The sequence below is a fragment of the Massilia varians genome, from assembly GCF_027923905.1.
Lineage (GTDB): Bacteria > Pseudomonadota > Gammaproteobacteria > Burkholderiales > Burkholderiaceae_D > Telluria > Telluria varians_B.
Genome location: NZ_AP026966.1, coordinates 1,565,997 through 1,794,352 on the forward strand (window position 1 = coordinate 1,565,997; position 228,356 = coordinate 1,794,352).

Genomic DNA, 228,356 nt, shown 5'->3' on the forward strand with positions numbered 1-228,356 from the left:
CGGTCGGCGGCATCACCGAATCCGACGTCAACCTGGCAGTGGCCTCGAAGGCGGTCATCATCGGCTTCAACGCCCGTGCCGACGCCTCCGCACGCAAGCTGGCCGAAGCCAACGGCGTCGACATCCGTTATTACAGCATCATTTACGATGCGATCGACGAGATCAAGACGGCACTGTCGGGCATGCTGGCACCGGAGAAGCGCGAGACCATCACCGGCCAGGTGGAAATCCGCCAGGTCATCCTGGTGTCGAAGGTCGGCGCGATCGCGGGCTGCCTGGTCACCGACGGCGTCGTCAAGCGTACCTCCTCGGTCCGCCTGCTGCGCAACAACATTGTCGTGTGGACCGGCGAGATCGACTCGCTCAAGCGCTTCAAGGACGACGCGAAGGAAGTCCGTGCCGGTCTCGAGTGCGGTCTGTCGCTGAAGAACATGAACGAAATCCAGGTCGGCGACGTCCTGGAGGTGTTCGAAGTAACCGAAGTGGCACGTACGCTGTAATTTCGACATTGGGCGTACCATGAGGGCCAGGACGCTTCGCGGCGATGCCGCGAGGGGCCTGGCCCTTGTTTTTTGGCCCGACATTCACAAGAACAAGATAGCAACATCATGGCAAAACACAGCAAAAGCATTCCCCAGCGCGGCCTGCGGGTCGCCGACCAGATCCAGAAAGACTTGTCGGAACTGATCGCCTTCGAACTCAAGGATCCGCGCGTCGGCATGGTCACCATCAGCGAAGTCAAGCTGACCCCCGACTATGCCCACGCCAAAATCTACTTCACCCTGCTGAAGGACAGCCCGGAGGAAGTCAAGCAGACCCTGGAAGGCCTGTCGAAAGCTGCCGGCTACCTGCGCAACCTGCTCGGCAAGCGCCTGCACATCCACACGCTGCCGCAGCTGCACTTCGTGCACGACACCTCGACCACGCGCGGCCTGGCCATGTCGGCCCTGATCGACCAGGCCAACGCGACCCGCGCCGCCGATTTCGGCCAGGACGACAATTCGGACAGCGAGTAAGCGCACGTGGCAGCCCGTCCTCCCAAAAAACCGCGCGACCTCGTCGACGGCGTCCTCCTGCTCGACAAGCCGGTCGGCCTGTCCTCGAACGACGCCCTGATGAAGGCCAAGCGCGTCTTCAATGCCAAAAAGGCCGGCCATACCGGCACCCTGGACCCGTTCGCCACCGGCTTGCTGCCGCTGTGCTTCGGCGAAGCGACCAAGTTCTCGCAAGACCTGCTCGAAGCCGACAAGACCTATGAGGCGACGGTTCACCTGGGCATCATGACCACCACTGGCGACACCGAAGGGGAGCTCATCGAGCAGCGCGAGGTGGATGTCACGCGCGAGCAGGTCGAAGCCGCCTTGGCGCGCTTTCGCGGTCCCATCTTCCAGGTCCCGCCCATGTATTCCGCGCTCAAGCGCGACGGCAAGGCGCTGTACGAGTACGCGCGCGAAGGCATCACGCTCGAGCGCGAAGCGCGGCCGGTGACCATCCACGCCTTGTCCCTGGTCGAGTATACGGCGCCGCTCCTGAAGATCCTGGTCACCTGCAGCAAGGGCACGTATGTGCGCGTGCTGGGCGAGGACATCGGCGCCGCGCTCGGCTGCGGCGCGCACCTGAACGCGCTGCGCCGGGTGCAGGTGGGGGCGCTCTCCACCGAGCGCATGATCACGCTGGAGGACCTGCAGGCGCACGCCGATCCGCTCTCGCTGCTGGCCCCGGTCGATGCATTGCTGTCGAGCTTCCCGTCGGTCGAGCTCACGGCGGAGCTGGCAAAGCGTTTCCTGAACGGCCAGCGCCTGGCGCTCGGCAAGGAATCGGTCGTCGTCCCCAGCGAATTGGGCCGGGTGCGGGTCTACCATGACGGCAAGCTGCTCGGCACCGCCAGCTTGCAGGAATACGCCATCCTGGCGCCGGAGCGCCTGATCGCGGCGCAGCAGTAAGCGCCCGCTTACCGTTGCTGGCGCGCTACGGCGCGCCGGCGGCGCTTGGGCGTCATCTTCCTGCAATCGATCGGCGCTATCATCGACGGCAGTTTTTCGTCGAAATTCCCGCTCGCTGCAGCGCAGCAAGCCACATAGCGTGCTATAGTAGCGGGCTACGGTAAACGGTAATGATCATCGCCGCCTCCGACCATCACGCAACATTCACTGTTGAAAACACACATGTCAGACACCAAACGCGCGATTCGTAATATCGCAATCATCGCCCACGTTGACCACGGCAAGACCACCCTGGTGGACCAGCTGCTGCGCCAATCCGGCACTTTCCGTGAAAACCAGGCGGTGGACACCCGCGTGATGGACTCCGGCGACATCGAAAAAGAACGCGGTATCACGATTCTCTCGAAGAACTGCGCGGTCGAGTACGAAGGCACCCACATCAACATCGTCGACACCCCGGGCCACGCCGACTTCGGCGGCGAGGTCGAGCGCGTGCTGTCGATGGTGGACTCGGTGCTGCTGCTGGTCGACGCCCAGGAAGGCCCGATGCCGCAGACTCGCTTCGTGACCCGCAAGGCGCTGGCCCTGGGCCTCAAGCCGATCGTCGTGGTCAACAAGGTCGACCGTCCGGGCGCACGTCCGGACTGGGCGATCAACCAGACCTTCGAACTGTTCGACAAGCTCGGCGCCACCGACGAGCAGCTGGACTTCCCGATCGTCTACGCCTCGGGCCTGAACGGCTACGCCGGCCTGGACGAGAGCGTGCGCGGCGGCGACATGAAGCCGCTGTTCGATGCCATCCTGAAATACGTGCCGGTGCGTGACGACAATCCGGACGGCCCGCTGCAGATGCAGATCACCTCGCTGGACTACTCCTCGTACGTCGGCAAGATCGGCATCGGCCGCATCAACCGCGGCCGCATCAAGCCGGGCATGGACGTGCTGGTGCTGAACGGCCAGGACGACAAGAACCCGGTCAAGGGCCGCATCAATCAGGTGCTGAACTTCAAGGGCCTGGAGCGCGTGCAGGTGGAAGAAGCCGTCGCCGGCGACATCGTCCTGATCAACGGTATCGAAGACATCGGCATCGGCGTGACCGTGACCGCCGTGGATACTCCGGAAGCGCTGCCGATGCTGACCGTCGACGAGCCGACCCTGACCATGAACTTCATGGTGAACACCTCGCCGCTGGCCGGCCGCGAAGGCAAGTTCGTTACCAGCCGCCAGCTGCGCGACCGCCTCGAGCGCGAACTGAAGTCGAACGTGGCGCTGCGCGTGCTGCCGACCGACGACGACACCATCTTCGAAGTCTCGGGCCGTGGCGAACTGCACCTGACCATTCTGCTGGAAAACATGCGCCGTGAAGGCTTCGAGCTGGCCGTGTCGCGTCCGCGCGTGGTGTTCAAGGAAATCGACGGCGTCAAGTGCGAGCCCTACGAAAACCTGACCGTCGACGTGGAAGAAGTGAACCAGGGCGGGGTGATGGAAGAGCTGGGCCGCCGCCGTGGCGACCTGCAGAACATGGAATCGGATGGCAAGGGCCGTGTCCGTCTGGAATACCTGATCCCGGCCCGTGGCCTGATCGGCTTCCAGGGCGAGTTCATGACCCTGACCCGCGGCACTGGCCTGATGAGCCACGTGTTCCACGAATACGCACCGGTCGACACCAGCAAGGGTGACCTGGCCGGCCGCCGCAACGGCGTGCTGATCTCGCAGGACGACGGCGCCGCCGTCGCCTACGCGATCTGGAAGCTGCAGGACCGCGGCCGCATGTTCGTCGAGCACAACACCCCGGTGTACGAAGGCATGATCATCGGCATCCACTCGCGCGACAACGACCTGGTCGTCAACCCGATCAAGGGCAAGCAGCTGACCAACGTGCGTTCCTCGGGTACCGACGAAGCCGTGCGCCTGGTGCCGCCGATCCAGATGTCGCTGGAATATGCCGTCGAGTTCATCGAAGACGACGAACTGGTCGAGATCACCCCGAAATCGATCCGCCTGCGCAAGCGTTTCCTGAAGGAACACGAGCGCAAGAAGGCGAGCCGCGAAGGCGCGTAATCGCCTCCAAGCTGTCTCAGAGAAACCCGCTGCTTGCAGCGGGTTTTTTTATTCCTCAGCCGGGGTCAGGTCTGACATTCGGACACGGACTGGGCAATACAAGCATGTCATGCTTGAGTTCGTGTCCAGATGTCAGACCTGACCCTCAAGTGAGGTTAATCTTTTCGCGCACTGTCGCCCCCGACTCACTTCACGACATCATCCGTCATCTGGCGCACATAAGTGCTGATCTGGTCTCAATTTTGCATCTTGTTACAGTTCTTACCAGGTTTGGACTGGACTCAGCCGGCTGGGTTTGCTATTGTGTATACAACGCGATTCATTGTGAATTGCGAGCCAGATGAAGATTATTGAAGGGAGTTCGCATGAAAAAGCTGATGATTGCACTGATCGCCACTGCCGCCGTTGCCGGTACCGCTCAGGCCCAGACCAACGCCGGGCGCGGCTATGTCGGCGCCAGCGCCGTGACTGCCAAGAACAGCACCGTTGACGCCCACAAGGCCGACGGCAAGCTGTTCGCCGGCTACCAGTTCGACGAGCGCATGGGTGTCGAGGCCGGCTGGACCAACCACCACAAGACCGACTTCGCCAGTGGCGGCATGCGCGGCAACACCGAAGGCTACGGTACCTATGTCGCTGCGAAATACACCATGCCGGTCAACGAACAGGTGTCGGCCTACGGCAAGCTGGGCATCTCGCACAGCGAGCGCAAGCTGAACACCAACGTGGGCAACTTCAAGCAGGATGACACCAGCGGCTACGCCGGCGTCGGCGTGGAGTACAAGCTGAACCAGAACACGGCACTGGTGGCGGAATATGAGCGCTACGGCAAGTCCAAGGACTTCGGCGCCCGCGCCAACGTCTGGAGCGCCGGCCTGAAGTACGGCTTCTAAACGCTTCAACAGCACGCAAGTAACAAAAAAGGTTCATCGCGTTTTGCCGGGAAACGCATCCTTGATTTTCAGGAAGAAGTAGGATGCATCCCGAAATCCGTAGGCCATGCGCTTGATGACTTTGATGCGGTTGTTGACGCCTTCCAGGATCGATGAGTTCATCGGATAGATGGCCGAAGCCAGAATGCCGCGCCGGTACTTGGCCAGCCGTTTGGCAAACTGGATCAGCGGTGTGATATGGCTTTCCAAGGCGAGTTTGAGCCAAGCCTTCCATCGACGAGCACCTTCCCGGACCGATGGCGCATACCAGATCTCTTTCAATTCGGTCTTGAGCAGGTAGACCGTTGCCAGCGGCTGATTGGCGGCGAGCAGTTCTTCGAGCTTGACGGCCTGTTCGGCCTTGAGGTTGTCGCGGTTGCGTAGTAACAGCCAGCGGCTACGCTTGATGACCTGGCGCGCTTTTGGTTCGGCCCGTAACGTATTGGCTTGATCGACGCGCACCCGGTCGACGACTTCGCGGCCGAAGCGGGCCACGACATGAAACAAATCGTAGACCACCTCCGCGTTTGGACATTGCTGACGCACTTCAAGGTCCATGGCCGTGTTCATATCCATGGCCACCGCCTCGATTCGCTGGCAGCCTTGCTCGCCCAGCAGCTCAAAGAATGGCCGGATCGCTTCCCGGCTGTTGCCTTCCCCAACCCACAAGACGCGCATACGCTCGGCATCCATGGCCACGGTAGCGTAGCGATGGCCCTTGTGCAGGGCAAATTCGTCCATGACCAAGCGGCGTACGCCCACCGCCGAGAAGTCGCCGTGCAGCTGCTTTAGTCGCCGATGATCAATCTCTTTGATGGTATGCCAGTGCAGCCCGGTCAACCGGGCTATATGGGCTATGGGCAGCAACTGCGCCAGCGCCTCGACCCACAGACGCACGCGGTGCGTGATGCGCGCCCGGCGGTCGAGCCAAACAATGTGCTCGGCCACTCGTGCATTGCAGTGATGGCAGTCCAGCCGCCGTACCGGCACATCGAGCCAGACGCGCTTGTCCAGAACGTCGCGATCGCGCACCTTACGCCTTCGGCGCTCATGCACCAGGGCGCAAGGCTGGTGGCACGCTCCGCACACAGCATCCCTTGCCGGGCAGGTATCGAGAACGATTAACAGTGATCCGTCTTCTTGTTCTTGGACGGTGTCGACAATATGGCCTTCCCAAAACGAGACAGACGACATAGCATTGAGCATGGCGGTGGTTTGATAGACTGATTTGTTTGGCGACTATCAATCTACCAACATCAGGCCACCGCCACCACCTCCCGATTAGATCGTCAACCCCGTCTTCCCCCATTCCCCGCGAAGAACCACAAAAAAGCCCTCCGGCGCCTGGCGCCGGAGGGCTTTTTCATGAGCGGGACCGATCAGCGCAGTCCGAGCAGCGCCTGCACCCGTTCGCGGCTCACGCCGACCAGGGCCGAGGTGATCGCCAGCAGCGACTGGTAATCGTGGCTGGCCGCGGTGGCTGCGAAGTCGCCGCTGATGGCCGCCAGCTCCGCTTCCGGAATGGCTGGTTGTTCGACACGCGCCATGGCCGCACTCAGTGCGGCGCTGGCCGCTTCCTGCGAACGGCGCACCCGTGCCAGGGCCTGCACCACTTCGCGCAGGCTCTGGCGCAGCGCGTCCGGGGTGCCGACATTCCACTGTTCCGGCGCGAGGCCGGCCGGGTCTTCGGCCACGTCGACACGGCCGCGGCCCGAGATCGCGATCGCATCCTTCATGCCGACCCACTCGGATTCCGGCGCGCTGAACACCAGCTGCTGCTGCCTGTCCAGCGACACGCGGACTTTCACCGGCGACAGGGTGCGGTCGAGGCGGGCGGCGATCTCTTCCGGCGTCATGCCGGGCTCGATGGTGGCGCTCAGCTGCGGGCCGCCGGCGCTGCCCACCGAGAAGGCATAGGTGGTGGGCGGTATCGCCATCGGCGCCCTGATGCACGGCCTGCCGCTGGGCGAAGCCTTCAAGGTCTATGCGCTGCTCACCATCGGTGACGGCCTGGTGGCGCAGATCCCGGCGCTGCTGCTGTCGGCGGCGGCGGCGATCCTGGTGACCCGCATCGGCGAATCCGGCGACCTGGAAAAGCAGGTGGGCAGCCAGATGCTGGCTCAGCCGGCGGTGCTGTTCTCGGTGGCGGGCGTCATGATCGTGCTCGGCCTGGTGCCGGGCATGCCGATGTTCACCTTCTTCATCTTCGCGGCGGTGGTCGGTTTCGTCGGCTGGAAGCTCACCAGGCGCGTGCAGGCGCCCGACAATCTAGGGGTGGCCGCGATCGAAGCGGCGCTGCGCGACGAGCGCGCGCCCGAGCTCGACTGGCAGGCGCTGCCGGTGGTGCAGCAGGTAGGGGGTGGCGGTGGGCTACAAGCTGGTCGGCATGATCGACAAGGCCCAGGGCGAGCCGCTCACCAAGCGCATCAAGGGCCTGCGCCAGAGCCTGTCGGAGCAGATGGGCATGGTGCTGCCCGCGATCGGCGTGCGCGACGACCTGGCGCTGCGTCCTTCCCAGTATGCGATCAGCCTGTCGGGCATCGTGGTGGCCGAAGCCGAAGTGATGGCCGGATCACCTGATGGCGATCCCGTCGCCCAACGTGTACGGCGAGATCGACGGCATCCCCGGCATCGAGCCGGCCTACGGCATGGCGATCACCTGGATCACGCCCGAGCAGAAGGCCGATGCGCTGGGCCTGGGCACCAGGTGGTCGAGGTGGCGAGCGCGATCGCCACCCATACCTCGAAGGTGGTGCGCGAATACCTGCACGAGCTGTTCCGCCACGAGGACGTGCCGGCGATCCTGGAGCGCCTGCAGGCGCTGTCGCCGAAGCTGGCCGGGGCGCTGGAAAAGGCGCTCACCCACACCCAGCTGCTGCGCGTGTTCCGCGTGCTCCTGGCCGAAGGCGTGTCGCTGAAGGACATCGTGGTGATCGCCACCACGCTGCTGGACAGCTCGGAAACCACCAAGGCCCCGATCCTGCTGGCGGCCGAGGTGCGCTGCGCGCTGCGGCGCCAGATCGTGTCCGGCCTGTTCGGCAAGAAGAAGGACATGCCGGCGTTTAACCCGTCGGCCGAACTGGAAAACATGCTGCTCGGCTCCCTGAACCAGGCGCGCCAGAACAATGGCGGCAAGGTCGCGCTGGACAACTACCCGATCGACCCGCAGCTGCTGTCTCAGCTGCAGATCAATATGCCGGTGGCGCGCGAGCAGATGAAGCAGCGGCACACGCCGCCGCTGCTGCTGGTGCTGCCGCAGGTGCGCCCGCTGCTGGCGCGCTACGCCAAGCTGTTCGCGCCGGGGCTGCACGTGCTGTCGTATAACGAGATTCCCGAGAACCGGGACGTGTCGATCGTCGGTACCGTCGGCTGGCCCCCGCGGCAACTGATGAAATATTATTGCACAAATAGAGTCTTGGTGAAATAATATTTCATACTTCGCGCGCCTGCGTCTCCGCCGCGTCGAGGCGCGGCAGCACCAGGGCCAGTTCGGCCACCGCGCGGAACACGGGCAGCGTGAGCACCTGCACCGACAGGTGAGTCATCGAGGTCGACAGCGAGGACTGGGTGCGGGTCAGCGAATTTTGCGCGGCCAGCGAGGCGTTGTTGGTGTGAAGGCTCAGCATGGGAACTCCTGTTGGGTTAGCGTTTCAGAGCTGGGTTTATTGCGCTCTCAGGAGTACAAGACGACCGTCCTCAGGCGTTTATTAAATGCCGTATGGAAATTTTTTTGATAGGACAGCAGGCGAAGGACGGCGGCACGGGTTTAGCGCTATGATGTCGCCCTCGTTTCGCAACCGCATATATATAAGAAGCCGCCGTGACCACCGCCACTTCCCCTTACCGCAGCCGCCGCCTGTCGGTCGCCCCCATGATGGACTGGACCGACCGCCACTGCCGCGTCTTCCATCGCCAGATCACCCGCCACACCTGGCTGTATACAGAAATGGTCACCACGGGGGCCCTGGTCTACGGCGACGTCGAGCGCCACCTGCGCTATGACGAGGTGGAGCACCCGATCGCCCTGCAGCTGGGCGGCAGCGATCCGACCGACCTGGCGAAAAGCGCGAAGCTGGGCGAGCAGTGGGGCTACGACGAAATCAACCTGAATTGCGGCTGCCCGTCCGAGCGGGTGCAGAAGGGCGCCTTCGGGGCCTGCCTGATGGGCGAGCCGCAGCTGGTGGCCGACTGCGTCAAGGCGATGCGCGACGCGGTGACGATCGACGTCACGGTCAAGCACCGGATCGGCATCGACTACAACGAGGAATACGGCTTCGTGCGCGACTTCATCGGCACCATCGCTGATGCCGGCTGCCGCACCTTCATCGTGCACGCCCGCAATGCCGTGCTCAAGGGGCTGTCGCCGAAGGAAAACCGCGAGATTCCGCCGCTGCGCTACGACGTGGCCTACCAGCTCAAGCGCGAATTTCCGGAGCTGGAAATCATCATCAACGGCGGCATCAAGACGGATCAGGAGATCGCCCTGCACCTGGAGCACGTGGACGGGGTCATGCTGGGCCGCGAGGCCTATCACAACCCCTGGGTCATGGCGAGCTGGGACCGCCTGTTCTACGGCGACCTCGAGGCGCCGATGAAAACCCGGGTCGAGGTGCTGGAAGCCATGATTCCCTACATCGCCGAGCAGCTGCGCCTGTACGGCCAGCATGGCCTGAAGCTGAACAGCATCACGCGCCACATGCTGGGCATCATGACCGGCCTGCCGGGCGCCCGTGCCTTCCGCCAGCTGCTGTCCGATCCGAAGAAGCTGGCGGGCGCCGATCCGGCCCTGTTGCTGGAAGCGGCCGCACGCATGCCGCTTGCCGCCTGACCCCCGCTTGTACTCTGCCACAGGGCGTACTTCGGTACGCCCTTTTCGTTGTGCGCCCAGCATGGGCGCACTCTTGCGGGTGCAAGTCCCGCCGCGAGCTGACCACAGCGAGCGAAGCGAAGCACAACTGCATAAGGGCGACCGAGTGTGGGGAGGAAGCGTGGAGCGAAACTGTGAGCCTGGACAAGAACCGAATAGAAGGCGGTGCCGAGCAGGGCGAGCGGGCAACATTCCGCGAAGCTCTTGTGGTCAAAGCGAGGCGGCGTAAATTCGGCGGTTGTGCAGGGAAGGAGTGCGTTCTTACCCAATGGGATGGACGCCCCCACTCTACGGCATCAAATGTGCCAAAGTGGTAGTGTCGAACACCACCTGAATGAGAGGGAGCGTCATCATGCAGATTACCGCAATTGGCATCGATCTGGCAAAGAACGTGTTCCAGATCCACGGCGTCGATACGGCAGGCAAGACGTGCCTGCGCAAGCAGGTGAAACGCGACCAGATGGCAAACTTCTTCGCCAACCTGTCGCCCTGCCTGATCGGCATGGAGGCATGCGGCAGTGCGCACCTCTGGGCGCGCAAGCTCGAGACAATGGGTCACACGGTAAAACTGATGGCTCCAGGTGAGAGCAGGCATGGTGCGCCGGGTTTCGGCACTATGACCTCAACCGTTCCAACCGCCCGGCGCGGACCCGCATGCCGGGTAGTGTGGGAGGGGCTGGCCAGATTTGGCCGCCCCTATCCCGATTCCTGTCGGCAAAACACTACAGTTTGTTGTTCGCAATGTATACATAACTTGTGAAAAGCTTGCCGTGTGGAAAGTCTCGTCGCATAATTCCCTTTGCTCCCTATGAGTTGATGATTATCAACTCTGTTGTTGAGCTGAAACAGTTCGGATGTTACAGTCGATTTCCATCTTTCCGGGCGGAACTTTTGATTTATCCTCTTGGAAATACCATAGGCGCATGAACGGCTTGTGACACGCGTCGCACGGCGCAGGAATCCGGGCGAATTTCGATCAATAGATACAGGGATGAACAGGAAAAATGGCTTTTTTGAATAACTTGAAGGTCGGTACCCGCCTCGCGCTCGGTTTCGCACTGGTGCTGGTGCTGCTGATCGCCGTGACCGTGGTCGGCATCCTGCGCATGGCGCAGATCCAGGACCGCCTCGACAAGGTCGTCAGCGTGAGCAATGTCTCGACCGGCCTGGTCATCGAGATGCGCAACAACGTGAGCGACCGCATCGCGTCGCTGCGCGTGCTGACCCTGATGACCGATCCGGCCGACATGGAACCGGAAATGGTCAAGTTCAAGGAACAGACCCGCAAGTACGAGGAAGCCCAGAAGAAGCTGTCGGCACTGTTCGCCGCCCACGCCAGCGACAAGGAAAAAGCCCTGCTGGCCCAGATCAAGGAATCCGAAGGCCTGGCCATGCCGGCCATCGCCAAGGCGTCCGAACTGTACCTGTCGAATAACGCGATGGACGCCACCCGCGTCATGATCCGCGAAGTGCGTCCGGTGCAGAAGAAGTGGACCGACGCGCTGGACCAGCTGGCCGCCCTGGAAGAAAAGCAGAACGCCCAGAGCAAGGCCGACGCCGAATCGGAATTCGTCAACGCCCGTAACTTCATGATCGGCATGCTGGTCGCCGCCGTCGCCATGGGCATCGCGGCAGCCTGGGTCATCTCGCGCAGCCTGCGCAAGCAGCTGGGCGGCGAGCCGGCCTACACCGCGCAGATCGCCGCCAGCATCGCCCACGGCGACCTGGCCGTGGCAATCGAGACCGAAGAATCGGACCGCGGCAGCCTGCTGGTGGAAATGAAGGAAATGCGCAACAGCCTGGTCGGCATCGTCCAGCAGGTCCGCCGCGGCACCGAAACCATCGGCACCGCTTCGCGTGAAATCGCGGCCGGCAACATCGACCTGTCCTCGCGTACCGAACTGCAGGCCAGCTCGCTGGAAAAGACCGCCTCGGCAATGGAAGAGCTGACCTCGACCGTCAAGCAGAACGCCGACAACGCCCGTCAGGCCAACGCCCTGGCCGCGACCGCCTCGGACGTGGCGCGCAAGGGTGGCGAAGTGGTGTCGCAGGTGGTGGGCACCATGGGCGAGATCAACAGCTCGGCCAGCAAGATCTCGGACATCATCGGCGTGATCGACGGCATCGCCTTCCAGACCAACATCCTGGCGCTGAACGCCGCGGTGGAAGCGGCCCGTGCCGGCGAGCAGGGACGCGGCTTCGCGGTCGTGGCATCGGAAGTGCGCAACCTGGCCCAGCGTTCGGCCGCGGCGGCGAAAGAAATTAAGACCCTGATCGGTGACTCGGTCGAGAAGGTCGAGCGCGGCAGCAAGCTGGTCGGCCAGGCCGGCGTGACGATGGATGAAGTGGTGACGAGCGTGAAGCGCGTGACCGACATCATGAGCGAAATCGCCAACGCCAGCGCCGAGCAGAGCGCCGGCATCGAACAGGTGAACCTGTCGATCATCGAGATGGACAGCATGACCCAGCAGAACGCCGCCTTGGTGGAAGAGGCCGCTGCCGCCGCGCAGAGCCTGCAGGACCAGGCAAGCGAACTGGCCCGCGTCGTCAGCATCTTCAAGCTGAGCGAGGGCGAGCAATACCAGGCCGAGGCAGCACCAGCTGCCGTGGCCACCAGCACCGCGGTAGTGGTGCGCCCGGCCGCCGCCAAGCGTCCGGCTCCGGCCCTCAAAAAGCCGGCAGTGAAAAAGCCTGCCGCAGCCCCGGCTGCGGCGAAGGAAGATGCACCGGCCGCACCGGCTCCTAAAGCCAAGAAAGCCGCCACCGTCGCCAGCGACGAGTGGGAAGAATTCTAAGAGAGAAGAGCGCCGGTCCCCGGACCGGCGCAGCTTAAACAAAAACCTTTTGGGGAAACCATGAAAAACCTGACCGTGAAACTGATCGCTGCAATGACCCTCGCCTCCGCCGCCGGCGCAACCTTCGCTGCCGAAGTGCCGGCTTCGTTCGACCCGAAGAAGTGCGCGGTCGAATACCCGAAGGCGTCGCTGATGAACGAAGAGCAGGGCACCACTTCGGCATCGTTCCTGGTCAGCGCCGACGGCACCGTGACCGAGTCGAAACTGGAAAAGTCGAGCGGTTTCAAGAACCTGGACAAGGCTGCCCTGAAAGGCCTGTCGGCATGCAAGTTCAAGCCGGGCACCAAGGACGGCGCACCGGCCGCGACCTGGACCAAGGTCGACTACGCCTGGAAACTGGACTGATCAGATTTTCATCCCATGACGAACAGCCGGCCTCGCGCCGGCTGTTTGCTTTCATCCCCCTCGGTTACATTTTCGTCGCAGCATGTTTCGAGTGTAAGAAGGTTTTTCATTTCTCCCGTGCGCGGTTGAGGCTGGCTATAGTGCTTCCAACACCAACCGAAAGGAGAAGTACCATGAAAACGATTCTTGCCGCTTCCGCAGCTGTCCTGATCAGTGCCGCAGCCTTCGCGCCGGTCCAGGCGCAAGCCCAGGGCCGCACCGAAGTGATCGTGGTGCACAAGGCGCCGCCGCCGCTGCGCCACGAGAGCATCCCCGCCGCCCGCCGCGGCTACGAATGGGTGCCGGGCTACTGGAACTGGAACGGCCGCCGCTACGTGTGGGAACGCGGTCACTACGAGCGGGTGCGTGCCGGCTACGTCTACCAGCAGCCGGTGTGGCGCCAGGACCGCAACGGCTGGTACATGGACCGCGGCGGCTGGGTCCGCGACAACCACCGCATGGCGCGCCGCGACCGTGACGGCGACGGCGTCCCGAACCGCTACGATGCCCGCCCGAACAACCCGAACCGCTACTAAGCCTCACCGGCTCGGCCAAGAAACCGCCTGCACCGCAGGCGGTTTTTTATATGGAGAACTCGGACGGCGCGGTGCCGGTAGTGTCGGAATCGGCCGCGACCCGGTTGCGGCCTTCGGCCTTGGCGCGGTAGAGCAGGGCGTCGGCCTGGCGCACGAAGGCCTCCGGATCGTCGTCCTCGCACGGCTTGCCGTGGAAGGTGCAGGTCCCCGCGCTGATGCTCACCAGGCCGGGAGGATTGGCGGCATGCGCGATGCCGAGATCGAGGACCGCCAGGCGCAGGCGCTCGGCCACGTAGCGCGCGCCGGACTGGCCGGTGGCGGGCAGGACGACCGCGAACTCCTCGCCGCCATAGCGGGCCGCCAGGTCGGTCGGACGGGTCAGGCCGCCGCGCAGGGCCGCCGCCACCTGCCGCAGGCAGTCGTCGCCGGCCACGTGGCCGTAATGGTCGTTGACGTCCAGCAGCACCAGCGACAGCGGCGCCCCGGTACGACCGGCGCGATTGAGCTCGAGGCGCAGCGTGTCCTCGAAATGGCGGCGGTTGGCCAGGCCGGTCAGGCCGTCGCGGGTCGCCAGCACGGTCAGCTCCTGGTTGCGCTCCTGCAGGTGCTCCTCCGCGATGCGCAGCTCGGCCTCGAGCTGGTCGCGGATCATGATCTGGCGCACCAGGCGCGCGCCGACGCCGGCCAGCAGCAGCACCACCAGCACGGTGGCGCCGGACATGAAGAGGGTCGACTGCTGCCACTCGGCCAGGATCTCCTTCCTGGACTGCGCGGTCGCGACGATCAGGGGCAGGGCGTTCAGGTGGCGGTAGCTGTACAGGCGCACGACGCCATCGATCTTGGAGCGCAGCATGGCGGTGCCGACCGGGCCCGAAGAGCGGTACATCGTGAACACCGGCCCATCGGCAATGCTGGTGCCGATCAGCTTCTCGTTGAAGGGCCGGCGGTAGATCAGGGTGCCGTCGTCGCGCGCCAGCATGACCACGCCTTCCTGGCCGACGTCGAAGCTTTCGTACAGTTCGGCGAAGTAGGCGATCTGGATGGTGCCCAGCGCCACCCCGGCAAAGCTGCCGTCGGGATGGTCGAGGCGGCGCGACACCGGCAGCAGCCACACGCCGGTCAAGCTGCTGCGAAACGGTTTGCCGATATAGGCGTTGCGGCTGCGGTTATTCAGGTGGAACTGGAAATAGTCGTGCTCGGCGTAGCTGCCGGGAAGCAGACGTTCGGCCGAGGTGACCAGCCACCTGCCGTCCGCGTCATATATGGACAGGCTGTGCAGTTCCTTCACCTGCAGCGCCATGTTGCGCATGTGGGAGCGCAGGCGCTCGCTCGCGGCCAGCGTCACACCGTCATGCTCGACCCGCTCGACCACGCCGGCCAGCACCGTGTCGACGATCCGCACCGTGCTCTCGGCCTGGGCCGCGAGGGCCTTGGCCATGTTCGAGGTCGCGGCCGCATGCTCGTCCAGTCGGCTCTGGCGCGCGCTCCAGGCGCTCCAGACCTGGGCGGCGGCCAGCAGCGCGCAGAACAGCAGCATCAGGCGGATTGCGTACAGGACGGCCGGCCGCTTCTTGGCCGTGAGGCTGGTGATGGGAGTCGGGGCCGGGTGCGCTAGGATCATCAGGGGCGCCACTTGCGTGACAGGGTTGCCAGAGCACTGAGGATAGCCACGGTGCAAGGAAATGTCGAGCAGCAAAGGACTTGTAACCAGATCTGCTCATCCTGGCGGGGCAGAAAACAAAAAAGGCATACATGGTGAACATGTAAGCCTTCTTGTCGCATTCTTTGGGGTGGCTGATGGGACTCGAACCCACGACAACAGGAATCACAATCCTGGACTCTACCAACTGAGCTACAGCCACCACTGTCTTACTGCCTGTCTCGCTGTTTCCGAGACAGAACAAGATTATACAAAGCGCTTCCCGAACTGGCAAGTCTAAATGTGTGTTCCTGCCGGGTTCGATGGCGTGGCGCCGATCGCGACCTCGTGCACGGGCGGATTTTGCCCCAGCAGGCTGGCGAAGGCGGCGCACAGGGCGGTGCCGCTGGCGCTGGTGAAACCTTCCAGCTGCGCGCCAGCGTCCCCGGCCGGGCGCAGCAGCCCCGCGGCCTCGAGCAGACGCGCCAGCTGGCGCGCCACAGCGTCGCCGGTGTCGATCAGCGTCACCCCGGCATCGGTATGGCGCCGGATCACGCGCTCGATCGAGGCCTGCACCAGCGGATAGTGGGTGCAGCCGAGCACCAGGGTGTCGGCGCCCTGCGCCAGCAGCGGGGCGATGTAACGCTCCAGCATGGCGTCGAGCGCCGGGCTGCCCGGTTCGCCGAACTCGATCTGGTCGGCCAGGCCGACGCAGGGCTGGAGCAGGAAGCGCGCGCCGGTCGCGGCGGCGATCTGGTCGCGCAGCAGCAGGAATTTTTCGCCGGCGAGGGTGCGCTCGGTGGCCAGCACGCCGACCGTGCCCTGGCGGGTGCTGGCCGCGCCGGGTTTCAGGCCCGGCTCGACGCCGATGATGGGCATGTCGGGATAGTGCTCGCGCAGGATGCGCACGGCGGCGACGGTGGCAGTGTTGCAGGCCACGACCAGGGCTTTGACGCCACGCGCTACCAGGAAGGCGGCGATGCCGAGCACGCGCTCGATGACGACGTGTTCCGGCTTGTCGCCGTAGGGGGCAAAGCCGGAGTCGGCGAAATACAGGAGAGCTTCGTGCGGCAGCTGCGCCTGGATGTGGCGCAGTACCGAAAAGCCGCCGACGCCCGAGTCGAAGATGCCGACCGGGGCGCCAGGGGAGAGGGTGGGTGTGGTCATGGTTGAAAACGCGGGCGTATCCATCGATCCGCCCGCGCGATTCAATCAGGCGGTGGTGACCGGGATGCCCTTCAGCGACTCGATCTTGGCCGACCACTCCTTCGGACCGGTGGTGTGCACCGAGGTGCCGGTCGAATCGACGGCCACCGTGACCGGCATGTCGGTCACGTCGAACTCGTAGATCGCTTCCATGCCCAGGTCCTCGAAGCCGACCACCTTGGCCGACTTGATCGCCTTCGAGACCAGGTAGGCCGAGCCGCCGACCGCCATCAGGTAGGCCGACTTGTGCTTCTGGATCGATTCGATCGCCGCGGGGCCGCGCTCGGCCTTGCCGATCATCGAGATCAGGCCGGTCTTCTCCAGCATCATGTCGGTGAACTTGTCCATGCGGGTCGCGGTGGTCGGGCCTGCCGGGCCGACGACTTCGCTGCCGACCGGGTCGACCGGGCCGACGTAGTAGATCACGCGGTTGGTGAAGTCCACCGGCAGCTGTTCGCCCTTGGACAGCATGTCCTGGATGCGCTTGTGCGCGGCGTCGCGGCCAGTCAGCATCTTGCCGTTCAGCAGCAGGGTCTGGCCCGGCTTCCAGGAAGCGACTTCTTCCTTGGTCAGGGTGTTCAGGTCGACGCGCTTGGATTTTTCGGTGTCCGGGGTCCAGTGCACTTCCGGCCACGTGGACAGCGCCGGCGGTTCGATGTAGGCCGGGCCCGAGCCGTCCAGCACGAAGTGGGCGTGGCGGGTGGCGGCGCAGTTCGGGATCATCGCCACCGGCTTGGAGGCCGCGTGGGTCGGGTACATGTTGATCTTCACGTCCAGCACGGTGGTCAGGCCGCCCAGGCCCTGGGCGCCGATGCCCAGTGCGTTGATCTTGTCGCACAGTTCGATACGCAGTTCTTCCAGTTTGTTCTGCGGGCCGCGCTGCTTCAGTTCGTACATGTCGATGTCGTCCATCAGCGACTCCTTCGCCATCAGCATCGCCTTCTCGGCGGTGCCGCCGATGCCGATGCCCAGCATGCCCGGCGGGCACCAGCCGGCGCCCATCAGCGGCACGGTTTTCATGACCCAGTCGACCAGCGAGTCGGACGGGTTCAGCATGACGAACTTGGTCTTGTTCTCCGAGCCGCCGCCCTTGGCCGCCACTTTCACGTCGACCGTGTCGCCTTCGACCAGCTCCATGTGGACCACCGCCGGGGTGTTGTCCTTGGTGTTCTTGCGCTCGAAGTGCGGGTCGGCCACGATCGAGGCGCGCAGCTTGTTGTCTTCAAACGCGTAGGCGCGGCGCACGCCTTCGTTGACGGCGTCGGTCACGGTGCCGGTGAAGCCTTCGAAGCGCACGCCCATGCCGATCTTCAGGAACACGTTGACGATGCCGGTGTCCTGGCAGATCGGACGCTTGCCTTCGGCGCACATGCGCGAATTGGTCAGGATCTGGGCGATCGCGTCCTTCGCGGCCGGGCTTTGCTCGGTCTCATACGCGCGCGCCAGGTGCTGGATATAGTCGGCCGGGTGGTAGTAGCTGATGTACTGGAGGGCTGCCGCGACCGATTCGATGAGGTCGCTCTGGGTGATAACGGTTGCCATGGAGTTCTCGATCAGGAGTAATGAATGTTTCGCTCAGTGCTTGGAGTGCGTGGTCATGACGATGCGGTCGGTATAGGCGATGGCCATGGCCGACAGCAGGAAGGCGATGTGGATGATGGTCTGCCACATCATGGTTTCGGTCTTGTAGTTCGCCGCGTTGATGAAGGTCTTCAACAGGTGGATCGACGAGATGCCGATGATCGCCATCGCCAGTTTCGTCTTGAGTACCGAGGCGTTCACGTGGGACAGCCATTCGGGCTGGTCCGGGTGACCTTCGAGGTGCATGCGCGAGACGAAGGTTTCGTAGCCGCCGACGATAACCATGATCAAGAGGTTGGAGATCATGACCACGTCGATCAGGCCGAGCACCACCAGCATGATGGTGGTTTCGGTCAGCTTGGTCGGGCGGGTTGCGCCCGGCACGGTGACGACATCGAGGATGTGTTCCAGCGATGCGGCATTGCCCAGCGCGGCGCCGATCAGGTCCTTGAGTTCGACCCAGAAGTGGAACACGTAGACGCACTGCGCCAGGATCAGGCCGAGGTACAGCGGCAGCTGCAGCCAGCGGCTGGCGAAGATCAGGTTGTTAAGCGGACTGAGCTTTTTTGCTTCGTGTGGAGGAATTAACTGCGCCATCGGGATCTGGGTTCCTGGAGTGCTGGACAAATTACAGCCGAGCATTCTACACCTGCCGGCACGGCTATGCGGGTTCTTCGCCGCTTTGCAGCCAGGTTGGTAGAATGGCATTCCAGCAGAAGGCATGCTTGCGGAGCCATGTAAGGGCTCAGTAAGCGAGCGCCCCTAAGGTGTTCGGTAAAACACTTACTAAACTATGGAGACCAGCATGGCCGAGAACGAGACCCAGCAAGAAGAATTCACCCTCCAGGAAAACCGCGTGTTCCCGCCACCTGGCGAGTTCGCCGCCAAGGCCGCCATTTCCGGCATGGAAGCCTACGAAAAGCTGTGCGCGGAAGCCGCCAGCGACTACGAAGGTTTCTGGGCCCGCCTGGCGCGCGAGAACATCGACTGGCAGAAACCATTCACCAGCACCCTCGACGAATCGAATGCGCCGTTCTACAAATGGTTCGCCGACGGCCAGCTGAACGCGTCCTACAACTGCCTCGACCGCAACCTCACGAACGGCAACGCGGAGAAGACCGCGATCATCTTCGAGGCGGACGACGGCGCCAATACCCGCGTCACTTACCGTGAACTGCACGAGCGCGTCTGCAAGTTCGCCAACGGCCTCAAGTCGCGCGGCATCAAGAAGGGCGACCGCGTCATCATCTACATGTCGATGTCGATCGAAGGCATCACCGCGATGCAGGCCTGCGCCCGCATCGGCGCCACCCACTCGGTGGTGTTCGGCGGCTTCTCGGCCAAATCGCTGCAGGAACGCATCATCGACGCCGGCGCCGTGGCCGTCATCACCGCCGACGAGCAGCAGCGCGGCGGCAAGTCGCTGCCGCTGAAGGCCATCGTCGACGAGGCCCTGGCAATGGGCGGCTGCGACAGCATCCGCGACGTCATCGTCTACAAGCGCACCGGCGGCAACATCCATTTCCAGGAAGGCCGCGATCTCTGGCTGCACGAGCTGGTGAATGACCAGTCGGCCGAGTGCGAGCCGGAATGGGTGGATGCCGAGCACCCGCTGTTCATCCTCTACACCTCGGGCTCGACCGGCACCCCGAAGGGCGTCCAGCATTCCACCGGCGGCTTCCTGCTGTGGGCCGCGCTGACGATGAAGTGGACCTTCGACATCAAGCCGGACGACGTGTTCTGGTGCACCGCCGACATCGGCTGGGTCACCGGCCACACCTACATCACCTACGGCCCGACCGCGGTGGGCGCGACCCAGATCGTGTTCGAGGGCGTGCCGACCTTCCCGCATGCCGGCCGCTTCTGGGAAACCATCGCCAAGCACAAGGTCTCGATCTTCTACACGGCGCCGACCGCGATCCGCTCGCTCATCAAGGCCTCGGACGTGGACCAGAAGGTGAACCCGAAGAACTTCGACCTGTCGAGCCTGCGCCTGCTGGGTTCGGTCGGCGAGCCGATCAATCCGGAAGCCTGGATGTGGTACTACAAGAACGTCGGCTTGGCCCGCTGCCCGATCGTCGACACTTTCTGGCAGACCGAGACCGGCGGCCACATGATCACCCCGCTGCCGGGCGCCACTCCGCTGGTGCCGGGTTCGTGCACGCTGCCGCTGCCGGGCATCATGACCGCGATCGTGGACGAAGCCGGCAACGACGTGCCGAACGGGCAGGGCGGCATCCTGGTCGTGAAGCGTCCGTGGCCGTCGATGATCCGCACCATCTGGAACAACCCGGACCGCTTCCGCACCAGCTACTTCCCAGACGAACTGGGCGGCAAGTACTACCTGGCCGGCGACGGCGCGGTGCGCAACAAGGACACGGGCTACTTCACGATCACCGGCCGTATCGACGACGTGCTGAACGTGTCGGGCCACCGCATGGGCACGATGGAAATCGAGTCGGCCCTGGTGGCGCACCCGATGGTGGCGGAAGCCGCGGTGGTGGGTAAACCGGACGAGACCACCGGCGAGGCGATCTGCGCCTTCGTCGTGCTCAAGCAGGCACGCCCGAGCGGCGACGAGGCCAAGAAGCTGGCGACCGAGCTGCGCAACTGGGTGGGCAAGGAAATCGGCCCGATCGCCAAGCCGAAAGAGATCCGCTTTGGCGACAACCTGCCGAAGACCCGCTCCGGCAAGATCATGCGCCGCCTGCTGCGCGTGCTGGCCAAGGGCGAGAACATCACCCAGGACGTGTCGACGCTGGAAAACCCGGCCATCCTGGAGCAGCTGAAGGAAAGCGCCTGATGACCGACGCGTCCGCCTGAGCAGGCGGACGCGGAAGGATTCCGGAAAGCGCCGCCCCGTGTCGACGGGGCGGCGCTTTTTTATCAAGTCTCGTCCGGGGTGCCGCCAAAGGCTTTCATCAGGGCTTCGCGGTCGAGCCCCTTCTTGTCCGGATTCGTGCCGGCGCGGCCGCGGCGGCCGCTGAACTCTTCCTCGATGTTGTCGCGGTAATAACTCCAGGGCGAGCCCGAGCCCGACAGCTTGCGCCATACTTCCAGGCCGACAGCCTCGTAGTCGATGGCGCTGCCGTCGTCGAATTCCACGCGCAGGATGCGTTCGCGCGCATCGTAGCCGATGGCGCGCAGCTTGCCGGCGTTGATTCTCTTCATTTCCATGATGTTCTCCTGTCCGTCCTTGCCCTGAAGATCAGAGCTTCTCGAGCTGTTGTTTCGCGTAAGAAGCGCCCGAGCCCGTCGGCGCCAGCTCCAGGTAGGTCTTGTAGGCGCTCTTGGCCTTGTCCTTGTCTCCGCCGCGCGCATACGCATCGCCCAGGTTCATGTAGGCAATCGCCCGCGACGGATCCATTTTCACCGCATTCTCGAACCAGCGCGCCGCCTCCGCAAACCTGTCCTGCTTGTAGAACACGAAGCCCAGGTTGTTCGCTGCCAGCGCAAAATTGGGCCGCAGCTTGAGCGCCTCGGTGAACTGCGCCTCCGCCTGCGCATACTGCTTCTCCTTGTACAGCAGCAGCCCCTGGTCGTTTGCCCGCTGCGCCTTCTGGCGCGCAGACACCGGCACCGCGGCCGGCGCCACGATCCTGGTTTCGCCGCCCTGCAGGTCCTTGACCACCACCGCCGCGGCCGGCGCCGAGGCCTGGGCATCCAGCCTGGTATTCAGGGCGATCGCGTCGTTCGACAGCTGCGCCGTGCCGGTATTCAGAAATTCGCTTTCTTCCGGCAGTTCGAACACGAACTCGCCGCCCTCCGAGCCCGGCAGGCTGCCGAAAGCCGGCGTCTGCTGTGACACGCTCGACACCGCCGGCGCCACATAGGCCGCCAGCTCGGTGCCGGTGATCAGGCTGTCGCCGTTCAGGTCGGCCTTGCCGCCCAGGCCCTGCAGCAGGGTCCAGGTGAACACCGAGTGTCCGTTCGGCCCGCCGTCCGACACCAGCTGGTCTGCGCCGCCGGCGGTCAGCATCTGCCGGCCCAGGCGCTTGGCGTTATCGCGCAGGAAGGAGGCGTTGGCCGCGCCGCGCGTCAGGCCCAGGCCGCTGTAGCAGGCGTCCATCACGAACAGGGCATGCTTGGCCGGCAGGCTCTCGGCGATGTTCTGGATCTCGGTCATCGGAATCGCATCCGTGGCCAGCTTGTCCGGATCGGCATCGACCGGCACGATGTAGCCCAGGTCGCGTCCGGAACTGAGCTTGCGCGTGGCGCCGTGGCCGGCGAAGAAGACGAAGATGCGGTCGTTCGGCTGCAGGTTGCCGTGGGCGAGCTTGTCGTGGAAAGCGGCCAGGATGCCGGTGCGGGTCGCCTGCTCGTTCTTGAGGGTGATCACGCGCTCGGGCGCGAAGCCGAACTTCTGCACCAGGAGCTGGCCGACGCCTTCGGCGTCGCGCACCGCGTATTGCAGCTGCGGCCATTTCTGGTACTTGTCGATGCCGACCACGATCGCCCACGAATTGGCGTAGCCGGTGGCGGCGCTGCGCTGCACCGGCGCCGGCGCGCCGGTACCGGACAGCTTGAAACCCTCGCCGTCCCAGCCGGCGAACTGGTAACCCTCGGCCGTGAGCCGGTCGAGGATGGCCGGCAGGGCCTTCACGGTGCGCTCGTGGATGTCGTGGAACAGGATGATGCCGCGGCCTTCCTTGTCGACGCTGCGCAGCACGCGGTCGGCGATGGAGGAGGGCACCGGGTCGGCCCAGTCGAGCGAATCGATATTCCACATCATCGACTTCAGGCGGGCGTTCTCGAGCGCCTGCATGCCCTCGCGGTTGCGGGCGCCGTAGGGGAAGCGGAACAGGCTCGATCGCTGCGGGTCCACGGCCTTGAGCAGGGTATCGGTGTTGAGGATCTCCGCTTTCAGGCTGTCGCCGGTCTGTTTCGAGAGCTGGGCGTGCGAGAAGCTGTGGTTGGCCAGCACGTAGCCGGACTGCTTCAGCCTGCGCATGACTTCCGCGCCGCCGCCCAGCTTCGCCTTGCCCTGGGCGTCGAGCGAACCGATGTTGCGGCCGACGCTGAAGAAGATCGCCGGGGCGTTGTACTGCTTCAGGATGGCGGCGATTTCCTCGCTGTAGCGGCGGTGCGGCCCGTCGTCGAAGGTCAGCACGACGGTCTTCTTGGGCAGGGTCTTGCCGAAGATTTCTCCTTCTTCCGTGCCCACCTGCGATGGCGTCGAGGGCGCCGGCGCTTCCGGCTTGCCCGGGTAGGGAAGCACCACCCCGTATTCCTTGAGGATGCTGTCGCGCTGGTAGATGGTGTTCAGGTAGGCGACGTAGTTCTCCCACTTTTCGCGCTTCAGCTGGATCGAGCGCGACTCGAAGCGGCCGAAGACGGCGCGGATTTCCTTCTCATAGTTGCGCTCGATCTCCGCCAGCGCATCGAGGTCTTCCGAGATGCGCTTGTGCAGCTTGATTGCAGGAAGCGAGGAATCCTCCGCGACCTGCGCCAGCAGCGACTGCATCAGTTCGCGGAAGGCCAGGCGGTCGGCGTCGTACAGGCCTTCGCCGGATTCTACATAGTCGAGCAGGATGCCGAGCGCATCGAAGCGGGCGGGGTTGCGCGACGCGAGCAGATGGGCCAGGGCGGCGTCGACCTTGCCGCTGCGTTCCTGGTTCTCGTGGAACAGTTGCTGGCCGACGCGATTGGCCTGGGCACGCGCGTCACGCGACAGCGTCGCTTCGTCCTGGGTCAGCACGATGATCTTGCGGTAGGAAGCCAGCATGGTCTTCATGTCGGACGAGATGGCGCTGACGTCCATTGCCGGGCTGGCCGGTGCGTTGGCGGCCGGTGCGGAGGGCGACTTGAGGCTGGCGATCCAGCTGCCGGCAGCGGCACCGGCGGCTGCGACAGTGAAGACAAGGTAATACAGGGCTTTGCGTTTCACGGCGTGCGGTTTGGAGAGTGAAATTCGGGCAACAATACCACCGGGACGCCGGTGGCGCTTGGGTAAAACCACTCAGCGCACAGCCGAAAACGGCAATGCCGCCCTGGGGCGGCATTTTTATGCCGGGCGGATACCCGGATGTCTTAGGAAGACGACAGCACGAAGGTATTCCCGTCCGGATCCTTGAACTTGGCGAACGAGCCCCAGGGCTGCACGGTCGGCGGCTCGACGAACTCGACGCCGCGCCCGCTCAGCTGGCGGTGGTGGCTTCCACGTTGTCGCAGGCGAAGGCGCCGTTGAAGAAGGTGCCGATGCGGTCTTCCTGGCCGTCCATCGTAAACAGCACGACGCGGGTACTGGAGGCAGCGATGCGCAGCTCGATCCAGCGCTTGCCCGGGCCCATCGGCTGGTCGGTCGAAATCTCGAAGCCGAGTTTTTCGGTATAGAAGGCGAGGGCGCGGTCCTGGTCCGAGACGGGGATGCTGACGAATTTCAGTTGGGTGATCATGGCGGCTCGTTGTCGTTGTTGTGACATGGATTATCGTGGCAGAATCGCGGCTGAGTATGCTTTCCATTACTATAGTATTCATGACTACCCGCCAATCCTCGCTTGATGCGTATGTGTTCGAGGTCCTGATGCCTGACCTGGTCGGGCATGACCGCCGGCCTGCCGCCTTTGTCGTGTATCTGTATCTGCTCCACAGTGCCGAGGCGCTGGGGCGCGACCAGGTGCCGGCGAGCCTGCAGACGATCGCGGTCAAGACCGGCTTGTCGAAGTCGGCGGTGCAGGTAGCGCTGCGGCACCTGAAGCGGCGCGGGCTGGTGGGGGAGACGGATGTCGGGACGCAGGTGAACCCGGTGCGGCAGGTGCTGCGGCCGTGGCGCCGGCGCTTGCCGGCTGAGCTTGCGGCATGACTGTTGTCGGAACAGTCTTGTATAGCAGAGAAACCTTGTTATAATAGGCGGCTTCGTGGACACACGAGACCCCATCAGGAGAGATGGATGAGTGGTTTAAGTCGCACGCCTGGAAAGCGTGTATAGGTTCATAGCCTATCGGGGGTTCGAATCCCCCTCTCTCCGCCAGGAACACAAATGGAAAATGGCCACCCTCGGGTGGCCATTTTTTATTTGTTTCATGGCGGAGAGAAGCAGGGGTTGCAGGGCGTGGGGCGCCCTGCAACGCGGGCTCTGCGTGGGGGATTCGAAGCCTTGCGCGTACTCGCGCAAGGGCGGCCCGCGGAACGTGGGCGAATCCCTGCTTGCTCTGCCGTGAACGGAATCGAAGTCGGCCACACTGGGGTGGCTTTTTTTGTTGTTGCCTGGCGGAGAGAAGCAAGGCGCCTGCGCGCCTTCAAAGCAACCGCCCCCATCCCTGACTAGATTGTCTGGATAAGTCACTCCTTACTTACCAGTCACTCAAGCAGAGGTTCAGATGCTCAAGCGATACAACATCACACTGGGAGCCACCACCACGGCAGGCGGCAAGGTTATCTCGGCCTGTACAGACAACACCATCAACGGGGTTGGTGCCGCTCGGGAAGGCGACGAGGTGCAGTGCCCGAAGTGCAATTCGGTCGGCATCATTGAAATCGATGGACCCCGCCTCAGCGAGACGGACAATGGCCGGGAGTTGGCCTTGAGCGACGACCTGTGCATCTGCAAATGTACTCCACCGCCCCGGCTTGTCGCAATTCAAGACTATATGTTTCAGTACGTCGACACAGACTACTTTGCCGCGCAAACCGCAGCCATGGTCGCTCGCCTGTCCACAAATGCGCAAGCAGAGTTGGACAATGCCGCTAAGGATGATGGGGTGCCGATTCGCTTGCTGCACCCGGAGACCAGAGAGCCATTCAAGCGCCGTCCCTACACGCTCCAGCTCGGCGACAAAGCCGTTTCAGGAATGACCGACGCGGAAGGCTGCACACGCCCCATTAGCGCGGCTGATCGTGCATCTATCGTGTCCTGGCACGTCGATGGCGTAAGCGGCACCTGAGCCGCCAAACAGTCCGTTACGCAGTTCACTCTCCCGCGCCGCATTCATCCGGCTTGCAAGGATCACACATGGCTAATCGCTACGTTCCCGGTGCGCCCAATCCCTATTTCCCCAAACATCAATACTTCGGCGTCAAGCTGGGCGGGAACATGTATCCGCTCTCGCAAGCCAAGGTCGCTTTCCACGTGGACTCCGCAGCGAGGGCCAAGAAAGCCATCGAGACCGAGATGCTGACCGCAGAGCATCTGTGGGTGACATTTCAAAAGGAAGCCGAAGCGATTGTCTTAGTGAATGGCCAGCCAATCAGCGATGTCGAGGAGCGGAACCGGCGCATCAATGCGGCCCACGCCAGATTGTGGCTTGCGGACAATCGCTTCCAATGGGCAGGGTTGGCCGCATTTGCTTCCAAGCAGACTGGATGCGGGCTGCTGCATGCTGGCAATCTCGGCAAAAGGCAGAAAGACGAACTGCAATATTCAGCTCGTTCTGCTGGAAACAGCTCGGAAGCGGCAGCGATCAGCGCCATGCCCACAGTGATCCGCAATGGGGCAGACTTTATGTTTGAGCGTCTCGGTTACGGAAACCTGCACCTGTTCCTCGACATCTACCCCCTTCACCGCTTTTACATGGAGCGAGGATTGCAGGAATTTGAAAAATGCCTCGAACGAAGAAAGAAGATTGCCAACAAGGTATATTGGGACGACCCGAGGAAGCTCCTCGAGTTCGGGCAGTCCTTTGCGGAAATCCGGAAAGGCTTTGAATTGATTGAAGCCGGAGGCATCGCTAACAGTGTCGACACGCTTGCGCGGCACGAACAAGTCAACGTGCTACAAGCGATCATGTATGACGACGAACGAATGCAAAGGGCGCTAGCTGCAAACCAGTTCGCGTTCGCAACGAAATTTCCATCTGGTGTTTACAACGAAATTCAGCTTACTCTTTCCGCAGAGTGCAGGGTGAAACCGGCCTTGGCTTCGGTCTTCACGGCTTTCTTTTCTGGAGAACGGAACGCAAAACTATGGGTTGCCGATGAGCGCATGGCGTTCGTGAGACGGGCTGCAAGCAAGTTCGATCAACTCCTGCGTGGCTCCCAGCGTTCGCATCTGGAAGCTTCAATCCTCGCAATCTCGGCCGGCGGAGGTGTCAGTTGTCAGCAGCGGTTGTAAACTGATACAGGCAGCGATTGAAAACTGATACACCATTTTGAGAAGATGGCCGCTTTGCGGAGCGGCCTTGAAATCCAAAGAGGTGTACGTGGAAATCCAACTCCTGAAGAAGCATGGGTTAAGCCTTCGGCAGATCGCCGCCGAGGTAGGCTGCGCAGTGAACACGGTGCGCCGGCATCTGGCCCTGGAGGCTGTGCCGAAGTACGAACGCAAAGTGAAGCGCAAGACGAAGCTGGCGCAATTCGAGCAGTACCTGAAGGATCGGCAGCAAGCTGCTCAGCCCGACGTGATACCGGCCACCGTGCTGTACCGCGAGATCGCCGCGCGCGGCTACGAGGGCGGCATGAGCCAGTTGCGCGCCTTCGTGCGCACCTTGCGCCCGGCGCCTCCGGCCGACCCGGTGGTGCGCTTCGAGACGGCGATGGGCGAGCAGCTGCAGGTGGACTGGGTTGAATTCCGCAAAGGCAGCGCGCCGTTACATGCGTTCTGCGCGACGCTCGGTTTTAGCCGGGCCAGCTACGTGGAGTTCGTCAGCAACATGAAGGTGGAAACCCTGATCGCCTGCCATGAGCGCGCTTTTGCGGCGTTTGGGGGCGTGACGCGGCGGGTCCTGTACGACAACATGAAAACAGTGGTGCTGGAGCGCGATGCGTACGGCGAAGGCGAGCACCGCTTCCACGCCGGCTTCCTGGACTTTGCCAGGCATAGCGGTTTCGTGATCAAGCTGTGCCAGCCGTACCGGGCCAAGACCAAGGGAAAAGTCGAACGCTTCAATGGCTACCTGCGCCGCTCGTTCTATGTGCCGCTGGCGAGCCGGCTGGCGCAAAGCGGCCAGAAGCTCGACGTCGTAACGGCCAATGTGGAAGTGGCCCACTGGCTGCGCGAGGTGGCCAATGCGCGCATCCACGGTACGACTGGCGAGCCACCAGCTGAAGCATTGAAGCGGGAAGTGGAGCATCTGCAAGCGCTGCCGGCACCGTGGCGTGCGGACATCGCGGCAGCCAGGCCGCAACCGACCGCCGCAGCACCTACGGTGCCGCGGCCGGCGGCAGTGGTGGAGCGGATCGCCCAGCCATCTCCAGTACAGCATCCGTTGCAGGTGTATGACGCGCTGCTGGTACGGGTAACGGAAGGAGTGGCGGCATGAACCTGCAGCACGAGCGTATCGCGGCGTTGTGCGAGAGCCTGAACCTGCCGTTCGTGGCCCAGGGCTACGGCGCTGCAACGCAGAAGGCAGCGAAGCAGGAAATGGCCTACAGCGACTTCCTGGAGGGCCTGCTGAGGGAGGAAGTCGCCGGGCGCAACGTGCGCAAGCAAAGCACGATGACCCGACTGGCAGGATTCCCAGCGGTGAAGACGCTGGACGAGTTTAACTATGACTTCGCCAAAGGCGTGAAACGCAGTCAGGTCGAGGAGCTGGCTGGCCTGGGCTTCGTTGAGCGACATGAGAACGTGGTGCTGGTCGGCCCCAGCGGCGTGGGCAAGACGCACCTGGCGATGGCACTCGGTTACAAGGCCACCCAGGCCGGCATCAAGACGCGCTTCACCACGGCGGCCGACCTGATGCTGGCGTTGACGACGGCGCATACCCAGAACAATTTGAAAGCGGTGATGCATCGCGCGATCAAAGCATACCGGCTCTTGATCATCGACGAGATCGGCTACTTGCCGATGAACCGGGAGCAGGCGAACCTGTTCTTCCAAGTGATCGCGGCCCTGTACGAACGCAGCAGCCTGATCGTGACCAGCAACCTGCCGTTTGGGCAATGGGACACGACCTTTGCGCAGGATACGACGCTGACCGCGGCCCTGCTCGATAGGCTACTGCACCATGCGCACATCGTGCCGATTGCCGGCGAAAGCTACCGGCTGAAGCACCAGCGACAGGCCGGGATGATGAGGGGGAATGATGTTGCAGAAATGGGCTGAACACGGACCGTGTTCGGCGACGGCGGTGTATCAGTTTTAAATCGCTGGCACGACGATATCTGTATCAGTTTTCAATCGCCGTTGACATCAGTTGAGGCGCCGCCTGTTTATTATCCCGATAATTGCGGTCGCTATCGCATTTGGCCTCTGGCAAAACGCCCGCGTCCCAGAGCCGACAGTCCTTTCGTTCGGCGTTGGACAGACCTTCGACGAGGTGGTGAAGAACTCGACCTATCCCGTGATGGATAAACCCGGCGTATCCAAGAAAACCCTTCGTGAGTCGGGAGGAATATGGGTAACGGAACCTGCCGTCATCATCCGTTTCAACGATCCGCAACACGGCTTTACATTACCGCCGACTAAGTTTGCGTCCTTGTTGTTCCTGGATGATCGGGTTGCGACCTTGGCGACATCGCCGATGCTCGACAAACTTCCTTTTGACCAGGCTGTGGAGGTGCTGGAGAACCTTCAGAACCAGTTCAAGGCTGGAGGTTGGGAACCTTGGCGCGCCAACGACCACGAGTGGTTCGACTTCAGCCCGGAAGGCCGGAAGCGGCTTCATGAGGAGATGTTTGCGCCGGGGTGGAGCAGGACCGAAATCCTGCGGGTGCCGAACAAGTACTCGATGACGTTCCGCTTCAAGTGCGCAGCCGGTTTCAACAGGCGGGAGCCACCCTATCTGTTCCTGATCGACATCGGGCTGGCTCACGACTTCTATGCTGACAATGCGCGAATTCATCCCGTGAACTGATGGCGGCTCAACCTATAACCGCACCGGGTGGACCGATCAGGTCAAACGTCCATCACAAATCGTACCGCCCCTCCACCACCCAAGTCCGCTGCGAATACGGATGAAAATTCCAGTACCGGTAGTTATTCAGATTATCCACCCCAAGCGCCACCGTCCAGTGCGTCACCGACTTCCAGGTCACCCGCCCATCCACCGTGAAATACCTGCTCGCCCCCTGATACGCAAACCCGTTCGGATCCGAATTGTCCAGCGTCGAAAACTGCCGCCCCGAATAGCGCGCCGCCAGCGAATACGCCAAGCGCTCACCAACACGGTAAGTCGCCACCCCGGTCGCGCGCCAGCGCGGAATCCGTGGCTGCCACTTGCCCACGCTGGCTGGGAACTTGTCGTTGCGTGTGATCCTTGAGTCCGTCCAGGTCACGCTCGACTGCAGGTCGAGCCCATCCACCCCCACGTCGTCCGCATCGTAGGCCAGCTCCAGCCCCTTGGTCTCGATCCGTCCCACGTTCTGCACATTGCTGACATTCGGCGTCACCAGCACATTGGTTTGCGAATACAGCGCATCCGAGGTCCGCTCCGCGAACCCGGTCAGGCGCAGCAGCCCCTTCTCGAGCTGGCGCTCCGCACTTAATTCTCCCGTCCATGAGCGCTCCGGCCGCAGGTCCGGATCGTTGTTGATCAAGGTCCCGCTGCCGCTGATGCCGCCCTGGTAAAGCTCCGACACCGTCGGCATCCGCACCGCGCGCCCGGCCGATGCCTTCAGCACCCAGGAAGGCGCCACCTGCCAGGCCAGCGCCGCCTTCGGCGACACGTAGGTGCCCGCGCGTTCGCCGTGCGCGACCGTGGTAGCCGCATTCGACGTCCGTCCATCCTGCGCCCGCCAGCGTTCCAGCCGCACACCCAGCACCGTCTTCCAGTCGGGTGCAAACTTCTAGGTATCCTGTCCCCACAAGGCCTGCGTCGTGGTCCGTCCCGAGAACGCCTGCCTACGCGCGCGCGCCGCGCCACCCATCCAGTCATCCGTCGCGTGCTCGATGCTGGCCAGCGTGTAGGCTTCGCGCTGGTAGCCAATTTCCACGATATGCGCGCCGGCCAATCCGTATGGCCGCCAGATGCCCTTGGCCGCAAGGGTATTCCAGCCGGTCCCCGACATGTCCACGATCCGGCCCGCGCCGCCGTTCAGCGCGGCCGGCAAGGCGGTGGTCGGCGCGCGCAACGTGTCCCGGTCATAGTCGTACAGGCTCGCCGCCAGCTCCCAGTCGAACACGCCTTTGCTGTGACTCTTCACCGACAGCCCATGCATCAGGTGGCGCAGCTCCTCGTTCGAGGCATTGAAATCGGCGGCGCCGAGGGTATAGCCGCGCCCATCGATATCGATCGGGCCGCTGTACACGGGCGCTCCCAGACCGTCGCGCAGGTAGGACGCCGGCCGGCCTTCCGAATCGTTCTGCCACACCCCCAGCGTATAGCTGGCCCGTACGGTCGGTGTGACGTCATAGGCGAGCTTCACCTTCAGGTGGTCCTGCACCGTGTCGTACTGGGTGCCGGCGCCCAGCAGGTACCAGGCGCGATTGGTGCGGTCCTGGCCGAGGACAGCCCCGCTGACGGGCGTGCCGCCCGGCGCCGCGCCGGCGCTCAGGTAGCGCGTCGGGAAGGTCAGCGGTTGCCCTTCGTTGCTGCTCCGGTTCACGTCGACGAACCAGGACCAGCGCCCATCCCGGTTGCCCAGCGAGGCGCTGGCCTGGCGTCCGTTGTAGCGCGCGTGCGTGCCGTACAGGCTGAAGGGCTGGTGGGTGAAGCCGAATTTCGCATGCGCTTCGAATTTCGTCGGCATGCGCGTCACGTAGTCGACCACGGCGCCCACCGAATTGCCGCCGTAGGCGGCCGAGAAGGGGCCGTACAGCACGTCGACGCGCTCGATTTCCTCGGGCGTGACCATGCCCCAGCGCGGCGCGAAGTTGGCGCCGTTGCCGAGGTAGTTCGACAGCAGGATGCCGTCCGCGTACACCATCGAGCGCGCGCTGTTGCCGGTGCCGGAGGCGCGTGTCGACAGCACGGCGTGGTTGTAGTCGCCGATGTAGCGCTTGCGCACCAGCAGGCTGGGGAGGTATTTCAGGGCGTCTTCCGCATCAAGGGCGTTGATCGTGCGCTCGATCTCGGCGCGGGTGATGCCTTCGATGGTGGTCGGGATCTGCGTCGGCAGCGAGGTCGGGCGCGCGCCCGTGATGGTGACGGTGCCCAGTTGCTTGACGGGTCCATCCTGGTCCTGCGCGAGCGCGGCGTGCGAGACGGCCGCCAGCAGGGTGAGTGCGAGCTTCTTCATGGCGTTTCCTTGGCGTGTGGGGGCGCCGATGCGGCGTATCACACGCGATAGCGAGTCTTCCGGTCGTCAAGACCGGTACGAGGAGAGAGCGATCAGGAGAAGCTGGCGGGCGGCGCGCGCGACTGCGCCGGCGTCCATGCGAACTGCGGGGAAGGAGACTGGTAGAACAGGCGCGGATAGGTGTCGCGCGTGAGGACGGCAAGCGGCGGCAGGTCGGGCGGCGCAGGCAGCGCCACCGGCGCATGGTGCGAGCAGCACAGGTCGCAGTGCGTCATGTCCGGCTTGGCGCCGGGCGACGTGTCCGGGCTGTCGGCTATCGGCATCATGACCATGCCGGCCGCGGTACAGATTTCGCTGACATGGGCAGGATACTGCGGCGTCACGAACGCATGCGACAAAGCCGGCGCGAACAGGCTGAACACGAAGGCCGCGAGGGCGATCCATGCGCGCAGGAGCTGGCTTGTCGATGAGCGGGGCATGCGCGGATTATAACCAGCGTCCGTGGGCTGCGCGCGCCGGCGATTGTTATAATCGCGGATCACCATTGCAGGATTACGAACAAGGCCCCATGTCGCGCACGCTTGTCATCTCTCCCAACTGGATCGGCGACGCCGTCATGGCGCAGCCGCTGCTGCGCCGCCTGCGCGAAAAGCATCCCGAGCGGCCGATCGACGTGCTGGCGCCGACCTGGGTCGCGCCGGTCTGGCGCGCGATGCGCGAGGTCGACGAGGTCATCGAATCGCCCTTCAAGCACGGCTCGCTGCAGTGGAAGGAACGCAAGGCCTTTGCCAGGATGCTCAAGACGCGCGGCTATGCCGACTCCTACGTGCTGCCCAACACGCTCAAGTTCGCCTTGATCCCGTGGCTGGCGGGGATCCGGAAGCGGGTCGGCTACAAGGGCGAGATGCGCTACGGCCTGGTCAACGTCATGCACCACGACGACAAGGCCGCGCCGCGCCCGATGGCGCAGTTCTACCAGGCGCTGGCCGACGAGCCGGTGCGCCACCTGCCGCGCCCAAGCACGTTGCCGGAGCCGGAAATGACGGTCGGCGCAGGCCAGGCCGATGTCGCCATCGCGCGTCTCGGCCTGCCGCCCGGCACTTACGTGGCCTTCGCACCCGGGGCCGAGTTCGGCCCGGCCAAGCGCTGGCCGGCGCCGTACTTCGCCGAGCTGGCCCAGACTATCCGCGCGAACGTGCCGGACGCCCAGATCCTGTTGCTCGGCTCGCCCAAGGACCGCGCCGTCTGCGACGAGATCACCGCCATCGTGCCGCAGGCGCACAACCTGGCCGGCTCCACCGCGCTGAGCGAGGCGATCGCGCTGATCTCGGTGGCCGCCGCGGTGGTGACCAACGACTCCGGCCTGATGCACATCGGCGCCGCGCTGGGCCGTCCAGTGGTGGCGATCTACGGCCCGACCGATCCGCGCCACACGCCGCCGCTGTCGCAATTGGCGAAGATCCTGTGGCTGCACATCGAATGCTCGCCCTGCCAGCAGCGCGAGTGCCCGCTGGGGCACCAGAACTGCATGAAGCAGATCCTGCCGCAGGACGTGTGGCAACCGCTGCAGCCCATGCTCGCAGCCTGAACGATGATTGAAACGAGGTAGAAAATGATACTGGTTACTGGCGCAGCAGGCTTCATCGGAGCCAACCTGGTCCACGCACTCTCGCAGCGCAAGCCCTTCAGCGTGTTCGCGGTCGATAACATGGCGCGTCCGGAAAAATTCCTGAACATCGTCGACGCCGAAGTGGCCGACTATGCCGACAAGGAAGACTTCCTGGTGCGCCTGAAGGCCGGCGAATTCAACGGCAAGTTCTCCGCCGTGCTGCACCAGGGCGCCTGCTCCAACACCATGGAGAGCGATGGCCGCTACATGATGAAGAATAACTACGAGTACACCATCGCGCTGTTCGAGTTCTGCCAGCGCGAACGTATTCCCTTCATCTACGCCTCGTCGGCCGCGGTGTACGGCAGCGGCAGCGTGTTCCGGGAAGAGCGCCAGCACGAGCGTCCATTGAACGTCTACGGCTATTCGAAATTCCTGTTCGACCAGTACATGCGCCGCTACTGGCAGCAGCACGGCATGAGCAAGGGCAGCCAGGTGGTCGGCCTGCGCTACTTCAACGTGTACGGCCCGCTGGAAGGGCACAAGGGCACGATGGCCTCGGTCCCGTTCCACCAATTCCACCAGTTCCGGAACGAGGGCAAGGTCAAGCTGTTCGGCGCCAACGATGGCTATGAGGCCGGCACCCAGAAGCGCGACTTCATCTACGTGGAAGACGTGGTGAAGGTGAACCTGTTCTTCCTGGATCACCCCGACAAGCGCGGCATTTTCAACCTCGGCACCGGCCGCGCCCAGCCCTTCAACGACCTGGCGGTGGCCACGGTCAATGCGCTCGCCAACGAGGGTAATGCGCCGCTCACGCTGGCGCAGATCGTGGACCAGGGCCTGCTCGAGTACATTCCCTTCCCCGACAAACTGAAAGGCAAGTATCAGAGCTTCACCCAGGCCGATATCGGCGCGCTGCGCGCCGCCGGCTACCATGAGCCCTTCACCGATGTGGCCACGGGCGTCGCCAAGTACATGGAATACCTGAAATCGGGCCGCTGAAGCATTCAGAAGCTTTGCTTATAAAGCATCATCATCTATAAGATGAGCTGATGAATCCGCCGGGCGGCATTCACGCGCCGCCCGTAAAGACCGTCGTGTAGACTGAGATCACGTTCCACTCTGACAACGCGACCGTTTTCCCGATGAGCGCCAAGCTGACCGGACATCTGTCCCCGGACGATCCCGATTTGTCGCCCGTGACGCGGGCGATGCTGGCGCTGCGCGGCCCCATCATCGATGCCTGGTTGGTGGAAGTGCACGCCGCGGTGCCGCAGGCGCGGGAACTGGCGCCTCCGATCGCCGAGAACACGCTGCCGGCCTATTTCGACACCCTGGCGGCGCTGCTCACCCCGAAGCGTTCGGCGCGCCTGCTTACCGACCTCGGCGCGCTGGCCAGCGAGCATGGCGGGGAGCGGGCGCGCATGACGAGCTACGACGCCACCGCCGTCATCCACGAGATGCAGATCTTCCGCAACGTCCTGTTCCGCGAGCTGGAGCGCCACGGCGTGCTGCTGGACGACGGACAGCGCGCCACGCTGTTCGCCCACATCGACGCCACCATCCGCGAGAGCGCGAACGCCTTCACGGTGGTGCAGGCGGCCCTGCGCGAGCAGTTCGTCGCCGCGATGGCGCACGACCTGCGCACGCCCCTGTCCACGGCCCAGATGGCGGCCGAGATGATCAACCATACCTCGCAGGATCCGAACGCGCGCCGCTTCGCCGACAAGATCGTGGCCAGCACCCAGCGCATCGACGGCATGACGCGCGAGCTGCTCGACCGCATCGCCTTCTGCAAGACCGGCAAGGTGAGGCTGCAGATCGACCGGGTCGACCTGGCGGGGCTGGTGCGCGAGGTGGCGCAGTCGGCCGAGGCCTTCCATCCGATCGCGCTGGCGATCGATGCCGAGCCGCTCGAAGGCTGGTGGTGTGCGGATGCGATCCGGCGCGCGGTCGAGAACCTGGTCAACAACGCGATCAAGTACGGCGACCGGATTGCGCCGATCCGGGTGACGGTCGCGAGCACGGCGACACGGGTGCAGTTGATGGTGCATAACCAGGGGCCGCCGATCGCGCTGGAAGACAGCGAGAGCATCTTCCAGCTCTACCGCCGCGCCGGCAGGCAGGGCCTGGCGGAGGGAAATGACGAAGGCTGGGGCGTGGGCCTGCCCTACGTGCGGCGGGTGGCCGAAGCCCATGGCGGCAGCGTGATGATGTCCAGTTCCCTCGAAGAGGGCACCGCCTTCGTGATCGACATCCCGCTTGACGCGCGGCCCTTCGCGGGCGCGCCCACCGCCGCCTGACGCTACACCGTTTTTTTGGACATCGTGGCGTGGCCGCCGACCGGCTCGGTCTCGAAGCGCTCGCCGAAGCCGGCGATCAGCGGACGCCCCTTGGCGATCGCCGCCTGCACCGCGGGCAGCGACAGCGAGGCCTTGTGGCTGTCCTGGTCGACCCAGGTCTCGGTGATCCACAGCGCGTCGGCATCCAGTTTGTCCTTGGCGATGCCGTAGCTGAGGCAGCCGGGCATGGCGCCCGTGCCTTCCAGCAGGATGGCGATGAGGGCGTCGCGCTGGCCCGGCTGGGCGCGCATTTTTCCGATCAATCCGTACATGGGGGCGGCTTCCTTCTTGTCAGGCCGGTTCCGGGCCTTGGTGGCGAGGGGCAGGGCGGCCAGGGCGACCAGTGCGGTAGCGGCGGTGCGGCGGGTGATGGTCATGGCGTGTCCCTGTTCGGTGAACGGCAAGTATAGGCGCGCGCGGGAGGGCGCCGCAAGGATTCAGGACGACTCGGCCGCCGCGCCCGCGAGGATCTTCTCCAGCGCCGCCATGTCCACCGGCTTGACCAGGTGGTGCTGGAAGCCGGCTTGCGCGCTGTTGCGCCGGTCCTGGTCCTGGCCGTAGCCGGTCACCGCCACCAGGGTGGCGTGGGCGGTGGCCGGGTGGCGGCGCAGGCGGCGCGCCAGCTCGTAGCCGTCCATCTCGGGCAGCCCGATGTCGAGCAGGCAGAGCTCGGGCGCGAAGCTGGCGGCCTGCGCCAGCGCCTCGAGCGAGTCGTGTTCCACCCGCACCTCGTGGCCCTGCGCGCTCACGTACAGCGACAGCATCTGGGCCGCGTCGACGTTGTCGTCCACCACCAGCACCCTCAGGCGCGCCCCCGGCGCCGCGGCGCTGCCGGCGCTGGTCGTGTCGCCGGCGCGTTCCTGGCAGCGCGGCAGGCGCACCGTGAAGCTGCTTCCCATGCCGTGGCCGCCGCTCGCCACATGGACGCTGCCGCCATGCAGCGCGACCAGGCTGCGCACCAGCGCCAGGCCTATCCCCAAGCCGCCGAGCGACCGGTCGGGCGTGCGCTCGCCCTGCACGAACATGTCGAAGGCGCGTTCCAGTTCAGTGGGCAGCATGCCGATGCCGTTGTCGCGCACCTCCACCAGCACGTTCTCGGCACCCTGAGCGCCGGCGCAGCTGACCGCGACCGCGATGCGGCCGCCGCGCTCGGTGAACTTGGCCGCGTTGTGCAGCAGGTTGCCCACCACCTGCACCAGGCGCTTGCGGTCGCCCAGCACGAAGCAGGGCTGGGGCAGCAGCTGCACCTCCAGGCGGTGCTCCTTGCCGTGCACCAGCGCCTGCACCTGTTCGGCGGCGTCCTGCACGACCGCATTGATGTCGACGCGCTCCTTGCTCAGGACCACCAGGCCGCGCGTGACGCGCGAGACGTCCAGCAGGTCGTCCACCAGGCCGGCCATGTGGCGCGCCTGGCGCGCGATGATGGCGCTGATCTGCTTGACCCGCGCCGGATCGAGGCTGTCCTGGCCGAGCAGCTGGGCGCCCGAGGAGATCGGCGCCAGCGGGTTGCGCAGCTCGTGCGCCAGCATCGCCAGGAATTCGTTCTTGCGCTGGTCGGCCTGGCGCAGGGCTTCCTCCGCGCGCACGCGTTCGGAAATGTCCTGCATGCTGCCGCGCAGCGCCGTCACCCGGCCGTCCGGCCCGTGCACGCTCTCGCAGCGGTAGTCGAGCCAGATGCGGTGGCCGTCGGCGTGGACCGCGTGCAGCTGCAGCTTGCCGCTGCCGCCCTGGCGCACCAGTTCTCCCGTGAGGCGCTGCACCTGCAGCCACGACGCTTCGCTCAGCACGGTGCCGCGCTGCTGCGCGAAAGGCGGCATCGGACGCCCGAAGATGTGGGACACCGAATCGGAGACTTCGATCTCTTCGCTGCCGAGCTGCCACTGCCAGGTGCCGAAGCGCGCCAGCATATGGGTTTCGCGCAGTGCCGATTCCTTGGCCGACAGCTGGCGCGAGCGCTCCGACAGCAGCGCGGCGGCATCGGCCATGGCGGCTGCCACTTCGGACGCCTCGCGCACGTGCACGTCCTCCAGGGGCGGCAGCGTGTGGCCCTTGCCAAGCGCCTGCGCCCGGCCCGTGAGGGCCTGCACCGAGCGCGCCAGGCGGCCGCCGATCAGCCATGCCAGGCACAGGCCGATCGCGAACAGGGCCGCGGCGACGCCCGCCATCAGGGCGAGCTGCCCCAGCAGCTCGGCGCGCAGGGTCTCGCGCGGAACGCCGATGACCACGCCCCAGCCGCTCAGGGAGGAATGGGCGAAAGTGCTCACCAGGGGCACGCCTTCACGCGAGATCGAAGCGATCGTGCCTTCCGGCTGGCGCGCCGCGGCGCTGCGCAACAGGGGATTGACCGGCTGGCCGATCGACGTGTCGCGGTTGAGGTTGCGGTTGAAGATGGTGCCCTTGCGGTCGAACAGCGAGGCGACTGCGCCTTCCGGCACCGAGGCCGGGCCCAGCAGGCTGTCGAATTCTTCCGGGCCCAGGCCGATGCTCAGCACGTAGCGCAGCTGGCCGCGCACGCGCACCGGCACGTCGACGCTGGCCAGCGCGCCCTTGCGCAGTTCGCCCTGGAACACGTCCGACACCGCCGGCCGGCTGCTGGCGAAGACCTGCTCGATGCCAGGGGTGGGATGGCGCGGCAGCGGGGTGCCGTAGTCGACCGCGGTATTGATCAGCTGCTGGCCGCTGCGGTCGCGCAGCACCGCGTTCATGCGTCCGCCGGCCAGCGCCAGCGCTTCGCGCGCCTGGTGATGGGTGCGGGCGAAATCCTCGGCTTCGAGGGCGTCGATGGTGGACAGGGTCTGGGCGATCGAGCGCGCCTCGCGCAGCTTGTTGTCGGTGCTGTGCACCAGCGCGCGCACCGTCTGCAGCGTGTTCTTGTCGATCTGGGCTTGCGCCTTCCGATACTGGTGGACGAACAGGATCGATGCACCGATGAGGCCGGGCAGCAGGGTGGCCAGCACCAGCCAGAGCAGGTAGGCGCGCAGGGGCCTGCGGACGATGGAGGAGGTGGTGCCGGTCACGTTATCTTCTGGACACTTGGTAATCCCTGATTCTACGTGACATTTCGCCAAGGCACCGCGATTTGCGGTCCGATGGCGATCTCGAGCCGAGACGAACGCTCGTGCGATATGTTTTCTGAACAACAAGAGCTCAGCCGTGAACCGGGACAAAAGCGTTGCACTGAAGCCATACCATGCAAGGTTTTGGCAAAAAAATAGGTTCTTCGCGGGGAATGGGGGAAGACGGGGTTGACGATCTAATCGGGAGGTGGTGGCGGTGGCCTGATGTTGGTAGATTGATAGTCGCCAAACAAATCAGTCTATCAAACCACCGCCATGCTCAATGCTATGTCGTCTGTCCCGTTTTGGGAAGGCCATATTGTCGACACCGTCCAAGAACAAGAAGACGGATCACTGTTAATCGTTCTCGATACCTGCCCGGCAAGGGATGCTGTGTGCGGAGCGTGCCACCAGCCTTGCGCCCTGGTGCATGAGCGCCGAAGGCGTAAGGTGCGCGATCGCGACGTTCTGGACAAGCGCGTCTGGCTCGATGTGCCGGTACGGCGGCTGGACTGCCATCACTGCAATGCACGAGTGGCCGAGCACATTGTTTGGCTCGACCGCCGGGCGCGCATCACGCACCGCGTGCGTCTGTGGGTCGAGGCGCTGGCGCAGTTGCTGCCCATAGCCCATATAGCCCGGTTGACCGGGCTGCACTGGCATACCATCAAAGAGATTGATCATCGGCGACTAAAGCAGCTGCACGGCGACTTCTCGGCGGTGGGCGTACGCCGCTTGGTCATGGACGAATTTGCCCTGCACAAGGGCCATCGCTACGCTACCGTGGCCATGGATGCCGAGCGTATGCGCGTCTTGTGGGTTGGGGAAGGCAACAGCCGGGAAGCGATCCGGCCATTCTTTGAGCTGCTGGGCGAGCAAGGCTGCCAGCGAATCGAGGCGGTGGCCATGGATATGAACACGGCCATGGACCTTGAAGTGCGTCAGCAATGTCCAAACGCGGAGGTGGTCTACGATTTGTTTCATGTCGTGGCCCGCTTCGGCCGCGAAGTCGTCGACCGGGTGCGCGTCGATCAAGCCAATACGTTACGGGCCGAACCAAAAGCGCGCCAGGTCATCAAGCGTAGCCGCTGGCTGTTACTACGCAACCGCGACAACCTCAAGGCCGAACAGGCCGTCAAGCTCGAAGAACTGCTCGCCGCCAATCAGCCGCTGGCAACGGTCTACCTGCTCAAGACCGAATTGAAAGAGATCTGGTATGCGCCATCGGTCCGGGAAGGTGCTCGTCGATGGAAGGCTTGGCTCAAACTCGCCTTGGAAAGCCATATCACACCGCTGATCCAGTTTGCCAAACGGCTGGCCAAGTACCGGCGCGGCATTCTGGCTTCGGCCATCTATCCGATGAACTCATCGATCCTGGAAGGCGTCAACAACCGCATCAAAGTCATCAAGCGCATGGCCTACGGATTTCGGGATGCATCCTACTTCTTCCTGAAAATCAAGGATGCGTTTCCCGGCAAAACGCGATGAACCAAAAAATAGGCTGTATTGCTATTTCTCCATCGAATCCGTACCCGATTGGACGTAATGTATCTTGCGCATGGGCAATAAAACTACATGCAAGAAGACAGAAAGTGAAACGATGGATATCCACGAGACCAACCAAGACAAGGAAGTATTGTCCTTTCGCCTGGCGAAGGAAGAGTACGCGATCAGCATCCTGAAAGTGCAGGAGATCCGCGGCTACGAAGCGCCGACCATGCTGCCGGGCGCGCCGGCCTGCATCAAGGGCATCATGAACCTGCGCGGCGCGATCGTCCCGATCGTCGACATGCGCATCCTGTTCAATCTGGGAGAGCCGACCTATGACCAGTTCACCGTCGTCATCGTCCTGAACATCAAGAACCACGTGATCGGTATGGTGGTCGACAGCGTGTCGGACGTGGTCACCCTGACGGAGGAGCAGATGCGCCCGGCGCCCGAGATGGGCGCCAGTGCGGACGGTGACACCATCATCGGCCTGGGCACGGTCGGCGAGCGCATGCTGATCGTGCTGGACATCGACAAGCTGATGAGCTCCGAGCAGCTCGGCCTGATCGCCGACGTGCAGAAAGCCGCATAAACGGATATCACCCGGCGGGCAGGAAGCCCGGCCATAAGGAGAACCACATGAACCTCGCCAACCTGAAAATCGGCACGCGCCTCGGTCTCGGCTTCGGCCTGCTCTGCGTCTTGCTCGTGGGCATGATCGGGATCAGCACGACCATGCTGGGCCGCATCAATGCCGGCACCGATGAAATCGTCAACAACCGCATGCCGAAGCTCGAGACAAGCGGTCACCTGCTCGGCCAGGTCGACGCGATCGCGATCGCACTGCGCAACATGATGCTCAACCAGGAGCGCAGCGACCGCAGCAAGCAGCTCGAGGCGATCGCCGCCGCGCGCAAGGCGATCGACCACGACATGGCGGAACTGGACAAGAGCTTGCACATGCCGCAGGCGCGTGCGCTGCTGGAGCAAATGAAGCAGAAGATGGGCGGCTACATGCAGGGCCAGGAGCAGTTGATCAAGCTCGTCAACGACGGACTGGACGAGGAGGCGCGCCAATACCTGGCCGAGGAGATGCGTCCCAGGCTGGCGGCGCTGAAGAAGGACATCAACGAGCAGTCGGCCTTGCAGAAATCGATCGCCATGGACAAGGCCGCCGAAGCGCAGCGCACCTACGACGACACCGTCCGCATGATGTGGGCGCTGGGTGCGCTGGCCCTGGCGCTGGCGGCAAGCGTGGGATGGTGGATCACCCGCTCGATCACCGGTCCGGTGCAGCGCGCGCTGGAAGTGGCGAACACGGTCGCCGCCGGTGACCTGAGCAGCCGCATCGAGGTGAGGACCCGCGACGAAGCCGGCCTGCTGCTGCAGGCGCTGAAGACCATGAACGAGAATTTGGCGCGCACCGTCGGCACCGTGCGCAGCGGCACCGATGCCATCACCGTGGCCGCCTCGGAAGTGGCGGCCGGCAGCCAGGACCTTTCGAGCCGTACCGAGCAGCAGGCGTCCTCGCTGGAGGAAACCGCGTCCTCGATGGAAGAACTGACCTCGACCGTCAAGCAGAACGCCGACAATGCGCGCCAGGCCAACGTGCTGGCGGAAGCGGCGTCGCAGGTGGCGCAGCGCGGCGGCGCCGTGATCAAGCAGGTGGTGGGCACCATGTCCGATATCGATGCCTCGGCCGGCAAGATCAGCGACATCATCGGCGTCATCGACGGCATCGCCTTCCAGACCAACATCTTGGCGCTGAATGCGGCCGTCGAGGCGGCGCGTGCGGGCGAGCAGGGCCGCGGCTTCGCGGTGGTGGCGACCGAGGTGCGCAACCTGGCGCAGCGCTCGGCGGCGGCGGCCAAGGAAATCAAGGCCTTGATCAACGACTCGACCGGCAAGGTCGCGAACGGCAGCAAGCTGGTGGCCGAAGCCGGCGCCACCATGCAGGAGATCGTCGACAGCGTGCGCCGCGTGACCGACATCATGGGCGAGATCACCTCGGCCAGCCAGGAGCAGACCGCCGGCATCGAGCAGATCAACGGGGCGGTGGTGGAGATGGACCACGTGACGCAGCAGAACGCCGCGCTGGTGGAAGAAGCCGCGGCGGCGGCCGAAGCGATGAAGGAGCAGGCGGCCAAGCTGAACGCGGCGATGGCGGTCTTCCGCCTCGGCGCCGGCGAACAGGCGGCGCCGGAACCCGTGCGTGCGCCGCAGCGTGCGTTGAAGGCGCTGGCGGCGTAAGCAAGCCAGTGGCCCCATAAAAAAAACGGCAAGCCGCGAGGCTTGCCGTTCTTGTTGTGCGCCCAGCATGGGCGCACTCTTGCGGGTGCAAGTCCCGCCGTAAGCTGACCACAGCGAGCGAAGTGAAGCGCAACTGCGTAAGGGCGACCGAGCGTGGGGAGGAAGCGTGGAGCGAAACTGCGAGCCGATGGACAAGAACCGAATAGAAGGCGCTGCCGAGCAGGGCGAGCGGGCAACATTCCGCGAAGCTCTTGTGGTCAAAGCGAGGCGGCGTAAATTCGGCGGTTGTGCAGGGAAGGAGTGCGTTCTTACCTTGGGGAGATCTCGCCTCATGCCTGAAAGGGCGACGTGGCGACACGGAGCGAGAAGTCAGCAGAGGCCATAGTAGCTAAGTTTTTTTTTTAGCGAAGGGCCGAACGAGTAGGAGTGTCGAACAACTTGTCGATGAATCATGTACGGCATCAGATGCCCGCATCAGCGGGGCGGGTCGCGGCAAGGCGGGGTGAAGCCTCGTCCGATGCAACCAGCGATGAAACACGACTCCCGCGACAGGAACTGGAAGACACAGGGCGAGACTTGCTTGTGCAAGCGCTCGCGAGGGAGAACATGCAACGCGCGTGGAAACGCGTGAAGACGAACAAGGGAGCCGCAGGCGTCGATGGTCTGGACATTGCCCAGACCGGACAGCACCTGAAGCACGCTTGGCCTGCCATCAGGAAGCAACTGTTGGAAGGCACGTACCTGCCCATGCCGGTGCGGCGCGTCGGCATTCCAAAGCCGGACGGAAGCGAGCGTGAACTGGGAATACCCACCGTAAGCGACCGTTTGATTCAGCAGGCACTATTGCAGGTGCTGCAACCGCTGATCGATCCCACCTTTAGTGAACACAGCCACGGGTTCCGGCCCGGCCGGCGTGCGCGTGATGCCGTGCTTGCAGCACAGCAATACGTGCAACAAGGCTACCGCACCGTGGTCGACGTCGATCTGTCGAAGTTCTTTGATCGGGTCAACCACGACATCCTGATCGACCGCCTAAGGAAACGCGTGAACGACGCCGGAGTTATCCGGCTGGTACGCGCCTACCTGAACGCGGGGATCATGGATGGCGGCGTGGTGGTCGAGCGGGGAGAAGGGACGCCGCAAGGCGGACCGCTCTCGCCGCTTCTGGCCAACGTGCTTCTCGACGAGGTGGATCGGATGCTGGAACGACAGGGGCATCGCTTTGCCCGCTATGCCGATGACTGCAACGTGTACGTGCGCAGCCAGAAGGCAGGCGAGCGGGTAATGATCTTGCTCAAGCGCCGGTACGACAAGCTGCACCTGAAGATCAACGAATCGAAAAGTGCAGTGAGCCGGGCGTTTGGCCGCAAATTCCTGGGCTATGAGCTGTGGATGGGCCCTGAAGGCGAGGTGAAACGCGCGGTGTCGAAGAAGGCGCTGGAGGCATTCCGGCAGAAGATCAGGCAACTTACTCGTCGATCAGGTGGACGCAGCATTGCCGAGGTAATTGATGGGCTGCGTAGCTACGTATTGGGATGGAAAGCATATTTCGGACTGGCGCAAACCCCGACTGCCCTGCGAGAGCTGGACAAGTGGATGCGCCACCGTCTACGTGCAATTCACCTGAAACAGTGGCGATGTGGGCCTACCATCTATCGAGAGCTGCGAAAGTTGGGGGCAACGCCGAAAGTCGCTGCTCTGGTTGCGGGGAACAACCGCAGCTGGTGGCGCAACAGCAGGCTTGCCCTGAACAACGTCCTGACGATTGGCTACTTCGACCGCCTTGGCATGCCTCGCCTCACTTAACCTCAACTACTCGAACCGCCCGGTGCGGACCCGCATGCCGGGTGGTGTGGGAGGGGTCGGTCAGCATGCTGACTGCCCCTATCCCGATTGTGGACGCCCGTTTAGAACGAGTGACGCACACCCACGTTGAACACCGACGGATCGGCGCCGAGCGCGGTGGCCGGCGGTGCGAAGCTGCCGCCCGGAGAGACCAGGCCGAAGGCTGCGCGGCCGTTGTTGCGCAGGTGGGAGTAGGAGCTGTACAGGTTGGTGCGCTTGGACATGGCGTAGCTGTAGGCAACCGAGATGCCATTGCCCTTGGCGCCGGTTTCCAGCTTCTGCTGGTGGCCGGTCAGGTGGAACTTGTTCGGGCCTGCGGTGTAGGTGGCGCCCAGGGAGATGTACTTGAACTCGTTGTTCGCGCCGGTCGGGTCGGCTTCCATGTAGACCCCGCGCACGTCGATGACGCCGAAGTTGTAGCCGGCGCCGAAGGTGTATTCCTTGTCGTCGCCGGTGGCCAGGCGCTCGGTCTGCTGGTAGCCCGCGCCCAGGTACAGCGGGCCGTTCTTGTACTCGACCGCGGCGCCGACCAGGTTGCCCGACGGGTCATTGGTCTGGCGTTCGCCGGCGCTGTAGGCGGCCAGGAAGGTCAGGCCGCTCAGGTCGTTGCTCTTGTAGTTCACCGAGTTCGACAGGCGGCGGGTCAGGCGGCCGTTGCCGAAGCCGGTCAGGGCCGAGCCGTAATAGGCATGGCCGAGCGGGTCGGCCGACTGGGCCACCGCGGCGATCGGGCCGTATTCGCGGCCGATGGTGACGGTGCCGAAGGAACCCTGCAGGCCGACGACGGCGCGGCGCTGGAACAGGCCGGCGGCATCCTGGGCGCCGGTGTCGATGGCGTAACCTGCTTCGATGTTGAAGAGCGCCTTCAGGCCATTGCCCAGGTCCTCGGTGCCACGGAAGCCGATGCGGCTGGTGCCCTGGGTGCCCGAGCTGATCACGGTGCGGCTGTCTTCACCCGGCGCGTCGGTGTCTTCGATGCCGACCGAGGCGTCGGCGACGCCGTAGATCTGGACGCTCGTTTGCGCCTGGGCGGCTGCCAGCGGCAGGAGGGACAGCATGGCGATGGCCAGACTCTTCTTTTTCATTGATATCTCCAGTGTGGATGGATGAATGGTGTTTCCGAACGCCGTTCTCTTTGTCTTTTGAATATTTGACAGAAACGTACAGTTGCAAAAAGCTTACATTACCAGTGCAGTCGAAATGATGCCACGATTCATTAGCTCTTTGCTTATTCGGTTTTGTAGAAGCATGTGCGCGTGGCCAAAAAGCTGCACGATCCAGCACAAACTAAGTGGTTCTACTTAGCACAGTGTTGTAAATGCGTAACGAAACCACCGATCAGCAAGGGCGAGCTACGTTGCGCGGGCATGTCTGCACACCATGTTAGGATCGGCGCATCGACCCTCCCAAGGACAAGAACAACGTGCGTACCGGTATCACACAAGCCCCCTTCGGCACACTGCCGAACGGCGAAGCCATCACCCAGTTCACGCTCACCAATGCCGGCGGCATGGTGGCCAGGATCATCGACTTCGGCGGCATCATCACCGAGCTGCACGCGCCCGATCGCGACGGGCGGCTGGCCGACGTGGTGCTGGGTTTCGACACGCTCGCACCCTATGTGTCCGACAGCCCGTATTTCGGGGCCCTGATCGGGCGCTACGGCAACCGCATCGCCAAGGGCCGCTTCACGCTCGACGGCCGGGAAGTCGCACTGCCGGTCAACAACGGCAACAACCACCTGCACGGCGGCGTTCCCGGCTTCGACAAGGTGAAGTGGCAGGCCACGGTGGAAGGCGACAGCCTGCGCCTGGCCTACACCAGCCGCGACGGCGAGCAGGGCTATCCGGGCACGCTCCAGGTCACCGTGGTGTATGCGCTGCTCGATACCGGCGAACTGGTGGTGCGCTTCCATGCGGTGACCGATGCGCCCACGCCGGTCAACCTGACCCAGCACAGCTACTTCAACCTGGCCGGCGGCGGCGACATCCTCGGGCACGTCCTCGGCATCGATGCCGATGCGTTTGTCGCCATCGACGAGGAATCGATTCCGACCGGGGCGCTGGCGCCGGTCGAGGGCACGCCTTTCGATTTCCGCACGCCGCGTCCGATCGGTTCGCGCATCATGGATGACGACGTCCAGCTGCGCAACGGCCAGGGCTACGACCACTGCTTCGCGCTCAACAAGCCGCATGGCAAGGGCATGACGCTGGCCGCCCGCGCGCTCGAGCCGCATTCCGGCCGGGTGCTGGAGCTGTTCACCGAAGAACCGGGCGTGCAGTTCTACAGCGGGAACTTCCTGGACGGCTCGCTCACCGGCAAGGGGCAGACCTATGCCTACCGCAGCGGCTTCTGCCTGGAGCCGCAGCACTTCCCGGATTCGCCCAACCAGCCGCATTTCCCGAACGTGATCCTGCGTCCGGGCGAGGTGTACCAGACCGAGTCGCGCTTCCGCTTCTCTGTCGATTCCGCTGTCGATGCGAGCGCCCGCCAGGCTTGATCGACCATCACTCCAGCGAGATACCCAGGCGCTCGATCAGGCCGTCGCGGTCCTGGTGCAGCGCCATCAACGCTGTCTCGTTCTCGAACAGGAAGCGGTAGCGCGCCTGCTTGCCGCTTCCTTCGCTGCTGCGTGCCAGCACCTCCACCGTGCGCAGCGCACCGTAATCGCGGAACTCGGCCGCGATCTGCGTGACCCAGCGTTGGTTGTAGCGGCCGCGTTCGCTGGCCGACAGTCCCTCCGGGATGCGGCCGGCGAGCAGCGCTTCCATCGCCTTGCGCGCGCGGTCGGTGCCGGCCGGATCGCGGTCGGCGATGGCCGGCGGACGGGGCGTCGCCAGTGCCGGCACGTAGTGGGCGGCGGCCAGGTCGGCGATCTTGCCCTGGCGCGCCGCCGCCGAATTGGCCAGTACCACCACGGTCATGCGCTGGTCGGGATAACGCTGGAGGGCGGCCTTGAAGCCTTGCCAGGCGCCGCCATGCTGGACCACACGGTGGCCATTCTGGCTGCCCAGGTACCAGCCCAGGCCATAGGGTCCGCTGCTGCCGTCGTTCAGGCGCGCCGGCGTCCAGCTGGCCTCCTTGGCGCGGGCGTCCAGGACGGCCTCGCCATCCAGCGCCATGCTCCAGCGCGCCAGGTCGCGCGCGCTCAGCGCGATGGTGCCGTCCGCGGTCCGGTTCAGGCTGGGCGCCACCCAGCGCTGGTTCTGCAGCTTGCCGTCGATGCGCTCGTAGCCGGCGGCGCGTCCCGGCACGATGTCGGCTTCGCTGATCACGCCGGCGGTCTTCATACCGAGCGGGGCGAAGATGCGCTCCTCCAGCTGGTCGCCGAAGAACTTGCCGCCGACCCGCCTGGCGATGAAGCCGAGCAGGTGGTAGCCGGCGTTGCTGTACGCGAAGCGCTCGCCGGGGGCGGACAGCAGCGGCATCGATGCTTCGAGCGCGATCAGTTCCTCGTCCGTGTAGTCCTTGCGCAGGTCGATCTTCGTGTATGGATCGCCCAGGCCGGAGGTGTGCGTGAGCAGGTGGCGGATCGTGATGCCTTTCCATGCTGTCGGGGTGTTGTCCAGGTAGCGCGAGATCGGGTCGTCGAGTTTCAGCTTGCCGTCCTTCTCCAGCAGCAGGAACAGCGCGGCCGTGAAGGTCTTGCCGGTCGAGGCGACCTGGAACACGGTGTCGGGCGTGACCGGCACGCCGTGCTCCACGTTGGCCAGGCCATAGCCCTGTGCGCGGACGATCTTCCCGTCCTTGACCACCACCAGGGCCAGGCCCGGGACCTGGCGGCTCTGCATCATGCCTCGAATGGCATCGTCGAGCGCATTGCGATATTCTCCTGCATGAATGGAAACGGAGCGCATTGTAAGGGCCGGGACGTTGACATTCATGCCAATCATCGCGGAATATCTGCCACGATGAGCATTCCACCCGACACGCATACCGGTACCGGCGCCGGCGCCGGCACATCCGGCATCGACATCTGGCTGCTGGTGTTCCCGAACTTCATGCTGCTGGACGCGACCGGCCCGATCCAGGTCTTTTCCACCGCCAATGACGAAGCCCGGGATGCCGGACGTGCGCCGCCCTACCGGCTGCACCTGGTCGCCGACGGCGGCGGGCAGCTAGCGTCGTCGTCCGGCATCGCGGTCATGACCGCGCCGCTGCCGTCCGCACTGCCGGCCGGCGCCACCCTCGTCGTCTCCGGCGGAAAGCTCGCCGACTTGCCGGCCGAGGGCAGCGTTCTGCTTGACTGGGTCAGGCAGGCCGACAGTACGACGGCGCGTACCTGCGGCGTGTGCACCGGCGCCTTCGTGCTGGCCCGCGCCGGCCTGCTCGCCGGCCGCCGCGCCGCCACCCATTGGCAGGAAGTCCCCGATCTGCGGATCCAGCATCCGGACCTGGCGGTCCAGGACGACGCCTTCACCGTCAGGGACGGCAAGTACCATACCTCGGCCGGCATCAGCGCGGGCATGGACCTGGCGCTCGACCTGGTCGAGGAAGACCTGGGCCGCGCCGCGGCGCTGGCGGTGGCGCGGCGGGTGGTCATGTTCCTGAAGCGCCCCGGGGGCCAGCGCCAGTTCGGTTCCCGCATGCCGCCGCCTGGCGCAGAGCAGGGCACCTGCGCCATACTCACGGCCTGGCTGCGTCCGCGTCTGCAGCAGGACATCGAGGTGGAAGACATGGCCGCGGCCTGCGCGCTGTCGGTGCGCACCCTGCACCGGCGGCTGCGCCAGGAAGCCGGCATCACGCCCGCCCAGCTGCTGGCGCGCCTGCGCCTGGACGCCGCCTGCCGGCTGCTGGAGCGGCCGGGCATGACGGTCAAGCGGGCGGCGCGCGACAGCGGCCATGGCACGGAATACAACCTGCGCCGCGCGTTTTCGATGCAACTCGGGGTGCTGCCCAGCGAGTATCAGGCGCGTTTTGCATGACCCTGTCTATCGCGCGCGGCTCATCTGGATAGCTCGTTATAATCGTCCGATTACAAAAAAGTTGGCGGCGATACAACAAACCACGGCGACAGGTTTCCCACCCCTGCGACCGGACACCGCGTGGAATCGAACCGGGACTATCCTGATGAGTAACGAAAGCAGTCTTTCTCTTCTGCCCGAAGGCAGCGCGACGTTGCCCGGCCAGGCCATCGAACGTCCCTGGCCCATCTTCCCTTCCGTAAAACCCGACAGCTGGCCGGAAGGCATGCAGGCCATCGCCGACCTGATCGTCGCATCGCAGTTTCCGATGGCGATCGCCTGGGGTCCCGAGCTCAGGCTGTTCTATAACGACGCTTATGCCGCCCTGCTGGGCGACGAGCATCCGGGCGCCATGGGCCAGCCCTTGCCGCTGGTGCGTCCCGAGCTGTGGCCACGCCTGCAGCCTTTTGTCATGGAAGCCTTGTCGGGCCAGCCGGCGCAGTTCGAGAATGCGCTGCTGGAGTTCTACCGCAACGGCAAGCTGGAGCGGCGCTATTTTTCGTCCTCGATCACGCCGGTACGCCACGATGGCGAGATCATCGGCGTGTATTTCGTATTGTCCGACTGCACCTCGCGTGTGCTCGCCGAGCAGCGCCATGCCTTCCACCTGAAGCTGAGCGACACGCTGCGCGGCCTGGTCGACGCGGTGCACGTGATGCAGGCCGCCAGCCGGCTCACCGGCGAATACCTCGGCGTGGCGCGGGTCGGCTACGGCGAGGTCGACATCTCGGGCCGCCTGGTGAGTGTGGAGCGCGACTGGACCGACGCCGGCATCGCCAGCCTGGCGGGAGAATCGCGCGAACTCGACAGCTTCGGGCCGGCCATCATCGACCAGCTGCGCCGCGGGCGCACGCTGCGCCTGGACGACGTCGCCCTCGACGAACATGCGGCGCCCTATGCGGCCGGCTACGCCAGCATCGGCGCCCGGTCGATGATCATCGTGCCGCTGATCGAAGAGGGGCGCCTGGCGGCCATCTTCTACCTGCACGAGCAGCGCGCGCGCCACTGGAGCGACCAGGAGGCCGCGCTGGCTGAGGACGTGGCGCGCCATACCCGCGAGGTGGTGCGGCGCGCGCGCGTCGAGGAATCGCTGCGCGACGAGAAGCGCGTGCTCGAGATGGTCAACCGCACCGGCCAGGCGCTGGCCTCGACCCTCGACCTGGGCACGCTGCTGCAGGCGATCACCGACGCCGGCACCGAGCTGGCGGGGGCGCGCTTCGGCGCCTTCTTCTACAGCGCCGAAGACGAGCAGGGCGAACGGCTGCAGCTGTACACCTTGTCCGGCGCCCTGCGCGAGGACATGGAGCGCCTCGGCATGCCGCGCGCCGCCGGGATTTTCCGCCCCACCTTCAGGGGCGAAGGCGCGATCCGCAGCGACGATATCGGCCGCGATCCGCGCTTTGCGCAACTGGGCCCCGATCGGCTGGCGGAGGCCGGCCTGCCACCCGGCCACCCGGCGGTGCGCAGCTACCTGGCGGTGCCGGTGGTGTCGCGCGCGGGGCGGGTGCTGGGCGGGCTTCTCTTCGGCCACCCGGAACCGGGCGTGTTCACCGAGCGCACCGAGCGCATCATCGCCGGCGTGGCCGGCCAGGCCGCGATCGCGATGGACAACGCGCGCCTGTACGAGGTGGCGCAAAGGTCGGCGCAGGAACGCGATGCGCTGCTGCAGAGCGAGCGTGCGGCGCGCGTGCAGGCCGAGCGCCTCAGCCACACCAAGGACGAATTCCTGGCGATGCTGGCGCACGAGCTGCGCAATCCGCTGGCGCCGATCAGCAGTTCGGCCAGCCTGCTGTCGATGCAGTTCAAGGACGAACCGCGCATCCGCCAGACCAGCACCATCATCAGCCGCCAGGTGCGCCACATGAGCCGCCTGATCGACGACCTGCTGGACGTGTCGCGCGTCACCCGCGGCCTCGTCAAGCTCAAGCTGGACGTGGTCGACTTCCGCGACATCGTCTCGGGCGCGCTCGACCAGGCCCGCCCGCTGCTCGAAGAAAAGAGCCACGAAGTGCAGCTGGCCTTGCCGCCCGGTCCGGTGTACGTGCGCGGCGACCAGACCCGCCTGGTGCAGAGCGTGACCAATATTCTCAACAACGCGGCCAAGTACACCCAGAAGGGCGGACGCATCGCGCTGGCGCTCGACAGCGGCGATGGGCGCATGTGCCTGCACATCAGCGATAACGGTTCCGGCATGCCGCCCGAGCTGCTGCCGAACGTGTTCGACCTGTTCACGCAGGGCGCACGCACCCTGGCGCGTTCGCAGGGCGGGCTCGGGCTGGGCCTGACCCTGGTCAAGCGCCTGGTCGAGCTGCACGGCGGCGAGGTCGGCGCGCACAGCGAGGGCGTCGGCCTGGGCAGCCGTTTCACGCTGGCGCTGCCCTGCGCGGATGCGGCGCCCGGCGCCGGCGCGGCGGCGGGGCCGCTGCAGGAAGAGAGGGCAAGGCTGGACCGGCCGCTGCGCCTGGTGCTGGTGGACGACAACGCCGATGCGGCCGACAGCCTGTCGCAGCTGCTGGGCGTGCAGGGCTACCATACCGCGGTCGAGTACGACGCACGCTCGGCCCTGCGCCGCGCGCGCGCCGAGCGCCCGGACGCCATGCTGGTCGACATCGGCCTTCCCGATATCGACGGCTACCACCTGGCGCAGCAGCTGCGCGCGATGCCGGAAACGCGCGACACCGTGCTGGTGGCGATCACGGGCTACGGCCAGGCCCGGGACCGCGAGCGCGCCATCGAGGCCGGCTTCGCCCACCACCTGGTCAAGCCGGTGGACATGACGGCGCTGGGGCGCATCCTGGAGTCGGTCGGCGCCAGCGCGGCGCAGGCGGCGCTTCCCGCGACCGCGGCCTGAGGCAGTCCTGCGGCCGCGGCGGCGAGGCTTTATCATGGGCGTCCCGTCCCTGAAAGGATCAGCATGTCCAGTTATGTCATTACCGCTCCCGTCCAGCCCTCGCTGGCCGTGGCGGGCAGCGAGGAACGCTTCCCGATCCGCCGCGTGTTCTGCGTCGGCCGCAACTACGGCGCCCATGCGCGCGAGATGGGGAGCGACCCGGACCGCGAGCCGCCCTTCTTCTTCACCAAGCCGGCCGACGCCGTGCTGCCCGCCAGCGGCGCCGTGCCGTACCCGCCGGCCACGCGGGACCTGCACCACGAGGTCGAGCTGGTGGTGGCCCTGGGCGCCGCCGGGAGCGATATCGACCCGCTCGACGCCATGTCGCTCGTGTGGGGCTACGGGGTGGGCCTGGACCTGACCCGGCGCGACCTGCAGGCCGTGGCCAAGGATGCGGGCCGGCCCTGGGACATGGCGAAAGGCTTCGACGCCTCGGCACCGTGCAGCCCGCTCATTCCCGCGGCGCGGCTCGGCCATCCGCAGGATGCGCGCATCTGGCTGGAAGTGAACGGCGCGCTGCGCCAGGAGGGGAACCTGAACGAGATGATCTGGCCGATCGCGGACGTGATCGCCCATCTGTCGCGCCTAGTCACGCTGGCGCCCGGGGACCTGATCTATACCGGCACGCCGGCGGGCGTCGCGGCCTTGCAGCCGGGCGACCGGGTGCGCGGCGGCGTGGATGGGGTCACGGAGTTCGAATTATCTATAGCGTAGGGTGGACGGGTCTCCCGTCCGCGCGTTCGAATCACTTTCGAACGGATGTGCGGCTGACCTTCAACTGGTTGAACGCGCGGACGGCGAAGCCGTCCACCCTACGAAGGCCGGGCAGCGATCAGCGCTTCCATCTGCGCCAGCAGCCGCTCTCTCGCCGCATCGATCTGCGCCCCATTGGTCTTGCTAGAGAGCGCCGCGCGCTCCTTGCGGCCTAAAAAATACGCGACCCGCTCCGCATTCGCTCCCGACGGATGCGGCAACCCGTGCAGCACGCGCCCGGCGGCGATCACGCCTTCGCCGACCAGCCAGTCCAGCGTCTCGCTGACGCTGGCGCCCATCGGAATGTACAGCGCCTCCGGCAGCTGGCGCGCCTCCTCGGCGAACCAGCGCAGTACCTGCTCGCGCAGGAAGGCCTGGCGCAAGGGCGAGGGCGAGCCGCTGTAGTTCTTGCCGTCCACGAAGATCGGGTGGCGCAGGATCGCGCTCACCTGCACCAGGCCGGCATCCTCGCCGAACAGCGTGACGCAGCCGGCGATGCCGAGCCAGCGCTGCACGCCGATCGCATCGAGCAGGGCCACGAAGTTGGGCCGGATCGCGCCGCTGAAGGCGCCCGCCAGCCGCGCTGCGCGCAGCACCGTGGCGTCGTCGCTGCCGGCCGCCAGCTGGCGCTGCGCCTCGCGCATCGCGTTCTTCCATTGCGCGAAGCCGGGCGTGATGCCGGCGACCACGATGCGCGCCTGCGGGTGGATCGATTCGAAGGGAATGTAGTGGGCGCTGTAGCGTCCTTCGCGGCCCAGCAGGAAGGCCTCCGGGATCTGGGCGGGCGCCGCGACCTGCGCCAGGTCGAGGCTGCGGATCGCTTCGCGGTAGCGGGGAAAGAGCGGTTCTGGCATCGGGATCGGCGCTCGCTGAAAACCTTATGGTAGCGCAGGCCGGCACGGCAGCGCGAACGCATGCATGGCGGCGAAAACTGGTAGGCTATCTCCATCGATGGACGGCCGCACGACACATACAAACACGCGGCCCGGGACGGGGAGGATGCCATGGCCGACGTGGCGCTGATCACGGTGCACGGGATGGGGGAAACCCCGCCCACCTATGCCGACGCTCTGATGGACCGGCTGCGCGGGCAGTTGGGTAGCCTGGCGGGGCAGGTGGCGATGCGCTCCGTGTACTACCAGAAGATCCTGCAGGACAACCAGAACGCCATCTGGGAGATGACGCGGGAACGCGCCACGGTACGCTACCCGGACCTGCGCAAGTTCGTGCTGTTCGGCTTCGGCGACGCGGCCGGGCTCGAGAACCGCAAGGAGATTCCCGGCTCGGTCTACGAGCTGGCGCAGGGCGAGATCGCGCGCACCCTGCTGTCGGTGCACGCGCTGCGGCCCGGCATGCCGGTGGTGTTCGTGGCGCAGTCGCTCGGCTGTCAGGTCCTGTCGAGCTACATCTACGACGCCCAGAAGGCGGCCAGGGGCCAGCCGGTCGGCGCCGGGATCTGGCGCAACATCGATGCCTGGGCGGCTGCCAGCGTCGGGCGCGCCCTCACCGCGAGCGAAAAGACCTTCCTGGGGGCGGGCACCTGCGCGGCCCTGGTCACCACCGGCTGCAACATCCCGGTCTTCATCGCCGCCCACAAGATCATGCACATCATCCCGATCGAGCGCCCGACCTCGCTGTTCAAGTGGATCAATTTTTATGATCCGGACGACGTGCTGGGCTGGCCGCTGCAGCCGCTGCCGGGCGGCTACCGCGAACTGGTGGAAGACCGCGTCGTCAACGCCAGCGGCAGCGTGGCCAGCCTGCTGCTGCGCAGCTGGAACCCGCTCGCGCACAACAGCTACTGGGACGACGCCACGGTGATTACGGCCATCGCCGCCATGCTGCGCCGCTTGAGCGCTTAGGCCTGCGGCGTCAGCGAGAACAAGGTGCGGATGTCGCCCGCCACCGTGCCGCGTGCGTTGCGGATCGGCGGCTGGCGCAAGCCTTCCAGCTGCGCGCGCCGCTCGTCGTCGAGCAGGCCGAGCTGGTCGAGCACGGCGTACACCGCCGGGTGCAGGGCGCGGCTGTTGCCGTCCGCAATCTTGATCGCGATGCCCAGGCCCGCCGAGCGGATGCCGATCGCCTGCACCGCGTCGGCGCCGATCTTCGCCACCCAGTCGCCGCCGCCGGCGCTCATCCAGGCCAGGTCGGTGCGCGCCGTGCCCGAGACCATGTCGGGCCGCGCCGTCATCGCATCGAACAGCATGCCCATGGCGCCGCCCAGCTGCGCGTCGGCACTGCCTTGCGCGAGGCGCGCATACAGGTGCGCCAGGGTCGACAGGGGCATCGCATAGTTCGGCGCCGAGCAGCCATCGAGCCCCACCGGCATCCAGTCGGCCGGCATGCCGACCGCCTCGGCCAGCGTCGCGCGGATCGCCTGCTGCAGCGGATGGCTGCGCTCGACATAGCCGCGGGTGGGGGCGCCATGCAGGCGGCACCAGGCAAGGAAGCCGCTGTGCTTGCCCGAGCAATTGTGGTGCAGCGGGGTCCAGCTGCGGTCCTGGGGCAGCGGCTGGCCGGTGAATTCGTAGAACAGCGGCGTCGCGCAGCCGCATTCCAGATGGCCGGGATCGAGGCCGATCTTGGCGAGGATCGACTCCACGCCTTCCAGGTGCTTGTCTTCGCCCGAGTGGCTGGCGCACAGCAGCGCCAGTTCGTCGCGCGTCAATCCGAAGCGCGCGGGGCCGTCGGACAAGATGAAGGGCAGGGCCTGGAAGGGCTTGAGGGCCGAGCGCGTGAAGGTGGGATAGCGAGGGTCGCCGCTCGCGTAGAGCAGGCGGCCCTGCACGTCGACGACCGCGATCGAGCCGGCGTGGATGTTCTCGACGACGTAGCCGGAATCGGGGTAGCCGCGCGTGGTGGCGACGAGGGCGGTAGCTTGCATGCTGGTCTTGGCAGTGGGTGATGGAATGCGGTCGGAGCCCTACTGTAAGGCATTGCGCGACATGCTGCCGCACGTTCGCGCGTATGCATCGGAATAGCCCGTTTCGCCCGTCAAATAGGGCGTTCTTCGATATCTGCACGGCATGCGGACGTCGACGAGCGGCGCCGATATGCATGCCCCGTCTGGTATCGGTTTTCGGCATTTCGTCACGCGTTTTCGGCGTTCCGGCGCTTCCGGCTTGAGCCCCCATGGCGCGCCGCTACACTTCCCTCATCGCCAGACAAACCGAGACAGACGCTGGCGAAACCGAACGACGTGGACCGCGCGGCGCGAACGAAAGTAGCCCCTGCCGCACAGGTCCGAGCCCAATCAATTTCGACCTGAAAGGAAGTACATCATGCGCACCAAACTGCTGCTGGCCGCCGCCGCCACCTTCTTCACCCTGACCGCCAGCGCGGCACCGCAGGGCGCCGTCTCCGAGCGCGTCGACGTGGTCGGCGCCCAGCCGAAGCACGCGCAGATGACCGCCTTCATGTTCGACGGGGTGCAGGGCGACTACCAGCTCGACGATGGCCGCATCCTCACCGTGAGCGGCAAGCGCGACGGCCAGGCGCGCAAGCTGTACGCCGACTTTGGCGACGGTGCAAGCGAGATCGTCCACGTCGGCAAGAACCGCTTCGTTGCGGTGGGCAAGGACCTGCGCCTGTCCTTCGACCGTCCGAACGCGCGCCGCGTGGTGGACACCGTCCGCGTCAGCAACCAGGCCGGCCGCCACGTCGCGCTAGCCCAGCGCTGAGCCGAAACGCCCGGCCTGGTAGTCGTCGATGGCCTGCGCGATCTCCTCGCGCGTGTTCATCACGAAGGGGCCGTGCGCGACCACCGGTTCCCGGATCGGCTCGGCATGGCCGAACACCACCAGCGCGTCCTGGCCGGCACGGATCTCGACCGTGTCGCCGTTCTCGTCCAGCTCCACCAGGTGCATCGGGCTGACCAGGTCGGCATGGCTGCCCACCTGGATCACCCCGCGCGCGACGTAGAGGAACACGTTGCGTCCCTCCAGTCCGTCGAAGCGGATGGCGCCCCCTGGACGCATTTCCAGCGTGCTCATGAATACGCCGGTGAGCGAGCGCACCGGGCCCGTCCTGCCTTCCCATTCCCCTGCAATCAGGTTCAGCAGCACCTTGCCGCCATCGACCGGCAGGGCAGGGATGTCGGCGCGCTGCAGGCCCGTATACGCCGGCTCGCTCATCTTCAGGCGCGAGGGCAGGTTGACCCACAGCTGCAGGATCTCGATCGGGCCGCCCCGCTCAAGGAATTCGCGCGGCGAGACCTCGGCATGCACGATGCCGCGCCCGGCGGTCATCCACTGCACGCCGCCGGCGTGGATCACGCTTTCGTGGCCGGCACTGTCGCGGTGGGCCAGCATGCCCTCGAGGATGAAGGTGACGGTCTCGAAGCCGCGGTGCGGGTGCGGCCCGAAAGGCAGGCCGCGGTTGTGCGGCGGGTAGGTCTGCGGCCCGTGGTGGTTGAGGAAGAGGAAGGGATCGATCTGGTCGACGAGGCGGCCGGGCAGCGGACGCTGCGTGATGAGGTCGCCGATATCGTCGCGCACCGCGGGAAGGAGGCGGTGGACACTGCGGGCAGTCATGATGGGTCGCTCCTGTGATTCATCGGCCCTCACGATACTCCAAGGGCCGGTTCCGGGCGCACACGCCTGTGCTAGACTTCTTGCGCTTTTGCAACCATTGCTTTTGCTTGTGGAGACGGCATCCCATATGAGAAAAACACTGCTCGCCAGCCTGCTGCTGGCTTCCTTCACGCTGCCGGCAGGCGCGGCCCCGGCACCCGGCAAGGCGCCGAGCGAGGTCGCCGTCAAGACCGCCAAGTACGCGGCCAGCACCTATCGCAAGGACATCGTCGATACGCTGGCCAAGCTGGTGAGCTACAACACGGTGGCCGACAAGAACGTCCCGTCCGACAAGAACCCGGTCCACATCGCCTTCAAGGAAGCGCTGAAGGCCGAGGCCCAGCGCCTGGGCCTGGACTACGCCGACCACGGCTGGACCGTGATCATCGGCCTGGGCCAGGGCAGCGAACGCGTCGGCGTCATCACGCACGGCGACGTGCAGCCGGTCGACCCGAGCAAGTGGAAGAAATCGCCCTTCGTGCTGGACCGCACCAGCGAGCCGGGCAAGCTGCTGGCGCGCGGCGCCGAGGACGACAAGGGCCCGATCGCCACCGCGCTGTACGCGATGAAGTCGATCAAGGACCGGGGCCTGCCGCTGTCCAAGCGCATCGAACTCTATGTGTACATGGGCGAGGAGTCCGACTGGCAGCCGCTGGTGGAGTTCCTCAAGACCCACCAGCCGCCGCAGGTCAACATCACGCTCGATGCCGAATACCCGGCGGTGACGGCGGAAAAGGGATCGGGCCTGGTCGCCGTGACGATCCCGAAGGCGGGCGCGGCCGTGCCACCGGAGGGCGAAGCCTATGTGGCGCAATTCGGGGGTGGTTTCTTCATCACCCAGATCCCCGAAGATGCCAGCGCCGTGATCGCCAATGCGACGCCGGAGATCCAGCAGGCCATCCGTGCGCGCGCTGCAAGGCAGGAGGACATGCAGTACAGCTTCGACTGGGAAGGCAGCAATCTGACCGTGAAGGCGAAGGGGGGCTCGGCCCACTCGTCCAAGCCGGAAGACGGCGTCAACGCGGTCAGCATGCTGGCCGATGCGCTGGCCGTGCGTCCCTGGGCCAATACCACCGCCGGCGGCGCGGTGAACTACCTGAACGAGATGGTCGGTACCGGCATCTATGGCGAGAAGTTCGGCGCCATCGCCTACCGCGACAGCTTCATGGGACCGATGAGCTTTGCGCCCACCGTGATCAAGCAGAACGACGACGGCATCGAAGTGCAGATCAACCTGCGCCGCCCGCAGGGCAAGAGCAGCGAGCAGCTGACCAATGAAATCAATGCCGCGCTGGCGCAGTGGCAGGCACGCCGCCTGCCGCTGGCCAACGTCAAGGTCCGCATCGGCGAGCCGTGGGTGCAGAAGAACGCGCCGCACCTGCCGACCCTGATGAACGTGTTCTCGTACTTTACCGGCATGAAGGATCCGCAGCCGATCGCGATCGGCGGCGGCACCAATTCGCGCCTGTTCCCGGGCGCCGTGAGCTTCGGACCGGCGATGCCGGGCAAGGTCTATACCGGCCACTCCGAGCACGAATTCATCACCGAGAAGCAGCTGCTGCTGAATCTGCAGATGTACACGGCGGTGCTGGTCGAGCTGGCAAAGTAAGACGGCATCCACGCGCTCCAGTCCCCGGCCTGTCCGGGGATTTTTTTGCTTGCCTCCAAGCAGATGAGCGCTACCGTGTTCAGGTCGAGCTGCTAGGAGCCAGGCTCGCCAAAATGTGTAAATAATTCCAATCGTTTTGTAGGACTGTACTTACATAACCGGACGCTGCTGTAGAGGCAAAACTGCCCTTCTCTCGGAGTGACAGGGCAGGCTGCAAAGCTGGCTTTTTCCACCGGCGCCGCTCCCATTGATGGCCGGAAAATGTCACCGTGCTAGAGGGAAAATGTGGCGAAAACAGCATGGTAGGATCATCGTGACAGACCGCGAGGGCACCGGAATCCCCGGTGCCGGCTCGCGCTCCTTGCTTTACGAATGCCCGACATTTTTTGGATGCCATGCACAGCAAAGATCTCAAGAAGCCGGACGGACGCAACCTGACGCTGTACAGCAACCATCCGATCCCGGAAGGGATCGTCGCGCCCAGCCCTTTCCTTGAGCCCCAGCATGCCAATCCCCACCTGCGCTGGCACCCGCTGCGCGGCGAATGGGTGAGCTACGCCGCCTTCCGGCAGAACCGCACCTACCAGCCGCCGCCCCAGTACAACCCGCTGGCGCCGATGAGCGACCCGCAGCACCCGACCGAGATGCCGGCCGGCGACTACGAGATCGCGGTGTTCGACAACCGCTTCCCCTCGCTCGCGCTGGAGTCGCACGAGCCGCCCAGCGTGACGGTGCCGACCGCCCCGGCCAACGGCCACTGCGAGGTGGTGGTGTTCACGCAGGACCCGCAGTCCTCGCTGTCTTCGCTGCCGCTGTCGCGGATCGAGCTGCTGCTGTCGGTATGGGGCGACCGCACGACGCGCATCGGGCGCCGCCAGCACATCCACTACGTGCTGCCGTTCGAGAACCGCGGCGCCGAAGTCGGCGTGACCCTGCACCATCCGCACGGCCAGATCTACGCCTATCCCTTCGTGCCGGCGGTGCCGGCGCGCATGCTGGCGCAGGAGCGCGAGTACTTCCTGCAGCACGGCACCAGCCTGCTGTGCGACATGGCGCGCGTCGAGGCGGCGGACGGCAAGCGCGTGCTGTACCACGACGACTATGCGATCGCCTTCGTGCCGGCCTGCGCGCGCTATCCCTACGAGGTGTGGGTGATGCCGACCGCGCCCTGCCAGGATTTCGCCGCGCTCACGCCGCCGCAGCGCGAAAGCCTGGCCCGCGCGCTCAAGACCGTGCTGCTGAAGTTCGACACGCTGTGGAACCGTCCCTTCCCCTACCTGATGGCCTGGTACCAGGCCCCCACCGATGGCGCCGCGCATCCCGAAACCCAGCTGCACGCGCAGTTCTACCCGCCTTACCGCACCAGGGACCGCCTGAAGTACCTGGCCGGCACCGAGCTGGCGGCCGGGATGTTCGCGATGGACGTGCTGCCCGAGACCACCGCCTACGAACTGCAGCAGGTCGAGGTCAGCCTGGACGACAGCGGCGAACCGGCGGAGGTCCGCGCATGACCCCGGTCCGGCAGCGCGCCGCCGAGGTCGCGGACAAGCTGGCGCTGCTGCGCGCCCATCTGGCTGCGGCCGGCGCCGGCGCCATCCGCCTGCGCGGCGTCGACTGGTTCGCCTGGGTGACGGCGGGCGGCTCGAGCGCCGTGCTGCAGACCACCGACGAGGGCGTGGCCGAGGTGCTGGTGACGCTGGAGGAAGCCTGCATCCTGACCGATGACATCGAGGCCGAGCGCCTGCGCGCCGAGGAACTGCCGGATGGCTTCACCTTCCACATCGAACCCTGGACCGAGCCCGAACTGCGCGAACGCTACGTGCAGAATGCCGCCGCCGGCCGCACGGTCCTGTCCGACCGTCCCGCGAACGGCGAGCAGCCGCTGCCGAACGCGCTGCGCCAGCGCCGCATGGTGCTTGGCCCTGATGAGCGCGAACGCTACCGCCTGCTTGGCCGCGAGGCCGCCGAGGCGATGAGCGACTCCCTGCGCCGGGCGCGCCCCGACTGGACCGAGTTCGAGCTGGCGGGCGCGGGCGCCGAGGCGCTGTGGCGGCGCGGCATCCACCCGGCCCTGGTGCTGGCCGCCGGCGCGCGGCGCCTGCCGGCCTGGCGCCATCCGATCCCGACCGCCGAGCCGCTGGGGGCGCGCGCGATGCTGGTGTTCTGCGCGCGCCGCCACGGCCTGTATGCCAACCTGACCCGCTTCGTGAGTTTCGGTCCTGCGCCGCTGGACGAGCAGCGCGCCCTGATGGAGATCGAGGCCACCGGCCTGGCGGCGATCCAGCCGGGCAAGTCGCTTTCGGCCGTGTACCACGCGCTCGAGGCGGCCTACAAGCACGCCGACCGCGAGGCGGCGATCCGCGAGCACCACCAGGGTGGCATCACCGGCTACCGGGCGCGCGAGATCGTCACCGGTCCCACCACCGCGACCCTGCTGGAAGAGGGCATGGCATTCGCCTTCAACCCGAGCTTCGCGGGCGTGAAAATCGAAGAAACTTTCCTGCTCGGCCCCGACGGGCTCGAGAATCTCACGTTCGACCCCGGCTGGCCGGCGGCGGACGTACATGGCCGCAAACGGCCCCTTTGGCTGGAGACGCAAGCACCATCATGACCAACACCGACACCTTCTTCGGCGGCGCCCCCGAGGTGAACGCGTCGGCGCCCGGGCGCGTCAACCTGCTGGGCGAGCATACCGACTACAACGACGGCTTCATGCTGCCGGTGGCGACCCCGCAGCGCACCCTGGTGGCGATGAGCCGCAGCGGGGACGACCACTTCCACTTCTATTCGCCGACGTTCGACAACACCGTCACCTTCGCGCAGGGCGGCAGCGCGCCGCAGGGCTACGGCAGCTACATCGAGGGCTGCATCCGCCTGGTGCAGGCGCAAGGGGTGGAAGTGCCGCCGCTGCGCGTGTACATCACCACAAGCCTGCCGGTCGGCTCGGGCCTGTCCTCGTCCGCCGCGCTCGAGGTGGCGACCCTGCGCGCCATGCGCGCGCTGCTCGGCTTCGAGCTCGACGACGTCAAGCTGGCCCGCATCGCCCAGCGCGCCGAGATCGAATTCGCGCACGTGAACTGCGGGATCATGGACCAGATGGCGTCCAGCCTGGCCGACGAGACCAGCATGCTGTTCATCGACGCGCGCACGCTGGAGCACCGCCTGGTCAGGATGCCGCCCGATAGCGAGCTGATCGTGATCGACTCGGGCGTGGCGCGCAAGCTCGCCGCCAGCAAGTACAACGAGCGGCGCGCCGAATGCGAGGAGGCATCGCGCAAGCTGGGCGTGCCGGCGCTGCGCGACGTCAGCGACCCCGCCGCGGTCGAAAGCCTGCCGTCGCCGATGCGCGAGCGGGCCCGCCACGTGGTGCAGGAAAACCTGCGCGTGCTGGAAGCGGCGGGCGGCGTGAGCGCCGAGCGCTTCGGCGAACTGATGAACGCGTCGCACTTCAGCCTGCGCGACGACTACGAAGTTTCGATCCCCGAGCTGGACGAGCTGTGCGCGCACCTGCGTGCGGCGCCCGGCGTGCTCGGGGCACGCCTGACAGGCGCCGGCTTCGGCGGCGCCTGTGTGGCGCTGTGCCGTGCAGGACAGGCACAGGAAGCGGCCGCCGCCGCGCTGGCGGCCTACAACAAGAACGGACGACAGGGCCGGATCCTGATTCCGGTTCCGACTGAACAGAAAGGACAACAATGAATCAGTTTGAATATCCCCGTCCCCAATTGGTGCGCGACAACTGGATCAACCTCAACGGAAAATGGCGCTTCACCTTCGACGACGAGATGCGCTATGCGAAACCGGAAGACGTCGCCGAGTGGACCCATGACATCAACGTGCCGTTTGCGGTCGAGACCGAACTGAGCGGCATTCAGGACACCGGTTTCCATACCGCCGTCTGGTACCAGCGCGAGTTCGAGCTGACGCCGAACGACAAGCGCACCATCCTGCATTTCGGCGCGGTCGACTACGCGGCGCGGGTGTGGGTGAACGGGCGCCTGGTGGCCGAGCACGAGGGCGGCCATACGCCCTTCCAGGCCGACATCACCGACGTCATGAATGCCGACGGCAAGCAGGTGGTGACCGTGTTCGTCGAAGACGATCCGGCCGACCTGGCCAAGCCGCGCGGCAAGCAGGACTGGCTGCTGGAGCCGCACTCGATCTGGTATCCGCGCACCACCGGAATCTGGCAGACGGTCTGGGTCGAGCAGGTCGAGGACACCTACATCGCCTCGCTGCGCTGGACCCCGATCTTCGAGACCTACGAGATCGGCTGTGAGGTGTTCGCTGCCGGCCACACCCACCAGGAGCTGTTTGTCGAGGTCAAGATCTGGCATGGCGAGCAGCTGCTGGCGGACGACTACTACAAGCTGCTTGCCGGCGAGGCGAACCGCAAGATCGCGCTGTCCGACCCCGGCATCGATGACTCGCGCAACGAGATCCTCTGGAGCCCGGAACGTCCCACCCTGCTCGATGCCGAAGTGACCCTGCGCTGCGGCGACCGCGTGCTCGACCGCATCCGTTCGTACACGGCGCTGCGCTCGGTCTCGATCAACCGCGACCGCTTCATGCTCAACGGCCGTCCCTACCAGCTGCGCCTGGTGCTCGACCAGGGCTACTGGCCCGAGTCCTTCATGACGGCGCCGTCGGACCAGCACCTGAAGCGCGACGTCGAACTGGTCAAGCTGATGGGCTTTAACGGCGTGCGCAAGCACCAGAAGATCGAGGACCCGCGCTTCCTGTACTGGGCCGACAAGCTGGGCCTGCTGGTGTGGGAAGAAATGCCCTCGGCCTACCGCTTCAGCTCGCGCGCCATCAGCCGCATGGTGAGTGAATGGACCGAAGCGATCCAGCGCGACTACAGCCACCCCTGCATCATCGTGTGGGTCGCGTTCAACGAATCCTGGGGCGTGCCGAACCTGACCTTGACGCAGGCGCACCGCAACGCGGTCGAGGCCTTGTACCACCTGACCCGCACGCTCGACTCGACCCGGCCGGTGATCGGTAACGACGGCTGGGAAGCCTCGGCCACCGACATCCTCGGCATCCACGACTACGACTGCGACCCCGAGAAGCTGCAGGCGCGCTATGCCGTCACCGACCCGGTGCGCACCCTGTTCGACCAGCGGCGCCCGGGCGGCCGCATCCTGACCCTGGACGGCTTCCCGCACCGCGGCCAGCCGATCGTGCTGACCGAGTTCGGCGGCATCGCCTACGATCCGAGCCAGGATCCGGACGCGGACAAGACCACCTGGGGCTATTCGCGGGCGCACACGGCCGAGAGCTACCTGTCGCTGTACCGCGAGCTTCTGCGGGTAGTGAACGAGACCTTCATGTTCAGCGGCTTCTGCTACACGCAGTTCACCGACACCTTCCAGGAAGCCAACGGCCTGCTCAACGCGGACCGCACGCCGAAGCTGCCGCTGGAGGTGATCAGCGCCGCGACCCGCAACGTGGCGCTGCAGCGCAAGGAGGTCGAAGCCGAAGGCGACGGCATCCCGGGCGGAACCGGCATGCCGTAAGCGCACGCGCAGGCGATGAAGACGCGCACCGGTGACGGTGCGCGTTTTTTTGTGGGTGGCGTGGGGCGATGGGAACGCTGCAGCGGATGCCGCAGCGCGATCGAAACGCTTAGCGCTGGATGACGCCGCTGGTGACGTTCACGCGGTCGCCGCTGCGGAAATCGGGCGTGCTGGCATGGCTGACAACCTGGGTGCTGCCGTCGTCCATGCGCACCGTGACGCGGTAGCTGTTGGCGCCGCTGGCCCCGGCTGCGCCGCTCGATCCGGTGCTGCCGGCCGTGCCCGAGCTGCCCGCGCTCATGCTCTCGCTCGGGACGACCTCGATGGCGAGCACCGTGCTGTTGGGGGCAGCGCTGCCGGCGGTCGAGGTGCCGGTCGCTGCCGACAAGCCGGACGAGCCGGTGCTGCCCGATGCGCCGCTGCTGCCGGACTGGTCCCAGCCCGAGGAGCCGCTGCTGCCCGAGGTGCCCGAGGTGCCAGAGCTGCCAGAGCTGCCCGAGGTGCCGGTGCCGGTGCCCATGGTGCCCTGGCTGCTCGAGCTGCCGCTGCTGCCGGTGGGGTTGCCGGAGGCGTCGGTGGCGCTGCCGGAGCCGTAGCTGCTGGAGCCGCCGGTGCCGGTCGCACCGGAGGTGCCGCTCGAGCCGCCCGAGGTCGTGCCGCTGCTGCTGGTGCCGCTCGTGCCACTGGATGCGTCGCCGCCGCCGCGCATGCCGGCGCACCCGGTCAGGCCCAGCGATACAGCCAGCAAGCCCGCCAGGAGCATGCTCTGGTGTTTTTGCTTCATGGTCAACTCCTTATGGTGGATGTTCAATCGGATGCGTGACGATGCCTCGTGCCACTGGAGTGAGAGGGGAGAAGCGCGTTAGCGTTCCAGCTGACTCGGGTTGAGCCTGAGCTGTATCAAGCTGCCCACGAGGCTGGTGGATTTTTTTGCGGGGTGGAAGGTCAGGGCTGGCGCACGCTGCCGTGCTGCGGCACGATCACCGCCAGCAGGGTGCTGGTCAGCACCGCGGCGCTCACGTCGATCATCCAGTCGCGCACGTCGCCGCTGCGGTAGGGCAGGAAGCTTTGCACCAGCTCGTCGCCGGCGCCCATCAGGGCGATCGCCAGTACCGCCTTGCCTGCGCGCACGGGAGCGCTGCCGGTGCTGCCGAGGAACCACAGCAGGGTCAGGAAGGCATAGCTCAGGCCATGCAGCACGATGCCGGGCGCGAGTTCGCCCACTTCGGCGCGCGCCCCCGGGATCGATCCGGCAATGATGATGCCCGCGAACAGGACGAGGGCCGTCTTGATGCGGGCGGAGCGCAGGCGGGGATCGAGTAACAGGAAGGACAGGAAAGCGGGCATGGCGGTGGAACGCTGGCAAAAGCCAACGATATCACAGCACTTGTCTTTCCTGTCGCACCGCCCGGTCCAGCGCGCCGGCCTCCGGCAAGCCGGCGGACCGACTGTCAGATCGTCAGCGCGGGGACGCCGTTCGTATAGTGGGCGTCGAAGCAGCTTTCGCAGTCGGCGCAGAACAGGTGTGCCATGCGGACGCTGTTCTGTCGCAGCACGAGCTTGAGATGGGTATGCTGGCACTTGGGACAGATTTCGCGCACGCTGCCGAAGGTCAGCAGGTTCAGCGGGGCGCTGTCGCCGTCGAGCTGGTCGATGACGGCCAGGGGATTCAGTTCGCTCAGCACCAGATTGCCGTCGGTATGGTGGCGGCGGCAGGCGCTGGCTTCAGGCGGATGTGCGTAGTTCTCGGATACACGTAGATTCATAGGACAAGCTCCCATTATCGTATTGTCTCCGCAACCCTGCGAAGCAGGAAAACACAGGGCGGGAGCTTCATCATAGCGAAATCCTGCAGGGCTTCAAGCTCGGCGAGCGATTTTTATGATTGTGTTGCTGAGGTGAAGAAAAAAATGCCCGTCAGGAACTGACGGGCACAACCCAAGATCGGGCCAAGAGACGTAAATCGGTTGGTGTGTTGCACGCCTGGTGCAGCACACCTGCTGCCATCACGCATATCGGTTGCGTGTATCGCAGGTGATTCAAAGTATACGTGGCGAATGTGACCACGCCATGACAGTGATCAAACGTGAACCGTCACGACCGAACTGTTCAGCATGTCGGTGATCTCAACAATATCGCGCAGGACGCGCTGATCGGGTCGCATTTGCAACAGAAACGATGGGCAAAAAAAAGCCCGCTATTGGCGGGCTTAAAACTATTTTCTTGGAGGAGAATAGTGGAGACAGATGAGATTATGCTGCGTCGCCATATATACGTCCAATTTAGAATACAGATACCAGACATTGATATTTCGAATATCTCTTCTGCCAAGGCGGTTGTGCGGCGCGCTCATTCGCGCACCGGTACCGTGTAGTTCAGCGCCATGCGGCCACCGTCTGCGTACAGTGTCTGGCCCGTGATGTAGGACGCATCGTCGCTGGCCAGGAAGGCGCAGATGCCGGCGACTTCCTCGGGCTCCCCGCAGCGTCCGAGCGGCGTGCGCGACAGGATCGTCTGGCGCGCTTGCGGACTGCCGAGGACCGCTTTTTTCGCCAGTTCGGTCAGGATCGTGCCCGGGCCGATGGCGTTGACGCGAATGCCGTGCTCGGCCAGGCTGATCGCAGCCACACGCGTCAGCTGGTTGACGCCGCCTTTCGAAACCACATACGGCACCTGGTTCGGGATGGTCAGCTCGGCGTTCACGCTGGACATGTTGATGATGCAGCCTGTCTGGCGTTTCACCATCTCGCGCGCTGCTGCCTGGCTGCACAGGAACATCGATTTCAGGTTGATGCGCAGCACGCGGTCGAAGTCTTCTTCGGCCAGATCGAGGAAGTCCGCCGCATGCGTAACGCCGGCATTGTTGACGAGAATGTCGATCTGTCCGAATGCCTGCAGCGTGGCGGCGACCATTGCATCCACATCGGCCTTCAGGCTGACGTCGGCCCCGTGGAAGCGGGCGGCTTCGCCGAGCCCGGCTGCGGCATCCCGGCCTTCGGGGCGGACATCGACGAGCATGACGCGCGCGCCTTCCTGCACCAGGCGCGCGGCACAGGCCAGGCCGATGCCCTGGCTGGCGCCCGTCACGATGGCGGTCTTGTTGGCGAGTCTCATGGCGGCATCCTTGGTTGTAAAGCCGTCATTGTATCGAGCCCGCGGTGGGACGCCCGTTTTGCCGCCGCTGGCCTAAGCCCATTGCGGAACCAGCGGCATGATGACGAACAGGACCGTTCCGTTCTGCACCGCGTGTGCCGTCGCCGCAGCCAGGGCGGCGGGTGCGAAGCCGGCCCAGCGCATGCTCACATAGGCGCAGGCGAAGATCAGCCCGCCGGAGAAGGTCGTCACGCCATGGGCCAGTCCGCCATTCAGGTAATGGCCGCATGCGAACAGCAGTGCGCTCAGCAGGATACCGGCGATCGGCGGCGCGCCCAGGCGGTGTACGGCTTCCATCGGCAGGACCTGGCCGAGCGCGGTTTCAATGATGGGCGCGTAGATGACGGCTGCCAGGAAGACGCCGGCCGGCGTGAGGCGAGCGAGCCCGGCAGCAGCGGAATGTCCCCATGGCTCGGGCGGTAAGAACTGCAGCACGATGCCCGCCACCAGGAGCGCGCAGAGCGTTCCTGCGTTGCCCAGGCATGCACCCAGCGTTGCCGCGGCGCGGTAGGGGGCGTGTTCCAGGCTGGCGCGCCAACGGGCCAGTGGGGGCGGAATGCTCGTGATCCAGTGTGCCATGGGCGCCGCGTGAGGTAGGAGATACCGCCCATGATAGGCCTGCGCTGCCATCGCCGGCAGCGCTGCATCAGAGCATCAGTGGCTTGTCCGGCAACTCGTTGGCGCGGCTGCCGTTGGCCGGGAAATGCTGGCGCAGCAGTTCGTTGACCTGCCCGATGGCGGCCAGAGTCGCGTCGTGGAAGCGGCCCTGGCTGAAGCCCTCCGTCATGGTGCGGCATACCGTCTGCCAGGTGGCGCTGTCGATTCTCCGGTCGATGCCGCGGTCGGCCACGATGTCGACCTTGTGCTCGGCCAGGTTGATGTAGATGAGCACGCCGCAATTGTCCTCGGTATCCCACACGCCGTAGTCGGCGAACAGGGCCAGTGCGCGCTGGCGGTTGCTCACGCCGTCCCAGGCGTCCTCGAAGGGCAGGCCTTTTTCCACGATCAGCCGGACTTCACCGCGGTGGGTCTGCTCGCCGGCGGTAATCGCCTCGCTGATCGCGCTGAGCGTGGTTTCCGGGAAGGCGCGCTTGGCCTCGCCGCTGCTGCTGCGCAGGTGGCGCCAGGCGCGCCCGATGCGTTGCTTGAATCCCATCACCAGTCTCCCGAGGCGCCGCCGCCGTCGAAGCTGCCCCCGCCGCCGGAGAATCCGCCGCCGCCGAATCCGCCGCCACCGCCACCGCCACCGAAACCGCCGCCGCGTCCCATGCCGCTCATGATGTTGCCGAGAATGATGCCGGTCGCGACATCGCCCAGGCCGCTGCTACGACGGCCCCAGTGGTGCGGCGAGAGCCGGCTGCGGCGCGGACGGAAGATCGAACGCAGCACGAAAAAGCCGATCAGGAGAGGGATGATGCCGAACAGCGAAAACCCGCCGCCGGTGTCGACCTGCACTTGACGCTGCGGGACTTGCTGCTGTGCCGGGGCAGGGAAGCTTTCCTTGTTCAGCAGCGTGGCGATGGCGCCGACGCCGGCCACCAAGCCCTCGTAGTAATGGTTCTGGCGGAAGTGTGGGGCGATCACGTCTTGCAGGATGCGTTTTGACTGCGCATCCGTCAGCACGCCCTGCACGCCGCGCCCGGCCTCGATGCGCAGCCGACGCAGCGAACTCGGATTATCACGCGCCACCATCAGGAGCACGCCGTCGTCGATGCCCTTGCGGCCCAGTTTCCAGGCGTCGGTGACGCGGATGCTGAACTGCTCGATCGCCTCCGGCTCAGTCGATTTGACCAGCAGCACCGCGATCTGGCTCCCGGTGCGCGCCTCGTAGTCGGCCAGCACCGCGCTCAAGCGCTCGCGCTGGGCGGCGTCGAGCATGCCGGCTTCGTCGACCACGCGCCCGGTCAGCGCGGGCACCGGCTTGAGCTGGGCGAACGCCGGCGTGGCCAGGCCCGCTGCCAGCATGCAGGCCAGCAGCAGGACCCTCAGGTTACGCAGGAAGCTGCATCCAATTCGCATCGATTACTTACCGAAGTCGACCGTCGGCGCTGTCGAGATCGCCTTTTCGTTCTCGACCGTGAACGAGGGCTTGGTCTCGTAGCCGAACATCATCGCGGTCAGGTTGGTCGGGAACTTGCGCACGGTGACGTTATAGTCCTGCACCGAGGCGATATAGCGCTGGCGTGCGACCGTGATGCGGTTCTCGGTGCCTTCGAGCTGCGACTGCAGGTCGCGGAACTGGGTGTCGGCCTTCAGGTCCGGGTATTTCTCGGACACGGCCATCAGGCGCGACAATGCGCCGGACAGCTCGCCCTGCACCTGCTGGAACTTGTTGAATGCGGCCGGGTCGTTCAGGACTTCCGGCGTGATCTGGAAGCTGGTCGCGGCGGCGCGGGCCCGGGTGACGGCCTCGAGCGTCTCGCGCTCGTGCGAGGCATAGCCCTTGACGGTGTTGACCAGGTTCGGGATCAGGTCGGCGCGGCGCTGGTACTGGTTGACCACTTCGCCCCAGGCCGCAATGGTGGCCTCGTCCTTGGTCTGGAACTCATTGTAGCCGCAGCCGGACAGCAGCGTGCCGGTGAGGACGGCCACTGCCAGGGTTCGGGTCCAGCGTGAGAAGAGAGTGGATGTCATGTTCGTTCCATGGCTATTGTCGAATGGTTAAAATATACATGATGTAAAGATATTTTGGCGCATTTTCCGGCATCGCGGCCCGTCGCAGCCCCGGTCGCATGGGTGACGGTACAATATTGGGTTCGCAATCACTGACAGACAAGAGGCCCGGATGACATTCATCGACAAACTTTCCGCAGCATGGACCCGCAACGATTCCCTGCTGTGCGTCGGGCTGGACCCGGACCTGGCGCGCTTCCCGGCACAGCTGCAAGGGCAGCCGGACGCCATTGTGCAGTTCTGCAAGGCGATCATCGACGCCACCGCCGACCTGGCCTGCGCCTTCAAGCCGCAGATCGCCTATTTCGCGGCGCTCGGGGCCGAAGCCCAGCTGGAAGAAATCTGCCGCTACCTGCGCGAGCGCTATCCGCACATTCCGCTGGTGCTCGACGCCAAACGCGGCGACATCGGCGCCACCGCGCACCAGTACGCGCGCGAAGCCTTCGAGCGCTACGGCGCCGACGCCGTCACGGTCAGCCCCTACATGGGCTTCGATTCGGTCGAGCCTTACCTGGAATGGGCCGACCGCGGCGTGATCGTGCTGTGCCGCACCTCGAATGCGGGCGGCTCGGACCTGCAGTTCCTGGACGTGGGCGGGCGTCCGCTGTACCAGCACGTGGCCCAGCTGGTGGCCGAGAAATGGAACCGCAATGGCCAGCTGGCGCTGGTGGTGGGGGCGACTTTCCCGGAAGAGATCGCGCAGGTGCGCGCGCTGGTGGGCGACATGCCGCTCCTGATTCCGGGCGTGGGCGCGCAGGGTGGGGACGTGGACGCGACCGTGCGGGCAGGGCGTAGCGCGAACGGTACCGGGATGATGATCAATTCGTCGCGCGCGATCCTGTATGCGGCGCCGCAGGCGGGAGAAGATTTCGCCGCCGCCGCAAGGCGCGTCGCGATGGAGACGCGCGACGCGATCAACGCGGCGCGCTAAGGAGGCGCGTCAAGGAGGCGCCCGGCCTCAATACCTGCTCGGCGCGATCGTCTCCGCATAGTCGTACAGCGCGCCGAGGATGTCCTCCGCGCGCTCGTCCGCATGCTCGGACAGCGCATCGATCTCCATGAACAGCTGGTCGACCGTGCGCGCCCCGGCCGCGCCCTCGAACAGCCGCGCTGCCCGGTGCGCTTCCCACAGCTCGCTTTCGTCTTCCGACAGGGTGTCGGGGAAGTTGCGCGCCCGGTAGCGGAAGAACAGCTCGCCGAGGCGCTCGTCCTCGAACGAGGGCCGCATGGCGGCCAGCGCCGCGGGTTGTTCCTGGCGCAGCGACTCCAGCTTGCGGCGGTCGCCGTTGCCCACGAAACCGCCGTACAAGTCCTCGTCGACGTCGATCACGCCATCCGGCGCCGGCTTCTTGAACACCTCGGCCCAGATCGCGCTCATGTTGCGACCGCCCGCAGCCAGCGCCGCATGCGCGCGCGCCTGCTCGACGTCGATGTTCCAGCGCGCCGCCATGGCGGGCTGCAGGGTCTTGAGGTTCCCGACCAGCATCGGCGACTTGTTCAGGTGCACGCTCTTGATCGGCAGGCGCGTCATCCCTTCCGGCATCTCGGCGCTGCGGGTGAACAGGCGGGTGCGGATCGTCTCGACGTCGAGCTCGAACAGCTCGGACGGATCGTGGCGGCAGTCCCAGACCAGGATCTCGTTCTTGTTGGTCGGATGCTGGGCCAGCGGCCAGACCAGGCCCAGGCAGCCGTGTTCGACCGGGAACATGCCGGACACGTGCAGGAAGGGCTGGCGCTGGCCCGGGTCGAGGTGCAGGCCCATCTCGGCGGCCACGCGCTCCTTGCGGCGCAGTTCCAGACAGAAGTCGAACAGCTTGGGCTGCTTGCTCCTGATGAGGCGGGCGAGGGCGATGGTGGCGCGCACGTCCGACAGCGCATCGTGGGCCGCATCGTGCACCAGGCCGTTGGCTTTGGTCAGGTCTTCCAGGCGGAAGCTCGGCTTGCCGTCTTCCTTGCGCGGCCATTCGATGCCGTCCGGACGCAGCGCGTGGGTCATGCGCACCACGTCCAGCAGGTCCCAGCGGCCGCAGCCGTTCTGCCACTCGCGCGCGTACGGGTCGATCAGGTTGCGCCAGAACAGGTGGCGCGTGACCTCGTCGTCGAAACGGATCGTGTTGTAGCCGACGCCAATGGTGCCGGGCTCGCTGAAGGCGGCCTCGATCTGGCGCGCGAATGCGTGTTCCGGCACGCCATGTTCCAGGCAGTGCTGCGGAGTGATGCCGGTGATCAGGCAGGACTGCGGGTCGGGCAGGAAATCCGGCGCCGGCCGGCAGTACAGCATGATCGGCTCGCCGATCTCGTTGAGCTCGGCATCGGTACGGATGGCGGCGAACTGGGCCGGGCGGTCGCGGCGCGGGGTCGCGCCGAAGGTTTCATAGTCGTGCCAGAGGAAGGTATGCGTGCTCATGTATTGCTCGGGTATTTTTATTGTGTCGCCGTCGCGGCGGGCAGGCGCCATGGTGGCACAGAATCGGCGCGGCGTCAGCCAAAGGCGCGGATGCGTGACTAGATGCTGACGCGGTCGCGGCCTGCCTGCTTGGCACGATACAAGGCCGCGTCGGCCGCGGCCATCAGTCCATGCTCGTCGTCGCCGGGCGCCAGGCTGGCCACGCCAAACGATCCGGTGACGTGGGGCAGCGGCAGGCGCATGTCCGGGAACACCATGGTGGTGCGCAGGCGCTCGGCCAGGCGTTCGGCCACCATCTCGGCCAGGGCGGTCGGGGTGTCCGGCAGCACCGCCATCAGTTCCTCGCCGCCGTAGCGCACCGCGAAGTCCGAGGGCCGCAGCGATTCGCGGATCACGCCGGCCGCACTCGACAAGGCGGCATCCCCCGCCAGGTGGCCGTGGGTGTCGTTGAAGCGCTTGAAGTGGTCGAGGTCGATCATGATGACCGACAGCGGGCTGCCGTCCTGGCGCGCGCGCATCGCCAGCTTGGGCAGCATCTCGCCCAGCCAGGCGCGGTTGTACAGGCCGGTCAGGCCGTCGTTGAGCGAGAGCTGGCGGTAGAACTCGCCCAGTTTCTGGCGCCGCTTGAGCTGGGCGTTGGCCGCCCGCACCCGGAAGGACAGCAGGCGCAGCAGGTTGCGGGCGAGCACGTTCGAGCGGTCGATCAACTGCCACACCAGCTCCGGCTCGATGACCAGCAGTTCGCAGTCTTCCAGCGCCGTCATCGCGGCCAGGTTGACGGCATCGTCCAGCACGGCCTGCTCACCCACGCTCTCGCCGGGCAGCACACGCGTGACGCCGCCGTCCTCGCTGCCGCTATGGGCATCCGGCGCCACCTCCAGCGTGCCCGACAGCACGATGTACAGGCGGGCGCGCAATCCGTCCTCGACCCGGCGGCCGGCGGCCACCCGGATCACCGCGCACGGGGCGAGCGCGGCCGTCACGGCCGGATCGTCGGCGTCGCGGAACAGTTGCAGGTCGTGCGTGGTATAGGGGGAAGCACCAAAGGTGCCGATCGGGTCCAAGGCTTGCTCGAGCGGAAAAGGAACTGGCGGTTAATGTCATTACCTTACGGCATGATAACTCATTGCAACTCCGGCGCATGGGCTGGCGTTCCAGAAACAACAGTGGTCAAATGGCGGCCATGACGAATCCTGCCCACCTGGTCGACGCGCTCGGCCACCAACACCATCCCGCACCCGGTGCCCGCATCGTGTCGCTGGTGCCTTCGATTACCGAACTCCTGTGCGAGCTCGGCCTGGCCGGGCAGCTGGTCGGCCGCACCGGCTTTTGCATCCATCCGCGCGCGACGGTGGAGGCGATTCCGAAAATCGGCGGCACCAAGGACGTGAACATCGAGAAGATCCGCAAGCTGGCGCCGACCCACCTGGTGGTCAACATCGACGAGAACGAAAAGCCGACCGTGGACACATTGGCGCAGTTCGTGCCGCACATCGTCGTCACCCATCCGGTGAAGCCGGGTGACAACCTGGCGCTGGCGCGCCTGATGGGCGGCATCTTCGGGGCGGAAGCGGCGGCTGAACGCTGGTGCGCCGCTTTTGAACAGGAATACGCGGCCTTGCGGGCGCTGCCGCCGGCGCCGCCGCGCACCGTGCTGTACTGTATCTGGCAGGACCCGTGGATGAGCGTGTCGAACGACACGTATATCGCCGCCATGCTGGCCGAGATCGGCTGGAGGGTGCCTGCGCTGGGGGAGGCGCGCTACCCGCGCTTCGACTGGTCGCCGCAACTGGTGGACGGGCTCGACGCCGTGCTGCTGTCCACCGAGCCCTACCGGTTTACCGAGGCGCATGCGGATGCGCTCGAGAAGCAGCTCGGCATTCCGGTGTTCCTGGTGGATGGGGAAATGATGTCGTGGTACGGCAGCCGCGCGCTGGCCGGCCTGCGCTACCTGCGCGAACTGCGGGGAATGCTGGAAGGCGCGGCCTGAAGCGATTGAAGGAACAAGCGCGCGCCCAGGAGCAGGGCGCGCGTGCGCACCACTTAGGAATCGGTCAGGTGCTTGTCCGCGAGCGCATCGATTGCCGGCGCGGCGTGGCCGTGGCGGTCCTTGTCCTGCAGGCGGCCCAGGGCGCTGTCGAGGGCGCGCGCCAGCTTGCCGCCGGCGTTCTTGATCGACTGGCGCAGGTCGTCCGAATGCTCGTGCACCACGATCGGCTGGTAGCCGCGCACGCGTGCTTCCATCATGCACGAGTTGCCGCCATCGGCGCCTTTCTGCCGGTTCTCGTTACTCAGGTGTACTTCGACGCTGGTGATGTGGTCGCCGAAACGGTCGATCGAGCTGCGGACCACCGATTCCACGTGTTCGTCCAGGCCCTGGTGGTTGGCAATGGTGCGGTCGGTATTGACATTGATTTGCATAGGTTTGCTCCTGTTGTCATAACGGCTTGATCTTACCCGCGGCCGCGTTTTGCCCGCGTCCCGTTATGACAGGTGGGGCCGGCATGGCAAGTTGCAAGGCCGACCACAACCGAAACTCAGCGGCGGTGCTGCGCGAAGAATTGCCAGATGAGTTCGTTCGCATCGACATCCCGCGTAGTCTTGCCGATCGGTAAGCCAACATTGAAGGCATCGGCGCCGGGCCAGGTATGGCCGCCTTCCTGCACCGTCACCAGGGCAACGCGCAGGCCGGCGTCGCCTTGCTCGCGGTAGCTGACCTCGGTCCCGTCACCGGCGTCGCCATTGAAGCTGCGCAGCCGTTCGGGAGCTCGCTCGAGCCCGTTGCGCTTGATCCAGTAGCGGTGGCTTTCCATGGCCGACAGGTAGCCGCTTGCCTTGCCGTCGTAGGCGACGACCTGATCGGCCGTGCCATGGATCAGCATCACGCCGACCTTGCCCGGCCTGGTGTGGTGCTGGACCACCGGTTCCGGCATCGGGCCGCCCACCGAGGCCACGGCGGCGAATGCCTGCGGCAGCTCGGCCGCCAGGCGCAGGGCGAAGAAGCCGCCGCGCGACAGCCCGGTCGCATACACCCGCGAGGTGTCGACACGGTAGTCCTTCTTGAGTTTCTCGAGCAGGGCCTCGGTGAAGCCGACATCGTCGCTGCCGCCCAGGTAGGGCATGTCGAAGCCGACGTTCCAGTCGTGCTTGATGCCCAGCGGGTAGACCACAATGAAGCGGTGGCGGTCGGCGGCCCGGTTCATGCCGGTGTAGAGCATCTGCTCGGCCATCGTCATGCCGCTGCCGTGGAAGTTGAACACGACCGGGTAGGACTGCTGCGCGTCGGCATGGTAGGAGGCAGGGGTGTAGACGATGTAGCGGCGTTTTTCTTCCTTGTGGACCAGCGTGCTCCTCTGGGCCAGGGCGGTGCCGCACATGCTGGAGAGGACCAGCAGGGCGATCAGGATTTTTTTCATTGGATGCTCCCGAGTGAATGGAGCACCCAGCCTAAGGGGGAGGCGGTGAAATCGCGGTGAAATCCGCCGGCTTTTTCAGGGCGCGGGCAAGGGAAGGATCTCGACCCGGTAGCACATGTCGCCCGGCTGGAACGCGATCTCCCAGCCCATGCTGCGGGCGGCCCGTTGCAAGAGATTCTGCCCGTGCGCGAAGCCCTGCACCCGGCCGGCGTGCGCCGCGTCCACGGTATTGGCGATGAACAGCCGCCCGTTCTCATGAGCGATGGCGAGCCGGGTATGCGGCCCGCCATGGAACAAGGCATTGCCCAGGCAATTGGTGACGAGCAGGTGGGCGAGGTGCTGGTTGCCCTGTACCTGCAGCCGTTCCGGAAGCGTGAGCGCCAGCCGCTCCTCGTCCCAGGCCTGCGCGCCCGGCAGGCGCAGCAGCGCCGCCTCGATGCAGGCACGCAGGTCGAAGTTCTCCAGCCCGACGTGTTCGGCCCGCGCCAACGCGAACAGGACCTCGGTGGTGGCGCGCAGTTCGTCGACGCCGGCCTGCAACTGCCCGAGCTCGTGCAGGCCCAGCGGACGCGTGCTGGCGAGCGCCAGGGTGTTGTTCATGACGGTGAGCGGGGTGCGCAGTTCGTGCCCGACGTCGCGCGTGAAATCGCGCTCGCGGCGCAGGGCCGCCTGCAGCGCGCTGAACCCGGTTTCCAGGCGCTCCGCGAGGATGCCGATCTCGTCCGGCCGTCCGCGCGCGCTGAAGCTGGCCGTGCCGCCGGGACGCAGGGCCTGGGCTTCGTGCGCCAGGAGCCGCAGCGGCCGGACCAGGCGCCGCGCCAGCAGCCAGGCCAGCAGCAGGGCCAGCCCGATCAGTGCCATGGCAACAAAGATCAGCACCCCGCCCACGTCCTGCACCACCTTCGACACCACCAGCACGGGAGCGACGTCGGCCAGCAGGTACATGCGCCGTGTGCCCGCGCCATCGGGCAGTTCGCGCACCATCAGGTGATAGTGCTGGCCGGTCCGGGTAAACACCTCGGCGCGCAGGTCGCCGGGCGCGGCGGCTAGCCGCACCACGGCCGGCAGCGTGTCGCGGCTGGTGTGAACGGTGACCAGGTCGCTGGCGGGGCGGGGCGGGCCGCCGCCGCGGGCGGCCTGCGCTTCGATGGCGGCCGCTTCGCGCTCCAGCAAGCGCTCCACCAGCACGTCTTCGGTGACGTAGGCGATCACCACCGCCAGGCCCGTATAGCACAGGCAGATCAGGATGGTGAAGCCGGCCAGGGCGGCGAACAGGCTGCGGCGGATCGACCCGGGCATGGTCCTAGTCCTCCAGGTCGAGCCGGTAGCCCAGCTGCAGGATGGTGGCAAGCATCCTGCGCCCGCACGCCCCTTCCAGCGTCTTGCGCAAGGTGTAGATGTGCGACTTGAGCGCATCGCTGTCGGGGGGATTGGCGCCCCACAGGTGCTGGACCAGGGCCGAGCGCGACACCGGATGCGGATGCTCCCTGCACAGCAGCTGCAGGATGCTGAAGCCGGCCTGGGTCAGGACCAGGGGCCGGTCCTCGTAGAACGCGCGCTTTTCCCGCGCCAGCAGGGTCAAGGGGCCGACCCGCATCTCCTGCTGCCGGTGCAGCGTCCCGCGGCGCGCCAGCGCCTCGCAGCGCAGGGCCACCTCGCGCAGGTCGAAGGGCTTGGCCAGGTAGTCGTCGGCGCCTTCGCGAAAGCCCTGGGCCTTGTCCTCGAAGGCGTCGCGCGCGGTCAGCATCAGCACCGGCACGTTGCTCGGCGCCTGCGCCTTGATCGCGCGGCAGACCTGCAGGCCGTCCATGTCGGGCAGGTTGAGGTCGAGCAGCACCACGTCGTAAGAATGCTGGGTGGCCAGCCGCACGGCCAGGCTGCCGGTTGCGGCATGGTCAAGCTGCCAGCCCAGGCCGTCGAGGAAATCGACCAGCTGGCGGGCGATGGTCGGGTGGTCTTCGACCACCAGCACACTGAGCGCCTCGCGCTTCATGCGCGCATCCTTTCGCCGTTGTCGTCCTTGTGGTGGGGGAAGCGGTCCATCCGCGACAGCACCGGGAACAGCCACGCCCACAGGCCGGCGACGGCAAGCGTGGCGGCGCCGCCCAGCAGGATGGCGCGCACCAGGCCCAGCCAGCCGGCGGTGACGCCCGATTCGAATTCGCCCAGCTCGTTGGAGGCGCCGATGAACACCGAGTTGACGGCGCTGACGCGTCCGCGGATGTCGTCCGGCGTTTCGTACTGCACCAGGAGGTGGCGGATGTAGACGCTGACCATGTCGCCGGCGCCGAGGAGGAACAGGGCGCCCAGGGCGACCGGGAAGCTGCGGGTCCAGCCCATCAGCAGGGTGGAGAGGCCGAACACGGCGACGCCGCCGAACATCCACAGGCCGACGCGGCGCGTAATCGGGAAGAAGGCCAGCGCGATCGAGCACAGGGCCGCCCCCAGGCCTGGCGCGCTGCGCAGCCAGCCCAGTTCGGACGGGCCCACCTGCAGCACGTCGTGCGCATAGGCGGGCAGCAGGGCGGTGGCGCCGCCGAACAGCACCGCGAACAGGTCGAGCGAGATCGCGCCCAGCACGATCGGACGCGACCACACGAAGCGCAGGCCCTCCATCAGCGAATGCCAGCTGACCGGTCCCTGGCTGCGCGCCTGCCGGGCCGCACGGGTGCGCGACATGCACAGCACCGCGATGCTCAAGAGGCTGGCCGCCACCATGTGCACGGTCATCGGGCCGAAGACGTACAGCAGGCCGCCGACGATCGGGCCGGCGATCACGGCCACGTGGAAGGTCGAGGAACTCAGGGCCACGGCCTGGCTGAAGTCGCGATCCGGCACCAGGTTCTTCAGCACCGCCTGCGAGGCCGGCATCATGAAGGCGCGCGCGGAGCCGAACAGCACCAGGATCGCGAACACCGGCCACACGATGCTGCTGGCGCTTGCCGTGAAGCCCACCAGGAGCAGGCTGCACAGCAGTTGCGTGGCCATGCACAGCAGGACGATGTTGCGGCGGTTGTAGCGGTCGGCCACGTGCCCGGCCCACAGGATCAGCACTAGGAAGGGCGCGAACTGCGCCAGCCCGATCAGGCCGAGGTCGAACAGGCTCTTGGTGATCTGGTAGACCTGCCAGCCGATGGCGACGCTCTGCATCTGCACCGCCAGGGTGCCGAGGAAGCGGCTGGACAGGTAGAAGGCGAGGTTGGGGTTGCGCAGGACGGCCAGGCCGCTGGACGGGGACAGCAGGGACATGAAGGGCTTTCGGGACAATGCTTGGGCTCGTTAACCCTGCATTGTGCCCGAATTGCCGCCTTGCGGTTCCTTATTGCGCCAGGTCCGCTTCGCTGGTGAAGGCGTCGGCGAAGAACTCGTCTTCCGGCAGTGCGCATTGGGCCACGTAGTCGCGCCGCGCCGACTCCACCATGATGGGTGCGCCGCAGGCATAGACCTGGTGGCCGGAAAGGTCGGGGAGGTCCTGCATCACGGCCGCGTGCACGTAGCCGGTGCGGCCCTGCCAGGCGTCTTCCGGCAGCGCGTCCGAGATCACCGGGATGTACTGGAAATCCGGCAGCGTGGTTTCCCATGCGCGGCACAGCTCGTCCATGTACAGGTCCTGGGGACGGCGCCCGCCCCAGTACAGGCGTACCGGGCGCGTCGACTTCAGGTGCATCAGGTGCTCGACCAGGGCCTTCACCGGCGCGAAGCCGGTGCCGGAAGCGAGCAGCACGATCGGCTTGTCGGACTCTTCGCGCAGGAAGAAGGTGCCGAGCGGGCCTTCGAAGCGCAGGATGTCGCGCTCCTTCATGGCGCCGAAGACGTGGTCGGTGAACAGGCCGCCTGGCAGGTGCCGGATGTGCAGCTCGAGCGGGCCGCTGAACGAAGGCGCGCAGGCGATGCTGTAGGCGCGGCGCTTGCCGTCCTTGAGCAGGAATTCGATGTACTGGCCGGCGCGGTAGGCCAGCGCTTCGTTGGCCGGCAGCTGCAGCGTGACGATGGCGACGTCCGGCGCGGCCCGGCGGATCGAGGCGATCCGGGTCGGCATCTTGCGCACCGGGTACTCCGAACTGCCGCCGACCTCGCGCGCTTCGATCACCAGGTCCTGCTGCGGCACCGCGCAGCAGAACAGCGACATGCCCTGGGTCTTCTCGATGTCGCTCAGGGCGCGCTGCTGGTGCGGCTTGTGGGTCAGCTCGCCATCGAGGACCTTGCCCTTGCAGGAACCGCAGGCGCCGTTCTTGCAGCCGTAGGGCAGGCCGATGCCGGCGCGGATGGCGGCGGAGAGGACGGTTTCATCGGCTTCGCAGGTGAACTGGTGGCCGCTGGGTTGGACGGTGATCTGGAAAGTCATGCGGGATCTGGAGTTGGTGGCCGCGCGTGGCAAGCCGTTGATTCGACGGTGTTGAATGCGCGGTATTCTACACCGGGGCCAGCGCGGCCGGGAAACGCCAGGACGGCGCTGTGCTAGAGTGGCAGGCTTCCCAATCCGCCCCCCCCTCGTCATGATCCAGCCTATTGCCTTCCACCGCCCGCGCCTGCTCATCGTCGGCTGCGGCGACGTCGGCATGCGCCTGCTGCCGCTGCTCGGCGGGCGCTTCCGGGTGTTCGCCCTGACCAGCCGGCGCGAACGCTGCGCCGAGCTGCGCGGCGCGGGCGCGGTGCCGATCGTCGCCGACCTGGACCGGCCCGGCACCTTGCGCCGCCTGCGCGGACTGGCCGACTGGGTGCTGCACCTGGCGCCGCCGCAGCCGGACGGCGCCATCGACCGCCGCACCCGCCACCTGGCGGCCGCACTGGGCAGGACGGCGCGCCTGGTCTACGTGAGCACCAGCGGCGTGTACGGCGATTGCGGCGGCGAACTGGTGCGCGAAACACGCCCGGTGGCGCCGCGCAATGCGCGCGCGCAGCGGCGCGTCGATGCCGAGCGGGTGCTGCGCGCCTGGGCGCTTGCGGGCGGCACGCGGCTGTCCATCCTGCGCGTGCCCGGCATTTATGCCGCCGAGCGGCTGCCGCTCAAGCGCCTGGAGCAGGGCACCCCGGCCCTGCGGCCGGAAGACGACGTGTACACCAACCACATCCATGCCGACGACCTGGCGCGCATCGCCCTGCTGGCGCTGCTCCGGGCGCGTGGCGCCGGTCGGGTGGTGCACGCGGTGGACGACACGCGCATGAAGATGGGCGACTATTTCGACGCCGTGGCCGATGCCTTCCATCTGGCGCGGCCGCCGCGCCTGGCGCGCGCCGAACTGCGGAAGGCAGTCACGCCGATGCTGCTGTCCTTCATGTCCGAGTCGCGCCGCCTGGACAATACGCGCCTCAAGCGCGAGCTGCGGGTGCGGCTGCGCTATCCGGACGTGGCGGCGGCGCTGGCGCAACTTGCCGCGGCTCCCGTACAATCGGGCACCCAGAACGAGAGGCCAGCATGACTTATGAAGAATACCTCGACGAGGTGACCACCCTGATCGTCGAAAAATACGGCATCGCGGACGCCGCCGCGATCAAGATCGTCGTCGACGCGCAGGACAAGGAATACTTCGTCGCCCACGACGACAAGCCCGAGATGCGCACCGTCGAACGTGCGCACGCCGACGCCAGGACCCTGTACCAGGCGAGCGGCCTGGCGCAAAAGGCCGCTCCCGGCAAGAAAAAGTAACGCCTTCCGCCGCCCTGCTCACGGGGCGGCAACTCCCCATTCCATCGATGCTTCCGCCCGGCCGGAGGCATGCCCCTGCGCCGTGTGCAAGCGCCTGGCCGAATGTGTATCATTTCGTCCCTAGCGAAAAATGCAATACAAACGATGCCATATCGGGCTCGCATGCAAAGAATTCGCATTAGATCACACAAAGTGACAAATATTTAACAATCCTGAAAGAAGCCATGCCCATCAGACGCCTTCCGCCCGGTGCGGAATACGACCCCAACCGGCTCCTCGACGCCATCATTGCCAGGCTGCGCCTGAAGAACGACGCCGCACTGTCGCGCGTGCTCGAAGTGGCGCCGCCGGTGATCAGCAAGATCCGCCACAGCACGCTGCCGATCGGCGCCACGCTCCTGCTGCGCATGCATGAAGAGAGCGAGTTCAGCATTCGTGAGCTGCGCGAGTTGATGGTCAAGTCGAAAGAGGACGGGCACGCGCTCGCGGTTTAAATGAAAAACGGCCGGCGGGACGCAAGCGTCGTCGGCCGGCCGTCGAGGGGAGGGATCAGGCCGCGTGTGCCAGCTTCTTGCCCGATGCGCCGCAACGTTCAGCGGTCTCCGGCTGTGCATGGGATGGCTTTCCCGGCGCGGCGCAGAAAGCGGTCGCAGCGCTGGGGGCTTCGCGCGGCTTGCCAGGCGCGGCGCAGAATGCCATCGCAGCGCTGGCGGCTTGGCGCGGCTTGCCAGGCGCGGCGCAGAATGCCATCGCAGCGTTGGCAGCTTGGCGTGGCTTGCCTGGCCCGGCGCAGAATGCGGTCGCGGCATGGGGGACAGGTCCGGTACCGAATTCTGCTTCGTAAATCTCACGCATGCGTTCGCCTGCCTGCTCGTGTTCGCCTTCATCGGCGGTGCCAATACCGACGTAGGGATAGTGGTGCAGGAAGTAGCCGAACAAGGCTGCGCAGTCGCGCGCATACTTCATCGTGTCGAGGATGTGGTAGTGCCAGAAGATGTCCACGTCGACGGTCGGCGATGCCTCCGCGTCAGGGTATTTCTTCATCAGGAACAGGAAGCGGCGGTATTCCGTTTCCACTGCATCGGTCCGCAACGCGGACCAGCCTTCGCCGGATTCCACATGCATCAGTTTCATTTTGATCGGGGCAAGATCAAGCGTTTCAAATGCTGCGAATTCGTTGGTCGACATAGTTATCACCTTTTGTTGTAGATCTGTTTGTCAAGGCATTCTTTTTTATCCCTAGTGTTGAAGCGGTACGTCAGAGAATCCTCCTCGAAGAACATGGCGCAATTAATCGGAAGTCAGGAACTGCGTGTTGAGCGGTGGCAGTGGTGACAATTGTCCTGCGACCCGTCAGGCTTAATGTTGAGTTCTGTCAACCGATAAACTGCTGTGCTGAAACGAGACAGCCTGGCCGCAACACTCGGCCAATGTTCATGCGATGGCCGGCAGCACGGCATCGCTGTCGTATTTTGGGGTAGCGGGCGTTTCGGATGGATACCCGGTCACGGGAATGGTAACAACGATGGTGGTGCCGGTATCCGGGCCGCTGCTGATCGAGAAGCTGCCGCCCAGGATGTTGACGCGCTCCTCGATGCCCACCAACCCAAAGGAACCGTTGCGGTTGCGGCTGCCCGGCTGCATGCCGATGCCGTTGTCGCGGATCGTCATGGTCAACATGTCGGCATGCTGGTGCAGGTCGATCCGTACCCTGGTCGCGCGCGCGTGCCGGGCCACGTTGTTGAGCGACTCCTGCAGAATGCGAAAGAAGGCGGTGGCGCATTGGTCGTCGAGGTGGTGTTCGGTTTCGTCCTCGACCAGTTCGCATTCGATCCCGGTACGGCGCGCGAAATCAGTCACCTGCCAGTCCACCGCCGCGTTCAGGCCGAGGTCGAGCACATTCGGCCGTAGGTCGTTGATGATCTGGCGCACACTGCGGATGGTGAGGTCAATCTGGCGTACGGTCGCGTTGGCGCGTTCGTACAGGCGGCCATGGCGGTCGCGCGTGCGGTTGGCGAGGATCTCGGCCTCGATCTTCAGCGCCAGCAGATTCTGCCCGAGTTCGTCGTGGATTTCGCGCGCGATGCGCTTGCGCTCGCCCTCCTTGATCTGCTCCGCGTGCGCGGCCAGTTGGCGCAGCTTTTCATTAGTGGCCTGCAGTTTGGCCTGGCTGGCGCGCAGTTCCCGGGTCATGTCCTCGGCCATGCGCAACGCGCTGCGACGCGAGGAAGCCATCGTCTGGAACAGCGCGAAGAGCAGCGCGGTGCTGAGCGCACCGGCGAGGGCTGCCAGCCAGGGATAGTAGAAGTCGAAGCGGGTGTACAGTGCGGACCTTGCGATGCTGAAATCGGCGCGCCACACCCGGTGGTTGAAGTGGATCGGCAGGTCGGCGTGCAGCATGTTGCCCTTGTCTGTGATGGCCGGCGGGAGCGGCTGCGCTGCCGTCGCATGGCTGTCATAAAGGATTGCGCTGTGCTGAGGCTCACCCGGCTCGAGCGGTACCTCGTTCAGGTCGGTGAGTATCAGGCGCACCCCGTCGGCCGGGAATCCCTCGAGCACCCCGTTGACCATGCGGTTGACGCCGAAACCGATGCCGACAGAGCCGAGGTAAGCGGCGCGGCGTCTGGCGACGGTGTCGACCGGCATGTCGTTGCGGTACACCGGCAAGCGCATCGCGAGTACGTTCTGGATGGGACCGGGCAGTATCTTGACGCGGAAGCCCGAGGCGGTCATGGTATTGTTGTCGCGCGACTCTGCCACTGTGTGGCGGATGTAGCTGCGCGCCTCCAGGTCGAGGCCGAGTGTGCCGAGGGTTTGCGGAGTAGCGGGTTCCATGTAGACAATGACCGTGTAGCTGTCGCGGCCGGGCACGGGACGCAGTGGCGTCGCAGGCTCGGGCATGCCGTACTGCCGCAGACGGCGACGTACGTCGGCCTCGATCGCCGGCAGTCCAGTCGGGCCGACGGTACGCGCATAATTCATGGCCTCGATGCCAGGAAAGTTGCGGGGCGTGTCGAGCTGCTCGACGTAGTAGCGAAATTCGTCGGCGCTAGCATTCGGTTTGGCATGGAACAGCCCGGCCATGCCGCGCAGCACGTCGGTATAGCTTTTGATACGGGCCTCGATCGCAAACTGGGCGGTGCGTGCCATGGCGCGAAAGCGCGTCTGGGCATCGGTTTCGATTGCCTTGGCGGTCGCCAGGTAGAGAGCAGCGCCGACCGTTACGGACAGCACGGCCCCTGTCAGCACCGCCGTCGGCATGACGACATGATGAGTGGAGTGGCTGCGGTGAGACATGGTCCGTAAACTCGCTTAGAAGGTGAACTCGTCGCGTTAATGCGACATACATTCATACGCTAAGCCTCTTTACTGAACGAAGAACCTATCAGACTTACTAGCTATAGCAAATATGCAACAAAGTGAGCGGAATGGAAAGCTCGCCGACTGGTAAAAAACAAAGGGAGTAATGCCTTCCAGCATTACTCCCCCTTGAACTGCCTCCTCAGCAGGATGACATAAGAGAAATTATTTCCCCCAGCTATCCTTCAAGGTCGTGACGCGGTTGAACACCGGCTTGCCCGGCTGCGAATCCACGCGGTCGGCCACAAAATAGCCGTGGCGCTCGAACTGGAAGCGCTGGTCGGCCACCGCGTCCTTCATGCCCGGCTCCAGGTAGGCGGTCACGGTCTCGAGCGCGTTCGGGTTGAGCGCGGCCTTGAAGTCCTTGCCGCCGGCGTCCGGCTGCGGTTCAAGGAACAGGCGGTCGTACAGGCGCACCTCGGCCTCGAGCGCGGTGGCCGCGCTGACCCAGGTGATGTTGCCCTTGACCTTGTAGTTGTCCGCGCCCGGCGTGCCCGACTTCGAATCCTCGAAGTACTTCACGTGCACGGCCGTCACCTTGCCGTTCTCGTCCTTGTCGTAGCCGGTGCACTCGACCACGAAGCCGTACTTCAGGCGCACGCGCGAACCCGGCTGGTCGCCGCTAGGTGGGGTGAAGCGGTGGTAGCCCTTGGTCGGGGTTTCCATGAAGTCTTCCTGCTCGATCCACAGCTCGCGCGTGAACGGGAAGCTGCGCACGCCCATCTCCGGGTGGTGCGGATGGACCGGCGACGAGCACGCGACCGACTCGCCTTCCGGGAAGTTGTCGACGATGAGCTTGAGCGGACGCAGCACGGCGATGGCGCGCGGCGCCTTCGGATCGAGGTCGTCGCGCAGCGCGCCTTCCAGCGTGCTCATGTCGATCCAGCCGTCGGCCTTGGACACCCCGATGCGCTCGCAGAACAGCTGGATCGATTCCGGCGTATAGCCGCGGCGGCGCAGGCCGACGATGGTCGGCATGCGCGGATCGTCCCAGCCGGTCACCACGCCGGTATCGACCAGCTCGCGCAGTTTGCGCTTGGAGGTCACGACGTAGGTCAGGTTCAGGCGCGCCATCTCGTACTGGCGCGGCACCGGGCGCTGGAAGAAGCCGCCGTCGGCCAGGGTGTCGACCAGCCAGTCGTACATCGGGCGGTGGTCCTGGAACTCGAGCGTGCAGATCGAATGGGTGATGTTTTCCAGTGCGTCCGAGATCGGGTGCGTGTAGTCGTACATCGGGTAGATGCACCAGGCGTCGCCCGTGCGGTGGTGGTGCGCATGGCGGATGCGGTACAGGGCCGGATCGCGGTTGGTCATGTTGGGCGAGGACATCGCGTCTTCCGACATCTTGGCGCGCAGGATGTGCTCGCCATCCTTGTACTTGCCGGCCTTCATGTCGCGGAAGAGCTGCAGCGATTCTTCCACCGGACGGTTGCGGAAGGGCGAGTTGGTGCCCGGCGTGCTGAAATTGCCGCGGTTCTTCGCCATCTCTTCGGGGCTCTGGCTGTCCACGTAGGCCTTGCCTTCGCGGATCAGGTATTCCGCCATCTCGTACAGCTTGTCGAAATAGTCGCTGGCGTAGTGCAGGTACTCGCCGTCGCCCTGTTCCCAGGTAAAGCCGAGCCATTTCACGGAATCCATGATGGTGTCGACGTATTCCTGGTCTTCCTTCTCCGGATTGGTGTCGTCGAAGCGCAGGTGGCAGCGGCCGTCATAGTCGCGCGCCAGGCCGAAGTTCAGGCAGATCGACTTGGCATGGCCCACGTGCAGATAGCCGTTCGGCTCCGGCGGAAAACGGGTGATCACGGGCGGCATGCCCTCGCGCTTGTGGGTGCCGGCTGCCAGGTCGTTTTCGATGATGGCGCGCAGGAAGTTCGACGATGGGGGATTGCCCGCAGCCGCCGGGGTATTTTTGTCGTTGCTCATGAAAAAGGATTTGAATAGGTTATTCCGGGCATTTTACCGTAACGCAGGGGCCAGCCTCCCCAGTATGTGGTGAAGCGCACGGTACGCCCTGTTTGGCAGAGACATACTTGGGGGTAGCGTCGGCCATTCGCAAGCTTCCACCATGATCGGCCGCCGCCGAGACCCGCTCTCGCCAACTTGTCGTTTTCTATAGGATAATCTCGTCCTTGCCGTTTTGCGGCCTCAGCTTTATGGCCCAGACCGTGGCCCATTCCCGGGAGAGTTCCAATTGGAAAATTTATACGCGATCCTCGGCGTTGCCCCGAATGCCGGCGACGACGAGATCAAGAAGGTCTATCGTTCGCTCGCGATGCGTTATCACCCGGACCGCAACCAGGCGCCGGGCGCCGAAGCGCGTTTCAAGGCCGTCACCAAGGCCTATGAAGTGCTGTCGGATCCGGTCAAGCGTGCCGAATACAACCAGAGCGTCAACCACCGCATCGTGCTCGATGCCGAGGCCGAAGCCTTCGAGCTGTGGCGCTCGCTGTTCGCGCTGAATGGCGTGAATCTACAGCAATGAACCAACAGGACACACAATGAAAAACGTACATCCCGAATTCTCGTTCCAGTCGCGCGAACTGGACGGCCAGATCGAGGGCACGCTGGGCGACCCGCCCAACAAGAAGAACTATGACATGATGGTCGACGCCCTGGTCTCGGAATACGCGGGCGGATCCGGCCTGGACGACGTCAACCTGATGGCCTTCGCGCTCGTTGACTGTATCAAGTTCAAGGATCCGAAGGGTTTGCTGCGTGAAGCCGCCGACTACGAAAGCGACGATCCTTCGCGCGTGTTCGCGATGGCCGAGTGCGCGGGGGAGCAGGGCAGCGCCATGTATGAGGCGATGACGGCGAACTATCCCGAGCTGGCGCGCCAGGCCATCATCACGGCCTTCCTGTACAAGAACCAGGGACGCTGGGAAGACGAGGACCGCGACTTCGCGCGCCTCGGCGAAGGCGACGAAGGCGACGACGACGTCGAAGACACGGCCGCCACCGACGACTTCACCCAGCTGTTCGATGCAGACGGAGAGCGCGAATGAGCGACGAGAACAAAGCCAACCTGCCGGCACTGACGAAGCAGGTCAGCGAACTGGTGCTGGCCGGCTCGCTCGAGCACGCCGAAGAGGCGTTCTCGCAGGCGGCTGACGAGCACGGCGACTATGCCGTGGTCGAAGTGCTGTCGACCCTGCCGCCGCAGGTCACCGCGCTGCACCTGTCCGGCTTCGACGGCGCCAAGACCTCGCTGGCCACCATGCTGGTGCCGCCCAAGGCCTGGGCCGACAGCCTGGCCTACATCGCCGCCACCTGGCCGGACAACCTGATCGAGGATGATCCGGAACGCATCGCCGAGAACCTGTTCAACCACGTGCATGGCATCGTCTACGCGAACGACGACGAAGACCGCCGCCACGAACTGCTCCAGGAAGCGTCCGCCACCGACCACGGCGCCACCGTGTTCGCCATCCTGTGGTCGCTGGCCCCGAAGGAGATCCTCGAGCTCGCCGGCGAAATCCTGTCGAAGGGCCGCTACGTCACCGCCCAGACCAGCGGCGACAGCGACATCGCGCCGCTGGCGGTCGACCTGGCCAAGGCCAGCGAGGATGGCTGGGAGCGTTCGCTGCTCGAGCTGTTCCCGGAATTCCGCCACAGCGCCGAGATGGCCGACGTCGAGCTGCCGGACGACCCGGACGAAGAGTCGCCCTTCATGCAGCGCAGCACGCGCGAACTGCTGTACCGCCTGCGCAAGCAGGTGCCGTCGGTGCGCAGCATGCCGCGCCGCGGCAGCCGCCGCAGCATGGGCACGGACATCTTCTCGTGAGCGGAGCGCCAGGAACCATGCTGCCCGCAATCGTCATCGAGAAGCCGCCGCGCCTGGTGCGCGCGATCAAGCTGCTGTCCACCGAGGCCACGCCCGACGAGGCCTCCCTGCTGGCGGAGGAGCTTGCCGGCATCACCGCCATGGTGGCCGAGAAGTTCACCAACGACCGCACCGCCGAGGGCATCCAGCGCGCGCTGCTGCTCACCGTGGGCGGGGTCTCGCTCGGCCTCGAGCATCTGGTCGACAGCGACGACGACCTCGACGCGCTCGATATCCTGATCGAGGAGGGCGCCGAGCTGGTGTTCCAGCAGGGCTTCCGTCTCGTCAAGGACTTGTCCGCGCTGCCCGAGGACAGCCTGGTGGGCGAATACGACCTCGATCCGATCTATTCCCAGCGCCGCCTGAAGGAACTGTTCGTCGACCTGTGCACGGCCGACCCGGGCGAGAGCTGGTCCGGCTACGAGCGCTACATCGGCCAGCTGAAGCAGCGCCAGGGCGTGCAGGCGATCGTGCGTGCGGCCCAGTGGATCCGCCGCCACCATTACGAAGGCCCGGTCAACGACCCGGACCTGAACGCCGAAGGCGTGATCGCGCTGGCGATCATCTTCGCGGTCGAGGGCGGCGGGCGCATCACGGCGCGCACCGGGCAGAAGGAGTTCGAACGCCTGGTGAAGTCGGTGCGCAAGAACGATCCGGACTTCGAAGCCGGCTGGGCCGCGCTGATGGCGCAGGTCCCGGCGCAGCACCAGCCCATCATCGCCGAGCGCATCGCCACCTACCGCGAGCACTGCACGGTGCTGCAGCACATCAAGACCAAGGCCACCATGAAGCAGCTCTTTACCGAGCTGGAAAACTACGCCGGGTCCGAACTCGACCCGGACCTGCCGTAACGGGTCCGCCGTGACGGATGCACGCAGTCCGATCGCGGCGGGAAGTCCGGCTTTCCGCCGCATCAACCGCGCCATGGCCTTCGGCGGCTTCTCCGTCTTCGCGCTGCTCTACTGCGTCCAGCCGCTGATGCCGCTGCTGGCGCGCGACTTTTCCCTCACACCCGCACAATCGAGCCTGGCCTTGTCGGTCTCCACCGCCACGCTGGCGGTGGCGCTGCTGCTGTCGGGCAGCGTGGCCGAGCGCATCGGCCGCAAGCAGCTGATGGTGGCCTCGATGGTCGGCGGGGCGCTGCTCACCTTGCTGTCCGCCTTCGCGTTCGATTACACCCAGCTGGTGGGTGCACGCATGCTGCTCGGCCTGGTGCTGGGCGGCCTGCCGGCGGTGGCGATGGCCTACCTGAGCGACGAAGTCGAAGGGGGCTCGCTCGGCCTGTCGATGGGAATGTACATCAGCGGCAGCGCCTTCGGCGGCATGAGCGGGCGGGTGCTGTCCTCGGTGATCAGCGACTTCGTCTCGTGGCGCATCGCGGTCGGGCTGCTGGGCGTGGCCGGGCTGGTCGCGGCCTGGGAGTTCTCGCGCAGCCTGCCGCCATCGCGCCATGGGACATCGAAGCGGGCGCGGGGGCCGGGCTTTGTCGATGGCCTGCGCACGCACCTGGCGGACGAAGGCCTGCCCTGGCTGTTCGTGCTGCCGTTTCTCCTGATGGGCTGTTTCGTCAGCCTGTACAACTACATCAGCTACCGATTGCTGGCGCCGCCCTTTGGCCTGAGCCAGAGCGCGGTGGGCGCGGTGTCGCTGCTCTACCTGCTCGGCATGTTCAGTTCGATGTGGGCGGGCAAGCTGGCCGACCGGCTGGGGCGGCGCAACGTGCTGTGGCTGGTAATTAGCGTGATGATCGCTGGACTTCTCGTGACGCTGCACGATTCGGTGCCCGCCATCGTGCTCGGCGTCGGCCTGGCCACCTTCGGCTTCTTCGCCTCGCATTCGGTGGCCAGCAGCTGGGTCGGACGGCGCGCCCGTCCGCCGCAGGCGCTGGCTTCCGGCATCTACCTGTTCTGCTACTACCTGGGGTCGAGCGTGGTGGGCTGGTTCACCGGCTATGTGTGGGAACACCGGGGCTGGCCGGGCGTGGTGGGCGTGCTCGGGGCGCTGCTCGGGGTGGGGATGCTGATTGCCTTGCGGCTGCGCCGGCTGGCGCCGGTGGCTGGCGTCCGTTCGTCGTGATACGGGGCGGGCTAGGCGTAGCCGTGATAGTCGAAACGGCCGAGACGTTTTTCCAGCGGATCGTATTCGGCATCGAAATAGCACTGACCGCCATCGTTCACGTTGAAAAAGGTCTCCGACAGCCGCCATCGGGGCGTGTCGCGGACATTGCAGGCGCCGGCCAGCCGCACAACATACCTGTCGTCGCGGGACTCGCCGCGGAACTGGATGGCGTATGTCGTGATGCGGGCCTTGTCGCCAAATAGCTTGTTGGCGCCGATCCTGGCCTCGACCAGCGCTTGTATTTGCCGCACGGTTTCCAGCGGCACCTGCCACGCGCCGCCGCGCACTTCATGCCAATTCGGCAACGGGCTGATGGGCGCAAGGTATGCCGCTGCGCCGGGAGGCCTGACGGCCCAGTCCGGCGCTGCGATCCTGATGTCCTGGACGCCAGGCGCCGCGTGTGCCGGACCGGCAAGCAGGAAGGCTGCAAGCAGCAGTGGATGGGCTGGGCTGGGCATGATCAGTCAAGGAGGAAGGGAGAATTGCATGACTCTACCGTATTTCGCCTTGCGCCACGCGCCCCAGCATTGACGCGCGCACGCCAGAAACGCGTGCTTGATATCCCTGCTGGGAGGACTAAAGTGATTGATCCGAGCGGTTTCACCGCCTTACTTTCAGGAGGTCAATCATGTTGCAAGCTGCCGAAATCCAACAACGCTTCAGCCAGATCCAGCAGACCATCAACCAGGCCGAAGAAGTCACCCGGAACGACCAGGGCGCGCCGAGCGAGATCCGCGACTGCATCCAGAAGATCGCCCACGAAATGCCGGAAGCCCAACGCGTGATGCAGTCGAACGACCAGATGCGGATGGTGCAATGCATCGACCGGCTGGAAGAGATGGGCGACGAAGCCAAGCGCATGTGCCGCAGCGCCCAGCCTTCGCCCCAGGTCGCCTCGGTGGTGACGCGGGTGCATGACGTCCTGTCGGACCTCAAGCACCAGCTGCATTGATCACACCACCCCTTTGCCGCGCAAGGCGGCAATCTCCGCCTCGCCGAGGCCCAGCACCTCGCCGAGTACCTCGTCGGTGTGCTGGCCCAGCAGGGGCGGGGCCTTGTCGCTGGTGGCGGGCGTGGCCGACATCCGGATCGGATTGCGCACCAGTTTCACCTTGCCCGCGCGCGGATGCGGCAGTTCGATCGCGACTTCACGCGCCCGCACCTGCTCGTTGGCGAACACCTCGCCGATGTCGTTGATCGGCCCGCAGGGCACACCGACCGCTTCCAGCAGGGCGATCCACTCGTCGCGCCGCTTCTCCTTGACCATCCCGGCCAGGATCGGCACGAGAAGGTCGCGGTTCTGCACGCGCAGCGGGTTGGTGGCGAAACGCGGATCGCTCCCCAGCTCGGGACGGCCGCCCGCTTCGACGAATTTCTGGTACTGCCCGTCGTTGCCGGTGGCGACGATGATGTGGCCATCGAGGCAGGCGAAGGTCTGGTAGGGCACGATGTTGGCATGCGCATTGCCCCAGCGCTTGGGCGGCTTGCCGCTGTTGAGGTAATTGCTGCCCACGTTGGCCAGCATCGCCACCTGGGTGTCGAGCAGGGCCATGTCGATGTGCTGCCCCTCGCCGGTACGGTCACGGTGGGTCAGGGCGGCCAGCACCGCCACGGTCGCGTACATGCCGGTCATCAGGTCGGTGAGGGCCACGCCCACTTTCTGCGGGCCGCCGCCCGGCAGGTCGTCGCGTTCGCCGGTGACCGACATTAGGCCGCCCATGCCCTGGATCAGGAAATCGTAGCCGGCGCGGTGGGCGTAGGGGCCGTCCTGGCCGAAGCCGGTGATCGAGCAGTAGACCAGGTCGGGCTTGATGGCCCTCAGGCTGTCGTAGTCGAGGCGGTAGCGTTTGAGGTGGCCGACCTTGAAGTTTTCCAGCACCACGTCGCAATGCTTGACCAGTTCGTGCAGCAGGGCCTGGCCTTCGCCGCTGGCGATGTCCACCGTCACCGAGCGCTTGCCGCGGTTCGCGGTCAGGTAATAGGCGGCTTCGCTGGTGTCCTGCCCTTGCGCATCCTTGGCGTAGGGCGGGCCCCAGGCGCGGGTGTCGTCGCCGTTGCCGGGGCGTTCGATCTTGATCACGTCGGCGCCGAGGTCGGCCAGGTTTTGCGAGCACCACGGGCCGGCGAGCACGCGCGACAGGTCGAGCACGCGGATGTGGCCGAGCGCCTTCGGCAGCGCGGCGGAAGGGGAAGCAGCTTGCGTCATTCTGTTCCTGTGGGGTTGTTCTTGCCAAGCCCGGATTATAGCTGTCCGCACGCGCCTTCCGGCTCCAGCAGCTTGGCCGTGAGCAGCTCGCGCTCATGGTCGACGATGCCGTCGACCAGACGCCCGTCCAGCCCCATCGCCTCCAGCACGAAGGCCGACAGCTGCAGGCTCGCTTCCAGCGTTTCCGGCACCACCACGCTGGCGCCGGCCAGGCGCAGGGCGCGCGCATGCTTCTCGTCGCGCGAGCGCACGAACAGGCGCGCGTGCGGGAACTCGCGGCGGATGCCGCGCACCGCCTGCATGCTCGATGCCGGATGGTCCATGGTCAGTACGATCGCCGGCGCTTCGTCGGCGTGAACCCTGCGCAGCAGCTCGGGGCGCGAGGCATTGCCGAAGTAGACCGGCTTGCCCTCGGCATGCAGCTTCGAAACCAGCTTGGCGTCGCACTCGAAGGCCACGAAGGGGATGTTCTGCTCGGCGAGCAGCTTGCCCAGCTGCTGGCCCACGCGGCCGAAGCCGGCGATGATCACGCGCCCGCGCGCCGGGTCCAGGGCCGCGTCGTCGCCGGCCGCGGCACGTTCGGCGCGCGCGTGTTCGCCGCGCTCGCCGATGGCGCGTCCCAGGCGCGCCAGCAGGGGCGTGACGAACAACGACAGTCCGACCACCAGCATCACCTGTCCGCCCAGGCTTGGGTCGAGCACCCGCGCGCTGACCGCGTAGCCGATCGCGACGAACGCGAATTCGCCGCCCTGGCCCAGCAGCAGGCCGCCTTCGATCGCGCGGCTCCAGGGCTGGCCGCCGATGCGCAGCAGGCTTGCCGTCACCAGGGTTTTCAGCAGCACCAGCCCGGCCAGCGAGGCCGCCAGGAGCAGGGGCGCGGCCAGGATCTGGCGGGTGTCGATGCTCATCCCGACGGTCATGAAGAACAGGCCCATGAGCAGACCCTTGAAGGGCTCGACCATCAGCTCGACTTCGTGCTTGAACTCGGTCTCGGCCAGCAGCAGGCCGGCGATCATCGCCCCCAGCGCCATCGACAGGCCGGCCGCGGCCGACAAGCCGGCGATGCCGAAGGTGCTCAGCAGGATCAGCGCCATGAACACGTCCGGCTGGCGGTGCTCGGTGAACGCGCGGAACAGCTTGTGGACGACGCGCCCTCCGACCAGGTAGATGAGGGTGATGGCGATGCCGGCCTTGAGCAGGGTGGTGAGCGCCAGGACGGCGACGCTGCCCCCGTCGCTGCCGCCGCCGCCGAGGGCGCCGATCAGGAGCAGGATCGGCACCACGGCGAGGTCTTGCAGCATCAGGATGGCGAAGGCCGCCTGGCCCAGCGGGGTGCCGGTGGTCCCCTGCTGGGCCAGCAACTGCAGCACGACCGCGGTGGAGGACAGCGACAGCACCAGGCCGATCACCACGGCGGACTGCGCATCGAGGCCGTAGGCCAGCAGCAGGACGCCGCCGACCAGCGCCGCGCTGGCCAGCACCTGCGCGGTGCCGGCGCCGAACACCCAGCGCCGCATCGCCCACAGGCGCGCCGCGGACAGCTCCAGGCCGATCATGAACATCAGGAACAGCACGCCGATCTCGGCCAGCGCCGCGATGCCCTGGTCGCGCGGGAAGGTGAGGAAGGCCAGCCAGGGGACCTCGCCGGCCAGCAGGCCCAGGCCGAAGGGGCCGACCAGAGTGCCGACGGCGAGGAAGCCGAGCACCTGGTTGATGCGCAAGCGCTGCAGGATGGGAATCAGGATGCCGGAGAGGATCAGGAAGAGGAGGATCTCCCGCAGGAAGGGAAAAGCGTGTTGTTCTTGCACGGTAGCGGCCAGGGAGTGTTCTTGGCCAAATTGTAACCGGAGCGTATGTACGGTGTGCGCGATGGCGGAACCATGCTGCAGGCATGGTTCCGCCCCTGCTTGCCGAGGCGCCCTTAGTGCCTCAGCAATTGCCGGCCTGGATCGCTTCCGGCGGCGTCTCTTCCTGCTGCCGGTGCCCGCTGGCCACCGGCTGGCGGCTTTCGGCGGTGTGCTGGAGTTCCTCGATTTCCGGATCGTGCACGTTGCGCAGTTCCAGGTAGCGGTCGAGGGCCTGGTCGAGGCGCGGCAGCAGGATGCCGCGCTCGCTGCTCAGGGCGCAGTAGGCGGGGCGCGCCGCCGGATAGGCAATGGCGCGCGCTTCCAGCCGGCTGGCATCGATGCCGGCCCGCTCGGCCGCCTTCAGGGCCAGTTCCGCCCAGGTGAGTTCGCCGCCATTGGCCAGGTGCCAGATGCCGGCTTCGCGGTCGATCGCCAGGTCGAGGCAGGCGTGCACCAGGTCCGGCACGTAGGTCGGCGTGATGGTCAGGTCGTTCGAGGCCGTGAAGGACTCGCCGCGCTCGAGGGCGTTCAGCGCCAGGGTGACGAAGTTGTACTGGTCCCAGGGGCCGAAGAAGGCGCTGGTGCGCACCACCAGCGCGCCCGGATGCGCTTCCAGCACCGCCGCCTCGGCCTCGGCCTTGCTGCGGCCGTAGACGTTCAGCGGCGCCACCGGGTCCGACTCCACGTAGGGACGGCTTTGCTTGCCGTCGAACACCAGGTCGCTCGAGAAGCTGGTCAGGTGGATGCCGTGGCGCGCGCAGGCCGCGGCCAGTGTCGCCGCACCCAGCGTGTTTTCGCGCAGGCAGCGCTCGGCGTCCTGCTCGGCGTCGTCCACCCGCACGTAGCCGCAGGTATTGATGACCGCCCACGGCTGGTGCTCGGCCAGGGCACGCTCGACCGAGCCGGCGTCGGCGATGTCCATTTCCTTGCGCGACAGCAGGCGGTAGGACAGGTTGCGCTTGCGGCACACGCGGGCAAAGGCGCGGCCCAGGGTGCCGGTGGCGCCCAGGATCAGGATCGGGGCGGCAGCCGTGCCCACCAGGCGGTGGCCGTCGGCCGAGATGGAGGTGAGCGCGGCGGGCGTGGCCACCGGCGGGTGGCACAGGAAGCGGCCCTGGCGGCGCCACCAGCCCTGGCCGCGCAGCACCGGATGCGACAGCGGAGTGCCCGAGGAAAGTTCCTTCATCATCCGTGCCAGCGCGGTCGGGCGCGGCATGGGCGAGCGCACGTCGAAGGGGCCCGGCTCGTAGTAGCCCCTGTTCTGCGTGACCAGGCTGTTCCAGTCGAAGGAACCGAGCAGCGACCAGACCGTGACGGCGCGCACGTCGATGCCGTTTTGCTGCGACTGCTGGGCCGCTTCCCAGATCTCGAGCAGCCAGCGCAGCTGGTCTTCGCGGTTGGCGTCGATGTGGGCTTCGGTGATGGCCAGCGGGATGCCGTAGCGGTCCCAGATCTCCGACAGCAGCGGGGCGATGCCCGGCGTCGGCGTGGCCAGCACGCGCGAAGCCTCGATGTCGGCGCAGGGGATGCCGTCGGCCACGCCGCGGTGGTGTTCGGGGAAGCGCTCCGGACGGTGGTCGAGCCAGCGCTCGGACGTGACGTAGTAGTTGACGCCGATGATGTCGGGCGGGCAGGGGTTGTCGCGGAACCATAGGAATTCTTCGGCCGCGATGCCGGTCTTGATCAGGTAGTTCCACAGCCTGTGTTGCTGGTCGACCATGCCGCACAGCAGGTCCCAGGCCAGCCAGCGGCGCTCGTTGTAGAACTCGGCCACGTGGGCGAGTTCGGGCGTGCCGTAGGTCTTGCCGAGGTCGTCGGTCTGGACCAGCTTGGCGTTCGGGTTGACGGCGCGGATGGCGCGCATCGCCAGCACCACGGCGCGGCACTGGACCAGCAGGGCTTCGATGAAGGTGCGGTCGTCGCGGCCGTGCGGGTACCAGACGCCGTACAGGCCGGCGAAGCGCGCGGTGGTGCAGGGCTCGTTGACCGGGGTGTAGTACTCGATCCAGGGATAGCGCGCGGCCACCGCGCCGGCATACTCGGCCAGGCGTTCGGCAAAGGCCGGGTCGACCAGGCTGGTGTCGCGCGGGCCGCTGCCGTGGTGGACCAGGCCGGCGATCGGCGTCACGCCGGCCTCGCGCAAGGCGTTCAGGCGCTCGTCGGCCCAGCGCCAGTCGGCGCTGGCCAGTCCGTCGGGCGCGGTGCGTTCCCATAGCACGGGATAGCGGATTGCGCGGATGCCGGTGGACGCGAAACGTTCGATGTCGCAGGCGCGGCCGTGGTGGCCGTTGCGCTCGAGCTGGCTGAAATACTCGTCGCGGACACGGTTGACCGTGCATTCGAGGCCGCCCCAGAGTTCGAGGGGACGGATTTGGCTGTTCGTGCTCTTTTGTGGATTCATCAGTTTCACCAATTATTAATTTTCTAACAACAAATTCCCTACAGCTCGGCGTCCCAGGCAAGAAATCGTCGAAAGGGGAGAACCGGCCACAGGCCAGGGACCCGGAAGCGGTTGACATCCTTGCGCCAACCTGCAACCATGCGGTCCATGAATTTTCCGAAAGCACATCACTTTTTGTCGACCTGGTGGCGCCGCTCCTAACGTGCGGCCACAGGAATGATGTGCATTTCGACTAACGCCGCCTCGATCCGGGCGGCGTTTTCGCATTCGGCGCAGGAGGATCGGGGCAATAACCAGGAAACCCGATGAGCTCCCCAACCCCAAACGCTTCCACGCCAATCATCCTGACCGGCGACCGTCCTACCGGTCCGCTGCACCTCGGCCACTTCGTCGGCAGCCTGCGCAACCGCGTCGAGTACCAGAATACGTATCGCCAATTCGTCATGCTCGCAGACGCCCAGGCGCTGACCGACAACATGGATGACATCGGTAAGGTACACCGGAACGTGGTCGAAGTGGCGCTCGATTACCTCGCCTGCGGCATCGATCCGGCCCGCACCACCATCCTGATCCAGTCGCAGATTCCGGAACTGACCGAGCTCACCTTCTACTACCTGAACCTGGTGACCGTGGCGCGCCTCGAGCGCAACCCGACCGTGAAGCAGGAAATCATCCTGCGCGGCTTCGAGCGCGACATCCCGGCCGGCTTCCTGACCTACCCGGCCAGCCAGGCTGCCGACATCACCGCCTTCAAGGCCAGCGTGGTGCCGGTGGGCGAGGACCAGATCCCGATGATCGAGCAGTGCAACGAAATCGTGCGCAGGTTCAACCGTACCTACAGCCCTGACAAGGACATCCTGGTCGAGTGCAAGGCGATCGTGCCGGAAGTCGGCCGCCTGCCGGGCATCGACGGCCGCGCCAAGATGAGCAAGTCGCTGGGCAACACCATCAACCTGGGCGCCAGCGCCGACGAGATCCGCGCCGCGGTCAAGCAGGTGTACACCGACCCGCTGCACCTGAAGGTGTCCGATCCGGGCCACCTGGAAGGCAACGTCGCCTTCATCTACCTGGACGCTTTCGATACCGACAAGGAAGGCCTGGCCGAGATGAAGGCCCACTACACCCGCGGCGGCCTGGGCGACAGCGTGGTGAAGAAGCGCCTGGAGGGCATCCTGCAGGAGCTGCTGGCGCCGATCCGCGCCCGCCGCGAAGAGTTTGCCAAGGACCGCGGCCAGGTGCTGCAGATCCTCAAGGAAGGCACCATGCGGGCGCGTGAAGTGGCGGCCCAGACCACCGACGAAGTGAAGAAGGCCTTGGGTCTGTCGTACTTCTGATTTCCCGCGGTATCGTGTGCCGGTACTCGTGGTATCGGCACGGATCTCCCTCGCGGCCGACGCTGGCCCGCGGCTCCCTCCAGTGGCAATCTTGCGCCATCAATGTCACTGGAGGACCATTTCATGAGCAAAGGCCTGCGCCTGACCGAACAATGGATGCAACGCGCCCTGTGGCTGGTCGCGTTCGCGTTCGCCTCCTTCCTGATCGGCCTGGGCGGCAAAGTCGTCGATAACTTGTGGGATGTCGAGCGGCCCCTGGGCATCGAGCAGTTCATGGACCGCAATCAGGTCGATGCCCTGCGCGCCGGCGAGCAAGCGGCACAGGCGCGGCGCGAGACGGCGCAGCTCGAGCTGGAGCAGGCGACCCAGCAGCACGAGGTGGCGCGCGCGAACACCCGTTCGGCGCGCGAGACGTTTGACAACTGGCTGGCCACGCGCCGCGCGACCGCGCGGCCCGACCAGGACCCCGCGCTGCTCGAACGTACTCGTGGACTGGACAAGCTGGAGAGCGAGGAACGGCGCGCGCTGGCGGCCGTCCAGGCCCAGCAGCAGGCCCTGCTGGATGCCGACCAGGCCCTGCAGCGTGCCCGGATGCGCTGGGAGCGCATGGAAACGCCGGCGCGCGCCGCCTATGAAAAGGCCGCCAACGCCAAGGAGCTGCGCGTCTTCCTGTACCGCCTGGCGCTGACCCTGCCGCTCCTGGTGCTGGCCGGCTGGCTGTTCGCGCGCAAGCGCCGCAGCCCCTACTGGCCCTTCGTGTGGGGATTCATCTTCTTCGCACTGTTCGCCTTTTTCTTCGAACTCGTGCCTTACCTGCCGAGCTACGGCGGCTACGTGCGCTACCTGGTCGGCATCGCCGTCACCGTGCTGGTGGGGCGCTATGCGATCGTCTCGCTGCAGCACTACCTGGCGCGCCAGCGGCAGGCCGAGGCGCTGCCGGACGTGCAGCGCCGCCAGACCCTGCGCTACGACGCCGCCCTTGCCCGGCTGGGCAAGGGCGTGTGCCCGGGATGCGAGCGGCCGGTCGACCTGCAGGATGCGGGCGTCGACTTCTGCCCGCACTGCGGCATCGGCCTGTTCGACCGCTGCGGCTGCTGCAACAGCCGCAAGAACGCCTTCGCCCGCTTCTGCTTCGCGTGCGGGACGGCGGCCAACACCTCGCTGGCCGACTAGACCATCAATCGCGCAGGTCGGCCGGCACCTTGCCGCCGTTGGCCGCCAGCTTGTTCATGACCTGGCGGTGCAACCAGATGTTCATCGAGGCCGAATCGCTGGTGTCGCCGGTGTAGTGCAGCTCGGCGGCCAGTTCCTTGCGCGCCTGCAGGCTGCTGTCCAGGCCAAGCAGCTTGAGCAGGTCGACGATCGAGCTGCGCCAGTTCAGCTGCTGGCCCGAGGACTTCTGCATATTGGTCAGGATTGCCTCGACGTCGACCTGCTCCATCATGGCCGGCGCGGCCTGGGGCTGGACCTGTGGCTGGGCTTGCGGCTGGGCCTGGGGAGCAGCCTGCGGCTGGGCCTGTGGCGCCGGCGCCTGGGGCTGTGCCTGCGGGCCCTTGTTGGCGGCGTGCGCCTTCGGGAAGATCTTGCCGAAAATATTGCTCAGGATGCCCATGTCATCTCCTTGGTGAATGGTGGATTGGGAACGCATGCGTTGTGCTACGTGGCCAAGCGCGAGCGCCAGTGCGGCGCCGCCGATCGCCTTGACCAGGGTCGGGTGTTCGGCATAGAAGGCGCTCATGCGGTCGACGATGCCGGGATTTTGCTGCTCTGCCTGCTCGGCCAGCTCGCGCACCTGCTCGGGGGAGACCTGCGACGCCTGTTCCGGCGTGACCTTGCCGGCGCCGAACAACTTGCCGAACACGCCGCCTGCCACCGAGGACAGCTGTGCCGGGTTCAGGGAACCCAGCAGCTGGTTCAGCATGCCGGCGCGGCCGTTCGCATCGCTTTGCCCGAACAGCTGGCTGACCACTTGCGGGAAGGGCGGGGTCTGGTCGGAACGCAAGGCATTGGCGACACCTTCGGCGACCGTGGTGCGCGGCGCGCTCTGGGTCACGCGGTCGAAGTCGTCCGCCGCGCGGTCCTGGTTGCCGCCGCCAAGGTATTGCGATAACAGATTGCCCAAATCAAATGCCATATTCGTTCTCCTGACTACATACGGTTGAATAGCTAGCGTAGGCGTTTTGCCAATGCCTGCTCTGTACGCTATTCAACGCTGAAGCCCGATGGATCACTGGCGGCGCATGTTCTGCGCCATATGGCCGAGGGCGATGGCAAGGGCGGCGCCGCCGATTGCCTTCACCAGGGTCGGGTTCTGGGCATAGAAGTCGCCCATGCGGTCGACGATGCCCGGGTTTTCCTGCTCGGCTTTTTCGGCCAGTTCGCGCACCTCGTCGGGCGATACCTGCGCGGCCTGTTCGGGCGTGACCTCGCTTGGCGCACGGCCGCCGCCGAACAGGCTGCCCAGGCCCCCGAGGCCCCCGGACCGGCTGGCAAGCTGGGCCAGCACGGCAGGCCCGACGGTGGCCAGCAACTGGTTGAGCATGCCGGCGCGCTGGTTCGGATTGCTCTGGCCGAACATCTGGCTCACCATGTTGGCGAAGGGCGGGGTCTGGTCGGAGCGCAGTGCGCCGCTCACGCCGCGCGCTAGCACCTCGGGCGGCGCGTTCGAGGCCACCCGGTCGAAATCGTCGTTGGCCTGCTGGTCCTTGCCGGCGCCGGCAGCGCCGCCCAGGTACTGGTTCAGAAGATTGCCGAGATCGAAAGCCATTTCGCACTCCCTGTATTGACGCGATAGAAGGAGGAGGGTAGCGCCTTCGACATGGCATGCTCTGTTCGTTATCCAACGGAGGCTGGTCGAAAGCAGTATTTTCTTTCCATGTAGACATCCAGGCCGTGGCGGGAGTAAGCTTTCCGTATGCCTTACCTGCCCCTATTGCTGTTCCTTGTCCTGTACGCCGCCGCCACCTGGAAGTGGGGCCTGCCGCTGCAGGTGGGCGCTGCCTACCTGGCGATGAGCCTGAGCTGCTTCGTGGCCTATGCGATCGACAAGTCGGCGGCGCGCAAGGGCAACTGGCGCACGCCGGAATCGACCCTGCTGCTGCTCGGCCTGGTCGGCGGCTGGCCAGGCGCCGTGCTGGCGCAGCAGTGGCTGCGGCACAAGACCTCGAAGACCTCGTTCCAATGGAAGTTTTACCTGACCGTGGTGCTGAACCTCGTACTCTTCCTGTACCTGTCACGGCAGCTCGGCGCATCGGCGGTTTCCTGATTCCTGTGAAAGGAGGTGGGCATGTGGCGATATCCGCGGATCCTGGCGCATCGCGGCGGCGGCACCCTGGCGCCCGAGAACACCTTCGCCGGTGTGCGGCGCGGCATGGACTTCGGTTTCCGCGCCCTCGAGTTCGACGTGATGCTGGCGCGCGACGGCGTGCCGGTGGTCATCCACGACCCCTACCTCGGCCGCACCGTGAGCGGCGCCGGCCATGTGTTCGACTACGATGCGCATGAGCTGGCCCGGATGGATGCCGGCAGCTGGTTCGGCGCCGATTTCGGCGGCGAGCCGGTGCCGCTGTTCGTCGAGTTCGCCCAGTACTGCAAGGCGCACGGCATCTGGATGAACATCGAACTCAAGCCGGCGCGCGGCTTCGACCGCGAAACCGGCCAGACCGTGGCGCGCATCGCCCGCGCCCTGTTCGCGGACGAGATCGCAGCCGGCGACCTGGCGCGGGTGCCGCTGCTGTCCTCATTCAGCCTGGCGGCCCTGGAAAGCGCGCGCGCCGCCGCCCCGGACCTGCCGCGCGCCTTCCTGATGAGCGAGCTGCCGCCCGGCTGGGAGCCGCTGGCGCGCTCGGTCGACGCCGTCGCGATCCATGCCAACCACAAGCACCTGAGCCCGGCGCTGGCAAAGGCCGTGCGCGACGCCGGCTTCGGCCTGTTCTGCTACACCGTCAACGAGCCGGAGAGGGCGCGCGAACTGCTGGACTGGGGCGTCGAGGCCTTTTGTACCGACCGCATCGATCTGATCGGACCTGACACGTCTAGGCTATAATCGTTTTTTTATAGCGCATGCTCCCTCATTCCGCCCTTACGACATGAAATCCTCCGAAATCCGCGAAAAGTTCCTCAAGTTCTTCGAGTCCAAAGGCCATACCATCGTCCGTTCCAGCCCTCTGGTTCCGGGGAACGACCCAACCATGTTGTTGACCAACAGCGGAATGGTGCAGTTCAAGGATGTGTTCCTGGGCCTGGATACGCGCCCGTACTCGCGCGCCACCACCGTGCAGCGCTGCGTGCGCGCCGGCGGCAAGCACAATGACCTGGAAAACGTCGGCTACACCGCGCGCCACCACACCTTCTTCGAAATGCTGGGTAACTTCAGCTTCGGCGACTATTTCAAGCGCGACGCCATCCACTACTGCTGGGAGCTGCTGACCAAGGTCTACATGCTGCCGGCCGAGAAGCTCACCGTCACCGTCTACTTCGAGGACGACGAGGCCTATGACATCTGGGCCAACGAGATCGGCGTGCCGAAAGAGCGCATCATCCGCATCGGCGACAACAAGGGCGCGCGCTACGCATCCGACAACTTCTGGCAGATGGCCGACACCGGCCCCTGCGGTCCGTGCACCGAGGTGTTCTACGACCACGGCGCCGACATCTGGGGCGGTCCTCCGGGCTCGCCTGAAGAAGACGGCGACCGCTTCATCGAGATCTGGAACCTGGTGTTCATGCAGTTCAACCGCGACGAAGCGGGCGTCTTGAGCCCGCTGCCGAAGCCGTCGATCGACACCGGCATGGGCATGGAGCGCCTGGCCGCCGTGCTGCAGCACGTGCACAGCAACTACGAGATCGACCTGTTCCAGAACCTGATCAAGGCGGCGGCCCGCGAAACCGGCGCGCTTGATCTGGAAAACAACTCGCTGAAGGTCATCGCCGACCACATCCGCGCTGCGTCCTTCCTGATCGTCGACGGCATCATTCCGAGCAGCGAAGGCCATGGCTACGTCCTGCGCCGCATCATCCGCCGCGCGCTGCGCCACGGCCACAAACTGGGCCAGACGAAACCGTTCTTCCACAAGCTGGTGGCGGACCTCGACATCGAGATGGGCGAGGCCTATCCGGAACTGCGCGAAGCGAAAGAGCGCGTGGTCCAGGTGCTGAAGACCGAGGAAGAGCGTTTCGGCGAAACCCTCGAAAACGGCATGAAGATCCTGGAAGCTCAACTCTCCAAGGATGCCAGGAACCTGGACGGCGCCACCGCCTTCACCCTGTACGACACCTACGGCTTCCCGCTCGACCTCACCGCGGACATCTGCCGCGAGCGCGGCGTGACGCTGGACGAGGAGGGCTTTGCCGCCGCCATGGAGCAGCAGAAGAAGACCGCGCGCGCCGCCGGCAAGTTCAAGATGGCCGCCAAGGTCGAGTATGCGGGCGAGAAGACCAAGTTCGTCGGCTACGAATCGCTGGCCCACAACACCCACGTGCTGGCCCTGTATTCCGAAGGTGTGTCGGTCGAGGAACTGAAGGCCGGCCAGGAAGGCATCGTGGTGCTCGACACCACCCCGTTCTATGCGGAGTCGGGCGGCCAGGTGGGCGACCAGGGTGTCATCAAGGGCGGCGCCAACCTGTTCGAAGTCGAGGACACCCTGAAGATCCAGGCCGAGGTCTTCGGCCACCATGGCGTGCTGCGCGAGGGTTCGCTCAAGGTCGGCGACACGGTCGACGCGCAGGTCGACACCGTCAAGCGCGCGCGCACCATCCGCAACCACTCGGCGACCCACCTGATGCACAAGGCCCTGCGCGAAGTGCTGGGCAGCCACGTGCAGCAGAAGGGCTCGCTGGTCGATCCGGACAAGACCCGCTTCGACTTCAGCCATGGCGCACCGCTGACCGCGGAAGAGATTGCGAAGGTCGAGATGATCGTCAACCGCGAGATCCTCGAGAACCACGCCACCCAGGCCCAGCACATGAGCTTCGACGACGCCGTCAAGCACGGCGCGATGGCGCTGTTCGGCGAGAAGTACGGCGACAGCGTGCGCGTGCTGGACATCGGCTCCTCGAAAGAGCTGTGCGGCGGCGTGCACGTCACCCGCACCGGCGACATCGGCCTGTTCAAGATCGTCTCGGAAGGCGGCGTCGCCGCCGGCATCCGCCGCGTCGAGGCCGTGACCGGCGAGGGGGCGCTGGCGCTGGTGCAGTCGATCAACCGCAAGCTGCAGGAAGCCGCCGCGCTTCTCAAGACCAGCCCGGACGAGCTGCCGACCCGTATCGCCCAGGCGCAGGACCAGGTCAAGTCGCTGGAGAAGGAAGTGGCGGCGCTCAAGTCGAAGCTGGCCGCGGGGCAGGGCGACGAGCTGGTGACCAAGGCCATCGACGTGAACGGCATCAAGGTGCTGGCCGCGACCATGGAAGGCGCGGACGTCACCGCGCTGCGCGAGACCATGGACAAGCTCAAGGACAAGCTGGGAACCGCCGCTATCGTGCTGGCCAGCGTGCTTGAGGGCAAGGTCAGCCTGATCGCGGGCGTGACCAAGGACGCCACCGGCAAAGTGAAGGCTGGCGAGCTGGTGAACTTCGTCGCCCAGCAGGTGGGCGGCAAGGGTGGCGGCCGTCCGGACATGGCGCAGGCCGGCGGTACCGATCCGGCGGGCCTGCCGCAGGCGCTGGCCGGCGTGGCCGGCTGGGTGGGCGAGCGCGCCTGAGCGTTTCCTGACCATCTGGTAAAAAACAGCGCCGCCTTCGGGCGGCGTTGTCATTGGGGCCTGATCATGCGCCGCGCATGAGCGCGCACGATTGCTTATGCGCAGTAACTAGCCGTTGCGGCCATGCCAGTCCGTTTCTAGAATCGTCCGTTGACTTTCATTCAACAAGGGAACGGACATGCGCACTTATCATCGACTTCTGGGCGTTTTTCTTCTTTGTGCCGGGGTGGTATCGCTGGTGCAGGCCAAGATGCCAGCGGCGGACACGGTCAAGGGCGCCAAGGATCATCCCTTGGTGTCGCGCTTCGAAGGTGCGAAGATGGTTGCCTACGAGGTCAAGGAGTTCGACGAAACCAGCTTGCCAGCAGGCAGGCGCAGTCATCGAAGCGAACCGCAGGGCTATTACTTCGAAAAGAAGCTCGACCTGGAAGGCAAGCTCACCCGTATCGCCTACCTGGTGCCGCGCGAGCGTTCCTCATTGGAGGTGTTGCGCAATTACCAGGCTGCGCTGGAAAAAGGCGGGCTCAACATCCTCTACGCCTGCGCCAAGGAGGCCTGCGGCGAAAGCCTCGGCGACTACTGGCTGTCTGCCAAGCTCGACAGGAACTTCCTGAAGAGCGGCGACGCCGACGGCGCCTTCCGGTATGGCAGCATGGAACCGCGCTACCTGCTGGCGTCCGGCAAACGCCCGGATGGCTCGCCCCTGCATGTCGCGGTGTACGTGGTGACGCCGCGAGAGAACTACGAAGGAGGCGTGTATGTGGAGATTGTCGAAGGCAAGCCGATGGAAACCGGCAAGGTCGCGGCCAGCCTGAGCGCCGCCGACATGGCGAGGAACATCGCCAATGAGGGCAGGGTGGCCGTTTACGGCGTCTACTTCGACACTGGCAAGGCCGAGGTCAAGCCGGCATCCCAGCCGGCCCTGGCCGAGATGGCGAAACTGCTGCGGCAGGAGCCGAAGCTGAGGGTGCTCGTGGTCGGCCACACCGATAACCAGGGCGAGCTTGCCCACAACCTCGCGCTGTCGCAGCGGCGTGCCGAATCGGTGGTGAAGGCGCTGTCCGACGGCTACAAGGTGAATGCGCAACGCCTGGCAGCGCGCGGCGTTGCCTCCTACGCGCCGATAGCGTCGAACCGCACGGATGCAGGAAGCCAGAAGAACCGCCGGGTCGAACTGGTCGAGCAGTAGGGGGAGGGCAGAGCAGGCATGCACCCGCCCGCTTGCAATCGGGGCGGGAAGCCGCATCTGCCATGTGTCGCACCATGGCGGTGCCAAGTGCTTCGTCTTTTGATGCGCCATGGCGCGCAAGCATAGATAATTTCACAATTGGTTGCAGTCCTGCAACAATGTGTGACTATTTTGGTGCGCTGCGTCATACTGCCGGAAAAGGAGTAGTATTCGACTTCCGAGCACCATCACTTTGCAGGCATGCGATGAGCGACACCACTATCGACATTGATACCATGGAATTCCAGAGAGACCTGGATGCGCGCGGACTGAACTGTCCGCTGCCGATCCTTAAAGCCAAGAAGGCACTCGCCGAGATGGAGAGCGGGCAGGTGCTGCGCATCGTGGCAACCGATACCGGCTCCGTGCGCGACTTCCAGGCGTTTGCCAAGCAGACCGGTAACGCCCTGCTGGCCCATACCGTGCAAAACGGCGAATTCACCTTCCTGATGCGCCGCAAGTAATCCTTCCCGGCGGCGCGACAACGACGGGGCAGGCCTGCGCCAGCCCCGCGTTCCCCTTCCCAATCTCTGTAAGATCGTACTTTAGTCGGAATCCTCTAACTAAAAATCGCACGATCGTGCTTTAATTCTGAACTGAAGCCGAATTTCTCTTATAATCTAGGCCATTTTCGTCTGTCACCCATTCCATTTTCTAAAGGCACCCTATGAAAGTCCTGGTACCCGTCAAACGCGTGGTCGACTACAACGTCAAGGTCCGCGTCAAATCCGACGGCAGCGGCGTGGATATCGCCAATGTCAAAATGTCGATGAACCCGTTCGACGAGATCGCGCTGGAAGAAGCCACGCGCCTGAAGGAAGCCGGCAAGGTGACCGAAGTCGTCGCCGTTTCGGTGGGTGTGGCCCAGTGCCAGGAAACCCTGCGTACCGGCATGGCGATCGGCGCCGACCGCGGCATCCTGGTCGAGACGAGCGTCGAGACCGAGCCGCTGGCCGTGGCCAAGATCATGAAGGCGCTGGCCGACAAGGAACAGCCGCAGCTGATCATCCTGGGCAAGCAGGCGATCGACGACGATTCGAACCAGACCGGCCAGATGCTGGCCGCCCTGCTGGGCTGGCCGCAGGCCACCTTCGCATCGAAAGTGGTGCTGGAAGACGGTAAAGTCACTGTGACCCGCGAAGTGGACGGCGGCCTGGAAACAGTCAGCCTGAGCCTGCCGGCCATCGTCACCACCGACCTGCGCCTGAATGAGCCGCGCTACGTGACGCTGCCGAACATCATGAAGGCCAAGAAGAAGCCGCTGGAAACCGTCAAGCCGGAAGACCTGGGCGTCGACGTGACTCCGCGCCTGAAGACCCTGAAAGTCACCGAGCCGGCCAAGCGCTCGGCCGGTGTCAAGGTGCCGGACGTGGCGACCCTGGTGCAGAAGCTGCGCACCGAAGCCAAAGTCATCTAAACATACTTAGGAAAAGAACATGGTCGCACTCGTCATTGCAGAACACGACAACGGCTCCCTCAAGGGCGCTACCCACCACACCGTGACCGCGGCGCTTCAATGCGGCGGCGAAGTCCACGTCCTGGTCGCCGGCGCCAATTGCGGCGCCGCTGCCGAAGCCGCCGCGCAGATCGCGGGTGTCGCCAAGGTGCTGGTCGCCGACGCGCCGCACTTCGCCGACGGCCTGGCCGAGAACGTCGCCGAGCAGATCCTGTCGATCGCCGCGAGCTACTCGCACATCCTGGCCCCGGCCACCGCCTACGGCAAGAACATCCTGCCGCGCGTGGCCGCCAAGCTGGACGTGGCCCAGATCTCGGAAATCACCAAGGTCGAGTCCCCGGACACCTTCGAGCGCCCGATCTACGCCGGCAACGCCATCGCCACCGTGCAATCCGGCGACCCGGTGAAAGTCATCACCGTGCGCGGCACCGCGTTTGATGCCGCCGCCACTGGCGGTTCGGCTGCGGTCGAGCAGATCGCCGCCGTCGGCGACATGGGCAAGTCGGCGTTCGTCGGCCGCGAACTGGCCAAGTCGGACCGTCCGGAACTGACCGCCGCCAAGATCATCGTCTCGGGTGGCCGCGGCATCGGCTCGGCCGAGAACTTCAAGCTGCTCGAGCCGCTGGCCGACAAGCTGGGCGCCGCCATGGGTGCCTCGCGCGCGGCAGTCGACGCCGGCTTCGTGCCGAACGACTGGCAGGTCGGCCAGACCGGCAAGATCGTCGCCCCGACCCTGTACATCGCGGTCGGCATCTCGGGCGCGATCCAGCACCTGGCCGGGATGAAGGACTCGAAGACCATCGTCGCCATCAACAAGGATCCGGAAGCGCCGATCTTCTCGGTGGCCGACTACGGCCTCGTGGGCGACCTGTTCGAGGTCGTGCCGCAGCTGGTCAAGGAACTGGGCTAATTACCCCCTAGCCGATTTACCGTCGTTCCCGTGCAGTTACAAGCTGCGCCGGAGCGACGTTTTCACATCAGGAGACAAAGGTGAGCTATCAAGCCCCGCTGAAAGACATGCAGTTCGTGCTGAACGAACTGGCGAATCTGGCCGAGATCAACCAGCTGCCTGGCTGCGAGGACGCGACCCCGGACACCGTGGATGCCGTGCTCGAAGAAAGCGCGAAGTTCTGCGGCGAAGTCATCGCGCCGCTGAACCACGCCGGGGACAAGGAACCGAGCTTCTGGAAGGATGGATCGGTTACCACCTCGAAGGGCTTCCGCGACGCCTTCCGGGCCTTTGCCGACGGCGGCTGGCAGGGCATCCAGCATCCGAGCGAATTCGGCGGACAAGGCTTGCCGAAGCTGGTCGCGACCCCGTGCATGGAGATGCTGCACGCCGCCAACCTGTCCTTCGCGCTGGCGCCGCTGCTGACCGACGGCGCCATCGAGGCGCTGCTCACCGCCGGGTCGGATGAACAGAAGAAGCTGTTCCTGGAGCCGCTCATCAGCGGCAAGTGGACCGGCACCATGAACCTGACCGAGCCGCAGGCCGGTTCGGACCTGGCCGCCGTGCGCACCCGCGCCGAGCCGCAGGGCGACGGCACCTACAAGATCTTCGGCACCAAGATCTTCATCACCTACGGCGAGCACGACATGGCGGAGAACATCATCCACCTCGTGCTGGCGCGCACCCCCGACGCGCCGGCGGGCGTGAAGGGCATCTCGCTGTTCATCGTGCCGAAGTTCCTGGTGAACCTTGATGGCTCGCTGGGCGAGCGCAACGACGCGCACTGCGTCTCGATCGAACACAAGCTGGGCATCAAGGCTTCGCCCACCGCGGTGCTGCAGTTCGGCGACCACGGCGGCGCCATCGGCACCCTGGTGGGCGAAGAGAACCGCGGCCTCGAGTACATGTTCATCATGATGAACGCGGCCCGCTTCGGCGTCGGCATGCAGGGCGTCGGCCTGGCCGAACGCGCCTACCAGCAGGCGGTCGCTTTCGCCAAGGACCGCGTCCAGTCGCGCGAAGTCGCCGGCTCGCCGGGCCCGGTGGCCATCATCAACCACCCGGACGTGCGCCGCATGCTGATGTCGATGCGTTCGCAGACCGAGGCTGCGCGTGCGCTGGCCTACGTCGGCGCCGCCTTGTCCGACATCGCGCACAACCATGCGGACGAAGCAACCCGCAAGGCCAACTTGTCGGTGTACGAATACCTGGTCCCGATCATCAAGGGCTGGTCGACCGAGATGAGCGAGAACGTGGCGCGCGACGGCGTGCAGGTGCATGGCGGCATGGGCTTCATCGAAGAGACCGGCGCGGCCCAGCACTACCGCGATGCCAAGATCCTCACCATTTACGAAGGCACCACCGCGATCCAGGCCAACGACCTGGTGGGCCGCAAGACCGTGCGCGACGGCGGCGCCGTGGCCCGCTCCCTGATCGAACAGGTGCGTGCGGTCGAGGCGCAGCTGGGCGAAGTCCAGGGTGAGGAGTTCGCCGCGATCCGCCGCCAGCTGGCGGAAGGCAGCACCGCGCTGGAGCAGGTGGTCGACTTCGTCGTGGCCAACGCCAAATCGGACGTGCGCGCCGTGTTCGCGGGCAGCGTGCCGTACCTGAAGCTGGCCGGCATCGTGCTGGGCGGCTGGCAGATGGCGCGCGCCGCACTGGTCGCCCAGAAGAAGCTGGCGGCGGGCGAGGGCGATGCGTCCTTCCTGCGCGCCAAGATCGCCACCGCGCGCTTCTTCGCCGACCACGTGCTGTCGTCGGCGCCTGGCCTGCGCACCGCCATCGTCGAAGGCGCGCCGGGCGTGCTGGCGCTGGAGGTCGATCAGTTCTGATTGCCCGGAGCATCGACACGAAGCGGCCTGCGGGCCGCTTTTTTATTGCAGTCCGCCGGGTTTGATATCGGACAAACGGAGCGTCACGGCTGCGTTCGTAAGCTGGCTCTACCTACTCATCACTACGGAGCCGATATGCTGTCAACGTTACGAAGCAAATACGCTTATCCAGCCCTGGTGATTTCCTCAATGTTGCTGCTCGCCGCCTGTGGTGGCGGCAACGATTCCGACGGCGGCGCCACGGCGGCCGATCCGCCGCCGGTTGTGCCCGATCCGCCGCAGCAACCGACGCCGCCGACGCCGCCGGCGCCGCCCGATCCGCCGCCAACGCAGCCGACCCCACCGGCACCCGAGATCGTGCTGGCCGATACCTATACCGAACTCGTCGCCGGCACGATCAACAGCCCGCGTGGGTGGCCGGCCTGGACCGCGCCACCCACCCGCAACCCGGTGAGCGGCATCGGCTGCCTGAACACGATCCGCTACCACGTGCATTCCCTGCTCTCGATCTACAAGGATGGCGTGCGCCAGGACCTGCCCGACAATGTCGGCCGCAGCACCGGCTGTACCTATGAGCTGCACACCCACGACGTGACCGGCGTGCTGCACATCGAAAGCGATGTCCCGAGGCAGTTCACGCTGGGGCAGTTCTTCGCGATGTGGCGGCAGTCGCTGGCGGCGGCGGGAACGGCCGGGCTGACGGGGGCGGTGCGCTTCTACCTGATCGAGAATGAAAAGCTCACACCCTACACGGGCGATCCGGCCCAGATCGAACTGGTGGGAGGGCGGGAGATCGTCGTCATCAGCGGTACTGCGCCGCGTGTGCTGCCGAAGTATCGCTGGCCAGCCGGCTTGTGAGCGCAGTGGAAGTGCTGGCGGTGTGCCAACACCGTCCTTGAAGCGGCCTGCAGGCCGCTTTTTTATGAGGTCCTCGCCGGAATGACGGGCTTACATGATTTCAATTTGTTGTAATAAATAATATTTGTAAATAAAACACAATGTGCAAAGGAAATTTGCATAGAAACATGTATGACGATATTTAGTTTGGCTAAAGGCGGGCTCATCCTTACGGAACTAACTTGTAGCTAAGTCGCGCATGAGCCACACGGCCCACTCCACAGGCTCGACGAGGAGAACATCATGGGTATCGAGAACTATGGCGACAACCACGATCATGACCACGACAAGGATTGCGGCCACGACCGCGACCGGGACAGGGATGACGGCAAGGATGACGACAAGGACCGCGACTACTGCAAGTGCAGGAAAGAGCGGGCCGAGTACAAGAAGGAGCGCGAGGAGTGGAAGAAGAAGGCTTACAAGTACAAGAAAGAGCTCTACGAGTACAAGGCCTTCGTGAAGGACGCGCTCGAGCGCCTCGGCGTGTTCGCCCGCAAGCTCGACCACCTGCAGCACGACCTGGTCGACGAGGTGCGCAAACTCGGCAAGCATCATGATCACGACAAGGATCACGACAAGGACGACGACAAGGACCACGACAAGGATCACGACTAGCCGGTCGCCGCCAGCCCCTGCGAGGGCTTGTCGTGCGCCTGTGAGTCCGCATTCCCGCGCAAGCGGGGATGCGGGTTCCGGCAGCCCGGTCAGCCGTACGAGCCGCCGGTGTAGAGCAGGTCGAACACCCGCGCGATCGTCCCGATCAGCACGATCGCCCCCACCCCCAGGATCAGCACCAGCACCAGCGCCAGCACCCAGTTCGAGCGCGATTGCTTGCCGCTTCCCTTGTTGTGCTGCGCATCCCAGGCCTCGTCCGGCGTGAGGCCGATGACGAGTCCCTCGACAAAGCCCACGATATACGACAGCAGGAGCGGCAGCAGCACGTAGAACGGATGCGGCTTCACCGCGCCCCACAGGATGCCGGTCAGCGGCAGGCTGCACAGGTGCAGCAGGCCGAGGCGGTCGGCGCCGCCCTTCAGGTAGAAGCGGTGGACGCCGACGCCGCCCAGCAGCAGGGCAAGCAGGGCGGCGATGGTCTTGTTCTTGTGCTGGACAGCCATGAGCGTTGACAAAAGTTCAGGAAAACCGAAGTATGGTGCAAAATGGCAAGGAAAGCACGTATTGCGGAACCTCACCCATTATCCGACCATGCTCAAGACGCGCTCCTACCTGGCAGAAATCCAGCTCAAGCCGAGCGCGCCGCTCGAGCCCGCAGCCTTTCCCTTCACCCTGCCGGCGATCCGCTCGCTCGGGCGCCTGATCCTGCATCCGAACGTCACCTTCCTGGTCGGCGAGAACGGTTCTGGCAAGTCCACGCTGCTGGAGGCGATCGCGGTCGGCATGGGCTTCAATGCCGAGGGCGGCAGCCGCAATTTCAACTTCGCCACCCGCGCATCGCATTCCAGCCTGCACGAGCACCTGCGACTCGTGCGCGGCATCGAGCGACCGCGCGACGGGTTCTTCCTGAGGGCCGAAAGCTTCTATAACGTCAGCACCGAAATTGAGCGGCTGGACGAGGTTCCCAACGGAACATTGATGAGAGCGTATGGCGGCGGCAGATCACTGCACGACCAGTCGCATGGGGAGGCCTTCCTCAGCCTGTTCATGAATCGCTTCCGCAAGGACAGCTTCTATGTACTGGACGAGCCCGAAGCCGCCCTGTCGCTTCAGCACCAGCTCGCGCTGCTGAGCCGACTGCACGACCTGGTCGGCAAGCGCAGCCAGTTCGTCATCGCCACCCATTCGCCCATCCTGATGGCCTACCCGAACGCCACCATCTACGAATGCGGCGAGCACGGCATCCGCCAGGTCGCCTACGAAGATACGGAACACTACCGCGTCACCCACGATTTCCTGGCCAATCCATCACGCATGCTACGTGTCCTGATGGGCGAGGAGTGGGGAAGGGCCGCCAACAGTGGCCTTGTCGCCAAAAATCGGCGATAATGCTCAATTCGCCGAACCTCACGCTGCGTGTCCGCCGTGTTGCTATAACCGCTTGCCCCTATCTAGGCTTACGCGCTATAATCGTCGGCTTTCTCCGTCCAATACAACTTTTTGGAAATATTATGGTCGTTATCCGTTTGGCTCGTGGCGGCGCAAAAAAGCGCCCGTTCTACAACATCGTTGCAACCGATTCGCGTAACCGTCGCGATGGCCGCTTCATCGAGCGCATCGGTTTCTACAACCCGATGGCATCGGGCGCTGAAGTCGGCCTGCGTATCGCTGCTGACCGTCTGGCTCACTGGCAAGGCGTTGGCGCACAACTGTCGCCGACCGTTGCTCGCCTGGTTGCCAACCAGCAGCCTGCAGCCTAAGTAAAGCAGGTCAAGGCTTGACCGATTCGGCAGCATCCGGGGTGCAAGTCCCCGACGACCTGGTTCAGGTCGGATATGTGTCCGGTGCGTTCGGGATCGTGGGTGGACTGCGTGTCACCCCGTTCTCCGTCGACGCCGATGCGCTGCTGAAGGTCAAGACCTGGTGGCTCGACAAGCCGGCCCAGCGCTCCGTCTCCGTGCGGACCGCGAAGATGCATGGCGGCGACGTGGTCGCTACCCTGGTCGGCATGCGCGACCGCAACGAAGCCGAAGCGCTCAAGGGCGCGGGCGTGTTCGTGGCGCGCAGCGAGTTCCCGAAGCTCGAGGAAGACGAATTCTACTGGTCCGACCTGATCGGACTGGACGCGGTCAACCTGGAGGGCGAAGCCCTCGGCAAGGTGACCGACATGATGCACAACGGCGCGCAGTCGATCCTCAGGATCACGCCCGTCGAGGCCGGCGCCCCCGATGCGAAAGTAGTGGAGCGCCTGGTGCCGTTTGTGGAACAGTTCGTCCGCAGCGTCGATCTCGAGGCAAAGAAGATTACCCTCGACTGGGGTCTGGATTATTGACCAGCGTGTGAAAAATTCCTCCAGTGCTGCGTTGCATCGTCTTGCCGTACTAGCGTACTGTCTTCGCCGATGCGCCTTGCCCTGGAGGTTTTTTCACACGCTGTATGTGAAGCGAGGTCCCGATGCAGTTTGATGTCGTGAGCTTGTTTCCGGAAATGTTTACAGCGTTGACGCAGTCGGGCGTGACCCGCCGCGCCTTCGAGCAGGGACGCTGGGGCCTGCGGATCTGGAATCCACGCGATTTCACGCAGGACCGCCACCGCACCGTGGATGACCGCCCTTATGGCGGCGGCCCCGGGATGGTGATGCTGGCCAAGCCGCTTGAAGCCGCGATCGGCGCCGCCAAACAGCGCCAGGTCGAGCTCGGCCTGCCCGCGCCGCGCGTGGTGTTCATGTCGCCGCAGGGCAAGCCATTGACGCACGAACGTGCGATGGCCTTGAAGAACGAGCCGGGACTGGTCGTGCTGTGCGGCCGTTACGAAGCGGTGGACCAGCGTTTGCTGGACCGCTGCGTCGACGAGGAAATCTCGATCGGCGACTTCGTGCTGTCGGGCGGTGAGCTGCCGGCGATGGCGCTGATGGATGCGGTGGTCAGGCTCCTGCCTGGCGTGCTGGGCGACGACGCTTCGGCGGTCGAAGACAGTTTCGTCAACGGCCTGCTCGATTCGCCGCACTACACGCGCCCGGAAGTCTACGAAGGCGAAGCGGTGCCGCCGGTGCTGATGGGCGGGAACCACGCCGAGATCATGAAATGGCGCCGCCAGCGCATGCTGGAGGCGACCTTGAAGAAGCGGCCGGATCAACTGGAGCGTGCGCGTGCTAGCGGCCAGTTGAGCAAGGCCGACGAGAAATTTCTGGCGGAGCTGAACAAGCCTGCCGAGTAAGAATGTACCTTGTGTGCATGTAACGGCGGGCATGTTGCCCGCATGTTCAACCCCATCCTCTACTGGGCATTCGTACAGCGCCAGCAAGATGGTTTTTGGAGTAATAAAAATGGATCTGATCCAACAACTCGAGCAAGAAGAAATTGCGCGCCTCGGCCGCAAGATCCCTGATTTCGCACCGGGCGACACCGTGGTCGTCAGCGTCAACGTCGTCGAAGGCAACCGCAAGCGCGCCCAGGCATACGAAGGCGTCGTCATCTCGCGTCGTAACCGCGGCCTGAACTCGAACTTCATCGTTCGCAAGATCTCGTCGGGCGAAGGCGTCGAGCGTACCTTCCAGCTGTACTCGCCGCTGATCGCTTCGATCGAAGTGAAGCGCCGCGGTGACGTCCGTCGCGCCAAGCTGTACTACCTGCGTGAGCGTTCGGGCAAATCGGCACGTATCAAGGAAAAGCTGCCGCAGCGCAAAGCAGCTACCGTTGCTGCTGCTGAGTAATAGCGTCTGTGCACTGAAAAAGGCATCCGCAAGGATGCCTTTTTCTTTTCCGCCAAGGAAATGTGAATTGCATAAGCCCGTATTCGATCCCACCCTGATGCCGGTCGAAGGCCTGGCCGACGAAGCGCCGCTCGCCCCGGAACTGCTGGGCGCCGGGGCCGTGCGCGCGCGCTTCGCCCGCACCTTGCCCTGGAATCCCGAAACGTCCGACGAGTCGCTGGCTGCGCCCGCGCTGCGCCTGCGTCGCGCCGCCGTGCTGGTGCCGCTGGTGGAGCGTCCCGAGGGCCTCACCGTGCTCTTGACCCGCCGCACCGATCACCTGTCCAGCCATGCCGGGCAGATCAGCTTTCCGGGCGGCCGCGCCGAAGAGCTGGATTCCTCGCCGATCGAGACCGCCCTGCGCGAGGCGGAAGAAGAGATTGGCCTGCATCGCCGCCACGTCGAGATCATCGGCGTGCTGCCCGAACACGTCACCATCAGCGCCTACCGCGTGACGCCGGTCGTCGCCATGGTGCAGCCGCCGTTCGCGCTGCGCCCCGACCCGGGCGAAGTGGCCGAGATCTTCGAGGTGCCGCTCGCCTTCCTGATGTCCGGCGCCCACCATGAGCGCCGTTCGGTGGCCCTGCCGGACGGCAGCGGCAAGCGGCGCTTCTATGCCATGCCCTACAAGGATTACTTCATCTGGGGCGCGACGGCGGCCATGCTGCGCAACCTTTACCATTTCCTGCGCGCTTGACTGGTCCGGCTTACCTGAAAGAATCCTCCACTCGCTGATTTGATTCCCGACGGCTTCTCCGCTATCGTAGCGGGCAGCATGGTATTGCCAGAACAAAAAAGGATTCCTGAATGACATTTTTCTCCATCCTCGTCGCGCTGATCATCGAACAGCTCAAGCCGCTGCGGGCCGATAACCAGGTCTACGGTGGCATCAAGGCGTTCGCGATGCGCATCGAGGGCTGGTTCAATGCGGGCGAGCAGAAGAATGGCCGCATGGGCTGGATCCTGATGATGCTGGTGCTGATGCTGCCGACCTGGCTCATCTACTGGGTCTTCATGCACTACAACCTGGTGCTGCTGGCCTTTGCCTGGAATGTCCTGATCGTCTACCTGACCCTGGGTTTCCGCCACTACAGCCACTACTTCACCTCGATCCAGCTGGCCCTGAACCAGGGCGACGAAGCGGGCGCGCGCCAACTGCTGGCCGATTGGACCCGCCTGGATACGGTCGGCATGGACGCCACCGAGATCGCCCGGGTCGCCGTCGAAAAATCCCTGATCACCACCCACCGCAACGTATTCGGCGTATTCTTCTGGTTCCTGATGCCGTTTGGACCGGCCGGGGCGGTGCTGTACCGCGTCTCCGAATACCTGGCGCGCGCCTGGAACGAACCTGACCACATGCGCAACGAGGCCTTCGGCCTGTTTGCCGCCAAGGCTTTCTACTGGATCGACTGGGTCCCGGTGCGCCTGACGGCGGTGGCCTTTGCCGTGGTCGGCAACTTCGAGGATGCGATCTATGCCTGGCGTAATTTCGCGCGCCGCTGGGCCGACGAATCGAAGGGCATCATCCTGGCCGCGGGTGGCGGTGCGATGGGCGTGCGCCTGGGAACGCCGAACGAAAATGCCCCGCAGCCGCTGCCGCTGGACGCCGCCACGGTCGACCTGAGCGACGGCGATACCGAGGTGCTGCCGGGCGAAGAACCGAACCTGCGCGCGCTGCAGAGCACGGTCGGACTGGTGTGGCGGGCCCTGATCCTGTGGATGATCCTGCTGCTGCTGCTGTCGAGCGTGGTGTGGCTCGGCTGAGCCTTATCGTGTATCAGCGTGTATCGGGTCTCGTCGGTGAGTCTTCTATAAGATATAATACTGAGCTGAGGTTGTTCTCATCCACGCAGTATTCTTGTATCAGCAAGCAGCACTATGGCCGAGTTACCGCACACCACGGATGAAAAACTGAAGGACGAGTTTTTCATCCTGGGCATTACGAGCAAAGGCAGGCAGTTCCGCCCCAGCGACTGGGCCGAGCGCCTGTGCGGCGTCATGTCCTGCTTCGCTCCCGGCGCCGCCGGCCGCGATTCCCACCTCCAGTTCTCCCCCTGGGTCCACCCGACCGTCGTCAACGGCGTGAAGGCCGTGGTGGTCAGCCGCGAACTGCAGAAGATCGAACCCCTGGCCTATCACTTCCTGTTGAATTTTGCCAAGGACAACGACCTGCAGGTGGCGGACGCGTGCTTCGTCCCGGCCCCCGACGAGAAGAAGCCGGCGGCTTAATACCCTTCCGGATTCGAGAACTGGCGCTATGATAAAAGTCATAGCGCCATTTTTCATTGGGGGGATACCGCCATGCACATCCGCGACATCTGCACCAGCGAAGCCGCCCACTGCGCCCGTGACGAAACCGTGCAGGGCGCGGCCATCACGATGCGCCGCCTGCACGTGGGCGACGTGATCGTCGTCGACCAGTTCGACGGCGCCCGCGTCCCGGTCGGTATCGTGACCGACCGTGACATCGTCATTTCCGTGATCGCTCCCGGCCTCGATCCGGCCAGCCTGCAGGTGGGCGACATCATGACCGAGGACCTGCTCACCGCACGCGACACCGACGACGTCTACGAGACCATCGAACGCATGCGCCTGCGCGGCATCCGCCGCGTGCCCGTCATCGATGCCGGCGGCAGCCTGGCCGGCATCGTCAGCGCCGACGACCTGCTCGAATTCCTGGCCGAAGAGATGGGGGAATTGTCCCGTATTAGCCCATATCAACAAGCGCACGAGAGGAGGGCCCGCCAGTAGGGATTCCGTCTGCTACCATCCTGCATTGTTCAAGAACATGCAGGACGGAACTGTCCTGCCAACATGACAGGACACCATGGACAGAATGACTTGCAAGCGCGGCATCGCCGCGCGGGTGATTGGCGGCAGCCTCTGCTTCTTTCTCGCCGGCGCCGCCTGGAGCGCGCCGGCCCCGGCTGCTGCGCAGCAGAAGACGACGCAGCAGAAGAGTGCGCCCCTGCCCAAGGGCGTCAGCCTCGGCCCTTCCGCCGAAGGCATTACCGAATACCGCCTGGCCAACGGCCTGAAAGTGCTGCTGTTCCCGGACAATTCGCGCCCGACCGTGACCGTCAACGTCACCTACCTGGTCGGTTCGCGCCACGAGAACTACGGCGAGACCGGCATGGCCCACCTGCTCGAGCACTTGCTGTTCAAGGGCACGAAGAAGAATCCGGACATCACCGGCCAGTTCGCGCGGCGCGGCATGGACTTCAACGGCACTACCTCGCTCGACCGCACCAACTACTACGAAGTATTCCAGGCTTCGCCCGACAACCTGAACTGGGCGCTGCAGATGGAAGCCGACCGCATGGTCAATTCGCCGGTGGCGCAGAAGGATCTCGCCTCCGAGATGACGGTCGTGCGCAACGAATTCGAAAGCGGCGAGAACTCGCCCGCCCAGGTGCTGTTCAAGCGCATGCAGAGCGTGGCCTACGACTGGCACAGCTATGGCCGCCCGACCATCGGCAACCGCAGCGACATCGAGAATGTCCGAATCGCCAACCTGCAGGCCTTCTACCGCACCTGGTATCAGCCCGACAACGCGGTGCTGCTGGTGGCCGGCAAGTTCGAGCCGAACGCGACCCTGGCCCAGATCAACCGCCTGTTCGGCGCGATCCCCAAGCCGAAGCGCGCGCTGCCGCAGTTCTGGACCGTCGAGCCGACCCAGGACGGCGAGCGCAGCTTCGCGGTGCGGCGCCAGGGCGACGTGCAGATCGTGGCGCTCGGCTACAAGATCCCGTCCGATCTGCAGCAAGAGTCGGAAGCCCTCGGCTTCGCCTCCGAGATCCTGGGCGACGCGCCGAATGGCCGCCTGCACAAGCTCCTGGTTGAAACCGGCAAGGCCAGCCAGGTGTTCAGCTTCGGCCAGACCGGCTACGCGCCGGGCCTGCAGTTCTACGGCGCGGTGGTGAAGAAGGGTGAGCCGATCGAACCGGTGCGCGAGGCGCTGACCGAGGCGGTGGAAGGTTTTGCGAAGCGTCCGCCCACCGAAGAGGAAATGGAGCGCGTGCGCCGTTCCTGGCTCAACACGATCGAGCGCAGCGTCAACGACGCCCAGGCTTTCGGCGTGGCGCTGTCCGAGGCCATCGCGCTGGGCGACTGGCGCCTGTACTTCCTGGGCCGCGAGCGCATCAAGGAAGTCAAGGCCGAGCAGGTGGCGGCGAGCGCCGGCCGCTACTTCGTGCGCAGCAACCGCGTGACCGGCACCTTCATTCCCGAGGACGCACCGGTGCGCGCCGTGATTCCGGCGGCGCCGAGCGTGGAAACGGTCATGAAGGACTACAAGCCGTCCGACTCCAGCCTGGTGTCGGAAGACTTCGACCCGAGCCAGGCCAACATCATGAAGCGCACCACGCTCACCACGCTGGGAGGCGTGAAGCTGGCGCTGCTGCCGAAGAAGAACCGCGGCGAAACCGTCACCGTGCACCTTTACCAGCATCTGGGCGACGAGAAGAATTTGTATGGCAAGGGTATGGTGTCGGCCCTGTCGTCCGCGATGCTGATGCGCGGCACCAGCAAGTACACCCGCGCCCAGCTGGCCGACGCCTTCGACAAGCTCAAGATGACGGGCGGCCCGACCAGCTTCCAGACCACGCGCGAACACCTGTCGGAGGCCTTGAAGCTCGCCGCCCACGTGCTGCGCGAGCCGGCCTTTCCGGCGCCGGAGTTCGAGCAGCTGCGCAAGCAGATCCTGACGGGCCTGGAAGCCAGCCGCGCCGAGCCGCAGAGCGTGGCCGCGCGCGCGCTGTCCACCCATTTCGACCAGTACCCGCGCGGCGATATCCGCCATGCCAACACGCTCGAGGAAGACCTCGAGGACGTCAAGGCCGCGCGCCTGGAAGAGCTCAAGGCCTTCCACCGCGACTACTACAACACCAATCCGGCCGAGATGGCGATCGTGGGCGACTTCGATCCGAAGGAGGTGGTGCCGCTGGTCGAGCAGCTGTTCGGCTCCTGGCGCGCCCCGGCCAACGTCGCGCCGGTGCTGCGCAAGCATGCCGAGGTCGCGCCCATCGACAAGACCCTCGATACGCCGGACAAGGAAAACGGCTTCTACCTGGCGCGCATGAACCTCGACCTGAATCTGGAGGACGCCGACTACCCGGCCCTGATGCTGGCTAACTACGTGTTCGGCGAAGGCGGCCTGAAATCGCGCCTGATGGACCGCATCCGCCAGAAGGAAGGCTTGTCCTACGGCGGCGGCTCGGACCTGTCGCCGGGCGACCTCGACCGTGCGGGCAGCTTCTCGATCAGCGCGATCGCCGCGCCGCAGAACCTGCGCAAGCTCGACAGCGCGGTGCGCGACGAGCTGGCGCGCGCGGTCAAGAACGGTTTCACGGCCGAGGAACTAGCGGACGCCAAGTCGGGCCTGATGCAGCAGCGCATCCAGAACCGCACCAACGACGCCGCGCTGGCCTCGGGGTGGACCTCCTACCTGTACCGTGGCCGCACCTACGAGTGGTCGGCCCAGTTCGAGGCCAAGCTGATGGCGGTCACGCTGCCGCAGCTGAACGCGGCCTTCCGCAAGGCGATCATTCCTTCCAAGCTGTCGGTGGTGATGGCCGGCGACCAGAGCAAGGCAGGCGAAAAGGCAAGGGCGCGCCCTAGAAAGCAACAACCGGTAAGCCGATTATGACAAGGACCTGATTGCTGCGTTAAAATGTTGCCCTTAGGAAGCATTACCGCACAGCATCAGGAGCATCATGAAAGGGAGTTCAAAAGCGCAAGTGCCACAGGAGCTGCCGTTCGCCGGCAAGGTGGCGCTGGTCACCGGCGCAGCCAGCGGCATCGGCCGCGCCATCGCGCTGGCCTTCGGCCGCGCCGGCGCGCAGGTGGTGGTCGCCGACACCGCCGTCGACGGCGGCCACGCGACCGCGGCGATGATCGTGGAGAACGGCGGCAAGGCCCTGTTCGTGCGCAGCGACGTCACCAAGGCGAGCGAGGTCGAGGCGCTGGTCGAGAAGGCCATCAACTACTACGGCCGCCTGGACATCGCCATCAACAACGCCGCCGTCGACGAAGAGTGCGCGACGCTGGCCGAGGGCAACGAAGAGCAGTTCGACCGCATCATGGGCGCCAACGTCAAGGGCGTCTGGCTGTGCATGAAGTACCAGCTGCGCCAGATGCTCAGCCAGGGCAGCGGGGCGATCGTCAACGTGTCCTGCGTGTCGGGCATGGTGGGCGCGCCGAACCGCGCGATCTACGCCGCCAGCAAGCATGCCGTGGTCGGCCTGACCAAGAGCGCGGCGGCCGAGTACGCGCGCGAAGGCATCCGCATCAACGCGTTGTGCCCGGGCGCGGTGAAGACGCCGATGCTGGCGCGCGCGGTCGAGCGCGATCCGTCCAGCGAGAAGAAGCTCAAGTCCGCGAATCCGATGAAGCGCTTCGCCGAAGCCGCCGAGATCGCGAATGCGGCCATGTGGCTGGCCTCGGAACAGGCCTCCTACGTCAACGGCCACGAGATGGTGGTGGACGGCGGGTTTACCGCGATCTGACGGGATGGCCGGCTGTGCCGGCCATTACGTCGCGTTCAACTCCGCCACGAAGTCGTACATATCCCCCCTGAAGTAGGACCTGCAGAATTCCACCGCCCGCCCGTCGCGGGCAAAGCCCAGCCGCTCGACGCACAGCCCGGCGTCGCCTTCGCGCGTCCCCAGCTGGCGCGCCTGTTCGGCGTTCAGGAGCAGCGCCGACAGGCGCTGCAGGGCGCGCACCGGCCGCTGGCCTGAAGCCTGCAGGGCCTCGTACATCGAATCGCCCACCGCATCGAGCGAGGGCAGGGCAAACGCGGCGATGGTCGCGTACTCCAGGCACATCGGCAGCTCGTCGGCATAGCGGATGCGGTGGAAGCGGTACACCCGCGTGCCGGGCGAGAGCCGCAGGCGCAGCGCTTCCTCGGGCGTCACCAGACCTTCCGAGCGCTTGAGCCATTCGTTGCGCGGCACCCGGCCGCGCGCCCGCATGTCTTCGGAAAAGGAACTGAGCTTGGCGAAGTTCTTCTCGATGCGCGTATTGATGAAGTTGCCGGCGCCGGCGCGGCGCACCAGCAGGCCTTCCTCGACCAGGGCGTCGATCGCCTTGCGCACCGTGATGCGCGAGATCCCGAGTTCCTGGGCCAGCTGGCGCTCGGCCGGGATCGCCGATGCCGAGCCCCAGGCGCCTTCGTCGATGGCGCGGCGCAACGCCTGCTGCAGCTGCTGGTACAGGGGAAGTTTGCCGCCGGCCGCGGCCGCATGCATGAATTCTGCGAGATCGTTCATCCCCGCATTCTACTTGGGCCGCGGGTCCTTGAGGCGATGCCGGGAGACGGCGACCCGGCCGGCGCGGATCTCGTGCACCGCTTCCATCACCGCACGCGCCACGTTGCGCACCTCTTCCTGCACCGCGCCGTCGCGGTCGAGCGTCTGGTGGCTCTCGGCATAGGATTCGTAGTAGCCGATATAGCGGTCGAGCTGGGCGAAGCTGCCGGCGTCGACGAAGTCCATCCAGGCGAACCAGTCGGCCAGCGCGCGGCGCGTGCCTTCGATGCCGGCGACGTCGCCGTGCACCACCAGCCCATAGGCGCGCCCGGCCAGGTGCTTGGGATAGTCCCAGCCCTTCAGCTCGAGCTCCTTGGCTTCTTCGGCCGTCTTGCCGTGGGTGGAGGAAGGGTCGGGATTGCCGCCGTCGGCGCACACCAGGCGGTCGATCATCAGCTTGAGCACGGCGGGCGCCTGGTACCAGTAGACCGGGGTGACGATGATGACTCCGTGCGCCAGCACCCAGCGCTCGTAGATCTCGTTCATCCAGTCGTTCACCTGGCGCTCGGCATGGTTGGGGTAGCAGCTGCACGGCCAGTGGCACAGCGGCATGGCGGTCGAGACGCAGCCCTTGCAGGGGTGGATGTGGCGGTCGTAGTCGGAATTGAGCAGGCTCAGGTCCAGCACGTCGGCCTCGAAACCGGCGCTCTCCAGGACGTCGCGCGCCAGCATGGTCAGGCGCCAGCTCTTGGACACTTCGCCCGGGCAGGTGCCGTCGTTGCGCGCCGAGCCGTTGACGAGGAGGACGCGGTTGCGCGAGGACGGGTCTTTCTGGTGCCGTTCGGCGGCCAGCAGGCGTTCGTGGGCCTGCTTCCATTCGATTGAGAGCGCGTACTCCGGGTCGGCGAAACCGGGGCCGGCCTTCACCGTGCGCGGTGCCTTGCGGCCTGTGTCATAGGCTTCCCAGGCCACCTGTTCGATGGCGTCCAGTTCGCGCCCCAGCTTGTCGTAGGCGGGGTCGAAGAAGGCCTGGCGGAAGCGCAGGTGGAATTCGTCGCGCCCCAGCTTGGCCGGTGCCTGTCCCTTGCATACCTCTGTCATGCCGACTCTCCCTTTGAATGCTGGAAATTATCGCCCTAACACCGCGGCGCCAACGTTCGCACGCGCACATAGTTGTGGCGGAATGCAGGACAAAGCGGGGACGAAAAAAAACCGGGCGGAGCCCGGTTTCTCGTCTGTGGACATGTGCCCGCTTCAAGCCTGCTGTTGCAGCAGCATCACCCAATACTTGGCCAGGTCGGCGGCGCCGCCCTTGCCGGTGATGCCCTGGAAGGTCTGGATCGCGTCGGCTTTCTTGCCGGCGCGAACCTGTGCCATGCCCAGGCGCAGCTTGGCTTCGTCCGGGGACTTCAGGCCGCCCTTGGCGATACCCTGCTGGATGAAACCGATGCCCTTGTCGGCCTGGTCCATGGTGGCGTAGGCCCAGCCCAGGTTGACGAGGCCGGCGCCGGTCTTGGCCTTGGCCGCGCTCGCTTCACCCGCGGCGATGGTCTTGGCGTCGTCGGCAGCCTGCTTGGTCGCCTTGGCGCGCATCGCGGTCTGGTTCTTGGCATCGCTGCCCTTGCCCAGCACGCCGGCGGCGAAGCCCGCATCCAGCACGTTCTTGGCTTCGGCCGGGAAGCCGTCGCGCAGGGCGACTTCGGCCAGGTACATGTAGTGCTCCGGCGGCATCTGCTTCACGGCAGCCATTTCCAGGCGCAGCATGGACGGGCCGTAGGTGGATTCGTCGAAACCGGCTTTGCGGGCCACGCCGCGGTTCAGCAGGTCGACCCAGAAATCATCGGTCGGGTAGTACTGGACCAGGTTCTCGAGGGCGAACATGTAGGCCTCGGTGTCCTTGGCCTTGTTGGCTTCCTGGCCCAGCAGGCGCAGGTCGTTCTCGGCCGGCTTCTGGCCCGCCTTCTTGGCGGCCTCGATGTTGGCCATCAGGGTGCCCTTGGCGCCGCCGAAGTTGCCGCTGTTGACCTGGGCCAGCGTCAGCGCGCGCTGCACCTTGGCCGGGTCGCCGCCTTCCTTGGTGTAGCGGTTGTACCACTCGATCGCCTTGGCGTAATTCTTGGTGTTGAAGCTGGCGTCGCCCAGTGCCTGGTAGTAGGTCAGGGTTTCAGCTGGGGTCAGGCGGCCCGAAGCGAGGATCGCTTCCATGACCGGCATCGCGCTGGCGTTGTCTTCCGAGCCCAGGGCCAGGGACAGCTTCATGCGGTTGATGACGTAGTCTTCGTACGGCGTACGGTTCGGCATGGCTTCCGCCTGCGCGATGCGGTTCTTTACTTCGTCAAAATTCTTGGCATCGATCAGGGGCTTGATGCCGGCCGGGTCGAGCAACTTGAACATGTCGGGACGGACGGTGTCCTTGGCCGCAGCCTGCGCGCTAGCAGCCTGCGCGTCGCTCTTCTGCTGCGCGTGGGCGCTGGATACCAGTGCCGGGGCGGATGCGCCGATCGCGGCGAGCATCAGGCAGAGGCGGGCAAGACGGAATTGGGCCATGAATAATCCTTCAATCAAGTCGATAATGGTGAGACATACATACTCGGCAATATAGCGAGAATGCTATCCCGGCAAAATGTGCATTGTCCCATAAAACTGCCATTTTCAGGCCCGGCAATTGTGCCCTAGCGTGCGCGAGAATGGGCGCGTCGTTACATGCCGTTACCTGTCTGGACTCGTGGGATCATGTACCCATGCGTAGCTGGCCGCTCTTCAAGGCCAGACACGTTTTGCGTACACTGTTCCAATCCGACTCTTCACTGGCAACTCGATGACCCAGGCACTGCACAGCCAAGCCCGTACTACCCACCTGATCCGTGAGGAAATCAGGAACTCGACGCTCCCGCAGGCCGAACTGGCCAGGATGTACAACGTCACCCGCCAAACCATCCGAAAGTGGCAAAACCGCGAGTCTCCTGAAGACAAGTCGCATGCGCCGAACAAGATGTACACGACGCTCACGCCCGAGCAGGAGCTCATCGTGGTGGAGCTGCGCAAGACGTTGCTGCTGCCCACGGACGACCTGCTGGCGGTCACGCGCGAGTTCATCAATCCAGCCGTCTCGCGTGCCGGCCTGGGACGTTGCCTGCGCCGCCACGGTGTCTCGGATCTACGTAACCTGGTCGAGCAGGAAGGCACTGCGCCCGCCACGAAAAAGACCTTCAAGGACTACGAGCCGGGCTTTGTGCACATCGACATCAAGTACCTGCCGCAGATGCCCGACGAGACGGCAAGGCGCTATCTCTTCGTTGCCATCGACCGTGCTACGCGCTGGGTCTTCATCGAGCTCTATGCCGACCAGACCGATGGCAGCAGTGGCGACTTCCTCAACAAAGTCCAGCAAGCCTGTCCCGTCAAGATCGTCAAGCTTCTGACCGACAACGGCAGCCAGTTCACCGACCGCTTCACGGCTGGCGGCAAGAAGAAGGAACCCAGCGGCACACACGTGTTCGACCGCCTGTGCAAGCAGCTCGGCATCGAACACCGGCTCATCCCGCCTCGTCATCCGCAGACCAACGGCATGGTGGAGCGCTTCAACGGTCGTATCAGCGACATCGTCAACCAGACCCGTTTTGGTTCAGCTGCCGAACTGGAATCGACGCTGCGCAATTACGTCAAGATCTACAACCACAGCATTCCGCAACGCGCGCTCCAACACAAAACACCCGTTCAGGCGCTCAAGGAATGGCATGAAAAACGCCCTGAATTGTTCAGGAAGCGCGTGTATAACCAGCCGGGTCTTGACAGTTACCTGATGCTTTGCCGCAAGTGTAGGGTGGTCGGCTCTGCCGACCGCGCGTTCAACTGGAGAACGCTCTGCCACTAAGCATCCCTGAGTCGAACGCGCGGACGGCGAAGCCGTCCACCCTACGTAACAACGGCTGTCCCGTTGAAGCCGGGCACCGGGCAAGTCCCCTGCGCCTCGATCTCGCCGGCCAGCCAGGCGACGACGGCGTCCAGGGCGGGCGCCGCGAAGCCATAGGTCATCAGCGCCGGGGCGTCGAAGTCGAGCGCCTGGTAGGGGTTCCACAGCGCCACATGCAGGTCGGGCCGCCAGGTGGCGCGGGCATGCGGACCATAGCGGCGGCGCGAGGTCGAGGCCAGGATCGTGAAGCGGCCGTCCTGCGGCAGGGCGCTCCAGTCGAAGGTCTCGGCATCGGCAAAGGTGAGCAGCTCGACCTGGTACAGGCGGCCGAGCGCGGCGGCGATGGCGGCCGCCGGCACGCCGGATTCCGAGACGCCGTCGCTGACCACGTCGGCGCGCGCCACCAGGCGCACCGGGGCGCCGCGCGGAGGACGCTGCGGCTGGCCGAGGGCGGTGAGGCCGGCGCGCCAGGCGCGGGCCATCAGGGCGCGGTCGTCGTGCTCGCGCTCCGGCGCTTCGCTCGCGTCGTGCGCCGGTCCGGCCGGATGCGCGGCCGCCAGCCTGGCCAGGCGCGCCAGGCGCGCTTCGACTTCCGGCAGCGGCAGCACGCCGTCGCGGATGGCGGCAGCGATCGCCTGCACCGTTTCCACCTGCGTCTCGCGCGAGCCGATCGCCATCACCATGTCGGCGCCGGCCACCAGCGCGTTGACGGCGGCCTCGCCGGCGCCGTAGCGGTGCGCGATCGCGTGCATGTCCATGCCGTCGGTGATGATCACGCCTTCATAGCCGAAGCGCTCGCGCAGGATGCCGGTCAGGATGGGACGCGACATGGTGGCGGGGAACTGCGGATCCAGCGCCGGATAGACGATGTGGGCGGTCATCACGGCCGAGGCCTTCGGCGCGGCGATGCGGAAGGGGGCGAACTCGAAGCGCGCCAGTTCGGCCAGCGGCTTGTCGACCGTCGGCAGGTCGCGGTGCGAGTCGACGTGGGTGTCGCCGTGGCCGGGGAAGTGCTTGACGCAGCAGGCCACGCCTTCGCTTTCGCTGCCTTCCATCCACGCCATGGCGATGCCGGTCGCGGTGTCGGGATCGGCGCCGAAGGAACGCTCGGCGATCACCGGGTTGTGCGGGTTGTTGTTGAGGTCCAGCACCGGCGCGAAGTTCCAGTTGAAGCCGAGCGCACGCACCGCGCGCGCCACCGCGGCGCCGACCTCGCGCGCCAGGCGCGGGTCGTTGGCCGCGCCCAGCGCCATCGCGCTCGGCGGCGCCGGCACCCAGGTCGAGCGCACCACCGCCCCGCCTTCCTGGTCGAGGGCGATCAGGGCTTCCGGACCCATCGCGTCGCGCAGGGCGCCGGTGAAGCGCGTCAGCTGGGCGGCGTCCACCATGTTCTGGCGGAACAGGCAGGCGCCGCGCACCTTGTACCGGCGCAGGAAAGTGTCGGTATCGGCATCGAGTTCGGTGCCGAACAGCCGTACCATGATCAGCTGGCCGGCGAGGGCGAGATAGTCGTTCATGGGCGCTAGTTTAATTCGTTTTGGTGACCTTGCTCAGGTGGCGCGGCTGGTCCGGGTCGAGGCCGCGCGCTTCCGACAGCCGCGCCGCCATCATGTAGAAGGCCTGGATCGCCGCGATCGGGTCGAGGTCGGGCGTCGCCGCGGTCGGCAGCAGCAGGTCGCGGCTGGCCACGTCCTCGGGGGCGGCGAGCAGCACGCGCGCGCCGCGCCCGCGCATCTCTTCGGCCAGGGCCACCAGGCCGGCCTGCGCAGGGCCGCGGGTCGCGAAGATCAGGAGCGGGTAGCCTTCCTCGATCAGCGCCATCGGGCCGTGCTTGATCTCGGCGCCGCTGAAGGCTTCGGCCTGCAGGGCCGAGGTTTCCTTGAACTTGAGGGCCGACTCCAGCGCCACCGGGAAGCTGATGCCGCGGCCGACCACCATGATGTTGCGGGCCGGCGCCAGCACCTCGATCGCCGGCGACCAGTCGGCCTGCGCGGCCGCGCGCAGCGCGTCGGGCAGGGCGGCAATGCCGTCCTTCAGTTCGGCGTCGTCCTGCCATTCGGCCACCAGGCGCGCGCCGGCCACCATGCTGGCGATGAAGCTCTTGGTGGCGGCCACGCTCTGTTCCTTGCCCGCATGCAGGGGCATGGTCCATTCGGCCGCCCTGGCCAGCGGCGATTCGGCGTCGTTCACCAGCGCCACGGTGGTGGCGCCGCCGTCGCGGAAGTACTGGATCGGCTCGACCACGTCCGGGCTCTGGCCCGACTGCGAGATCGACACCGCCAGGGTGTCGCGCGTGACCAGGGGCGATTTGTACAGCGTGATCAGGGACATCGGCAGCGAGGTCACCAGGCGGCCCATGCGCGCCATGATCAGGTAGGCCAGGTAGCTCGAGGCATGGTCGGAGCTGCCGCGTGCGACCGTCACCGCGCTGTGGAAGTTGGTCGAACGCAGCGCGCGGCCCAGTTCCGCGTAGCGGTCGGCATCCTGCGCCAGTTGCCGGGCCACGCAGTCTCCTGCGGACAGGGCTTCCTGGTACATCAGCGAGGTGGGAACGGGGACGGTCACTGTACTTCTCCTTCGATATAAACGGCTTTGATGTTGAGGTCGCGGTCGAGCACCACGAAGTCGGCATGGCAGCCCGGCGCCAGGCGGCCGCGCCGGGTTTCGCCGAGGTAGTCGGCGGCATTGGTCGAGACGCGCTGGCTGGCTTCGGCGAGCGGCAGGCCGATTTTCACCAGGTTGCGCAGCGCCTGGTCCATGGTCAGGGTGCTGCCGGCGAGCGTGCCGTCGGCCAGGCGCACGCCGCCCATGCACTTGTGGACCACCTGGCGGCCCAGCATGTATTCGCCGTCCGGCATGCCGGAGGCGGCGGTCGAATCGGTCACGCAGAACAGCTTGGGGATGCAGCGCAGCGCGGTCTTGATCGCGCCCGGGTGCACGTGCAGCAGGTCGGGAATGATCTCGGCGTACTCGGCGTGCGCGAGCGCGGCGCCGACCATGCCGGGCTCGCGGTGGTGCAGGCCGGGCATGGCGTTGAACAGGTGGGTGAAGCCGGCCGCGCCCTGCGCGAGGGCCTGCACGCCCACTTCATACGAGCCGCTGGTGTGGCCGACCTGGACCCGGATGCCGGCGTCGGCGATCGCGCGCACCAGTTCCATGTGGCCGTCGATCTCGGGCGCCACCGTGATCAGGCGCATCGGGGCCATGGCGTGGAAGCGCATCACTTCGTCGAGCGTGGCTTCGCGCGCATACGGCGGCTGGGCGCCCAGCTTGCCCGAGTTGATGTAGGGGCCTTCCAGGTGCACCCCCAGGATGCGCGCTTCGCCCTTGCCGCGCGCGCGGCAGGCCGCGCCGATGGCGCCAAGCGCCCGGTCGATGTCCTCGACCGGCGCGGTCATGGTGGTGGCCAGCAGGGCGGTGGTGCCGTGGCGGGCGTGCAGGGCGGCGATCAGGTGCGGGGCGTCGCCGCCTTCCATCATGTCGCGGCCGGCGCCGCCGTGCACGTGCACGTCGATGAAGCCGGGGAGAATGTAGTCGTCGCCGTTGGCGCCGGGGTCCGCGTCATGGCCGTCGATGCTGTCGATGAAGGCGCCGTGGCGCAGTTCCCCGTGGATCCAGCCGCCGGGGGTGAGGATGTTGCCTTTCATTGTGCTGCTCCTTGTTCTTGCAGGCGGCGTTCGATCATGCGCAGCGCGCCGGCGGCCGAGTCGCCTTGCGCCGGCACGCAGCGCGCCAGGGTCGCGGCCGGCAGCCAGGGGCGCAAGGCTTCGCCCAGGCCGCCGCACAGGGCCAGCGGCAGGGTGTGCGAGCGGTCGAGCGCATCGGCGATGCTGGCCACCTCGTGGCCCGCGTGTTCGAGGATGGCGCGTGCCACCGGGTCAAGCGCGCCGTGCGCGACCACGAAACGCGCCAGGCCGGCATAGGCGGTCTGGTTGGCGCGGCCCAGCCAGACCTGCACCGCGTCGCGCGAACCGCCGCAAAAGTCGATGACCTCGCGCGCGAAGGCGCCCCCCTCGACGCGGCCGTCCAGCACCTGTTCGATGTGGTTCAGTGCGCGCAGGCCCATCCAGGCGCCGCTCGCTTCGTCGCCGGCCGGGAAGCCCCAGCCGCCGACTTCGATCTTGCTGCCGTCGGCCAGCATGGCTTCGCCGACGCTGCCTGTGCCGATCGCGACGATCGCACCCGGGCGGCCGCCATGGGCGCCCATCAGGGTGGTGAAGCCGTCGGTGTCGAGGGCCAGCAGGGCGTAGCCGGGATTGGCGTCGACGAACTGGGCCGCCCACTCCTTGTTGTGCACGCCGGCCAGGCCGAGGCCGACGGCGCAGGAGGACATGGGGATGTGGTGGACATCGAGGGCGGCGAAGGCCTCGGCGACGACGCCCTGGACGGTGGTCCAGGCATTGTCGATGCCGCGCGACAGGGCCGAGGGGCCGCCGGTCGCCTGCGCGATTTCCGTGAAGCCGGCGCAGGTAGGGCGGGCCAGGCGCACGCGGGTGCCGGTGCCGCCGCCGTCGACGCCGATGAGATAGTCGATCATGGTATGGAAGGTTCTGCCGGAGAGTCAGCGCACTATAGGCAGGCGGTACAGCGATGTCAACAGGTATTTAACTGGTATGCAAATTTGCTCTGCAGATATGGCTCCATCACCGTAGGTTATTTGCATAAGTCATTGATTATGAAAATCTTTTTATTGGTATGAAAACTGGTATTGTCGAACCCGGGGAAATCGGCTTGCGCCTTGTCGTTTATTCGCTGCGGCGGCTGCCGCTGCGGTCGACCAGCAGCAGCTGGCCGCGGCCCGCGTTCCCGCGTTCGGCGCGGCGCTCGTCCTGGCCGGCGACGTTCACCAAGGCATGGGCGGGGCCGCTGACCGCGATGTCGGCGCGCGCCGTGCTCAGGCCGCGGCCCTCGAGGCTGCCCGAACCGCTGAGCCGGGCCTTGACCAGCTCGACCTTGCCCCTGAGATGGGCCGCGCCCGGGCCGGTGATGTTCAGGAGCAGGCGCTTGCCGTCCAGGTCCGCGTCCAGGCCGCCCGAACCGTGCAGTTCGGCGTCCAGGGTATCGGACACGCGGGCCAGTTCGATGCCGCCGGGCCCGTGCGCCTTCACGGTTGCGCGCTTCACCTGGAGTGCGCCGGCTTCCAGGTCGCCCGAACCGCTCACTTCGGCCTTGAGGTCGCCGATGCTGCCGTCCAGCGTGGCGCTGCCGGGGCCGGCGAGGCGCACGACCGCGCTGGCCGCCTGCAGGCCGCAGGCCTGCAGGCCTGCAGGTCGCCCGAGCCGCCCACTTCGGCGTCGAAGCGCCGGATGTCGCCGGCCACGCAGGCGCTGCCCGGGCCGCGCTGGACGGTGGAGGCCGCGCCGGCGGCCAGCGAACAGGCCTCGAAGTCGCCCGAACCGCTGGCTTCGAGACGCAGCTCGCGGGCGCTGCCCGTCACTGTCATGCCGCCCGGGCCGCGCATGCGCGCGTCCAGGCGCGCCAGGCGCAGGTCCAGCGCTTCCAGGTCGCCCGAACCGCTCACAGTTGCCGTGAGCACGTTGCCGATGCCGGCCAGGCGCACGTCGCCCGGTCCCGACATGTCGAGGTCGACGTCGGCCGCCTTGAGGCGGTGCAGGTCGAGGTCGCCGCTGCCGCTGGAGCGCACCACCAGTTCGCGCACCGCGCCCGCCGCCCGCAGGTCGCCGGGGCCGTCGACGCTGACGCTGAAGCGCTCGCCCGCCAGTTGTGCCAGCTCGACGTCGCCGCTGCCGGACATCTTCAGACTGGTGAGCTGGCTGGCCGTGATCCGGATGATGACCGGTGCGCGCCGCTTGCCCCAGCTGAAGTGGAAACCGTTGCGCTCGACCGGCCGCACCACCAGGGTGTCGCCGCGCACGAAGGTCTCGATCCCGTCGAACTGCTTGTGCTCGCCCGACAGGGTGAGCGCCTGGCGGCCCTGGACGCGCAGCACGACCTCGTAGGGCCCGGAGAGCTCGACCGCGCTGAAGGGCGCCACGGTGCGCTGCAGCGTCACCGGCGCCGCCGGCGCTTCGGCGCGGCTGGCCTGGGTGGCGACGAAGCCGGCGGCGAGGAGGGCGGGCTTGAAGACGGGGTGCATGCTGTTGGCGTCGGTGGCGGTGATGGGAGTCTGAACGATACGGCAAGGCGCCGCGGCTTGCCCTGGCAAAACGATGGAAGCGCGAAAGCGGGGAGCAGAGTGCGAATCCAGGGGATGAGCGGTCTGGCAGCCGGGCTGGGCGACGCTGACCGCGGCGCGTTTTGACTCCTGTCGTGCCTGCCGCGTGGCCGGACGGGGCCTTGCGATGTCATAATGCGGGCCATGGAAGGAGAATTCACGTGATTCGCTATATGGGCACCCGAAAGAACGCCGATGGGGCGGCCGTGTATGTATTCCTCGTCAACGGGATGCAGAAGGAGGTGCGCGAGCACGCCCTCAAGCAGCATCCCGGCTGCTTCGAAGCCCTGCCGGCCGCGGTCAAGGCGCAGATCGCGGCCAACCGCGCCTGGCTGTCCAAACTCTGAGCCGTGCGACTTTACCGATCGGCAATTGTTGCCACGCTGACGGGGGCGCTGTCGGCGGGTCCTGTCGCGGCGCAGGCCATGCCCTCGACCTTCAGCCAGGTCGTCGGCAATGCGCTGCTGTGCCGCAGCCACCTCGACAACCGCTATTTCCACGACTACCTGAGCACGGCATTCGGCCCGGCCTACAAGCGCGAAGGCGGGGCGTACTGGTTCAGGGTCGAGGCCACGCTATGGGGCGCCGAGGTCAAGGAAGTCATGGTCAGCGACGACAGCAGCGACCTGGTCTTCATTGCCGCGCTCACCGAGAGCACGCCGGAAGAGCTGGAAGGGGCGATCCGCGCCAGCGCCGGCATCGCCTATCGGCCGCTTGACGCCTCGCCCTATCCTTTGCGCGTGTCCAACCCGGGCAGCACGATCGCTTACATGAATGACAAAAGCAAGATATATTGCAAGAAGTTCAAATCGCTGCCGGTCCGCTAGGACCCGCATGATCGCCGATGTATAACCATTACTTCCACCTGAAGGGCGCGCCGTTCTCGATCGCCCCCGATCCGCGCTACCTGTTCATGAGCGAGCGCCATCGCGAGGCGCTGGCGCATCTGCTCTATGGCATAGGCAGCGGCGGCGGCTTCGTCCTGCTGACCGGCGAGATCGGGGCCGGCAAGACCACCGTGTGCCGCTGCTTCATCGAGCAGATTCCCGAGAACTGCCGGCTGGCCTACATCTTCAATCCGCGCCTGAGCGTCGAGGAACTGCTGCTGAGCGTATGCGACGAATTCCGCATCGACTTGCCGCCGGCCGGCACGCCGATAGGCGTGGCGACGCCCGGACTCAAAGGCTACGTCGACGCGATCAACCGCTACCTGCTGGAATCCCACGCCCAGGGGCTGAACAATGTGCTCGTCATCGACGAGGCCCAGAACCTGTCGGCCGAGGTGCTGGAGCAGCTGCGCCTGCTGACCAACCTCGAAACCAGCGAGCGCAAGCTGCTGCAGATCATTCTGATCGGCCAGCCCGAGCTGCGCACGATGCTGGCCCGTCCGGAGCTGGAGCAGCTGGCCCAGCGCGTGATCGCGCGCTACCACCTGGGGCCCCTGTCGGTGGCCGAAACCGGCGCCTACGTGGCGCACCGGCTGGCGGTGGCCGGCGCCGGCGCGTCGCCGTTCCCGCCCGCGCTCGCGCCGCAGATCCACGCGCTGACGCATGGGGTGCCGCGCCGCATCAACCTGCTGTGCGACCGCGCCCTGCTCGGCGCCTACGTCGAGAACAGCCCGCAGGTGACGCGCCCGATCCTCAAGAAAGCCGCCGCCGAGGTCTTCGCCGGCGAGCCAGTGGCGGCGCGCCGCCTGCGCATGCCCTCCATTGCCGGCGGCGTGCTGGCCGCGGCCGCCGTCAGTGCTGCCGCCTGGCAGGCGCTGCCGGCGCGCAAGCAGGTAGCCGAGCCTGCCCATGCCGCGGCCCCCGCCAGGGCGGTGCCGGCGACGGCAAGCGCCGCGGCGCCCGCGAGCGTGCCGCCGGTGCAGGCGGACGAGGCCAATGCGCTGCGTGAGCTGGCGGCCTTGTGGGGGCAGCCGCTGGCCGGCGACAAGCCCTGCGAGGCGGCGCTGAAGCTCGAGCTGCGCTGCCACCAGGGCCGCGGCGGCCTGTACGAGCTGCGCATGCTCGACCGGCCGGCCGTGGTCACCCTGCATGACGGCCCACGCACTGGTTATGCGGTGCTGTCCGCGCTGGACGGCAACAGCGTGACGCTGAGCGCCGGCGCGCGCAGCGAGAAGATCGACCTGGCCAGCTTCGTGGCCCGTTTCGGCGGCGAGTTCACGACCTTCTGGCGCATGCCGCGCGCCTTCCGCGAGGAGCTGGCCGAGGGCGCGCGCGGGCCGGACGTCGACTGGCTGGCCGGACGCCTGGCGGGCCTGGACGGCGCCCAGGCGCCGCAGCCCGGCAGCGTGCTGGACGCCGGCATGCGCAAGCGGCTGCAGCGTTTCCAGGCCGCGCAGTACCTGAAGGCGGACGGCCTGGCCGGTCCGCGCACCTACATGCGCCTGAACCAGCTCTCCGGCGTGCCCGAGCCGCGCCTGCTGGCCCAGGGCGCGGCGCTCAAGACCGGAAAATAAGCCATGTCCTACATCCTCGAAGCCCTCAAGAAGGCCCAGGCCGAGCGCCAGCTCGGCAACGCGCCGACCATCCACGCGCCGCCGCCCAGCTATGCGACGCCGGCCGCCCGCGCCAGCCGCCAGCCGCTCGTGATCGGCGTTGCCGCCGGCGCACTGGTGGTGGCGCTCGGCGCGGCCTTCCTGCTGCGCCAGCCGGCGCCGGCAGTGCAGGTGGCGAGCGCGCCGGCGCCTGCGCCCGCCGCCGCTCAGGTTCCCGCTGCCGTTTCTGCGCCCGTCTCTGCGCCCGTTGCCGTGCCCGAGGCGCCGGTAGCCGCCCCGGTAGCGGCGCCCGCCAAGCCGGAAGCGCCCGCCAAGCCGAAGGCGCCGCCGGTGTCCGCGAAGCCTGCAGCGCCCGCCTCGAGGCCGGCGCCGCGCGCCGAAGCGGCCGAGGCCTTGCCGGAACCGGCGCGTCCCGTCCTGGTGGGCGCCGCGCCGTCCGCCGAGGACAGCATCGGCCCGCTGCAGTCGCTGCCGGAATCGGTGCAGCGCGAGATCCCGAAACTCAGCTTCGGCGGCTATATCTATTCGCCGAATCCGGCCGAGCGCCTGCTGCTGGTCGACAAGATGCTGCGCCGCGAGGGCGAGGAAGTCGCGCCCGGACTGGTGCTGGAGCGCCTGCTGCCGAAGGCGGCGATCATGAATTACCGCGGCATGCGCTACCGTGTCGCCTACTGAGCCGGGGCCGGTGCTGGGCGTGGTCGGCTGGTCCGGCAGCGGCAAGACCTCGCTGCTGGAGGTGCTGATCGCGCGCCTGGCGGGGCGCGGACTGCGGATCAACGTCGTCAAGCACAGCCACCACGACGTCGAACTGGAACCGCCGCGCAAGGACAGTGCCCGCCTGCGCATGGCCGGGGCGGCCGAGGTGATGCTGGCTTCTCCCTACCGGGTCGCCATCCTGCGCGAACTGCGCGCGGGACCGGAACCCGCGCTGGCCGAACACCTGGCGCGGCTGGCGCCGGCCGACCTGACCCTGGTGGAGGGCTACAAATGGGAGCGCATGCCCAAGCTGGAAGTGTTCCGCCCGAGCCTGGGGCGGCCGGCCCTGTATCCGGACGATCCCGACATCCTGGCCGTGGCCTCGGACGGGCCGCAGCCTCAGGGACCAAGCGGGGAGGGCGGGCCGGCGTGGCTGGACCTGAATGATCCGGATCAGGTGCTGGCCTGGCTGGATACATGGTTGCGCCCGCGGGCCTAAAGTTTGTCTTTCGGCTGCCGTAATTGGTGGATACGCCTTAATGGGAGAACGACATGGATGTGTCCAGCATTGCCAAGCTGTCCACCAGCATCGCCGAAACCGGCCAGCGCCAGGAAGTGAGCCTGGCCGTCTTCAAGAAGGCCCAGCAGATCCAGGAAGCCACCGCCACCCAGCTGCTCGAAGCGCTGCCGGCGGTCCAGTCGGCGAACCTGCCGCCGCACCTGGGGAACAAGATCAATACGACGGCCTGAGCGCCGCCTTGCATCTTCCCCCGCCACCCAGGAGTACCGCATGACCCACCGCCACGCCCTGATCGCCGCCGCCCTCGCCAGCGTCTGCGCCCACGCCGCCGCCCAGGACCAGATGGGCGTGCCGAAGGGCGACCAGGAGGCCTGCTACGGCGTCGCCAAGGCCGGCCAGAACGACTGCGGCACCGCCACCCACGGCTGCGCCGGTGTCGCCAAGGTCGACAAGGACCCGAACGAATGGAAGTTCGTTGCCAAGGGCACCTGCACGCAGCTCGGCGGCGCGCTCGAACCGGGCAAGGCCCGGCAGGACAAGACGGAGCCGGCCAAGGCCGACGCCGGCAAGTAATCCATGCCGGCCCCAGGGGAAGGCACTGCGGCCGGCGTGGGCCTGCGCACGCCGCACTACCGCGCCTTCCTCGACGGGCGCCCGCCGGTCGGCTTCATCGAAGTGCACAGCGAGAACTACCTCGCCCGCGCCGGCTGGGACTGGCACGTGCTGAGCACACTGCGGCGCGACTATCCGGTCAGCCTGCATGGCGTCGGGCTCGGCCTGGGCTCGGCGCGCGGATTTTCCGATGCCCACCTGGAGCGCCTGCGCGCCCTGGTCGAGGCGGTCGACCCTTTCCTCGTCTCCGAACACCTGAGCTGGGGCGCGCTGGCGGACCGCCAGCTCAACGACCTGCTGCCGCTGGCCGTCGATGACGCCGCCCTGGCGCTGCTGTGCGAGCGGGTCGACCGGGTGCAGGAGCGGCTGGGCCGCCGCCTGCTGGTCGAGAATGTCTCGGCCTATGTGCGTTTTCGCGCCGACACCATGAGCGAGGCCGAGTTCCTGGCCGCACTGGCGCGCCGCACCGGCTGCGGCATCCTGCTCGACGTCAACAACCTCTATGTCAACCAGCGTAACCACGGCGAGGACGCGCGCGCCGCCATCGCCGCGCTCCCGCTGGGCAGCGTTGGCGAAATCCACCTGGCCGGCCACCTGGAAACGCCGCTGGCACTGGTCGACCACCATGGCGCCGCCGTGGCCGAACCGGTCTGGGAGCTGTACCGCGCCGCGCTGGCGCGCTTCGGCCGGGTGCCGACCCTGGTGGAATGGGATGCCGACCTGCCGCCGATCGACAGCCTGCTCGCGGAAGCGGCCAGGGCCGATGCGATCGCCCGGGACTATCCGGTGCCGGCCGCGATCCCGGCGAGCCGGTCGCCGGCGCCGCCGGTGGCAAGGAGCGACGGGCTCGCCGCGCTCCAGCAAGGCTTCGGCGCGGCGCTGTTCGACAGCAAGCAGGAAGCCGCCTTGCAGCCCTTCCTCAAGGAGGGCGGGGCGGAGCGGCTGGCCCTCTACCGCGCCAACCTGGGCGCCGGCTGGGAGCGCGCCCTGGGCCAGGCCTATCCGGTCCTGCGCCAGTTGGTAGGCGAGGAGTTCTTCGCCGGCCTGGCGCGCGCCTACGGCAAGGCCGCGCCGTCGCAAGATCCGGACCTGGCCGCCTTCGGCGCGCGCTTCGCGGATTTCCTTGCGGGGTTCGCGCCGGCCGCGCCTTATCCCTACCTGCCCGACGTGGCGCGGCTCGAGTGGGCCGTGCACCGTGCCTGCCTGGCGCCGGACACCCCACCCCTCGGCCTGGACGCCCTGGTCGCGCTGTCTCCCGAGGCTCTGGACGGCGCCCGTTTCACCCTGCATCCCTCGGTCGGCCTGCTGCGCAGCCAATGGGCCGTCGCCGCGCTGTGGCAGGCGCACCAGCCGGGCGGCCCGGCACTGCCGGCGCACGCCGGCACCCCTTGCACGGTACTCGTGGCGCGGCGCGGCTGGCGGGTGGAGGTGGTGGAAGTGGGCGCGGCGCAAGCCGCGGCCCTGGATCGGCTGGCGGCGGGCGCCGGTTTCGGCGCGGCGCTCGACGCGGCGCTGGCCGCCGCGGCGGCCGGTGAGGGGACGCCGGACATCGGCGCCATGCTGCAGGGCTGGTTCAGGCTCGGCGTGGTGACCGCGATTGCGGCAGACGACGCCGGTTGCGAAAGCCCCTAGGCTTCAGTGGAAGGCGCGCAGGATGCGCTGCTCACCGGTACGGTCGGAGTAACGCTCGTTGGCGGCGCGGGTGGCGGCCATCATGCGCTCGAGCTGGGCATCTTCGAAACGCGCCAGTTCTTCGTTGGCCGCTTCCAGCGCCAGCGCCAGCTTGGCGCGCGCGTTCTGGTACAGCGCACTGGTGTAGTGATCGGTGTTTTTCAGCAACTCTTCCGCATTCTCGATGACGAGACGCAGGTCTCCGATGAGCTGCTCCTGGGACTGGGCGCGGTTCGGGGTTTCCATGGCTTCACCTATGGCCGGTTGATATAAGTCGATCCTGATGACTTAAAATATAAACAAGGAAGCCCCGCTCTGTTTGTTAGGGCGCAAACATAAGCCCGCTGTTTTTCGCCACCTTTCCTGTCCGTTTCCCAGCCGTTTCGGGCGTGTTTACCGGACCCGGATCTGCACGTCGCCCACGGTCACGGTCTGGCCGCTGCGGATCTTCGCGGTCTTGCGCAGTTCCTGCTTGCCGTCGACCGCCACCGCGCCGCTGGCGACCATGTTCTTGCCGGCGCCGCCGCTGTCGACCAGGCCGACCAGCTTCATCAGCTGGTTCAGCTCGACGAACTCGGCTGTCAAATCGAAATCTACTTTTTGCATACTGTCCTCGGGGAATTGAAAAGGGCACCTGGAGGTGCCCCGAAAGGTTTTACGCGGCCGGGTCCGGCCGGGTCATGTCGATCGGCACGATCCATGCGTCGAACTGCTGCTCGGTGACGAAGCCGGATTGCAGCGCGGCCTGGCGCAGGGTCAGGCCTTCGTGCGACGCGGTCTTGGCGATCTGTGCGGCGCGATCATACCCGATGTGCGGGGCCAGTGCGGTCACCAGCATCAGCGATTTTTCCATCAGCTCGGCGATGCGCGCATGGTTCGGCTCGATGCCCTGGACGCAGTGCTCGTCGAAGGAGCGCATGCCGTCGGCCAGCAGGCGGGCGCTCTGCAGGAAATTGTGGGCGATCATGGGCTTGAACACGTTCAGTTCGAAGTTGCCCTGCGAGCCGCCCACGGTGATCGCGACGTCGTTGCCGAATACCTGGCAGCACAGCATGGTGAGCGCCTCGCACTGGGTCGGATTCACCTTGCCCGGCATGATCGAGCTGCCCGGCTCGTTCTCGGGAATCGTGATCTCGCCCAGGCCCGAGCGCGGGCCCGAGGCCATCCAGCGCACGTCGTTGGCGATCTTCATCAGGGCCGCGGCCAGGGTCTTGAAGGCGCCGTGGCTCGAGACCATGGCCTCGTGGCCGGCCAGCGCCATGAACTTGTTGGGTGCGCTCTTGAAGGACAGGCCCGTGCGCGAGCTGAGCTCGGCCGCGATGCGCGGGGCGAAATCGGGGTGGGCATTCAGGCCGGTGCCGACCGCCGTGCCGCCCGCCGCCAGGCCCAGGAGGCCGGGCAGGGTGGCGCGGATCGCGCTTTCCGCGAATTCGAGCTGGGCGACGTAGCCCGAGAATTCCTGGCCGAGGGTGAGCGGGGTGGCGTCCTGCAGGTGGGTGCGGCCGATCTTGACGATGCCCTCGAAGTCGCGCGACTTGCGCAGCAGCGTGCCGCGCAGCCGGGCGAGGGCCGGCAGCAGGTTCTGCGCCACGGCGATCGCCGCGGCCACGTGCATGGCGGTGGGGAAGATGTCGTTCGAGGACTGGCCCATGTTGACGTGGTCGTTCGGGTGCAGCAGGCGCTTCTCGCCGCGCTCGCCGCCCATCAGCTCGGAACCGCGGTTGGCCAGCACCTCGTTCATGTTCATGTTGCTCTGGGTGCCGGAGCCGGTCTGCCAGACCGCCAGCGGGAATTCCTGCGGATGGCGGCCTTCGAGCACCTCGTCGGCGGCGCGGATGATGGCCTCGGCCTTGTCGGCCGGGAGCTTGCCGAGCGAGCGGTTGACCGCCGCGGCGGCGCGCTTGACCTGGGCCAGGGCGGCGACCAGTTCCGGCGCCATTTGCTCGGTCGAGATGTGGAAATGGTGGAGCGAACGCTGGGTCTGGGCGCCCCAGAGGCGGTCCGCGGCCACCTCGATCGGGCCGAAACTGTCCTTCTCAATCCTGTTTTCCATGGTGTGTTCCTGTTGTGGGCGGCAGTGATTAAAGAGTTTAGCCGATTGTCCGTTAATGACGTTCAGGCTTCACTACTCCCATGCTATGGCTTCCCGCCTTCCACTGATATCGACTTGCGCGCTGCTGGCCGCTGCCTCCTGGCCGGTCCAGGCGGCCGAGCTGGGCGAAGCGCGGGTGAGTTCCTTTCTCGGCCAGCCGCTGGTGGCCGACATCGAGCTGACCATGCTGGAAGATGCCGCCAACCCGGTCCAGGTGCGCCTGGCGCATCCGAACGTCTACCACGGCGCCAACATCGGCATGCCGGCAGTGCTGTCCACGCTCCGGATGACGGTGATGCGGCGCGACGGGCGCCAGTTCCTGCACCTCACCTCGCTCGGCAAGGTGGAGTCGGAACACTTGCACCTGTACCTGGAACTGGCCGACGGCGCGCAGCGCGGCGTGCGGCTGGCAACCCTGTGGCTGGCGCCGGATCCGAATCCCGCGCCGCCGCCGGTTCCGGTGGCGCCGCCGCCAGTGCCTGCCAAGGCGGCGGAAGGGGCGCCGCTGGCGGCTGCGGCGCCGGAGTTCATGCCGGCTCGCCCCAGGCCCGCGCCCGCGCCGCTCAAGCCGAAGCCGGCCATCGTGCCGCCGCAGCCGGCCAGGCCGGCGCCCTCGACGCCTGAACCGCCCCCGGCGGGCGGCGCCTGCGCTGCGCAGCCCAAGGCGCAGATCGATGCCTGCGTCGTGCTGGGTGCGAGGAATGCGATGCTGCACGAGCAGCTGGGCCAGCTCGAGGACAAGGTGAAGCTGCTGCAGGTGGCGGCGGGCGCCGCGCCGGCTTCCACCACGCAGACCCTGGCGGCGCCGCAGCAGCAGGTGCACAGGGTAAAGAAGAAAAAGCCGGAGCCGCCGCAGGAGGACAGCGCGCCCTGGCTGCTGCCGGGCGCCGTCGCCGGCGCGCTGGCGCTGCTGGCGGGACTGGTGTTCGCCCTGCGCGCCAGGCGTGCGGCGGGGCCCGGGGAGGGGCCACGCGCCGGCCTGGGCGCGCGCGTGAAGGCGCGCCTGGGACGCAGGCCGCCGCCCGGCGCAGCGGCCGAACCGACCCTGGACAAAGGCGCGCACAACGCGTCTACACAAGATTGAAATTCTTGCTATACTTGATTCGTGTTCGCAAGATCACAAACGGCACAGCGGCCTGGCGCAGCCACCACCGATAGCGTGGCGCGGAAAGCAGGCGGACGTTGAAGAAACGCCTGTGTCCGGAAGCGGTTCGCCTGCCAGCTGAGGCAGCGAACGCCGGATGCAACCGGCACGAGGCGACGCCAGGAGATACCTGGTGATCGCTCTCCCCGATTCCGTGACCGAGCCTTCCGCTCGGGTACATGCAAAGCGCCTGCGGGCGCTTTTGTCTTTTCCGGATGTCCATCCGCAGTGCATGCGTTTTACATGACGGGCCTTGGGCTACAATCTCCCCCTGCGGCACAGACCCTGCGGACTATGAAGAACTGGATCAATCGTTTACTGAGCGGCGCGCAAACCCAGGCGGCCACGCCCGAGGAGCCGGGCGGCGGCGCCGACCATGCCGCCACCGACGCCCTCTATTACCTCTGGCTGGCCGGTCCGGCACGCTTCGACGCGCCGCCGGAGACCGCGCGCCTGATCCTGGAGCAGGTGGGGACGCTGACGCACAACCCGGCCGTTGCGGCCGAGCTGGTGCCGCGGGTGCCGGAACTGATCCCCAAGCTGCTGCGCAGCCTGCGCGACGAGAACGTCAGCACGGGCGAGCTGGCCGGCCAGGTGGCCGAAGACGTGGTGCTGGTGGCAGAAGTGCTGCGTGAGGCCAACAGCGCCTATTACCGTCCCGTCACCCCGATCAAGACCCTGGACGCCGCCATCATGCTGTTCGGGCAGAACGGCTTGCGCATGCTGCTGGCGCGGGTGCCTTCCGGCCCCTCGTCAAGCTGCACGAGGCCGGTTTTGCCCGGCGCGCGGCGCCGCTGGTGTGGAACCGTTCCGAAAAATGCGCGGTGGCGTCCAGCCTGATGGCTTCCGCGCTGGCGGCCGACATCTTCGAATCCTGCCTGGCGGGGCTGATGCAGGATGTCGGGCTGATCGTCGGCTTCCGGCTGGCCGACCGCGTGTGCCAGAACGGCAAGGTGCCGGCATCGAGCGACTTCGGGGTGGAACTGCTGGCGCGCAGCCGGCAGCTGTCGGCGGTCATCGCCCGGCACTGGGATTTCCCCGATACGGTGGCCGGGGCGATCGCGCAAGCGGGCGAGCCGGACGGCTCGAACCTGGCGCAGGCGCTGGCGCAGGGGGATCACATCGCCAAGCTGCGGCTCTTGATCGATGCCGGGAAGCTGGCCGAGGACGACGCGCTCGTCACGGAAAGGCTCAACAGTTACCAGCGGCGCTGCCTGGGCAAGCTCAGTAACCTGGAATCATAGGGTGGGCGGCTCGTAATTCAGTCCACTGGCCCGAATTACCCCACGCGGTGATAGGTAGTGTTCGATACGTTGCAAGAGTGCTGGCAGACGTTGACCGCGTGGGCGGGAAAACAGTCCACTGGACTATTTTCCCCCGCCCACCCCGAAAAAGGCGCCTCGCGGGCGCCTTCGTCTTGATTTGCGTTACTGAATCAGTGCGCGCACATCGCGCGGTCCAGCTGCCCCATCCAGGGTTCGGTCACGTCGCGAATCGCGCGGTCGTTGGCCATCAGCTGCTTGATCAGGTCGATCTTGCGCTGGCGCTTGGCGCCTTCGAGCGCGGGCACGCCGCCGGCCGCGGCGCCTGCGGCCACCGCCGCCTGCACGTTCAACTTGTCGAAACCGGTCCAGTCGCCAGCCTCGGCGGCGCCCTTCATCTGGCTGCTGAGGCCAGCGAGGTTTTCATACATCGAGAGGACGTCGTTCGAGGTCATGTTGGCACCAAGGCAATGAACGCCGGCCGGATTGCCGGGTATCTAAGGCATTTACGGATGGGCTTTCGGGAACTTTAGGGTGATGTGAAAAAAATTCGGATTTTTTTTCGCATGCCCCGCCATTCCCCGGTTTCAGCAGTCTGGCCCCGTTTTTTGCAGTCTGTCGCATTCCGGGCGCAAGCGCTGCCCGGCTTTCCTACAGTGCGTGCTGGGTTCCTGCGCCATGGCGCGCCTGGACCGCCAAATAAAAACAGATGCGAGAGAGAGACTTATGAGAGACATGCCAGTCGCGCGGGCCTGCAAAACGGCCGCCGCGCTTGCGTTCACCATTGGCACGGCCACGGCGCAGGCCGAGGCGCCGTTTTCTTTCGCGGCAACGCCGGGCAAGCTGCCGAAGGACGTGGTGCCGCTGCAATACGACGCCCACATCATGCCGGACGTTGCCGCCAACAGCTTTCGCGGCACCCAGACGGTCGAGATCGAGGTCTTGACCCCGACCTCGACGATCATGCTGAACGCCGACAACATGCGGATCGATTCAGCCAGCCTCAGTGGCAAGCACCTGGGCAAGCTGACACTCGACCCCATCCTCGACAGACAGCAGCAGACCCTGCGCTTCGAGCTGGCCCAGCCGCTGGCGCCGGGTAAATATGAACTGGCGCTGGCCTTCCGCGGCCAGATCAACCGCGAAGGACGCGGCCTGTTCTACGTGAACTACAAGGCCGCTGGCCGCGACAAGAAGCTGATCGCCACCACCATGGCGCCGACCGATGCGCGCCGCATGCTCCCGACCTGGGACGAACCCGCCTTCCGCGCCCGCTTCAGGCTCACGGTCGACGTGCCGGACAACTTCACGGCCTATTCCACCACTCCGATCGACAAGCGCGAAGATCTCGCCGGCGGGATGCAGCGTATCAGTTTCGGCAATACCCCGAAGATGCCGAGCTACCTGGTGGTGCTGGTGGCCGGCGAACTCGAGCGCTTATCGAGCAGGCAGGACGGCGTCGACATCGGCATCGTGACGACCGAAGGCAAGCTCGGCTCGGCCGCCTTCGCCCTGGAGGCCACGCGCGATCTGCTGCGCTACTTCAACAACTACTTCGGCATCCCGTACCCGCTGCCCAAGCTGGACCAGATCGCGATCCCGGGCGGCTTCAACGGCGCCATGGAGAACTGGGGCGCGATCGTCTACAACGAACCGGCCCTGCTGTACGACCCGAAGAAGAGCCCGGAAAAGCGCAAGAAGTTCACCTTCAACATCAACGCCCACGAGCTGGCGCACCAGTGGTTCGGCAACCTCGTGACCATGGCCTGGTGGGATAAGCTGTGGCTCAACGAAGGCTTCGCCTCGTGGATGGCGACCAAGGCGACCCACCACTTCCACCCCGAATGGCGCCCCTACCTGGAAGGCATGGCCGAGCGCGAATACGTGATGAACCTGGACGCGCGCAAGACCACCCACCCGATCCAGACCCCGATCGAGACCGAGGAGCAGGCCGCGGCGGCGTTCGACGCCATCACCTACCTGAAGGGCGAGGCTTTCCTGCGCATGCTGGAAGCCTACCTGGGCGAGTCGGCCTTCCGCAAGGGCATGCGCGCCTACATGGCGAAGCACCAGTATTCGAATACGACATCGAGCGACCTGTGGGCCGCGCTGGAAAAGGCCTCCGGCAAGCCGGTCGGGAAGCTGGCCTCGGACTGGACCCTGCAGCCGGGCTTCCCCCTGGTCAAGGTCGAGCAGGCCTGCGAGGACGGCCGGCGCAAGGTGACGCTGTCGCAGGAACAGTACCGTCTCGACGAGCCGCCCCGCGAAAAGCGCCTGTGGCACGTGCCGCTGCAGGTCGGCACCGTCAACGGCAAGGCCTGGACCATGCTGCTGTCCGGCCCCGGCACGACCATCAACCAGGGCAGCTGCGACGGCACCCTGGTGGTCGATCCGCACAGCGTCGGCTACTTCCGCGTGCAGTACGACCCGGCCAGCTTCCGCGCCCTCGCCGAGCAGGCGCCGCGCCTGCCGGACAGCACGCGCCTGAAGCTGCTGTCGGACACCTGGAGCTTCGCCTCGAACGGCCGCATGGGGCTGGAGGCCTACCTGGACCTGGTGCGCAAGTACGGGGACGAGCCGCGCGTGGCGGTCTGGGATGCGATCCTGTCCAACCTGCGCACGCTCGACTCGCTCGCGCGCGGCGAGCCGGAACAGGCCCTGATCCGCCGCTTCCTGGTCGATCTCGCGCGCCCGACATTCGACAAGCTGGGCTGGGAGGAAAAGCCGGGGGAGACCGCCGAGGACAGCCAGCTGCGCGCCATGCTGGCCACGGCGCTGGCCCGCGCCGGCGACCCGCAGGCCATCGCAGAGGGCAAGGCCAGGTTCGCGCGCTTCCTGGCGGCTCCGTCCTCGGTGCCGCCTTCGATGATTGACTTCGTCACCGGCACCGCCGGCCGCTATGCCGACCAGGCCACCTACGCGCTGCTTGCCGCGCGCGCCACGAATGCCCCGACCAGCGAGGAGCGCAACCGTTTTGGCCGCGCCCTCGCCAGCGCCCAGGACCCGCAGCTGGCGGCGCGTACCCTGCAGTCGCTCCTGTCGCCGCAGACCCCGCCGGACCTGGTGCCGTATCTGATCGGTGGCGTCGCCGGCGAGCACCTCGAGCAGACCTGGAAGTTTGCCACCGCCAACCGCGACGCGCTGCTGAACAACATGGAGGCGCTGGGCCGCAACAGTCTGTTCGCCGGCATCGTCGCTTCCTCGAGCAATCCGGCGCATGCGGAGATGATGGAAGCCTACATGCGCAAGAACTTCGGCCCGGACGGCGTTGTCGAAGCCGAACGCGTCGGCAACGGCGTGCGCATCCGCGCCGACCAGAAGGCGCGCCTGCTGCCGCAGATCCGCGCCGCCCTGCAGTCATCAAGTAAAACCACATTACCGAGAGAAGGGACGCTATGAAAACCAGCTGGACTCCGATCAAGACCGCCATCACCCTGGCGCTGTGCGGCGCCTTTGCCGTCGCTCCGGTCCATGCGGCCGGGCAGGACGCTGCCGCCAACGCCGCCAAACCTGCCGCCAGGCCGGCCGGCGCCATCGTGCTGCCGGGCGACGACTTCTATGCCTACGCCAACGGCGAGTGGATGGCCAAGACCGAGATCCCGGCCGACCGCGGCTCCTGGGGCGCCATGTATGTGCTGGCCGAGGATACCAATGCCCGCATCGTCAAGCTGATCGAGGACGCGGCGGCCAGCAAGTCCGCCAGTCCCGAGGCCCGCAAGGTGGCCGACTTCTACACCGCCTGGATGAACGAAGCGGCGATCGAGTCTGCCGGCCTGGCCGCGCTCAAGTCGCGCCTGGACAGGATCGCGGCGATCAAGGACCGCGCCGCGCTCGCGCGCGTGCTGGGCGAATTCCTGCGCGCCGACGTCGACCCGCTGAACGCGACCAACTTCAACACCCCGAACCTATTCGGCGTGTGGTTCAACCAGAGTTTGACCGACCCGTCGCGCAACGTGCCCTATCTGCTGCAGGGCGGCATCGGCCTGCCGGACCGCGCCTACTACCTCGACAACAGCCCCAAGATGGCCGAGCTGCGCACCAGGTACCAGCAGTACGTCGCCGCCATGCTCAAGCTGGCCGGCTACGACAAGGTCGAGGAGCGGGCCGCGAAGATCTTCGCGCTGGAGTCGGAACTGGCCGAAAGCCACGCGTCGCGCGAAGAGTCGGCCGACATCCAGAAGGCCAACAACCCCTGGCGCATGAAGGACTTCGCCGCCAAGGCGCCGGGCATGGACTGGAACGCCTTCATGCAGGGCGCGCGCCTGTCCGGACAGGACCGTTTCATCGCCTACCACCCGGGCGCGCTCAAAGGCGCCGCCCGGCAGGTGGCTGCCACCGACCTGGGCACCTGGAAGGATTACCTGGCCTTCCACAGCCTGAACCAGTTCGCCAGCACGCTGCCGAAAGCCTACTCCGACCTGCGCTTCGAGTTCTACGGCAAGGGCCTGACCGGCTCGCCGCAGCAGTCGCCGCGCTGGAAGCGCGCGCTGGCCGCCACCAATGGCGCGATGGACGAAGCCGTCGGCAAGATGTACGTCGCCAGGTACTTCCCGGCCGAGGACAAGGCGCGCATCCTGAAGATGGTTGCCGAGATCAAGACCGCCTTCGAGCACCGCATCGACAAGCTCGACTGGATGGCGCCGTCGACCCGCAGCCAGGCCAAGGAAAAGGTGCGCACCATGTACGTGGGCGTGGGCTATCCCGACAGCTGGCAATCCTACGAGGGCCTGAAGGTCTCGCCGACCGATGCGCTCGGCAACGTGCTGCGCGCCCAGGAATTCCACTACGTCCAGCAGCTCGCCAAGCTCAAGCAGAAGCCGAAGAAGACCGAGTGGGCCATGCCGCCGCAGCTGGTCAATGCCGTGAACCTGCCGCTGCAGAACGCATTGAACTTCCCGGCCGCGATCCTGCAGCCGCCGTTCTATGATCCGAAGGCATCGGACGCGCACAACTACGGCGCGATCGGCTCGGTGATCGGCCACGAGATCAGCCACAGCTTCGACGACATGGGCGCCCAGTTCGACGCCCAGGGCCGCCTGCGCGACTGGTGGACCAAGGAAGACCTGGCGCACTTCAAGAAGGCTTCGCACAAGCTGGTGGAACAGTACAACGCGTATAAACCTTTCGAGGACCTGGCCATCAACGGCCAGCTGACGCTGAGCGAGAACCTGTCCGACCTGGCCGGCCTGGCCGCGGCCTATGACGCGTTCAAGGCCTCGCCGGGCGGCAAGGCGGCCGGCCCTGAGGCGGACCGCGCGTTCTTCACCGGCTTCGCCCAGAGCTGGCGCAGCAAGACGCGCGAAGCCTCGCTGCGCCGCAACGTGCTGACCGACGGCCACTCGCCGGGCCAGTACCGCACCTACACCGTGCGCAACCTAGATGCCTGGTACAAGGCCTTCGACGTGCAGCCGGGGCAGAAGCTGTACCTGGCGCCGGAGCAGCGCGTGCGGGTCTGGTAAGGGCCTGAGCGGCGCGCGCGCACGGATTTCGTACGCGCGCGCCGCGCTCTGGCGGATAATGCCGTCATGAACGCAGACGACATCTCCCGCCGCACCCTGGCGCATTACGACCAGACCGCCGACGCCTTCTTCGCCGGCACCATCGACCACGACGTCAGCCAGAACATCGACGCCTTGTTGCAGGCGATCGAGGCCCCGGCGCCCTGGACCATTCTCGACCTCGGCTGCGGTCCCGGCCGCGACCTCAAGACTTTCAGCGGGCTCGGCCACACCGCCATCGGCCTGGACGGCAGCGCCCGTTTCGTCGAGATGGCACGCAGCTACAGCGGCTGCACAGTCTGGCACCAGGATTTCCTGCATTTGAACCTGCCGCCGGCCATGTTCGACGGCATCTTTGCCAATGCCTCGCTGTTCCACGTCCCGAGCGCCGAACTGCCGGCCGTGCTGGCCCAGCTCCACGGCGCCCTGAAGCCCGGCGGCGTCCTGTTCAGCTCCAACCCGCGCGGCGACAACCGCGAAGGCTGGAACGGTCCGCGCTACGTCAGCTACCACGATGTCGAGACCTGGGAACATTACCTGACGACGGCCGGTTTTATTCCACTACACCACTATTACCGCCCGGCCGGCCTGCCGCGCGAGCAGCAGCCCTGGCTGGCCAGCGTCTGGCGCAAGCCGCGCATCTCGCCCGGATGTTAATTGGCGAACAGAGCGACCCGCTTATCGCGTCTAAGGTGGGACTTCGCTTCACAACCGAAGAGGGTGATTGACATGAACGACGATCAAATCAAAGGCAAGGCCAAGGACATCGGCGGCAAGATCCAGGAGAAGGTCGGCGAAGCCGTCGGCAACCGCCAAGCCCAGCGCGAAGGCGTGTCCAACCAGGCCGAAGGCAAGGTGCAGGAAAAGGTCGGTGACGTGAAAGACATCGTCAAGAGCAACCGCTGAGTCCTGCCGCCACAACGAAAAAGCCGCGCAGTGCGCGGCTTTTTCGTTTCAGTAACTTCCAGCGGGGTCAGGTCTGACATTTAGACACGGGCTGAGCAATACAACAGCGTAACGCTCGAGTTCGTGTCCGAATGTCAGACCTGACCCCCATGTGTTAACTTCGCTTCTGCGCCGGCCGGTCGCCCAGCACGTCTTCGACATAGAGCATCTTGACCAGCACCGCCAGCCCGGCCGCCAGCGGCGTTGCCAGGGCCACGCCGGCAAAGCCGAACAGGGTGCCGAAGACCAGCTGCATGACGACGACCAGGGCCGGCGGCAGGTCCACCGCGCGGGCTTCGATCAGCGGCTGCAGCACATAGCCTTCGACCAGCTGGATGCCGGTGAACAGCAGCACTGTGTACAGCGCCAGCTCCGGGCTGATCGATAGCGCCAGCAGCACCGCCGGCACGCCGGCCATGATCGGGCCCAGGTAGGGAATGAAGTCGAGCAGGCCGGCAATGATGCCGAGGATCAGTGCCAGCGGCACGCCCAGCATGGACAGGCCGATCGAGGTGGCAATGCCGACAATCAGCATCGAGGCCGCCTTGCCCAACAGCCAGCTCGCCAGCGTATTCCCGAGTTCCTGCTGCACTTCCCGGGCGCGCGGCCGTTTGCTTTGCGGCACGAGGCGGATGGCGCCATTGGTGTACAGCTGCGGCGATGCGGCGAAATAGATGCCGACGAAAATGATGATGACGAGGTTGCCGATGGCGCCCAGCACGCCGCCAAAGAACAGTCCGGCATTCGGCACCATATTGCCCATCTGCTTGACGATCTGTTCCGGCGGCGGCAGTTCGCTGGCGAGACGCTTGAGCAGCGGATGCTGCTGCACCGCCGCTTGCAGCCGCTCGACGGCAGCCGGAATCTCCTTCGCCAGCTTGCTCGACTGCTCGGAAATCTGCGGCGCCATGGCCCAGCTGCCGAGGCCGATGATGGCCGCCAGTAACAGCACGACGATGGCCAGCGCCCACTGGCGCTTCATGTGCAAGCGGCGCGCCATGATCTCGCTCAGCTTGTAGAGCAGGATCGCGCACAGGATGCAGGCGAAGATCAGCAGCAGGGCATCGGCGGCCAGCACCACGGCCGCCGCCAGCGCAATGAAAAGGATGGCCAGGCCATTGATAATCGTCACGCGCTTGGCGAGGCGGCGCTGGGTGTGTGGCGGGTCGGAAGCATGTTCCTGGGTTTGTTCGGTCATGGCATCAGCCTTTCGCGCGGCATGGTCGTGTTGCCAAAAGATTAGCATTACGACTGTCTTGACGTCGCGCAAATGCTGATATTTGTGCAATGTGCGGACGCGAACAGAAGCAATGCCGACGCTGCCGTATTCTGTACCCATGCATGGCCATCCGGACATGTCAACTCAAGGAGAAGACCATGATCAACAAAAATCAAGTTGAAGGTAAGCTGAAAGAAATCGGCGGCAAAATCCAAGAGGAATTTGGTGATGCAATCGACAGCCCGACGCAGGAAGCCAAGGGCCAGGCCACCAAGGTCGAAGGCAAGGCCCAGAAGACGATGGGCGATGCACAGGAAAAAGTGGAAGAGAAGCTGGACGACGTCGCCCGCCGCCCGCACTAATCTGCTTTCACGCTTCGCGAACAGCCGCCCGTGTGCGGCTGTTGTTGTTGTGCGCCCAGCATGGGCGCACTCTTGCGGGTGCAAGTCCCGCCGTAAGCTGACCACAGCGAGCGAAGTGAAGCGCAACTGCGTAAGGGCGACCGAGCGTGGGGAGGAAGCGTGGAGCGAAACTGCGAGCCGATGGACAAGAACCGAATAGAAGGCGCTGCCGAGCAGGGCGAGCGGGCAACATTCCGCGAAGCTCTTGTGGTCAAAGCGAGGCGGCGTAAATTCGGCGGTTGTGCAGGGAAGGAGTGCGTTCTTACCTTGGGGAGATCTCGCCTCATGCCTGAAAGGGCGACGTGGCGACACGGAGCGAGAAGTCAGCAGAGGCCATAGTAGCTAAGTTTTTTTTTAGCGAAGGGCCGAACGAGTAGGAGTGTCGAACAACTTGTCGATGAATCATGTACGGCATCAGATGCCCGCATCAGCGGGGCGGGTCGCGGCAAGGCGGGGTGAAGCCTCGTCCGATGCAACCAGCGATGAAACACGACTCCCGCGACAGGAACCGTCGAGGACCTGTCAGAAATTCTGTGTGCGGGGCCAGAATTCGTAGTTAGGTAATTGCGTTCGTGAAGCGCTCGCCGAACATAATGGCGAACTGATTGGCAGCCTGTTTCCAGGTACGCTGCGGCATCTTCCAATCTTTCTCGATATTGCGCAAGGCCAGAAACAACAATTTGGTTGCTGCTTCGTCGCTGGGGAAGTGGCCGCGGTTCTTGACGATCTTTCGCAGGCGCATATGCAAGCTCTCGATGGCATTGGTCGTGTAGATGATGGTGCGCACTTCCGGCGGATAGGCGAAGAAGGGAATTACCTGCTGCCACTGGCGGCGCCACATCGCTGCCACCGTCGGAAATCTGGTGCCCCATGGCCCGGCCGCGAACGCGTCAAGCGCCGCTTCAGCCAAGTCAGCATTGGCAGCCTGGTAGACGGGCTTCAGGGCCGCCGCCAGCTCCTTGCGGTCCTTCCACGCTGCCAGCGTTGTCGAGTTGCGAATCAGGTGTACGATGCAGGTCTGAATCTGCGCTTGCGGGTATACCGCCTCGATGGCCTCAGGGAAGCCGCGCAGGCCGTCGACGACGGCGATCAGGATGTCCTCCAGTCCTCGGTTCTTCAGTTCGTTGAAAACCTTCAGCCAAAACTTGGCTCCTTCCGTTTGCTCGATCCACAGGCCCAGCACCTCCTTGCGGCCATCGGCACGAATGCCCAAGGCCAGGTAGACGGCCTTGTTCTTGACGGTGCCTTCGTCCCGGATTTTCAGGCGCAGCGCGTCGAAATAGACGATCGGGTACATCGCTTCGAGTGGCCGCTGCTGCCATTGATTGACCTCTTCGAGAACCTCGTCGGTGATGGTCGAGATCAGGTCTGGCGAGACGTCGGTACCGTACAGCTCCAACAAATGCCCCTGGATTTCGCGCACGCTCATGCCGCGCGCGTACATGCTGATGACGTGATCGTCAAAGCCCGTCATCCGGCGCTGGTGCTTGGCCACCAGCTTGGGCTCGAAGCTCGACAGGCGATCACGTGGAATGTCCAGATGGAGTTCGCCGCCCGGTGTCAGCACCTTCTTCGGACTGCTGCCGTTACGGTGATTCTTGCTGCCTTCGCCCTCGCTGGCCAGGTGATGGCTCAGCTCGGCCGACAGCATGCGCTCGGCCAGCATCTTCTTGAGCTGTCCGGCCAGGCCAGCTTCACCGAGGATCGATTCGGCGTCCTTGTTCTCGACCTGGGCGAGCAACTGGTCGATCAGCTCGACCGGGAATGGGTATGCGGCTTTCTGTTTCTTGGGCTTTTTGGTGGTCATCACTTCGGTCATGGAACAGTCCTTTCGAGATTATTTCATGACCCCGTTCCACACAGAAATACTGACAGGCTCGGCGTCGATGGTCTGGACATTGCCCAGACCGGACAGCACCTGAAGCACGCTTGGCCTGCCATCAGGAAGCAACTGTTGGAAGGCACGTACCTGCCCATGCCGGTGCGGCGCGTCGGCATTCCAAAGCCGGACGGAAGCGAGCGTGAACTGGGAATACCCACCGTAAGCGACCGTTTGATTCAGCAGGCACTATTGCAGGTGCTGCAACCGCTGATCGATCCCACCTTTAGTGAACACAGCCACGGGTTCCGGCCCGGCCGGCGTGCGCGTGATGCCGTGCTTGCAGCACAGCAATACGTGCAACAAGGCTACCGCACCGTGGTCGACGTCGATCTGTCGAAGTTCTTTGATCGGGTCAACCACGACATCCTGATCGACCGCCTAAGGAAACGCGTGAACGACGCCGGAGTTATCCGGCTGGTACGCGCCTACCTGAACGCGGGGATCATGGATGGCGGCGTGGTGGTCGAGCGGGGAGAAGGGACGCCGCAAGGCGGACCGCTCTCGCCGCTTCTGGCCAACGTGCTTCTCGACGAGGTGGATCGGATGCTGGAACGACAGGGGCATCGCTTTGCCCGCTATGCCGATGACTGCAACGTGTACGTGCGCAGCCAGAAGGCAGGCGAGCGGGTAATGATCTTGCTCAAGCGCCGGTACGACAAGCTGCACCTGAAGATCAACGAATCGAAAAGTGCAGTGAGCCGGGCGTTTGGCCGCAAATTCCTGGGCTATGAGCTGTGGATGGGCCCTGAAGGCGAGGTGAAACGCGCGGTGTCGAAGAAGGCGCTGGAGGCATTCCGGCAGAAGATCAGGCAACTTACTCGTCGATCAGGTGGACGCAGCATTGCCGAGGTAATTGATGGGCTGCGTAGCTACGTATTGGGATGGAAAGCATATTTCGGACTGGCGCAAACCCCGACTGCCCTGCGAGAGCTGGACAAGTGGATGCGCCACCGTCTACGTGCAATTCACCTGAAACAGTGGCGATGTGGGCCTACCATCTATCGAGAGCTGCGAAAGTTGGGGGCAACGCCGAAAGTCGCTGCTCTGGTTGCGGGGAACAACCGCAGCTGGTGGCGCAACAGCAGGCTTGCCCTGAACAACGTCCTGACGATTGGCTACTTCGACCGCCTTGGCATGCCTCGCCTCACTTAACCTCAACTACTCGAACCGCCCGGTGCGGACCCGCATGCCGGGTGGTGTGGGAGGGGTCGGTCAGCATGCTGACTGCCCCTATCCCGATTTAGAGCGCTGAAAACAAATCAGCCGCCCTCGGGCGGCTGATTTACTTGGCGGAAACCGGCTTACTTGGCCGCCGTCCCACCCAGGTTCTTCTTGAAGAAGGCCTCGATCATCCCATACACGTGACGCTGGTTGACCTTGCCCGAAATGCCGTGCTTGGCGCCCGGATAGGTCATCAGATCGAACTGCACGTTACGCTTCACCAACTCGTCGATCAGGCGGGTGGTGTTGGTGAACAGCACGTTGTCGTCGGCCATGCCGTGGATCAGCAGCAGCGGCGACTTCATGCCGTCCAGGTGCGCGAACACGCCGCTGCGCTCGTAGGCCTTTGGGTCCGACTTCGGGGTGCCGCCCACATAGCGCTCGGTGTAGTGGGTGTCGTACAGCGCCCAGTCGGTCACCGGGGCCACCGACACGCCCATCGCGATCTTGTCCGAGGCGGCCGACAGCAGGCGCAGCGTCATGAAGCCGCCGTAGCTCCAGCCGAACACACCGATGCGCTTCGGATCGACAAAGCTCTGCTGGGCCAGCCAATCGATGCCGGCGACCTGGTCTTCCACTTCGACCGAGCCCAGGTTGCCGTAGAGGGCGTCGGTGAAGACGCGCTCGCGGCGGCCCGAGCCGCGGTTATCCAGGCGGAACACGACGAAGCCCTGCTGCGCCATGTATTGGTCAAAGTAGTTGCCCCAGGCGCGGGTCACGCGCTGCGAGTGCGGGCCGCCGTAGGTGAACAGGAACACCGGGTAGCGCTTGCTCGCATCAAAATTGGCCGGCTTGATGATCGAGTAGTGGAGTAGCTGGCCATCCTTGGCCTTCATGGTGCCGTATTCGGTCGGCAGGTGGTCCGGCAGGTACTTGGCGTAGGGGTGGTTCGCGTTCAGCTCGTTCTTTTCCAACCATTCCACCATCGTGCCGTCGGCGCGGCGGATCGACACCTGCGGCGGGGTGGTCGGGTTCGAGTAGGTATCGACAAAAATCTTGCCGTTGCCCGCGAACGCCGCCTCATGCCAGCCGTCGCCGGTCGTGATGCGCACCGGGTTGGCGGCATTGCTGCCGTCCAGCTTGAGCGCGTAGGTCTGCTTGTCGATCATCGCGTCCTTGCTCGACGAGATGTAGACGCGCCCGCCGGCCTCGTCGACCGCCAGGACGCTGTCCACGCCCCATTCGCCCTTCGACAGCGGAAGCTGCAGTTTGCCGTCCAGGCCGTACAGGTAGAGGTGCTTGCGGCCGCTGCGCTCGGACGCCCAGATGAAGGCCTTCTTGTTCTTCAGGAAGCGCAGGTCGTTGTGGATCTCGACCCAGGTCTTCGAGGTTTCGGTGAGCAGCGGGCGCTGGGCCAGGGTGTCGACGTCCACGGCGACCAGGTCGAGGCGCTTCTGGTCGCGCGTCTGGCGCTGGTAGACCAGGGTCTTGGCGTCGGCGCTGAAGTCGGCGCGCACCAGGTAGATATCCTTTTCGGCGCCGAGGTCGACCTTGCGCTGCTGGCCGGTGGCCGGGTTGACGATCATCAGCTCGATCAGCACGTTCGGGTCGCCCGCGGCAGGGTAGTGCTGGTCGATCACTTCGGTGCGGTCGGCGAAGATTTCGAAGCGGCGCGCCACCGGCACCGGCGCTTCGTCGTAGCGCCGGTAGGCGATCGCGGAATCGTCCGGCGCCCAGTAGTAGCCGGTGTGCTGGTCCATCTCTTCCTGCGCGACGAATTCGGCTTCGCCGTTGTGGATGGTGCCCTTGCCGTCGGTGGTCAGCTGGCGCTCGGCGCCGGTCTGCAGGTCGATCACCACCAGGTTCTGGTTGCGCACGAAGGAGACGTAGCGGCCCTTCGGCGAGATCTTCGGATCGGTCACGTTGCCCGAGGCGACCTTGCGCGGCGCGTCAGGCTTGGCGGCGTCGACCAGGAACAGGTCGCCGCCGATCGGCACCAGGAGCTGCTTGCCGTCCGGCGACCAGTAATAGTTGATGATGCCCGACAGGCCGGCGGTACGGGCGCGCTCGCGGCGCGCCTTTTCCTCGAGCGAGAGTTCCTCGTTCGGCACCAGGCGCTTGGAATCGACCAGGCGCTGGGTGCTCTTGGTCTTCATGTTGTATTCCCACAGGTCCTGCTGGTACTGGTTGTCGGCGCGGCCGCGCAGGAAGGTCACGCGTTCGCCGTCCGGCGAGACGCGCAGGGTCTTCACGCTGGCGCCGGCCAGGGCCGGATCGCCGTAGATACGGTCCAGCGTCAGGCGTTCGGCCGAAGCGGGAGCGGCCGCAAGAGCGGCCATAAGGAGCAGGAGAGGGCGCATTGAAATATCTCTGGTATAAGTTAATTTGCGACAACTGCGGAACGATACCAGAGTCGGCCCTCAAAAGCTGTAATTACGTCACTCCCAGCGGCTGTTTCGCAGCATCGCGGATGCGCTGGCGCGCCAGCTTTTCGAACGACCAGGTCAGCAGCACCGCCGCCACCGTCAGCGCTACCACCAGGCCGATCCAGAAACCGGTGGTTGACATCGGCGCCGCAGGGGTCCAGGGGAACCATTCCGGCGCCAGCCCCAGGATGCAGCCAAGCGGCAGCGACACGCCCCAGAAGGCCAGCAGCTGGATGATCATCGGCCGGCGCGTCACCTGGTAGCCGCGGATCGCCGAGGCGGTGGCGACCTGGGTGGAGTCTGACAGCTGGAACAGGGCCGCGAACAGCAGCAGGTGGGCGCAGGCCGCCTGCACCGCCGGGTCGGAGGTGTAGGCCGCCGCGATCTCCCAGCGGAAGATGGCGATGCCCAGCGCCGACAGGGCGCCGAAGCTGACCGACATGCCGATGCCGACCCGGCCGACGAAGCGCGCACGCTCCGGATTGCCTTCGCCCATGGCCTGGCCGACCCGGGTCATCATGCCGATCGCGAAGCTCAGCGGCACCATGAACACCAGCGAGGAGAAGTTCAGCGCCACCTGGTGCGCGGACACGGCCACCACGCCGAAGCGCGCCACCAGCAGGCTGATCAGGCCGAAGGCACTGGCTTCGGCAAAATACGTGACGCCGATCGGCAGGCCGAGGCGCAGCATCGGGCCGATGGCTTTCCGATCCGGGCCTTCCCATCCGGTGAACGGATAGCTGGCGCGGTAGGCCGGCGCATACCTGACCCAGGTGACCATGGCGCCCAGCATCAGCCACATCGCGATCGCCGTCGACACCGCGCAGCCTACCCCGCCCAGCTTCGGGAAGCCCCAGTTGCCGTACACCAGCAGCCAGTTCGAGGCCACGTTGAAGACCAGGCCGAAGATGGCGATCCACATGATGGGCTTGGTCTGGTTGATGCTGGTGGTGTAGCCGTACAGCGCGCGGTAGCAGGCAAAGGTCGGCATGCCGAGGCTGATCACGTGCAGGAACAGCGCGGCGCGGTCGGCCACGTGCTGGTCCAGCCCGACATGGTCGAACAGCAGGGTGCACAGGTTGGCGAACAGCATGGCCACCACGCCCACCAGCAGGCCCTTCCACAGCGACTGGCGTACCGAGTGTGGGATCCGGTCGTAGCGCGCCGCGCCGATTTCGTGGGCGACCACGGTGTTGATCGCCATCATGGTGCCCATCACGGTGACCAGCACGATCGACCACACCGAGGTGCCGAGCGACACCGCGGCCAGTTCCTCGGCGCTGACGTGGCCGGTCATGGCGACGTCGGCCACGCCCATGCCCACTGTGGCCAGCTGGCCGACCAGCATCGGCCAGGACAGGCGCCACAAGGTGGAAATTTCGGTGCGCACCGGCGAAGCCGTGCTGGATGGGGAGGTAGTGCTGGTCATGTCGGTCTTGTGATGCTGGAAAGCCCTCCATTTTACTGACTAAGCCGTCAACTGGGCTACACGGACCCGTACTGCCTCCATCCGATGCGTGCCGAATGGACACTGCTCATCCGTTCTTGAGCCGTCGCAAGGTCTCGCGCGCAAAACTGCACGACCTTTAACGCTTGAGAGGAGAGCGCCATGGAAGAACTGTTGCCCTACTACGAGCGTGAACTGGTCTACCTGAACACGGTCGGACGCGAGCTCGCGCAACAGTATCCCCGCCTGGCAAGCGAACTGGGTCTCGGCGCCGATGGCCTGGAAGACCCGCACATCCGCCGCCTGATCCAGGCCTGCGCCCTGCTCAATGCGCGCACTGCCCGCAAGCTCGACGACGACTATCCGGAGTTTACCGAAGCCTTGCTGGGCAGCCTCTATCCCTACTTCCTGCAGGGTATTCCCTCGTGCTCGATCGCGCGCATCGGCAGCGGCTCGGCGCCGCAGGGGCCCGGCAAGGTCGAGCAGGTGCAGACCGTGCCGCGCGGGACCGAGATGAGCGCGCTGCACGCCAAGGGCACGGTGTGCCGCTTCCGCACCGCCGGCTCCCTGATGCTGGCGCCGGTCGGCGTGGCGCGGGCGCGCTACGAGCCGGTGGTGCATGCGCCGGCCCACGTGCGGCTGCCCCCGCGCGCCACCGGGCAGGTGGCCGTCACGATCGAGAGCGCCGTGCCGGCGCGCCTGCTGCGCCAGCTCGGCCTGCCGCGCCTGCGCCTCTACGTCGATGCCGACCCGCTGCTGGCGGCAAGCCTGATCGACACCCTGTTCATGCACATCGGCGCCAGCTACCTGGAGATCGGCGACGGCGGACCGTGGCGCCAGCTCGAGCGCATGCCGCTGGCGCTGGGCGGCTTCGGCGACGACGATGCGCTGGTGCCGCTGCGCCCCAGCGAGCACGCCGCCTACCGGCTGCTGAGCGAATACTTCGCCTTCCCCGACAAGTTTCACTTCATCGACATCGACCTTGGCAAGCTGGCGCCGATGCTGCCGGCGGCGGCGCACCGTTTCACCCTGCACCTGATCGTCAATGGCCTGCACGGCGACAGCGGCGCCGCGCGCCTGCTCGGGACACTGGAGGCGTCCCACCTGGTGCCCGGCTGCGCGCCGGTGGTCAACCTGTTCCACCAGGCCGCGATGCCGGTACGGATCACGCACCGCACCGCCATGTACGATGTGGTGCCGGGCCGCCACGAGGAAAACGTGGAGGTCTACAGCATCGACACCGTCAACGTGCTGCGCACGGCGGAGGGCAGGGTGCAGTCGATCGCCTACCGCCCCTATTACGGGCTGCGCCATGGCGAAGGCGGCGAGCTGCGCGAGCGCTACTGGTTCGCCCGCCGCGACGACCGCGGCATGCACCGGCAGCGCATGAAGATCGGCTTCACCGATGCCGGTTTCACCCTGGCGCCGGACGAGCAGTGCGTGGGCTCGATCGACCTGACCTGCACCAATGGCGCGCATGCGGCCAGTACCGGCTTCGGTGCTCCGGACGGCGACCTGAGCAGCGAAACCGCCACCGGCGGCCTGCCGATCCACCTGCTGCGCCGCCCGACGCTGCCGCACCGCTTTCGCTCGTCGGGCGGCGCGCACTGGCGCCTGGTGGCCCAGCTCGCGCTCAACCACCGCTCGCTCGGCGACCTCGACGCTTTCCGCGAAGTGCTGACCCTGTACGACGTGTCGCGCTCGGCCGCGACCCAGCGCCAGATCGCCGGCATCACGGCCATGGAGACCGCCTCGTCCACGGCCTGGATGCGCAACCAGAGCGGCGCCACGCTGGTCCACGGGCTGGAAGTGCGCATGACGGTGGACGAAGAGGCCTTCGCCGGCAGCAGCCTGTATGTGTTCGCGGAAGTGGTGAACCGGTTCTTCGGCCTGTACGTGCACATCAACAGCTTCACCCGGCTGGTGGTGCGCTCGGCGCAGACCGACAGGGAGCTCCTGCGCTGCGAGCCACGCAACGGCAGCCTGACGCTGGTGTGACCGCGCCGTGATCACCGAGCTGCTGGCCGAACCCTGGCGCTACGAATTCTTCCAGGCCGTTCGCCTGCTGTCGCGCTGGCTGCGCCGCTACGGCGTCGCGCCGGAGACCGCGATCCGCTTCGAAAACAGCCTGTCGCTGGCCTTCCCGGCGAGCGACATCGATGCACTGCAGCTCGAGCAGGGACAAAGCCCTGGCGCGGCGAACGCGATGCGCTTGCGGGTGCGTACGGCGGTGATGGGCCTGCTCGGCCTGAACGGCGCGCTGCCGCTGCACTACACCGAGCGCATCGCCGCCTGGGAGCATGCCACGCACGACGAAGGCCCGCGCGCCTTCTACGATGCCATCTCCAGCCGCCAGGTGACGCTGTTCTACCGAGCCTGGCGCAAATACCGGGTGCGCGGCGGAGCGGACGAGCACAACCGCGACCGCTTCCTGGCCCAGCTCGTGGCGCTGGCAGGCGCGGGGTGGCAAGGGCAGGGGCCGGGCCAGCCGGGCAGCGGCCTGGCTTTCGAGAACCTGGCGTACTTCGCCGCCCAGCTGCGCAGCCGGGCGGTGCCGGCGCACCTGATCGCGGGCGTGCTGTCCGACTACCTGGAGGTGCCGGTGACGGTCGAGCAGTTCGCCGGGAAGTGGGACGCCCTGCGCGCAGGCGACCGCAGCCGGCTCGGGGAAAACAACTGCGACGTCGGCCTCGGCGCGACCCTCGGCGAGCGCCTGCTGCGGCCGGAACTGGGCATCCGCGTCAAGGTGGGACCGGTATCTTCGCGCATGTTCGAACGCTTCCTGCCGGGCGCCAACGGGGCCCGGGCGCTGGCGGCGCTGCTCGACCGTTTCGCGATCGACCTGCCCTACCGCGAGCTGCAGGTGATCCTGCGCGGCGAGGAAGTCGACGGCGCCAGCCTGGACGGCACGGTCCGGCTCGGGCTGGACGGCTTCCTGTGCACGCGCCCGGACCGGCGCAACCGCGAGGACGTTTGCTATCTCCTGCCTTAGAACCTATCCCAGTAGGGAGGAGGAAGTTGATGGCGGTGCATGGCAAGCGAGGGCAAGGCGCGAGGAGGCCGCATGGCGAGCCATGCAACGACGAACAACGCAGCATCCGCTTGTCAGGCGCGCCAGCAACGACGCATTCCCTACTGGGATAGGTTCTTAGTGCTTGCACCCGCCCGTCATCCGCGCGACGCCCGCCATGGGGGCGTCCTACAATCGTCTCGACGAGCGAACCAAGCAGACAGGAGGGCATATGGAAAATATTGTGAATGCGGGCGATCACCTGGACCTGGTGAGCGAGCAGGACCTGGTCGGCCGGCGCGTCGCGGTCCTGATGACCGATGGCGTCGAACAGGTCGAGTACACGGCGCCGCGCAGTTTTCTGGAGGGGAAGGGCGTGCGCGTGACCCTCGTTTCGCCCAAGGGCGCGGGCGAGGAAGTGCAGGGCATGAACCACGACCAGCCCGGCGACAAATTCAAGGTGGAGCTGAGCCTGGCGCAGGCGCAGGAAGCGGACTTCGATGCGCTGCTGCTGCCGGGCGGGGAGGAAAATCCGAAGAAGCTGCGCCGGATGCCGGAAGCGATCGCCTTCATCAAGGCTTTCGATGATGCGGACAAGCCGATCGCGGCGATCTGCCATGGGCCGTGGCCGCTGATCGAGGCGGGGATTGCCGAGTCGAAGCACCTGACCAGCTATCCGGCGATCCAGGACGACCTGAAGGCGGCGGGGGCGGAGTGGACCGACGACGAGGTGGTGGTGGACGGCAAGCTGATCACGAGCCGCAAGCCGGATGATATTCCGGCGTTCAATGAGGCCTTGATGAAGGAGTTGATGGTGATCCAGCAGGCGGGGATGGACCCGGGGCCGACGTCCTGATACGGCCTGGTCCCGGTTCGTCCGGCGTCACGGCACGAGCTGGCCGTGCGCCGGGTTCCGCTTTGTAGCACAGTCAGCTCGTAGCCGGATACGATGACGACAAGCTTTGCGGAGGTGCGCGTGGAATACAAGGACTATTACAAGACGTTGGGTCTGGAAAAGGACGCGTCTCCGGAAGACATCAAGAAGGCCTACCGCAAGCTCGTGCGCCAGTACCACCCGGACGTCAGCAAGCACAAGGACGCGACCGAGAAGACCAAGGAAATCAACGAAGCCTACGACGTGCTGGGTGACGCCGACAAGCGTGCGGCCTACGACGACCTGGGCCGCCGCGGCCAGCAAACCAGCGAAGGATTCCGGCCACCGCCCGACTGGGGCGCGCAGTACGACTTCTCCGGCGCCGAGGCCGACGACTTGTTTGCCGACCTGTTTGCGCACATGGGGCGCCGTGGCCGCACCGGCGCCGGCCGGGGCGCGGGCTTCCAGGTGCGCGGCGAAGACATCCACGCTGCGATCACGATCGACCTGCGCGACGCCTACACCGGCGCGACGCGCAACATCGGCCTGCGCGTGCCGGCGCAGAACGCGCAAGGCCACGTCACGATGCAGGAAAAGACCCTGAGCGTGAACATTCCGCGGGGCGTCACGCCCGGCCAGCGCTTGCGGCTGGCAGGGCAGGGCCAGCCCGGGATCGGGGGCGGCCCGGCGGGCGACCTGTACCTGGAAATCCAGTTCAAGGAAGACCCGCGCTACCGGATCGAGGGCGCGAACGTGTACGAGACGGCACCGGTGGCGCCATGGGAAGCGGCGCTGGGCGCGCGGGTATCGGTACCGACACCGTCGGGGATGGTCGAGGTTGCGGTCCCGGCAGGATCCCAGACCGGGCGCAAACTACGCCTGAAGGGCCGCGGCATCCCGGCCGCCACGCCGGGCGACCTGTACCTGATCCTCGAGGTGGTGCTGCCCCCGGCTACTACTTCACGCGCGAAAGAGCTTTACGAACAGATGGCGCGCGAGATGTCCTTCAATCCGCGTGACAACATGGGAGCCTGAACGATGCAACAGCCACAGACCCTGACCGGCGTGCTGCTGGAAGAAGTGGCCCTGAGCCTGGAGGAACTGGCGCGCGCGGCGAACGTGGAACCGGAGTGGGTGGTGCGCCACGTGCAGGCCGGCGTGCTGGGCGGCGGGCCGGCGACGCAGGTGACGAGCCTGCGTTTCGGCAGCAACGACCTGGACCGTGTGCGGCGCCTGCTCAGCATCGAGCGCGACTTCGAGGCCAACGAGCAGATCGCGGCGCTGGTGATCGACCTGAGCGACGAGGTGCGGCGACTGCGCACGCGGATGCGCGTGCTGGGTCTCAAATAGGGGCCGATGGCCCGGCGCCGACCGTGCGCCGGCCAGGCCCGTCAATGCCTTGCGCCCGGTCGGGGCGCGTGCTTCCGCCTGTTCAACGGGCGTCCGTCCCGTGCGCTTGCGCGCTCGATCCCCTCACTTCCCGTAGATCGATGGGCCGCGCGGTCGACGCACAGCAAACAGGTAGCCAGCGTTTGCTTGCGACAATCGATATCGTCGAATTGTATTCACATCATGATTGATTTTCAGGCTACTGCCTGGCCCTGACATCCGAGTGTTAACAGGAGAATCCTCATGATTATGTATCGCACCGTACCGGGTCTGCTGCTCACGGCGCTGGCCGCGGCCTCCCTGCACGCCGAGCCACTGCGCCAGGAGAGTCGGCTTCCCGCAGCCAGCGTCAGCTTGCCCCTGACGGAGCTTGCCAGGTCGATGCCAGCCGCCCAGGCAAGCGCGGGGCCGGCCCAAACGGTTATTCCACTGCGCCTGGTGACACCAGCGATGAAGAACCGCGCCCAACAGCCCGCAGCCTCGGCCGCAACCGGAGCTGCAGCCCTGGGCGCGGCTCCCGAGAGTGCACTGCAGGCTGGCGCCGGCGCCGTCATGCCCAAGGTCTACACCAGCGGGACGGGCGTCAACGTCGAAGGCATTGTGTCAAACAACACCGTGGCGCCGGCCGACCCGAACGGCGCCGCCGGCGCGACCCAGTACGTCCAGTGGGTCAACACCCGGCTGGCGGTCTACAACAAGGCGGACGGCGCGCTGTTGCTCGGTCCCGTTCCGGGCAATATCCTGTTCGCGGGTTTCACCGGCAGCCCGGGTGCCGACGCCTGCGCCAACAGCAACTTCGGCGATCCGATCGCGCAGTACGACAAGCTGGCCAGGCGCTGGATCCTGACCCAGTTCGCATGGGACCCGGCCAATACCGCGACCGGCCCCTACTACCAGTGCATCGCGGTCTCCACCTCCCCGGACGCGACCGGCACCTATTATCGCTACGTGCTCGAGAGCCGCACCAGCGGCGGCGCGGTGGCGTTCAACGATTACCCGAAGCTGGGCGTCTGGCCCGACGCCTACGTGCTGACCTCGGTGCTGTTCGAAAACGCGGTCGATGGTAGTTATCTCGGCCCGCAAGTCTGCGGCCTGCAGCGCGCCGCCATGCTGGCCGGCGCAGCCGCGGCCGTCCGCTGCTTCGATCTTGGCGACGCCTACGGCCCGGTACTGCCCTCGGACCTGGACGGCAAGAGGTTGCCGCCGCACGGCAGCCCGAACTACCTGTTGTCGGTCGATTTCAACGCCGACGGCAGCGGCGACCACCTGTTCATGTGGCGCTTCTCGTTCACCAGGAATACGCTCAGCAGCCCGATCACGATTCCGGTGGCGCCATTCACGATCGCCTGCCCGAGCCGGTTTGGCGGCGCATGCGTGCAGCAACCCGCCCCCGGCGAGCCGCTCGATGCGCTCGGTGACCGCCTGATGTACCGCCTGGCCTACCGCAACTTCGGCCGCCACGAGTCGCTGGTGGTCAACCACTCGGTGCAGCAGCCCGGTGCGCCCACGGATGGTCCGGTCGGCGTGCGCTGGTACGAGTTGCGCAAGCTGTCGGCCACACCGGGCGTGCACCAGCAAGGCACCTGGGCGCCCGACGCCAACAGCCGCTGGATGGGCAGTATCGCCATGGACAGGCTGGGCAATATCGCGCTCGGCTACAGCATCAGCGGCCCCAAGGTCTTTCCGGGAATCCGCTACACGGGGCGGCTACGCGGCGAGCCACTGGGCCGGCTGGGGCGGGAAGCGGTCATCGTCAGGGGCGGCGGGGTCCAGGTCGACACGCTCAACCGCTGGGGCGACTACAGTGCGATGACGGTCGACCCGGTGGGCGACTGCAAGCTGTGGTACACCCAGCAGTATCAGGCCGAGACGGGCAGGTTTAACTGGCATACGCGGATTGCCAATGTCAGGTTCAAGAATTGCTGGTAGGTGAGGGGGGCTGAAGGCCAAGGCTCACTCGCGACAGGAAAGCGCCGCGGCTTGTGGTCGTGGCGCTTTGTTTTCTTGTGGTACTGGTTGGGGTGCTGACGTGGGTGACGAGCCACGACCGGAGGGCAGAAAAAAGAAAACCCGCTGACGAATCAGCGGGTTATCGGAATGTTGGTGGAGGACGGTTGACCATGTGCCGACTGGCCTCCCGAGCTTATGAGCACTGGTGCGGGTTGCTGCGAGTTCTGGCTGAAATCCAGACGGCATCTGGAAAATTCACTGTCGCTCGGCAGTGCCATCAGCGCGGACCCTGTATCCCATTGCGCGGTAGCCGCGCTGCCTCTTGTCCCACATTCGTAGCAACGCTGGGTGGCCGGTGTCGACAAAATCGATGATCCGCACGTCTGTCTTGCTGGCGTGCTCCCGGTGCAGGCGTCCAGCATACTGCTGCAGCGTGCCCTTCCAGGACACAGGCATAGCCAGCACCAGTGTGTCCAGTGGCGGGTGATCGAAGCCCTCGCCAACCAGCTTGCCGGTCGAAAGCAGAACGCGCGGTGCATCGGGCGGCAGTGCATCCAGGTCAGCGACCAGCGCCGCTCGCTGCTTCCTGGACATTCGACCGTGCAAAACGAAAGGCTCCGGGTCCAATCTGTCAAGCGCCGCTTTGATCGCATCGAGGTGTTCCGTGCGCTCGGTCAGGACCAGCACTTTGCGTCCCTGCCCGACTGCATCACGCACGTCGGCTGCGATGGCTTCCGTTCTGTCCTGGTCGTTGGCCAGATGCCGAAACACGTCCTGGATGCCTGTATCGGTCGGCACGTCCATCTGTGTGAAGCGTAATCCGGGCAGCACTTCCAGATCGTGAGGCGCCCCGGCAGGTTTAGCCGCCGTGTATCGGATCGGCCCACACTGCATAAAGATGATTGGCTGCTGACCATCACGGCGGATTGGAGTCGCAGTCAGGCCCAGCACATACTTGGCCTTGGTCCGCTTCAGAATGGCATCAAACGAAACAGCGCCAACGTGGTGGCACTCGTCCACGATCACCTGACCGTAATTTTCGACCAACGGATTGACCTCACCCTGCCGGGAGACGGACTGCATTACTGCGATATCGATCTTGCCGGTGGGTCTGGCTTTGCCACCGCCGATGGTGCCGACCACGCCCTTACCAACACCCAGAAAAGCCTGCAGACGTTCCTGCCATTGCTTGAGCAGTTCTGTTCGATGCACCAGCACCAGTGTGTTTACACCTCGGCGCGCGATCATTGCGGCAGCAGTAACCGTCTTGCCAAAGGCTGTAGGGGCGCACAGCACGCCGGTGTTGTTGTGCAGCATTCCGGAAACTGCGGCCTCCTGGTCCAGACGCAAAGTGCCGACGAAGGAGACATCAATGGGTTCCCCTCCGAAGCGCTCATCGCGCAGGTCACAGGCGATACCGTTGCTCCGCAGCAGATCCAGCGCGGCATCGAGGCAACCGCGAGGCAAGGCGATGTGCTGCGGGTAGTTCTCCGCATTGCCGATGACACGGGGCTTGTCCCATACCGACATGCGCATGGCCTGGGCCTTGTAGAACTCGGGATTCTGGAAGGCGGCCAGGCGAATCAGACGGTTGGCCAGTGCCTGGGGCAGTTGGCCCTTCTCAAAATAGATCAGGTTGGCCAGCGTCACGGTCAGTGACTTGGGCATCTGCCCGGCCAGCTTCTCGGGCGACGTGCTCTGCCGCTTCCAGGGTGTGGTCAGGTCCTCATCGTCGATGAATGTCACATCCAACGGGTGGACACCACCCGTGGCCCGCAGGATGGTCGGTTCGATGTCGTGCGCGGCCAGGGGCTGGACGGACGCCAGGAACCCCCACTGATCCGGATACGGGCGCAGATCAGCGTCAACGAATACGCTGAAGCCGCTTTCGCGTGGCCACTTCTGCAACGGCAAGGCGATCAGGTTGCCGAAGCCGCCTTTGGGCATCGTGTCCTGGTTCGGGAACAGTCGGTCGTAGGACTCCAGCTTCAATTGCCGGGTGCGTGCGCAGGTATGGCTGATGATTGCCGTACCCAAGCGCCGGGCATCACGGGCAGAGACGCGGTTGGCGAAGAACACCCATGCGTGCGCGCCATTCCCGGATCGCGAGATTTCCAGCGCAGCCGGAACCCCCAGTTCTTGGCAGGACTGTATGAAGGCTCGCGCGTCGTCGCGCCAGTCGGCCTCGTCAAAATCGACAGCCAGAAAATAGCAGGTGTCATCCTCCAGCAACGGATAGACGCCGACCGTGTGCTCACCGGCCAGATGGTCGTAGATCACCGCATCGGACAGCGGGATCAGCAGACGGTTGCCACAGTCACCGCACTTGATACGCGGCTTTTCGCAGACGCCGGCGCGCCACTCGTTGGCACAGGCAGGCGCGTAGCCTGATTTGCCGGAGGTCTTTCCCTCCCAGCGGACCGGATAAACATCAGTGCGCCCGCGAAACAGTCGCCGGAACAGGACTACCTTCTCAGTGGTGGACAGCCGGGAGGATTCCGGCTCTCGCACCACAAGGCCGGTCTGCTGCGGCAGCCGCCACGCGATGCCATGGGCTTCGAGCAGCGCAATCAGGCGCAGGTTCTCAGCCTGAAGTGTTGAAACGGCGGACGTGTCAGTCATCGACCCCATGCTCAGCCAGCAATTCATCCATGTCGTCACCGACGCCATAGCCAAAGCTGTGGCTGATACGTCGAACATCGTCCAAGCGCTCCAAGAGGGCCGGCCGCGCCGTGTCGGGTAAGGCAGCAATGCGCTTCAATGCCTGCTCAAACATCCGAACCAGCGCATCGAAGTAACCCTCGTCCTGCAGGCCGATATTGTTGCTGAAACCAGCAGCCTGCTCGCAATAGAAAACCATCAGTTCCACCAACCCCTCGGGTTGCCCGACGGCCTTCTTGTAGTCCGCAATCGCCTTCTTGGCCCTGGCCACCGAGGTGTCCTGGTTCTTGAACACATCCGGCCACAGCCAGCGTTCGATCGTGGTCTTGTAAGGTTTCAGAACATCGTCGCCGAGACCAAAGCGAGCGTGCAGAAACGCTTTGTTGTCCTTGCTGGCGGCGTACAGGTCTTGCACCAGGCCAAGCAGAGCGGCGCGGTCGAAGTCGGCCAGTTGGGTTTTGACGTCGCTCCAGCTGGGAGTGTTCTTTTTCGATGTCATCTCAAGTGTTCCCTGTGGCGATCAGGGTGCCTTCGGTTGTAGCAGTGATCTGGAATTTCCGGATCACTGAATCCTCCCGAAGCTCGCTGTCGGCAAAGATTTTCTTCAGATGCTCATTCACCGTACGCACGGTCACATCGTAGAGCATTCGCATCATCTTCTGGGTTAGCCACATGCTTTCATCCACATACATGGCCGCCACACCGCCTTGCCCGCTGGCGGCGATAAACCTCAGGTATTCCGCCGCCGAAGAGCGGACGAGGGATACCTCGGTTTTCTTGGGGGGCGGTGGTACTGGCATTTTACATCCCATCGATGCACCTCACTCGCATTCGCCGTTGGTCACGGCTTGGCTCCATAGGAACCCGCCAACCGACCCAGCAGATCTTTGTGCCGGGCCTCCAAGTCAGTCAGTGCAAACGCAGTCGTTGCCAGCAAGCGCTGTGAATTCGGTAGGCTTTCGACCGATCCTCGAAATAGCGCACCCGCTTACCAGCAAAGTCCAGGTTGCCCAGAGACGTGTTCTTGCGCCGTGACAGCAGCATCAGATTGCCAAGCCGGTGCAGCCACGCATCTCGCTGCTCCTCCGTGAAGTCTCTGATCCACTGGCTGTCTTTGCCCGGCGTCTGCGGCAGGATGTGCTCGACGCTGATTTCATTGGGCAGGTTCAACGGGGCTGCGTGACTGGCAAGCAGGTATTCCAAGCGCAGTAAGACGTACTTGGCAAAGCGGCGACCATAGATCGCCCCATCCAGCAGGGTTGCCAGTTGCTTGCCATCGAACTCAAACACCTTGCTGCTCAGCACCTCAGCAGGCGCTTCGGCAGCATCGATGGCCTTGAGCACATCGTTCATATTGCTGATGCGCTGGGTGGGGGTGAGCTGAACAATCCAGTCAGCAGAAAACTTGTTGTCGATGCGCTCGATCAGATCGAGCAATTGTTCTGCCCTGAACTTGCGATACCAGGCCAGCACGGGTGGAATCCAATCTGTGGACGGCAGCCCTTTTCGCATAACGTTTATGCGATTGCGATACGCATTGCCCAGGGCAGTTGGCAGACCTTCGAACTGAATGGCTTGATCAAAGGCATCCTTATACGCCTTGACGGCTTCGAATGTATCATTGCCCAGCGCCAGTAGTGGCGGCTTGGAGCCATAGATACGTTCGTCAAACTCTTTAAGCAGGCCTTCGCGCGCCTTGTCCTTCACATAAACCGTGCGCACCAACGAAAGGAAGCGGTCGAATTCATCGCGCCCCATTTCACCCTCAACCTCTTCCCAATATTCCGCCCACTTGCCGCGATCCTTCTCGCCCGTGATCGCTCCCAGGTTCTTGGCCTTGAGGATGTCGCTGTTTGACAGAGGGATGCCACGGTCGTTGAGAATGGTGAACAGGCGGAAGGCGTCGTCCAGGTCCTCCGTCGACACATAGATGAACAGCGCGTTATTCAGCAAGTAACCCACAAAACGGTCAAATTCGCCCGCAGACGGGAAGCGGTCGGCATCATCAAAACTGGCGTGGATGGTCTGCATACCAGCAGCCATATTTCCGAGTGAGAGGTTCTTGCTGGCAGCGATGCCTGGCAAGTCAATCAGCAATACCAGCGCGCCATCGATGCCTTGGTCGCCGCACGCCGTGTCGTCAACGGCTGGGACCCGAAGCCCGAGCCGGAACTGATCTGGTCTGTGCGCCGCGATGTGCTGGTGGCGATGGATGACCAGGATACCCTGGCACGCTTTGACCGCGACCACGCGCAGGATCTTGCCGCCGAACAGGCGGCGCGCCATGCCGCCACCCAGCAAGCACTGGAGGCACCGGCCCGGGTCAAGGCCCTGGAACAGTACATCACCGATCTGGCCGCCGAGATGGCACGCGATGTCGATGAGGGCTTCATCGTCACGGAGATGAAACGGCTGTTCGAGCCCAGCGCGCAGCGGATGCTGACAGCGGCGCAGACCTTTGTGCAGGCGTGGAGGGAGATGAGGACGGTGGAGTCGAGTCTGAAGAGTGCGTTTCGCCTGACTCACTGCAGCATCCAGGGTGATCGCCGCAGCGGTTACGAGATGCCCTTGATCGGCAAGGCCAACGATGACGACCTGTTGCCCAACCTGATCGAAGGCGTTGCCTATGACGATCTGGTTGACTTGAATCGCCAGTTCCGCCGATTGGACGATGCGCTGGCGCACCAGATCACTCAGCAACTGCGTGAGGCTGGAGTTCCTGTGGGGATGCTGCGTGTGTATCACCCCGGTGCTGCCAGCGACGACCGCCAGATCTACGCACCCGATCCGAATCCGCCGCGCAAGCGTCCGTCGGAGTCGCCCTTCGGCGGTGCCACCGTAGTCACGATCCAGACCTGAAGCACTGCACCCCGGGCGAAAGGGGTCCTTCCTGGCGAAAATCCAATGCGGGGGGCGCCAGCGCGCTGCCCTGCTACCGACAGGCCCTGACACGGGGTTACCAGTTACCAACCCGGTTACCACCCGGCGCCGTGCCGGGTTACCACTCAAGGAGCCTTTGATGAACCCGTCGACAGCATCCGAAGCCAGCAATGGCAACCGCAACGTGCAGGTTGAACGCCTGCAGCACTACAACCCTGAAGTCGAGCAGCGCGTGCAAGGCTGGTTTGCCAGCAGAGAGCCGCTGGTCTGGATTCCCATCCTCAGCCAGGAGAACTTCCCGGACGTCCCCCAACAACTGCTGGAGTTTGCCGCCCACTACCAGGAAGCCATGCGCTGGCCCATCCATCAGATGAAAGACCTGCTGCAGTTGCCCAATGGCATCACCGGTTGGTTGATGCCGGCCACGGCCAACGACACCGACGTGGCCTGCGGGGTGTGGGACGGCGAGATCTACATACTGGGCATCAAGGACCGGCGCATCGGCAAGCCGCAGACGCTGTTGGGAGAGCGTGTCGATGCTGCGACAGGGCAAGCCGACGAGTCCCAACAGAGCGCGGTTTGACTTGGCTTCTGGTCGCCATAGCGCGTTCATGGAGGTCCGCAAACCCCTCTCGACAAAGGAGATTCAGATGAAGATGACGACCGTCACTGCAATAGTGACCGACACCAATAGGTGCCCGCGTGGAGTCATGCCAGTACAGGTCGAATTTGACGCCTACGGCCCAGTGCGTGTTAAGCACGCCGGTCAGACCTACAGTTACACAGGAAAAGAGGGGGCGGCCTTGATCGGCACCTTGCGACGCGCGAGATGGCCACCATCGATGATGCTCGCCTTTGGATGACGCTTGACGCACTGCAGATCTGGGAGGCTTGAGAATGACGGGCCACCAAACTGCCTCCATTCGCGCACAGCTTGCGGCGCTGCCCTCCCTGCCGATGGCCGAACTCTGGGCGCTGTGGGACCAGCACTTCCCCCGGCGGCCCAGCCACCAGAACCGCAACTACGTGGAATCGCGTCTGGCCTACCGCATCCAGGAACTGGCCTACGGGGCGCTGCCGACCAACATCCGCAAGATGCTGGTCGAGGCCGGTGCCAAGCATTCCAAGATCAAGAGCGCCACCGGGCGCAGCACGCAAACCCTGCTGATGCCCGGCACGACCCTGATCCGGGAGTGGGATGAACGCGAGTACCGCGTGACCGTCACTCCCGATGGCCTGTATGCCCTGGATGGCCAAGTGTTCAAAAGCCTGTCAGCGGCGGCCCGCCACATCACGGGTACCCAATGGAACGGGCCGAAGTTTTTTGGATTGCGCAGCGGCAAGGGGGATGGTCAATGAAGGCGCCGTTGCTCGTTCCACCCAAGCGCTGCGCTGTGTACTGCCGTGTTTCCAGCGACGAACGGCTGGATCAGTCCTTCAATTCCATCGATGCGCAGAAAGAAGCCGGGCACGCTTTCATCAAGAGCCAGAGCCACGAGGGCTGGATCGCCGTGGCCGATGATTACGACGATCCCGGTTTCTCCGGCGGCAACATGGAGCGGCCCGCACTTCGGCGTCTGATGGCTGACATCCAGATGGGCAAGGTCGACATCGTGGTGGTTTACGAGATCGACCGGCTGTCCCGCTCGCTGGCGGATTTCGCACGGATGGTCGATGTGTTCGACCGGCATTGCGTCAGCTTCAGTGCCGTCACCCAGCAGATCAACTCGGCCACTTCAATGGGCAGGCTGATGCTCAACGTCCTGCTGTCGTTCGCGCAATTCGAGCGAGAGGTCACGGGTGAGCGCATCCGCGACAAAATCGCGGCCAGCAAGGCCAAGGGGATGTGGATGGGCGGGCCATTGCCGCTGGGCTACGACGTGCGTGATCGGCTGCTGATGATCAACGAAACCGAGGCTGCTCTGGTGCGACGCATCTTTGATGACTTCGTGACCGTCCGCTCGGCCACCCTGATGGCCAAGACCTACGGCGCTGAAGGCGTGGTCACCAAGGGCGGCAAGCGCTTCACCAAGCAGACCATCTACAAGATGCTGCACAACCGGATGTACTTGGGCGAGATCGTGCACAAGAGCCAGAGCTTCCCCGGCCAGCATCAGGCCATCATCACCCAGGCGCAGTGGGATGCGGTGCACGCACTGATCGCCACCGATGGGGTCGCGCGGCGGCGCGAAACCAACGACCGCCAGCGGGAACCGGTTTTGCTGCGTGGCCTGCTGTTCACGCCCGACGGCGAACGGCTGGTGCCCAGCTACACGCTAAAGAAAGGCAAGACCTACCGCTACTACACGCCGATCAGACACCGGCGGTTTGGCGCGTGGGCCAGCCAGCACGACCCGCTACCGGCCTCACCCATCGAGGAATTGGTGACCCAGCAGATCGTGGCAGCGCTGTCGGCTCCGCATCTGGTGCAGGCTGTGTGGGATCGGATTAGGGAAACCCGGCCAGCGATGCCGGAGCCCGAGGTAGTATTGCCGATGCGAAGTTTGGCTAGCCTATGGCAACAGTTGTTCCCCGTCGAACAGTGTCGACTGGCGCAGTTGCTGATCGAGCGCGTGGTGATTGCCGACGGCGGACTGGAGATCATCTGGCGCGATCAGGGCTGGCAGGAACTGGCAGGGGAGCTGATGTCCGGCACCATCGGCGCGGAATTGCAGGAATGGGAGCAGCAGGAGGTTGAGGCATGAAACCGAAAGTACAGACCTTGGGCAGCCCCATCGCCCGCGAGCGACGGGACGGGGGCCAGATGAAGCTGTCGACCTTCATCCACTCAAAATCCGAAAGCGCGGGGCCAGCAAGGTGGTGGTGCGGCCGGATGGGGCGGTCGAGTCGCCGGGCAAAGTCGCCAGCCAGATCGACCAGCCCTTGCTGGTGGCGCTGACGCGGGCTTTCTACTGGCAGCAACTGCTCGACGACGGGGTGGTCGGCAGTGGCAGTGAAATCGCCCAACGCGAAGGGCTGCACCACTCGACTGTCAACGAGTTGCTGCGCCTGACGCTGCTGGAGCCCGCCATCATCCAGACGATCCTGGCTGGCCGGCAACCCCGGTGTATGAGCCTGCTGTGGTTTCAGCGCAATCCGCTGCCGACCGACTGGGTGAGGCAGAGGGAGGTGGTGGCGGGGTTCGATTCTTGAAGTCAGGCCAACACCACATGCGTACGCACCTCGACCTTGAGGGCGCGTTTGATGGCCGCAAAGACCGCCGAGATGTTGCTCATGGTCGGGTTACCTGACTGCGACAGCATCCGGTGCAGACTCTTGGCGGGTTTGTGGATTTCCTCGGCCAGCGCCTCGAAGCCAACGGTGGCATTCACAAGGTCGCGCAGGATCAACTTGGCCGATTCCGGTTCGCCATTGACGAACAGGGTGATGGCCTCATCCAGAAGCGCCTGCGCAAAGGCCGGTTCGTTCTGTACACGAGCGGCCAAGGTTTCTTTGAAATCACGGGTCAGTGCCATGTTCACTTTCCTTGTCTGGTTGATGCCTTGCGGCGTTTGTAGTCTTCCCACAGCGCTATCGCCTGGTCGATGTCCTGTTGCTGGCGCTTCTTGGTGCCGCCGCCGATCAGGATGATGATCTTCAGACCATCCTTGGCCAGGTAGATGCGCAAGCCCGGTCCCCAATCAATCTTGTACTCGCCAATGCCACGGAACCACTCCACATTGGACAGGTTGCCCAGTTCCATTCGGCTCACCGCCACACGCACCTTAGCGGCTGCAACGGCCTCGAGCGATCCGAACCACTCCGCGAAGGGGCTGTCGCCATCGTCCAGCAGCAGTTCTTTGATCTGGTAGCTCATGGGTCTAATGGTAACGTATAAGTTCCCATTGCGCCAGCATGGACGGTTGGTTGCCTGACCGGTGGTCTTGGTTGACGATGAACCGGCGCGCGTAAGTCGTTGATTTTGCGAGAGCCTGATCTGCGCCTACCCGCAGGCGAAACAGAGAATAGAGACGGCTATGGCCGAGAAAACGGCAAATTCTGGCATTCTGGCGAGGTGCCACCCGCAGCACTTTCGCCGATCACCCGGTGGAAAAGGCAAAAGGAAAGGGCCCGGAGAATATCCGAGCCCTTGTGTATGGTGGAGGCGGCGGGAATCGAACCCTTATATAAGGAGATTTCTTCCTTTATGAGTGAGTGAGTGAGTGGTAGTGTTAGAGCGCGGCGCATCACTATAAAGCGCACGGATGTGCGCGTTTATTTTAGCAGAAAGGATTCTTCACAAATCCCAAGAAAGTGCTGCTAGACCCCGCTGAACCTGGTAACGGTTTCCTCTAGCGGGAGCATTCGAAGGGGACCGCATCGCACAGAGCAAGATGGGCCGCATAAGGTGAGACTTTATGCGAGCTTTGCCCAAATCGATCGCTGAGATCTAAGGAGCTATTCGAGCACGCTAAAGCAACTTGCTCGGTCTCGCTAGCTCTCTGACCTGAGCATGAGGGGTAGGCAGCAGAGCTTCGAGCAAAGCGTCGACGAGTTCCATAAGGGTGAGACTTTATGCGAACCTTGCCTTTAAGCGCGACACGCTTCCGCCAGGGCCAAAATCAATCGTCCGCTGAGCCGTCACGCCTTGAATACCTGTTCCTTGCCCTCCGGGCACTGGCAAACAGATGGTCAGCCACTGTCCTGCCTCCGCGCAGTCAGGCCTTTCCGTTACCGAGATGAGTAAGGGGCAACTGCAATCTTCTGAACTGTTGTGAAATATTGCTTAGAAGTTATTTTGAGCATGAGATACACTAGGCGGACCACCACTTCTTGCCGCTGGGATGTGTTATGAACATCGAACAAACTCTTACCGAACTCTTTAAGCTAAAAGGAGCTGGACCGTTCCTGTTTGTGGGCTCGGGATTCTCGCGACGCTATTTGGGGCTAGAAGACTGGAAAGGGTTGCTCTCAAAGTTTTGCGTTATGGGTAAACCATTTGAGTTTTACCTCGCAAGTGCAGATGGAAATTACCCAGCTGCCGCTAAACTCATTGCTCAAGAATTTAACGGCTACTGGTGGAAAGCGCCTGAATATGCTGACAGTGTAGCGTTGAACTCTTCAAAGATAACTCACTCTACCACTGCATTGCGTATAGAAATTTCTCGTTATCTATCGAAGCTAGGTGAGGTCGACGCAAAAGCATCAGGGTATCCAGAAGAGGTGGCACTTTTATCAACTTTAAATGTTGATGGCATCATCACGACCAATTGGGATCTTTTTTTAGAACAGTTATATCCAGATTATAAAAAGTACATTGGCCAGAACGAGTTGCTATTCTCCAATCCTCAGGAAGTCGGTGAGATTTATAAGATTCATGGATGTGCAACTAGGCCGGCTTCATTGATATTGACGTCTGATGATTACGGAGAATTCAACGAGCGAAACCCTTACTTGGCTGCGAAGCTAATAACAATATTTGTCGAGCACCCAGTTGTTTTTCTTGGTTATTCCATTTCTGATGAAAATGTTGCAAGTTTGCTTAGATCGATTTCGATGTGTGTTGGAAAGGATAATATCGAACAGCTTCGTCAAAACTTGATATTTGTCCAGCGTCTGGATGGTGAAGAACAGAGTGGTGTTTCTGATACATACCTTACCATCGAAGGAATTCAGATCCCGCTTGTATTAGTTAAGACAAACGATTACGCCGAGATTTATAGAGCGTTAGCGGCGACTAAAAGGAAAATCCCAGCCCGGATTTTGCGATATTGCAAGGAGCAGTTATACGAATTGGTGGCTTCCTCCGAACCCGAACGAAAGATAGCAGTCGTCGATATCGATTCAATTCAAGATAAGAGTAATTTGGAATTTGTTGTCGGTGTAGGTGTAAAGGCCCTCGCAGAAGGGGAGATTGCAGCCATAGGGTATGAAACGATAGAGGTGGCTGACCTTATTCATGATCTCCTTTATGAGGACAAAAACTATGATGCGGAAGGCATTCTTGCCTCTGTCGTTAAAAGAGCTGGTAGGAATACTAGGTACGTGCCAGTTTATAAATACCTAAGGGAAGTTGGTATTCAAAGCGAACAAGATTATCAGGCGAGCGGTTTGAATTTAGAGAAGTGGACTGCGGGTAAGCTGTCGGAATTTCCTCTGAAGATGTATGCTGGGCAGTTTTTCAAAAAGCGCCACCAGAGTATCGAGGAAATTATTGCAAGCTCTACCCCCGAAAATGCGGCTGCTTTGATTCCATTTCTCCCAAAAGAAAAAATAAAGTTGGATATACTGCGCGGATTTCTAATCGAGCATGAAGAAAAGATGGCGTATGATAAATCGAGCTATGCGAGCCATTTCAAAAAGCTGGCCATAATTTATGATCGTCTCAAGTGGGGGTGGCAGTAGATAGGAAAATAGATGTTAGTGCTTGCAATGTCAGAGATTTCGTAAAAAAAAGTGCTATGGAACTAAAGGCGTTTCGGTTGCGTGGGAATGGGGTATTCACGTAATCCCGACTCCGCAGCTCGTGCCGAACTATCAGGAAAAAAGCATGCACAGGCGACAAACGTCTTATGCGCGACATTGCTTCAGCGGATAGCTCTCGGACTCGATGACTTATGCATAACATAAATACTTGGGCGGATTTTAAATGAACTTCCGAAGGGCATTGGCTATTGCCGCGCTGGTTGATTACGACAATCGACGCCGAGAGCGTGAGGATCGTCAAAGGGAATATGAAGAACGGCGGCGCCGAAATCATGAAGAGCAAAGAGAGCGATTGATTTCCAATATCGAAAGATGGGAAGCGTCTATGGTACGTGTGCAGGAAAAGCTCCAAAGAACTCTCTATAATAGAGAAAGAAATAGGGAGCGACTTTCTAAAGCTCTTGCTTATTTGGACAGGCTTAATTCGGAAAAGACCAAAACTTGGCTTGAGAGACAACACGAACTGAGTCAAACACATAGATCAGTCGAGAGACGGACTGAAGCTAAGGCGCGAATCCAGAGTCATGAGGAAAAAATTAGGTCTGTCACTGAGCAGATAGTTTTACTCAATGAGTGGCTGAGAGAAGGGAATGAGCTTGAGTACGGGCTTCGGTGTAGGATATCGGAGTTGCAATCAAAAATATCTGATGGGCGTTACAAACTGACCGGAATTTAAAGCCTCATTCTTATAAATGAAAGGGCTGAGTTCCACTAGGGTACGCTTAGCATGGCTCCTGAACATCATCGAGCTATACCTGAGGCTTTCGTCTCCGGAAGCAGTGACTTAACGTTTTGGGCCCGTGCTCATTACCAAGTATATCGAACCGGACTCGCTGCACCTCGCTTACGATATTTGCTAGGGATACGCTTTCCGACGTACTGAGTCTTTATGTCGAGCGCGGCCTCTTTTCCTTCGAACCCGTAGCGCTCTGGCTCGGATTCTCGCCCTGGGAAGTTCTCTTCAGTCGCCTCTAACCATCGATCAACTGTGAATACGCCAACGATCAATCCCTGTGAAACCGCAAGCACTACCTCTGCGTGTGCCACTTTTCTTGGATCTACCCTCCACGCAAACCGTGTCGCTTCGTATAACGACGTTTCTGCCGCGGAACGATTGACCTTGATAAGTAGGGCGCGATGCGAAAACGTCGCTTCTTCAGCCGCATAGCGGCGTATTATCTCACTAGCGTGCATTACGCCGAAGTCGACGCTACCGATGCCACCGGCCACATTTGTAAGCCCGGCGTAAGCGTCCATTAGCGCCGCTTCAACTTCGAATGCTGTCTTTTCTTCCATTCCGTGTCGATGAATTACGTGAGATACCTCGAAGCCTCCAATAATAATTTCCCTGATGCGTTTCAGCTTATCCCCAATATCATGGCCGTCCAAATTTGCCCGTGCATGTGCGAAGACACGGTTACCGGTGCCTTTCCCTACGTAAAACGTCTCGCCGTTTCGAGGGTCAATAAGGCGGTAGACGTACCACTTAAGCATTTTGATAACTTCGGGCGCAAAAAATACCTCAGTCATTATAATGAGACGTAGAGTGTAAAGGGTTATTAGGGTTTAGACGAAACCAATCATGTAGCCGTGGCACATTGTCACGGTATGGAAGCGCACACCATTGCGACAAGCGTTCACTCGACGGTTCTGCCCCATCGGTCCTGCCTGTCGGCAGGCCGCCAGCGTTGAACCCTGAGTATATCGCAGCCTCGCACGGTATCGTGACGGAGCATGCCCAAGCCAGTCTACAGGATATTGCCGACGAGGTGCATCGTCGCTGTGAAGTCCGCGTCTGTGCAGCTGCGATACGTTGCGCGTTACGTGCGCAAGGAGCGTAGGTGTGCTTATCAAACAGAAGGGATAGTGTGATGGAGCTGCGGGCGATTGCGCTCGGCATTAACTATGTATATCAAAAAACAGCCTTGCCAGCAGAGCAATACGGGCCGTACACTGAGCCTTACGAACGGCCGGGCTCGGCCAGGTAAGCGATTCACTCAAACCAGCGGCTTCCCCCGCCATAAGATCAACTTTCTGAGCCATTCCAAACGAACCCATGCAAATAAAAGTATTCCTATCGAGATGGGTGCCGCCTTCCCCTCAATCAAATAATGAGACGGAAATCTTTATCGTTCCATCAACCAATAGATGGAACGATTTTGGTTACAGCTTGATGGTTGATATGATTATTCGACATGCGGGAAGAGACATAGTATTGAGCACTAGGGTCAAAGCGTATATTGATGGCGAAAATAATACTAGTGCGTTCTTGGGCCGCCTTGACGCCCCCGTCGAGATATCAGCGGATGATAGTGGGTTAAAATTTTCCACGTTTCTCGGCCGCCAGGATAATTATGTCTATCTGTTAATGCAGATCTCGCCTGAGGATACGCGAGAAATTCTGCTCGCAGCAAACGATATTGCCGCGTGCAGGTTGTTCACACCGAACGACACGACGTTCCTGGCAATGCTTGAAACAAATGCAGTCCAGATGTCTTTTTTACGCACGAGCGAGGCATACCTCAGTTTTATTGGGCTGAAAAAGCTTTTTCTGCGGGCTCGGGAAGGTGTCTCCAAGCTGATGCCGAACTTCGAGCTTCAGTTTCTTGAGACGATATCAACTTCCGGATCATTAATGGCTCTGGACTTCAAGCCCGACTCCCTTGGGCAGAATTTAATTCATGCCTTCATTGGCCGTAATGGTTTGGGAAAAACGCGATTACTGATGGACATAGCATCAACCCTTTCAGGCTTCTCACCATCCGATGTTGCGGAAGAGTCGCGTGAATGGGTGAGGCAAGTGATCGAAAAGAACCAGCGACGCGTCGTTGTACTGACACACGAACCGGATCGATGGAAGCGGTTTGCCGATAAAAAAGTCAAGATAGTTCCGTTGAATGTGTTTGGCCAAGCCTGGATCCAGCTCGCACAGCCTCTTTTCGATCTTGTTAGTAGTTCGGCCGATGATCGTTCGGATTTCAGTTGGAGCGCCTTGCACCGGATTGCTCGGGACCACATTCCTATTGAAAAGTTACATTTTCCTCGGAAAGACGGAGTATATGTCCACTGGAAGTCGATCGAGGCCATGTTCGACAAAGAAGCATCGACTCCGGCAAAAGATTTTGACCAAACAAGACCGGTCGAGTTTATCGATGAGGATGGGAATTCGCTTGAAATTAGCGCGGGCCAGAAAGTCATCCTGACATTCCTCACCCGGTTATATGATGGAGCACACGAAAATACCGTATACCTGTTCGACGAGCCCGAGGTACATTTGCATCCTCAATTCATATCGCTCGTGATGCTTATCCTCTACGACGCGTTGGCAGCGACTCAATCGATCGCAATAATATCAACACACTCACCTTATGTAATCCGTGAACTCGACAAGAATTATGTTACGGTGATAAAGCCGAGTGACGAGGAAGGAGTCGACTTTGCCCGGCCAACGCTTCAAACGCGGGGAGGAAGTATTGGCGCGATATCTCAATTTGTTTTCGAACACTCTGATGCGACGTCTCTGACTCGATCTCGCTTAATGGAGTTCATAATGGATCGTGCCACAGACAGCATTCACCCAGATCTCCTACGAGATTTACGCGGATTAGTCGGCACGGAGGGCGTAAATAGCATCCCTGAAATTATGGCGCAAGGAAGCGATGACAAATTACCTAGGTAAGCCGAAGTGGACGGATTATCGGGATCTCGGAGACTTCTGCAGAGGCGACTTGGATCTGCAGCCTTTCCATTCATCTCTACGTAGAGCCTACACGGATTATTGGCTTAATTGCCGGAATCCGTATGGCGCGTTTCGACATGGGGAAAATTTGGGATCCACCGCCGCCCAGAAATTAAAAAGCAAGTACAAATCCGGTGCGCCATTGACCAAGTTAATCAAGAAGCGATTGCCGATGCGGCAAGGATTAAGTGCATGCCCCTATTGCGGATTGCAAAAAAATGTAACCGCCGACCACTATCTGCCAAAGGCACACTTTCCGCAATATTCTTCCTTCAGCCAAAATCTGGTTCCTAGTTGTTCGGATTGTCAAGGCAGTAACGCTAAGGGACAATGGTTTCCCGGCTATCGAGATAAACGAGAGCCTGCATCCACACGCGGGCGGAGCCCACTGCAGCGTCTTTGGCACCCGTATTTCGACAGATTTCTTCGTTACAAGGTAATCAGCGCCGAATTCGAACCAAAAACAAAACTAGATGATATTAGGTTTTTCGCTACAGGAAAGGATCGGACGCATTCAAAACTGGTGGATTTTCATCTTGGAAAAATCAATTTGAATCGCGAAGCGCTGACACACGTACAAGCTTATTGGGAGGCACTGATCTTAAGCTTTACCATCAATCCTGCGAAGGATCTCGGTGCCTTACGAACGGTCGTGGAGGGTAAGATGACGGACGCCTACCTGGAGTGTCGTACTTACAATGGAGTGGAGTTCGTTTTCTACCACGCCATATACACCTCGCCCCGAAAGCTCCGCTTTCTTTTTGACATCTCCAAAGCGAGTAAGCCGCCAATGAATGCTTTATTGCCTAAGGGGAAATACTACAAAAATAAATGATCTAAGAGCGCCTAACAAAACCTTCTAGTTGCTCAGCAGGCAACAGCTGGGTACACTGAACCGTATCTATCGTCCGCTATCGGCCTATTGTGTTGAAAAAGTCGGGCGGCAACTTTTATAACGAATTTTCGGTGATGTCGACAGCCCAACTAACTCGCATTCGTGCCATGGTGGCCGTTTTGGACAGTCGAGTTACCGTTTCACCGTTTCCGACCGACACTGGAGCCGAGTTTTTCAACAAAATAGGCCAATAGCGGACGTTCACATCGACAACGCGGGCATTAAGATGGCAGTCCTGTTCGCAGCTAGACTGGTCCAAATCGGAGGCACGATGATCGCCCGGCTGGCGGGTGTCACAGTAATCATTGACGTGCTCAACAACAGGTAGTTCGCAGCATGGTATACGGATGAGCTACACTGCCAGTTCTTCAACTCGGGTAACAACGAATGACGGACGAAATTTTGGCAAAGCTCGCGGCCATGTCGGACATTTGGGAAAAGCTGATTGTCTTGCTGATCGGCTGGCTGATGGGCTTGCTAGCGCCCACTATTGTGGATGGCATCAAGCGCAAGCGTGAAAACAAGCTTGGCCGGGAAGCGATCCTCGCTGAACTGCATGACTTGAGCAGTGTGCTCGCCACAGTGACGTATTTGGTGCGGATTCGCGAGGGTACGCTCGACCGAGACTTCTTCATCTGGCTTAAGAGCATCTACGACTGGGGTGAACGCACGGAAGAGTACACGAATCGGAGCAAGCGCATCGACATTCAGCTCGCGTGGTCGGATGAAGAGATCGCTCAGTTTGCTGCCCTTGGTGAGCAGAACGACGGCAAATCGGCTGTTTTGCAGAAGTACCCGGTCCCGCTGCTGGACTCGCGAGTATCGGCGCTGTGGTCCTTCGACACCGACTTCCAGCGAAAGCTGTTGGAGATTCGGCAGCTCTCGCATCGATTAGACGATTTGGTCGATCGCTCGCGCAAGTTGCATGACATGACGTTCTCCACTCTGAGCGACGAAAATCGCGCGGCCGTACAGAATAATATCCAGGAAACACTGTCACTCTACGGTCGAACTGCCAAGCGCACGGTAGACAAGATCGTTGCGTTGAAGGGTTAACCGTCTATTAGGAAAAAGCCGCAACGAGATCAAAGGGCACCTCGAAAAACCCTCCCGAATCTGTCATGATGCTGTCGCCTCGAACCTGACGTAAATTTTCATGATCAAGACCAGTTTGTTTGCCGACCAGGAGCGCGAAGCCAAGCTGAACAAGCTTGGCGATGCGCTGCGGGTGTTGGAGCAGCATGTCGACTTCGTTGCCCTTGCCGCCGAAGTCGATCGTGCGGCACCGCGTCCCAGCCGCGAACGCGGCGGCCGTCCACCGTTCCCCACCGAACTGATGGTGCGCGTGCTGCTGATCCAGCAGTTGTTCAACTTGAGCGATGAGCAGATGGAATTCCAGCTGCTTGATCGCCTGAGCTTTCAGCGTTTCGTCGGACTGCGCGCCAGCAGCCAGATCCCGGACCGAACGACGATCTGGACTTTCAAGGAGCGCCTGATCCAAGCCGGCGCCAGCGAGAGCATTTTCGATGCGGTCAATCGCCAGTTGTCCATGCACGGCTACATTGCTCGCGGCGGCCAAATGATCGACGCGAGCATCGTGCAGGCGCCCAGGCAGTCGCTGAGCAAGGAAGAGAAAGCCCTGGTCAGCGAAGGCGCGATGCCGGCCGACTGGAAGCCAGCCAAACGGCGCCAGAAAGATACGGACGCGCGCTGGACGAAAAAGCACGGCAAGTCCTATTTCGGCTACAAGGTCTCGGCCAACGCCGACAAGCGCTACAAGCTGGTACGCAAGATCAAAGTGAGCACGGCCAGCGAACACGACACCACGCATTTCGAGGAAGTGCTCGACCCTGCCAACACAAATCGGAACATCCTGGCTGACAAGGGCTATGTCGATGGCGAGCGTGAAGCGAGGCTGAGCAAGCAAGGCTGGCGCATGCAGATTCAGCGCAAGGGCAGCAAAGACAAGCCGATCTCGGAGACCCAGGAGCGCCGCAACCGCCGCATCGCCAAGACCCGCGCCCGCGTCGAGCATGTCTTCGCCGCCCTGGCGCAGATGGGTGGCAAGGCCTTGCGTTCGATCGGCCTGGCGCGCGCCACGCTGCACCTGAGCTGGAAGGTAGCTGTATACAACTTACAGCGCCTCGTCTATTTGAAGGAGGCCCGGATCGAGGCGTTCTGACGCCCAGGGTCCGTCCGGACCACTGAAATCGAGCACCGCAGCCTGAAAAACAGGCCGAGAAACGGCGTCGCTCGCGCATTTCCGGCCACACTCAAACGCTCGGCCCGCTGATGGCGGCAAAATCAAGGGTTATTCGAGGTGCCCCAAAGGCCACCTTCGGCCAGGACCGGCCGTTGAGGCTGATTTAAGGCTAGCTGACTGCCTTACAATTATTAGGTTGCAAATGCTAGAGCTAACCATGAATGAGCAAGTTGACGTTACAGGATTAGTGAACCGCATGATCGGATATGCGGTTCAGGGCTTTATTCCTCCTAAAGCACGTAAGTTTCCTCGGAACGCACACGGTATATCTATCCCTCCAGATTCTGTCCCGGACTATTATGCAGCTGTCCGCGATCTATTTCAACGTGAAAAAGCCATAACCACTACCTATTCGCCGATCACATTTGAAAAAGAAGTCGTCAAGTTTATCGCACCCTTTGTAATTGGATCGCAACAAGTCGACAGGAAGGCTGTGACTGCGTTTCTGCAGGAGCTTAAGAGCCGACCATTCATTTCACATGATGTGTTCCGGCCAATTCACCGAATAATAAAAAGGGCGGAATCAGGGCCGGTAGTGCTCGGGAATTACGTTATCTACCACATTGATAATGATGCGACTGCACTCAATGAAGCGCTAAGGGGGACGATCGATGAGACCTTAATGGATACATCTGATCCCTACCTCATTCGCTGTACTGTAGATGCTCGGGACCAATTGATTGCTTTAGAACTAGCAGATGCGCGCTATGAGCAGTTTGAAAACGCAATCTACTGCATGTTGGGGCCTGAAAGCGCCTTTGCTCCTACAATCTTCGGATCACCCGGACCTATTGCAAAGAAAACAATAGTGATGAGTAAGGCGACGTGGTCGTCTTCAATTGGTAGCGATTCTGCTGCTAACGATCTAGACATAGATGATCCTTATTTCCTCAAGTCAGAAGTTGGATTCGACAGGATATGGGCTCATTTAGGGGCGAAGTCAAACACCAAACTTATGCAGAAGATTTTGCTAGCAGTCGACTGGGTAGGGCAGTCAATTGCTGAGAAAGTTTCGTCGAGCGCATTCATTAAAGCCGCTATTGCTTTAGAAGTCCTATTTACCCCTGAAAAAGGTAGCTTTGCTCCTTCAATCGTTTTTCAAATTACAGAGAATGTAACCCTTTTGCTTGGCAAAGATGAAGAGTCTCGAGCCCGTGGCGAACGCGAGTTTAAACGGCTCTACGACATACGCTCAAGTATCGCGCATGCTGGCAAGACCGACGTTGAGCGAACGGACCTCGTTTCTATTCAAGAGATGGCGAGGCAGGTGATATTCAAGTTATTAACGGCGCCTTCTGTTAAGGATTGTGCTACTCCCGACGACCTAAGTAAGGTGCTAAAAAAATTAAAATACAGTTGCCCACCTATCAACTAAGCTTTCGTTTTTCTGATCCTAAGGTTCGCGGTGAAAGACGTGGGCAGCTCGATATTTGGATAGTAGCGAACGGGATGCAAGATAGAATGTAATAAACGCTGAGAGTTCTACTCAGTGTGGCTATCTGCGCGCGACTGTACTACGTTACAAACGATGGAGCGCTTGAAAGTTTGCAATGCTGACTGTGTCCGCTTTGGGTCGTAAGCAGACCCATGTCGTTGTCGAACTTCTCGTTAAGGCCACCTCGAATAACCCGGCTTTTGGCATGATCGAGGCGATATGACGCGCGATCGAATGGCCCCGAGCTGTTGCGCGCGCCGGCAGCGTCATTTTGATAGCGAAGATCGCCCTCGAATCAGGCCAGTTTGGCAGCCGAAGGCTGCCAAACTGCTGGTTTAGAACGGTGCAACCCCGTGTTTCTTCAAGAAGACGAGACGCTTGAGGTTGTAACTGGCCGCTTTCAGGTGCAGGGCGAACGTCGTGCGCACGATCCCCAGGCAGCGCACCAATTTGCCGCCCATCTGCGCCAAGGCGCCAAACACATGCTCGACACGAGCGCGCGGCGTGGCGATCGCGCGATTGCGTCGCTTCTGCGTGTCGGAAATGCCTTTGGTTGCATGGCCGCGTCGCTGGATGTGCACGCGCCAGCCCGCCTGCTTCAATCTGGTTTCCCGTTCAAGGCTGGGGTAGCCCCGGTCGGCATACACATCGCGACTAGTATTGTTCAGGTCGAGCAACTCTTCAAAGACGTTGGTATCTGCCACCGCAGCGTGGGTGACGACGATCTTGCGGATCAGCTTGCAACGCTTGTCAACACTGGCATGCAACTTGTAGCCAAAGTGATTCTTGCCGTGCTTTTTGGTCCACTTGGCATCAACGTCTTTCTGTGCCCGCTTGTGCGGCTTCCAGCTCAGCGGCATCGTGCTTTCTTTGACCGTCTCGGCTTCTTCTCGCTTGTTGCGCTGAACCGGTGCCTGAACCAGCGAGGCGTCGACGATCTGGCCGCAGCGCGCCAGATAGCCTTGCGACAGCAATTGCTGCTGGACTTGTTCGAATACCTGATCGCCTACGCCCGCCTGCGCCAGACGGTCACGGAACAGCCAGATCGTTTTGGCGTCGGGGATACTGCTGCTTTCAGTCAGATCCAGAAAACGCAGGAAGCTGCGGCGGTCCAGCAACTGATACTCCAGCGCGTCATCGGCCAGGTTGTAGAGCTGTTGCAGCACCAGGATCTTGATCATCAGTACTGTCGGGTATGGCGGACGGCCGCCTTTGGCCCGCGACGGACGCGGCGCGACGGCATCGATACGTGCCGCCAGCGCCTCGAAATCCACATGCTCGGCCAGGCCCACCAACGGATCACCCAGTTTCGACCGCCGATCCTCACGCTCCTGCTCGGCAAATAGACTGATCCGGGGTTTCATCATCACGACACTCGCTGGCTTGGTTCGATGTCAGGATTTTACCCAGCTTGCGTCAGGTCAGCCGAGGTTTTTCGAGGTGCCCTTAACCCAACACACCGCAATCGATAGTGGTCTTCACAGCAGCCTAGAGCGTGCCCCTAGGCGGTTGCAATGCAATACTAGTCTACGGTTAGATTTTCCGGGTAAGATCGGCTCTCGGATATCCTTGACGGAGGCGTCCATGGCTCAGCAACACAACCCGAACCGGGCGGTGATGTACGTGCGGATGTCGACCGAGAGCCAGGACTACTCGACTGATCACCAACGCGCGAAGATTCGAGAGTACGCAACTGCATGCAATCTCACTCTCATTCGTGAGTATGTCGATGAGGGCAAAAGCGGTCTGGATATCAGACGGCGGGCCGGCCTAACGTCGCTGATGAAAGACGTTCAGTCAGCACAGCCAGATTTCAGCTATATCATCGTCTATGACATTAGCCGCTGGGGGCGGTTCCAGGACGTTGACGAGGCTGCGTATCACGAACATACCTGTCGTCGTGCTGGGATCACCGTGGCGTACTGTGGTGAGCGCTTCACCGACGATAGTGGCCCCTACGCTTCGCTACTGAAGAGCATGAAGCGTGTCATGGCTGCTGAGTACAGTCGTGATCTTTCTGAAAAAGTCTTCGCAGCACAGTCTCGGTTCATTGCGATGGGCTTCAAACAAGGCGGGCATGCCGGCTATGGACTACGGCGCCTCGCGCTCAAAGCTTGTGGTACTCCGCGAGCCGTACTCGAGTACGGCGAGACGAAAGTTTCGTCAACCGATCGAGTAATCCTCATATGGGGACCAGACGACGAGATTGCTGTAGTCAGGCGCGTTTATGCGCTTTACTTGGATGAAGGGTACAGTGAGCGCCGCATTGTGCGGCTACTGAACAGCGAAAACATCGCAAGTGAGTTTGGCAGACCGTGGACTCAAGCCATGGTCAACTCGCTTCTAACCAACGTCAAGTATTGCGGCGCGCTCGCGTATAACCGGCGTTCTTGCAAATTGTCAGTGCCTCGGACACGCAACGAGCCCACCAGGTGGGTCGTGAAGCCTGATGCAGTCGCACCAATCATTCCAAAAGAGCTCTTTGACGCTGTCCAGGCTGAGCGCGCTCGACGCCAGCGACGCTATACCAAGCCTGAGCTAATCTCGCTATTGCAAGTTTGCTATGCACGACACGGAAGAGTCAACGCAAAGATCATCGCTGCGGACTCAACTGCCCTCGCGACGCGTTGAACAGTGCGAAGTCGACCATCGACCTCCCCATACGTGATGAGTTAGTACTGGACTTGAAAGTCTGCTTTTGGCCGGAACCGGCCTGTCGCACTTATTAGCCGCTTTGCAAGCGGCAAAAAATCCACCGATAGTCGCAAACGCTGTTTCCCTATAAAGCAATACCGACAGGGACCGAGGCACTCCATGTTGCATTTTCCAGCGCCTTCAATCCTGCATCGCCCATGAACGAGAGAAAGCTTGGGCGCGGTCGCGGTACGCCTTTGGACAGGCTGCATGGAACACACCGAACACCACCACGTTCGCGGTCTCGCATGGCAGCCAGCGGCATGAAGGCAATGCATGTCGGAGCAGCACCCCGCTCTCTGGCTGAAAAGAATGGCATAGCTACGACCATCTCGGGATGCACGGCGCTAAGGACGCCAGCAAAGCCATACGTGTCTCGGTCCCGCTTCTCTGGCGTGGGGTACAGTCCCTTAACCTGTACCGGGCGGAGTATGATGTCACCTGCCACCTGCTTGGATACGACGAAGTCAAAGCCGACGTCGCGCTTCGGGAAATAAACAGCCCAGCCGGCATCTCCGAACAAGCCAGCCACGTAAAGCTCTGCGAAATAGTCTCGCGTTTTCGGGGGCCGTCCTCGGAACCGAGAAATAAGAAGCGGGAGAGCCTTCTCGTTCCAGAATCGCAGGGATACATGACGGCTCGACATTCCGTCGTCTGGATAGCGATCGATCACTACCACGCCAGTTCCGTCCAGGGTCGCGCCCGTCAGAGTCTCGACCGCACTTGCGATGATCTGGCGCACTGCGTTTGCAGAATTCGGCACTGTGACCTCGGCGAGATGCACCGCAAGCTCATCCCAGAGGTGCGAATCGCCGCGCAGTTCCCAAATGTCGGGCCGTGGCGAGAACAGATCGGTGAACAATAAGTGCTCCATGTTTTCGTCATCAGGGCTTTTTGACTTGGACTATCCAGCCGCACTTCAATGCCCACCGAGCCTCAGTTCTCCAAGTGATGCGTCGATTCGTGCTTGTAGTATGGATGGGGGCCGGACAACGCCTCGCAAGCTCCTCAAACGTCGAGCACGCCCAAATTTCTTTCCAAATACTCCACTTTGCGGGGTCAGTCTCGGCCGTAGCCCGCAAGCTACGCTTCTCGATCACTTGGTATGCACCTTCAAGAATAGCAGGCTGTTTGCGCATGTTTTTCCTTTCGATACCGGGCGCTATCGCGCAACAGTATCTTGTTCGGCGGCTGGCCAACTGCCGCAAGTTCTAGCGCACCAACGAAAAAGGAAACTTGGCCCGGCAAAATTTTACCATTCATGTCGAGAGCAATTTTCCAAGCCGTAAGCGGCCTTGACGACAAGGCCACTTATACGCATTTGTGAGCGACAGATCCTGTTTCGTACGTCAGACTTCGGTCTGCTCAGCGATCTCGAGTGCGTCGTCGACCTCAATGCCGAGATAGCGCACTGTGCTCTCTAGCTTAGTATGGCCGAGAAGCAGCTGTACAGCACGAAGATTTTTCGTACGACGATAGATCAATATCGCCTTCGTCCGCCGCATTGAATGAGTTCCAGACGCCGCTGGATCCAAGCCAATGGATCGCACCCACTTGGCGACGATGCGTGCATACTGACGAGTCGAAAGATGATGCGAGTTCTTCGCCCTACTAGGGAATAGATACTGGTTCGATGTAAGCTCTCCAGCTGCAATCCAGCCTTGAACCGATTGGCGAGTCTGCTCCGTGATTCCGAACTGAACAGGCCGGTGGGTCTTCCGCTGCATAACAATCGCACGATGGAATATGCTGCCACCTTGAGCGACGTCTTTCACTTTCAGACTAACGAGGTCGCAACCACGAAGCTTGCTATCGATCGCCAGATTAAAAAGTGCTAAATTTCTTGAGTGTTCCGCAATCTGCAGTGGATCCTTATCGCCCAGATTTCCTTCAACTTCAAAGGGAACTTCTGACCGACCAGACGCCCTTTGTTCCATGGAATACGCCGGCTGCCGGCATCGCTACTTGTGTTCATGTCAACCTCCTCAGTGAGCAAGGCCTGATTTTGGTCCGCAGCTAGAAGAAGAGGCGCAATTGCAGTCGAGCTAGCCCATGGCGCATAGTAGAATCGATGCAATGCGCAAGACATTCAACTAAATTGAAGGGATATCATCATGGTAAATATTGATCTGTCGGGCTACAACCTTGGCGAACTGAAGGGCCTGCAGCATGACATTGAAAAGGAAATCAAGAACCGCCAGCACCAAGATTTGCAGAAAGCACGGGAGCAAATCCTAGCAATCGCTCAGGAGGCGGGGGTGTCGGTCGAGGAGCTGCTTGCTGCAAGTAGCAAGAAATCGAAGAGCAGCAAGGGACAAAAGATTCAGGCGCGTTATCAAAACCCCGGCGACAATAGCCAGACCTGGACTGGTCGTGGGCGCCAGCCGAAGTGGATTGCAGAAGGGCTCGCTAGCGGAAAGTCGATAGACGACTTCCGCATCTGACAACAAGCATTGACATCGCTTCCACTAGTAGTGCAACGCAGTTCTGTACCTGATTTACGACTGTGGAGGTTCTCTGGTTGTGCCAGCCGGGATGAGATTGAGTACCTCCCAAATAACCACGTTGGCAAAGCCACGGTCCTCAAGAAACCGCATGACATACAGTAACCCATGCGTCTTCCTTAACTGGACAGCCGCAACAAGCAACTTAGCGTTGCGGTGAAGGTCGGGTTCAAGCTGAGTAGTCATCAGTACATTGTAGAGAACCCGTCCGCTTCGACCATGATATAGATCAAGCAACTGCACCCTTGACTGCGACTATGTGCAGGAATTGGGAATCGGCGTGAGTCTGCCTTCGGCCAGTTCCGGACATCGGATCACAAACCACGCGTACTAGTCTTTTCGAACCGGGCCAATTCTTGATAATTTTTCTTGACACAGAGTTCACAAGCTTCGAAGAGCCATATCTGATATCGATTGGTCTCGTTGCTGGCGAAAATGAGCTTTATTTTGAACTTAGTGGAGTGTCGCCTGAAATTTGTGCGCCTTTCGTTCAGGCCAATGTCCTGCCTCTGCTTACTGGTCCTGTGCTGAAACCAATAGAAGGTGCTGAACAGTTGGCTGCCTTCCTATCATTGTGCGGTACTGAAGTCACTTTTTTTTGTGATGCGCCACGTTACGATATTACGTTGCTAACCCCGTTCCTACCGAGCGGGTTGCATTGGGATTTTGCAGTTCCATCCTTTGAAGATGCTGCGTGTGAGGATCTCTTCGAGCTTACTCGTGAAAAAGCGTTTGCAAGCGGTCTTCGTCGACATCATGCTCTTGATGATGCAAGAGCCATGGCAGCAGCATGGGCAGCAGCGCGTCGTACTTAGCGGTTCGGTGAAGATTGCTATGTGGTCATTAAAGAAACATAATCAAAGCCTTAACAACTGATCGCATAATGAATCTACGCTAGCAGCATTGCAGTCTAGCAACGACGCAACAAGCGATCGAGTTTCTGACGTTGTTTCGAAGCCTCTAATGCATTGAGTGGCTGGAAGGTAGGGTATGGTACAAGACAGCAACCGCAAACATACTGGAAAACTTGCATTCAGTGCTGGTAGGCTGCAAGATAAAAGGAGGTATCGATGAGCATGGACAAGGGCACCGAGATCATGACGCAGGCGCAGATTGACGCTGCGGTCGAGCGTGCTCTTGCCAAGGCGTATGAAGGCAAGTCGCTCGTTTACTCCACTCCTGAATCGATTCGGCAAGGCGAAGAGATCATGGCACAGGCTCGAATCGATGCCGCACACAACCTTGCCGAGCGCATTAAGCGCGGCGAGTTTATCCCCTTTCGGCAGTTACGAGTAGCCTGGCCTGTCGAGCACGCGGCGATCAACGAAGCGGTAGCTACTGACCGTCTGTTCTCCGTGATCGGTCCATCAAATGAGAACTACTATCCAGCCTTCTATAATGACCCTTCACTTGATCGGGGAACGCTTGAAAAGGTGTCCAAAGCGCTGGGGTCATTGCCGGCAGTAGTAAAATACCATTTCTTCACTGCTAAGTTTTTTTCCTTAGGCGAAACTCCCCTTGAAGCATTGCGTAAGGGAAGAGTTGAGCAAGTACTTGCTATAGCAGCTAACTACGCTGAGAGATAAAACCGAGGAATTGATGAGCACGAAGCCGCTTGACAAACGTAAGCTGCGGTTCGCGAACCCGCAGCCCTTAAATCTCGATAGCCGTGTAGGTCAAACAACAGTTAACGACGGCTTTATAGTTGGCGATTGGGATCGTTTGTTCACTGGCCTTGAGCGACAGCTAAAGCGTCAACGGAATTCTCTTGCAGAGAAAAATCGGTTCTTACATGCTGATCCTCAAATTCTTAAACGATGTGCTGAACTCAGCCTGTCCACAGATCAGGTGCAGCAGCTAGCGGTACTAGACGGGTGTTCCATTTCCTATTTACTTGGTCTCGATCCGCATACATTGGAGCCCTTACGCTCGCAATCCTGGTTGTTGATTGCTGCCAAAACCTGCAGCATAAGCAATCGGTCAATGATCACGCCCGAAGTGCTATTCGAGGTGCTTTCGACTGGTAATGTCCCTCAATCCGCTAGTCCCTCAATTTCTCACTTCATTAACGAAGCTCCTCTTCAAGTGGTTGTCATGACGGTCGAGGAGGCAGCACAAGAGAGCGGCCTTAATATATCGGCAATATGGCACTATGTCGCTCAGATCGCTAGGGCAATGTCTAGCACTCGACTGGCACTCGTAGCTTAACTTGAGCACGAGTAAGGCTTAGCCAAGTCCGCTCTGGTCGGTCGCAAACGTCCAGTTAAGTCTGCCACAGGCAATAGCGGACTTTAGGACAAACTTTTCACCGAAGCGGATACTGCATCAATCCATAAAAGCAGTCATCAATATAAGCCCTAGTCTGAGTTGACTCGGCTAAACATAGTCGCTGGAAAATTCTACTGCAAGAAAATCAGACTTCAATAAGAGCTTAGCATAAGCGCAGACGCAGAAACCATTGGGGAGTCAACTCCGTGGTCAATGAGCAAGCGCAATCAGTTGCGAGCTCACCGCATGTAGTAACAATAGGGCAGACGTTAGTGATCTAGCTGAACAATGAAATTTGGATCAAATTTTTCGTTCTCAGGGCCGCCGTTCCGCATTAGATATCCGAGAGGGTTAGCTACGACACGGCATCCTTCTACTTTATAGTCGAAACTACTATGGTAATCCCCCCACAAAATGAGCGCGTTCAGAAGTAGAATTTTTTACTTAAGACACAGAAAGCTCTACATGAAGACCTCCCGCTTTACCGACAGCCAAATCATCGCCATCCTCAAGCAGGCCGAAGGCGGCAGCCCAGTTCCGGAGCTGTGCCGCGAGCACGGCATTAGCAACGCCACGTTCTACAAGTAGCGCTCCAAGTTCGGCGGCATGGATGCCTCGCTGATGGCACGCATGAAGGAGCTGGAGGAGGAAAATCGGCGCCTCAAGAAGATGTACGTCGAGGAGCGCCTGAAGGCCGAGATCGTTGCGGAGGCGCTCACAAAAAAATGGTAGCGCCATCTCAACGGCGGGAGATGGCGCAATGGGCGGTAACAGAGCGGGCAGCCACGGTGAAGCTGGCGTGCCAGGCGTTTGGCATTAGCCAGACGTGCTACCGCTACAAGGCCAAGCTGGACGTGGAAAATGCAGTCATTGCCGACTGGCTGGTGCGGCTGACGAACAACCAGCGCAATTGGGGCTTCGGGCTGTGCTTCCTGTACCTGCGCAACGTGAAGAGCTTTAAATGGAACCACAAGCGCGTCTACAGGATTTACCGCGAGCTCGAGCTGAACTTGCGGATCAAGCCGCGCCATCGCCTGGTGCGCGAGAAGCCGCTGCCGCTGGCGGTGCCGACCGCGATCAACCAGAGCTGGTCGATGGACTTCATGCACGACCAGCTCGCCGATGGACGCAGCATCCGGCTGTTCAATGTGATCGATGACTTCAACCGTGAAGGCTTGGGGATCGAAGTCGACTTCTCGCTGCCGTCCGAGCGCGTGATACGCTCGCTCGACCGGATCATCGAATGGCGCGGCAAGCCTGAAGCGATCCGCTGCGACAACGGCCCTGAATACATCAGCGCAGTGACTTTGGCATGGGCCGCAAAGCGCGGCATTCGTATCGATTTCATCCAGCCTGGCCAGCCCCAACAGAACGCCTATGTCGAGCGCTACAACAGGACCGTTCGCTATGACTGGCTCGCCCATCACTTGTTTGAAACCCTCGACGAGATCCAGGAATTTGCCACTAACTGGCTGTGGACCTACAATCACGATCGGCCCAACATGGCACTCGGCGGTATTACGCCAAAACAGAAATTGGCGCTCGCCGCTTAACCTCTACTTTTAGCGTGCTCTAAAAATGGGGGGATTACCGAAGCAAACCACGTTCTCCGACGCCGAGTTCACCAACAAGAGGAAGCAGACCCGACGTGATCGGTTCCTGGCTGAGATCGAGGCGGTGACGCCGTGGCCGGCACTGGTCGCTGCGCTGTTGCCGTACTACCCGAAGGGCGACGGGCGCGGCCGGCCGCCTGTAGGGCTGGAGCGGATGCTGCGCATGTACATCGCGCAGCAATGTTTCGGTCTGTCGGACGAAGGCATCGAGGATGCGATCTACGACAGCCAGGCGATTCGCGGCTTTGTCGGCATCGACCTGACGCACGAGTCGGCGCCGGACGCAACCACGCTGCTCAAGTTCCGCCGCTTGCTTGAGAAGCACAACCTGACACGCAGGATCTTCGATGAAATCAACGGACACCTGGCCAGTAAAGGCCTGATGATGCGCGAGGGTACCATCGTCGACGCGACCTTGATCGCGGCGCCGCCTTCGACGAAGAATCGCGACGAGAAGCGCGATCCGGAGATGCACCAGTCGAAGAAGGGCAAGAACTGGTTCTTCGGCATGAAGGCCCATATCGGCGTCGACGCCAAGTCGGGCCTGGCGCATACCTTGGTGACCACAGCCGGCAACGTATCCGACGTGACGCAAACCCACAAGCTGCTGCACGGCGACGAGACGATGGTGTTCGGTGACGCCGGCTACCAGGGCGCCGATAAGCGGCCCGAGAACGCGGCCAAGGCAGTGACCTGGCACATCGCGATGAAGCGCAGCGCCCGCAAAGCCATGAAGAAAAACCCGTTGGGCCGGATGAAAGAGAAACTGGAGAAGGCCAAGGCTAGCGTGCGCGCGAAAGTTGAGCATCCGTTTCATGTGCTGAAAAATCTGTTCAGGCATCGCAAGACGCGTTACCGCGGCCTGGCGAAGAACACTGCGCAGCTGCACACCTTGTTCGCGTTCGCGAACCTGGTGCTGGCTGGCCGAACCTTTGGAGGCGCTCACGCCCGGACTCCGTCCTGAGCGCGGAATTGCGTGCCACAGCACGCAAAAACCGGCCTGGTGCCCAGGCTGTAGCGCGAAAAATGGCTGATCTCGACCACCGTTTCGTCCGACACCGGTTTTGTCACGTCAAGATGGCAGCGCAACCTATTTGTTCAGCGCTTCCCTAGCTGTTGCGATCTTGAGGGAGCGGAGGCGTACATGCTTTTTGTAGCGCGACTTACCTAATATTTGGTTCCGTAAGTATGCTCGTGTGCCGAGCGTTTGGCGCTCGGCCGTGTTCTTACTACGTCGCTATAGCAAGCTATTGATCACCGTGCGCAACTAATTTCATTACATCCGCGGTTGCCCATTGCAGTCGCTTATTCACGCGCTGAGGACGAATCGGACCGTTTTCGTACATCGCCCAGACGCGGAGCGTCTGCGGCGCACGGTTGAGCAGACGTGCCGCTTCCTTCGTCGTCAAAGTCGGAGCATCAGGAAGTTCGCGAGGTGGCGCCTTCGATTTAGTAGCGAGATGCGAAAGTTCCGCTTGGATTTTGCCCATCCTCTCCGATAGCAACTCGATTTGGCGCTCCAAAACGGAGATCCGTTCCTCAAGAAACATTTGGTGCCCCCCTGAAGACAGAAGCTTGATCCAAAAACCTAGCTGGCTGGATGAATAAACTGCAATAACGCCAAATAAAAAATGCCCATTATGGGCATCTTTTATTGCTGTAGGGAATGGAGGCGGCGGGAATCGAACCCGCGTCCACCAGAGTTACATAGCCAGTTCTACATACTTAGCACTGTCAATTAATTTAACCCGCAAGACGGAGACGTGCACCCTTCTTGCAAGCGAGTTACCTTAAGTTTCGGAAGCAGCCAAGTAACCCAACTGATTCCTAGCCCCTGTAAATGACTCTACTTGCCTTGCGGCACACCCCAGGGGCGAGGTGTTGTAGAGCTAGCAGCGATTAGGCTGCGAGTGCGTACGAGTTATCGTTTGCAGTTATTGCGTTTCTGGATGTATTTACGAGGTAACCAGTCCTCGGTATGCCCTGAACTACTTCGCTGCCAGTGTCGAAACCAGGTCGCCCCCAATGACAGAACGGTACGCTATATTACCACCTTTCGCTTACCGCACAACAGAGGTATGCGCTCGCGACCAAATTTCAAGATGCTGGGCGGAAGATTTTTGCACATCTTGGCGTTACAGATGCCAAACTTTGCGAACTGAAAAGTTGGACCTGTAGTGAGCCAACCAAAATATGGAAGAGAGCGTGTGTTTAACTCCTTGCATAGCACGAAAAATTGCAATCTTCGCAACTCGAGCAACTATTGATATCGCTAGTCCTTTCCCCGCAGGTCATAGAGGAAAGTTGCAATGTGATAACTAAATTGCGTTGACGGTAATGTATCATTCTGGTGCCTCAGCGTTAGTGCCTTAACGAGATATATGGTCGAGGCAGTTTTGGGAGTAGGCGATGCGAAAAAGTAACGATGACGGAATACCAGGCTGCTGCCTGGGTGGGGCACAAGACAAAGTGCAGGCTGAGTTCATCGACGGACGTTTTGTCGTTCAGCAGAGCATTGGGCCGCTCTACATCGCCTCGCGCCCGGCGCCACCTGTTGACCCGAAAAAATTGGCTGAGTTCAGGAACGAACCCGGCCCGCCGTCAATTGTAGATACGATCATCGCCCAGCGCCAAGAAGCATATGAAGGGGCTGTCGATGCCTGGAGCACCGATTTTCCTATGCATGCTGAAGACAATATTAAGCTCTTGAGCGAGCTCGAAGACAATGCTATACGTCGGCGTCAGCAGCTTTTCGGTCGCGGCTTGTTGTTGACGGCTGAGCAACTATGTCATCGCCTTGGCATCTCTAATGACACTCTTAGCCAGGGTCGTTCGAGAACGGCGAATGTTCTACATTGACGGCGATGACAATGCTGAATGGTATCCGAGCTTTTTTGCAGATGCATCCATCCGGCGTGACATAGAACGTGTGTGCGTCGAGCTCGGGGATTTACCTGGCGCGGTCAAGTGGGCGTTCTTCACGATGCCGAAATACTCGCTCAACAGCGAAACACCGATTGATGCTCTGTCGGATGGCAAACCTGACCGTGTTCTGCGCACAGCTGCTGAGTTCACAGAACGGGACCGATAGGTTGCATCATCTGGTGATTTGGTCCTAGCTCCCGCAGCTTCCGCTTGGAGGCTGCTATGCGAAATTTCCAACACCAATGGACCTGCGGCGCCAATCCTATGGCCTCGGCGGAAAGAATGTGACCATCTCTAAAGCCACATCCGCTTCAGACTGACCTTTCAACACTTCGGTGCATGAGCTGGGAAGTGATGATAGTCGGCGTACAGGTGAACAAGCGTACCTCCACCTAAAGGTAGCTCCAGCGTATTCGTCGGGCTAAGTTGATCAAAATGATTAACCATGGGCACGCATATATGGTATCGTTCTGTTGGGAAATTATCAAAAGTTGATTAGGCCATTGCCTATGCAAGACAGTCTGGCACTATTGCCGAAAACACAACTTGAACGCTTGGCCTACATTGAGGTTAAGACGTATTTCTGCGGCGACTTAACACGTCATGATATCGAACAACGCTTCGGAGTTAGGCCAGCAGCGTCAGCGCGGGATCTGGCTGCTTACCGGCGCCTAGCACCGAGCAATCTGGTCTACGATGCATCGCTGCGCAAATATTTGCCTACTTCTAATTTCTCACCGATTTTTGAGCAATCGGCTGAGCGCGCGCTGATGTGGTTCCGATCTGGGATTGGCGATGGTTTGAGCGTCAGCGGCCGTCGCGTTATCCCTTGCGAGAGCGCTAGCGAGCTTGTTTCTCCTGATGTGCGGACCTTGTGCGTGCTCACGCGCGCGATTACCGCCGGTGAACTGGTCGAGGTGAGCTATCTCTCCTTGTCCTCGGGGGGCTCGGTAAAGACGCTTGCACCCCTGGCTCTGGCGGACACGGGGCTGCGTTGGCATTTGAGAGCGTTCGATCAGGAGAAGAAGCGCTTCGCTGATTTTGTGCTGACTCGGATCACCCAAGCGACGCCGTTGAACCGGCCGATTCCCGAGAAGGAGCGCCTTGAGCATGACGCTCAGTGGACGCGCATTGTCGCGCTCGATATCGTTCCTCACCCCGGCGTGAAGCACCCGAAAGCCGTGGAGGTGGACTATGGCATGACCGATGGCGCGCTGCGGATGCAGTTGAGGGCGCCGATGGTCGGCTACGCCTTAAAGCGCTGGGGCGTAGACTGCTCCGTGGATCATTCGTTGGACCCCTCGTCACATCACCTCTGGCTTGCCAACCCCCAGACTCTCTACGGCGTGGAGAGCGCGGCGCTGGCGCCAGGCTACAAGGCCCCCGAGCTTGCCGTGAAGGCGCGCTGAACTCAATGAAAGACTGTTCACTATGAAGCTGGAATCGATTTCCAAGGGCGCCCTCATCTCCGGCATTGAGGAGGGACGGGTCGTGCGCGTCGTCAGCGCGGATCCGCTCGGCGACAACGCGATGACCGTGGTCTACAAGAGCGACGACGGAAGGCTGGGCGAGCGCGTGCTGTTCAGGAGCGACGAGGCGAAGCTGTCGATCGCCTCCGCGGGCAGGCCGTGGAGCTTTGACGCGGACGGCGCGGACTTCAAATTGGCGGCCGAGGCTTACCGAATCCATTTGGCGCATCTTTTCGACCCCATGATGGCGGTTCATACGTCGAATGTTCAGCCACTGCCTCACCAGATCACGGCGGTCTATGAGTCGATGCTGCCTAAGCAGCCGCTGCGCTATGTGCTGGCTGATGATCCGGGCGCCGGCAAGACAATCATGGCGGGTCTTCTGATTCGCGAGCTCTTGATGCGGGCCGACGCCGCGCGCATCCTCATCGTGTCCCCCGGCAGCCTGGTCGAGCAGTGGCAAGACGAGCTGTTTGAGAAGTTTGGCCTTTCGTTTTCGCTGTTCACTCGCGAATTGGTGGATCAGAGCCGGACGGGGAATCCCTTCGATGACCACGATCTGCTGGTGGCGCGTTTGGACCAGCTGTCTCGAAGCGATGAGCTTCAAGAGAAAATCCGCAATTCCCGCTGGGACCTCATCGTCGTCGACGAGGCTCACAAGCTGTCGGCAACCTGGTATGGAACCAAGGTCAACGAGACCAAGCGCTTCAAGCTAGGGCAGCTGTTGGGCTCTGTCACGCGTCACTTCTTGTTGATGACCGCAACGCCGCACAATGGCAAGGAGGAGGACTTCCAGCTGTTCATGTCGCTCCTGGACTCCGATCGCTTCTACGGCAAGTTCCGCGATGGCGCGCACAAGGTGGATGTCACCGATCTGATGCGGCGCATGGTAAAGGAAGACCTTTTGAAATTCGACGGCACTCGCCTGTTTCCTGAGCGCGTGGCCTACACCGCTAATTACAGCCTCTCCGAAGCCGAGCGCCAGCTCTACAACGACGTGACCACTTACGTCAAAGAGGAGATGAACCGTGCAGACAAGCTCGACGGAAAGCGCAAGGGCACGGTCGGCTTCGCATTGACCGCGTTGCAACGCCGGCTGGCCTCGAGCCCTGAGGCGATCTACCAGTCGTTGAAACGTCGCCGGGAGAAGTTAAAGCGCCGCATCAGCGAGGAGAAGATCAAGCAAAGCGGCGGCGCGAAGGCGATGGCCGAGACCTATGTCGACAAGGGCTCCGAGGACATTTGGGAGTCGGCCGAGGACATGGCGCCGGAGGACTACGAGAATTTTGAGGAGGAGTTGGTCGATCAGGCCACTGCCGCTCAAACTATCGCGGAGCTCGAGGCGGAGGTGTTCACACTGGGCCATCTCGAAGAGCAAGCCAAGTCGCTAGTTCACTCCGGACAAGACCGCAAGTGGGAGGAGCTGCGCGAGCTGCTGCAAAATACGCCCGAGATGCGCGGCGCCGATGGCTTGCAGCGCAAGCTCATCATTTTCACGGAGCACCGCGACACCCTTAACTATCTTGCGGACAGGATCCGAGGCCTGCTGGGCAAGCACGAGGCCGTAGTCATGATCCATGGCGGCGTCCATCGCGAGGATCGGCGCAAGGTCCAGGAGCTGTTCCGAAACGACAAGGACACAAGGGTTCTGCTGGCGACCGACGCGGCGGGCGAGGGCGTGAACTTGCAAAACGCTCACCTGATGGTCAACTACGACCTGCCTTGGAACCCCAACCGCTTGGAGCAGCGCTTCGGCCGCATTCACCGAATCGGGCAGACCCAGGTTTGCCACCTCTGGAACATGGTCGCCGCGGAGACGCGCGAAGGGGATGTGTTCCAAAAGCTCTTCGACAAGATCGAGATCGAGCGCAAGGCTCTGGGCGGCCGCGTGTTCGACATCTTGGGCGAGGTGTTTGACGGTGTGAGTCTGCGAAACCTGTTGATCGAGGCGATTCGCTACGGCGAGGATCCGGCTCGGAAGCTGCACCTGCGCGAGGTGGTCGCCGACGCGCTCGAGACGGAGAAGCTGCGGGAGATCATCCGCCGCAACGCCCTGGCCGAGGAGGTCATGGACGAGCAGCGTCTGTTCGAGCTGAAAGAGGAGATGGAGAAGGCGGAGGCGCGTAAGCTGCAGCCATACTTTATCCGCTCGTTTTTCTCCCAGGCGTTCGAGCGGCTCGGCGGCGATTTGCGCCCTCGCGGCTTTGGCCGATACGAGATCACCTTTGTGCCGGCTTCCATCCGGGAGCGCGATCGCCAGATCTCCGGGCGCGACCGGCGCAGCTTGAATCCGGTGGTGACCAAATACGAGCGCGTCTGCTTCGAGAAGGGCAGGGTAACGGTCGAGGACAAGCCCAACGAGGCGGTGGCCAGCCTTCTGCACCCGGCCCACCCGCTGATGCAATCGGTGGTGGATCTCATGATCGAGCAGCATCGAGGCAAGTTAAAGCAAGGCGCGGTTCTGGTGGACCTAAACGACGAGGGGATCGATCCGAAGCTGATGTTCCTGATCGACCATTCCGTCAAAGAGGGCGGGGAGTCCCGCGTTGTCGTCTCGCGCCGGCTTCAATTCGTGACCATCGATCGCCATGGCGCGATAGCGAACGCGGGCTGGGCGCCGCACCTGGACCTCAACCCGATCGAGCCGTGGCAGCGCCAGCTGGTGGGCCCCGAAATCGAAGCTGACTGGATCAAGAAAGATCTGGAGGTGGCCGCGCTGGGCCACGCCTCCGATCGGCTAGTGCCTGAGCATTACGACGAGATCCGAGAGCGGCGCGAGCGCCAGGTCGACAAGAACCTGGCTGCGATCCATGAGCGTCTAGTCAAGGAAATCGACTACTGGTCGGATCGTCACGAGAAGCTGAAAACCGATCTCTCGGCGGGAAAAGACGTTCGGCTGCCCTTGGAGAATGTGCGCCGAACGATCGACGAGCTGACCGTCAGGCTCGAGTCGCGCACGAAGGAGCTTCAAGCGATGCGCGATGTGGTCTCAAGCGCCCCGGTGGTTGTTGGCGGCGCGCTGATCATCCCGGCGGGCCTAATCGCCATGCGAAGCGGCGAGGCGGAAGGCCCAACCTGGTCGGCTGACGCGAAGGCTCGCGCCCGGATTGAGAAAGTCGCCATGGACGCGGTCCGCAAAGCCGAAGAGGCGTTCGGGCACGAGGTGATCGATGTCTCAGCGGAGAAGTGCGGCTGGGATTTGACCGCTGTGGTACCGGCCCTTGACGGCAAGTTGCCACAGGCGAGGCACCTCGAGGTCAAGGGGCGCTCGAAGGGTCAATCGACCATCACGGTCACACGAAATGAAATCCTCTATGGGCTGAATCAAGCCGATAAATTCATCCTTGCCATCGTCCTAGTCGATGGCGAAGCGTATGAAGGTCCTTACTACGTCCGAAATCCATTCACGCAAGAGCCTGATTGGGCGGTCACCAGCATCAACTTGGACCTCGCGTCCCTGCTCGAAAAGGCGGAACCCTTATGAATGCCCCTGTAATCAAAACACCAAAAAAACTAATCGAAGTTGCGTTGCCGCTCGACGACATAAATGAAGCGTGTGCTCGTGAGAAACAACCAGGAATCGGCGCCCATCCCAGGGGACTGCACCTATGGTGGGCGCGGAGGCCATTGGCCGCTGCGAGAGCTGTGATATTTGCTCAAATGGTGAACGATCCTGGTTACGAAAGGACGCTTGGACGAGGGGTGAACAAGGAAAAAGCAAAGGTCGAGCGAGAAAGACTTTTTGAAATCATTAGAAAGCTTGTTCTATGGGAAAACACCAACAACAAGCAGCTGCTCGCGGAGGCTCGGTCTGAGATTTGGAAGAGCTGGAGAGAAACATGCGAACTGAATGCATCGCACCCAGATGCGCAGCGCTTGTTTAATCCAGATGTTTTGCCAGAGTTTCATGACCCTTTCGCGGGCGGCGGCGCGATCCCGCTCGAGGCAAAAAGACTAGGGTTGGTAAGCTACGCGACCGACTTGAACCCGGTTGCCGTTTTGATTAACAAGTCCATGATCGAAATCCCTTCCAGGTTTGCGGGGCAGCCTCCTGTTTGCAGAGCTGGGCGCGGCAGTCAACAAAAATTGACGCAACACTGGGACGGGGCAACGGGGCTGGCCGAGGATATCCGAAGATACGGTGCGCTTATCGGCGAGATCGCGAAATCAAGAATTGGTCACCTGTATCCTCCGGCAAAATTGACGAGCGCTCAAGGCAGTGGCGAGTCGACCGTGTTGGCGTGGATTTGGGCGAGGACGGTTAGAAGCCCAAACCCGGCTTACTCCGACATTCATGTGCCCTTGGCTACGACGTTTGTTCTCTCGTCGAAACCGGGCAAAGAAGCCTATGTTGAGCCGGTGATAGAAGGCCGCGAATATTCTTTTAAGGTCGTTCACGGAGTTCCGACCGACCAGGCTGAGCTTGGCACAAAAGCGAAGGGTAGAGGCTCGAACTTCTACTGCTTGCTGTCCGGCTCGCCGATCAATGCTGATCACATCAGAACCGAAGGTCTAGCGGGCCGGCTCGGCTATAGACTGCTAGCGGTGATTGCGGATGGGGGACGCGGAAAAATATACTTAGCCCCGACCGCGGATGATGAGACTATCGCAAAGACTGCTAAGCCAACTTGGCGTCCCGACATCAAACTGCCAGTAAAACACAGGAATTTCCAGTCCCCGGGGTACGGGCTAGGAAATGTTGGTGACCTTTTCACGGACCGCCAGTTGGTCGCATTGGGAACGCTTTCCGAACTGATTCAGGAAATCCATGAGCAGGTCGTCGCTGATGCAGTTAAAGCAAGTTTTGCTGACGACGGCGTTAGCCTTGAAAACGGAGGTAGTGGAGCTCAAGCTTATGCGGACGCGGTGTCGGTGTATCTTGCTTTTGCCATTGATCGGTTAGTCGACTACGGTAGCTCGCTCGCGACTTGGAAGCCGTCAGGGGAGCAGGTGATGCAGTCTTATAAGCGTCAGGCCCTCCAAATGACTTGGGACTTCCCAGAGTCGAACGTGTTCGCTGGGAAAGCGATTTGCTGGGCAAACGCCGTAAAGTATGCGGCGGACAACTTAGACTCAGCTGCTCAGAACGACGATGGTGTGCCCGGCTATGCTGAACAAATGGACGCTCAACATCAGTCCGTTAGCTCAGGAAAGGTTGTCTCGACCGACCCGCCGTATTACGACAACATAGCCTACGCAGACTTGTCGGACTTTTTCTATGTCTGGCTTCGCAAATCGCTGCGCAAGCGCTTCCCCAAATTATTTAACACGATCGCAGTTCCGAAGGAAGAGGAGCTAGTTGCCTCCACATACAGGCTCGGATCAAAAGAAAATGCCGAGAAATTCTTTCTTGATGGCATGACCGAGGCAATGGGCGGAATAGCTACACACGCGCATCCATCATTTCCTGCGACGATCTATTACGCTTTTAAGCAATCCGACACCACTGATGTTGGCACCGGAAACACAGGTTGGGAAACCTTCCTTGAGGCCGTAATTCGCTCCGGATTCGCTGTCACCGGCACTTGGCCGATGAGAACTGAGCTTGCGAATCGTATCATCGGAGCGGGCTCTAACGTATTGGCTTCAAGTATCGTTTTAGTTTGCAGGAGGCGAGCCACGGACGCCCCATCTATATCGAGAAGAGATTTTCTCCGTGAGTTAAAGGAAGAGCTGTCCGATTCTGTGGAAGTGATGATCGGAGGAGCAGAGGGAATATCGCCTGTGGCCCCAGTAGACTTGGCCCAAGCAGTGATCGGGCCAGGGATGGCAATTTTCTCAAAATACTCAGCCGTTCTTGAGGCTGACGGTAGCTCGATGAACGTCCACACGGCGCTGACCCTCATCAATAGAATGCTCACAGAGGGCGCTGACGAATTTGACGCCGACACTCAGTTCTGCTTGGGCTGGTTCGATGAGCAGGGGTGGGCGCAAGGAGAGTTTGGCCAAGCAGATGTCCTTGCTAGGGCGAAAGGAACATCCGTCGATCACATAAAAAACGCGGGCGTGATCGAGGCAGGGAGCGGGAAAGTAAGGTTGTTAAAGCCGGTGGATTACTCGAGCGACTGGTCGCCTAAGAATGACAACAACACTCCGGTTTGGGAGGCCCTCCACCAGCTAATCAGGGCATTGCGCGAGCATGGCGAATCCGAAGCTGGAGTCCTACTTGCGGGCATGCCTCAACGCGCCGAGCCTATTAGAAACCTAGCCTACCGTCTATACACCCTTTGTGAGCGTAAGGGTTGGGCGGAAGACGCGAGGGCTTATAACGAGTTGATTACATCGTGGATCGGCATCGAAGAGGCGTCGCACGTTAAAGGGCACTTGGGATCGCAAGTTGCCATGGATATCTAAGGAAGAACATCATGACTTTGAAGCCTTGGCGAGAAATCGCCGTTCCGCATGAAGATGTCCTGAAGGGCACGTTCCAGCAAGCTGAGTTCGCCGCCGACATCTCGAAAGTTCATCAAGGGATCGCGCCCGCGGAGTATCAGGACGCCGCGCTGTTTTTCCAGCGGACCTTCATCACGGAGGGGATGCGCCTGTTGCTGGATTCGGTGGTGAAGCGCCTGGCCGGCAAAGGAGGCGATCCAGTTGTGCAGCTGCAGACGGCGTTTGGCGGCGGCAAGACGCATACGCTGATGGCGGTCTATCATCTGGCGAAGGGCACTACTCCCGCCAGCAAGATGCTGGGCATTACGCCGATCCTCAACGCGGCCGACATCACGGAGCTTCCGCAAGCGCGGGTCGCTGTTCTTGATGGCGTCGATTTGCTGGACCTGGCGAGCAAGCCGCGGGTTCACGGCAACACTACCGTTAAAACCATCTGGGGCGAGCTCGCATGGCAGCTGGGCGGTGAGAGCGCCTACGCCAAGATCATGGAGGCCGACCGCGACGGAACGGCCCCCGGCAAAACGGCGCTGGCCGAGATTATCGGAGGCAGCGCGCCTTGCATCATCCTGATGGACGAGCTGGTGCGCTATGTGTCGCAATTCGAGGAGGGCAAGACGCTCTCGGGCGGAACGTATGACACCCAGCTCTCTTTCATTCAGGCGCTGACCGAAGCGTTGAAAGGGGTTCCGAACGCGATCCTTCTTGCCTCGCTCCCGTTCTCCGATCGCGAGGCGGGAAGCCAGCAGGGCGTTAAAGCGCTGCGGGCTCTGGAGCACTACTTTGGCCGGGTGCAGGCTTTATGGAAGCCTGTGGCCACCGAGGAGGCCTTCGAGATTGTGCGTCGGCGCCTGTTTGCCAAGGTCACCGACCAGCTGGGGGCGGAGGAGGTGTGCAGGGCGTATGCCGACTACTACACGGCCAACGCAAGCGACCTGCCCCAGGACGTTCAAGGCAGCAGCTACCTGGAGCGCTTGAAGCACGCCTACCCTATTCATCCCGAGGTCTTCGACCGGTTCTACGAGGACTGGTCGTCGCTGGATAATTTTCAGCGCACTCGGGGCGTGTTAAAAATGATGGCGACGGTCATCCACAGGCTTTGGACCACAGGGAACAACGACCTGATGATACAGCCTGGCAGTTTGCCGTTGTTCGATTCGAGCACGCGCAACGAAGCGATCTATTACTTACCACAAGGCTGGGACCCGGTCTTAGAGCGCGACATTGACGGCGAGCGCGCAGCGACCACGGAGCTTGACAATGCCCGCCCCTTGTTCGGAGCGATTCACGCCTGTCGCCGGATCGCGAGGACGGTGTTCCTTGGCTCGGCGCCGGACGCCGGCGCGGTAGGGGGCGCGAAGCATCATCGCGGCATCGAGCTCGAGCGCGTGCTTTTGGGCTGCGCCCAGCCCGGTCAGGTTCTGGGGCACTACAAGGATGGCGCGCGTGCACTGGTCGACCGCCTGCAATACCTCAACAGCGCTAACAATCGCTTCTGGTTTGACACGCGCCCAAATCTTCGGCGCGAGATGGAAGAGCGCAAACGCCGCTACAGTCTGCGAGAGGACGTCTATCCCTTCATCAAAGACAAGCTTCGGTTCGCCAACGGCGTCTTTGGCGGCGTCCATGTGTTCACCCCCTCGGGTGATGTGCCGGACGACTGGCAGCTGCGCTTGGTGGTGCTTCCGCCTGAGGCGACGTTTAGCAAAGGGGCTCAATCCGCCGCGATCGACGCCGCGACCGCCATTCTGAAAAGCCGGGGCGAACAGCCGCGTCAGAAGCAAAATCGACTGATCTTCTTGGCGCCGGACACAGACAGCCTGCAGCGATTGAAGGACCAAGTGACCTCGTCGCTGGCGTGGAGATCCATCGTGGAGGATGTGCGTGAAGGCCGGCTTAACTTGGACGTCTATCAGACCAAACAAGCCTCCACTAGCTTCGACCTGGCAAATGAGGCGCTGGGCCGTATGATCCGCGAGACGTTCAAATGGCTGTTGGCCCCCTTGCAAGAGGCGAAGCCGGGCAAAGGGATTGGCGAGCTTCAATGGGACCATTTTCAGATCAACCCGGCCGTGATCAATCGCGTGGAAGAGATCGAGCGGGTCCTCAAGGAGAACGAGCTGCTCATCACCGAATGGGCGCCTATCCACCTGGCTAAAATGCTGCAGACTTGGTTCTGGAAGGACGACACGCCAACTGCTGGCGCGCTCGATGTGTGGCAGAAGACTTGTTGCTATCTGTACCTGCCACGGCTTCGGGACTCTGACACCATTCGCTCGACGATCGCAGCCGGCCTTTCATCTCGCGATTTTTTTGGTATCGCCTACGGAGCCGAGCAGGAGCGCTACCAAGGTTTTCATTTCGCTGAAAACACTACGCCGATTTTCGATGAGTCTCTCTTGCTGATTGACCCTAAGGCGGCCTCAGCTTTCGCAGCCCGTCTTGCGGAGGAGGCAGCGGAGCGCGAGATGAAAGCCAGAGGAGAACGGGCTGACGAGACTGAGGGCGCTGGCCAAATGAACTCCAGTGGCGCCTCAGCCTCGACAGGCGCCGCTTCTAAGACAGATGGCCCGCAAGGACCAAGCGCGGCCTCATCCGCATCGAGCTCAGGATCGAGCGCTCCTAACATGCCGGCAAAGAAGCGGATGTTCTTCGGATCGGTCGAGCTCAATCCAAATCAAGCTAAGTTGCAGTTCTCCGATGTTGCCGAGGAGGTGGTGATGTTACTGAACAAACCTGGAGTTAAGCTGCGCATAGCCGTCGAGATCGAGGCCGAGTCGCAAACCGGGTTTGACGAGGGGGTTCAGCGCGCCGTGCGCGAAAACTGCGACCAATTAAAGTTCAAAAATCGATCGTTTGAGGACTAACGCTGGCTCGGGACTTCAAAGTCCCGAGCCAGCGTACAACGCCGCGTTATACCGTGTTATCTCGTTGTAGGATAATTATCCTAAACTTGGATAAAGTTGCAAAAAAGAAATTTCCGGATGGTCCGGGTTTGTTACTCAGCCAACGTCCGCTGGTAGTGCCCGTGAGGCAACATCGCGTGCTATAGTTCTGACGATGTTGCTTGAACGAATGCCACGTACCTGAAGATTTACAGAATGACCGAACTCGTCGTGCCCACTTTTGATGTGGCCAAGCTCTCTACCGCCGCCCTTGAACTTCTGAGGGCTGCAGTGCTCCACGCACGCGCAAATCAGTGCGTTAAGTTGCATACCATGCAAATTGACGAGTTCTGCCGTCTGGCCGGGTTGCCTCCTACTACAACTAAACGCTTCTTAACACTGCTAAAGGAGGCTCGCAAGGCTTTGGTAATTGTTGAGGTAATTGATACAGAATTTCCGCACCGCGACGACTTGCCATATTCCTCATGGCCTGTCTTTAAGGAGAGCCGGATTAATGGCTCGCAGATCGCGTTCGAAATTTACAATCAAACTCTTGAAGACAGTATATTGGCTAGTCTTCCAATGTCGAAACATTTAAGCGATCGGGATCGTGCTTCAGAAAGAATGGCAAATTAATATGTCGAAGCGCTGATTTTGCAGGCCCTGTAATGGCATCGCATGCCTCATCCCAGTTTCCTACCAAGACAACTTGATCAACGCCTCGCGTCACAGCAGTGTAAATAAGGGTCTGGTCGAGAAGGCGAGATTTCCTTATCGGTACGATGACTCGTTGAAATTGACTACCTTGGCTTTTGTGGACTGTAATTGAATATGCATGCCTAAGAGCTTCGGCTTGAGAGCTGTTAAGGTGGTAACGGTTGCCCTCAAACTCACAAATGCAACACACAGCATCTCGACTTGACGCATCCACTCCTTGAATGATGATGCCTAGAGAGCCATTACGTAAGCCAAGGTGATAATCATTTTGAGTGTACATCACCAAATCGCCGACCCTCAATGGAATACGATCAATGGTTTGCGCGCCGACCTTCCCATAGTCTTTATCATAAGTATAAAATAGCTCGTCATTACATCTGAACTCCTTATGAAAAATTGCATTGATATCTTGTGCTCCACCATATCCCGTTTTTGTCGTTGACAAGATCTGCACGTTGTTGTTATTCCCGCTCCCACCGAGCTCACCGTAAATGCGACGTATTGTGGCGTCAATAAGGCTATCGGCACAGGGGACAAAAGAAACGCCTTGCGCGCAGCCAGAGTACTGAGCAAATTCAGGAATGCGATGTACCCTTATAGAATCCGCCACAGCAGGAATACCGCTTTCAACGCTCTGACGTTTAGTGACTACTAGTTTGGTTTGTGGAATAGAGGGGCAGTCTGCTAGACAGTGCAGCACCAACCCTGGTCCGATGGGAGGCAATTGCGAGGGGTCCCCAACAAGGATGAGCTTCGTTCCAGGCGGTATGTGGCGTAGCAGGCGATGCATCAAGATTACGTCCACCATGCTCATTTCATCCACTACTACCACAGATCCGTATCCAAGCATGGACGGGTCAACATTCAAAAGAAAGCCAGCGATGGTCATGCTTTCGCGCCCAGTGGCTTCACTCATTCTCTGTGCCGCTCGTCCAGCAAGCGCTATCTGATAGATCGCAATATCACGTTGTTGTGCCGTCAGCACTTTGTAAAGTGCTCTCAACACAGTTGTTTTGCCGGTCCCGGCACCTCCCAGTATAAGACTCAAATTATTAGTTGCGCTTGTCGCGATGGCTAAACGCTGTTCATCAGTAAGTGTGATGCTATGCTCAACTTCATAGTGAGCGATTGAATCTGCAATTATTTTAAAATCATTGTTTTTAGGGGAGAAAAGAAACTTCTGTTCGCTATCTTGAGGATTAGAGATCATTATCAGGCGTTGAGCGACGTATTGTTCAATAAGAAATGTACCCGAAGGCTGCAGAAAGTTGCCAACACGGCGGTACTGAGTACTAGGCTGGTCTAATGAGGCGGCCTTTTCAGCAAGTATTTTCCCTCGTAGAAGCGTCTTTAATTTCGCCACGACATTATTGTCGGGAAGGCACGTATGACCGTCACGCATGCCCGCATAAAGGACTTCTTCTACCGCAGCCTCAAGTCGACGTGGGTCATCAAGTTTAATACCAAATCGGCGCTGCGCTAAGTCATCAACCTTGATCCAATCGGCCGAAAAGCTTATCAGCCGATACGGATTCTCCTCAATTTTCTCCTGAGCGCAGTTCTTATAGAAATTTGCTATCTTTTGAGCAATTGCACGGTCGATTGCCAATCTGTCCAACCAAAGCAGGGTGCTGGCAACCTTATGCTTTTCAAAGGCATAGCAGAGCAACGCAGCAGCATCTTCGCTAATGACCTCTTTAAGAGCGGCGACGTTCGCATTTCGGATGTGCTCGATCAGCATGGGACCAAACCGCTCGTACAGTTTTGTAGCTTTGACTGATCCTATGCCAGCACATTCTTCAGATCTTGCGATCCAATCGATGATGTTGCGACCGGATGGGCGCAACATCTCGGCACACGTCACGTCGATATGATTCTCATCTTTCCACTTGCGCAAAGTGCCGGTGATTTGCCATTGCTGACCCTTAACTATAAAGTGGCCATCTGGGACTGTGTCTTTTTTGCATACTGCAACGAAATATTCCTTGGTATCGGTAACCCCCGAAAAAATCACGCCTCCGTACCTGCCGACACTGCGTACGGAGCTTACGCGCAACTGCACAGAAACTTGAGTCATGGTCGCACCATCCGACCGGTTTCCGAAAGATGCTCGTCTATCCAACTGTATTGTCTTTGTAATTCTCGAAGCTTGGTAAGCTCCGCTCGCAAAGTGGCGTTCTCTTCTTCGAGCGCCTTAATACGTCTTTCCGCACCTGACTTTGCTTTAGCAAGCCGTTGGTTCACCGCTTCGTCAGAACTCCAATTTTCAACGTGATTTTGTGAGCTTTGACTCTCCTTCCTGGTTTGAGCTGAACCTATGCCCATCTCTATCCTCAGGCGAGCTTCAAGAGACTCTAAACTTGCCTTGATAGCGGGATTTTGGCGAAGGGCGGAAGTGCCAAAGCCACATTCTGTACCGATTTCAGTTCTAATCAGTTGGTCGCGGCGGTAATCCCAATAATCCTGCCAATCGCAAGCTCTATCTCGCTCATCGATCCATTGTTGGAAGCGTTGAAGGTTAATAGCTGCCTTCTGTTGTCCGTTTACCCCAGTGCTCATAGTCGCTTTGCCTCCGAAGCGATTCGTTAGTCGATATCGTCTTGTTGTTCTTTAAACTTCCGGTAATATTGGATAAAGGCACGCGCCCGCTCACCGCCGACAATTAACTGGCGGCCGTCGGGTTCCGACTTATCAAGAATCTCGCCCGCCTGAACATCTACTTTGATGAGCGTAGCCTCTTTGTTGAGGGCGTCGATCAATGCCAAAAGTGTGGCAGCTGTGTTCGCGAATGCAACGTACCAGTCAGTGTGATCGCTAGTGGGCTTGCCTGATTCAAGTTGGCGCTCGTTTGCCGCTCGAGGTTGCGTTGGCCCATTTATATTCTTTTCGCGATTGAGGCGTTCGATCTCCATTTCCATGTCGATCAATTTTGCCCGAAGCACTTCCGGGGGGGCGTCTAATACGGGAAGGCGTGCAGCGGCGCCAGGTTGCGCAACTAAGTATGCTCGGAGCAGGTTTTGGTAAAGTGGATTACGGCTAAGTGTCGTACGATGGAGGCCAGTTAAGTCCTGCATCTCTGCAATAATTTCAGACAAGCTAGAATAAACTCGCTTACGCTTCCTTGCCTTGCTGAGCGCATCTTTCAATGCTTGCAAGTTAGCTTCAGATTTTTTTGTTCTGAAGCTTTTAAAATTATCGGTGCCTTTTGGAACGCCCATCACTCCACCATTCGCTATTCTGATGATGCGGGCAACAATTTTGGTTTTGCCGCTTTGTGTAGGCGGATTGTTTTGGTCGCTATAGAATCTAATGCCTGCGCTAAATCTGTCAATTTGATGCCTTTTGCTTCCGCCATTGGTTTAACCACACTTGCGAAGGCTGCTAGTTCGTCAAATGGCTCAATATCAAGCAGAGCAGCATCCTCAGCTTTACCTGCTGCAGCCATAATTAAGCGGGTGTATTTTGCGGCACGGGCGCGAACCTCAGATGACTCTAACATTGGATAAGCGTTAGAATCGGATATGCGCTGCAGGAAAAACTGGCTTTCAGTCGTGTTTCGCACCACTAATTCAAGATGACGTTTAACGATTTCAGGTTGATCAACATGGTAGCTGCCTTGGCCGTCGCCCAGACTACGGAATTTGTCGTTCAAAATTTCCGTTGACAATTCCCAGCCCAGGAACTCTTTGGTATCAAGTTGGATACTTCTATGCAGCACGTCGATCGCTTCCTGCGAAGCGCCACTCTCGCTGATTGCTTGCATTCGCCTTGCAGCCATGCGAATGCGTTCCTTAAGTTCGTTTTTCTTTGCTGCAATGGCAGGTAAGTGATCGACGTGTTTTGCTGCCAACGGACATAAGCCACAGCGTTGAATTCCGCCTGTTCGCGCCACAATGTCAGAAGGACACTGATCGCCGACCGGGCACACATGTGTTGCGTGCCAACGAATAACGCTTGATGGGCTTTGACGAAGGAGATCTAAGGCGTCAGTATCCGCCGCTGAGACCTCTTCTGTAGACCACAATGCGACTCCAGGAACGAAACCGAAATCCTTAATTGCTTGTGCACGGTCTTGGCCGAACGCTTGTCTTACCGAGCTTTGGGGGCTGTTCGGTTTGATATATCCTGCACCAGTACCTTCGACATCATACGCACTTTCTCCTTCCATCATACGTCGATCAATCATTTCAAGCTTCGCCCTTATTCGCGTATCCGGTGGCACTTGGTAGTGATTTGTCGTTACCGTGTTTTGATGGCCGAGCTGCATAGCAACTTCCGATACTTCAAGATCCCCGTCCCTATGCGTTGCATAGGTCGCCCGACAAGCATGAGGTGTATGGATGGGTTCCCATTTCAGGGGGCAGAATTGCCATCCACCATGTGGCGCATCTCGATCCAGTTGCAATTCCACTCGAACTACGCCGTCGCTATCAGTGATAGCACCGCAATTCACTGACCGGATTGGTTCAGCCACCACCACCTGATCTTTATCTCGTCGTGTATTGTAGAAGTAGTCAAAGCCTTTAAGGAGCTCTGTCCAATAGGCGGAGTATGTGCTGTCGGAAGGAGGTGTTGGGCGTCTAGTCGATCGGAAAAGCGGCAAAATGGGAGCAAACCTGGTATGGGTGCGTGACTCATACTGAACCGTTTGATCCATCTCGGGTTCACTAATGCTCTCTTGAAAGTATTGCTCTGCTCGAAGTGTACGTTGCACCCTCCAGGTAATATAAGTTTGCCAGCCCTCATTCCTCGCTTTATCTGTGTTCACATACAAATAGGTGAGCCGGGCCGCCGGTGACCAAGTGTGAAGTTCGGATATTGGTGTATCTTTCCCTTCGTATTCCCATGTTTTTCGGTCAAGCCATTGAACACTATTGCCGCGCAGGCCAGTCTCGATCATAACAAGCAGCATGCGAAGCACAGTTAGATGAGGAATTCTGAGGATGAGGTGGCGGTCAGGTCCAACGTTAATACGGCGCCCGTTAACATAAAGGCCCGCGTGCCCTGGAGGATTGGCATGAAGCACTCGTTGTTCAACATAGTAAAGTTCTGGTATCCATAAAACCGGCCAGACTTTGCCGCGATACGTGATGAAAGGTATATATCCCCATTCTGCCGTATTATAGCCGTAATGCTTCTTTTCATTTAGACTGGACAACGGATGGATCCCTGCATAAACGTCCGCAGTGTAAGCGCGTTCTTGGAGATATTCTCCAAATGCTTCCGCAGCATTTGCGTAGTAAATAAGGTACGGCCACACGTCCTCGGGAAAAGGGATCTTGTTCGTCTTATTAGAGGGGCGTCCGGTGGGCTTCTTGTCGAGTTCGAGTTTAATTGGGTTGACGAATCCAGGGCCGGCAATATTCACATCATCATCATACGAAGACTGAATATAGTCGAAAAACTTTTTTAGCGACACAACTACCCTATTGAAGGCCTCGGGAGAGGTCCTTCTAAGAGAAATCAGCTCCAGAAATGGTCTAGGAAGTTTTTCTGCTGTTGGTAGTTCCTCCGAGTCATCAAATCGGCTGCGCGAAACAAAAACAAATCGCAGAAGTTGCTTCGGGCTCGCTGGATATTCGATGTTTCCACCGTTGTTCCTGTCCAGCCAAAATGGAAGATATGCGAATAAATAATCGCACAGGAGCGTTAGTATATGTCTTGTCTCGCGTTCTGATTCTACTTCCTTGCGGATGGCTCTATAACGGAGGTATGAACGGATGCATTTCAGCCAAACATGCCCATATTTTTTTATATCAAACTTTTCAAGCCCGGGGTATGGTGTTGGTTTGAAAATCCAATCAGTCGGTCGGTGGCTCGATGAATTTGCCTGTCCCAGCTTAATAAAATATTCCGAACATGCCTCAGAATCAAATGAGTTTGCTGCATCTAGGAGAGCCTGCACATAGGCATTGGGACCAGCGGCTTGCCTCTTCTTGAATTCGTTCACCTTAGCCCGTGCATTCCTGTCACGGATTTGCTCAGGAGTTTCGACTCTTTCCCTAATCATCCCGTTCACTCGCATGTTAGAGAAGTTTGCGAGGTTTTTTCGGAAATTACTAAACTGAGTTGTTTTGAATTGGCCAGACTCACACCACATCATAAATTGATGGCGCAGTTGTCTCGTCAAGATTTGAGCATCAGCAAACTCAAAAGCTCGCAGTAGCCTATAGTAGAGCGCCTTATTTGTTGGCGCATCTTTTTTGGTGTCAGAATTTTGAGTTTTTATCATGTTGGCCAACTCATCGATGTTGAAGTCAGCTAATTTTTTCCATCCGGTATCTCTTAATAATAGTAATGCAGCCCCTTGCTGAGATGCGTCGGGAATTATACTTTTTGGGAAGAGCTTGAAGCCCGCGCAAATTAGGTGCTCCAGTTCGCTTACAGGTCTGATATCAGCTAATTTTGGCATATCTTATTAGCGCCAAGAAATGGCTTCATTTTTGATCCGGTCGCGGATGGGCGGTGGCAACTGTTCGATATTCTCTGAAATTTGGAATGTCTTCATGTCGTATGCTTCCAGTTTTTGCCGTAGTCTCGATTCTTTTGGCTTGGCGTACTTTCGGGTCGAATTAATGTCTCTGTGCCCCATTAGCATCTGGACTTCTGATTCCGTTAAGCCAGGTATATCTTGCCCAGGGATGGGAATGTCATTAAGCATGTAGACGCCGTACGCGTGACGCAGCGAGTGGACCGTCCAAACGTGATCAGGACTGGTCAGCGGGCCCGGGATGCCAGCGCGCTTTACGGCATCCACGAAAAGATCGTTTAGGGTTGAGTCGGCGGCGAGTCGTAATGGCTTCCCTTGATGCGGATGATTGACATACTGAAATACATAATCGTTGCCGTCTGCAGGTATGACATATTCATTGATCCGATACTGACGAAGGAGTTCAAAAAACCAAGAACGGTATGGCTGTCGGAGGTACGTCCAAGAAACGTCTCTACCTTTAAAACGGTTTGCCCGTTCATTAGGGAGAGAATTTCTTGCGTAACGTAGTAAGTCTGGATCAAGCACATACACTTCCTGTTTCTTGAAATCGATGTGCGCCCATTCTAAATTCAATGCTTCACTACGTCGGATTCCGCTCGCAGCTAGCAGACACCATAGCGCTTTGTCTCGCCAGTGTGTGCATACATTAATAAGTCCTTGGAAGTGCTCCATTGGGAAAGCCTGCTCTCGGCCGGGACTACGTCCATGCTTGCGTCTATTGACCTTCAATTTTCGCGGTCGGGTCAACTTGCCCTTAAAACGAACCACCCCACCAATAAGGGAACAATGCTTAATATGAGTAATTTCGGCGTTGCTGAGTCTGGTATTGCCAGTGACGGCTGAGATTAGCGGCCTATAGTCATGAAAGCTTGCGTCGATAATTTCCTTATCGATCCCACCTCGAATCAAAGCCATTTCACGCGCCTCTTCTTCAAGGCGGTTACACAAACTGAGAAAGCGGTTCAGCGGTGCCAACGTGTTATCCCAGCTGCCGGGCGCCAAGGAGCGAATGCCTAAATTTTTGGCAACGGTTCGCAGTGCTGCCTCCTTCCTTTCATCGGCCGGGTCGGCATACATACCGTTATCGATGCAAAGAGAAATTTTCTCTCCGTTACTGAGCAAAGCGAGATAGTGATCGATAGCCTCGTTCACGACCTCTTTGCTAACTGGAGCAGCCCCTAACACTTGAACTTCGTAGAGGTAATCAATGAACCTTGCTACTACGGTGGTGTAACGAACTTTTGTAGAGTACGTCTCTTCCGTAAGTAGTCGGTTGAAAGCATCAAAGACGCTTAGGCGGACTCCTGCAGGATCATATAGCACCCATGTTATTTTTCCTGTCTCACCAGTCTTCGTCCTTCGAAGGTGTCGCAGCGCCATAAATGTGCTCGTATGTGCATGTTTATTTGCAAAATAATAGTGCACACGGAAGAGCTTAGCAAGCACTTTCGTAACTAGTTGAAAAGATTGAGTTTTCTGAATGAAGAAGACAAAAATAAAGGCGCTCAGAATGGCGCCTTAGATAAGAACCCGCGTCCGCAAGCACTCTACAGACAGTTCTACATACTTAGCACTATCAATTAATTTAACCTGGACAACGGGGATGTGCACCCTTTGGACAGGCGAGTCACCTATGATTTAACAGTCGACCAAGTGACCCGGCCTACTGCGAGCCCCTGTAAATGAGTCCACGAGTCTTGCGACACACCCCAGGGGCGAGGTGTTGTGGACCTAGCAGCAATTAAGCTGCGAGTGCGTACGAGTTATCGTTTGCAGTTATTGATTTCTGGATGTATTTACGAGGTAACCAGTCCTCGGTATGCCCTGCGCTGCTTTGCAACCCACGTCGAAACCAGGTCGCCCCCAACGAAAGAACTTCCATTGTACTCCAATTCCTCAGCAGGTGCAGCTCCATAGCTTACATCTCGCTTAAGGTCAAATAGGCCAAAAAGAAGCGAACATAGCATGACGAAAGTGCAATATGATGTCTCGGTTCGGCCGTCTGCTTCACGTTTCGACAAGGAAATCGAAATGGTTTGCATCGTCTGTGGCAACACCCAAACGGCTGGCCTCGCATCATGGCATGCCGCCTGTCCGGCATGTCGCTATGAAAGTGCGGCCCTGTCCGTTGCCATCAACCAGCACACCGACGTCGAGATCGACGAAGCTGAACGTGAAGCGGCACTCAAGGCCATCCGGCTCGAGAATTTCCGCGCGATTGTCCATTACGCCAGGCGGCATGTCCGGCCAGGCAGTCGCAGCCTGCTCGATGTCGGCAGTGCCCATGGCTGGTTCCTGGAGACGGCGCGCGCGCATTTCGACGTGCTCGGCATCGAGCCCGACGCGGCGGTCGGTGCGCGTATCGCCGCCCGCGGCCTGCCGGTGCGGGCCGGCTTCTTCCCCGATGTGCTGGAGGAGGGCGAACGCTTCGACGCCATCGTGTTCAATGACGTCATCGAGCATATCGCCGATATCTGCAGTGCCCTCGGCGCCTGCCGGCAACACCTGAACGATGAGAGCATCCTGATCCTCAACCTGCCCAGCAGCCGCGGCTTCTTCTACCGGTTCTCGAAATGTGTCGCCCGTCTCGGATGGCGCATGCTCTTCGAGCGGCTGTGGCAGAAAGACATGCCGTCCCCGCACGTGCATTATTTCAGCCCCGCCAACCTTGCCAGGCTGGTGGCGGGACAGGGCTTCGAGCTGGTCGACTGCGCCGAACTGCCGGCCCTGCGTGCCAAGGGCCTGCGCGAGCGCCTGAGCTATGCCGGCAAGGTCTCTCCCGTGTCGCTCTGGCTGCAGTACGCCGCCGTCATGTGCGTGATTCCGGTGCTGCGTGTCTTCCCGAGCGACATCATCGTCTGCATCTTCCGAAAAAAAGCCGCAGGCTGATTGCCTGCGGCTTTACAAGGGAAGACGGCTTAACGGTTGCGGTTGGCGATTTCGTTGCCGAGCATGCCGCCGCCGATGATGCCGGCTACGGTTGCCAGTTTCTTGCCGTTGCCGCCGCCGATCTGGTTGCCGATCAGGCCGCCGATCACGGCGCCGGTGCCGATGCCCACATAGTTGGGCTGGGCAGGAGCAGGGGCCGGCTGCGGGTAGTAGCGCGGTTCGCTCGGTTTGGCGTGGACCACACGGGTCTTCTCGACCACCTTCACCACCGGCTTTTCACGGATCACTTCCTTGACCACGACACGTTCCGGCGCCGGGGCCGGCTGGGCGGCCGGTTGCAGGTAGGCGACCGGCTGGGCTGCGGCGACCGGCATCGCCATCTGCGGCGCGGGGCCGGCTGCCAGCTGGGTGGCCAGCTGCGGCGTCACCGGAGTGGCCGACAGGGGGACGGCGGCGCTCTGGCCCTGCACCGCGGCAGCCGGCACCATCACGACCTGGCCCTGGGCGGTGGTGACCGGGACCATGCCCGGCTGCTGCACCGGCGCTTGCACGCCATAAGGCGCAGCGGCCAGCTGGCTTGCAGGGACGTCGGGGGCGCTGTTCGAATTCGGCAGCAGGCCGGTGATCGCGGCGGCGCCGGTCAGGCTGACAATCACGACCGATACGGCGGCAGCGGCCATCAGGGGATAAATGCGGTTGATGCGGGTGGTTTCCATGTTCTGCTCCGTTAAAGACGTTTTGTTGTCGTATGGGAGTAGATTACCGGCGAGCCCGGCACAGAACTAGACGAAAGCCTGTATCAATCGTAAAGACTTGTAAGCGGCCAGCGCTTCGGCGGGCCGGGAGGCCCGCCTCGGGGATCAGGCTGCCGAGGCGAGCGCGCGTGCGCTTTCCACCACGCTGCGCAGGGTCTGCAGCAGGTCGGCCGGCGTGTCGAGCAGGTAGTCGGCGCCCCAGGTTGCGGGTTCGATGGCGCCGCAATAGCCCCAGTTGCAGGCCACCGTGACCATGCCGGCGGCGCGGCCGGCTTCGACGTCGCGCTGGTCGTCGCCCACGTACCAGCAGTGCTCCGGATCGATGCTGAGGCGGCGCGCGCCTTCGAGCAGCGGGGCAGGGTGGGGTTTCGGGAAGGCGGCGGTGTCGCCCGACACCACGCAGCCGGCATGCGACAGGCCGATCTGCGGAAGCAGCGGATCGGTGAAGCGTGCCGGCTTGTTGGTGACGATGCCCCAGGCCATGCCCGCTTCTTCGATCCCGACCAGCAGTTCGGTCACGCCGCCGAACAGCGAGCTATGCACTGCCATGTTGTCCTGGTAGCGGTCGAACCATTGCAGGCGCAGTTCCTCGTAACCCTCGTCGCCCGGCGCCAGGCCGAAGGCGGCGCCGATCATGCCGCGCGCGCCGGCGGACGCAGTGGGGCGCAGCACCGAGTACGGGGTCGGCGGCAGGCCGCGTTCGGTGCGTAGCCAGTTGACGGCGGCCGCGAGGTCGGGCGCGGTGTCGGCGAGCGTGCCATCGAGGTCGAACAGGATGGCACGCGGTGCCGGCAGGACGATCGGGAGAGTCATGGAAAGAATCAGAGCGGTTTGCTGCACGCCACCATGTAGTTCACATCGGTGTCGTTGTTGAGCGAGTAGATCTTGGTGAGCGGATTGTAGGTCAGGCCTTTCAGGCCGTCGACCTGCAGGCCTGCCAGCCGCGCGAACTGCGACAGTTCGGCCGGCGTGATGAACTTGGCGTAGTCGTGGGTGCCGCGCGGCAGCATGCGCAGAATGTATTCCGCGCCGATGACGGCGAACAGATAGGACTTCGGGTTGCGGTTGAGCGTCGAGAAGAACACGTGGCCGCCCGGTTTCACCAGGGTGGCGGCCGCCTGCACGATCGAGGCCGGGTCCGGCACGTGCTCGAGCATTTCCATGCAGGTGACCACGTCGAACTGGCCTGCTTCTTCAGCGGCCATTTCTTCTGCCGAGATGTGCTTGTAGCGCACTTCCACGCCCGATTCCAGGCTGTGCAGGTCGGCGACTTTCAGCGCCTTCTTCGACAGGTCGATGCCGGTCACCTTGGCGCCCTTGCGCGCCATGGCTTCGGACAGCACGCCGCCGCCGCAGCCGATGTCGATCACCTTCTTGCCCAGCAGCGGGGCGCGGGCATTGATCCACTCGAGGCGCAGCGGATTGATTTCGTGCAGCGGACGGAATTCGGACGTCGGGTCCCACCAGCGGTGGGCCAGTTCGCTGAATTTCTGGATTTCTAAGGGGTCTGCGTTCGTGTTCATACTCGGGATCATACTGGAAATGGTGAAGCTCACGGGGTGCCGCACGGAAAATATGTACGCACACGTCGGCGGCGGGCCGCCCCCGTCTTTGCCACAACGAAAAAAACCCCGCCTCAGCGGGGTTCCTCATGCAATCCGGTCAGGATTACTTGTTGACGGTACGGGTACCGACGACTTCGATTTCCACGCGGCGATTCTTGGCGCGGCCTGCCGAGGTCTTGTTGTCGGCTTCAGGCTGGCTCTCGCCCTTGCCTTCGGTGTAGATGCGGTTCTCTTCCACGCCCTTGCCCTTCAGGTAAGCCTTGACGGCTTCGGCGCGGCGGATCGACAGCTTCTGGTTGTAGGCATCGGTGCCGATCGAGTCGGTGTGGCCGACGGCGATGATGACTTCCAGGTTCATGTCGCCCAGCTTCGAGACCAGATCGTCGAGCGAAGCCTTGCCGGCCGGCTTGAGCACGGCCTTGTCGAAGTCGAAGAAGGCGTCAGCCGAGTAGGACACTTTTTCCGAGGTCGGGACGGGAGCCGGTGCCGGCGTCGGTGCCGGGGCAGGTGCCTCGACCACTGGCGGCGGCGGTGGCGGCGGGGCCACGCACTTGCCGTTTTCCAGCTTCTCGGGCGGCACGCACAGCGGCGCGTCGCAGCCCGGGACCGCGTCTGCCGGGGTCCAGTAACCGGTGCGCCAGCACAGGCCGAAAGGATTGCGGGCGATCACGCCGCGGCTGTCCTGCACATAGGCGCTGTACGGAGTGCGCGCCTGGATGTCCGTGGTCAGCGGTGCGTACGGTGCATCGCTTTGGGCGTATACATTGCCCGCGATCGCAGCCGAAGCAGCGAGCATGAGGGTTGCCAGTTTATTCATGTTCTTTTTCCTTTCGGGGATAAATGCCTTGCGAAACTCAGCGGGGCGTTATGGTCAAGATACTAACACGTCCGGGGAAGGGGCCAGTTTCGCATTATGAAACAATCAATTAATTTCCTGTCCATTTTGCCACATGCACCAAAAACGCACGACTGCACCTAAATCAAACTTGATGCATATTTTTATCAACGTTGTTTGGGCGCAACATTTGGTCAAGCGTGCTGGGCTGGCCTCGACAATCGTTGAACTGTCATGGTGGGAAAACGGAATTGTGCTGGCACTAACTGCCCCATGGTAGAATCATCCGTTGCAGTCAATAACCATTAGCCTGAAAGCAGTCGACCCGCCCAATGGATCAATTCGCAAAAGAAACAGTTCCCATTTCCCTAGAAGAAGAAATGCGCAAGAGCTACCTCGATTACGCGATGAGCGTGATCGTGGGCCGTGCTCTGCCGGACGTGCGCGACGGCCTCAAGCCGGTGCACCGCCGCGTGCTGTACTCCATGCACGAGAGTAACTACGCGCACAACCGTCCGTACGTGAAATGCGCGCGCGTGGTCGGCGACACCATGGGTAAGTATCACCCGCACGGCGACGCGTCGATCTACGACACGCTGGTGCGCATGGCCCAGGACTTCTCCCTGCGCTACACCTTGGTCGACGGCCAGGGCAACTTCGGCTCGATCGACGGCGACAGCGCCGCCGCGATGCGTTACACCGAGTGCCGCCTCGACAAGATCGCCAGCGAACTGCTGGCCGACATCGACAAGGACACCGTCGACTACCAGCCGAACTATGACGGCAAGGAAAAAGAGCCGACTGTCCTGCCGACCAAGATCCCGAACCTCTTGATCAACGGTTCCTCGGGCATCGCGGTGGGTATGGCCACCAACATCCCGCCGCACAACCTGTCGGAAGTCATCAACGGCGCCCAGCACCTGCTGAAGAACCCGGATTGCAGCATCGACGAGCTGATCGAGCTGATCCCGGCGCCGGACTTCCCGACCGCCGGCATTATCTACGGCGTCTCGGGCGTGCGCGACGGTTACCGCACCGGCCGCGGCCGCGTGGTGATGCGCGCCAAGACCCACTTCGAGGAATACGGCAAGGACGGCGGCCGCGTCGCGATCATCATCGACGAGCTGCCTTACCAGGTCAATAAAAAATCGCTGCTCGAGCGCATCGCCGAGAACGTGCGCGACAAGAAGCTGGAAGGCATCAGCGACATCCGCGACGAATCCGACAAGTCGGGCATGCGCGTGGTCATCGAACTGAAGCGCGGCGAAGTGCCGGAAGTGGTGCTGAACAACCTGTACAAGCAGACCCAGCTGCAGGACACCTTCGGCATGAACATGGTGGCGCTGGTCAACGGCCAGCCGAAGCTGCTGAACCTCAAGCAGATGCTCGAGTGCTTCCTGTCGCACCGCCGCGAAGTGGTCACCCGCCGCACCGTGTTCGAACTGCGCAAGGCGCGCGAGCGCGGCCACATGCTGGAAGGCCTGGCCGTCGCGCTGGCGAACATCGACGACTTCATCGCGATCATCAAGGCCGCGCCGACGCCGCCGATTGCGAAGGTCGAGCTGATGGGCAAGGCCTGGGATTCGTCCCTGGTGCGCGAAATGCTGAACCGCACCGAGCTGGGAGCGTCCGGCGGCATCGAAGCCTTCCGTCCGGAACACCTGCCGAAGCATTACGGCATGCAATCCGACGGCCTGTACAAGCTGTCCGACGAGCAGGCCCAGGAAATCCTGCAGATGCGCCTGCAGCGCCTGACCGGGCTGGAGCAGGACAAGATCATCAACGAGTACAAGGAAGTGATGGACCACATCGCCGACTTGCTCGACATCCTGGCCAAGCCGGAACGCGTCACCACCATCATCAGCGACGAGATGGTGCAGATCAAGAGCGACTACGCCGACAACGGCAAGGACACCCGCCGCTCGGTCATCGAGCACAACGCCAGCGACCTGGAAACCGAAGACCTGATCACCCCGCAGGACATGGTGGTCACGCTGTCGCACACCGGCTACATGAAGTCGCAGCCGATCGGCGAATACCGCGCCCAGAAGCGCGGCGGCCGCGGCAAGCAGGCGATGGCGACCAAGGACGAAGACTGGATCGACCAGCTGTTCATCGCCAACACCCACGACTACATGCTGTGCTTCTCGAACCGCGGCCGCATGTACTGGCTGAAGGTGTGGGAAGTGCCGCAGGGCTCGCGCAACTCGCGCGGCAAGCCGATCGTCAACATGTTCCCGCTGCAGGACGGCGAGAAGATCACCGTGATCCTGCCGCTGTCGGGCGAGAACCGGACCTTCCCGGAAGACCACTACGTGTTCATGGCGACCTCGCTGGGCACCGTCAAGAAGACCCCGCTGCGCGACTTCAGCAACCCGCGCAAGGCCGGCATCATCGCCGTCGACCTGGACGACGGCGACGTGCTGGTGGGCGCGGCGCTCACCGACGGCCAGCACGACGTGATGCTGTTCTCGGACGGCGGCAAGGCGGTGCGCTTCGACGAGAACGACGTGCGCCCGATGGGCCGTACCGCGCGCGGCGTGCGCGGCATGAACCTGGAAGAGGGCCAGAACGTGATCGCGCTGCTGGTGGCAGAGAACGAGCAGCAGTCGGTGCTCACGGCCACCGAGAACGGCTACGGCAAGCGTACCCCGATCACGGAGTACACCCGCCACGGCCGCGGCACCAAGGGCATGATCGCGATCCAGCAGTCGGAACGTAACGGCAAGGTGGTGGCGGCGACCCTGGTCGACGCCAACGACGAGATCATGCTGATCACGACCGGCGGCGTGTTGATCCGCACCCGCGTGGCCGAGATCCGCGAGATGGGCCGCGCCACCCAGGGCGTGACCCTGATCGCGGTGGAGGACGGCACCAAGCTGTCCGGCCTACAGCGCGTCGTCGAAACCGACCTCGAAGAGGTTGAGCTCGAACAGGCGCCGCAATAAGCCGAGGGGCCGCATTGACGCGGCCTTTTTTTCGCGCCGGCCCAGCCGGCGCGGCAAACGAGACACCGACAACAATGAAAAAATTCATCCTCGCCCTGTCCGCTGCCGCCACCTTCGCGGCCTTCCCCTCGTTCGCGCTGGCCGCGCCGAGCGTCGACCCGCAGGCGGCCACCGCCGTCAAGGCCATGTTCAATGCCATGGAGATGCGCAAGAACATGAACGCCATGTACGCGCAGATGCAGCAGGCGATGCCGGCCATGATGCGCCAGCAGCTGGGCGGCATGATCCAGGCCGACCCCAAGCTCGACGCCAGGCAGAAGCAGGAAGCCATGGCCAAGGTCGAGCAGGCGCTGCCGCACATGTCGCAGTCGCTGGCGAAGATCTTCAACGATCCGGCCCTGATCGACGCCATGATCGACGAAATGGTGCCGCTGTACGCCAACAACTACACGGTGGCCGAGATCAAGCAGCTGACCGCGTTCTACCAGAGCCCGGTGGGCCGCAAGATGATGACGCTCACGCCGAAGCTGGCGACCGAGGGCATGGCTGCCGCCCAGCGCGTGATGATGCCGCGCGTCGCCAAGCTGATGCAGGACATGGCCCAGGACGTACAGAAACCGTAAGCGCATAGAAAGGACCGCCGGATGGCGCAAGACACGCAGGTATTCAATTTTTCGGCCGGCCCGGCCGTCCTCCCGAAAGAGGTGCTGCAGCAGGCGGCGAGCGAGATGCTCGACTGGCACGGCAGCGGCATGTCGGTCATGGAGATGAGCCACCGCGGTCCGGAATTCATCTCCATCTACCGGCAGGCGGAAAGCGACCTGCGCGAGCTGCTGGCGGTGCCGCCGAACTACAAGATCCTGTTCATGCAGGGCGGGGGACTGGCCCAGAACGCCATCATCCCGCTCAACATGGTCGGCTGCTGCCCGCAGCCGGCGACGATCGATTTCGTGCACACCGGCTCCTGGTCGGGCAAGTCGATCAAGGAAGCCAAGCGCTACGCCCACGTCAACATTGCCGCCTCGAGCGAGGCGGACGGCTTCACCGGCGTGCCGCCGCAGGATACCTGGAACCTCACCTCGCACGCGGCCTACCTGCACATCTGCACCAACGAGACCATCGACGGCGTCGAGTACAACTTCGTGCCCGAGTCGCTGCCGAAGGTGCCGATCGTGGCCGACATGTCCTCGCACATTCTGTCGCGCCAGATCGACGTGTCGAAGTACGGCGTGATCTTCGCCGGCGCCCAGAAGAACATCGGCCCGGCCGGGCTGACCCTGGTGATCGTGCGCGACGACCTGCTGGACGACGCCCTGCCGATCTGCCCCTCGGCCTTCCACTGGCGCACCGTGGCCGAGCACGATTCCATGTTCAACACCCCGCCGACCTACGCGATCTACATCGCGGGGCTGGTGTTCGCCCACCTCAAACGCCAGGGTGGGGTGGCGGCGATGGAACAGCGTAATATCGAGAAAGCGCGCCTGCTGTACGAGGCGCTGGACGCCGACGACTTCTACCAGAACCGCGTCGCGCCCGCATACCGCTCGCGCATGAACGTACCGTTCTTCCTGCGCGACGAATCCCTGAACGACAAATTCCTGGCCGGCGCGAAGGCGCGCGGGCTGCTGCAACTGAAGGGCCACAAGTCCGTCGGCGGCATGCGGGCATCGATCTACAACGCGATGCCGCTCGAGGGTGTGCAGGCCCTCGTCGATTATTTGAACGAATTCGCGGGCAGATGATCATGCGTTACCGGTTGGCGCGGCAACGCATCGGCCGGTTGAACGCGTGGGCGGGGATCCGCCCACCCTACGACAACCACGGTAACGTAGGGTGGGCAGGTGTCCTGCCCACGCGTTCAACAGACACATGAACAATCGCGAATCGCTTAACGCCCGATTTTTGGTTAGCAGAATATGTCAGACAAACTCACTCCCCTGCGCGAACAGATCGACGCGATCGACGCGCAAATCCTGGAACTGCTGAGCCGGCGCGGCAAGATTGCCCAGGAAGTCGGCCACGTGAAGGCCGAGACCAATGCCCCGGTGTTCCGTCCCGAACGCGAAGCCCAGGTGCTGCGCGGCGTCGCCGAGCGCAATCCCGGTCCGCTCAAGGACCGCGACGTCCAGACCATCTTCCGCGAGATCATGTCGTCCTGCCGCGCGCTGGAAAAGCGCGTCACGGTCGCCTACCTGGGTCCGTCGGGCACCTTCAGCGAGCAGGCCGTGTTCCAGCAGTTCGGCAGCGCCATCGAGACGCTGCCCTGCGTGTCGATCGACGAGGTGTTCCGCGCCACCG

At 63.1% G+C, this 228,356-nt stretch carries 202 protein-coding genes, 2 tRNA genes, 2 other RNA genes and 7 pseudogenes (2 of these 213 cut by a window edge); 127 read left to right on the forward strand and 86 right to left on the reverse strand.

Annotated features, from left to right (window positions below; translation table 11 throughout):
• The 5 genes from infB to MasN3_RS07185 form a co-directional block, all read left to right on the forward strand.
• A protein-coding gene (gene infB, locus MasN3_RS07165) for a translation initiation factor IF-2 (protein ID WP_281913254.1) crosses the window boundary here: on the forward strand, nt 1–500 show its 3' end. It extends 2,356 nt beyond the left edge of the window; the window shows 500 of its 2,856 coding nt (coding positions 2,357–2,856); the start codon falls outside the window, past its left edge; its stop codon occupies nt 498–500.
• Between the two features lie 108 nt (nt 501–608).
• Nucleotides 609–1,016, forward strand: coding sequence for a 30S ribosome-binding factor RbfA (gene rbfA / locus MasN3_RS07170; protein ID WP_281913255.1), 408 nt, complete (start codon nt 609–611; stop codon nt 1,014–1,016).
• Nucleotides 1,017–1,022: 6 nt separating this feature from the next.
• Nucleotides 1,023–1,943: a tRNA pseudouridine(55) synthase TruB gene (gene truB / locus MasN3_RS07175; protein ID WP_281913257.1), complete on the forward strand. Its 921-nt coding sequence runs from the start codon at nt 1,023–1,025 to the stop codon at nt 1,941–1,943.
• A gap of 222 nt (nt 1,944–2,165) precedes the next feature.
• Nucleotides 2,166–4,004: a translational GTPase TypA gene (gene typA, locus MasN3_RS07180; protein WP_281913258.1), complete on the forward strand. Its 1,839-nt coding sequence runs from the start codon at nt 2,166–2,168 to the stop codon at nt 4,002–4,004.
• Between the two features lie 365 nt (nt 4,005–4,369).
• Entirely contained in the window at nt 4,370–4,897 is a 528-nt protein-coding gene (locus MasN3_RS07185) for a porin family protein (RefSeq protein WP_281913260.1), read from the forward strand.
• Nucleotides 4,898–4,930: 33 nt separating this feature from the next.
• Here the strand turns inward: MasN3_RS07185 and MasN3_RS07190 are convergent, their stop codons facing one another.
• Entirely contained in the window at nt 4,931–6,130 is a 1,200-nt protein-coding gene (locus MasN3_RS07190) for an ISL3 family transposase (protein WP_370662349.1), read from the reverse strand.
• 185 nt (nt 6,131–6,315) lie between these two features.
• On the reverse strand, nt 6,316–6,873 hold the full coding sequence (locus tag MasN3_RS07195) for a hypothetical protein (RefSeq protein ID WP_281913262.1): 558 nt from the start codon (nt 6,871–6,873) through the stop codon (nt 6,316–6,318).
• Nucleotides 6,874–6,883: 10 nt separating this feature from the next.
• On the opposite strand from MasN3_RS07195, the pseudogene MasN3_RS07200 reads away from it, so the two are divergent.
• Together MasN3_RS07200 and MasN3_RS07205 are read left to right on the forward strand one after the other, a co-directional pair.
• Nucleotides 6,884–7,138, forward strand: a pseudogene (locus tag MasN3_RS07200) (FHIPEP family type III secretion protein); the annotation flags it as partial.
• Nucleotides 7,139–7,322: 184 nt separating this feature from the next.
• The gene (locus MasN3_RS07205; protein WP_281913263.1) at nt 7,323–8,363 is read left to right on the forward strand and encodes an FHIPEP family type III secretion protein; all 1,041 of its coding nucleotides are present in this window, start codon (nt 7,323–7,325) and stop codon (nt 8,361–8,363) included.
• A 4-nt stretch (nt 8,364–8,367) separates the two neighbouring features.
• Here MasN3_RS07205 and MasN3_RS07210 read toward each other — a convergent pair whose 3' ends face one another.
• A complete protein-coding gene (locus MasN3_RS07210; protein WP_281913264.1) occupies nt 8,368–8,562 on the reverse strand; it encodes a hypothetical protein in 195 nt (64 codons plus the stop codon).
• A 194-nt stretch (nt 8,563–8,756) separates the two neighbouring features.
• Here MasN3_RS07210 and dusA point away from each other — a divergent pair, with 194 nt between their 5' ends.
• From dusA to MasN3_RS07235, 5 genes and pseudogenes are all read left to right on the forward strand, one after another.
• On the forward strand, nt 8,757–9,764 hold the full coding sequence (dusA, locus tag MasN3_RS07215) for a tRNA dihydrouridine(20/20a) synthase DusA (RefSeq protein ID WP_281913265.1): 1,008 nt from the start codon (nt 8,757–8,759) through the stop codon (nt 9,762–9,764).
• A 391-nt stretch (nt 9,765–10,155) separates the two neighbouring features.
• Nucleotides 10,156–10,383: pseudogene (locus MasN3_RS07220) on the forward strand (IS110 family transposase); the annotation flags it as partial.
• Between the two features lie 424 nt (nt 10,384–10,807).
• Complete coding sequence (locus MasN3_RS07225) at nt 10,808–12,598, forward strand: methyl-accepting chemotaxis protein (protein WP_281913266.1); 1,791 nt, start codon at nt 10,808–10,810, stop codon at nt 12,596–12,598.
• 60 nt (nt 12,599–12,658) lie between these two features.
• Nucleotides 12,659–13,003, forward strand: coding sequence for an energy transducer TonB (locus MasN3_RS07230; protein ID WP_281913267.1), 345 nt, complete (start codon nt 12,659–12,661; stop codon nt 13,001–13,003).
• 173 nt (nt 13,004–13,176) lie between these two features.
• Entirely contained in the window at nt 13,177–13,578 is a 402-nt protein-coding gene (locus tag MasN3_RS07235) for a YXWGXW repeat-containing protein (RefSeq protein ID WP_281913268.1), read from the forward strand.
• Between the two features lie 46 nt (nt 13,579–13,624).
• Here the strand turns inward: MasN3_RS07235 and MasN3_RS07240 are convergent, their stop codons facing one another.
• From MasN3_RS07240 to MasN3_RS07260, 5 genes are all read right to left on the reverse strand, one after another.
• Nucleotides 13,625–15,199 carry a sensor domain-containing diguanylate cyclase gene (locus tag MasN3_RS07240; protein WP_281913269.1) on the reverse strand — a complete coding sequence of 525 codons (1,575 nt, stop codon included), beginning with the start codon at nt 15,197–15,199 and terminating at the stop codon, nt 13,625–13,627.
• A gap of 165 nt (nt 15,200–15,364) precedes the next feature.
• Nucleotides 15,365–15,440 (reverse strand) — tRNA-His (locus MasN3_RS07245).
• A gap of 74 nt (nt 15,441–15,514) precedes the next feature.
• The gene (murI, locus tag MasN3_RS07250; RefSeq protein ID WP_281913270.1) at nt 15,515–16,384 is read right to left on the reverse strand and encodes a glutamate racemase; all 870 of its coding nucleotides are present in this window, start codon (nt 16,382–16,384) and stop codon (nt 15,515–15,517) included.
• Between the two features lie 45 nt (nt 16,385–16,429).
• The gene (locus MasN3_RS07255) at nt 16,430–17,965 is read right to left on the reverse strand and encodes a fumarate hydratase (RefSeq protein WP_281913271.1); all 1,536 of its coding nucleotides are present in this window, start codon (nt 17,963–17,965) and stop codon (nt 16,430–16,432) included.
• Between the two features lie 33 nt (nt 17,966–17,998).
• A complete protein-coding gene (locus MasN3_RS07260; protein ID WP_281913272.1) occupies nt 17,999–18,601 on the reverse strand; it encodes a TIGR00645 family protein in 603 nt (200 codons plus the stop codon).
• A 208-nt stretch (nt 18,602–18,809) separates the two neighbouring features.
• Between MasN3_RS07260 and acs the strand changes: the two genes are divergently transcribed.
• A complete protein-coding gene (acs, locus tag MasN3_RS07265) occupies nt 18,810–20,807 on the forward strand; it encodes an acetate--CoA ligase (RefSeq protein WP_281913273.1) in 1,998 nt (665 codons plus the stop codon).
• 83 nt (nt 20,808–20,890) lie between these two features.
• On the opposite strand, the gene MasN3_RS07270 is transcribed toward acs, so the two are convergent.
• The 4 genes from MasN3_RS07270 to MasN3_RS07280 form a co-directional block, all read right to left on the reverse strand.
• A complete protein-coding gene (locus MasN3_RS07270) occupies nt 20,891–21,181 on the reverse strand; it encodes a KTSC domain-containing protein (protein WP_281913274.1) in 291 nt (96 codons plus the stop codon).
• Nucleotides 21,182–21,212: 31 nt separating this feature from the next.
• Nucleotides 21,213–23,891, reverse strand: coding sequence for a polysaccharide deacetylase family protein (locus tag MasN3_RS07275; protein ID WP_281913275.1), 2,679 nt, complete (start codon nt 23,889–23,891; stop codon nt 21,213–21,215).
• A gap of 143 nt (nt 23,892–24,034) precedes the next feature.
• Nucleotides 24,035–24,106 (reverse strand): VOC family protein, encoded by a 72-nt coding sequence (locus tag MasN3_RS25270; RefSeq protein WP_370662350.1) that lies wholly within the window; start codon nt 24,104–24,106, stop codon nt 24,035–24,037.
• Nucleotides 24,107–24,141: 35 nt separating this feature from the next.
• Complete coding sequence (locus MasN3_RS07280; protein WP_281913276.1) at nt 24,142–24,399, reverse strand: VOC family protein; 258 nt, start codon at nt 24,397–24,399, stop codon at nt 24,142–24,144.
• Between the two features lie 80 nt (nt 24,400–24,479).
• Here MasN3_RS07280 and MasN3_RS07285 point away from each other — a divergent pair, with 80 nt between their 5' ends.
• The 7 genes from MasN3_RS07285 to MasN3_RS07315 all read left to right on the forward strand — a co-directional run bounded on the left by MasN3_RS07285 (nt 24,480) and on the right by MasN3_RS07315 (nt 29,733).
• On the forward strand, nt 24,480–24,806 hold the full coding sequence (locus MasN3_RS07285; protein WP_281913277.1) for a helix-turn-helix domain-containing protein: 327 nt from the start codon (nt 24,480–24,482) through the stop codon (nt 24,804–24,806).
• A 77-nt stretch (nt 24,807–24,883) separates the two neighbouring features.
• Nucleotides 24,884–24,974: transfer RNA gene (locus tag MasN3_RS07290), tRNA-Ser, on the forward strand.
• A 349-nt stretch (nt 24,975–25,323) separates the two neighbouring features.
• Nucleotides 25,324–25,887 (forward strand): PAAR domain-containing protein, encoded by a 564-nt coding sequence (locus MasN3_RS25200; protein ID WP_307730409.1) that lies wholly within the window; start codon nt 25,324–25,326, stop codon nt 25,885–25,887.
• 68 nt (nt 25,888–25,955) lie between these two features.
• Nucleotides 25,956–27,053, forward strand: coding sequence for a DUF2515 family protein (locus MasN3_RS07300; protein ID WP_281913278.1), 1,098 nt, complete (start codon nt 25,956–25,958; stop codon nt 27,051–27,053).
• 67 nt (nt 27,054–27,120) lie between these two features.
• Nucleotides 27,121–28,200, forward strand: a complete 1,080-nt coding sequence (gene istA / locus MasN3_RS07305) for an IS21 family transposase (protein ID WP_281907819.1) — start codon at nt 27,121–27,123, stop codon at nt 28,198–28,200.
• Entirely contained in the window at nt 28,197–28,982 is a 786-nt protein-coding gene (gene istB, locus MasN3_RS07310) for an IS21-like element helper ATPase IstB (RefSeq protein ID WP_281907820.1), read from the forward strand. The genes istA and istB overlap by 4 nt, the downstream gene beginning before the upstream one ends.
• Nucleotides 28,983–29,073: 91 nt before the next feature.
• Nucleotides 29,074–29,733, forward strand: coding sequence for a hypothetical protein (locus MasN3_RS07315; RefSeq protein ID WP_281913279.1), 660 nt, complete (start codon nt 29,074–29,076; stop codon nt 29,731–29,733).
• A gap of 52 nt (nt 29,734–29,785) precedes the next feature.
• Here MasN3_RS07315 and MasN3_RS07320 read toward each other — a convergent pair.
• Both MasN3_RS07320 and MasN3_RS07325 read right to left on the reverse strand, forming a co-directional pair.
• A pseudogene (locus MasN3_RS07320) lies at nt 29,786–32,056 on the reverse strand (TonB-dependent receptor).
• A gap of 92 nt (nt 32,057–32,148) precedes the next feature.
• A complete protein-coding gene (locus MasN3_RS07325) occupies nt 32,149–32,535 on the reverse strand; it encodes a DUF2946 domain-containing protein (RefSeq protein WP_281913280.1) in 387 nt (128 codons plus the stop codon).
• Nucleotides 32,536–32,624: 89 nt separating this feature from the next.
• Here MasN3_RS07325 and waaF point away from each other — a divergent pair, with 89 nt between their 5' ends.
• The 3 genes from waaF (at nt 32,625) to MasN3_RS07340 (ending at nt 35,971) form a co-directional block, all read left to right on the forward strand.
• Complete coding sequence (waaF, locus tag MasN3_RS07330; protein WP_281913281.1) at nt 32,625–33,644, forward strand: lipopolysaccharide heptosyltransferase II; 1,020 nt, start codon at nt 32,625–32,627, stop codon at nt 33,642–33,644.
• Nucleotides 33,645–33,668: 24 nt separating this feature from the next.
• Nucleotides 33,669–34,670 (forward strand): ADP-glyceromanno-heptose 6-epimerase, encoded by a 1,002-nt coding sequence (gene rfaD / locus MasN3_RS07335; protein ID WP_281913282.1) that lies wholly within the window; start codon nt 33,669–33,671, stop codon nt 34,668–34,670.
• A 143-nt stretch (nt 34,671–34,813) separates the two neighbouring features.
• Nucleotides 34,814–35,971: a sensor histidine kinase gene (locus tag MasN3_RS07340; RefSeq protein WP_281913283.1), complete on the forward strand. Its 1,158-nt coding sequence runs from the start codon at nt 34,814–34,816 to the stop codon at nt 35,969–35,971.
• Nucleotides 35,972–35,973: 2 nt separating this feature from the next.
• On the opposite strand, the gene MasN3_RS07345 is transcribed toward MasN3_RS07340, so the two are convergent.
• Both MasN3_RS07345 and MasN3_RS07350 read right to left on the reverse strand, forming a co-directional pair.
• Nucleotides 35,974–36,387, reverse strand: coding sequence for a putative quinol monooxygenase (locus tag MasN3_RS07345; RefSeq protein WP_281913284.1), 414 nt, complete (start codon nt 36,385–36,387; stop codon nt 35,974–35,976).
• Nucleotides 36,388–36,447: 60 nt separating this feature from the next.
• Nucleotides 36,448–39,027, reverse strand: a complete 2,580-nt coding sequence (locus MasN3_RS07350) for a hybrid sensor histidine kinase/response regulator (RefSeq protein ID WP_281913285.1) — start codon at nt 39,025–39,027, stop codon at nt 36,448–36,450.
• Between the two features lie 327 nt (nt 39,028–39,354).
• Here MasN3_RS07350 and MasN3_RS07355 point away from each other — a divergent pair, with 327 nt between their 5' ends.
• The 4 genes from MasN3_RS07355 (at nt 39,355) to ltrA (MasN3_RS07370) (ending at nt 44,610) form a co-directional block, all read left to right on the forward strand.
• Nucleotides 39,355–40,554: an ISL3 family transposase gene (locus tag MasN3_RS07355; RefSeq protein WP_370662345.1), complete on the forward strand. Its 1,200-nt coding sequence runs from the start codon at nt 39,355–39,357 to the stop codon at nt 40,552–40,554.
• Nucleotides 40,555–40,666: 112 nt separating this feature from the next.
• Entirely contained in the window at nt 40,667–41,146 is a 480-nt protein-coding gene (locus tag MasN3_RS07360) for a chemotaxis protein CheW (RefSeq protein ID WP_281913287.1), read from the forward strand.
• A gap of 47 nt (nt 41,147–41,193) precedes the next feature.
• On the forward strand, nt 41,194–42,804 hold the full coding sequence (locus MasN3_RS07365; RefSeq protein WP_281913288.1) for a methyl-accepting chemotaxis protein: 1,611 nt from the start codon (nt 41,194–41,196) through the stop codon (nt 42,802–42,804).
• A 444-nt stretch (nt 42,805–43,248) separates the two neighbouring features.
• The gene (gene ltrA / locus MasN3_RS07370; RefSeq protein ID WP_370662351.1) at nt 43,249–44,610 is read left to right on the forward strand and encodes a group II intron reverse transcriptase/maturase; all 1,362 of its coding nucleotides are present in this window, start codon (nt 43,249–43,251) and stop codon (nt 44,608–44,610) included.
• A gap of 101 nt (nt 44,611–44,711) precedes the next feature.
• Here the strand turns inward: ltrA (MasN3_RS07370) and MasN3_RS07375 are convergent, their stop codons facing one another.
• Nucleotides 44,712–45,734: a porin gene (locus MasN3_RS07375; protein WP_281913289.1), complete on the reverse strand. Its 1,023-nt coding sequence runs from the start codon at nt 45,732–45,734 to the stop codon at nt 44,712–44,714.
• Nucleotides 45,735–46,072: 338 nt separating this feature from the next.
• Between MasN3_RS07375 and MasN3_RS07380 the strand changes: the two genes are divergently transcribed.
• A complete protein-coding gene (locus MasN3_RS07380; RefSeq protein ID WP_281913290.1) occupies nt 46,073–47,149 on the forward strand; it encodes an aldose epimerase family protein in 1,077 nt (358 codons plus the stop codon).
• A 7-nt stretch (nt 47,150–47,156) separates the two neighbouring features.
• On the opposite strand, the gene MasN3_RS07385 is transcribed toward MasN3_RS07380, so the two are convergent.
• Nucleotides 47,157–48,506, reverse strand: coding sequence for a serine hydrolase domain-containing protein (locus MasN3_RS07385; protein WP_281913291.1), 1,350 nt, complete (start codon nt 48,504–48,506; stop codon nt 47,157–47,159).
• Nucleotides 48,507–48,560: 54 nt separating this feature from the next.
• On the opposite strand from MasN3_RS07385, the gene MasN3_RS07390 reads away from it, so the two are divergent.
• The 3 genes from MasN3_RS07390 (at nt 48,561) to MasN3_RS07400 (ending at nt 53,217) form a co-directional block, all read left to right on the forward strand.
• Nucleotides 48,561–49,574: a GlxA family transcriptional regulator gene (locus tag MasN3_RS07390; RefSeq protein WP_281913292.1), complete on the forward strand. Its 1,014-nt coding sequence runs from the start codon at nt 48,561–48,563 to the stop codon at nt 49,572–49,574.
• A gap of 145 nt (nt 49,575–49,719) precedes the next feature.
• Nucleotides 49,720–52,464 (forward strand): GAF domain-containing protein, encoded by a 2,745-nt coding sequence (locus MasN3_RS07395; protein WP_281913294.1) that lies wholly within the window; start codon nt 49,720–49,722, stop codon nt 52,462–52,464.
• 63 nt (nt 52,465–52,527) lie between these two features.
• On the forward strand, nt 52,528–53,217 hold the full coding sequence (locus MasN3_RS07400; RefSeq protein ID WP_281913295.1) for a fumarylacetoacetate hydrolase family protein: 690 nt from the start codon (nt 52,528–52,530) through the stop codon (nt 53,215–53,217).
• 98 nt (nt 53,218–53,315) lie between these two features.
• On the opposite strand, the gene MasN3_RS07405 is transcribed toward MasN3_RS07400, so the two are convergent.
• A complete protein-coding gene (locus MasN3_RS07405) occupies nt 53,316–54,110 on the reverse strand; it encodes a hypothetical protein (protein WP_281913296.1) in 795 nt (264 codons plus the stop codon).
• 150 nt (nt 54,111–54,260) lie between these two features.
• Here MasN3_RS07405 and MasN3_RS07410 point away from each other — a divergent pair, with 150 nt between their 5' ends.
• Nucleotides 54,261–55,118 (forward strand): hypothetical protein, encoded by an 858-nt coding sequence (locus MasN3_RS07410; protein ID WP_281913297.1) that lies wholly within the window; start codon nt 54,261–54,263, stop codon nt 55,116–55,118.
• On the opposite strand, the gene MasN3_RS07415 is transcribed toward MasN3_RS07410, so the two are convergent.
• Nucleotides 55,115–56,140, reverse strand: coding sequence for an asparaginase (locus MasN3_RS07415; protein ID WP_281913298.1), 1,026 nt, complete (start codon nt 56,138–56,140; stop codon nt 55,115–55,117). The two genes, MasN3_RS07410 and MasN3_RS07415, sit on opposite strands and share 4 nt — an antisense overlap.
• 397 nt (nt 56,141–56,537) lie before the next feature.
• On the opposite strand from MasN3_RS07415, the gene MasN3_RS07420 reads away from it, so the two are divergent.
• Entirely contained in the window at nt 56,538–56,936 is a 399-nt protein-coding gene (locus MasN3_RS07420; RefSeq protein WP_281913299.1) for a hypothetical protein, read from the forward strand.
• Here the strand turns inward: MasN3_RS07420 and MasN3_RS07425 are convergent.
• Nucleotides 56,922–57,788, reverse strand: a complete 867-nt coding sequence (locus MasN3_RS07425; protein ID WP_281913301.1) for a pirin family protein — start codon at nt 57,786–57,788, stop codon at nt 56,922–56,924. The genes MasN3_RS07420 and MasN3_RS07425 overlap by 15 nt on opposite strands.
• A 127-nt stretch (nt 57,789–57,915) precedes the next feature.
• On the opposite strand from MasN3_RS07425, the gene MasN3_RS07430 reads away from it, so the two are divergent.
• The 5 genes from MasN3_RS07430 to MasN3_RS07450 all read left to right on the forward strand — a co-directional run bounded on the left by MasN3_RS07430 (nt 57,916) and on the right by MasN3_RS07450 (nt 64,955).
• Nucleotides 57,916–59,436, forward strand: a complete 1,521-nt coding sequence (locus tag MasN3_RS07430) for a dipeptidase (protein ID WP_281913303.1) — start codon at nt 57,916–57,918, stop codon at nt 59,434–59,436.
• Between the two features lie 395 nt (nt 59,437–59,831).
• Nucleotides 59,832–60,947: a galactose-1-phosphate uridylyltransferase gene (gene galT, locus MasN3_RS07435; RefSeq protein WP_281913304.1), complete on the forward strand. Its 1,116-nt coding sequence runs from the start codon at nt 59,832–59,834 to the stop codon at nt 60,945–60,947.
• Entirely contained in the window at nt 60,944–62,047 is a 1,104-nt protein-coding gene (locus tag MasN3_RS07440; RefSeq protein ID WP_281913305.1) for a M24 family metallopeptidase, read from the forward strand. Before galT ends, MasN3_RS07440 begins: the two co-directional genes overlap by 4 nt.
• Complete coding sequence (galK, locus tag MasN3_RS07445) at nt 62,044–63,132, forward strand: galactokinase (protein ID WP_281913307.1); 1,089 nt, start codon at nt 62,044–62,046, stop codon at nt 63,130–63,132. Before MasN3_RS07440 ends, galK begins: the two co-directional genes overlap by 4 nt.
• Complete coding sequence (locus MasN3_RS07450) at nt 63,129–64,955, forward strand: glycoside hydrolase family 2 protein (protein ID WP_281913308.1); 1,827 nt, start codon at nt 63,129–63,131, stop codon at nt 64,953–64,955. The genes galK and MasN3_RS07450 overlap by 4 nt, the downstream gene beginning before the upstream one ends.
• 109 nt (nt 64,956–65,064) lie before the next feature.
• On the opposite strand, the gene MasN3_RS07455 is transcribed toward MasN3_RS07450, so the two are convergent.
• The 8 genes from MasN3_RS07455 to MasN3_RS07490 form a co-directional block, all read right to left on the reverse strand.
• Nucleotides 65,065–65,739 carry a hypothetical protein gene (locus MasN3_RS07455; RefSeq protein WP_281913309.1) on the reverse strand — a complete coding sequence of 225 codons (675 nt, stop codon included), beginning with the start codon at nt 65,737–65,739 and terminating at the stop codon, nt 65,065–65,067.
• A gap of 161 nt (nt 65,740–65,900) precedes the next feature.
• On the reverse strand, nt 65,901–66,302 hold the full coding sequence (locus MasN3_RS07460; protein ID WP_281913310.1) for a VanZ family protein: 402 nt from the start codon (nt 66,300–66,302) through the stop codon (nt 65,901–65,903).
• Nucleotides 66,303–66,406: 104 nt separating this feature from the next.
• Nucleotides 66,407–66,721, reverse strand: a complete 315-nt coding sequence (locus MasN3_RS07465) for a hypothetical protein (protein ID WP_281913312.1) — start codon at nt 66,719–66,721, stop codon at nt 66,407–66,409.
• 583 nt (nt 66,722–67,304) lie between these two features.
• Entirely contained in the window at nt 67,305–68,069 is a 765-nt protein-coding gene (locus MasN3_RS07470; RefSeq protein ID WP_281913314.1) for an SDR family NAD(P)-dependent oxidoreductase, read from the reverse strand.
• 72 nt (nt 68,070–68,141) lie between these two features.
• On the reverse strand, nt 68,142–68,687 hold the full coding sequence (locus tag MasN3_RS07475) for a CPBP family glutamic-type intramembrane protease (RefSeq protein WP_281913315.1): 546 nt from the start codon (nt 68,685–68,687) through the stop codon (nt 68,142–68,144).
• 67 nt (nt 68,688–68,754) lie between these two features.
• Nucleotides 68,755–69,264 (reverse strand): TPM domain-containing protein, encoded by a 510-nt coding sequence (locus MasN3_RS07480; RefSeq protein ID WP_281913316.1) that lies wholly within the window; start codon nt 69,262–69,264, stop codon nt 68,755–68,757.
• Nucleotides 69,264–70,127, reverse strand: coding sequence for a TPM domain-containing protein (locus MasN3_RS07485; protein WP_370662333.1), 864 nt, complete (start codon nt 70,125–70,127; stop codon nt 69,264–69,266). Before MasN3_RS07485 ends, MasN3_RS07480 begins: the two co-directional genes overlap by 1 nt.
• A gap of 3 nt (nt 70,128–70,130) precedes the next feature.
• Nucleotides 70,131–70,742, reverse strand: coding sequence for a LemA family protein (locus MasN3_RS07490; RefSeq protein WP_281913318.1), 612 nt, complete (start codon nt 70,740–70,742; stop codon nt 70,131–70,133).
• A 151-nt stretch (nt 70,743–70,893) separates the two neighbouring features.
• Between MasN3_RS07490 and pyrF the strand changes: the two genes are divergently transcribed.
• Nucleotides 70,894–71,712, forward strand: a complete 819-nt coding sequence (pyrF, locus tag MasN3_RS07495) for an orotidine-5'-phosphate decarboxylase (RefSeq protein ID WP_281913320.1) — start codon at nt 70,894–70,896, stop codon at nt 71,710–71,712.
• A 27-nt stretch (nt 71,713–71,739) separates the two neighbouring features.
• Here pyrF and sbcB read toward each other — a convergent pair whose 3' ends face one another.
• Complete coding sequence (gene sbcB, locus MasN3_RS07500) at nt 71,740–73,188, reverse strand: exodeoxyribonuclease I (RefSeq protein WP_281913321.1); 1,449 nt, start codon at nt 73,186–73,188, stop codon at nt 71,740–71,742.
• A gap of 98 nt (nt 73,189–73,286) precedes the next feature.
• Nucleotides 73,287–74,252 (reverse strand): GGDEF domain-containing protein, encoded by a 966-nt coding sequence (locus tag MasN3_RS07505; RefSeq protein WP_281913323.1) that lies wholly within the window; start codon nt 74,250–74,252, stop codon nt 73,287–73,289.
• Nucleotides 74,253–74,371: 119 nt separating this feature from the next.
• Here MasN3_RS07505 and MasN3_RS07510 point away from each other — a divergent pair, with 119 nt between their 5' ends.
• Nucleotides 74,372–75,178: a helical backbone metal receptor gene (locus MasN3_RS07510; protein ID WP_281913324.1), complete on the forward strand. Its 807-nt coding sequence runs from the start codon at nt 74,372–74,374 to the stop codon at nt 75,176–75,178.
• A 53-nt stretch (nt 75,179–75,231) separates the two neighbouring features.
• On the opposite strand, the gene MasN3_RS07515 is transcribed toward MasN3_RS07510, so the two are convergent.
• The 6 genes from MasN3_RS07515 to MasN3_RS07540 form a co-directional block, all read right to left on the reverse strand.
• Entirely contained in the window at nt 75,232–75,609 is a 378-nt protein-coding gene (locus MasN3_RS07515; protein WP_281913326.1) for an HPF/RaiA family ribosome-associated protein, read from the reverse strand.
• A 116-nt stretch (nt 75,610–75,725) separates the two neighbouring features.
• Nucleotides 75,726–76,604: an extracellular catalytic domain type 1 short-chain-length polyhydroxyalkanoate depolymerase gene (locus MasN3_RS07520; RefSeq protein ID WP_281913327.1), complete on the reverse strand. Its 879-nt coding sequence runs from the start codon at nt 76,602–76,604 to the stop codon at nt 75,726–75,728.
• A 75-nt stretch (nt 76,605–76,679) separates the two neighbouring features.
• On the reverse strand, nt 76,680–77,903 hold the full coding sequence (locus MasN3_RS07525) for a sensor histidine kinase (RefSeq protein ID WP_281913328.1): 1,224 nt from the start codon (nt 77,901–77,903) through the stop codon (nt 76,680–76,682).
• Nucleotides 77,904–77,907: 4 nt separating this feature from the next.
• On the reverse strand, nt 77,908–78,597 hold the full coding sequence (locus MasN3_RS07530) for a response regulator transcription factor (protein ID WP_281913329.1): 690 nt from the start codon (nt 78,595–78,597) through the stop codon (nt 77,908–77,910).
• Nucleotides 78,594–79,853 carry an MFS transporter gene (locus tag MasN3_RS07535; RefSeq protein ID WP_281913330.1) on the reverse strand — a complete coding sequence of 420 codons (1,260 nt, stop codon included), beginning with the start codon at nt 79,851–79,853 and terminating at the stop codon, nt 78,594–78,596. Before MasN3_RS07535 ends, MasN3_RS07530 begins: the two co-directional genes overlap by 4 nt.
• Nucleotides 79,854–79,923: 70 nt before the next feature.
• Nucleotides 79,924–80,949: a CDP-6-deoxy-delta-3,4-glucoseen reductase gene (locus MasN3_RS07540; RefSeq protein ID WP_281913331.1), complete on the reverse strand. Its 1,026-nt coding sequence runs from the start codon at nt 80,947–80,949 to the stop codon at nt 79,924–79,926.
• Nucleotides 80,950–81,100: 151 nt separating this feature from the next.
• On the opposite strand from MasN3_RS07540, the gene MasN3_RS07545 reads away from it, so the two are divergent.
• The 3 genes from MasN3_RS07545 to MasN3_RS07555 all read left to right on the forward strand — a co-directional run bounded on the left by MasN3_RS07545 (nt 81,101) and on the right by MasN3_RS07555 (nt 82,745).
• Complete coding sequence (locus MasN3_RS07545) at nt 81,101–82,024, forward strand: NAD-dependent epimerase/dehydratase family protein (protein WP_281913332.1); 924 nt, start codon at nt 81,101–81,103, stop codon at nt 82,022–82,024.
• A complete protein-coding gene (locus tag MasN3_RS07550; RefSeq protein ID WP_281913334.1) occupies nt 82,021–82,251 on the forward strand; it encodes a hypothetical protein in 231 nt (76 codons plus the stop codon). The genes MasN3_RS07545 and MasN3_RS07550 overlap by 4 nt, the downstream gene beginning before the upstream one ends.
• Nucleotides 82,252–82,475: 224 nt before the next feature.
• Nucleotides 82,476–82,745, forward strand: a complete 270-nt coding sequence (locus MasN3_RS07555) for a hypothetical protein (RefSeq protein WP_281913336.1) — start codon at nt 82,476–82,478, stop codon at nt 82,743–82,745.
• Between the two features lie 55 nt (nt 82,746–82,800).
• Here MasN3_RS07555 and MasN3_RS07560 read toward each other — a convergent pair whose 3' ends face one another.
• The 3 genes from MasN3_RS07560 to MasN3_RS07570 all read right to left on the reverse strand — a co-directional run bounded on the left by MasN3_RS07560 (nt 82,801) and on the right by MasN3_RS07570 (nt 87,534).
• Nucleotides 82,801–83,439: a glycine-rich domain-containing protein gene (locus tag MasN3_RS07560; RefSeq protein WP_281913337.1), complete on the reverse strand. Its 639-nt coding sequence runs from the start codon at nt 83,437–83,439 to the stop codon at nt 82,801–82,803.
• 246 nt (nt 83,440–83,685) lie between these two features.
• Nucleotides 83,686–85,512, reverse strand: a complete 1,827-nt coding sequence (locus MasN3_RS07565) for a sensor histidine kinase (protein ID WP_281913338.1) — start codon at nt 85,510–85,512, stop codon at nt 83,686–83,688.
• Between the two features lie 264 nt (nt 85,513–85,776).
• A complete protein-coding gene (locus MasN3_RS07570) occupies nt 85,777–87,534 on the reverse strand; it encodes a glutamine--tRNA ligase/YqeY domain fusion protein (RefSeq protein WP_281913339.1) in 1,758 nt (585 codons plus the stop codon).
• Nucleotides 87,535–87,802: 268 nt separating this feature from the next.
• Between MasN3_RS07570 and MasN3_RS07575 the strand changes: the two genes are divergently transcribed.
• From MasN3_RS07575 to MasN3_RS07595, 5 genes are read left to right on the forward strand one after another with little or no spacing between them, the layout of a single operon-like run.
• Nucleotides 87,803–88,093, forward strand: coding sequence for a DnaJ domain-containing protein (locus MasN3_RS07575; protein WP_277487747.1), 291 nt, complete (start codon nt 87,803–87,805; stop codon nt 88,091–88,093).
• A gap of 16 nt (nt 88,094–88,109) precedes the next feature.
• Nucleotides 88,110–88,616, forward strand: a complete 507-nt coding sequence (locus MasN3_RS07580; RefSeq protein ID WP_281913340.1) for a hypothetical protein — start codon at nt 88,110–88,112, stop codon at nt 88,614–88,616.
• Entirely contained in the window at nt 88,613–89,395 is a 783-nt protein-coding gene (locus tag MasN3_RS07585) for a hypothetical protein (protein ID WP_281913341.1), read from the forward strand. The genes MasN3_RS07580 and MasN3_RS07585 overlap by 4 nt, the downstream gene beginning before the upstream one ends.
• 17 nt (nt 89,396–89,412) lie before the next feature.
• Nucleotides 89,413–90,285, forward strand: a complete 873-nt coding sequence (locus MasN3_RS07590) for a hypothetical protein (protein ID WP_281913342.1) — start codon at nt 89,413–89,415, stop codon at nt 90,283–90,285.
• Between the two features lie 10 nt (nt 90,286–90,295).
• Nucleotides 90,296–91,510: an MFS transporter gene (locus tag MasN3_RS07595; RefSeq protein ID WP_281913343.1), complete on the forward strand. Its 1,215-nt coding sequence runs from the start codon at nt 90,296–90,298 to the stop codon at nt 91,508–91,510.
• Nucleotides 91,511–91,521: 11 nt separating this feature from the next.
• On the opposite strand, the gene MasN3_RS07600 is transcribed toward MasN3_RS07595, so the two are convergent.
• The gene (locus MasN3_RS07600; protein WP_281913344.1) at nt 91,522–92,010 is read right to left on the reverse strand and encodes a hypothetical protein; all 489 of its coding nucleotides are present in this window, start codon (nt 92,008–92,010) and stop codon (nt 91,522–91,524) included.
• A 170-nt stretch (nt 92,011–92,180) separates the two neighbouring features.
• Between MasN3_RS07600 and MasN3_RS07605 the strand changes: the two genes are divergently transcribed.
• A complete protein-coding gene (locus MasN3_RS07605; protein WP_209588127.1) occupies nt 92,181–92,504 on the forward strand; it encodes a hypothetical protein in 324 nt (107 codons plus the stop codon).
• On the opposite strand, the gene MasN3_RS07610 is transcribed toward MasN3_RS07605, so the two are convergent.
• From MasN3_RS07610 to MasN3_RS07620, 3 genes are all read right to left on the reverse strand, one after another.
• Nucleotides 92,505–93,758: a CaiB/BaiF CoA transferase family protein gene (locus MasN3_RS07610; protein ID WP_281913346.1), complete on the reverse strand. Its 1,254-nt coding sequence runs from the start codon at nt 93,756–93,758 to the stop codon at nt 92,505–92,507.
• Between the two features lie 35 nt (nt 93,759–93,793).
• A complete protein-coding gene (locus MasN3_RS07615; protein ID WP_281913347.1) occupies nt 93,794–95,566 on the reverse strand; it encodes a cation:proton antiporter domain-containing protein in 1,773 nt (590 codons plus the stop codon).
• Between the two features lie 121 nt (nt 95,567–95,687).
• Nucleotides 95,688–98,006: a family 1 glycosylhydrolase gene (locus MasN3_RS07620; protein WP_281913348.1), complete on the reverse strand. Its 2,319-nt coding sequence runs from the start codon at nt 98,004–98,006 to the stop codon at nt 95,688–95,690.
• Between the two features lie 305 nt (nt 98,007–98,311).
• Here MasN3_RS07620 and trpS point away from each other — a divergent pair, with 305 nt between their 5' ends.
• Both trpS and MasN3_RS07630 read left to right on the forward strand, forming a co-directional pair.
• Nucleotides 98,312–99,340: a tryptophan--tRNA ligase gene (gene trpS / locus MasN3_RS07625; protein WP_281913349.1), complete on the forward strand. Its 1,029-nt coding sequence runs from the start codon at nt 98,312–98,314 to the stop codon at nt 99,338–99,340.
• Between the two features lie 123 nt (nt 99,341–99,463).
• A complete protein-coding gene (locus MasN3_RS07630) occupies nt 99,464–100,513 on the forward strand; it encodes a zinc ribbon domain-containing protein (RefSeq protein WP_281913350.1) in 1,050 nt (349 codons plus the stop codon).
• Between the two features lie 4 nt (nt 100,514–100,517).
• Here MasN3_RS07630 and MasN3_RS07635 read toward each other — a convergent pair whose 3' ends face one another.
• The gene (locus MasN3_RS07635) at nt 100,518–100,952 is read right to left on the reverse strand and encodes a DUF3597 domain-containing protein (RefSeq protein WP_281914452.1); all 435 of its coding nucleotides are present in this window, start codon (nt 100,950–100,952) and stop codon (nt 100,518–100,520) included.
• Nucleotides 100,953–101,567: 615 nt separating this feature from the next.
• Nucleotides 101,568–102,107: a hypothetical protein gene (locus tag MasN3_RS07640; protein WP_281913351.1), complete on the reverse strand. Its 540-nt coding sequence runs from the start codon at nt 102,105–102,107 to the stop codon at nt 101,568–101,570.
• A gap of 147 nt (nt 102,108–102,254) precedes the next feature.
• On the opposite strand from MasN3_RS07640, the gene MasN3_RS07645 reads away from it, so the two are divergent.
• From MasN3_RS07645 to MasN3_RS07690, 10 genes are all read left to right on the forward strand, one after another.
• Entirely contained in the window at nt 102,255–102,605 is a 351-nt protein-coding gene (locus MasN3_RS07645; RefSeq protein ID WP_281913352.1) for a DUF1294 domain-containing protein, read from the forward strand.
• A 21-nt stretch (nt 102,606–102,626) separates the two neighbouring features.
• Entirely contained in the window at nt 102,627–103,385 is a 759-nt protein-coding gene (gene ugpQ, locus MasN3_RS07650) for a glycerophosphodiester phosphodiesterase (RefSeq protein WP_281913353.1), read from the forward strand.
• 43 nt (nt 103,386–103,428) lie between these two features.
• Nucleotides 103,429–106,038 carry an alanine--tRNA ligase gene (gene alaS, locus MasN3_RS07655; protein ID WP_281913354.1) on the forward strand — a complete coding sequence of 870 codons (2,610 nt, stop codon included), beginning with the start codon at nt 103,429–103,431 and terminating at the stop codon, nt 106,036–106,038.
• 178 nt (nt 106,039–106,216) lie between these two features.
• A complete protein-coding gene (locus tag MasN3_RS07660) occupies nt 106,217–107,227 on the forward strand; it encodes an OmpA family protein (RefSeq protein ID WP_281913355.1) in 1,011 nt (336 codons plus the stop codon).
• Nucleotides 107,228–107,502: 275 nt separating this feature from the next.
• Nucleotides 107,503–107,730, forward strand: a complete 228-nt coding sequence (locus MasN3_RS07665; protein ID WP_281914453.1) for a sulfurtransferase TusA family protein — start codon at nt 107,503–107,505, stop codon at nt 107,728–107,730.
• A 203-nt stretch (nt 107,731–107,933) separates the two neighbouring features.
• A complete protein-coding gene (locus MasN3_RS07670; protein WP_281913356.1) occupies nt 107,934–108,683 on the forward strand; it encodes an electron transfer flavoprotein subunit beta/FixA family protein in 750 nt (249 codons plus the stop codon).
• A 19-nt stretch (nt 108,684–108,702) separates the two neighbouring features.
• Entirely contained in the window at nt 108,703–109,632 is a 930-nt protein-coding gene (locus tag MasN3_RS07675) for an electron transfer flavoprotein subunit alpha/FixB family protein (RefSeq protein ID WP_281913357.1), read from the forward strand.
• Between the two features lie 80 nt (nt 109,633–109,712).
• Nucleotides 109,713–111,503: an acyl-CoA dehydrogenase gene (locus MasN3_RS07680; RefSeq protein WP_281913358.1), complete on the forward strand. Its 1,791-nt coding sequence runs from the start codon at nt 109,713–109,715 to the stop codon at nt 111,501–111,503.
• A gap of 135 nt (nt 111,504–111,638) precedes the next feature.
• A complete protein-coding gene (locus MasN3_RS07685) occupies nt 111,639–112,361 on the forward strand; it encodes a hypothetical protein (RefSeq protein WP_281913359.1) in 723 nt (240 codons plus the stop codon).
• A 282-nt stretch (nt 112,362–112,643) separates the two neighbouring features.
• Nucleotides 112,644–113,018, forward strand: a complete 375-nt coding sequence (locus tag MasN3_RS07690; RefSeq protein WP_281913360.1) for a hypothetical protein — start codon at nt 112,644–112,646, stop codon at nt 113,016–113,018.
• Between the two features lie 89 nt (nt 113,019–113,107).
• Here the strand turns inward: MasN3_RS07690 and MasN3_RS07695 are convergent, their stop codons facing one another.
• A complete protein-coding gene (locus MasN3_RS07695) occupies nt 113,108–113,521 on the reverse strand; it encodes an NINE protein (protein ID WP_281913361.1) in 414 nt (137 codons plus the stop codon).
• Between the two features lie 88 nt (nt 113,522–113,609).
• Between MasN3_RS07695 and MasN3_RS07700 the strand changes: the two genes are divergently transcribed.
• The 11 genes from MasN3_RS07700 to MasN3_RS07750 all read left to right on the forward strand — a co-directional run bounded on the left by MasN3_RS07700 (nt 113,610) and on the right by MasN3_RS07750 (nt 123,278).
• A complete protein-coding gene (locus MasN3_RS07700; RefSeq protein WP_281914454.1) occupies nt 113,610–114,407 on the forward strand; it encodes an AAA family ATPase in 798 nt (265 codons plus the stop codon).
• Nucleotides 114,408–114,529: 122 nt separating this feature from the next.
• Nucleotides 114,530–114,778 (forward strand): 30S ribosomal protein S16, encoded by a 249-nt coding sequence (rpsP, locus tag MasN3_RS07705; RefSeq protein ID WP_036216003.1) that lies wholly within the window; start codon nt 114,530–114,532, stop codon nt 114,776–114,778.
• Between the two features lie 17 nt (nt 114,779–114,795).
• A complete protein-coding gene (rimM, locus tag MasN3_RS07710) occupies nt 114,796–115,350 on the forward strand; it encodes a ribosome maturation factor RimM (RefSeq protein WP_281913363.1) in 555 nt (184 codons plus the stop codon).
• A 122-nt stretch (nt 115,351–115,472) separates the two neighbouring features.
• Nucleotides 115,473–116,234, forward strand: a complete 762-nt coding sequence (gene trmD / locus MasN3_RS07715) for a tRNA (guanosine(37)-N1)-methyltransferase TrmD (RefSeq protein WP_281913364.1) — start codon at nt 115,473–115,475, stop codon at nt 116,232–116,234.
• 109 nt (nt 116,235–116,343) lie between these two features.
• Entirely contained in the window at nt 116,344–116,730 is a 387-nt protein-coding gene (gene rplS / locus MasN3_RS07720) for a 50S ribosomal protein L19 (protein WP_027864878.1), read from the forward strand.
• A 67-nt stretch (nt 116,731–116,797) separates the two neighbouring features.
• Nucleotides 116,798–117,466 carry a CoA pyrophosphatase gene (locus MasN3_RS07725; RefSeq protein ID WP_281913366.1) on the forward strand — a complete coding sequence of 223 codons (669 nt, stop codon included), beginning with the start codon at nt 116,798–116,800 and terminating at the stop codon, nt 117,464–117,466.
• Between the two features lie 110 nt (nt 117,467–117,576).
• Nucleotides 117,577–118,536, forward strand: a complete 960-nt coding sequence (locus MasN3_RS07730; RefSeq protein WP_281913367.1) for a CobD/CbiB family protein — start codon at nt 117,577–117,579, stop codon at nt 118,534–118,536.
• 114 nt (nt 118,537–118,650) lie between these two features.
• On the forward strand, nt 118,651–119,001 hold the full coding sequence (locus tag MasN3_RS07735) for a DUF3579 domain-containing protein (protein WP_209588149.1): 351 nt from the start codon (nt 118,651–118,653) through the stop codon (nt 118,999–119,001).
• A gap of 72 nt (nt 119,002–119,073) precedes the next feature.
• Complete coding sequence (locus MasN3_RS07740) at nt 119,074–119,523, forward strand: CBS domain-containing protein (protein ID WP_281913368.1); 450 nt, start codon at nt 119,074–119,076, stop codon at nt 119,521–119,523.
• Between the two features lie 76 nt (nt 119,524–119,599).
• Nucleotides 119,600–122,419 (forward strand): M16 family metallopeptidase, encoded by a 2,820-nt coding sequence (locus tag MasN3_RS07745; protein ID WP_370662334.1) that lies wholly within the window; start codon nt 119,600–119,602, stop codon nt 122,417–122,419.
• 67 nt (nt 122,420–122,486) lie between these two features.
• Nucleotides 122,487–123,278, forward strand: a complete 792-nt coding sequence (locus tag MasN3_RS07750) for an SDR family oxidoreductase (RefSeq protein ID WP_281913369.1) — start codon at nt 122,487–122,489, stop codon at nt 123,276–123,278.
• A 24-nt stretch (nt 123,279–123,302) separates the two neighbouring features.
• Here MasN3_RS07750 and MasN3_RS07755 read toward each other — a convergent pair whose 3' ends face one another.
• From MasN3_RS07755 to MasN3_RS07765, 3 genes are all read right to left on the reverse strand, one after another.
• Nucleotides 123,303–124,043, reverse strand: a complete 741-nt coding sequence (locus MasN3_RS07755; RefSeq protein ID WP_281913370.1) for a GntR family transcriptional regulator — start codon at nt 124,041–124,043, stop codon at nt 123,303–123,305.
• A gap of 9 nt (nt 124,044–124,052) precedes the next feature.
• Nucleotides 124,053–125,123, reverse strand: coding sequence for a flavodoxin family protein (locus MasN3_RS07760; protein ID WP_281913371.1), 1,071 nt, complete (start codon nt 125,121–125,123; stop codon nt 124,053–124,055).
• 153 nt (nt 125,124–125,276) lie between these two features.
• Complete coding sequence (locus tag MasN3_RS07765; RefSeq protein ID WP_281913372.1) at nt 125,277–126,569, reverse strand: hypothetical protein; 1,293 nt, start codon at nt 126,567–126,569, stop codon at nt 125,277–125,279.
• 271 nt (nt 126,570–126,840) lie between these two features.
• Here MasN3_RS07765 and MasN3_RS07770 point away from each other — a divergent pair, with 271 nt between their 5' ends.
• Nucleotides 126,841–127,896 carry an IS481-like element ISKpn27 family transposase gene (locus tag MasN3_RS07770; protein ID WP_281913374.1) on the forward strand — a complete coding sequence of 352 codons (1,056 nt, stop codon included), beginning with the start codon at nt 126,841–126,843 and terminating at the stop codon, nt 127,894–127,896.
• A gap of 41 nt (nt 127,897–127,937) precedes the next feature.
• Here the strand turns inward: MasN3_RS07770 and nagZ are convergent, their stop codons facing one another.
• The 6 genes from nagZ to MasN3_RS07800 all read right to left on the reverse strand — a co-directional run bounded on the left by nagZ (nt 127,938) and on the right by MasN3_RS07800 (nt 134,032).
• Entirely contained in the window at nt 127,938–129,452 is a 1,515-nt protein-coding gene (gene nagZ, locus MasN3_RS07775) for a beta-N-acetylhexosaminidase (RefSeq protein ID WP_281913375.1), read from the reverse strand.
• A gap of 10 nt (nt 129,453–129,462) precedes the next feature.
• Nucleotides 129,463–130,473 (reverse strand): SIS domain-containing protein, encoded by a 1,011-nt coding sequence (locus MasN3_RS07780; protein ID WP_281914456.1) that lies wholly within the window; start codon nt 130,471–130,473, stop codon nt 129,463–129,465.
• Nucleotides 130,474–130,496: 23 nt separating this feature from the next.
• Nucleotides 130,497–131,582, reverse strand: coding sequence for an N-acetylglucosamine-6-phosphate deacetylase (gene nagA, locus MasN3_RS07785; RefSeq protein WP_281913376.1), 1,086 nt, complete (start codon nt 131,580–131,582; stop codon nt 130,497–130,499).
• Entirely contained in the window at nt 131,579–132,472 is an 894-nt protein-coding gene (locus MasN3_RS07790) for a BadF/BadG/BcrA/BcrD ATPase family protein (RefSeq protein ID WP_281913378.1), read from the reverse strand. The genes nagA and MasN3_RS07790 overlap by 4 nt, the downstream gene beginning before the upstream one ends.
• 208 nt (nt 132,473–132,680) lie before the next feature.
• Complete coding sequence (locus MasN3_RS07795; RefSeq protein WP_281913379.1) at nt 132,681–133,160, reverse strand: GIN domain-containing protein; 480 nt, start codon at nt 133,158–133,160, stop codon at nt 132,681–132,683.
• Nucleotides 133,094–134,032 (reverse strand): head GIN domain-containing protein, encoded by a 939-nt coding sequence (locus tag MasN3_RS07800; protein ID WP_281913380.1) that lies wholly within the window; start codon nt 134,030–134,032, stop codon nt 133,094–133,096. The genes MasN3_RS07795 and MasN3_RS07800 overlap by 67 nt, the downstream gene beginning before the upstream one ends.
• Nucleotides 134,033–134,271: 239 nt before the next feature.
• Between MasN3_RS07800 and MasN3_RS07805 the strand changes: the two genes are divergently transcribed.
• From MasN3_RS07805 to bufB, 8 genes are all read left to right on the forward strand, one after another.
• Entirely contained in the window at nt 134,272–134,457 is a 186-nt protein-coding gene (locus tag MasN3_RS07805; RefSeq protein ID WP_281913381.1) for a hypothetical protein, read from the forward strand.
• A 78-nt stretch (nt 134,458–134,535) separates the two neighbouring features.
• Nucleotides 134,536–134,937 (forward strand): hypothetical protein, encoded by a 402-nt coding sequence (locus MasN3_RS07810; RefSeq protein WP_281913382.1) that lies wholly within the window; start codon nt 134,536–134,538, stop codon nt 134,935–134,937.
• A 17-nt stretch (nt 134,938–134,954) separates the two neighbouring features.
• Nucleotides 134,955–136,571 (forward strand): AAA family ATPase, encoded by a 1,617-nt coding sequence (locus MasN3_RS07815; protein ID WP_281913383.1) that lies wholly within the window; start codon nt 134,955–134,957, stop codon nt 136,569–136,571.
• A 3-nt stretch (nt 136,572–136,574) separates the two neighbouring features.
• Nucleotides 136,575–137,285, forward strand: a complete 711-nt coding sequence (locus tag MasN3_RS07820; RefSeq protein ID WP_281913384.1) for a general secretion pathway protein GspB — start codon at nt 136,575–136,577, stop codon at nt 137,283–137,285.
• Complete coding sequence (gene mobB / locus MasN3_RS07825; RefSeq protein WP_281913385.1) at nt 137,272–137,805, forward strand: molybdopterin-guanine dinucleotide biosynthesis protein B; 534 nt, start codon at nt 137,272–137,274, stop codon at nt 137,803–137,805. Before MasN3_RS07820 ends, mobB begins: the two co-directional genes overlap by 14 nt.
• A gap of 53 nt (nt 137,806–137,858) precedes the next feature.
• Nucleotides 137,859–138,056 (forward strand): YjfB family protein, encoded by a 198-nt coding sequence (locus MasN3_RS07830; RefSeq protein ID WP_281913386.1) that lies wholly within the window; start codon nt 137,859–137,861, stop codon nt 138,054–138,056.
• Nucleotides 138,057–138,096: 40 nt separating this feature from the next.
• Complete coding sequence (locus tag MasN3_RS07835) at nt 138,097–138,399, forward strand: BufA1 family periplasmic bufferin-type metallophore (RefSeq protein WP_281913388.1); 303 nt, start codon at nt 138,097–138,099, stop codon at nt 138,397–138,399.
• 3 nt (nt 138,400–138,402) lie between these two features.
• Nucleotides 138,403–140,070, forward strand: a complete 1,668-nt coding sequence (gene bufB, locus MasN3_RS07840; RefSeq protein ID WP_281913390.1) for an MNIO family bufferin maturase — start codon at nt 138,403–138,405, stop codon at nt 140,068–140,070.
• Nucleotides 140,071–140,073: 3 nt separating this feature from the next.
• Here the strand turns inward: bufB and MasN3_RS07845 are convergent, their stop codons facing one another.
• The 3 genes from MasN3_RS07845 to fumC all read right to left on the reverse strand — a co-directional run bounded on the left by MasN3_RS07845 (nt 140,074) and on the right by fumC (nt 142,162).
• Nucleotides 140,074–140,355 (reverse strand): DUF883 family protein, encoded by a 282-nt coding sequence (locus tag MasN3_RS07845; protein ID WP_036216047.1) that lies wholly within the window; start codon nt 140,353–140,355, stop codon nt 140,074–140,076.
• A 147-nt stretch (nt 140,356–140,502) separates the two neighbouring features.
• Nucleotides 140,503–140,715, reverse strand: coding sequence for an RNA-binding S4 domain-containing protein (locus MasN3_RS07850; protein WP_281913391.1), 213 nt, complete (start codon nt 140,713–140,715; stop codon nt 140,503–140,505).
• Between the two features lie 49 nt (nt 140,716–140,764).
• A complete protein-coding gene (gene fumC, locus MasN3_RS07855) occupies nt 140,765–142,162 on the reverse strand; it encodes a class II fumarate hydratase (RefSeq protein ID WP_281913392.1) in 1,398 nt (465 codons plus the stop codon).
• An 85-nt stretch (nt 142,163–142,247) separates the two neighbouring features.
• Between fumC and MasN3_RS07860 the strand changes: the two genes are divergently transcribed.
• The 3 genes from MasN3_RS07860 to MasN3_RS07870 all read left to right on the forward strand — a co-directional run bounded on the left by MasN3_RS07860 (nt 142,248) and on the right by MasN3_RS07870 (nt 144,589).
• Nucleotides 142,248–143,285: a type IV pilus assembly protein FimV gene (locus MasN3_RS07860; RefSeq protein WP_281913393.1), complete on the forward strand. Its 1,038-nt coding sequence runs from the start codon at nt 142,248–142,250 to the stop codon at nt 143,283–143,285.
• A gap of 354 nt (nt 143,286–143,639) precedes the next feature.
• Nucleotides 143,640–144,185 carry an HDOD domain-containing protein gene (locus MasN3_RS07865; RefSeq protein ID WP_281913394.1) on the forward strand — a complete coding sequence of 182 codons (546 nt, stop codon included), beginning with the start codon at nt 143,640–143,642 and terminating at the stop codon, nt 144,183–144,185.
• Nucleotides 144,143–144,589 carry an HDOD domain-containing protein gene (locus tag MasN3_RS07870; RefSeq protein ID WP_281913395.1) on the forward strand — a complete coding sequence of 149 codons (447 nt, stop codon included), beginning with the start codon at nt 144,143–144,145 and terminating at the stop codon, nt 144,587–144,589. The genes MasN3_RS07865 and MasN3_RS07870 overlap by 43 nt, the downstream gene beginning before the upstream one ends.
• Nucleotides 144,590–144,780: 191 nt before the next feature.
• Here the strand turns inward: MasN3_RS07870 and MasN3_RS07875 are convergent, their stop codons facing one another.
• A complete protein-coding gene (locus MasN3_RS07875) occupies nt 144,781–145,062 on the reverse strand; it encodes a flagellar protein FliT (protein ID WP_281913396.1) in 282 nt (93 codons plus the stop codon).
• Between the two features lie 271 nt (nt 145,063–145,333).
• Here MasN3_RS07875 and MasN3_RS07880 point away from each other — a divergent pair, with 271 nt between their 5' ends.
• From MasN3_RS07880 to MasN3_RS07895, 4 genes are all read left to right on the forward strand, one after another.
• Complete coding sequence (locus tag MasN3_RS07880; RefSeq protein ID WP_281913397.1) at nt 145,334–148,006, forward strand: M1 family metallopeptidase; 2,673 nt, start codon at nt 145,334–145,336, stop codon at nt 148,004–148,006.
• Entirely contained in the window at nt 148,003–150,066 is a 2,064-nt protein-coding gene (locus MasN3_RS07885; RefSeq protein WP_281913398.1) for a M13 family metallopeptidase, read from the forward strand. Before MasN3_RS07880 ends, MasN3_RS07885 begins: the two co-directional genes overlap by 4 nt.
• Before the next feature lie 66 nt (nt 150,067–150,132).
• A complete protein-coding gene (locus MasN3_RS07890) occupies nt 150,133–150,762 on the forward strand; it encodes a class I SAM-dependent DNA methyltransferase (RefSeq protein ID WP_281913399.1) in 630 nt (209 codons plus the stop codon).
• Between the two features lie 72 nt (nt 150,763–150,834).
• A complete protein-coding gene (locus MasN3_RS07895) occupies nt 150,835–151,011 on the forward strand; it encodes a CsbD family protein (protein ID WP_281913400.1) in 177 nt (58 codons plus the stop codon).
• A 154-nt stretch (nt 151,012–151,165) separates the two neighbouring features.
• On the opposite strand, the gene MasN3_RS07900 is transcribed toward MasN3_RS07895, so the two are convergent.
• Nucleotides 151,166–152,248: an AI-2E family transporter gene (locus MasN3_RS07900; protein WP_281913401.1), complete on the reverse strand. Its 1,083-nt coding sequence runs from the start codon at nt 152,246–152,248 to the stop codon at nt 151,166–151,168.
• Between the two features lie 179 nt (nt 152,249–152,427).
• On the opposite strand from MasN3_RS07900, the gene MasN3_RS07905 reads away from it, so the two are divergent.
• A complete protein-coding gene (locus tag MasN3_RS07905) occupies nt 152,428–152,631 on the forward strand; it encodes a CsbD family protein (protein WP_307730411.1) in 204 nt (67 codons plus the stop codon).
• A gap of 595 nt (nt 152,632–153,226) precedes the next feature.
• Here MasN3_RS07905 and MasN3_RS07910 read toward each other — a convergent pair.
• Complete coding sequence (locus tag MasN3_RS07910) at nt 153,227–154,477, reverse strand: IS256 family transposase (RefSeq protein WP_281913402.1); 1,251 nt, start codon at nt 154,475–154,477, stop codon at nt 153,227–153,229.
• Between the two features lie 57 nt (nt 154,478–154,534).
• On the opposite strand from MasN3_RS07910, the pseudogene ltrA (MasN3_RS07915) reads away from it, so the two are divergent.
• Nucleotides 154,535–155,704: pseudogene (gene ltrA, locus MasN3_RS07915) on the forward strand (group II intron reverse transcriptase/maturase); the annotation flags it as partial.
• Between the two features lie 149 nt (nt 155,705–155,853).
• On the opposite strand, the gene MasN3_RS07920 reads toward ltrA (MasN3_RS07915), so the two are convergent.
• Together MasN3_RS07920 and MasN3_RS07925 are read right to left on the reverse strand one after the other, a co-directional pair.
• The gene (locus MasN3_RS07920; protein WP_281913403.1) at nt 155,854–158,073 is read right to left on the reverse strand and encodes a S9 family peptidase; all 2,220 of its coding nucleotides are present in this window, start codon (nt 158,071–158,073) and stop codon (nt 155,854–155,856) included.
• 73 nt (nt 158,074–158,146) lie between these two features.
• Entirely contained in the window at nt 158,147–159,568 is a 1,422-nt protein-coding gene (locus tag MasN3_RS07925) for an MATE family efflux transporter (RefSeq protein ID WP_281913404.1), read from the reverse strand.
• Nucleotides 159,569–159,748: 180 nt separating this feature from the next.
• Here MasN3_RS07925 and tssF point away from each other — a divergent pair, with 180 nt between their 5' ends.
• The 6 genes from tssF to MasN3_RS07955 all read left to right on the forward strand — a co-directional run bounded on the left by tssF (nt 159,749) and on the right by MasN3_RS07955 (nt 166,788).
• Complete coding sequence (gene tssF / locus MasN3_RS07930) at nt 159,749–161,584, forward strand: type VI secretion system baseplate subunit TssF (RefSeq protein ID WP_281913405.1); 1,836 nt, start codon at nt 159,749–159,751, stop codon at nt 161,582–161,584.
• 7 nt (nt 161,585–161,591) lie between these two features.
• Nucleotides 161,592–162,578 carry a type VI secretion system baseplate subunit TssG gene (gene tssG / locus MasN3_RS07935; RefSeq protein WP_281913406.1) on the forward strand — a complete coding sequence of 329 codons (987 nt, stop codon included), beginning with the start codon at nt 161,592–161,594 and terminating at the stop codon, nt 162,576–162,578.
• 250 nt (nt 162,579–162,828) lie between these two features.
• Nucleotides 162,829–163,452: a type 1 glutamine amidotransferase domain-containing protein gene (locus tag MasN3_RS07940; RefSeq protein ID WP_281913407.1), complete on the forward strand. Its 624-nt coding sequence runs from the start codon at nt 162,829–162,831 to the stop codon at nt 163,450–163,452.
• Between the two features lie 120 nt (nt 163,453–163,572).
• On the forward strand, nt 163,573–164,505 hold the full coding sequence (locus MasN3_RS07945) for a DnaJ C-terminal domain-containing protein (RefSeq protein WP_281914459.1): 933 nt from the start codon (nt 163,573–163,575) through the stop codon (nt 164,503–164,505).
• A gap of 3 nt (nt 164,506–164,508) precedes the next feature.
• A complete protein-coding gene (locus MasN3_RS07950) occupies nt 164,509–164,820 on the forward strand; it encodes a MerR family transcriptional regulator (protein WP_281913408.1) in 312 nt (103 codons plus the stop codon).
• A 282-nt stretch (nt 164,821–165,102) separates the two neighbouring features.
• Nucleotides 165,103–166,788, forward strand: coding sequence for a hypothetical protein (locus tag MasN3_RS07955; protein WP_281913410.1), 1,686 nt, complete (start codon nt 165,103–165,105; stop codon nt 166,786–166,788).
• Nucleotides 166,789–167,064: 276 nt separating this feature from the next.
• On the opposite strand, the gene MasN3_RS07960 is transcribed toward MasN3_RS07955, so the two are convergent.
• From MasN3_RS07960 to MasN3_RS07975, 4 genes are all read right to left on the reverse strand, one after another.
• Nucleotides 167,065–169,431 (reverse strand): TOTE conflict system archaeo-eukaryotic primase domain-containing protein, encoded by a 2,367-nt coding sequence (locus tag MasN3_RS07960; RefSeq protein ID WP_281913411.1) that lies wholly within the window; start codon nt 169,429–169,431, stop codon nt 167,065–167,067.
• The gene (locus MasN3_RS07965; protein ID WP_281913412.1) at nt 169,424–169,969 is read right to left on the reverse strand and encodes a hypothetical protein; all 546 of its coding nucleotides are present in this window, start codon (nt 169,967–169,969) and stop codon (nt 169,424–169,426) included. Before MasN3_RS07965 ends, MasN3_RS07960 begins: the two co-directional genes overlap by 8 nt.
• 1 nt (nt 169,970) lies before the next feature.
• On the reverse strand, nt 169,971–170,270 hold the full coding sequence (locus tag MasN3_RS07970; protein ID WP_281913414.1) for a hypothetical protein: 300 nt from the start codon (nt 170,268–170,270) through the stop codon (nt 169,971–169,973).
• Between the two features lie 109 nt (nt 170,271–170,379).
• Nucleotides 170,380–171,501, reverse strand: coding sequence for an HNH endonuclease family protein (locus MasN3_RS07975; RefSeq protein ID WP_281913416.1), 1,122 nt, complete (start codon nt 171,499–171,501; stop codon nt 170,380–170,382).
• Between the two features lie 87 nt (nt 171,502–171,588).
• Here MasN3_RS07975 and MasN3_RS07980 point away from each other — a divergent pair, with 87 nt between their 5' ends.
• The 6 genes and pseudogenes from MasN3_RS07980 (at nt 171,589) to MasN3_RS08005 (ending at nt 175,503) form a co-directional block, all read left to right on the forward strand.
• On the forward strand, nt 171,589–172,329 hold the full coding sequence (locus MasN3_RS07980) for a hypothetical protein (RefSeq protein WP_281913417.1): 741 nt from the start codon (nt 171,589–171,591) through the stop codon (nt 172,327–172,329).
• A gap of 160 nt (nt 172,330–172,489) precedes the next feature.
• Nucleotides 172,490–172,933, forward strand: a complete 444-nt coding sequence (locus MasN3_RS07985) for a hypothetical protein (RefSeq protein ID WP_281913418.1) — start codon at nt 172,490–172,492, stop codon at nt 172,931–172,933.
• A 67-nt stretch (nt 172,934–173,000) separates the two neighbouring features.
• Entirely contained in the window at nt 173,001–173,213 is a 213-nt protein-coding gene (locus tag MasN3_RS07990; RefSeq protein WP_281913420.1) for a hypothetical protein, read from the forward strand.
• A gap of 34 nt (nt 173,214–173,247) precedes the next feature.
• Nucleotides 173,248–173,709: a DUF2924 domain-containing protein gene (locus tag MasN3_RS07995; protein WP_281913421.1), complete on the forward strand. Its 462-nt coding sequence runs from the start codon at nt 173,248–173,250 to the stop codon at nt 173,707–173,709.
• On the forward strand, nt 173,706–175,055 hold the full coding sequence (locus tag MasN3_RS08000) for a recombinase family protein (protein WP_281913422.1): 1,350 nt from the start codon (nt 173,706–173,708) through the stop codon (nt 175,053–175,055). Before MasN3_RS07995 ends, MasN3_RS08000 begins: the two co-directional genes overlap by 4 nt.
• Nucleotides 175,052–175,503 (forward strand): annotated as a pseudogene (locus MasN3_RS08005) (hypothetical protein). The gene MasN3_RS08000 and the pseudogene MasN3_RS08005 overlap by 4 nt, the downstream one beginning before the upstream one ends.
• A 2-nt stretch (nt 175,504–175,505) precedes the next feature.
• Here the strand turns inward: MasN3_RS08005 and MasN3_RS08010 are convergent.
• Nucleotides 175,506–175,826, reverse strand: coding sequence for a helix-turn-helix domain-containing transcriptional regulator (locus tag MasN3_RS08010; RefSeq protein ID WP_281913424.1), 321 nt, complete (start codon nt 175,824–175,826; stop codon nt 175,506–175,508).
• A gap of 2 nt (nt 175,827–175,828) precedes the next feature.
• A complete protein-coding gene (locus MasN3_RS08015) occupies nt 175,829–176,167 on the reverse strand; it encodes a type II toxin-antitoxin system RelE/ParE family toxin (protein ID WP_281913426.1) in 339 nt (112 codons plus the stop codon).
• Between the two features lie 974 nt (nt 176,168–177,141).
• Between MasN3_RS08015 and MasN3_RS08020 the strand changes: the two genes are divergently transcribed.
• Nucleotides 177,142–178,695: an SIR2 family protein gene (locus tag MasN3_RS08020; protein WP_281913427.1), complete on the forward strand. Its 1,554-nt coding sequence runs from the start codon at nt 177,142–177,144 to the stop codon at nt 178,693–178,695.
• 888 nt (nt 178,696–179,583) lie between these two features.
• Here MasN3_RS08020 and MasN3_RS08025 read toward each other — a convergent pair.
• Nucleotides 179,584–180,306, reverse strand: coding sequence for an LEM-3-like GIY-YIG domain-containing protein (locus MasN3_RS08025; RefSeq protein ID WP_281913429.1), 723 nt, complete (start codon nt 180,304–180,306; stop codon nt 179,584–179,586).
• A gap of 526 nt (nt 180,307–180,832) precedes the next feature.
• On the opposite strand from MasN3_RS08025, the gene MasN3_RS08030 reads away from it, so the two are divergent.
• From MasN3_RS08030 to MasN3_RS08050, 5 genes are all read left to right on the forward strand, one after another.
• The gene (locus MasN3_RS08030) at nt 180,833–182,455 is read left to right on the forward strand and encodes an AAA family ATPase (RefSeq protein WP_281913430.1); all 1,623 of its coding nucleotides are present in this window, start codon (nt 180,833–180,835) and stop codon (nt 182,453–182,455) included.
• 148 nt (nt 182,456–182,603) lie between these two features.
• The gene (locus MasN3_RS08035; RefSeq protein WP_281913431.1) at nt 182,604–183,350 is read left to right on the forward strand and encodes a hypothetical protein; all 747 of its coding nucleotides are present in this window, start codon (nt 182,604–182,606) and stop codon (nt 183,348–183,350) included.
• Nucleotides 183,351–183,797: 447 nt separating this feature from the next.
• Complete coding sequence (locus MasN3_RS08040) at nt 183,798–184,466, forward strand: hypothetical protein (RefSeq protein ID WP_281913433.1); 669 nt, start codon at nt 183,798–183,800, stop codon at nt 184,464–184,466.
• 100 nt (nt 184,467–184,566) lie between these two features.
• Nucleotides 184,567–185,592: an IS5 family transposase gene (locus tag MasN3_RS08045; RefSeq protein WP_281913434.1), complete on the forward strand. Its 1,026-nt coding sequence runs from the start codon at nt 184,567–184,569 to the stop codon at nt 185,590–185,592.
• A gap of 238 nt (nt 185,593–185,830) precedes the next feature.
• The gene (locus MasN3_RS08050; protein ID WP_281913435.1) at nt 185,831–187,048 is read left to right on the forward strand and encodes a HEPN domain-containing protein; all 1,218 of its coding nucleotides are present in this window, start codon (nt 185,831–185,833) and stop codon (nt 187,046–187,048) included.
• Nucleotides 187,049–187,443: 395 nt separating this feature from the next.
• Here MasN3_RS08050 and MasN3_RS08055 read toward each other — a convergent pair whose 3' ends face one another.
• Entirely contained in the window at nt 187,444–188,472 is a 1,029-nt protein-coding gene (locus tag MasN3_RS08055; RefSeq protein ID WP_281914461.1) for an IS5 family transposase, read from the reverse strand.
• 220 nt (nt 188,473–188,692) lie between these two features.
• On the opposite strand from MasN3_RS08055, the gene MasN3_RS08060 reads away from it, so the two are divergent.
• Nucleotides 188,693–189,739, forward strand: a complete 1,047-nt coding sequence (locus MasN3_RS08060; RefSeq protein WP_281913437.1) for a recombinase family protein — start codon at nt 188,693–188,695, stop codon at nt 189,737–189,739.
• 148 nt (nt 189,740–189,887) lie between these two features.
• Here MasN3_RS08060 and MasN3_RS08065 read toward each other — a convergent pair whose 3' ends face one another.
• Both MasN3_RS08065 and MasN3_RS08070 read right to left on the reverse strand, forming a co-directional pair.
• Nucleotides 189,888–190,664 (reverse strand): hypothetical protein, encoded by a 777-nt coding sequence (locus tag MasN3_RS08065; RefSeq protein ID WP_281913439.1) that lies wholly within the window; start codon nt 190,662–190,664, stop codon nt 189,888–189,890.
• 487 nt (nt 190,665–191,151) lie between these two features.
• A pseudogene (locus MasN3_RS08070) lies at nt 191,152–191,777 on the reverse strand (tyrosine-type recombinase/integrase).
• A gap of 139 nt (nt 191,778–191,916) precedes the next feature.
• Between MasN3_RS08070 and MasN3_RS08075 the strand changes: the two are divergent.
• From MasN3_RS08075 to MasN3_RS08100, 6 genes and pseudogenes are all read left to right on the forward strand, one after another.
• Nucleotides 191,917–192,246 carry an H-NS histone family protein gene (locus MasN3_RS08075; protein ID WP_281913440.1) on the forward strand — a complete coding sequence of 110 codons (330 nt, stop codon included), beginning with the start codon at nt 191,917–191,919 and terminating at the stop codon, nt 192,244–192,246.
• Nucleotides 192,247–192,662: 416 nt separating this feature from the next.
• Nucleotides 192,663–193,121 (forward strand): hypothetical protein, encoded by a 459-nt coding sequence (locus tag MasN3_RS08080; protein ID WP_281913441.1) that lies wholly within the window; start codon nt 192,663–192,665, stop codon nt 193,119–193,121.
• A 255-nt stretch (nt 193,122–193,376) separates the two neighbouring features.
• On the forward strand, nt 193,377–193,892 hold the full coding sequence (locus tag MasN3_RS08085) for a hypothetical protein (RefSeq protein WP_281913442.1): 516 nt from the start codon (nt 193,377–193,379) through the stop codon (nt 193,890–193,892).
• A gap of 13 nt (nt 193,893–193,905) precedes the next feature.
• Complete coding sequence (locus tag MasN3_RS08090; RefSeq protein WP_281913443.1) at nt 193,906–194,514, forward strand: hypothetical protein; 609 nt, start codon at nt 193,906–193,908, stop codon at nt 194,512–194,514.
• A 525-nt stretch (nt 194,515–195,039) separates the two neighbouring features.
• A pseudogene (locus tag MasN3_RS08095) lies at nt 195,040–196,127 on the forward strand (IS3 family transposase).
• Nucleotides 196,128–196,152: 25 nt separating this feature from the next.
• Complete coding sequence (locus tag MasN3_RS08100; protein ID WP_281913444.1) at nt 196,153–197,151, forward strand: IS5 family transposase; 999 nt, start codon at nt 196,153–196,155, stop codon at nt 197,149–197,151.
• Nucleotides 197,152–197,434: 283 nt separating this feature from the next.
• Here the strand turns inward: MasN3_RS08100 and MasN3_RS08105 are convergent, their stop codons facing one another.
• Both MasN3_RS08105 and ssrA (MasN3_RS08110) read right to left on the reverse strand, forming a co-directional pair.
• On the reverse strand, nt 197,435–197,737 hold the full coding sequence (locus tag MasN3_RS08105) for a hypothetical protein (RefSeq protein WP_281913446.1): 303 nt from the start codon (nt 197,735–197,737) through the stop codon (nt 197,435–197,437).
• A 114-nt stretch (nt 197,738–197,851) separates the two neighbouring features.
• Nucleotides 197,852–198,211: a transfer-messenger RNA gene (gene ssrA / locus MasN3_RS08110) on the reverse strand.
• Nucleotides 198,212–198,596: 385 nt separating this feature from the next.
• Between ssrA (MasN3_RS08110) and MasN3_RS08115 the strand changes: the two genes are divergently transcribed.
• The 7 genes from MasN3_RS08115 to MasN3_RS08145 all read left to right on the forward strand — a co-directional run bounded on the left by MasN3_RS08115 (nt 198,597) and on the right by MasN3_RS08145 (nt 210,492).
• Nucleotides 198,597–199,046, forward strand: a complete 450-nt coding sequence (locus MasN3_RS08115) for a hypothetical protein (protein ID WP_281913447.1) — start codon at nt 198,597–198,599, stop codon at nt 199,044–199,046.
• Nucleotides 199,033–199,278, forward strand: a complete 246-nt coding sequence (locus MasN3_RS08120; RefSeq protein ID WP_281913448.1) for a hypothetical protein — start codon at nt 199,033–199,035, stop codon at nt 199,276–199,278. The genes MasN3_RS08115 and MasN3_RS08120 overlap by 14 nt, the downstream gene beginning before the upstream one ends.
• A 343-nt stretch (nt 199,279–199,621) precedes the next feature.
• Nucleotides 199,622–200,521 (forward strand): WYL domain-containing protein, encoded by a 900-nt coding sequence (locus MasN3_RS08125; RefSeq protein WP_281913449.1) that lies wholly within the window; start codon nt 199,622–199,624, stop codon nt 200,519–200,521.
• Nucleotides 200,522–200,543: 22 nt separating this feature from the next.
• A complete protein-coding gene (locus MasN3_RS08130) occupies nt 200,544–204,065 on the forward strand; it encodes a helicase-related protein (RefSeq protein WP_281913450.1) in 3,522 nt (1,173 codons plus the stop codon).
• On the forward strand, nt 204,062–206,935 hold the full coding sequence (locus tag MasN3_RS08135; RefSeq protein ID WP_281913451.1) for a DUF1156 domain-containing protein: 2,874 nt from the start codon (nt 204,062–204,064) through the stop codon (nt 206,933–206,935). The genes MasN3_RS08130 and MasN3_RS08135 overlap by 4 nt, the downstream gene beginning before the upstream one ends.
• 11 nt (nt 206,936–206,946) lie before the next feature.
• Nucleotides 206,947–209,838 (forward strand): ATP-binding protein, encoded by a 2,892-nt coding sequence (locus MasN3_RS08140; protein WP_281913453.1) that lies wholly within the window; start codon nt 206,947–206,949, stop codon nt 209,836–209,838.
• A gap of 234 nt (nt 209,839–210,072) precedes the next feature.
• Nucleotides 210,073–210,492 carry a hypothetical protein gene (locus MasN3_RS08145; protein WP_281913455.1) on the forward strand — a complete coding sequence of 140 codons (420 nt, stop codon included), beginning with the start codon at nt 210,073–210,075 and terminating at the stop codon, nt 210,490–210,492.
• On the opposite strand, the gene MasN3_RS08150 is transcribed toward MasN3_RS08145, so the two are convergent.
• The 6 genes from MasN3_RS08150 to ssrA (MasN3_RS08175) form a co-directional block, all read right to left on the reverse strand.
• On the reverse strand, nt 210,428–212,650 hold the full coding sequence (locus tag MasN3_RS08150) for an AAA family ATPase (RefSeq protein WP_281913456.1): 2,223 nt from the start codon (nt 212,648–212,650) through the stop codon (nt 210,428–210,430). The genes MasN3_RS08145 and MasN3_RS08150 overlap by 65 nt on opposite strands.
• Nucleotides 212,647–213,132, reverse strand: a complete 486-nt coding sequence (locus tag MasN3_RS08155; RefSeq protein ID WP_281913458.1) for a VPA1267 family protein — start codon at nt 213,130–213,132, stop codon at nt 212,647–212,649. The genes MasN3_RS08150 and MasN3_RS08155 overlap by 4 nt, the downstream gene beginning before the upstream one ends.
• 26 nt (nt 213,133–213,158) lie before the next feature.
• Nucleotides 213,159–213,791 carry a hypothetical protein gene (locus MasN3_RS08160; RefSeq protein WP_281913459.1) on the reverse strand — a complete coding sequence of 211 codons (633 nt, stop codon included), beginning with the start codon at nt 213,789–213,791 and terminating at the stop codon, nt 213,159–213,161.
• Nucleotides 213,792–213,805: 14 nt separating this feature from the next.
• Nucleotides 213,806–216,985, reverse strand: a complete 3,180-nt coding sequence (locus tag MasN3_RS08165; protein WP_281913461.1) for a hypothetical protein — start codon at nt 216,983–216,985, stop codon at nt 213,806–213,808.
• A gap of 6 nt (nt 216,986–216,991) precedes the next feature.
• On the reverse strand, nt 216,992–218,446 hold the full coding sequence (locus MasN3_RS08170) for a tyrosine-type recombinase/integrase (protein WP_281913462.1): 1,455 nt from the start codon (nt 218,444–218,446) through the stop codon (nt 216,992–216,994).
• A 151-nt stretch (nt 218,447–218,597) separates the two neighbouring features.
• Nucleotides 218,598–218,931, reverse strand: a transfer-messenger RNA (tmRNA) gene (gene ssrA, locus MasN3_RS08175).
• Between the two features lie 100 nt (nt 218,932–219,031).
• Here ssrA (MasN3_RS08175) and MasN3_RS08180 point away from each other — a divergent pair.
• Entirely contained in the window at nt 219,032–219,955 is a 924-nt protein-coding gene (locus tag MasN3_RS08180; RefSeq protein WP_281913463.1) for a class I SAM-dependent methyltransferase, read from the forward strand.
• A gap of 29 nt (nt 219,956–219,984) precedes the next feature.
• Here the strand turns inward: MasN3_RS08180 and MasN3_RS08185 are convergent, their stop codons facing one another.
• The 4 genes from MasN3_RS08185 to ompA form a co-directional block, all read right to left on the reverse strand.
• A complete protein-coding gene (locus tag MasN3_RS08185; RefSeq protein ID WP_281913464.1) occupies nt 219,985–220,671 on the reverse strand; it encodes a glycine zipper 2TM domain-containing protein in 687 nt (228 codons plus the stop codon).
• A gap of 144 nt (nt 220,672–220,815) precedes the next feature.
• A complete protein-coding gene (locus MasN3_RS08190) occupies nt 220,816–221,523 on the reverse strand; it encodes an HAD family hydrolase (protein WP_281913465.1) in 708 nt (235 codons plus the stop codon).
• An 8-nt stretch (nt 221,524–221,531) separates the two neighbouring features.
• Nucleotides 221,532–222,245 carry a bifunctional 2-polyprenyl-6-hydroxyphenol methylase/3-demethylubiquinol 3-O-methyltransferase UbiG gene (gene ubiG, locus MasN3_RS08195; protein ID WP_370662336.1) on the reverse strand — a complete coding sequence of 238 codons (714 nt, stop codon included), beginning with the start codon at nt 222,243–222,245 and terminating at the stop codon, nt 221,532–221,534.
• A 133-nt stretch (nt 222,246–222,378) separates the two neighbouring features.
• Complete coding sequence (gene ompA, locus MasN3_RS08200; protein ID WP_281913468.1) at nt 222,379–223,092, reverse strand: outer membrane protein OmpA; 714 nt, start codon at nt 223,090–223,092, stop codon at nt 222,379–222,381.
• A gap of 350 nt (nt 223,093–223,442) precedes the next feature.
• Between ompA and gyrA the strand changes: the two genes are divergently transcribed.
• The 4 genes from gyrA to pheA form a co-directional block, all read left to right on the forward strand.
• Complete coding sequence (gene gyrA / locus MasN3_RS08205) at nt 223,443–226,058, forward strand: DNA gyrase subunit A (RefSeq protein ID WP_281913469.1); 2,616 nt, start codon at nt 223,443–223,445, stop codon at nt 226,056–226,058.
• Nucleotides 226,059–226,132: 74 nt separating this feature from the next.
• The gene (locus MasN3_RS08210) at nt 226,133–226,681 is read left to right on the forward strand and encodes a DUF2059 domain-containing protein (RefSeq protein ID WP_281913471.1); all 549 of its coding nucleotides are present in this window, start codon (nt 226,133–226,135) and stop codon (nt 226,679–226,681) included.
• 21 nt (nt 226,682–226,702) lie between these two features.
• A complete protein-coding gene (gene serC / locus MasN3_RS08215; protein WP_281913472.1) occupies nt 226,703–227,800 on the forward strand; it encodes a 3-phosphoserine/phosphohydroxythreonine transaminase in 1,098 nt (365 codons plus the stop codon).
• Between the two features lie 174 nt (nt 227,801–227,974).
• Nucleotides 227,975–228,356, forward strand: partial view of a prephenate dehydratase gene (pheA, locus tag MasN3_RS08220; RefSeq protein WP_281913474.1) — the start only. 689 nt of this gene lie beyond the right edge of the window; only the first 382 of its 1,071 coding nucleotides appear in the window; it begins with the start codon at nt 227,975–227,977; its stop codon lies off the right edge, out of view.

Bases quoted from the DNA above. Each gene is read 5' to 3' on its own strand.
- rbfA (WP_281913255.1), top strand. From the start codon at position 609: ATGGCAAAACACAGCAAAAGCATTCCCCAGCGCGGCCTGCGGGTCGCC.
- typA (WP_281913258.1), top strand. From the start codon at position 2,166: ATGTCAGACACCAAACGCGCGATTCGTAATATCGCAATCATCGCCCAC.
- MasN3_RS07185 (WP_281913260.1), top strand. From the start codon at position 4,370: ATGAAAAAGCTGATGATTGCACTGATCGCCACTGCCGCCGTTGCCGGT.
- MasN3_RS07190 (WP_370662349.1), bottom strand. From the start codon at position 6,130: ATGTCGTCTGTCTCGTTTTGGGAAGGCCATATTGTCGACACCGTCCAA.
- MasN3_RS07195 (WP_281913262.1), bottom strand. From the start codon at position 6,873: ATGGCGATACCGCCCACCACCTATGCCTTCTCGGTGGGCAGCGCCGGC.
- MasN3_RS07205 (WP_281913263.1), top strand. From the start codon at position 7,323: ATGATCGACAAGGCCCAGGGCGAGCCGCTCACCAAGCGCATCAAGGGC.
- MasN3_RS07210 (WP_281913264.1), bottom strand. From the start codon at position 8,562: ATGCTGAGCCTTCACACCAACAACGCCTCGCTGGCCGCGCAAAATTCG.
- MasN3_RS07225 (WP_281913266.1), top strand. From the start codon at position 10,808: ATGGCTTTTTTGAATAACTTGAAGGTCGGTACCCGCCTCGCGCTCGGT.
- MasN3_RS07230 (WP_281913267.1), top strand. From the start codon at position 12,659: ATGAAAAACCTGACCGTGAAACTGATCGCTGCAATGACCCTCGCCTCC.
- MasN3_RS07235 (WP_281913268.1), top strand. From the start codon at position 13,177: ATGAAAACGATTCTTGCCGCTTCCGCAGCTGTCCTGATCAGTGCCGCA.
- MasN3_RS07240 (WP_281913269.1), bottom strand. From the start codon at position 15,199: ATGATCCTAGCGCACCCGGCCCCGACTCCCATCACCAGCCTCACGGCC.
- murI (WP_281913270.1), bottom strand. From the start codon at position 16,384: ATGACCACACCCACCCTCTCCCCTGGCGCCCCGGTCGGCATCTTCGAC.
- MasN3_RS07255 (WP_281913271.1), bottom strand. From the start codon at position 17,965: ATGGCAACCGTTATCACCCAGAGCGACCTCATCGAATCGGTCGCGGCA.
- MasN3_RS07260 (WP_281913272.1), bottom strand. From the start codon at position 18,601: ATGGCGCAGTTAATTCCTCCACACGAAGCAAAAAAGCTCAGTCCGCTT.
- acs (WP_281913273.1), top strand. From the start codon at position 18,810: ATGGCCGAGAACGAGACCCAGCAAGAAGAATTCACCCTCCAGGAAAAC.
- MasN3_RS07270 (WP_281913274.1), bottom strand. From the start codon at position 21,181: ATGGAAATGAAGAGAATCAACGCCGGCAAGCTGCGCGCCATCGGCTAC.
- MasN3_RS07280 (WP_281913276.1), bottom strand. From the start codon at position 24,399: ATGATCACCCAACTGAAATTCGTCAGCATCCCCGTCTCGGACCAGGAC.
- MasN3_RS07285 (WP_281913277.1), top strand. From the start codon at position 24,480: ATGACTACCCGCCAATCCTCGCTTGATGCGTATGTGTTCGAGGTCCTG.
- MasN3_RS25200 (WP_307730409.1), top strand. From the start codon at position 25,324: ATGCTCAAGCGATACAACATCACACTGGGAGCCACCACCACGGCAGGC.
- MasN3_RS07300 (WP_281913278.1), top strand. From the start codon at position 25,956: ATGGCTAATCGCTACGTTCCCGGTGCGCCCAATCCCTATTTCCCCAAA.
- istB (WP_281907820.1), top strand. From the start codon at position 28,197: ATGAACCTGCAGCACGAGCGTATCGCGGCGTTGTGCGAGAGCCTGAAC.
- MasN3_RS07325 (WP_281913280.1), bottom strand. From the start codon at position 32,535: ATGCCCCGCTCATCGACAAGCCAGCTCCTGCGCGCATGGATCGCCCTC.
- waaF (WP_281913281.1), top strand. From the start codon at position 32,625: ATGTCGCGCACGCTTGTCATCTCTCCCAACTGGATCGGCGACGCCGTC.
- rfaD (WP_281913282.1), top strand. From the start codon at position 33,669: ATGATACTGGTTACTGGCGCAGCAGGCTTCATCGGAGCCAACCTGGTC.
- MasN3_RS07340 (WP_281913283.1), top strand. From the start codon at position 34,814: ATGAGCGCCAAGCTGACCGGACATCTGTCCCCGGACGATCCCGATTTG.
- MasN3_RS07345 (WP_281913284.1), bottom strand. From the start codon at position 36,387: ATGACCATCACCCGCCGCACCGCCGCTACCGCACTGGTCGCCCTGGCC.
- MasN3_RS07355 (WP_370662345.1), top strand. From the start codon at position 39,355: ATGTCGTCTGTCCCGTTTTGGGAAGGCCATATTGTCGACACCGTCCAA.
- MasN3_RS07360 (WP_281913287.1), top strand. From the start codon at position 40,667: ATGGATATCCACGAGACCAACCAAGACAAGGAAGTATTGTCCTTTCGC.
- MasN3_RS07365 (WP_281913288.1), top strand. From the start codon at position 41,194: ATGAACCTCGCCAACCTGAAAATCGGCACGCGCCTCGGTCTCGGCTTC.
- ltrA (WP_370662351.1), top strand. From the start codon at position 43,249: ATGAATCATGTACGGCATCAGATGCCCGCATCAGCGGGGCGGGTCGCG.
- MasN3_RS07375 (WP_281913289.1), bottom strand. From the start codon at position 45,734: ATGAAAAAGAAGAGTCTGGCCATCGCCATGCTGTCCCTCCTGCCGCTG.
- MasN3_RS07385 (WP_281913291.1), bottom strand. From the start codon at position 48,506: ATGCGCTCCGTTTCCATTCATGCAGGAGAATATCGCAATGCGCTCGAC.
- MasN3_RS07390 (WP_281913292.1), top strand. From the start codon at position 48,561: ATGAGCATTCCACCCGACACGCATACCGGTACCGGCGCCGGCGCCGGC.
- MasN3_RS07395 (WP_281913294.1), top strand. From the start codon at position 49,720: ATGAGTAACGAAAGCAGTCTTTCTCTTCTGCCCGAAGGCAGCGCGACG.
- MasN3_RS07400 (WP_281913295.1), top strand. From the start codon at position 52,528: ATGTCCAGTTATGTCATTACCGCTCCCGTCCAGCCCTCGCTGGCCGTG.
- MasN3_RS07405 (WP_281913296.1), bottom strand. From the start codon at position 54,110: ATGCCAGAACCGCTCTTTCCCCGCTACCGCGAAGCGATCCGCAGCCTC.
- MasN3_RS07410 (WP_281913297.1), top strand. From the start codon at position 54,261: ATGGCCGACGTGGCGCTGATCACGGTGCACGGGATGGGGGAAACCCCG.
- MasN3_RS07415 (WP_281913298.1), bottom strand. From the start codon at position 56,140: ATGCAAGCTACCGCCCTCGTCGCCACCACGCGCGGCTACCCCGATTCC.
- MasN3_RS07420 (WP_281913299.1), top strand. From the start codon at position 56,538: ATGCGCACCAAACTGCTGCTGGCCGCCGCCGCCACCTTCTTCACCCTG.
- MasN3_RS07425 (WP_281913301.1), bottom strand. From the start codon at position 57,788: ATGACTGCCCGCAGTGTCCACCGCCTCCTTCCCGCGGTGCGCGACGAT.
- MasN3_RS07430 (WP_281913303.1), top strand. From the start codon at position 57,916: ATGAGAAAAACACTGCTCGCCAGCCTGCTGCTGGCTTCCTTCACGCTG.
- galT (WP_281913304.1), top strand. From the start codon at position 59,832: ATGCACAGCAAAGATCTCAAGAAGCCGGACGGACGCAACCTGACGCTG.
- MasN3_RS07440 (WP_281913305.1), top strand. From the start codon at position 60,944: ATGACCCCGGTCCGGCAGCGCGCCGCCGAGGTCGCGGACAAGCTGGCG.
- galK (WP_281913307.1), top strand. From the start codon at position 62,044: ATGACCAACACCGACACCTTCTTCGGCGGCGCCCCCGAGGTGAACGCG.
- MasN3_RS07450 (WP_281913308.1), top strand. From the start codon at position 63,129: ATGAATCAGTTTGAATATCCCCGTCCCCAATTGGTGCGCGACAACTGG.
- MasN3_RS07455 (WP_281913309.1), bottom strand. From the start codon at position 65,739: ATGAAGCAAAAACACCAGAGCATGCTCCTGGCGGGCTTGCTGGCTGTA.
- MasN3_RS07460 (WP_281913310.1), bottom strand. From the start codon at position 66,302: ATGCCCGCTTTCCTGTCCTTCCTGTTACTCGATCCCCGCCTGCGCTCC.
- MasN3_RS07465 (WP_281913312.1), bottom strand. From the start codon at position 66,721: ATGAATCTACGTGTATCCGAGAACTACGCACATCCGCCTGAAGCCAGC.
- MasN3_RS07470 (WP_281913314.1), bottom strand. From the start codon at position 68,069: ATGAGACTCGCCAACAAGACCGCCATCGTGACGGGCGCCAGCCAGGGC.
- MasN3_RS07475 (WP_281913315.1), bottom strand. From the start codon at position 68,687: ATGGCACACTGGATCACGAGCATTCCGCCCCCACTGGCCCGTTGGCGC.
- MasN3_RS07480 (WP_281913316.1), bottom strand. From the start codon at position 69,264: ATGGGATTCAAGCAACGCATCGGGCGCGCCTGGCGCCACCTGCGCAGC.
- MasN3_RS07485 (WP_370662333.1), bottom strand. From the start codon at position 70,127: ATGCGAATTGGATGCAGCTTCCTGCGTAACCTGAGGGTCCTGCTGCTG.
- MasN3_RS07490 (WP_281913318.1), bottom strand. From the start codon at position 70,742: ATGACATCCACTCTCTTCTCACGCTGGACCCGAACCCTGGCAGTGGCC.
- pyrF (WP_281913320.1), top strand. From the start codon at position 70,894: ATGACATTCATCGACAAACTTTCCGCAGCATGGACCCGCAACGATTCC.
- sbcB (WP_281913321.1), bottom strand. From the start codon at position 73,188: ATGAGCACGCATACCTTCCTCTGGCACGACTATGAAACCTTCGGCGCG.
- MasN3_RS07510 (WP_281913324.1), top strand. From the start codon at position 74,372: ATGACGAATCCTGCCCACCTGGTCGACGCGCTCGGCCACCAACACCAT.
- MasN3_RS07515 (WP_281913326.1), bottom strand. From the start codon at position 75,609: ATGCAAATCAATGTCAATACCGACCGCACCATTGCCAACCACCAGGGC.
- MasN3_RS07520 (WP_281913327.1), bottom strand. From the start codon at position 76,604: ATGAAAAAAATCCTGATCGCCCTGCTGGTCCTCTCCAGCATGTGCGGC.
- MasN3_RS07525 (WP_281913328.1), bottom strand. From the start codon at position 77,903: ATGCCCGGGTCGATCCGCCGCAGCCTGTTCGCCGCCCTGGCCGGCTTC.
- MasN3_RS07530 (WP_281913329.1), bottom strand. From the start codon at position 78,597: ATGAAGCGCGAGGCGCTCAGTGTGCTGGTGGTCGAAGACCACCCGACC.
- MasN3_RS07535 (WP_281913330.1), bottom strand. From the start codon at position 79,853: ATGTCCCTGCTGTCCCCGTCCAGCGGCCTGGCCGTCCTGCGCAACCCC.
- MasN3_RS07540 (WP_281913331.1), bottom strand. From the start codon at position 80,949: ATGACTTTCCAGATCACCGTCCAACCCAGCGGCCACCAGTTCACCTGC.
- MasN3_RS07545 (WP_281913332.1), top strand. From the start codon at position 81,101: ATGATCCAGCCTATTGCCTTCCACCGCCCGCGCCTGCTCATCGTCGGC.
- MasN3_RS07550 (WP_281913334.1), top strand. From the start codon at position 82,021: ATGACTTATGAAGAATACCTCGACGAGGTGACCACCCTGATCGTCGAA.
- MasN3_RS07555 (WP_281913336.1), top strand. From the start codon at position 82,476: ATGCCCATCAGACGCCTTCCGCCCGGTGCGGAATACGACCCCAACCGG.
- MasN3_RS07560 (WP_281913337.1), bottom strand. From the start codon at position 83,439: ATGTCGACCAACGAATTCGCAGCATTTGAAACGCTTGATCTTGCCCCG.
- MasN3_RS07565 (WP_281913338.1), bottom strand. From the start codon at position 85,512: ATGCCGACGGCGGTGCTGACAGGGGCCGTGCTGTCCGTAACGGTCGGC.
- MasN3_RS07570 (WP_281913339.1), bottom strand. From the start codon at position 87,534: ATGAGCAACGACAAAAATACCCCGGCGGCTGCGGGCAATCCCCCATCG.
- MasN3_RS07580 (WP_281913340.1), top strand. From the start codon at position 88,110: ATGAAAAACGTACATCCCGAATTCTCGTTCCAGTCGCGCGAACTGGAC.
- MasN3_RS07585 (WP_281913341.1), top strand. From the start codon at position 88,613: ATGAGCGACGAGAACAAAGCCAACCTGCCGGCACTGACGAAGCAGGTC.
- MasN3_RS07590 (WP_281913342.1), top strand. From the start codon at position 89,413: ATGCTGCCCGCAATCGTCATCGAGAAGCCGCCGCGCCTGGTGCGCGCG.
- MasN3_RS07600 (WP_281913344.1), bottom strand. From the start codon at position 92,010: ATGCCCAGCCCAGCCCATCCACTGCTGCTTGCAGCCTTCCTGCTTGCC.
- MasN3_RS07605 (WP_209588127.1), top strand. From the start codon at position 92,181: ATGTTGCAAGCTGCCGAAATCCAACAACGCTTCAGCCAGATCCAGCAG.
- MasN3_RS07610 (WP_281913346.1), bottom strand. From the start codon at position 93,758: ATGACGCAAGCTGCTTCCCCTTCCGCCGCGCTGCCGAAGGCGCTCGGC.
- MasN3_RS07620 (WP_281913348.1), bottom strand. From the start codon at position 98,006: ATGAATCCACAAAAGAGCACGAACAGCCAAATCCGTCCCCTCGAACTC.
- trpS (WP_281913349.1), top strand. From the start codon at position 98,312: ATGAGCTCCCCAACCCCAAACGCTTCCACGCCAATCATCCTGACCGGC.
- MasN3_RS07630 (WP_281913350.1), top strand. From the start codon at position 99,464: ATGAGCAAAGGCCTGCGCCTGACCGAACAATGGATGCAACGCGCCCTG.
- MasN3_RS07635 (WP_281914452.1), bottom strand. From the start codon at position 100,952: ATGGGCATCCTGAGCAATATTTTCGGCAAGATCTTCCCGAAGGCGCAC.
- MasN3_RS07640 (WP_281913351.1), bottom strand. From the start codon at position 102,107: ATGGCTTTCGATCTCGGCAATCTTCTGAACCAGTACCTGGGCGGCGCT.
- MasN3_RS07645 (WP_281913352.1), top strand. From the start codon at position 102,255: ATGCCTTACCTGCCCCTATTGCTGTTCCTTGTCCTGTACGCCGCCGCC.
- ugpQ (WP_281913353.1), top strand. From the start codon at position 102,627: ATGTGGCGATATCCGCGGATCCTGGCGCATCGCGGCGGCGGCACCCTG.
- alaS (WP_281913354.1), top strand. From the start codon at position 103,429: ATGAAATCCTCCGAAATCCGCGAAAAGTTCCTCAAGTTCTTCGAGTCC.
- MasN3_RS07660 (WP_281913355.1), top strand. From the start codon at position 106,217: ATGCGCACTTATCATCGACTTCTGGGCGTTTTTCTTCTTTGTGCCGGG.
- MasN3_RS07665 (WP_281914453.1), top strand. From the start codon at position 107,503: ATGGAATTCCAGAGAGACCTGGATGCGCGCGGACTGAACTGTCCGCTG.
- MasN3_RS07670 (WP_281913356.1), top strand. From the start codon at position 107,934: ATGAAAGTCCTGGTACCCGTCAAACGCGTGGTCGACTACAACGTCAAG.
- MasN3_RS07675 (WP_281913357.1), top strand. From the start codon at position 108,703: ATGGTCGCACTCGTCATTGCAGAACACGACAACGGCTCCCTCAAGGGC.
- MasN3_RS07685 (WP_281913359.1), top strand. From the start codon at position 111,639: ATGCTGTCAACGTTACGAAGCAAATACGCTTATCCAGCCCTGGTGATT.
- MasN3_RS07690 (WP_281913360.1), top strand. From the start codon at position 112,644: ATGGGTATCGAGAACTATGGCGACAACCACGATCATGACCACGACAAG.
- MasN3_RS07695 (WP_281913361.1), bottom strand. From the start codon at position 113,521: ATGGCTGTCCAGCACAAGAACAAGACCATCGCCGCCCTGCTTGCCCTG.
- MasN3_RS07700 (WP_281914454.1), top strand. From the start codon at position 113,610: ATGCTCAAGACGCGCTCCTACCTGGCAGAAATCCAGCTCAAGCCGAGC.
- rpsP (WP_036216003.1), top strand. From the start codon at position 114,530: ATGGTCGTTATCCGTTTGGCTCGTGGCGGCGCAAAAAAGCGCCCGTTC.
- trmD (WP_281913364.1), top strand. From the start codon at position 115,473: ATGCAGTTTGATGTCGTGAGCTTGTTTCCGGAAATGTTTACAGCGTTG.
- rplS (WP_027864878.1), top strand. From the start codon at position 116,344: ATGGATCTGATCCAACAACTCGAGCAAGAAGAAATTGCGCGCCTCGGC.
- MasN3_RS07730 (WP_281913367.1), top strand. From the start codon at position 117,577: ATGACATTTTTCTCCATCCTCGTCGCGCTGATCATCGAACAGCTCAAG.
- MasN3_RS07735 (WP_209588149.1), top strand. From the start codon at position 118,651: ATGGCCGAGTTACCGCACACCACGGATGAAAAACTGAAGGACGAGTTT.
- MasN3_RS07740 (WP_281913368.1), top strand. From the start codon at position 119,074: ATGCACATCCGCGACATCTGCACCAGCGAAGCCGCCCACTGCGCCCGT.
- MasN3_RS07745 (WP_370662334.1), top strand. From the start codon at position 119,600: ATGGACAGAATGACTTGCAAGCGCGGCATCGCCGCGCGGGTGATTGGC.
- MasN3_RS07750 (WP_281913369.1), top strand. From the start codon at position 122,487: ATGAAAGGGAGTTCAAAAGCGCAAGTGCCACAGGAGCTGCCGTTCGCC.
- MasN3_RS07755 (WP_281913370.1), bottom strand. From the start codon at position 124,043: ATGAACGATCTCGCAGAATTCATGCATGCGGCCGCGGCCGGCGGCAAA.
- MasN3_RS07760 (WP_281913371.1), bottom strand. From the start codon at position 125,123: ATGACAGAGGTATGCAAGGGACAGGCACCGGCCAAGCTGGGGCGCGAC.
- MasN3_RS07765 (WP_281913372.1), bottom strand. From the start codon at position 126,569: ATGGCCCAATTCCGTCTTGCCCGCCTCTGCCTGATGCTCGCCGCGATC.
- MasN3_RS07770 (WP_281913374.1), top strand. From the start codon at position 126,841: ATGACCCAGGCACTGCACAGCCAAGCCCGTACTACCCACCTGATCCGT.
- nagZ (WP_281913375.1), bottom strand. From the start codon at position 129,452: ATGAACGACTATCTCGCCCTCGCCGGCCAGCTGATCATGGTACGGCTG.
- MasN3_RS07780 (WP_281914456.1), bottom strand. From the start codon at position 130,473: ATGTACCAGGAAGCCCTGTCCGCAGGAGACTGCGTGGCCCGGCAACTG.
- nagA (WP_281913376.1), bottom strand. From the start codon at position 131,582: ATGAAAGGCAACATCCTCACCCCCGGCGGCTGGATCCACGGGGAACTG.
- MasN3_RS07790 (WP_281913378.1), bottom strand. From the start codon at position 132,472: ATGATCGACTATCTCATCGGCGTCGACGGCGGCGGCACCGGCACCCGC.
- MasN3_RS07800 (WP_281913380.1), bottom strand. From the start codon at position 134,032: ATGCACCCCGTCTTCAAGCCCGCCCTCCTCGCCGCCGGCTTCGTCGCC.
- MasN3_RS07810 (WP_281913382.1), top strand. From the start codon at position 134,536: ATGCCCTCGACCTTCAGCCAGGTCGTCGGCAATGCGCTGCTGTGCCGC.
- MasN3_RS07815 (WP_281913383.1), top strand. From the start codon at position 134,955: ATGTATAACCATTACTTCCACCTGAAGGGCGCGCCGTTCTCGATCGCC.
- MasN3_RS07820 (WP_281913384.1), top strand. From the start codon at position 136,575: ATGTCCTACATCCTCGAAGCCCTCAAGAAGGCCCAGGCCGAGCGCCAG.
- MasN3_RS07830 (WP_281913386.1), top strand. From the start codon at position 137,859: ATGGATGTGTCCAGCATTGCCAAGCTGTCCACCAGCATCGCCGAAACC.
- MasN3_RS07835 (WP_281913388.1), top strand. From the start codon at position 138,097: ATGACCCACCGCCACGCCCTGATCGCCGCCGCCCTCGCCAGCGTCTGC.
- bufB (WP_281913390.1), top strand. From the start codon at position 138,403: ATGCCGGCCCCAGGGGAAGGCACTGCGGCCGGCGTGGGCCTGCGCACG.
- MasN3_RS07845 (WP_036216047.1), bottom strand. From the start codon at position 140,355: ATGGAAACCCCGAACCGCGCCCAGTCCCAGGAGCAGCTCATCGGAGAC.
- MasN3_RS07850 (WP_281913391.1), bottom strand. From the start codon at position 140,715: ATGCAAAAAGTAGATTTCGATTTGACAGCCGAGTTCGTCGAGCTGAAC.
- fumC (WP_281913392.1), bottom strand. From the start codon at position 142,162: ATGGAAAACAGGATTGAGAAGGACAGTTTCGGCCCGATCGAGGTGGCC.
- MasN3_RS07860 (WP_281913393.1), top strand. From the start codon at position 142,248: ATGGCTTCCCGCCTTCCACTGATATCGACTTGCGCGCTGCTGGCCGCT.
- MasN3_RS07865 (WP_281913394.1), top strand. From the start codon at position 143,640: ATGAAGAACTGGATCAATCGTTTACTGAGCGGCGCGCAAACCCAGGCG.
- MasN3_RS07875 (WP_281913396.1), bottom strand. From the start codon at position 145,062: ATGACCTCGAACGACGTCCTCTCGATGTATGAAAACCTCGCTGGCCTC.
- MasN3_RS07880 (WP_281913397.1), top strand. From the start codon at position 145,334: ATGAGAGACATGCCAGTCGCGCGGGCCTGCAAAACGGCCGCCGCGCTT.
- MasN3_RS07885 (WP_281913398.1), top strand. From the start codon at position 148,003: ATGAAAACCAGCTGGACTCCGATCAAGACCGCCATCACCCTGGCGCTG.
- MasN3_RS07890 (WP_281913399.1), top strand. From the start codon at position 150,133: ATGAACGCAGACGACATCTCCCGCCGCACCCTGGCGCATTACGACCAG.
- MasN3_RS07895 (WP_281913400.1), top strand. From the start codon at position 150,835: ATGAACGACGATCAAATCAAAGGCAAGGCCAAGGACATCGGCGGCAAG.
- MasN3_RS07900 (WP_281913401.1), bottom strand. From the start codon at position 152,248: ATGACCGAACAAACCCAGGAACATGCTTCCGACCCGCCACACACCCAG.
- MasN3_RS07905 (WP_307730411.1), top strand. From the start codon at position 152,428: ATGATCAACAAAAATCAAGTTGAAGGTAAGCTGAAAGAAATCGGCGGC.
- MasN3_RS07910 (WP_281913402.1), bottom strand. From the start codon at position 154,477: ATGACCACCAAAAAGCCCAAGAAACAGAAAGCCGCATACCCATTCCCG.
- MasN3_RS07920 (WP_281913403.1), bottom strand. From the start codon at position 158,073: ATGCGCCCTCTCCTGCTCCTTATGGCCGCTCTTGCGGCCGCTCCCGCT.
- MasN3_RS07925 (WP_281913404.1), bottom strand. From the start codon at position 159,568: ATGACCAGCACTACCTCCCCATCCAGCACGGCTTCGCCGGTGCGCACC.
- tssF (WP_281913405.1), top strand. From the start codon at position 159,749: ATGGAAGAACTGTTGCCCTACTACGAGCGTGAACTGGTCTACCTGAAC.
- MasN3_RS07940 (WP_281913407.1), top strand. From the start codon at position 162,829: ATGGAAAATATTGTGAATGCGGGCGATCACCTGGACCTGGTGAGCGAG.
- MasN3_RS07950 (WP_281913408.1), top strand. From the start codon at position 164,509: ATGCAACAGCCACAGACCCTGACCGGCGTGCTGCTGGAAGAAGTGGCC.
- MasN3_RS07955 (WP_281913410.1), top strand. From the start codon at position 165,103: ATGATTATGTATCGCACCGTACCGGGTCTGCTGCTCACGGCGCTGGCC.
- MasN3_RS07960 (WP_281913411.1), bottom strand. From the start codon at position 169,431: ATGACTGACACGTCCGCCGTTTCAACACTTCAGGCTGAGAACCTGCGC.
- MasN3_RS07965 (WP_281913412.1), bottom strand. From the start codon at position 169,969: ATGACATCGAAAAAGAACACTCCCAGCTGGAGCGACGTCAAAACCCAA.
- MasN3_RS07970 (WP_281913414.1), bottom strand. From the start codon at position 170,270: ATGCCAGTACCACCGCCCCCCAAGAAAACCGAGGTATCCCTCGTCCGC.
- MasN3_RS07975 (WP_281913416.1), bottom strand. From the start codon at position 171,501: ATGCAGACCATCCACGCCAGTTTTGATGATGCCGACCGCTTCCCGTCT.
- MasN3_RS07985 (WP_281913418.1), top strand. From the start codon at position 172,490: ATGAACCCGTCGACAGCATCCGAAGCCAGCAATGGCAACCGCAACGTG.
- MasN3_RS07990 (WP_281913420.1), top strand. From the start codon at position 173,001: ATGAAGATGACGACCGTCACTGCAATAGTGACCGACACCAATAGGTGC.
- MasN3_RS07995 (WP_281913421.1), top strand. From the start codon at position 173,248: ATGACGGGCCACCAAACTGCCTCCATTCGCGCACAGCTTGCGGCGCTG.
- MasN3_RS08000 (WP_281913422.1), top strand. From the start codon at position 173,706: ATGAAGGCGCCGTTGCTCGTTCCACCCAAGCGCTGCGCTGTGTACTGC.
- MasN3_RS08010 (WP_281913424.1), bottom strand. From the start codon at position 175,826: ATGGCACTGACCCGTGATTTCAAAGAAACCTTGGCCGCTCGTGTACAG.
- MasN3_RS08015 (WP_281913426.1), bottom strand. From the start codon at position 176,167: ATGAGCTACCAGATCAAAGAACTGCTGCTGGACGATGGCGACAGCCCC.
- MasN3_RS08020 (WP_281913427.1), top strand. From the start codon at position 177,142: ATGAACATCGAACAAACTCTTACCGAACTCTTTAAGCTAAAAGGAGCT.
- MasN3_RS08025 (WP_281913429.1), bottom strand. From the start codon at position 180,306: ATGACTGAGGTATTTTTTGCGCCCGAAGTTATCAAAATGCTTAAGTGG.
- MasN3_RS08030 (WP_281913430.1), top strand. From the start codon at position 180,833: ATGCAAATAAAAGTATTCCTATCGAGATGGGTGCCGCCTTCCCCTCAA.
- MasN3_RS08040 (WP_281913433.1), top strand. From the start codon at position 183,798: ATGACGGACGAAATTTTGGCAAAGCTCGCGGCCATGTCGGACATTTGG.
- MasN3_RS08045 (WP_281913434.1), top strand. From the start codon at position 184,567: ATGATCAAGACCAGTTTGTTTGCCGACCAGGAGCGCGAAGCCAAGCTG.
- MasN3_RS08050 (WP_281913435.1), top strand. From the start codon at position 185,831: ATGAATGAGCAAGTTGACGTTACAGGATTAGTGAACCGCATGATCGGA.
- MasN3_RS08055 (WP_281914461.1), bottom strand. From the start codon at position 188,472: ATGAAACCCCGGATCAGTCTATTTGCCGAGCAGGAGCGTGAGGATCGG.
- MasN3_RS08060 (WP_281913437.1), top strand. From the start codon at position 188,693: ATGGCTCAGCAACACAACCCGAACCGGGCGGTGATGTACGTGCGGATG.
- MasN3_RS08075 (WP_281913440.1), top strand. From the start codon at position 191,917: ATGGTAAATATTGATCTGTCGGGCTACAACCTTGGCGAACTGAAGGGC.
- MasN3_RS08085 (WP_281913442.1), top strand. From the start codon at position 193,377: ATGAGCATGGACAAGGGCACCGAGATCATGACGCAGGCGCAGATTGAC.
- MasN3_RS08090 (WP_281913443.1), top strand. From the start codon at position 193,906: ATGAGCACGAAGCCGCTTGACAAACGTAAGCTGCGGTTCGCGAACCCG.
- MasN3_RS08100 (WP_281913444.1), top strand. From the start codon at position 196,153: ATGGGGGGATTACCGAAGCAAACCACGTTCTCCGACGCCGAGTTCACC.
- MasN3_RS08105 (WP_281913446.1), bottom strand. From the start codon at position 197,737: ATGTTTCTTGAGGAACGGATCTCCGTTTTGGAGCGCCAAATCGAGTTG.
- MasN3_RS08115 (WP_281913447.1), top strand. From the start codon at position 198,597: ATGCGAAAAAGTAACGATGACGGAATACCAGGCTGCTGCCTGGGTGGG.
- MasN3_RS08120 (WP_281913448.1), top strand. From the start codon at position 199,033: ATGTTCTACATTGACGGCGATGACAATGCTGAATGGTATCCGAGCTTT.
- MasN3_RS08125 (WP_281913449.1), top strand. From the start codon at position 199,622: ATGCAAGACAGTCTGGCACTATTGCCGAAAACACAACTTGAACGCTTG.
- MasN3_RS08130 (WP_281913450.1), top strand. From the start codon at position 200,544: ATGAAGCTGGAATCGATTTCCAAGGGCGCCCTCATCTCCGGCATTGAG.
- MasN3_RS08135 (WP_281913451.1), top strand. From the start codon at position 204,062: ATGAATGCCCCTGTAATCAAAACACCAAAAAAACTAATCGAAGTTGCG.
- MasN3_RS08140 (WP_281913453.1), top strand. From the start codon at position 206,947: ATGACTTTGAAGCCTTGGCGAGAAATCGCCGTTCCGCATGAAGATGTC.
- MasN3_RS08145 (WP_281913455.1), top strand. From the start codon at position 210,073: ATGACCGAACTCGTCGTGCCCACTTTTGATGTGGCCAAGCTCTCTACC.
- MasN3_RS08150 (WP_281913456.1), bottom strand. From the start codon at position 212,650: ATGACTCAAGTTTCTGTGCAGTTGCGCGTAAGCTCCGTACGCAGTGTC.
- MasN3_RS08155 (WP_281913458.1), bottom strand. From the start codon at position 213,132: ATGAGCACTGGGGTAAACGGACAACAGAAGGCAGCTATTAACCTTCAA.
- MasN3_RS08160 (WP_281913459.1), bottom strand. From the start codon at position 213,791: ATGGGCGTTCCAAAAGGCACCGATAATTTTAAAAGCTTCAGAACAAAA.
- MasN3_RS08165 (WP_281913461.1), bottom strand. From the start codon at position 216,985: ATGCCAAAATTAGCTGATATCAGACCTGTAAGCGAACTGGAGCACCTA.
- MasN3_RS08170 (WP_281913462.1), bottom strand. From the start codon at position 218,446: ATGGCGCTGCGACACCTTCGAAGGACGAAGACTGGTGAGACAGGAAAA.
- MasN3_RS08180 (WP_281913463.1), top strand. From the start codon at position 219,032: ATGACGAAAGTGCAATATGATGTCTCGGTTCGGCCGTCTGCTTCACGT.
- MasN3_RS08185 (WP_281913464.1), bottom strand. From the start codon at position 220,671: ATGGAAACCACCCGCATCAACCGCATTTATCCCCTGATGGCCGCTGCC.
- MasN3_RS08190 (WP_281913465.1), bottom strand. From the start codon at position 221,523: ATGACTCTCCCGATCGTCCTGCCGGCACCGCGTGCCATCCTGTTCGAC.
- ubiG (WP_370662336.1), bottom strand. From the start codon at position 222,245: ATGATCCCGAGTATGAACACGAACGCAGACCCCTTAGAAATCCAGAAA.
- ompA (WP_281913468.1), bottom strand. From the start codon at position 223,092: ATGAATAAACTGGCAACCCTCATGCTCGCTGCTTCGGCTGCGATCGCG.
- gyrA (WP_281913469.1), top strand. From the start codon at position 223,443: ATGGATCAATTCGCAAAAGAAACAGTTCCCATTTCCCTAGAAGAAGAA.
- MasN3_RS08210 (WP_281913471.1), top strand. From the start codon at position 226,133: ATGAAAAAATTCATCCTCGCCCTGTCCGCTGCCGCCACCTTCGCGGCC.
- serC (WP_281913472.1), top strand. From the start codon at position 226,703: ATGGCGCAAGACACGCAGGTATTCAATTTTTCGGCCGGCCCGGCCGTC.